Origin of the sequence: Kribbella sp. NPDC050470, assembly GCF_044458365.1 — a bacterium.
Classification (GTDB): Bacteria; Actinomycetota; Actinomycetes; order Propionibacteriales; family Kribbellaceae; genus Kribbella.
This window is the reverse complement of sequence record NZ_JBITHV010000011.1, coordinates 112763-340672: the sequence shown is the minus strand read 5'-3', so window position 1 is coordinate 340672 and position 227910 is coordinate 112763. Positions and strand designations below refer to the sequence as shown.

Sequence of the window (227910 nt, the reverse complement as noted above, 5' to 3'; positions counted from 1 at the left end):
CGCCGCGGTCTTCATGTTCTCCAGGACGGTCCGGTTCACGTCCAGGGTCTCGTGCTCCTGCGCGTAGTACCCGAGCTTGAGGCCGTGCCCGTCGATCACCTCGCCGGTGTCCGACTTCTCGATCCCGCCCAGGATCCGCAGCAGCGTGGTCTTCCCGGCGCCGTTCAGCCCGAGGACGACGACCCGCGAGCCGCGGTCGATCGCCAGGTCGACGTCGGTGAAGATCTCCAGCGAGCCGTAGGACTTGGACAGCTCCCGCGCCATCAACGGCGTCTTGCCGCATGGCGCCGGCGTCGGGAACGCGATCTTCGCGACCCGGTCGGCCTTGCGCTCGCCCTCGAGCTCGGACATCAGCCGCTCGGCCCGGCGCAGCATCTGCTGGGCCGCGGTCGCCTTGGTCGCCTTGGCGCGCATCTTGTTCGCCTGGTCGACCAGCTGGCCGGCCTTCTTCTCCGCGTTCGCCCGCTCGCGCTTGCGCCGCCGCTCGTCGGTCTCGCGCTGGGTCAGGTACGCCTTCCAGCCGACGTTGTAGACGTCGATCTCGGCGCGGTTCGCGTCCAGGTGGAAGACCCGGGTGACGGTCTCCTCGAGCAGGTTGACGTCGTGGCTGATCATGATCACGCCACCGGCGTACGACTTCAGGAAGTCGCGCAGCCAGACGATCGAGTCCGCGTCCAGGTGGTTGGTCGGCTCGTCCAGCAGCAGCGTCTCCGCCTGCGAGAACAGGATCCGGGCCAGCTCGACCCGGCGGCGCTGACCACCGGACAGCGTGCTCAGCGGCTGGCCCAGCACCCGGTCCGGCAGCCCGAGGTTCGCCGCGATCCGGGACGCCTCCGACTCGGCCGCGTAGCCGCCGGCGGCGTGCAGGTCGGCCTCGGCGCGCTCGTACCGCCGCATGCCCTTGGCGCGGGTCTTCTCGTCCGCGCTGGCCATCGACTTCTCGGCGCTGCGCAACCGCCGTACGACGTCGTCCAGGCCGCGGGCGGACAGGATCCGGTCCCGGGCCAGCACCTCGAGGTCGCCGGTCCGCGGGTCCTGCGGGAGGTAGCCGATCTCGCCCGACGAGCTGACCGAACCGCTGGCCGGCAGGCCCTCGCCGGCCAGGATCTTGGTCAGCGTGGTCTTGCCGGCGCCGTTGCGACCGACCAGGCCCACCTTGTCACCCGGCCCGACCCGGAACGAGGCGGGGGCGAGCAGCTGACGGGCGCCCACGCGGACCTCGAGGCTGGAGACAGTGATCATCGCGGTGGCAGGCGTCCTCAAGCTCGTGGGATCGGTCGGTGGCGGGTCGGCGGCGCTGCGTCACGACACGGCTGAATCCCCCGCACTCACGTCTAGTCTATGTGCTGTGAAATTCAACCCGGATGCGGATCTCGACACCAGCGGTGTCGAGGACACTCGTGGTAGTGGCGGAGGCGGCGGCGGTCTGCTGCCCGGCGGCACGATCCCGATCGGCGGCGGAATCGGCGGCATCATCCTGCTCGTGGTCATCCTGCTGCTGAACGGCGGCCTGCCGGGCGGAGGCGGCGGCAGCGAGGAGCCCACCGTCCGCAACACCGCCGCCGGGAACCTGGACTCGTGCAGGAAGGGCACCGACCTGCAGAACAACCCGGACTGCCGGTTCGTGTTCTACCAGAACTCGATCGAGGGCTTCTGGGCGTCCGAGCTGCCGCGCCGCGGCAAGAAGTACACCCGGGCGCCGATGCGCGTCTTCGACAGCTCGGTGAACACCGCGTGCGGTCCGGCCACCAGCGCGGTCGGGCCGTTCTACTGCCCCGGCGACAAGCGCGTGTACCTCGACCTCGGGTTCTTCCAGACCCTGCAGACCGAGCTCGGCGCCAAGGGCGGCAACTTCGCCGAGGCGTACGTCGTCGCGCACGAGTACGGCCACCACGTGCAGAACCTGTACGGCATCCTGGGCCGGATCAAGACCCGCAACGGGCCTACCTCCGACGCGGTCCGCTCCGAGCTCCAGGCCGACTGCCTCGCCGGCATCTGGACCAACCACGCCACCACCGTCCCGGACGCGGACGGCGACACCTTCATCAGCGGCCTCACCCAGGACGACATCGAGCGCGGCCTCGACGCCGCCGCGTCCGTCGGCGACGACCGGATCCAGTCGAAGACCCAGGGCCAGGTCAACCCCGAGAGCTTCAGCCACGGCACCGCCGAGCAGCGGATGCGCTGGTTCAAGACCGGCATGGACTCCGGCGACATGACCGCCTGCGACACCTGGTCCGCCGACACCCTCTGACCTGCCCTCTGACTTCGGGGGTTGCCCACTGAAATTCCCAGTGGGCAACCCCCAACCTCAGTGGGCAACCCCGATCTTGGGGGTTGTCAGGCGACGGCGGCGGGGCGGTGGTAGCCGGGGAGGATCTCGTCGACGAGGGCGTCGGTCTCGGCCTCCGCGCCGCGGGGGCCGCCGTGCTTGGCGAGGGCTGCGTACATCTGCGACGCCACGTTGGTGACGTCGGCCGGCGTACCGAAGTGCGAGGCCAGGCGCAGCGTGGCTCGCCACAGCTCCTCCGAGGCCGGCGAGAAGCTCAGGCCGGTCTGCAGGGACGTGCGGGCCAGGTTGCCGTCGTTGTACCGCAGCGAGGCCTCGGCCAGCTTGAGCGCGGCGTCGACGACTGCCTCGGCCATCCGGCGCTCGATGCCCGACGCAGCGAGCCACGAGTACCGACCGGCCGGCAGGTCCGACCAGGCCGGGCCGTGCACCAGGCTCAGCGCCGTCGACAGCGGACCACGCGGGTCGTCCATCATCGTCGCCTGCTTGGCCAGCGTGCGGAACACGTCCCAGTCGACCCGTACGACGCTGCGGTTCAGCATCCAGCGTCCGGACTCGTCGGCGTACATCGCGTCCACACCCACCCAGCGGCGGGTGTGCTCGAGCGCCGCGTCCCGGAGCTCCTCGCTGATGCCCCGCGGCCAGATCGCGCCGGCCAGCACGTTCGGGTGCACGCCGTAGTCCTGGCTGGCCAGGAACGCGACGATCTCGGACGACAGCTGCACGCGGCCCTCGTCGATCGTGCCGCGAGCGTCCACCTCGACCGGCCCGAGCAGGTCCACCTCGACCGGCGCCGGCTGGCTCAGGTCGGTGGTGGAGAACTCGTACGCCGGCATGTCCTGCTCGGCCCGGCGCTTGTCCAGCGAGTCCGACTCGGCCGCCTCGAACAGCGCGACCAGGTCCGCGAACTGGGCGGGATCGATGCTGTGGGCATCGACCTCGAGGCCGAGCAGCCGGCAGACGGCCTGGTTCTTCTCGTCCACCACGAACCGCCACGGCGAGGCGATCACGTCGCCGACCACCACTACGGCGATGGTGCGCTTGTGGTCCGCGGCCAGCCGGTTCAGCTGGTCCTGCTCGGCCGGCGACGGCGGCGCCGACACGAAGATGATCTCCGCACCCCACATCGCCGCGTCCGGGTGCGCCATCCGGGCCTCGGCCACCGACTCCAGGTTGCGTCGCGCACAGGCCTGGACCTGCGCCTCGGTACGGCGAGTGACCTCGGCGATCGCGTCGTCGAGCCGCACCCAGTAGCTCAGCCGGCTCGGCGACAGCGCGGACAGGTCGTCACCGAACCCGACCATGCTGACGTGCGCGCCCTCGGACCACAGGTTGGTCGCCAGCTCGACCGCGAGCGAGCCGACCACGTCCCGGGACGGGTTGTTCACCCCGCCGAAGCTGACGATGCCGTTCGCGGTGTCGAGGTCGACCAGCACGGTCGCGCCGTCCGCGTTCCGCCCGATCGTCACCAGCGTCGGGTACGGCGCCGGCGCCGTCACGTCCGTGGTCGGTGCGTAGGCCCGGCGCAGCGTCCAGCGGGTGCCGTCGGCAATGACCTGCCACGGCGCGGGCGGCGGCGTCTGCGCCTCGTACGGGTCGAGCACGAGCGTCAGCGCGCGGTCGGTCACCAGCGCGGCGACGACCTTCGGCATCGGCCGGCTCGCCTGGGTCATGTCCGCGCCGAGCTGGCGCAGCGCGTTGTCGACGAAGGTGGCGGTCGGGATGTCGGAGGCGAGCCGCAGCCCGATCTCCGTCTGCCGGTGCCCGGCCGCCTTCGGACCGGGGCCCTGTGCCCAGCCGCGGCGGCGGCGCAGCGCAAGCGCGAGGCCGGCCGCGAGCAGCGTGGCGCCGAAGCCGTAGATCCCGGCCTCGGTGGCGTTGATCCCGCCGTCCTCCACCGCGACCGGAGCCGGCTCGGGCACCTTCGTGCCACCGGCCGCCGGTTCGCCCTGCTCGGACTGGGTGCCCGGACCGTGCGGGGCGACCGAGATCCCCGGCTCGCCCGGCTTCACGTTCTTCGCGCCCGGGTCCCGGCCCGCGCTGCCGATCGTGACCGACGAGCCCTTCTCGGTGGCCTGGCCCTCGAAGAACCGGTTCCCCGGCCCCGGCTCGGTCTTCGACGCCGTACCCGTCGTGGTCTTGGTCCCCGTCGACGTCTTCGCGCCGATGGAGGTCTTGGTTCCGGTCGACGGCGTCGTCTTGGTTCCCTGGCTGACGGTCGTGGTGGTGCCGTCGATCTTCACCCGGACGGTGTGCACCCCCGGGCCCTTGGCATCGGCGGGCAGCCGCACCTGCCAGCCCGGCAGGATCAGGTCCGGGTTGGTCAGCCGGCGGCCGTCGGGCTGGAGCTTGTTCTTGTTGAGCTCGTAGATCTCCTTGTAACGGCGGCCTTCACCCAGGTACCGCTCGGCGATGTCCCACAGGCAGTCGTAGTTGCGGCCCTGCGGCGGACGGACCTCGGTGTACTTGACCACCTGGCCCTTGTCGTCGCTGTTCGTCCGTACGCCGGTGTGCGTGGTGCCGGCCTGGTTGCCGCTGAGCACCGTGCTGCGCGACTCGGTCTGGCGGAACGTGTTCTTCGACTCCTGGTCCCCGCCCTGCGTCGCCGTCGCGACCGTCGGGGCACCGGTGCTGTGGGTGGTCGCGGCGCTCGCGAGCGGGACGCTCACACTTGCGGCAGCGCCGATCAGGACGACGGTGGAGATCAGCCGGCGAGCCAGGCCCTGCGAGCCGCCGCCGAGTGGGATCCGTGGCGAGAGGCCGTGGCCGCGGATCTCCGCGACCGCCTCCGCGACCAGGCAGACGACGAAGTGCAGCCAGGCGATCCAGATGAAGAACGCGAGGATGCCGAGCACGGTGTCGATGCTGAGCTCGCTGAACAGCACGTCGCGGCTCGGGACCTGCTCCGGCCACGGCGTGCCGAAGAACCGCAGCAGGACGTACGGGACGCCGCCGACGATCGCCAGGATCGCGAGCAGCGCGACGAAACCCTTCAGCCGGTCCGCGCCCGGGCTCCCCGACCGTCGCTGCGGCAGGCGTGCCGACTGCACCGGCTCATTCGTCCTTACCATCGTTCCTCCATACCCCCACGCATTGCCCCACCCTCAGCCACCAATGGCCTGCACTTCCTGCACCGGCAACCGCTGCACCGCATTGACGTTGGCCTTACCGATCGAGTGCCAACCGCCGGCGTCCTTGCCGATCCAGTACGACACTTCCCACGTGATGGTGAGCTTCACCGTGTACATGCCGTCCGGCTGGTTCGCGCTGGATCGCTTGTACGTGTGCTTGCACGTGTTCATCTGGTGGAAAGGGTCCTGGTTCTCGTCATACCCGTCGGGATCGTCGAGCGGTGTGGCACCCATCAGGCAGTCGAACGGCGGCGTCCCGTCGCCGGGATCGACTTTCATCGCGACGACCAGGCCCCGCATCGTCAGGTTGTGAGTCGGGTTGATGTAGCCACTCAACGCACCCACTGCTGCCTCCGCCCGCGAACTCTCCCGGGTCAGGGAGAAGAAGGCAGGCACGTTCACCCGCGGCGTGAACGTCGGCATGATCACCAGCGCCGGCTCCGGGTAGCTGCTCCTGAACTCGCGCCAGAAGTACGCCATGTAGTCCGGGAACGGGCACTGCGCCTCCTCCTCCGGGCTCACTGGAATGTAGGCGCGCTCCAGGTGGGCAGTCGGACCACCGTCGTACGTGTCGAGCTTGTAGTCGGTGATCGTGATCCGGAGCACCCACTTCTTTCCCTCCGGCGCCCGCGGAAGCTGGATGCCGTCGGGAATGGGGAAGTCGCGACACGGGATGAACGGCCGGCCGCCCAGCCGCTCTTGCCATGTGGGCGGCGGGGTCCCGTTCCCCAGGTAGGGCTCGCCGTTGCTGCAGTAGGCACCGAAGCCGATCGAGTTGACGTACATGCTGCAGACCGTGGTGCCGCTGTGGATGGTGTCGGCGGTGGCAGTGGTGGCCGGTGCGGCCATGACCAGTGCGAGTACGGCGCTCAGGACGACAAGTCCACGGCCCACTCGGTTCTGCATCCTCACTCCCCAGACTCGGCTACCCGCAGATTATCTTCGACCAGGTGCATCATGCCCGGTGCTCGATTCCCCGTCACCTATTCGGAATCTCAATTCGATCCTTCTGGCCTAGGCCGGATACTTCACCCGCGCACAGTTCACACCCTTCGACGGCGCCAGCCGGTACGGCAGCCAGCCGATGCCGGTCTTGATCATCTCGATCACCTCAGGCGAGCCCTTCGGGGCGACCACGGTCCAGGCCCGCGCTTTCGGGTCCCAGTACTGCGTGGTCTGCGAGCGGCAGGTCTGCACCCGGACAGTGCCGTCCGACTGGCCCCGCGCGCCGACCACGACGACGCTCCCCGGCGGGCGCATGATCCAGCCGTTGCGCTTGGCATCGACGATCCCCTCCGACACGTCCGCGTAGAAGAACGAGGGGAACCGCTTCTTCAGGATCGTGTCGTCCTTGGTGACAAGCGCCTGGAAGTAGAGCGGGTAGCTGGACACGAGGCCTTGGACGGCTGGATTGGACGCGTAGTTCCCGGCCTTGATGATGACCTGGGCCTTCGCCTCTGCTGTGGCGGCCGACTGCGAGGGCCGGCTGCTGGGCTCGCTTGTCGGGGTGGACTGCGTCCCGGACGGCGTCCCGGACGTCGTACCGGAGCCGCCGGGGCCGTCGACCGGGACTGGGCGGCCGCCGTCGTTCTCGTTGCCGCCGCCGCAGCCGGACAGCAGGAGGAGGCCGGCCAGGACGGCTGCGGGAAGGGCGAGGCTTCGCACGGGTGGCATTCCTTCGGCTCTAGCTGGTCGGTGGGCTGGTGGGCGGGGTCGACGACGGCGGCGGGCTCTCCGGGTCGGGAGTCGGCGTGATGCTCGGCGTACAGGTCCTCGGGAACGGCAGCGGCTCCAGGGTCCACGTCGGTGTCGGCGAGCCGATCGTCCAGGACGGGCACGGCAGGTCGAGCGTCGGCGGCACCGCGGTGGTGATCGGCGCGCCCGGGTCGTCCCGCGTGGTCTGCACGGCGATCGGCGGGATCGTCGGGCTCTCGTCGGCCTTCTTGATGCCCTGCTCGGCGTGCGCGGTGCCGATCCCGCTGGCCTTGAGGCTGGTCTTGCCGATCAGGCCGAGGAACGTCGTCTTGTTGTCCAGGGCAACCCGGATCTCGACCTGCTCGTCGGTCAGCCTGGTCGGGCCGCAGGAGGTCACGGCCGGGTCGTTGGACGACACCTGCGCGCAGAACCCGGCGATCGCGGTGGCCGCCTTGGCGGTGTCGATCTTCGCCTCGGCGGAGTTCAGCTGGATGCTCGCGGCGCCGACCCGGGCCGCCTCCTGCGCGTAGCCGACCGCCCGGGACCGGGCGCCGAGCTGGCGGCCGCCGTCGATCACCAGGCCGGCCAGCGTGAAGATCATCACCGCCAGGATCGCCACCGCCGGGCTCAGCGCGCCGCGGCCGATCGTCCGCCGATGGTTGCTCGGGGCATCGATCCGGAAGAAGTCCGCCACCCGGGACCGGCGCTCACGAGCCATCGCGCACCCCGCGGTACGGGTCGACCGAGGAGCTGAACCGCTTCGTGATCGTCGTGTCGCCGCCGATCCCGAGCAGGCCGAGGTCGCGGTAGTCGATCGTGCAGGTGACCTCGACCGACAACGGCGTGCCGGCGGCGAACTGGGTGGTGATGGTGCCGCTGGCGGTCTCCTTGCAGGACTTGAACGCCTGGCCCATCGTCCGGTTCACCGCGTCGTCGACGTACCCCTGGGCCTCGCTCAGTGAGCGCGCCTGGCTGGCCGAGCGGGCGCCGTCGCGGGCCGCGCTCTCCAGCAGGGAGGAGGTCTGGAAGTACCGGCCGCAGGCGAGCAGGAACATGAACAGGATCAGCAGGATCGGCGCCAGCACGGCCAGCTCGAGAGCCATCGTGCCCTGCTCCGTCGGCTTCCGGTGCCGTCCGCCCGAGCGGATGTACCGCACCGTCGGGCGGGCGTGCCGAGGCGGTCGGCGGGCCCCCAGCTTCCGCTCCATGTCCTCACTCACTTGTCGTCGGCCTCGAACTGCTCGATCGGCCCGGTCGCGGTGCGCTCGACGTGCAGCTTCAGGCCCGGCACCAGCGAGACGGTGTCACCGGTCACGGTGAACGACACCATCCCCTCGGGGTTGTTGTACGACGGCGGCTCGACCTCGGCGTTCTGCAGCGTGGTCCCGCCGAGCTGCTGCGCGTACGCCTTGATGTCGCCCCGGATCTGCTCGCCGACGCCCTCGTTGTACACCGGCGGCTGGACCAGGCGCAGGCGCGAGACCCCTTCCTGCGCCGCGTTCAGCGCGACCGACCGCCCGTACAGCCACAGCGCCGTCTGGATCGACATGAAGATCAGCGCCAGGATCATCGGCGCCAGGATCGCCAGCTCGAGGGAGGTCGCACCTCCCTCGGACCGTCGCCGGTGCACCAGGATCAGCCGTTCTCGATCTCGCCGGTGCGCTTGTCGATGACGCGGCGGACCACCAGGCCGATCGCCAGCGCGGCGGCCACCAGGATGGCCGAGATGATGGCCCACTCCAGCGCCGAGGCGCCGAGCTGGGTCCGTCCCTGCCGAGCCCGGGCCCGTTGGGTGTGGGCCCGCGCCACCGCGTAGCCGGCCATCGCGCGCCAGAACTGCAGTTCCGAGTTCATCCGTATGCCTTCCCGATCATGAGGCCCAGTGCGGGCCTCAGTATGCCCTGTACGACGGACCATTCCGCTCGACGGATCCGTCCAGGTTGCCCTTACCCGTTTCAGTTCCCGAGGATCGCGATCCCGGCCGGAAAACCGAGGAACAGCATGAACGCGGCACACATGACGAGCTGGGCGACCAGCATCGACTGCGACCGCTCCCCCGCCTTGCCCTCCACGTCCGCGAGCTCCTTGCGGCGCAGCGACGCCGCCCGGGCCAGCAGCGAGGCCCGGATCTTCGCGCCCTCGTCACCGGCCAGCGCCAGCGCCGACGCGAGGTCGCGGAGCTCCTCGACGCCGAGGTCCTCGCCCAGCCGGGCCATCGCGTCCCACGGCGTGATGCCGATCAGCCGCGCGTTTGCCAGCGCCTGCCGGATCCTGGCCATCGCCCAGTGGTCGCCGATCGTGGACGCGGTCATCAGCGCCTCGGGCAGGCCGCGGCCGCCGGCCAGGTTCATCGCGACCAGGTCCAGGAAGCTGCCGACCACGTGCCGGAAGTCGCGCCGCCGCGCCTCCGCCTCCTGCCGCAACGCCAGGTCGGGCAGGAAGAACGCGAACGCCATCGCGCCCAGCGTGACGATCGCCGGCGTCGCGCCGGGGGCGCTGAGGCCGAGCATCGCGAACAGGAACAGCACGACCGGGATGAAGATCATCGCGCCGAGCGCGAAGAACACCTTGGTCGCGAGCATCGCGGCGAACGGCTGGTTCATCACCGCGAGGTCGCGGCGCAGCCGGCCGAACGCCCAGCCGCGGGCGTTCGCCTCGAACTCGAGCCGCCGGCCGAGCGACTCGCGGGCCCGGTCGAGACCGCCGAGCACCTTCTCGCCGGCCGCGCTCTGGGTGGCGGCGCCGCCGTACCCGGTCCGCCCGGCGTCGATCCGGGCGATGGTGGACAGCACGTTCGCGGACGGCTTGATGAACATCCGCACCAGCAGGTACGCGCCGAGGCCGACCAGGCCACCGGAGACGAAGGCCCACGTCATCAGCCCACCACCTCCATCCGGTCGTCGCCGGCCCGCTTGGCCCGCTTGTCGGCACTGCCGATCAGGAACCGCTCCGGGACCTCGATCTTGGCCAGCTTGCGCAGCCAGACCAGCCCGAGCGCGTACAGCGCGATCACGATGAACAGCACGAACTGCCCGATGAAGCTGGTGTACGGCGCGACGTACGTCGGGTTGAACAGCACCAGCGCGGCCGCGACCAGCAGCGTGATCGCGACGACCACCTGGACCGAGCGCCGGGTCGACCGCCGTTCGGCCGCGACCTTCCGCCGTACGTCGAGCTCCTCGCGGGCCGAGTCGGCCAGCGCGGTCAGCACCTCACGCAGACCGGGACCGCGCAGCCGGGCGTTCAGCACCAGGGCGGCGACGATCAGGTCGGCGGACGGGTCGTTCAGGTCGTCGGCGAACCGCATCAGTGCCGAGGGCAACGGTTCGCGGATGCGCAGCCGGTCGACGAGCAGGTTAAGGCCGGGCTTGATCGCCGGGGCGGCGTTCACCGCGGTCGCGGGGATGGCCTGCTCGAGGCCGACCGCGCCGGCGATGGTGTCGCGCAGCGCCTCGGTCCAGGTGGCCAGCGCCTCCAGCCGCTCGATCGCCCGGCGTTCCTCGCCGGTGCCGCCGAAGAACCGGTCGGCCATCGCGGCCAGCAGGCCGAGCGCGACGGCGAGGACGAGCCAGCGGGTCACCACCAGGACGAGCAGGCCGACGCCGATCCCGGTGCCGAGGCGGACGAGGTTCTTCCGCCCTTCGACGCCGGTGCCACGGCGGAACAGCGACGGGGTCTCGTCCTTGGGCACGGTGCCGCGGATGGCGACGACCAGCAGCAGGAGCGCGCCGCCGACCACCGCTCCGCAGAGCAGTGCGAGCAGGGTCCGGTCGTTCATCGCCGCCTCACCTCAGGCCCACGTTCCGTGCACGAGCGGCTGGTACCCGAAGTACTCGAGCTCGTCCATGCAGGCGATCGGAGCGTGCGCGGCCGCCCGCCCGTCCGGACCCGGCGCGAACACCTCGCCGGACAGCACCCGGCCGTCCCAGCCGGTGACCTCGCGGATGCTCTCGATGTACCGGCTCAGGCCGCCGCCGCGCTGGTAGTCGTTGTGCTTGCGGACGAACACCACGAAGTCGAGGGCGCCGGAGATCAGCATCTGGGTGGCGTCCATCGGCAGCCGCTCCATCGCCTGGATCGCGTAGGTGCTGATCCGGTTGAACACCTCCATCGAGCTGTTCGAGTGGATCGTCGACAGCGAGCCGTCGTTGCCCTGGCTCATCGCGTTCAGCATGGTGACGATCTCGTCGCCGAGCACCTCGCCGACGATCACCCGGGACGGGTTCATCCGCAGCGACCGGCGGACCAGGTCGGCCATGCTGACCTGGCCGACGCCCTCGGAGTTCGGCAGCCGCTCCTCGAACGCGACCACGTTCGGGTGCAGGTCCTTGAACTCGCCCAGGCCGAGCTCGAGCGAGCGCTCCACCGTGATCAGCCGCTCGTGCGGCTGGATCTCGTTGGCCAGGGCGCGCAGCAGCGTCGTCTTCCCCGAGTTCGTCGCGCCCGCGATCATGATGTTCTTGCGGGCCGCGACCGCCGCCCGCAGGAACGAGCCGACGTCCTCGGACATGGTGCCGTTGGCAACCAGGTCCTTGAGGAACACCCGGCCCAGGCGGGCGCGCCGGATCGAGACCGCCGGTCGCGCCGTGACGCCCATGACGGCGGACAACCGGGAGCCGTCCGGCAGCCGCAGGTCGAGCTGCGGGTTGGCCGAGTCGAACGGCCGGCTGGTGAGGCCCGCGTGGGCGGCCAGCACCTGGATCAGCTCGACCAGCTCGTCGTCGGACTCGGCGACCGGACCAGGGTTCTCCTCGCGGCCGTCGCCGTACTGGACGAACACCTGGTCACAGCCGTTGATGTCGATGTTCTCGACGTCCGGGTCGTCGATCAGCGGCTGCAGCCGGCCGACCCCGAACAGCGCCGAGTGGATGGCGCCGGCGATCTGCGCGTCGTCGTCGGGCGTGGGCGGCGTCCGGCCCTCGGCCAGCTCGTAGCGGGCGTGGTCCTCGAGCACCTGGACGATCAGCGAGCGCGCGTACTCACGCTCGTCCTCGGCGCTCATCGGCGGCACGCCGTTCACCTGGTCGCGCCGGCGTTGTTCGTTCAGCCGCTCGGCGACCTGCACCCGCAGCTTGCGAACCAGCTCCTGGTCGGCGCTCATCGACGTCCTCGCTTCGCTCCGGGCGCCGATGAGACACGAGACGCACTGCGCTTGATGGTGACCTCGCTTCGCTCGCTCACTGCCAATCACCCTGCGGTGGAAAAGCGGCGTGCGCCATGTCGAAGTTCTCCGGCGGCGGCGCAGCGACGATGGCGGCCATCTCCGCGGTGATGTCGGTCGCGGACCGGATCAGCTGGGTCTTGTCCAGCCGGCCGTGACCGCGCCCGTCGAAGAACGCCGCGCCGGCCGGGTCGTAGGCCAGGTGCCACCGGTGCCGCACCGGCACGGACATCGCGTCCAGCACGGTCCACACCTGCTTGACGCCGTCCCGCCGCTTCGGGTCGGCCACCACGACCACACCGAGCTGTGCGTCGACGTGGTGCACCAAAGACGACAAGCGCTCGCGGAGATGCGCGACCGACGAGCCGGTCGCCGTACAGACGAGGACGACCAGGCGGGCGGACTGCACGACAGGCAGTTGTGGAGACGAGGCTCCGATGCGACCACAGTCGGCCAGTACGTCGCCGTTCTGCATCTGGTTGAACGAGATGCCGAGCGGATGCCACAGACCGCCCATGCCGCCGACCTGCTCGGGCGAACGGACGCCGAGCATGACATCGAGGCCACCGTCGAGCTGCTGGCTGTGCGCGAGGATCACCTCGTCGCTGAGCCCCTTGCGGCTGGCTGCGGCCAGGCTGACCAGGCCACGGTCGGAGTTGAGCGGGGTGCCGCCCGGTGCGGTCATCCGGATCGCCACGTCGCTGCCGGCCGGGTCGCACTCGGCCAGCAGCACCTGCCGCGGCCAGAGCGCGCCGAAGACGAGGCTGGCAGTCGTCACCCCGGGCGAGCCCTTTGCGCTCGCCAGTGCCACCAGTGCCATCAACCGTCTCCGTCGGTGCGGGAGACCTCGGCCGGCGTGCCCGGATTGAGCACGGTCAGCACCAAGGTCTTGGCCGCCGCAGCAGCCGCGACGGCGGTCGCCTTCTCGGTCGGGACCAGGATGGTCACGTTCAGCGTGTTCGCGTTGTTCTTCGAGTCCGCGATACCGCCCGAACTGGCGGTCACCTCGGCCGCGGCGACCAGTGGCGCGGCCTGCTGGCTGTCCTGGTTCGCGGTGGGCACCCGGATCACCGACACGATGTCGCCGACCCCGATTCCTTCGGACGGCGCCCGGCCGCCCTCCAAGGTGACGCCGACCAGGGCGCCACCGGAGGGGATCGGCTTGGTCTTGGTGAAGTTGGCCTTGGTGACGAACTGGTCCTTGTAGAGCCAGGTCGTCGTGTACTGGCCGATGTAGTCCTCGGCTTCCGACCACGGGATCAGCGCGCCGGTCGCGCCGGCCAGGTCACCGCGGGCCAGGTCCTTGCGGTCCAGCTTGTGACCGGGCTGGAGTTTGTCGGCCGAGATCGCGACGAAGTCGGACCGGTTGCCGCTGTTGACCGCGATCAGCGCGGAGCCGGCGGCGCCGAGCAGGATCAGGATGACGGCGAGGGCGGCCAAGGCGGGGCGGCGTTCCCGGCTGCTCGGCAGGCGGTTTGTACCACTGCCCGCCGATCTGCCCGCTCCGCGGGTGCCTTGGGAGGAAGTACGCGTGGAGGAGGAGAGACTCACGCGCCCTACCGTAATGGCAGCGAGGTGCCATCCACGCCACGAGTCCGGTGCCGTTACCGGCTCGCGACCCGGTCCCGCTCCGCGGACGTGAGCAGCTCGGTGAACGACCCCGGCTCGCCGTACAACTGGTCTAGATAGCTAAACAGGCCCTGCAGCGCCAGTCCGAGCTCGCGCTGCCACCCGTCGGCCGCCTCCAGGTGCGCCGCGAGCACGCGCCCCTCGGCCAGCGTGACGGCCGAGTTGACCGGCTGCACCAGCCGCTCACCGTCCTCGTCCGGTACGGCGCTCCGCCCCCGGACCTGCCGTACGACGTCGGCCAGCCCGGAACGCTCGGCCTCGGGCAGGACCCGGTCGAATCCGGGGGAACCGTGGAGCTGGTCGAGGTAGTCACACAGAGCGAGGAACAACTCGACAGCGTCGTACTCCGGGCCAGGCTCGGCCACGGATCGCAGCTGGGCCACAACGCTCCGTGCCTCCGGGACACTCCACTCGGACGCTCCCAACCGGTCGGTCATGTGACGATCGTAAGGAGGCGACAGGCGTAAATCGTTAACAGTTCGGATGAGTTGAGTGGCTGGCCAGTAACCGAAAGTTTGCTAACGTCCGGAAACCAGAGGCTCGGTGACAACTGGTGGTCACCGAGTCGCGATCGGGAGGGGTGGGTCGTCTTGACGACGCCTGGTGTCACCGCCCCGGATCCGGCGGGTCGCGCTCGCGCAACCCTCGGAACCGCGTTGGGCATCGTCGTGCCGTCAGCCGTGCCGCTGCGTGACGGGCGGATCTGGCTGACGAGCCGGCGGGACGTGCTGCCGGCGGACGTCGCCCGGGCGCTGGAGGAGAAACTCAGCGCCCGTGCAGCAGACCGGATCAGTGACGAGCGCATGCTCGCCGAGGCCGTCGCAACCTTGGGCACGGAGATCGCCCGGGCCCGTGGCGAGTCGACCGAAGCCGGCGCGACGGACGCGCTCGACCGGTTGCTGCACACGCCCGGGCTGGACCAGTCGCGTCGTACCGAGGGTGAGGCGATGCTTCGCCTCGCGCTGCGGCTGCACGCGCAGGAGTCCAGCGAGGCGGCCGCACGGCTCGCCGCGATGCCTGGCGAGACCAGAGTCCCGGTCGCCACGGCGATCGTCTCGGCAGCGCAGCAGATCACCCGCAACGCCACCCAGCTCGGTACGCCGACCCCCGCGCAGCCACGCACCGGCCGCCACCGGAACCCGGTCGGCGTCAGCCACCGGCGCACCGACACTCGTGTCGTCCGCGGGACTGCGCTGGACCCCACGGGCCGCACAGCCACCGCAGATCCCCAGCAGAGCGAGCTGGCCGCACTTGCTGCGCTGACACAGCTGGGTGAGGCCGACCTGGGTTCGTCCGTCACCAGCCGGCCAGCCGTGAGCCGGCAGTCCCGGTTGGCGACGATGACGCTCACCACCCGCGACGTACCGCAACACGTCCGCGTCGAGATCCTCCCGACCAACCGCGGCCTGGCAGCCCAGGGCACGCTCCGATCCGGTACGGCGAACGACCCGCACGTGCTGCGGATCGCACCGTGGGTGCCAGAGCACCAGTACCGGCAGATCTGGGTCCGCCAGCTCAGCCGGATGACGCAGCAGATGCAGGCCGAGCAGGCTGAACGGCCGCGCGGGATCCTCGGCCGGGTGCGCTCGATGCTCGGCTCGGAGCGGCGCGAGCAGCGGCTCAACGAGGACTACACCGCCTACCAGCAGCTGTCCCGGGACTGGGAACAGGCCCAGGCCGAAACCCTTGCGAACGGTCAGCCGAGCGGACCGCGCAGTGTCGCGGACCTCGAACGCGACATCCGCCTCCAGGCCGGCGCGATCTGGTGGCGCAGCGGCACCATGCCGACCCTGCCCTGGGCGCAGGACTCGACCTACTCCCCCAGCGCGGCCGTCGATGGCATCGCCGCCGAACGAGCTGTCGCAGCAGCCAACCCCGAAGCGAACACGCCAGAGCATCTGCGACAGCAGGTCGTCGACCAGATCGCCGAGCTCGAAGCTGCCGCCGCAGACCTGCAGCACCAGGCCGACACCAAGGTCGACAGTGCGGCAACGACCGCCGATCAGGCGACCAGCAAAGTCGACCTGGCCGAGGCCGAGGATCTGCTCAAGGACCGCGGTGCGCCGGAGCGAGCCCGGAAGCTGCGGGCCGAGGCGACCGCCGCCTTCGCCAAGGCACGCCGCCACACCGAGCTGGCGCACGCCTACCAGCAGGCGGCGAACGACGCAGGCGCGGCGTTGGCCGGCTACCAGGCCATGCTCGCCCGGATCGACGACCCGGACCACGAGCCGGAGCAGATCGCCGAGCTGGCGCGCGAGGCTGCCGCCAAGACGGACGAGTACCAGGCGAGCCTGCGCGCGGCGCTGCCGGTCGACCATCTCGAGACAGGCGTGCCGACCGACCAGCACCTGAACCTGCCGGTCGAGGCGATCAACGCGGCACTGCTGGCGAACCAGAGCGGCGTGCAGGTTGCCGACACCGGTCCACTCCCGGTCCCGGGCGCCCAGTACCGCAAGCTCTTCTCGGACGGCATGGTCTTCAGCGTCGCCGGCTCACCCGACGACGCCGTCGGCAAGGTCCGGCAGGTCCGGGTCCGGGTGAAGGCCGAGAACCTGCGGGAGCGGACCGACCTCGACTACGACATGGCGGAGCAGATGTCCGCCACCCTCGGCGAGGGCGGCCACAACAACTCCATCACCGACACCCACGCCCGCAACGTCTCCGTCGGCCTCAACCTGCAGCCGCTCCTGGCCGCCGCACCGCCGGGATCCGCCGTCCAGGCGGCCTCGCAGGTGTTCGCGCCGCGCGTCGACGGCAACACCGGCAAGACGCTCGCCGAGACCGCCGGCGCGAGCACCCACGCTCAGCTCGGCTGGGTCGACGTACACAAGGGTGAGTCAGTCCCCTACAGCTGGACCGGTGAGTACGAGATCCAGGTCCGGAACTCGCCGACCGAGCCGTGGTCGGCGGTCACGACCGTCAGCGCCGGCGAGCAGCTGACCTGGGTCCCGAGCCCCTACACGGTCAAGGCGCAGGCCGACACCGTGACGCTGGAGCAACTCGGTTTCGCGGCCGACCTCGACGCCGGGTTCCCGCGGCACACGGTCAACCGGATCACCGGCCTGCACGACCTCAACGACCGCCTCGTCATCGAGGCCACGCAGAAGCTCGGCGCGATCGACCGGATCGGGTACGAGCAGATCCTCGGGCGGGTCACCGAGGACCCGTACCGGCTGCTGGGCGAGTTCGCCAAGCCCGGCGGGCTGAGCCGGACCATCCAGGTCGGCGGCGAGTCGGCGTACCGGCTCACGGTCGAGGTCGAGCCGGTCTGGGCCACCGCCGAGCTGGTCGGCGCGTGCAGCGGGGAGATGGGCCAGGAGAAGGTCGAGGTCGACTTCGCCGCCACCAGCGCGAGCCGCGCCTCGGGGACCTCGCTGTCCGGCTCGGCGTCGGTCGCCTACCCGGGCACACCGCTCGATCCGGCCCAGCCCGTTCCGGCCTACCTGCCCAGCCCGACGGCGCTGTCCGACGTCGGCTCGAGCACCGTGGACTTGTCGGCGAACGTCTCGGCCGGCCGCAACGTCTCCCGCCAGGGCGGGCTGAACCTCAGTACGACGGCGATCACGCCGGTGGTCGACCGCGACATGTCGCCGACCCAAGGCGTCCTGGTCGACCTCAAGGTCACCGCGACGCTGCGCAAGATCGGCGATCCGGACACCGAGCCGGTGGTCGTCTCCGACACCTGCCAGGCGAAGCTGCGGCTGACGGCGAACCGGCTGCTGCGGACGGGCGCCGCGGCCGGCAAGGACGCCGTACTGCGGGACGACGACAGCGAGATCCGGCTCGACCAGCACGGGCGCGCGCTCCTGGTCGGCGACCCCGAACCGCCCGCCGGTCCGCAGACCGTGCCGCCGTGGCACGGGACCGGCGAGAACCAGATGCGCGGCACGGGCAAGGCCCTGCCCGACGGGCTCACCGGCGTCGACGAGGCCCGGCAGCAGGCGCTCACCAAACTGAGCGAACTGGGCCTGGTGCCTCCGCTCGACAACGACTTCCAGCCCCTCGAGGACAAGGAGCCGTCCAACCGGCAGCGGACCGCTCAGCAGCGGAACTACGACCGCGTGGTGGAGGCGTTCACCGACTACCGGATGGTGAGCGCGATGAACACGGCCTGCCAGTCCGGCCTGATGGTTCACCTCGTCGACCATTCCGGCCGCACGCCGCGGGACCGCTTGTTCCGGCTGAAGGTCACGCAGGACTTCGGCGACGTCAAGCCCGCGGGCAGCAACCCGTCCCGGACCGTCACCCGGCTCGGCATCAGCTCTCGGGCGATCCAGGCGATGCTCGGCCGCTCGCGATCCGTTCCGGTCTCCGGCGGCATCGGGGCCGGCGACGGACCGGCGGAGGGACAGCCCGGCGTCCTCGGCCGGCTGGGCGTGAAGCTGAGCCGCAACGCCCTGGCGCGATCCTTCAGCCAGACGGTGGGCAGCCGGATCAACCGGGTCACGCTGCACGAGAGCACCGCACCGGTCGACAACCTCGACCAGAAGATCCGGATCACCTTCACCGAGGTCACCCCGGACGGCGACTCCGAGCCGTTGGCCGACGTCGTCGGCACGATGTCCGTGGCGTACGACAGCTCGCTGGCGCAGGCCGAGGAGCCCGAGTTCGCGGCCGACCCGCAGCCGCCGCACCCAGAGGCCGTCAGCCGGTCGATCCCGGTCGCGATGGACGCCGGCGACCCGGCCGACCGGCTGTACTCGGCGGTCGACGCGATCCGCGCGGACACCGTCGGCTTCGCGCAGCTGCACGCCGCGCTGTCCCCGGAGGCCATGCTCTCCAACAAGGAGTGGATCACCGACGGCCGGTACGAGCTGCCCCTGGTGATCACGCCGGCGCCCGCGAACCCGGCGCAGGCGCTGGAAGACCGGACGCTGCTGCCGCAGAGCTACAAGATCGTGATCCGCAGCGAACCGGTCAGCCAGACGTTCGCGGCGATGAACTACCAGGTCACCGGTGACATCAACCTCACCATGGTCGACACCGGCTTCACCTCCGGCAGCTCGACCTCGGGCGGGGTCGGGCTCGAAGGCGGCGGCGGGCCGGCCGCCACACCAGGCGACCCGTCCACGACGAGCGGCAAGGTGAACGTCGGCAGAGTCGCCGGCCGGTCGCAGTCCACCGGCACGAGTCAGACGTCGGGCGACGAGCGGCTGTTGATCAACACCGGCATGCACTACGAGCTGCTCGAGCGGCACCGGTTGGTGGCCGACGTGATGCAGGACGGCAAGGTCGTGCAGACCGTGCCGCTGCAGGACGCGCTGGTCCAGAAGGTGATACCGGAGTACACCGCCCTGGAGCTGTACGGGCGTGAGCAGTTCGACCTGCCGCTGCCGATCGCAGCGGACGTGGCCGAGCGGTACCTCACCAACAAGGTCGAGATGAGCCCGCGGACCGCGGGCGCCTTCGTTCGCCGCTACAAGCAGGAGAAGGCCGGTGTGACGACGGGCCTGGCCGCGGAGCACACCGACGAGCGGCTGACCCGGAAGGTGATGGGGCACGGCAAGGCCCCGGAATCCACCGCGCCGACACCTGCGGAGCGCCTGGAGGACACTCTGGCGCGGACCGAACAGGTGGCCGCGGAGGAGCGTGCCGTCGGCCTGCCCAACTCCTACCGCGCCACGCTCGGCTCGAGCCAGCCCTACGAGCTCAAGCAAGAGGGACCGGAGCGGCTGGACGTCGACCTGCTCCCCCAGATCCGTGAGCAGGTCGAGGAGGTGGCGCCCGGGCGGCTGGCCACCGACCAACTGCTCGCGCCCGCGCTTGAGGCGACCCTCGCCAAGGACGCCTTCAAGGGCCACCTGGTGAACATGCTCGGCCCCCGCGGCTACACCGCTCCCCCGATCGAGATCCCGGTCGAAGGACAGGACCATCCCGACCTGCTGCTCGTCACCGTCAAGGCGCACTTCGAGGGCGACATCCTGGTCGACGGCACGCCCGGTCTGCCGAAGGTCGAGGCGGTCGACTTCGACCAGAAGTACGGCTTCGAGAGCCAGGACCAGTCGACCGGCCGCAGCATCACCCACTCCGGCGGCGTGGAGCTGAAGGGCGAGGACGGCGACGGAACGTCGATGTCGGGCGGACTCAGCGCCGACCGGATCCGGCAGGTTTCGGCCGCCAGCGGCAAGCAGAACACCACCCTGCACCGCACCGGCGACCTCGACCTGACACCGGTGACCCGGCGGGTCGTCTTCACCACCGAGGTCGAGCGCGTGCACCGCGCCGGCGCGGCGGCGATGTCGAGCACGCGGTGGCGGCTCACCCGGACGACTCCGGCCGAGCTGACCACGACCGCGCAGCCGCGCGAGCTGCGCGCCGTGCTGACGTCCTTCGTCCCGCGCGGAGTCGTCCGCGAGGCGCCTGACGCCGGCACCGAGCAGGCCACCGGGGAGTTCAGCCCGGAGCACCGCCCGTTCGTGATGCCCGAGGGCGCACAGGTCGCCTCCATGCTGCCGTACCGCGAGGGCGCGGTCGTCACCGACGAGCTGTACAACAGGCTGACAGCGCACCTGGCCCGGCCCGGCGTGCTCGGAGTTGCCGGCCTGGCCGAGCACAAGGTGGCGATCGGGACCCAGCTGCTGCCGATGGTGCTGGAAGCCAAGTTCGAGCAGCTGACCGGACCGGGCGGTCTCAAGCTCGAGCCGCTGATGGGGCGCGGCAACGGCCGGACGACCATCGCCGTCCAGGTCAACGCCCGGCCGGTCGGCATCGAACTGCTGACCGACGGCGTACCGGGTCAGTCGGGCATCGTGCGGCGCTACCAGCACAAGGTCCAGAGCTCGACCACCGGCAACCAGGTCGCTCCGGTCACGGTGACCGGAGGCTTCAACAACGGCATCGTCTCGATGTCTGCCTCGGTCGGTGAGCAGGTCAAGAAGCAGTCGTCCGACGCAGTCGGCACCCGGCTCGAGACCATCGCGACCCGAGGCGGTGACCTCGTCGACGTCCGGTTCCCGGTCACCTACGACCTCACGATCAACCAGCAGACCGACAGCGGCCGCGGCACCCCGACGACCAAGAACACCACGCACCTGCGGGACGCCGCGCGCGGCGAGTTCTACGTGCGGATGCTGTACCACGAGTACCTCGACATCCTGCAGCAGATGGAGTCCGGCGGTGACGTCTCCCTGGACGGCCTGCAACTGCAGGCGATGCCGGAGAAGCTCGGGAAGCCGGACATGCGAGCAACCGAGTACGGCGAAGACGCGTCGGGACAGCGGACGTACCAGCCGTACCAGCCGATGCTGGCCGCGATCGACAAGGCCATGGCCGAACGGACCACCGTGGTGCTGGCCGTGCAGGAGGACGGCGGCCAGGAGCGGCTCTACCAGGCTGTGCCGGTCCAGGACGAGCGCGGTGTCCACGTCGTGCTGTCCGGTGTCAGCGACGGCGGGTTCGCCGCCGCCCTCGGCAGCCTGGACCGGCGGCTGGTGCAGATGGCCCAGAGCCCACACCCGTCGGGTGACGGACGCCTCCGGGTCGACCTGCGGGAGCTGTTCAACACCACAGAGCGCGGTGGCAACTTCAGCACCAAGGTCGCGGCCGCGCTCGAGCAGAACGGCGTTCCCACCGCGATGCTGAAGGGTCTCGACTACAGCCGGACCGTACGCCCGGCGGCCCCGGTGACCAATCAAGGCAAGAAGCCGACCGTCGGTGGCGCGGCTGCCAGCCGGACCATCACACCGACGACGAGCGGCCCGTCCATGGCGGGTCCGTGACGGCGCAACGCGACGAAGGAGCCGGTATGGCGTTCGCAGTGGCGCGGACCAGGGACGAGGCGCACCTGTACCTGGAGCTACATCCCTGTCCGAACTGCGGTTCGATCGACACGCCGTGGGAAGACGGGCTGGCCGACGTGGAAGGTGAGCTGGCGATCAGCTACGCCGGGATCTGTCCCGGCTGCGACGTCGAACGGCAGTACCTGTTCGGTCTGCCGGCCCGCGAGACCAGGGTGGCGGGCTGGCCGACGTTCGGCGGTCCGGAACCGTCCGAGCTGCTGGATCCGGGTCAGTGGCTGGACGTGGCCGACCGGGCCACCGCCGACGTCCCCACCGATCCGCGCGCGGCCGGTAAGGTGCTGGCCGTCGCCGCGGCCGCGGTCGACGAGGTGATCAAGTTCGTGCCGGCCGGGCAGGACGCCGTACCGGAGGACGAGTTCTGGACGCCGCAGGGCCGGGCGCTCTGGGACGCCGAGCCGGACCGGTTCCGGCTGGAGCGGCTGCTGGCGGCCCGCGACACCTACCGCGAGCGGGGCCGAGAGACAGGAGCGAGATAACCGATGCTGACCGCAAGGACGCTGGCCGAGGCACAGGTGTACGTGAGCCTGACGACCGCCGCCGACCAGTCCGCCCCGGCCACCGAGCCCGCCCCGATCGTCCCGGGCGAGAACCTCGCCGAGGGCGAGCAGGCCTGGACGCTCGCGTCGTCGGCCGGTGAGATCGAGATCCCGTACGCCTCCGAGGACGCTGCCCGCACGATCGGCGCCCGCTTCGGGCTGGGTGTCTCGCAGCTCGTCGACGCGGCGCAGTGGGCCGTGGTGGCGGCGACGTACGCACGCCGGGCGCTCGCGGCGGACATGGCCTACACCGGTGCTCCGGACCAGGACCGGGAGACGGTCGAGCTGAACTGGGAGTTCGCCGCGGACGCGGTCGGTGAGGCGCTCAAGTTCCTGCCCGACGGCGCCGACGTGGCGCCGGACGAGGCCGTGTGGTCCGAGTTCGGCCGCCAGTCCCGCGCGCAGAACCCGGAGCTCGTGACCCGGGCCAAGCTGACCGACGACCTCGAGTACTACCGTGGCACGCTGCAGGACTTCCGCGCGCTCTACGACAACAGGTCCTGAGGATCGGTCAGCTCGATCCGGATCGCGCGGGCGTCCACGCCGGCCTGCTCGAGGACCTTCTGTTTGGGGTCCGGTACGCCGAGGAACGGCGGCCGGACCAGGCCGGCCAGGTCCTTCAGGCGCGGATCCTCGAGGACGGTGTCGACGGCCCGGCGGTCTCCCCCACACACCAACGCGTCGAGCTGCGCCGAGGCCAGGATCCGTACGGCGACCTCCGTCGCGGCCGCGAACGCCTCCCGGGCCTGGTTGTCGCGCCGCCGCGCGTACCGCTGCTGCGACCACCCACCGGCCTTCGTCGTCCCCTGCACATGCCGTGAGCCGACCTTCGAGTCGACGAGCCGGCTCCCGACGAACACACCGGCGCCGTACCCGCCCCGGCGTACCAGGAGGACACCCAGCCGGTGCTCGCCGGTCACATGTGCGAGCAGCCCCTCGCGGCTGAGATCCGCGAGGGGCTGGAAGGGTATCTCCACCACGGCGATCGCTCCGTCCGCCGCAGACACCGTCACCTGATGCGGTGCTACGTCGAACGAGACGTCGCCGTGGCGTTCACCGAATCCGGCCAGCCACTTGTCCAGCCTCTCCGGTGCGACCGAAACAACTCTGCTCACACGTTGAAGCCGAGGGCGCGAAGCTGGTCGCGGCCGTCGTCGGTGATCTTCTCCGGACCCCACGGCGGCATCCAGACCCAGTTGATCCGGAAGTCGTTGACCAGGCCGTCCAGCGCCATCCGGGTCTGGTCCTCGATCACGTCGGTCAGCGGGCAGGCCGCCGACGTCAGCGTCATGTCGATGATCGCGGTGCTGCTGTCGTCCACGGTGATCCCGTAGATCAGGCCCAGGTCGACCACGTTGATCCCGAGCTCAGGGTCGACGACGTCCTTGAGCGCCTCGTTCACGTCCTCGACCTTGGCCGGCTCCGTGCCGGGCTGAGCCGCCGCGGTCAGGTCGACCTCGGGCAGCTCGATCTTCTCGTCGGTCTGGTCAGCCATTGCTCACTCCTTTGTGCTGCGCTTCGGTCTGGGCGAGGGCCTGGGCGGTGGCGTCCCGCCAGGCCGACCAGCCCAGCAGCGCGCACTTCACCCGGGCCGGGAACTGCGCGACGCCGGCGAAGGCGACGCCGTCCTCCAGAACCTCTTCGTCCGGCTCGACATTCCCGCGGCCCTGCATCAGCTCGAGGAACTTCTCGTACGTCGCCATCCCCTCGGCGACCGGCTTGCCGATCACCAGGTCGGTCATCACCGAGGTCGCGGCCTGGCTGATCGAGCAGCCGACGCTGTCGTGCGTCACGCCGGTCACCGTGTCGCCGTCGAGCTCGACCCGGAGCGTGACCTCGTCCCCGCAGGACGGGTTCACGTGGTGCACCTCCACGTCGTACGGCTCCGCCAGGCCTGCGTGGTGCGGGCTGCGGTAGTGGTCCAGGATGATCTCCTGGTACAGCGAGTCCAGCTGCATCAAGCCACCTTGAAGAAGGACCGGACGAAACCGAGGCCGTCGACCAGCGCCTCGACCTCCTCCGGGGTCGTGTAGAGGTAGAAGGAAGCCCGCGTCGAGGACTGCACGCCGAACCGCTCGTGCACCGGCCGCGCACAGTGGTGCCCGGCCCGAACCGCGATCCCGCGGGTGTCCAGCACGGTCGCGACGTCGTGCGGGTGGACGCCGTCCAGCTCGAAGCTGATCGCGCCACCGTGGTCGGTCGCATCGGTCGGCCCGAGAATCGTCAGCCCGGGAACGGTCTTCAGCCCCTCGAGCGCGAACTCGACGACCGCGCGCTCGTGGGCGGCGATCTTGTCCATGCCGATCCCGGACAGGTAGTCGACCGCCGCACCGAGGCCGACCGCCTGCGCGATCGGCGGCGTACCGGCCTCGAACCTGGCCGGCGGCGCGGCGTACGTCGAGCCGGTCATCCGCACGACCTCGATCATCTCGCCACCACCGAGGAACGGCGGCAGCTCGGCGAGCAGGTCGTAGCGGCCCCAGAGGACGCCGATGCCGGTCGGGCCGACCACCTTGTGACCGGTGAAGACGAGCAGGTCCGCGCCGAGCGTCGAGACATCGACCGGGAACTGCGGCACCGCCTGCGAGGCGTCCACGACGACGGTCGCGCCGACCGCGTGCGCCTTGGCGGCGATGTCGGTGATCGGGTTGATGGTGCCGAGCGCGTTCGAGACCCAGGTCAGCGCGACGACCTTGGTGTTCTCGGTGATCAGCTCGTCGACGTTGCTCAGGTCGAGCCGGCCCTCTTCGGTGACGCCGAACCACTTCAGCGTCGCACCGGTCCGCTCACAGGCCAGCTGCCACGGGACGATGTTGCTGTGGTGCTCCATCTCGGAGATCACCACCACGTCGCCCGGCTTCAGCGATGCGCCGAGCGTGTGCGCGGCCAGGTTGAGCGCCTCGGAGGCGTTCTTGGTGAAGACGATCTCGTCCCTGCTCGGCGCGCCGAGGAACGCGGCCACCTTGTCGCGGCCGCCCTCGTACGCCGCCGTCGCCTCGGCACCCAGCTGGTGCATGGCCCGGGCGACGTTGGCGTTGTGCTGCAGGTAGTGGTCCTCGAGCGCCTGGACCACCTGGCGCGGCTTCTGCGACGAGTTCGCCGAGTCCAGGTAGACCAGCGGGAACCCGTTCGCGAGCTCGCGCGTGAGGATGGGGAAGTCCGCCCGGACCGACTGCAGGTCCAGGGGACTGCTGAACGTCCGGGCGTCGGTCACTTGGCGCCTGCCTTCAGGAAACGCTCGTAGCCGTTGGCTTCCAGTTCCTCGGCCAGCTCCGGGCCGCCCTCTTCGGCGATCCGGCCGTCGACGAACACGTGCACGAAGTCCGGCTTGATGTAGCGCAGGATCCGCGTGTAGTGGGTGATCAGCAGAACGCCCTTGTCACCCTGCTCGGAGAACCGGTTGACGCCGGTGGAGACGATCCGCAGCGCGTCGATGTCGAGGCCGGAGTCGGTCTCGTCGAGGATCGCGATCTTCGGGTTCAGCAGCTCGAGCTGGACGATCTCGTGGCGCTTCTTCTCACCGCCGGAGAAGCCCTCGTTGACGTTGCGCTGGGCGAACTCGGGGTCCATCTCCAGGTCGGACAGCGCGGTGTTGACGTCCTTGACCCAGGTACGCAGCTTCGGGGCCTCGCCGTCGATCGCGGTCTTCGCGGTCCGGAGGAAGTTCGCCACCGACACCCCCGGCACCTCGACCGGGTACTGCATCGCCAGGAACAGACCGGCGCGGGCACGCTCGTCGACCTTCATGTCGAGGACGTCCTCGCCGTCCAGCGTCACGGTTCCACTGGTGATGTTGTACTTCGGGTGACCGGCGATCGAGTACGCCAGTGTCGACTTGCCGGAACCGTTCGGGCCCATGATCGCGTGCGTCTGACCGCCCTTGATGGTCAGGTCGACGCCGCGCAGGATCTGCTTGGGGCCGGCCTCGGTGTCGACCGACACGTGCAGGTCGCGGATCTCGAGTGTCGCCATGAGGTTTCTTCTATCTCCGTCGGTTTTACAGGGAGGACTGGTTCAGGGGGTTCTTCACGTCGACGAGTACGTCGTCGCCGTCGAGACGCACCGGGTACACCGGCACCGGGTCGTACGCGGGCAGGCTGGTCGGCTCACCGGTGCGCAGGTCGAAGCGGGACCCGTGCAGCCAGCACTCGATCTCGCACTCGCCGACGTCACCCTCGGACAGCTGGATCTGCGCGTGCGAGCACTCGTCCCGCACCGCGAAGTACTGTCCATCGCTCTTCACGACCGCGACCTCGACGCCGCCGACCTCGACCGGGACGACTCCCTCGTCCGGTACGTCGGTGACGGCGCAGGCGCGCTCGAAGGAGTCGCTCACTGGCCGATGACCGCCTTGGCGGAGGCGCTGAGCTCCGCGGTCCGGGCCAGCTTCTCCTCGATCACGTCGTGCAGGTGCTCGGCCACCTCGGGGACGCCGATCTTGCCGATGATGTCGTTGAAGAAGCCGGACACCACCAGCCGCCGGGCCGCGTCCTCGGGGATGCCGCGGGCCTGCAGGTAGAACAGCTGCTCGTCGTCGAACCGGCCGGTCGCGGACGCGTGCCCGGCGCCCTCGATCTCACCGGTCTCGATCTCCAGGTTCGGCACCGAGTCGGCGCGGGCGCCGTCGGTGAGCACCAGGTTCCGGTTCAGCTCGAAGGTATCGGTGCCCTCGGCCGCGGCCCGGATCAGCACGTCGCCGATCCACACCGAGCGGGCGTTGTCGCCGGCCAGCGCGCCCTTGTAGAGCACGTTGCTCTTGCAGTGGGTCGCCTCGTGGTCGACGAACAGCCGGTGCTCGTGGTGCTGGCCGGACTCGGCGAAGTACACCCCGACGAGCTCGGCGTCGCCGCCGGGACCGGCGTACCGGACGTTGGTCGCGATCCGGACGATCTTGCCGCCGAGGGTGACCGCGACGTGGTGCAGCCGGGCGTCCCGGCCGACCAGCGCGTCGTGCTGGGCGAGGTGGATCGACTCGTGGTCGGCCTGCTGGATCGAGACGACCCGCAGGTCGGCGCCGTCGCCGGCGACGATCTCGACGTTCACCGCAAGCTCACCGGCGCCGGTGTGGTCGATGATCACGATCGACTTGCTGTGCCGGCCGGCGTCCACGATCAGGTGCGCGAAACCACGGGCGCCGAGGCTCGCGACGTTCACGTGCACCGGCTCGGTGAGCTCGGCCTCCTTCGGGATCCGCACCGCCAGCGCCTCGGCCGCGTGGTTCCACGCGACCGCGGCCGACCGGTCCTGCGGCGTGCCGACCTTGAGCGAGTCGGCCGCTACGGTCTCGATCACGACGCCGTCCGGGCCGGCCGCCCCGACCTTCGGGGTCTCGGTGCCGGCCGCGTCGTCGAACAGGGCCTTGAGCTGCTTGACCGGGGTGAAGCGCCACTCCTCCTCGCGCCCGTTCGGCACCGGGAAGTCGGCGACGTCGTACGACGTCGGCCGCTCACTGCGTGCCTGCAGCGGGATCGTCCCGCCGCCGTGGGAGTGCGCCCGGTTGCCGGTGGCAACCAGGGTCTCGGAGGACGACATCAGCCGACGGCCCCTTCCATCTGCAGCTCGATCAGTCGGTTCAGTTCCAGCGCGTACTCCATCGGGAGTTCGCGGGCGATCGGCTCGATGAAGCCGCGGACGATCATCGCCATCGCCTCGTCCTCGGCCATGCCCCGGCTCATCAGGTAGAAGAGCTGGTCGTCGCTGACCTTGGACACGGTCGCCTCGTGCCCCATCGCCACGTCGTCCTCGCGGACGTCGACGTACGGGTAGGTGTCCGAACGGCTGATGGTGTCGACCAGCAGCGCGTCACAGCGCACCGTGGACTTGCTGTGGTGCGACCCCGGCGCCACCTCGACCAGGCCCCGGTACGACGTCCGGCCACCGCCGCGGGCCACCGACTTCGACACGATCGAGCTGGAGGTGTACGGCGCGTTGTGCACCATCTTCGACCCGGCGTCCTGGTGCTGGCCCTCGCCGGCGAACGCGACCGACAGGGTCTCGCCCTTGGCGTGCTCGCCCATCAGGTAGACGGCCGGGTACTTCATGGTCACCTTGGAGCCGATGTTGCCGTCGATCCACTCCATCGTCGCGCCCTCCTCGCAGGTGGCGCGCTTGGTGACCAGGTTGTAGACGTTGTTCGACCAGTTCTGGATCGTCGTGTAGCGGCAGCGGGCGCCCTTCTTCACGATGATCTCGACCACCGCGGAGTGCAGCGAGTCCGACTTGTAGATCGGCGCCGTGCAGCCCTCGACGTAGTGCACGTAGGCGTCCTCGTCGACGATGATCAGGGTCCGCTCGAACTGGCCCATGTTCTCGGTGTTGATCCGGAAGTAGGCCTGCAGCGGGATGTCCACCTTGACGCCCTTGGGGACGTAGATGAACGAGCCGCCGGACCAGACCGCCGAGTTCAGCGAGGCGAACTTGTTGTCGCCGACCGGGATCACCGAGCCGAAGTACTCCTTGAAGAGCTCCGGGTGCTCCTTCAGACCGGTGTCGGTGTCCAGGAAGATGACGCCCTGGGCCTCCAGGTCCTCCCGGATCTGGTGGTAGACGACCTCGGACTCGTACTGCGCCGCGACACCGGCCACCAGGCGCTGCTTCTCCGCCTCCGGGATGCCGAGCTTGTCGTAGGTGTTCTTGATGTCCTCGGGCAGCTCTTCCCAGCTCGACGCCTGCTTCTCGGTCGAGCGGACGAAGTACTTGATGTTGTCGAAGTCGATCCCGGACAGGTCGGCACCCCACGACGGCATCGGCTTGCGGTCGAAGAGCTTCAGGCCCTTCAGCCGCAGGTCGAGCATCCACTCCGGTTCGTTCTTGAGGGTGGAGATGCCCCGCACCACGTCGGCGCTGAGGCCGCGCTTGGCGACCGCGCCGGCGGCGTCGGAGTCGGCCCAGCCGTACTGGTAGTTGCCGAGGCCTTCCAGTTCGGGGTGAGCGGTTTGCGTCATCGTGCAGTCCTCGCAGATTCGCCGTGGGATACAGGGGCAACCGGCAGTTCGCCGGGGATATGCGTCGTGCAGACACCGTCGCCGTGGGCGATGGTGGCCAGCCGCTGGACGTGCTTGCCGAGGAGTCGCGCGAACACCTCGGTCTCCGCCTCGCACAGCTGGGGGAACTGCTCGGCCACGTGCGCGACCGGGCAGTGGTGCTGGCACAGCTGCTCGCCGTGCGCGGCCTTCGCCGTGGACGCCGCGTAGCCGTCCGCGGTGAGGGCCTGGGCGAGCACCTCCGCCTTCTTCTCCTCGGGAGCCGCGTCCACCAGCTCCCGGTACCGCTTCTCCACCTCGGCGACCCGGCGCCGGGCGAACTCCGCGACCGCCTCGTCACCGCCGGCCTCGGCGATGAACCGCAGCGCGGTGGCCGCCAGGTCGTCGTACGCCTGGTGGAACGCGTGCCGGCCGGTGTCGGTCAGCACGAAGACCTTCGCGGGGCGGCCACGGCCGCGCGGGCCGTAGACCCGCTCCTCGCGGGCCTCGACCAGCCCCTCGTCGAGCAGGTGGTCGAGATGCCGGCGGACTGCCGCCGGAGTCAGCTCCAGGCGCTCCGCGAGCACCGCGGCGCTGGACGGACCGTTGGTCAGGATCGAGCGGGCGACCCGGTCCCGGGTGGACTCGTCCCGCGCGGCCGGCGTCGCGGCGCCCGCGGGCACCGGTCCGTTCGTCGCAGGAGTTTTCACAACATCAGTGTCGCGTAATTCACCAGGCCCTTCAAATAAGGGTCCCCTAACCGGTTCGCACGCTCCCGCGGGGCGTGGCCGCTCACCGTGACCAGCGTCACGCCCGGAGTGTTCGTCCCGAGCCCGGGCCGAGCGCTCCGCGGGCCGGTCCTAGACTTCTTCCGTGCCAGTCGCGGTGGAGATCGACAACCTCGTCGTGCGGTACGGCGAGAAGGCCGCGGTCAACGGCCTCAGTCTCACCGTAACCGGCGGCACCGTGACGTCCGTGCTCGGGCCCAACGGCGCCGGCAAGACCACCACCGTGGAGAGCTGCGAGGGCTTCCGCCGGCCGGCCTCCGGCCGCGTCCGCGTCCTCGGGCTGGACCCGGTCGCCGACCACGACGAGCTGATGCCGCGGATCGGCGTGATGCTGCAGGAAGGCGGCGCCTGGTCCGGCGTCCGCGCGGTCGAGATGCTCCGGTACGTCGCCGCCCTGCACACCCACCCGCTCGACATCCGGACGCTGATCGACCGGCTCGACCTCGGTACCTGCGGCAAGACGCCGTACCGGCGGTTGTCGGGTGGGCAGAAGCAGCGGTTGTCGTTCGCGCTGGCGATCGTCGGCCGGCCGGAGATCGCGTTCCTGGACGAGCCGACCACGGGCCTCGACCCGCACGGCCGCCGGGAGATCTGGCACCTGATCCGCGACCTGCGCGACGACGGCGTGACCGTCGTGCTGACCACGCACGCGATGGACGAGGCCGAGCAACTGTCCGACCAGGTCCACGTGGTGTCGGCCGGCAAGGTGATCGCCTCCGGCACCCCGGACGCGCTGACCGAGCACCACACGAAGTCCCTCGAGGACGTCTTCCTCGAGCTCACCAAGCCGGAACCACGATGACAACCTATGCACCGCAGCCCGGAAGCGCGCCGTGGCCGACCAAGGTGATCGCGCACACCCGGATGGAGTTCAAGCTGCTCCTCCGCAACGGCGAGCAGCTGTTGCTGGCCCTGGTCATCCCGCTCGGCCTGCTGTTGCTGCTGGGCGGGACCGGGCTCGGCAATCGCCTTCCCCTGGGTGACGCGCGACCGATCGACGACGCGGTCCCCCGGGTGCTCGCCCTCGCGGTGCTGTCCTCGTCCTTCACGTCGCTCGCGATCGCGACCGGCTTCGAGCGGCGGTACGGCGTGATCAAGCGACTCGGTGCCTCTCCCCTGTCCCGGACCGGCCTGCTGGCCGGGAAGATCGGTGCGGTGCTGGCCGTTCAGCTGATCCAGCTCGTCGTGCTGATCGGCGCGGGCTTCGCACTCGGCTGGAAGCCGGTCGGTGGCCCTGACGCCGTCTTCGGTGTCGTGCTGATGGTCTTGTGCGGGACGGCGGCCTTCGCGTCACTCGGTCTGCTGATGGCCGGCGTACTTCGGGCAGAGGCGACGCTGGCGGCGGCGAACCTCATCTACCTGCTGCTGTTGGTCGGCGGCGCTGTGCTCACGCCGGTCGACGAGTACCCGGCGGGCATGCAGGGCGTCGTACGCCTGCTGCCGAGTGCTGCGCTGGCCAGCGGGCTGGCCAACTCGACCATCGAAGGTGTCGTCCCGTGGGCCGCGGCGCTGTCGCTGGCGCTCTGGGCGGCAGTCATCGGATACCTCGTCTCCCGGACCTTCCGATGGGACTGAGCGAGCGCTTCTTTAGAGTGTGCCGGTGATGAGCACGGAGACGCCGCCCCAAGAGACGACACCGGTCACCGGATTCTGGCGGCTGGTGCCAGAGCCGAGCCTGGACACGGTCCGGCACTGGGGCTGGGCGTCGGTGGTGGCGAACATCGGCATCGTGGTGACCGGCGGACTGGTCCGGCTGACCGGCTCCGGCCTCGGCTGCCCGACCTGGCCGTCGTGCACCGACGAGTCGTACGTGCCGCACCCGGAGCTCGGCATCCACGGCGCCATCGAGTTCGGCAACCGGATGCTCGGCTTCGTGGTCGCGGTGATTGCGATCGGCACCTGGCTGGCGGTGATGCGGTACCGCCCGGTCCGCAAGGACCTGCGCCGGCTGGCGACCGCGGCCGCGCTCGGTGTCCCGCTGCAGGCCGTGATCGGCGGCATCAGCGTCCTGACCGGGCTGAACCCGTGGATCGTGTCGGCCCACTTCCTGGTCTCACCGGTGATCATCACGCTCACCGTGTCGTTGATGCGGCGGTCGCGGACGAGTCCGTACCCGCACACTCCCCCGGTGGTCCGTGCCCTCGCAACCGCCTGTGTGGTGGCAGTCTGGCTGGCCGTTGCCCTCGGCACCTTGGTGACCGGCGCCGGTCCGCACTCGGGTGATCCCGAGACCGGCCGGAACGGGTTCAACGAGGAGCTGATCAGTCAGCTGCACGCGGACGTGGTGTTCGCGCTGCTCGGCATCTCGATCGCCCTGGTGATCGCGACCCGGGTGACCGCGACCTCGCGGACGTTGCGGAAGCTGGCCGCCTGGTTGCTGGCGATGGAGCTGCTCCAGGGTGTGGTGGGCTTCACGCAGTACTTCACCGGACTCCCGTGGGTCCTGGTGCTCATCCACATGTTCTTCGCCGCGGTGCTGATCGCGTTGGTGACGGCGGTGTACGGCGAACGCGGCACACCGGCAACCTAGCGGGTGGGACCCGGGGCGCCTGGCCCGGTGAGTAGACCTGACGCCCCGGGTTGCTCACTCAGTGTTTCGCCACCACCTGGTAAACCGCCCCTGGCGGTCCGAACAGCGGTGACGTCACGTAGACCTTGCCCGACCGGCTGATCGCCGTACCGCCCGGCAGAGTCAGCTTGCCGGGGGCAAGCTCCTTCTTGACTCCGGCTTTGTGCCACCTGCCCGGGAACTGCAGGTAGAGCGAGCCGATCGGCGAGCCTCCCAGCTCCCACTGGAGCCAGCTGACCTTCGCCAACTCGACCACCGCGAGCGTGCCCTTCGGGCCGCCGGCCAGGTCGACGATCGACGTGTAACCGTCGGCGTACCGCGTGCACTTGCCCGTGTGCGGTTTGGCCGGGTCACAGACGGCGTTGTACGAACCCGGCTTGATCCGCCAGATCTGTGACTTGCCAGGCGTTGCCGGGAAGCCGCGCAGCTCACCGACGTACCAGTAGCCGTCCGACCCGACGGTGACCGACGTGGCGACCGCCTCGCTCGGGATCGGGGTACCGGCCGGCGGCAGCGGGTTGCCCTCGGGATCCGTGGCCGGCAGACCGGTCGGGACCGGCACGACCCGTGGTTTGAGCCGGGCCACGGTCTTGATCGTCCCGTTCGGCCAGACCCGGAGCAGATCGTTGTTCCCGGCGTCGGCGACCAGCACCGTGCCGTCCCGGAGCGCCGCCAGCCCGTACGGGTTGGTGTCGGTCGGCTTGCCTTCCAGGTCGTACGGATCCCCGTCCTTGATCTGGTACTTGCCGATGTCGGCGACCTTCACCGGCGCCTTGCCGGGCCGGAGCCGGTAGAGCGTCGCCGCGCCGGGCGGCAACTCCTCGGCCGGTGCGCCGCCGCCGGTCAGGGCGTACGTCGTACCCCAGGCGTTCGTGTCGATCGCCGGCGGGAAACCGCCCTGCACCTGGCCGAGCTTGCGGATCACCTTGCCGTTGTGGGCCCAGGCTTCGTAGACGGAGCCGTCGCCGACGCTGTAGATGATCTTCCCGCCGAACGTGGCCACCCCCCGCGGACTGGTCAGACCCGAGACGATCGGCTTGATGGTGGTGCCGTACTTCTTCCCTGCTTCGGCTGGTGCCGCCACCAGCACGGACCCGGCGAGCGCCAGCGCTGCGACCGCAGCAATACGTGTTCGTACCCCCACTGCGAACCCCCATGCATCTGTGTCTCCCCAGGCGTGGATCCCCCTCCACAGACCCTGACATCGCAACATCAGATCACGATCAGGTCAACGGGAAAACTCCCTGCGCCCACCTAGCCACACCCCGCAAACCCCAATCACACAAGCGTTTCACTGCAACCGCAGCCATTCGCTGCGAGGCCTGCTGATGCTGCTGCGGGCGCGGGCGCGGGCGCGGGCGACAGCGATGCGGGCGCTTGGCGCTGGTACTGGTACTGGTACTGGTACTGGTGGGTTGGTGGCGGAACGACGTCGGCGTGGTTTCGCGGGCTCCCGCGGGGAGCTGTAGCCCGAACAGGTGATTCCGGAGAGTCGGCCGGATCCCGAGCCGGCGTGGTCAACGCACGTGAATCCGCGACAGCGCTTCGCCCTGCGACCGGTCGGGTTGTCGGCGGATGGGACGTGTGGGCGGGTGCTTTGGAGTGGAACGGTCTGGTTGGGTTGGGGGTCGGGGGCGTGAACACCTACTGGGGGGCTCGGACAGTAGATAACCTGTTCACGGTCCCGCTGCACCGTGGACACCCCCGGCAGTCGCACCGTTTCGGGCGCGAGATCCCGCCATACGGACAGATCCATCCACATCCCGGGAACCCGCCGCCGCACCCAAACCACGCCCGAACCACCCGCCGCCCGGTCGTCGAGTTGTGGAATCTGGCTCGGATTTCCGCTCCACCACCGCCAATTTCCACGACTCGACGCAACCAGAGCCCGCCAACGGACCCGGGGAAGAGAAATCGCAGCGACCACAGTCCACTCCGAAGGAGACGAGCCCGCAGCGGGACCACACCGGTGAGCGGCTCCGGGATAGCTGCGTCCTTCCCTGGTCGGCACACTCCCGCAGCCCGGAACCGCGCCCCCAGCAGTCCCGAAGGCCACCCAACCGCAGCAGTCCGAAACACCTCAGCACAGCACCCCGAAGGCCACCTACCCACAGCAACCCCGGAACGCCGCTCGGCCACGGCCCGCGAGGGGCGCGCGCCGTACTAGTGCAGCAGCGGATCGATGGCCGCGGCGATGAACAGCAGGGCCAGGTAGATGTTCGAGAAGTGGAACAGGCGCATGGGTCGCAGGGCCGCGCCCTCGGCGCCGGTGTGGGCCCGGAGCAACAACGCGCGCGCCTCGCGCAGGAAGACGATGCCGAGCGCGATCGCGGCCAGCGGGTAGACGAAACCGGTGTCGGCGATCGGCCACAGCGCGATCGAGGTGATCACCATCACCACCGAGTACGCCATGATCTGGCGGGCCGTGGCGACCGGGGTGGCGACCACGGGCAGCATCGGTACGTCGACCGATGCGTAGTCCTCGCGGTAGCGCATCGCCAGCGCCCAGGTGTGCGGCGGGGTCCAGAAGAACACCACCAGGAACAGCACGAACGGCGTCCAGGCCAGCTCGTTGGTGACCGCGGTCCAGCCGATCAGGGTCGGGAAGCAGCCCGCGATCCCGCCCCAGACGATGTTCTGCACGGTCCGGCGCTTCAGCACCATCGTGTAGCCGAACACGTAGAAGGCGTTCGCCGCGAGCGCCAGGATCGAGGACAGCCAGTTCACGAAGAAGCCGAGCTCGAGCGTGGCCAGCACACCCAGGACGACGCCGAAGACGGTCGCCGACCGCGGGCTGACCGCGTGCCGGGGCAGCGGGCGGCGGCGGGTCCGGCGCATCTGCTCGTCGATGTCGCGGTCGAGCACGCAGTTGATCGTGTTCGCGCTGCCGGCGGCGAGGATGCCGCCGACCAGGGTGGCGGCGACGACGCCGAGCTCGGGCACTCCCCCGGCGGCCAGGAACATCACCGGCACCGTGGTGATCAGCAGCAGCTCGATGATGCGTGGCTTGGTCAGCCCGACGTACGCCTTCACCACGTCGCGCACCGACGGACTCAGCACTGCAGGGCTGTCCGGCAGCGGCGTCGGGTAGGACGTCGTCGCGGCTGGACGCGGGTCGACGGCCGTCACGAACACCTCGAACTCGATGGGTTGACGCCGGTGACCGGCGCTGACGGTTCGACAGTCTACGACGCCCCGTAGGAGTCGTTGACCACCCCCCGGGAACAAGGATGTACATGTCCGAGTTGGTGATCTGTGAGAAGCCTGAAACGTGCTGGCGAGTAGGCTCCTGGCGGGGGACCGACAGGAGTGCCCGCAGCCATGAGAGGAGCGCCGCCGGCGTGACGGAGAAGACCAGCCCCAAGCTTGAATGGACCGAGCTCGACCAGCGCGCGGTCGACACCGTGCGGGTGCTTGCGATGGACGCGGTCGAGAAGGTCGGCAACGGCCACCCCGGTACGGCGATGAGCCTGGCGCCCGCGGCGTACCTGCTGTTCCAGAAGGTGATGCGGCACAATCCGGCGGACCCGGAGTGGGCGGGCCGGGACCGGTTCGTGCTGTCGGCCGGTCACTCCAGCCTGACCCTGTACATCCAGCTGTACCTGGCCGGCTTCGGCCTGGAGCTGGACGACCTGAAGGCGCTGCGCACCTGGGGCAGCCTGACCCCGGGCCACCCGGAGCACGGCCACACCAAGGGTGTCGAGACCACCACCGGCCCGCTCGGCCAGGGCGTCGGCAACGCGGTCGGGATGGCGATGGCGGCCCGCCGTGAGCGCGGCCTGTTCGACCCGGAGACCGCCAAGGGCGAGAGCCTGTTCGACCACCAGATCTACGTGATCGCCTCCGACGGCGACCTCGAGGAGGGTGTCTCGTCCGAGGCGTCCTCGCTGGCCGGGCACCAGAAGCTCGGCAACCTCACGGTGATCTACGACGCCAACAAGATCTCGATCGAGGACGACACCGACATCGCGTTCTCCGAGGACGTGGCGCTGCGCTACGAGGCGTACGGCTGGCACGTCCAGACCGTCGACTGGACCAACGGCGGCACCGGCTACGAGGAGGACGTCCAAGCCCTGTACGACGCCCTGGAGGCGGCCAAGGCGGTCACCGACAAGCCGAGCTTCATCCGGCTGCACACGATCATCGGCTGGCCGGCCCCGAACAAGCAGAACACCGGCAAGATCCACGGCTCCGCGCTCGGCGCCGACGAGGTCGCCGCCACCAAGCGGGTGCTCGGCTGGGACCCGGAGAAGTCCTTCGACGTGGCCGCCGACGTGATCGCGCACACCCGCACGGCGATCGAGCGCGGCCAGGCCCTCGAGGACGAGTGGACCACCGGCTTCGACGCCTGGAAGGCCGCGAACGCGGAGCGGGCCGAGCTGTTCGCCCGGCTGGGCAACCGCGATCTGCCGGCCGGCTGGCAGGATGCGCTGCCGAGCTGGGACGCCGACGCCAAGGGTGTCGCCACCCGGGCCGCCTCCGGTGAGGTGCTGACCAAGCTCGCGCCCGAGCTCCCCGAGCTGTGGGGCGGTTCGGCCGACCTCGCCGGCTCGAACAACACCACCCCGAAGGGCCAGCCGTCCTTCGTCCCCGCCGAGTTCTCCACCAAGGAGTTCCAGGGCGACGAGTACGGCCGGGTGCTGCACTTCGGCATCCGCGAGCACGGCATGGGCTCGATCCTGAACGGCATCGCGCTGCACGGCGGCACCCGCCCGTACGGCGGCACCTTCCTGGTCTTCAGCGATTACATGCGCCCGTCGGTCCGGCTGGCCGCGCTGATGAAGCTGCCGGTCACCTACGTGTGGACGCACGACTCGATCGGCCTCGGCGAGGACGGCCCGACCCACCAGCCGATCGAGCACCTGGCGGCGCTGCGGGCCATTCCGGGCCTGGACGTCGTACGCCCCGCGGACGCGAACGAGACGGCGGCCGCATGGGCCGCGATCCTCCAGCACAAGGACCGCCCGGCCGGCCTGGCGCTGACCCGGCAGAACGTCCCGGTGTTCCCGCGCGGCGCCGACGGCTTCGCCGGCACCGAGAACGTGCACAGGGGCGGCTACACGCTGCTCGACACCGAAGGGACGCCGGACGTCGTGCTGATCGGCACCGGCTCCGAGGTGCAGCTGGCCGTCGAGGCCCGGAACACGCTGGCCGAGCAGGGCATCAAGGCCCGGGTCGTGTCGATGGTGTCGCGCGAGTGGTTCGACGAGCAGAACGACGCCTACCGCGACGCGGTGATCCCGCCGCAGGTCCGGGCCCGGGTCTCGGTCGAGGCCGGGATCGCGCTGGGCTGGCGCGAGGTCGTCGGTGACGCCGGTCGCAGCGTGAGCCTGGAGCACTTCGGCGCTTCCGCCGACTACAAGGTCCTGTACGACGAGTTCGGCATCACCGCAGCTGCCGTCGTCCAGGCCGCCAAGGACAGCATCGCCGCCGCCGCGGAACTCGGCGGCTCCGGGGTACCGGCAGGGCGACGCCCGGCCGGCGGAATCGGCCCCGGCGACGACCCGGCGGTGAGCGCCGACCCGAACGCCGACGCCACCAACGAGCGCAACTGACACACCACAACAGAACATCCGGAGGCTTCGGACATGAACGATCGCTTGAAAGCACTCGCCGACGCGGGTGTCTCCATCTGGCTCGACGACCTCTCCCGGCAGCGGCTGACCAGCGGCGGCCTCGCGACGCTGATCCAGGACGCCCACATCAGCGGCGTGACCACCAACCCGACGATCTTCGCCAAGGCGATCTCCGACGCGGATGCGTACGCCGAGCAGGTGTCCCGGCTGGCCGCCGAGGGGGTCTCCACCGACGAGGCCATCCGGGTGATCACCACCGACGACGTCCGGGACGCGGCTGACCTGTTCAAGCCGGTGTACGACGACACCGACACCGTCGACGGCCGGGTCTCGATCGAGGTCGAGCCCAGCCTGGCCCGGGACACCGAGAAGACGATCGCCCAGGCCAAGGAGCTGTGGGAGACCGTCGGCCGGGACAACGTCTTCGTGAAGATCCCGGCCACCCGGGAGGGCCTGCCTGCGATCACCGAGACGCTGGCCGCCGGGATCAGCGTGAACGTGACGCTGATCTTCTCGCTGGAGCGCTACAAGGCGGTCGCGGACGCGTTCCTGAGCGGCCTGGAGAAGGCGATCGAGAACGGCCACGACGTGACCAAGCTGGCCAGCGTCGCGTCCTTCTTCGTCAGCCGGGTGGACACCGAGGTGGACAAGCGCCTCGACGCCATCGGCACCGACGAGGCGAAGGCGCTCAAGGGCAAGGCCGCGGTCGCCAACGCCCGGCTCGCGTTCGAGGCGTACGAGGAGATCTTCGGCTCCGACCGCTGGCGCGAGATCGAGACCGCCGGCGCCAAGCCGCAGCGCCCGCTGTGGGCGTCCACCGGCGTGAAGGACCCGTCGTACCCGGCGACCCTGTACGTCGACAACCTGGTCACCCGCGGCGTGGTCAACACGATGCCGGAGGCAACCATCAAGGCGGTCGCCGAGCACAGCGAGGTGACCGGTGACACGGTCCGCGGCGACTACGCGGCCGACCGGAAGGTGATCGACGACCTGGAGAAGCTGGGCATCTCGTACGACGAGGTCGTCCAGGTGCTCGAGGACGAAGGTGTCGCGAAGTTCGACGCCTCGTGGTCCGAACTTCAGGACACCGTCACCGCCGCGTTGAAGAGTGCACAGCAGGGGGCGGCCAAGTGACCGACAATGTCACTGTGAACGCGTACGGCGAGGGCTGGCGCGAGGTCGTCGAACGGCTGGTCGACGAGAAGATCGCCTCCCGGATCGCGGCCAAGGACGCCACCACCTGGGGTCCGGACGCCGAGTCGGAGTCGGCGATCCGGCTGAACTGGGTCGACCTGCACGACTCGTCGCGGCCGCTGCTGGCCGAGATCGAGGCCCTGCAGGCCGATCTCCGGGCCGAGGGCCTGGACCGGATCGTGCTGTCCGGGATGGGCGGCTCGTCGCTGGCCCCCGAGGTGATCACCCGGACCGCCGGCGTGGACCTCGTCGTCCTGGACTCGACCGACCCGAGCGTGGTCGGCCGGGCCCTGGCCGGTGACCTGCAGAAGACCGTCGTCGTGGTGTCCAGCAAGTCGGGTGGCACGGTCGAGACCGACAGCCACCGGCGGGCGTTCGTCAAGGCGTTCACCGACGCGGGCATCGATCCGGCCGGCCGGATCGTGGTGGTGACCGACCCGGGTTCGCCGTTCGAGAAGCTGTCGGCGGACGAGGGGTATCGCAAGACGTTCCTCGCCGACCCGAACGTCGGCGGCCGCTACAGCGCGCTGACCGCCTTCGGGCTGGTCCCGTCGGCGCTGGCCGGTGCGGACGTGGCCGAGCTGCTCGACCAGGCCGCGGAGGTGGCCCCGGCGCTGCAGGCCGACGACGCCTCGAACCCGGCGCTCGTCCTGGGTGCGGTGCTCGCCGCGAGCCCGGGCCGGGACAAGGCGATCATCGCCTCCGGCGGCTCGTCGATCGTCGGGTTCCCCGACTGGGCCGAGCAGCTGATCGCCGAGAGCACCGGCAAGAACGGCACCGGCGTACTGCCCGTCGCCGTCGAGAGCCTCGACGCACCGGAGCTGCACAGCGGTGCGGGCGACCTCGTGCACGCCTTGCTCGCCGCCGACAGCAGCTCGGCCAGCGTCGCCTCCGGCACACCGACGGTCGTGACCACCGGTTCGCTCGGTGGGCAGTTCCTGCTGTGGGAGGTCGCGACTGCGGTCGCGGGCTACCTGCTGGGGATCAACCCGTTCGACCAGCCGGACGTGGAGAGCGCGAAGGCGGCTGCTCGCGGTCTGCTCGACGCACAGCCCGAGCCGGAGGAGGCAGCGTTCACCGACGGCTCTGTCGAGGTGCGTGGGTCCGAGGGCCTGCTGGACGGTGTGGACTCGCTCAAGGGCGCGATCAACGCACTGCTCGGCCAGCTCGACGACAAGGGCTACCTGGCCGTGATGGCGTACCTGGACTCCGAGCGCGACGCCGGCCTGGCGTCGATCCGCGCGGAGCTCGCGAAGCAGACCGGGCGGCCGGTGACCTTCGGCTGGGGTCCGCGGTTCCTGCACTCGACCGGCCAGTACCACAAGGGCGGCCACCCGGAGGGCGTGTTCCTGCAGATCACTGCGGCGCACCCGGCGGACGTGGAGATCCCCGATCGCCCGTTCACGTTCGGCACGCTGATCTCGGCCCAGGCGGCCGGTGACGCGAATGTCCTCGCCGAGCGCGGGCGGCCGGTGCTGCGGCTCCACCTGACCGATCCGGCGGCCGGCGTACAGCAACTCTCGTCTCTGTTGAACAACTAGTCTCGGAGGAAAGCGGCTGATGACCGCTGAGCTCGACGAAGAGCTGACCGGACCGGTCAACCCGCTGCGGGACCCGCAGGACCGGCGGCTGCCGCGGATCGCCGGGCCCTGCAGCCTGGTGATCTTCGGTGTCACCGGCGACCTGGCCCGCAAGAAGCTGATGCCGGCGGTCTACGACCTGGCGAACCGGGGGCTGCTGCCCCCGGGCTTCGCCCTGGTCGGGTTCGCCCGGCGTGACTACACCAACCAGGACTTCGCCCAGATCGTGCACGACTCGGTCAAGGAGCACGCCCGGACGCCGTTCCGGGAAGAGGTCTGGCAGCAGCTGGCCGAGGGCTTCCGGTTCGTGCCGGGCGACCTGACCGACGACGAGGCGTTCAAGCGGCTGCGGGAGACCGTGGACGAGCTGGACGTCACCCGCGGCACCGGTGGCAACCACGCGTTCTACCTGTCCATCCCGCCCGGCCTGTTCCCGCAGGTCGTGCAGCAGCTGTCCGAGCACGGGCTGACCGACGAGGTGCCCGGCTCGTGGCGGCGGGTGGTGATCGAGAAGCCGTTCGGGCACGACCTGAAGAGCGCCCGCGAGCTGAACCACGTGGTCGAGTCGGTGTTCCCGCCCGAGGCGGTGTTCCGGATCGACCACTACCTGGGCAAGGAGACCGTGCAGAACATGCTGGCGCTGCGGTTCGCCAACGCCATGTTCGAGCCGGTCTGGAACAGCCACTACGTCGACCACGTCCAGATCACGATGGCCGAGGACATCGGCATCGGCGGCCGGGCCGGGTACTACGACGGCATCGGCGCGGCCCGGGACGTGATCCAGAACCACCTGCTCCAACTGCTCGCGCTGGTCGCGATGGAGGAGCCGGTCAGCTTCGACGCCTGGTCGCTGCGCCAGGAGAAGAAGAAGGTGCTGGCCGCGGTCAAGCTGCCGGAGCGCCTCGACCTGCACACGGCCCGCGGCCAGTACGCCCCCGGCTGGGCCGGCGGCGTGAAGGTCAAGGGCTACCTGCAGGAGGACGCCATCCCGCAGGACTCCGCGACCGAGACCTTCGCCGCGCTGCGGGTCGACGTCGACACCCGCCGCTGGGCCGGCGTCCCGTTCTACCTGCGCACCGGCAAGCGGCTCGGCCGCCGGGTCACCGAGGTCGCGGTGATGTTCAAGCGCGCGCCGCACCTGCCGTTCACCAAGACGTCGACGGAGGAGCTCGGCCAGAACGCGCTGGTGCTGCGGATCCAGCCGGACGAGGGCATCACGATGCGCTTCGGCGCCAAGGTGCCCGGCACCTCGATGGAGATCCGCGACGTGAACATGGACTTCGCGTACGGCGGCTCCTTCACCGAGTCCTCCCCCGAGGCGTACGAACGGCTGATCCTCGACGTACTGCTCGGCGACCCGCCGCTGTTCCCGCAGCACACCGAGGTGGAGCTGGGCTGGAAGATCCTCGACCCGGTGATCGACTACTGGGCCGGGCACGGCAAGCCGGAGCAGTACGAGTCCGGCGGCTGGGGCCCGGACTCCGCGCACGAGATGCTCGCCCGCGACGGACGCGCCTGGAGGCGGCCATGATCATCGACCTGACCGGCACGACGTCGAGCGAGATCGCCTCGGCGCTGCTGAAGGCCCGCCGGAACGCGGGCTCTCCGGCCATGGGCATGGTCGGCACGATCGTCGTGGTCGTCGACGAGGCGTCCCACCACGACGCGATGAAGGCCGCGAACGAAGCAGGCCGTGAGCACCCGTCCCGCGTGCTGGTCGCGATACTGCGACCCGGGCGGGGTGCGTCGGGCCTGGACGCCGAAGTACGTGTCGGTGAAGGGATTCCGGGTGAGGCGGTGCTGCTGCGGCTGCACGGCGAGCTGGCCAAGGTGCCCGAGTCCGTCATCACTCCCCTGCTGCTGCCCGACTCCCCCGTCATCGTGTGGTGGCCGGGTGGCGGGCCGAAGGCTCCGGCGGAGGACCCCCTGGGCCGGCTCGGCCGGCGCCGGGTAACCGACGCGGCCGCGACCCGGCGGGCGTCGGTCGACTTCTCGGCGCGGGCCGAAGGGTACGAACCGGGCGACACCGACTTCGCGTGGACGCGGCTCACGCCGTGGCGTGCGCTGCTCGCGGCGGCTCTCGACCAGTACCCGACGAAGGTGACCGGCGCCGAGATCACGTCGGCCAAGGGCAACCCGAGTGCGGACCTGCTTGCCGCGTGGCTGCAGCACCGGCTGGGTGTCACGGTCGAGCAGAAAGTGTCGCGCGGCCCGGGGATCACCGCGGCCCGCCTGTTCACGCCGACCGGGCCGATCTCACTGACCAGGCCGGACGGCGCGGTGGCGACGTTCAGCGTGCCCGGCGCTCCGGACCGGCCGGTGGCGCTGAAGCGCCGTACGACGTCCGAGTTGTTGAGCGAGGAGCTGCGGCGGCTCGACCCGGACGACGTGTACGCGAAGACGCTGGCGTGCATGGTCGAGCGGGAGAACATGCCGGCTGAGGCCAAGAAGGTGAGCGCGGAGGACCGGCGTTCGGCCCAGACCGCGGCGTCCAAGGCGGCCACGAGTACGGCGGCTGCGGACGCGCCGACGCCGGCTGCCACCAAGGAGAAGAAGGCCGTCGCCGCGAAGAAGGCGGCGCCTGCCCGGAAGTCTGCTGCCGTGAAGAAGTCTGCGGCGCGGAAGACGTCCACCTCGAAGAAGACCGCGGCCAAGAAGACGGCAGCGAAGAAGAGCACGGGCAAGCGGGTGGCGGGGCGGTCATGAGCGCACCGTCGATCCTGGTCAACCGCGACGCCGAGGGCCTGGCCCACGCCGTCGCGGCCCGGCTCATCACCCGGCTCGTCGACGTGCAGAGCAGCGGCCGGGTCGCGCAGGTCGTGCTGACCGGCGGCCGGGTCGCCTCGGTCGTCTACCGGGCCGTCGCCGAGTCGCCGGCCCGTAGCGCGATCGATTGGCGGCGGGTGGAGTTCTGGTGGGGTGACGAGCGGTTCCTGCCGGACGGCGACCCCGACCGCAACGAGACGCAGGCTCGCGAGGCCCTGCTCGACCACGTGGACGTGGATCCGGCCCGGGTCCACGTCATGCCCGCCGATACCGGCCAGGGCGCGGAGGCGGCTGCGGCTGCTTACGCATCCGAGCTGGCCAAGGCGGTGGGCGCCGGCGATCGGGACCGCGTACCGACCTTCGACGTACTGCTCCTGGGTGTCGGCCCGGACGGCCATGTCGCGTCACTCTTCCCGGAGCACGCGGGGCTGTACTCCGAGGACACCGCGGCGATCGCCGTCCACGGCTCCCCCAAGCCGCCGCCAACCCGCATCTCTCTGACCTTCCCGGCCCTGAATCGGGCCCACGAGGTCTGGTTCGTGGTCTCCGGCGACGACAAGGCCAAGGCCGTCCGCCTGGCCCTGGCCGGCACGGGCCGCCTGCAGATCCCCGCCGCCGGCGTCCAAGGCCTGAACCGCACCCTCTGGCTCCTCGACGAGGCGTCCGCCGGCGAGATCCCCAGCAGCATCCGCGCACCCCGCACCTAGCCGAAACCAGCCCGGCTGCCTCTGATCGTTCGGCCGGTGCCGAACAGTGCGGCTGCGAGGATGGCGGTATGACTTTTCGCGAGCTGCACGACGGGTTCTTCGTGATGCCGAACGCCTGGGACGCCGGGAGTGCGGTGGTGCTGGCCGATGCCGGGTTCCCGGCGATCGCGACTACGAGCGCGGGGATCGCGTTCTCGCTCGGCAAAGGTGACCACACGCTGCCCGACGGTGCGCCGGCGGTGTCGCGGGAGGACATGTTCGCGCGGGTGCAGGAGATCACCGCGGCGAGCGCCGTACCCGTGAACGGCGACCTCGAGGACGGGTACGGCGCGGACCCGTCGGCCGTGGCGGAGACGATCCGCCTGGCCCGGGAAGCCGGGCTGGCAGGCGGGAACATCGAGGACTACGACGGACGGGAGCTGTACGACGTCGAGCTGTCGGTCGACCGGATCGTCGCCGCCCGCGAGGCCGCCGGCCCCGACTTCGTCCTCACCGCGCGCACCGACGGCCAGCTGCTGCGCACGCCGACCTCGCTGCAGGACTCGATCGACCGCGCCAACCGCTTCCACGAGGCCGGCGCCGACTGCCTCTACGTCCCCGGCGTCAACGACCTCGACTCGATCCGCACCCTCGTCAAGGAGCTCGCCGGCCCCCTCAACGTCGTCCTCGGCCTAGGCACCTCCACCCTCACTGTCCCCACCCTCCAGTCCGCCGGCGTCACCCGCATCAGCCTCGGCGGCAGCATCGCCCGCGCAGCCCTCGGCCTCGTCCGCCAAGCCGCCCAGGAACTCCTCACCACCGGCACAATCGACTTCGCCGCCGGCCAGATCCCCCAGGCAGAACTCAACCAGCTGTTCGCCAGGAAGGCCTAAGCGTCGCGCAGCCGAAACACGACCAGGCCGGTCGCGATCGACGCGACGGCGTAGAGGCCGAGTACGCCGAGCCCCGACCACGGTGCGATCGGCAGCGCGTCGAGACGCAGCGTGGACTGGATTGTGAGTCCGGCGGTCATCGGCGACACCTTCTCGATCCACTCCTTCCACCGCGGATCGGTGACGACGAGCGACACGATCGGTGCGACGTACAGCAGCACGAGCAGGATCGTCACGGTGCCGCCGGTGTGCCGGACAGCGAAGGCGACACCGAGGCTGAGTAGGGCAACCAGGCCGAGGTACAGCGCCGTTCCGCCGTACGCCCGCAGCGTCGGCCCGTCAGCCGGCGTCGGAAGCCGGTACCCCGCGACCTCGGTGAACCCGTTGCCGGCCAGCACCTCTCGACCGGCGAGCAGCGATGCCCCCACGCTGACGGCCGCGGCGCCGAGCACCGCTGCGGTGACGACGATGGCCTTCGCGGCGAGCACGACGACCCGGCGCGGACAGGCCGCCAGCGTGGTCCGGATCATGGCCGACTCGTACTCGGCACTGACAGCAAGCACGGCGAGCACGATCACCGCCGTCTGGCCGAGGTAGACCCCGGTGAGGCTGAGCCTGGGAAGGTCGAAGTCGCAGGACGGATCATCACGTGCGCAGTCCGGCGGCGTGAGGTCCCAGGTCACCAAGGCGCCGGCCGCCACCGTCAGCACCATCGCTGCGAGCAGCGTCCAGCCGGTGCTCGGCACCGTGCGCAGCTTGGTCCACTCGGCCCTGAGCGCCCGCCCGATCTGCATCAGGCGTCCCGGCGACCGAGTTGCCAGTGGGCCAGTGCCAACGCGACGGCGGCGTACCCGGACAGCACCGCGAGCCCGGTCCACGGGCCGATCACCTGTCCGGCCCGGTCGACCGTCTGCTGGATGGCCAGGCCGGCGACCGGCGTCAGCCGGCTCATCCAGACATCGGCCTCGGGTGAGATCACCGGCGCGACCAACTGCGGCACCAGCACGAGCGCAACCACGAACACGATCGCCCCGACGGTACGACGCCGCAGCACGGCGACACCGAGGCTGAACAGCGCGACCAGGGCGAGGACCGCGGCCGTGCCGACGACCGCACGCAGAGCCGTTGCCTCTAGCAACGACACGTGGGGGTACGCCGGCGGGTTGTAGCCGCCCGAGCGCAACCCCGGCTGGGCGAGCAGGAACGAGGCGACACTCGCTATCAGCCCGGTCACGAAGACCGCGACCCCGAGCACGACCGCCTTCGCCGCGAGAACCTCGCCGCGTCGCGGACCGGCCGTGAGCGTTGTGCGGATCAGGCCGGTCCGGTACTCGGCGGTCATCGACAACACACCGAGCGCGATCACCGCGAGCATGCCGATCCGGAGGCCGAACAGACTGAGCAGCACCACGTCGTCCTCGCCCGGCGACCGCCAGCTGGCGATGCCGTAGCCGGCGATGTCACCCGATCCGATCACGGTGAACGTGTCGCCGTTGCGGCGCAGCTCCCCGACGGGCACTCCCCCGGTCTGCTTCGACGGCAGCGTCGAGATGTTCTGACCGAGCCACTCCGCCGGCGGCTGCGCTCCGGTCACAGCGAGGTCGTCGAAGATCGCCGTACCCACGGTGTTTCGCAGGCCGACCGACGTACCGCTGCCCGTCCGTTGGGTGACGTACAACGGTGGCGACGCGACGAACAGCCCGACCTCGACCTGCGTGGGCAGCGCCACGGTCATCGTGCCGATCTCACGCCACTCGGCGCCGTCGGCGGACTCGTACCCGGTGATCGAGGAACCGGCGCGAGTGAGCCTGAGCCACCGCGGCGCGGGATCGGCCGATCCGGCCAGATCGGTGTCGAACATCGCCTGCATCCGCACGCCGTGATCCGGCGTGACCAGCACAGCGGCGTACGGCGAACCCGGCTCGACCGCAGCCTTGATCAGCAGGCCTGCCTTCGCCCACTCGTGGCTGCCCTGCTGGCTGACGATCCGGGCGACCACCGAGCCGTCGCCGGCGAGCGGCTTGTGCACGAAGTAGGCCTGATCGGAGTACCGCGGCTGCTCGTTGGCATCCGTCGAGCCGGCGGTCGAACCCAGGACCTCCAGCAACACCGAGACGGCCACCGCGGCCAGCAGGCACAACGAGGTGCTCCGGACCGAGCGGAACTTCGTCCATTCCCCGTGCAGCACCCGCAGAAAGCTCTTCATCACGGCTCCCGCGACCCGAACTCGACCGCGTCACGAGTCAGCTCCATGTAGGCCTCCTCGAGCGACGCCCGGTGCGCGGCCACCTCGGTGAACGACAGGTCGTGCTGGTTCAGCAGCTTGATCACGTGCTCTGGCGTCAAGCCGGTGACGGTCAACCGATCAGCACCGGTCGCGGCCACCGTTGCCCCGGCGTTGGCCAGCACGGTCATGGCCTGGATCCGATCCAGGGTGCGAATCCCGACCCGGTCCGCCGATGCGGCGGCGACCAACTCGCGCACTGTGGTGTCAGCGACCAGCCGGCCGCGGCCGATCACGATCAGATGGTCCGCGGTGTCCTGCAGCTCACCCATCAGGTGACTGGACACCAGGACCGATCGGCCTTCGGCGGCCAGTGACCGCAGCAGGCCACGGATCCAGACGATCCCCTCCGGGTCGAGCCCGTTCACCGGCTCGTCGAACAACAACACCGGCGGATCGCCCAGCAAGGCACCAGCGATCCCCAGCCGCTGCCGCATCCCCAGTGAGAACCCGCCGGCCCGGCGCCTCGCTGCCTGCGTCAGACCCACTTGTTCCAGCACTTCGTCGACGCGCCGTCCGGGCAAGCCGTTGTACTGCGCCATCCACAGCAGGTGATCCCGCGCCTTCCGGCCGGGATGGACCGCACCCGCGTCGAGCAGCGCACCGACCTCACGCAGCGGGGTGGCGAGGTCCCGGTACCTGCGGCCGCCGACCAGGGCGCTGCCCGCGTCGGGGGCGTCCAGCCCAAGGATCACCCGCATCGTCGTCGACTTGCCGGCGCCGTTCGGCCCGACGAAGCCGGTCACCTGACCTGGCCGGACGGTGAAGGACAGGTCGTCCACCGCGACAGTGGCGCCGTATGTCTTGTGCAGCTCGCGGACCTCGACGGTGTTCGCCTCCATGGCACTCGACGCTACGGCTCGTCCCGGCGGCTGTCGTCACGCTGCCGAGCGCCCTTGCTGTCCCCCACGAGGGTGACGCCCAGGGTGACGGCTGGGCGGACAATGAGGGCGTGAGCCGGCTCCGTGAGCTGAAAGACCGAGCGTTCGTCGTTGCGGCGGCCGTGCTCGGTCTGTTCGCCGTCGTCGAGGCCGGCGGTCGCGGCGACGGGACCGGCATGGATCTGGAGACCGCGATGCTGCTCGGGCTGTGCGCGACAGTGCCACTCGCGTTCCTGGCGGCTCATCCGGTGCCGGTCGCGCTGGCCGTCACGTTGGCCAACGCGGTGATGCTCGCCAGCCCTGAACCGCCCTACGCCGCGGGAGTGCTGGCCGGACTCATCGCCCTGTACCGGCTGGCGCGCAGCCGGTCTCGCCGGGTGGCGTTCCCGTTCCTGCTGCCGTTCGTTCTGCTCGCTCTCGGGGAGCCGCAGCTGGACTCGGTCGTGCTCCTGGTGGTGATGACCGCGGCCGTCCTGCTCGGCGCCTCAGCGCGGGAACGCGGCGCCGCCGCCGACTCGGCCGCAGCCAGCCGGACGAGCCTGGACAACAAACTCGAGTTCGCCGCTCGGGGTGAGCGGGCCCGGATCGCCCGCGAACTGCACGACGTGGTGGCGCACCACATCTCGCTCATCGCCGTGCAGGCCGAGACCGCCCGGCTGACGACACCCGGCCTGCCTGCGGAGGGAGCGCAGCGGCTGATCGCGATCGGCGACACCGCGCGCTCTGCCCTCACCGAGATGCGCCGGCTCCTCGGTGTGCTGCGCGAAGACGTCGACCCCGCCACCAGGACCGTGCGCGCACCGCAACCCGGCCTGGAGCAACTGAACGCGCTCGTCGACGAGGCCCGGGCGTCCTCCGGCGCGAGTACCCGCCTGATCGTGCGTGGTTGTGTCGTCCCCCTCGACCCAGGTGTGCAGCTGACGGCGTACCGCATCGTCCAGGAAGCGCTGACGAATGCGCGCCGGCACGCCCCGGGCGCGGCCGCGGACGTCGAGCTGGACTACACGGCGGCGGCGCTGCTGGTCCGGGTCCGCGACAACGGCCCGGGGCCGACCGCCGACCAGGACGGCGCCGGCGGGCACGGGCTGGTGGGGATGCGCGAACGAGCCGCGATGGTGGGCGGAACGCTGACAGACGGCCGGTCAGCCGGCGGCGGGTTCGTGGTCGACGCGGTGCTGCCGATCCCACCGGCCGAGCCATGAGCGCACGGATCCGGATCGCCGTCGTCGACGACCAGGAGGTCGTCCGGGCCGGGTTCGGCGCACTGCTCGGCACCCAGCCGGACTTCGAGGTCACCGGTACGGCGGCCGACGGCGCCGAGGCCGTCCGGCTGTGCCGGGACCGCAACCCCGATGTGGTCCTGATGGATGTCCGGATGCCGGTCCTGGACGGTATCGAGGCGACCCGGCAGATTCTCGCCGACGCCGGACCCGGCCCCCGGATCCTGATGCTGACCACCTTCGACCTGGACGAGCACGTGTACGACGCGCTGGCCGCCGGCGCCAGCGGGTTCCTGCTCAAGGACGTGACTGCAGAGCGCCTGTTCGACGCGGTCCGGGTGATCGCGTCCGGCGGCGGCCTGCTCGCGCCGACGGTGACCAGGCGGCTGATCGCGGAGTTCGCCCGGCACCGTCCCGCCCGCGACCCGGCCGCCACCCTGGCCCTCGGCAACCTCACCCCGCGGGAGGTCGAGGTGCTCGGCCTGATCGCCGAAGGCCTGTCCAACCCGGAGATCGCGGGCCGGCTGGTGGTCAGCGAGGAGACCGTCAAGACCCACGTCAGCCGGCTGCTCGGCAAGCTCGGCCTCCGGGACCGGACCCAGGCCGTCATCGCCGCCTACGAGTCCGGCCTGGTCGTCCCGGGAACAGCCCGGCGATCGTGAAATGCGCACAGCCCGGACCGTGGACGGTCCGGGCTGTGCGGGGTCTCGCTAGAAGATGACTTCGCCGCGGGCGCGGCGGGCGCGGAGTTTTTCCAGGGCCTCTTCGAGGATCTCCTGGGCCTCCTGCTCGCTGCGGCGTTCCTTCACGTACGCCAGGTGGGTCTTGTAGGGCTCGATCTTCGGGGGCGGGGGCGGGTTGTTCACATCGGTGCTGGTCGGCAGACCGCACCGCGGACAGTCCCACGCCTCCGGGATGGACGCCTCGACCGCGAACACCGTCGCGGTCTCGTGCCCGTTGGCGCAGAAGAACACGATGCGCTGCCGGGGCGCGGTGTCACCGCGCTCCGCCTCGCCCATCGGGCCTGCGCCGACCCGGCTGCCACGAATCGCACTGCCACCACCAGCCACGGGAACCTACTCCCCTCAGCCGAGCTTGTAGAGCAGGCCGAGGGCGACGATGGCAGCGAACCAGATCAGACCGACAGCGATCGTGATCCGGTCCAGGTTCCGCTCGGCGACCGACGAGCCGCCCAGGCTGGACGACACCCCGCCACCGAACAGGTCCGACAGACCGCCACCGCGGCCTTTGTGCAGCAGCACGAGCAACGTGAGGATGAGGCTGCAGACGATCACGACGATCGAAAAAGCGAGAATCACGAGGAGTAGCCTAACTGAAGGTCCAGGTAACGGCAGATTCCGGCGAACTCGTCCGCCTGAAGGCTCGCACCTCCGACCAGGCAGCCGTCCACGTCCGGTTGGGCCATGATGCCACCTGCACTGGCCATCTTCACCGACCCCCCGTAAAGAATCCGTACCGAGTCGGCGACCGACGGTGAGATCGTCTCCTCGATCCGGCCCCGGATGGCCGCGATGACCTCCTGCGCGTCCTCGGGCGTGGCCACCTCGCCGGTACCGATCGCCCAGACCGGCTCGTAGGCCAGGACCAGCTTGCGGACGTCGTCCTGCTTCAGCCCGGCCAGCGCGCCGTCCACCTGGGCCAGCGTGTACTCGACGTGCTCGCCGGCCTTGCGGACGTCGAGCCCCTCGCCGACGCAGACGATCGGGGTCAGCCCGGCCTCGAGCGCCTTGGTCGTCTTGGCGTTGACCAGCGCGTCGTCCTCACCGTGGTACTGGCGCCGCTCGGAGTGCCCGGTCAGCACGTAGGTGCAGCCGAGCTTGGCCAGCATCGACGCCGAGATCTCGCCGGTGTAGGCGCCCGCGTCGTACTTCGACACGTCCTGGGCGCCGTACTTGATCTTCATCCGGTCGCCGTCGACCAGCGTCTGGACGCTGCGCAGGTCGGTGAACGGCGGCAGCACCGCCACCTCGACCCGCTCGAAGTCGTGCTTCTTGTCCTGCAGCGTCCAGGACAGCTTCTGCACCAGGTGCACAGCCTCGACGTGGTTGATGTTCATCTTCCAGTTGCCCGCCATCAACGGCGTACGGGCAGCTGCGCTGTCAGCCATCGGGTGTCAGTCCTCTTCCAGTACGGCGAGACCCGGGAGCTCCTTGCCCTCCAGGTATTCCAGCGACGCCCCACCACCGGTGGAGATGTGCCCGAACGCGTCGTCGGCGAAGCCCAGCTGGCGCACCGCCGCGGCCGAGTCACCGCCGCCGACCACACTGAGGCCGTCCACCTCGGTCAACGCCTGCGCGACGGCCTTGGTTCCGCCGGCGAACGCGGCCATCTCGAAGACGCCCATCGGGCCGTTCCAGAACACCGTCCTGGCGGCGGCCACCTCGGCGGCGAACGCCTTGGCGGACTCCGGGCCGATGTCCAGGCCGAGCTGGTCGGCCGGGATCGCGTCCGCGGCCACGACCGTCGCCGGGGAGTCGGCCTTGAACTCGGGCGCGACCACGATGTCGGTCGGCAGCACGATCTCGACACCCTTGGTCTTCGCGGTCTCCAGGTAGCCCTTGACCGTGTCCAGCTGGTCTTCCTCGAGCAGGCTCTTGCCGACCTCGTGACCCTGCGCCTTCAGGAAGGTGAAGACCATCCCGCCGCCGATCAGCAGCTTGTCGGCCTTGCCCAGCAGGTTGTCGATCACCGCGAGCTTGTCCGACACCTTCGCGCCACCGAGCACGACGACGTACGGCCGGGCCGGCTCCTCGGTCAGCTTCTTCAGCACGTCGACCTCGGCCAGCACCAGGCCGCCGGCGGCATGCGGCAGCTTGCGCGCCACGTCGTACACGCTGGCCTGCTTGCGGTGCACCACACCGAAGCCGTCGCTGACGAACACGTCGGCCAGCGCCGCCAGCTCGTCGGCGAGCTGGTCGCGCTCGGCCTCGTCCTTGCTCTCCTCACGTGCGTCGTACCGCACGTTCTCGAGCAGCAGGACCTCACCCTCGTCCAGATCCTGTACGGCGGACTGCGCGCTGTCGCCGGTGACGTCGTCGGCGAACAGCACCTTGATGCCCTCCGGCTCGAGCAGCTCGCCGAGCCGCTTGGCCACCGGGGCCAGCGTGAACTCCGGGTTCGGCTTGCCCTTCGGGCGGCCGAGGTGAGCGGTGACGATCACCTTGGCGCCGGCCTTGGCCAGCTTCACCAGCGTCGGCAGGCTGGCCCGGATCCGGCCGTCGTCGCCGATCGTCTCGTCCTTGATCGGCACGTTCAGGTCGGAGCGCACCAGCACCCGCAGGCCGGCCACGTCCCCGAGGTCTTCGATGGTCTTCACAGTTCAGCAATCCTTGCGGCTCAGGGATCAGCCTGCGCCCGGGGCGAACCGGACGCAGGCTGTCGACAGTGCAGGTGTCAGAGCGAGGCGCCGACGTGCTGGACCAGGTCGACGAGGCGGTTCGAGTAGCCCCACTCGTTGTCGTACCAGCCGACGACCTTGACCTGGTTGCCGATCACCTTGGTCAGGCCCGCGTCGAAGATGCACGAGGCCGGGTCGGTGACGATGTCGGCGGAGACGATCTCGTCCTCGGTGTAGGTCAGGTAGCCCTTCAGCGCGCCCTCGGCGGCAGCCGCCTTGTAGGCGTCCTTGACCTCGTCGACGGTGACCTCGCGGCCGACGTTGACGGTCAGGTCGGTGGCCGAGCCGGTCGGGACCGGGACCCGCAGGGCGTAGCCGTCCAGCTTGCCCTTCAGCTCCGGCAGCACCAGGCCGATCGCCTTCGCGGCGCCGGTGGAGGTCGGCACGATGTTCAGCGCGGCGGCGCGGGCGCGGCGCAGGTCCTTGTGCGGGGCGTCCTGCAGGTTCTGGTCCTGGGTGTACGCGTGGATCGTGGTCATCAGGCCACGCTCGATCGTGAACGCGTCGTGCAGGACCTTGGCCAGCGGGGCGATGCAGTTGGTGGTGCAGGACGCGTTCGAGATCACGGTGTGCTTCTCGGCGTCGTACAGGTCGTGGTTCACGCCCATCACCACGGTCAGGTCCTCGTTCTTCGCCGGGGCGGAGATGATGACCTTCTTGGCGCCGTTGTCGGCGTGCGTCTTGGCCTTGGTGGCGTCGGTGAAGAAGCCGGTCGACTCGATCACCACGTCGGCGCCGACGTCGGACCACTTGAGGTTCGCGGGGTCGCGCTCGGCGAACGCCTTGAAGCTCTTGCCGGCGACGGTGATGTCGTCGTCGGTCGCGGAGACCTCACCGGGGAAGCGGCCCAGGATCGAGTCGTACTTCAGCAGGTGAGCGAGGGTCTGGTTGTCGGTCAAGTCATTGACGGCGACGACCTCGATGTCGGCACCGGACGCCTGCACGGCGCGGAAGAAGTTACGGCCGATCCGGCCGAAGCCGTTGATACCTACGCGTACGGTCACGGGACTGCGTCTCCTCAAAACTAGCTGTCGAGCACTGCCGCTACAGCCCGAACACTAGCCCAACAGCCCACTCGATCAACTGGTAGCGTCCAGATGAGACCACCACCACTCCCGCTCCGGTTTCAGACCAGACCACTTGGTGGTACGGCAACGGCGGTTTCCGGAACCTCTCTCCGGAAACCGCCGTTCGCAGCGGTCAGCCGACCACGTTCACCGCGGCCCAGGCCTGCTCCACCGCGGCCCGCTCGGCGCTGCTCGCGCCGTACAGGTCGGTGGCCGCGTTCAGCGTCGCGGTCCGCGCGCCGTGGTAGTCGGTCCGCGACGTCATGTACGTCGTCAGCGCCCGGTACCAGATCTTCTCCGCCTTGCCGATGCCGATACCGGTGACGGTGATGCCGTTCACGGTCGGGCTGTTGTAAGCGACCCCGTTGATGGTCTTGGCGCCGCTGCCCTCGGACAGCAGGTAGAAGAAGTGGTTGCCTACACCGGACGAGTAGTGCACGTTCAGCCGGCCCACGCTCTTCGACCACGAGTCCGCGCTGGCGCCGTCCATCGACGGCTTGTCGAGCCGCCGGATGAAGTTGGCGGCCGGGTCGTAGTCGGCGAAGATCTCCTCACCCAGCACGTAGTCCGGGCTGTCCGAGCCGTTCGCGGCGTACCACTCGACCGCCGTGCCGAAGATGTCCGAGGTGGACTCGTTCAGGCCGCCGGACTCGCCGCTGTAGCGCAGCTTGGCCGAGCGGCTGGTGACACCGTGGCTCATCTCGTGACCGGCGATGTCCAGCTCGACCAGCGGGCCGATCCCCTGGCTCGGGTCGCCGTCGCCGTACCGCATGCAGAAGCAGGAGTCGCTCCAGGACGCGTTGACGTAGGCGCCGTCGTGCACGTACGACCGTGCGCCCACGCCGTCGTTGGCGATGCCGTTACGGCCGTGAACGTTCTTGTAGTAGTCCCACGTCTCGGCGATGCCGTAGTGCGCGTCCACGCCGGCCGACTGCGGGTTGCTGTTGCTGCCGGTCCCCCACACGTTGTCCGCGTCGGAGAACAGCGTTCCCGCGTTGTACGTCGTGTTGCCGCCCCGGACCGGGTCGACCATGGTCCAGTTCGCGCCGGACTTGGTGGTGTCGAGGGCGACGGTGCCGGAGTACAGGCCGGTGCCGCTGCCGAGGTCGTCGTGGACGGTGCTCCAGCTGGCGAGCAACTTGCCGGTCTGTGCGTCGACGTAGGTTTCGGTGCCGGTTGGCTCACCGGTGGACTTCCGGCCCTCGCTGACGACCTGGTAGGCCAGCTTCGACTGACCGGCGTCGGTGACGAACACGACGAGCTGCTGTTTGCCGGACTTCTGCTTGGCGGCGGCGGTCGCGGTGGCAGCCGAGACGGCCGGCTTCGTCGACAGGCTCAGCTTGCCCACACCACCGGACGCCGAGCGGGCCTTCCCGGCCTTGTCCTGGTGGACGACGACGTCACCGCCGACGACCGGCAGGCCTTGATAGGTGCGATCGAACCGGATGTGGCTGGTGCCGTCGCCGTCGACCACGACATCGCGGACGACGAGGTCACCGGCGGCGCCGACACCGAGCTGCTCGGCATTGGCCTGGGCCGCGGCCACCGGCGACACCGGATCGCCGCCGGCACCGGGTTGGGCAGCCTGCACGCCGGCGGCGGTGGACAGGACGGCCAGACCGGCGATCGCGGTCGCGGCCAGACCGGCGCGACGAATGCGCTTCATGGGGACTCCCTTGGGCGGAAGACGCGCACGGACGGGACCTGCCGTGCGCGATGGGCAGGCACACCCTGCGCGAACTTCCATCCAAAGGGAATCGATCGTTCCCGAAATCCCCCGAAGTCCCGGGAAATCCTTCAGCCACCCGGTTCGAGGCCCGCGGCCCGGACCGGCGTACGGCAGCCCCTGCGGAGACCGCCGTACGCTCGGACCACTACTCGATTTCTCAGCGCCCGAAGGCCTGCGCCGTCCCCCGCGCGTTCACCACGGCGCCCAGCTTCTCGTTGTCCCGCAACCCGCGCTCCGGCTGCACCTCGTTGTCCGGCCAGCCGATCACGACCGGGCTGTCGGCGACCATGCTGTTCTGCTGCCTGGCTTCCTCCGCGGCCTTGCGCGCCGCTTCGGCCGCCGCCAGCGCCGCGGCCTCTTCTTCTTGGGTACCCATCGGTCCTCACTTGTTCATCGGATGGCAATTCCCGTGGGGGAATCCAACCAACGTGACCAGGACCGCGTGGCGCGTGGTTGATAACGATCCGGTCAGGCCGGGTCGAGCATCTCCGGGGTGAGGTTGGCCTCGGTGTTCGGGATGCCGAGGTCGGCGGCGCGCTTGTCGGCCATCGCGAGCAGGCGGCGGATCCGGCCGGCGACAGCGTCCTTGGTCAGCGCCGGCTCGTGCAGCTGCCCGAGCTCCTCCAGGCTGGCCTGCTTGTGCTCCAGCCGCAGCTTGCCGGCCACCTGCAGGTGATCCGGTACGTCGTCGCCGAGGATCTCCAGCGCGCGCTCGACCCGCGCGCCGGCAGCCACTGCCGCCCGGGCGGAACGGCGCAGGTTCGCGTCGTCGAAGTTCGCCAGCCGGTTCGCCGTCGCGCGAACCTCGCGACGCATCCGGCGCTCCTCCCAGGCCAGCACGGACTCGTGCGCACCCAGCCGCGTCAGCAGCGCGCCGATCGCGTCGCCGTCGCGGATCACCACGCGGTCGACGTTGCGCACCTCGCGGGCCTTCGAACCGATCCCGAGCCGCCGGGCCGCACCGACCAGCGCGAGCGCAGCCTCCGGACCCGGGCACGTCACCTCGAGGGACGACGAGCGCCCCGGCTCGGTCAGCGAGCCGTGCGCCAGGAACGCACCCCGCCAAGCCGCCACGGCGTCACAGGAGGCACCGGACACCACGGCCGGCGGCAGGCCCCGGACCGGGCGGCCGCGGTTGTCGACCAGTCCGGTCTGCCGGGCCAGCGCGTCACCGTCACGCACGACGCGTACGACGTACTTGGTCTGCTTCCGGATACCGGACGGGGAGATCACCACCACGTCCGACGGGTGCCCGAAGATCTCGGCGATGTCCTTGCGCAGCCGCCGGGCCGCCGCCCCGCTGTCCAGCTCCGCCTCGACGACGATCCGCCCCGACACCAGATGCAGCCCGCCCGCGAAGCGCAGTACCGACGACACCTCGGCCTTGCGGCAACAGGGTTTCGTGACCTGGATGCTGGTCAGTTCGGACTTCACCTGTGCAGTCATCGCCATGAAGGCATCCTCCCACCGTTGTCAAAGACCCTCGTTCAACGTGCGCATCCCGGAACTGGTTACGCAGCGGTGCAACCTCACGAAGCGCCCGCTGCGTTCCCTCGGCGACACAATGATCAGCAGAGGGGGCCGAATGCGAAGACGCGACGAAGACGAGTTCACCGAGTTCGCGGCCGTCACCATACGCCGCTTGCGCCGTACGGCGTACCTGATGTGTGGCGACTGGCACCGGGCCGAGGACGCGGCCCAGGACGCGCTGGTGAAGGTCTACCGCCGCTGGAACCGCATCGACCGCAGCGAGGGACTGGTCAGCTACGCCCACAAGGCCGTCGTGACGTCGGTGCTGGACCAGGCGCGGCGGCCGTGGCGGCGCGAGCATCTCGACGATCCGGGCGACGACATCCTGACGGCGCCCGACGCGTTGCAGGCCGTCGACGACCGCTCGGTGGTGATCGCGGCGCTCGCCGCGCTCGCGCCCGGTCAACGCGCATGCGTCGTACTGCGTCACTACGCCGACTTCAGCGTCGAGCAGACCGCGGAGATCCTCGGCATCGGCGAGGGCGCCGTGAAGAGCCAGACATCCAGGGGTCTCGCGCACCTGCGCCAACTCCTCGGCCTGACCGAAAGGAGCGCCTCGTGAACGACATCGAGAGACTGCTCGACGCTGCGTCCGACGACGCGGACCGGCCGCTGCGTCACTCCGTCGACGACATCCTTGTCCGCGGCCGCCGTTCGGTCCGCCGCGGCCGGATCGCTGTCGTGTCCACTGCCGTCCTCACCACCGCCGCGATCATCGGCGGTATCGCCGCCTGGTCGAACACCGTGAACGACTCCGCGGACCCGGCCGGCGACCCGAAGAACCAGACCATCACCGTCGACGCGAAGACCGGACAGGTCGTCGACAACGAGTCCGGCCGGCAGGCCGCGGCGCCGCCGCCGGTCAGCCCTCTGTCTGACGCCGAGGTCCTGCAGCGCTGCAAGCAGTTCGACAACGAGTACGTCCAGTCCAACAAGGAGCGAGGCTCGAACAGCGTCGACAAGGCGGGACCGATCGACGCGCGCTGGAAGGTCCTCGTGAAGAGCGGCGACCAGAACCGGCTGCAGGCGCTGTTCCTGGCGCCGGACCGGTCGATCGTCTCCACTTGCACCATGGACGGCCCGCAGCGGCCCAAGATCAACGGGCGCTACAGCACCACCGAGAGCTTCGCCAAGATCGCCGGCAGTTCGGACGACCAGCCGCAGGCCGTCGCGGCGAAGGTTCGGATCCCGGTAGACGGCGTCGCCCGGGTGCTGGTGGATTTCGTCGGCGAGAAGGCGCCACGGCAGGCGCTGGTCGGCCCCGACGGGTTCTTCACTCTGGGCTACCCCGACTGGGAGCAGTTCTACCGGCCGTCCCCCGACGCGTCGGGCCGGACGAGTCGGCCCGAGCCGACACTCCAGCGGGTCCGGGCGTACGACGCCGGCGGCCGCCGGATCTACGACTGGAAGTACAAGCCAGTGGAACTGCCGCAGCAACCGACCGTGCCGGCGGACCGGAAGATCCAGCTCGCCGCGCCGATCACCCCGGAGGTCGTGCTCACCAAGGATCCGGCCACCGGCAAGGCGCTGCAGCCGGCGCCGCCGGTCAGCCCGGTCAGTGACGACTCGATCCGGACCCGGTGCAAGAAACCGGACGACGCCTACTTCAAGGACGGCGTCCCGTCGGGTCAGGACAAACGGACCTACGACGCCGGGAAGCTCACCCCGGACTGGAAGGTCGCCCTGAAGACCGGAACCGGGATCGACTTCACCGCCCTGCTGGTCTCCCCCGGCGAGAACGTCGTCGCATGGTGCCACATGTACGACCAGGCCGATCACTACGACTACAGCCGCGGCGGCGTCCCCGCCACCGGGAAGTTCGGGGTCGGGCTGGAGTGGGGCCAGGTCCCCGACGGGGTCGCACAGATCGTGGTCGACCTGCCGAGCGGCCCGGTCCGCGCCCTGATCTCGAACGGGTTCTTCATCTGGGGCCTCACCGGCGGGAACTCCGACGTCAAGAACGTCCGGGTCCGCGGCTTCGACGCCCAGGGCAAGCAGGTGTACGACGCCAAGCACGACGTCGACGCGAGCTAGACGAGCAGCTCCCGGTAGACCTTGGCCAGTTTGTCCGGGGCGTGGTGGAGGTGGCGGTCGTCGTCGGCGATGTCGGCGACGACCAGCTCCGCGCCGAGCGCCTCCGCCGTACGGCGCAGGGACGCCGGGTCGGGCACGTGGCCCTCGTCGGCGAGCACCACGTCGATCCGCAGGTCCGGGGCGTGCGCGGCCAGCACCTCGAGGTGGGTCTCCGGCGAGAAGCCGTCGGTCTCGCCCTTCTGTTCCCCCAGGTTCAGCGTCAGCACCCGGCGGGCGCTGGTCTGCTCCAGGCCGCGGCACAACGCCGGGACCAGCAGGTTCGGGATCACCGAGGTGAACCACGACCCCGGGCCGACGACGACCCAGTCTGCCTCCGCGATCGCGACCAGCGCCTCCGGGCAGGCCGGCGGGTCGGCCGGGTCCAGCGCCACGTCGACCACATGTCCTTCGGTCGTCGCCACCTCGGCCTGACCGCGGATCTCGGTGATCGCCTCCGGATGATCCGGATCCAGCCCGAGCACCCGCGCCGTGATGTCCAGCGGTACGGCGGACATCGGCAGCACCCGGCCTTGGGCGCCGAGGAGCCGGGCGACCCAGTCGAGCCCGTCCACCGCCTCGCCGAGCAACTCCCACAACGCGACGATCAGCAGGTTGCCGACCGCGTGGTCGTGCAACGCGCCGTCGCTGCGGAACCGGTGCTGCAGCACGTCGGCCCACGTCCGGCCCCACTCGTCGTCGCGGCACAACGCGGCCAGCGCCATCCGCAGGTCACCCGGCGGCAGCACCCCGAGCTCGCTGCGCAGGCGACCGGACGAGCCGCCGTTGTCGGCGACCGTCACGACCGCGGTCAGCTGGTCGGTGACATGACGAAGCGCGGACAGGGAGGCTGCCAGTCCGTGCCCTCCGCCCAGTGCGACAACCCGGGGAGCTCTGCGGGGGTCTGGGGGTCGCCCCCCAGACGACACGCCAGAGCGCTCCAGCCCGTGCTCTTCGCGGGCAGGGATGTCCCAGGGACTCTGGCTCACTCCCGCCCCAGATCCCGGTGTACCACCAAGGTCGGTGACCCTTTCTCCCGCAGCCGCCGGGCGATCTCCTCGGCCATCGCGACGCTGCGGTGCTTACCCCCGGTGCAGCCGATCGCGACGGTGACGAAGCGCTTGCCCTCGTTCAGGTAGCCGGTCCGCAGGGTGTCCAGCACGTCCACGTAGTTCTGCAGGAACTGCTGGGCCAGCGGATGGCCGAGGACGAAGTCTGACACAGGACGGTCCTGTCCGGTCATCGGGCGCAGGTCGGGCTGCCAGTACGGGTTCGGGATGAACCGCATGTCGGCCACCACGTCGGCGTCGACCGGGATGCCGTACTTGAACCCGAACGACACGACGGTGGCCCGCAGCTCGACGTTCTCCTCGTCGCCGAAGGCGTTCACGATCTTCGCGGCGAGCTGGTGGATGTTCATGTTCGAGGTGTCGATGACCAGGTCGGCGCCGGCCCGGATGTCGCCGAGCAGCTCGCGCTCGCGCTGGATCCCGGTCAGCAGCCGGCCCTCGCCCTGCAGCGGGTGCGGCCGGCGAACGCTCTCCTGCCGCCGCACGATCACGTCGTCGGAGGCCTCCAGGAACAGCGTCAGCGGCCGGTACCCCTTCAGCCGCAGGTCGTGCACCGCCTGCGGGAGCTCGTCGAAGAACATCCCGGTCCGGACGTCGACGACGACCGCGAGCCGCGGCGCGGCGCCGGTGCCGACCACCTGCTCGACGATGGTGGTCAGGAACATCGGCGGCAGGTTGTCCACCACGAACCAGCCGAGGTCTTCCAACACGTCCGCGACCGAGCTCCGCCCCGCGCCGGACATGCCGGACACGATGACGAGATTGCCTGCGTCGTCCATCAGTTCTCTGTTCTCCCTGGATCCCCGTCGGCCGCTTCCACCGACCGTTGTCCGGCCGGCGCCGGGACGTCGTCGTCCAGTATCTCGCCCGTGGCCATGTTCACCGCGGGCGCCCGGCCGGTTTCGGCCTTCGTTGCCGCAGCGTTCACCGCGAGTACGACGGACTCCGCCGTCCGGCGGCCGAATCCGGGCAGCGCGGCCACCTCGTCGATGGTGGCCTGGCGCAACTTCTTCAGCGAGCCGAAGTGCTTCAGCAGGGTCTTGCGGCGGACCTCGCCGAGGCCGGAAACCTCGTCCAGCACGCTCTCCACCATCGACTTCGACCGCCGGTTGCGGTGGTGGGTGATGGCGAACCGGTGGGCCTCGTCGCGCAGCCGCTGGAGCAGGTAGAGCCCCTCGGAGGTCCGGGAGAAGATGACCGGGTCCTCCTCGTCCGGCAGCCACACCTCTTCGAGCCGCTTGGCCAGGCCGCAGACCGGGATGTCGCCGAGACCGAGCTCGTCCAGCGCCTGCCGCGCGGCCGCGACCTGCGGCGGGCCGCCGTCGACCACGACCAGCCCGGGCGCGTAGGAGAACTTGCGGGCCCGGCCGGTCTCCGGGTCGATCAGGTTGGCCGCCGGGTCCTCGTCGTCCTGCAGCGTGGCCCGCTCGTCCAGGAGCCGCTTGAACCGCCGGGTCAGCACCTCGGCGATCGAGGCGACGTCGTTCTGCCCGTCGACCCCCTTGATCACGAACCGCCGGTACTCGCTCTTGCGCGGCAGGCCGTCCTCGAACACCACCATCGAGGCGACCACCTCGGTGCCCTGCAGGTTGGAGACGTCGTAGCACTCCAGCCGCAGCGGCGCCTCGGGCAGGTCGAGCCCGGCCTGGATCTCCTCGAGCGCCTGGTTGCGGGTGGTCAGGTCGCTGGCCCGCTTGGTCTTGTGCATGGTGAGCGTCTGCAGCGCGTTCCGCTCGACGGTCTCCATCAGCGCCTTCTTGTCGCCGCGCTGCGGGACCCGGATGAAGACCTTCGAGCCGCGCAGCTCGGACAGCCACTCGGTCAGCGCGTCGGTGTCCTCCGGCTCGGTCGGGACCAGGATCTCCCGCGGGATCGCGTCGCCCGAGTCACCGGCGTACGTCTGCTGGATGAACCGCGACACCAGGTCGCCGGTGGTCGCCGTACCGTCCGCCTTGTCGGCGATCCAGCCGCGCTCACCGCGGATCCGGCCGCCGCGGACGTAGAAGATCTGGACGGCGACCTCGAGCGGGTCCTCGCTGAGCGCGATCACGTCGGTGTCGGTGCCGTCGCCGAGGACGACCGCGTTCTTGGCCAGCGCCTTCTCCAGGGCGGCCAGGTCGTCCCGGATCTTGGCGGCCCGCTCGTACTCGAGCTCGGCCGCGGCGGCCTTCATCTCCTTCTCCAGCCGGCGCACGTACGTCGCGGTCTGGCCGGAGAGGAACGCGGCGAAGTCGTCGACGATCTTGCGGTGCTCGTCCTGGCTGACCTGGCCGGTGCACGGCGCCGCGCACTTGCCGATGTAGCCGAGCAGGCAGGGCCGGCCGATCTGGCGGTGCCGGTTGAACACGCCCTTGCTGCACGAGCGCATCGGGAACACCCGCAGCAGCAGGTCGACGGTCTCGCGGATCGCCCAGGCGTGGCTGTACGGGCCGAAGTACCGCACGCCCTTCTTCTTCTGGCCGCGGCCGACCATCACCCGCGGGTAGTCCTCGTTGAGGGTGATCGCGAGCCACGGGTACGACTTGTCGTCGCGGTACTTCACGTTGAAGCGCGGGTCGTACTCCTTGATCCAGGAGTACTCCAGCTGCAGCGACTCGACCTCGCTGGCGACCACCGTCCACTCGACCTTCGCGGCCGTCGTCACCATCGCCTGCGTCCGCGGGTGCAGGTTCACCACGTCCTGGAAGTACGACGACAACCGTGCCCGCAGGTTCTTCGCCTTGCCGACGTAGATCACCCGCCCGGCGCTGTCGCTGAAGCGGTAGACGCCAGGCGAGTCGGGGATCGACCCTGGAGCGGGACGGTAGGAGGACGGATCAGCCACCCATCCACCCTAGTTCGCCGCACGGACAAAGTCGGAATTCCGTCAAAGCTTCTAGCGCAGCTTCAATGACACACTTGAAGGCATGACAGTCGACGAGATGGACCTCCTGATCAAGTGGTACGACGGCGTCCGGATCCTCGAGGCGCAGGACGACCTGTTCTACCTCTACGACCCCGACGGCGACCTGCCACCCGAGCGGCAGCAGCCGTTCGCCACCATCGTGACCGGCGACCACTACGAGAAGGTGTCCCGGCTGGACGAGCCCGGAGCATGGCGACTCAACCTCGGCCTGACCAAGGCGACGTACACGTCGCTGTTCGGCGCCGTGCCGACCGAGCGGGACGCGGACTGGGTGCTGGACTCCGGCCATGACTACGCCGCCCGTGACCAGTTGATGCCGCACCCGTTCTATGCCTCGCAGTACTGGGTCTGCATCGTCTCCCCCACCGACCTCGCTCCGCTCCAGGGCCTGCTCGACGAGGCCTACGAGTTCGCCGCGCGTAAGTACGCCAAGCACCGGGCCCGCCAAACCAACTGAACCTTGCGGTCGTGTTGCGGCTTGCCTCATAAGCCCGGTTTGACCCCCGGTTGGGATGAGCGGACTCCGTAGCGTGTGACCCAGGGTAGATGCGCAGGACCTTTGCGTGAGGCAACTGGGCCTTGCGCTGACTCGAGGGAGCCGCCCATGTCCCCCATCCGCAGACCGCGGGCCGTGCTGGGAGCGCTAGCCGCATCCGCGCTCGCCGCCACCGGCATCGTCGCCACCGCAGCCGGTAGCGACGCCGCACCGGACGCCGGCGTCAGCATCCGCGCCGCCGGCAGCGCCAACGCCATCCCGGACAGCTACATCGTCGTCCTGGCCGGCCAGCGCAGCCAGGCCGAGACCCGCGCCACCAACGCCGGCCTGGCCAGCAGCTACAAGGTGAAGGTACGCAAGCAGTACGACGCCTCGGTCAAGGGCTTCTCCGCGACGATGAACGAGGAGCAGGCGAAGAAGGTGGCCGCTGACAAGCGGGTCGCGTTCGTCCAGCAGAACCAGAAGATCACGGTCAGCCAGGACAACCCGCCGTGGGGCCTCGACCGCAGTGACCAGCGCGACCTGCCGCTGGACACGAAGTTCACCCCGTCCAGCGCCGCCGAGAACGTCAACGTCTACGTGATCGACACCGGCATCTACGCCGCGCACAAGGACTTCGGCGACCGTGCCGCGGTCGGCACCGACACCGTCGGCGTCGGCCAGAACGGCGTCGACTGCATGGGACACGGCAGCCACGTGGCCGGCACCATCGCCGGTACGACGTACGGCCTGGCCAAGGGCGCCAAGGTGTTCGGCGTCCGGGTGCTCGACTGCAAGGGCTCCGGCTCGACCGAGTCGGTGATCGGCGGGATCGACTGGGTGACCAAGAACGCGAAGAAGCCTGCGGTCGCCAACATGAGCCTCGGCGGCGGCGCCGACGACGCGTTGGACGCGGCCGTGAAGGCGTCGGTGGACGCCGGCATCACCTACGCCGTTGCTGCCGGCAACGAGAGCTCGGACGCCTGCGGAGGCTCGCCGGCCCGGGAGCCGTCCGCGATCACGGTCGGCGCGACCGACGACCAGGACCAGAAGGCGTCGTTCTCGAACTGGGGCAAGTGCGTCGACCTGTTCGCACCGGGCGTCGACGTCGAGTCCGTCGGCATCACCGACCCGGAGTCGACCGCGAAGATGAGCGGTACGTCGATGGCCACGCCGCACGTGGCCGGCGGGATCGCGCTGTACCTGGCCGACCACCCGGACGCCACGCCGGCCGATGTCACGACCGCGCTGGTCGGCGCGTCCACGCCGGACAAGGTGGGCGACCCGGGCGAGGGCTCGCCGAACAAGCTGCTGTTCGTCGGGAAGGCCGACCCGGCCGCCCAGGGCTGATCTGTTCTGTTCGAGGTGAAGAGCCCGGTCCCCCGAGGCCCGGGCTCTTCGCCTGTCTCAGGCCGACTGGACGATGTTGCTGCCCTGGACGGCGACGTTGACGGCGGGCAGCGGGCTCTGGGCCGGGCCGCTGACCGGGCTGCCGTCGGTGATGCTGAAGTGGCTGTTGTGGAACGGGCAGACGATCTCGCCGCCCTCCACCGAGCCGATCGGGTTGCCCTGGTGGGTGCAGACGGCCGAGAAGCCCTTGTACTGGCCCGCGGACGGCTGGGTCACCACGACCTTGGCCTCGGTGAACACCTTCCCGCCACCCACCGGCACGTCGGATGTCGGACCGAGCACCGTCCCGCTCGCCGTCGTCGCCGGAGCGCTCGAGGACGGGGCGGTCGACGAGGGCGCACTCGACGACGGTGCACTCGTCGTCGGGGCCGAGCTGGTCCCGGTGGTGCCGGCCGAGCCCGCGTCGTCTCCCCCACCGCAGGCGGCCAGGATCGGCGCGCCGGCGCCGGCCAGCGCGACCATCGCGGCACAGCGCAGCACCGACCTCCGGTTGCGCAGGTCGTCCGCCGCAGGCCCGGCCTCAGGGGTCGTCGGCGGGGCCATGGTGTCATCGCTCATGAACTGGACCTCCAGGAGCTTCCGTCAAAGTAGTTGAACGCTCTGCTTCTTCATGTTCTACCCGGCCCCTCGAGTGCGGGGCGGATACCGGGACAAACGACCGGATCACCCGAACGGTTCAGCGTTCGAGCACCTTTTCAGGATTCAACCGGGAGTTGAGGCTTTGCTGTGAACCGCCTGTGGGTCAGCTGGCAGTGCGAGTGACCGTCTCCACGACCCGCGCGGCCAGCTCGAGGACGGTACGGCGGGTGTCGGACTGCAACTGCTCGCTGTACAGCGGCCACGACTGCGCGATGTGCAGGTCGAACGGCAGCACGACCGGCTCCATCCCGCGCTGGCGGAACGCCGCCACCAGCCAGCTCACCGACGCCGGATCGACGTTCTCGACAACGGTGATGACGATGATGCCGCGATTGAGCAGCACGTCCTGGCCGTCCGGCGTGAGCTGGTCGAGCTGCGACAGGCAGTACTCCGCCACGTGCTGCACGGACGGCAGCACCACGACAACGCAGTGGCCGGAGCCGGCCATTTCGCTGCCCACCTCGTCGAAGATGCCGCCTGGGCAGTCGACCACGGCCAGCCCGACGTCCCGCGACCCTTGGCCCTGCGCCTCCGCGAGCGTCGTACGCACGGCGTCGGCGGTGCCCTCGCTGCGCACCAGCGTCACGCGCTCGATCGGACCGGCTCCGACGGACTGCTCCAGCCGCCGGGACAGCTCGGCACCACTCGGGTCGGCGTCGACCGCGACGACGCGGTCGGAGCGCTGCGCGGCCAGCATGGTGGACAGCAATGCGGTGACGGTCGACGTACCGCCGTTGGTGACCGGGCTCAGGACGCCGATCCGGCGCATGATCGCGATCGGCCGGCGGATGGTCGCGATGTTGTCGACGTCGCGCTGCATCCGGCCCGAGGCGCCGACCAGGTACGCCGCTTCGGAGGCGATCCGGCGGAACCGGCGGAAGACCGAGTCCCCTTCCGGCTCGGGCATCGGCGTGCCGATCTGGTCCGACTGCGGAGTCGGTGGCGGCTCCGCCCAGCCTCCGCCGTGCTGCTGTGGCGGCTGCTGGTCGTAATAGTCCTCGTGCGGTACCTGCCCCGGGTGATGCTGCCCTTGCGGCGGGTACTGCTCGTACGGCGGCTGCTGCTCGTACGGCGGCGGCGCGTACTGCTGCTGGTCGTACGGCCCAGGCTGGTACGGCGGCGGCTGCTGGTACCCCTGCTGCGGATACTGCTCCGGCGGATACCCCTGCTGCGGCGGATAACCCTGCTGAGGCGGGTACGGCGGCGGCGCGTACTGCTCCGGCGGATAGGGCTGCTGCGGCGGGTAGTGCTGGGGCGGATACTGCTGCTCCGGCGAATACTGCGGAGGCGGCTGCTGCGGTGCGTACTGGGGTGGCGGTGGCTGCTGCTCGTACTGCTGAGGTGGGTACTGCTGCGGATATTGCTGGTGGTACTCCGGAGGAGGCGGCGGCGGTGGCTGCTGCCCGTACGGCTGCTGATACGGCCCTTGCTGATAAGGACCCTGCTGCTGTGGAGGCATTCCCTGCTGCTGCGCCGGCGGCGGGCCGGGCTGCTGCTGATAACCCTGCTGAGGTGCAGGAGGCATCGCGGCGCCGCCCTGCCCAGCGGGGGCCGGCGGCGGGGCGGGCGGGGTGTCCGGGCGGTCAGGGTCTTCGGCCGGTGGCTGCTCCGCCATCCGGCGCAGCATGTCACCCTGCCAGTTCGATTCAGTCATTCCATCCGGTCGTCAGAACGCGTTCAGCAGGTCGGAGTAGACGCCGAAGACTCCCAGCGCCAGGGGGACCGTCACGATGATCGCCCCGACCTCAAGATAGTCGAGCAGCTGGGTGAGCCGCGCGCGGACATGCTCCGCCGGTGCGAAACTGAGACCGAACGCGCAGAACATCGCCACCAGCACCAGCAGGCCGAGCGCGATGAACGCGCCGCCCTGACCGTTCACCGCCGCGATCAGCACACATCCCGACACGATCGTGAACGCGGCCGCGAACAGTACGGCGACCTCGCTCACCAACGGGTACAGCCGGGACCGCGACGCGAGCAGGAACGCCAGCACCAGCGCAAGCGCGACCGCCCACGCCCCGCCCTGACGCAGCAGCATGATCCCGGCGACCGCGGACGAGATCGCGATCGGCACGACCGCGAGCGCCAGGCCGAGGTGTGCAGCGTTGAGCGCAGCCTGCACGTCACCGCGCATGATCTCCTGACCCGACGCACGCCGGTCGTCCAGGCCGGACAGCCCGGACAAGGCGAGCGCCAGCCGCGGCAGCAGGCCGAGCAGCAGGACGGCCAACAACGCCGCCAACGCGCCGATGCGATGCGCGTCGAGCCCAGTGCCCGCACCGATCATCCAGATCGCCACGAACAAGATCGCCGTTGCACCCGCGACCACACCGCCACCGGCCACGCCGGCGGCCGCGTAGAACATCGGACCGAACGCCAGGCACAGCGCGCCGACCGCGATCGACAGCCCGAGGTTCCAGCCCGCATCCAGCGCCCAGAACGCGGCAGTCAGCCCCAGTACGACGGTCGCCACCGTGACCAGCGGGATCGCGACGACCTTGTTGCCGGACCGGCCGAGGGCGATTCCGACGAAGGCGCAGATCGCCGCCAAGACCAACAGGGCAACGCCAGTTAGCACGTTCGGCGCGGCGACCAGCAGCGAGATCGCGCCCGCAACGACCGAGAACACCAACCCGGCGCCGGCCAGGATCCGCCGGTGCGCGGGCTTGAAGGTCGAGCCGCGGCGCTTGAGGTCCTCGACCGCTTCCTCGGTCACGTCGTACACGGTCGGGGGCGGCGGAAGCTCGCCCTCGGCGGCCAGCCGCAGCACCGAGCCGTCGATGATCTGGGCCGCGGCGAGCGTTCCCTCCGGCGGCACCAGCACACCGGTCGCGGTGGTCAGGAAGCGGCGCTGCGGGGTCTGCTGCAGCGGCTCGTCCAGCATCCGCAGCAGGTCCGGGAGCAGCACGCCGAGCGGCTCGTCAGCAGGCAGTACGGCGTCCAGCCGCCGGCGCTGGCCAATCACCGTCACCCGGCTGTAGGTGCTCATGCCTGCATACTCCTGTTCTGGTCGTTCGTCACCGCTTGCCCGCCAGCGCGTCGGCCGGGATGAGCTTCTTCATCAACGTCGCGTACGTCTCCCAGTCGCGCGGGTTGCGCCCGTCCCCGATCGGGTACCAGACCGCGGGCGCGTGCGCCGGCCCGATCGCCAGCGCCTTGCTGATCCCCTCGACGGTGAGCATCTCGTTGAGGCTCGACGCGCGGACCGCCTCGTTCCCGGCGGCCATCCCGATCGGGCAGGCCATCCCGACGAAGCGCGGCGCGTAGGTGCCGTCGGCTTCGCCGTACGAGCCCATCACCATCGCCGAGATCAGCTCGAAGTCGTCGGCGATCTCGTCGATCCACTCGCCGACCTTGTGCATGCTCGGGAACTCCATCCCGGGCTGGGAGACCGCCAGCGTGACGGTCTCGTCCACGCCGGACTTGGTCCGGCGGGCCTCGAGCGTGCCGACCGACGGCCGGAACTCAGCGCCCGGCTGCCCGGCCAGGATCAGCCAGGTCGGCTCCGGGGCCCGGTCCCGGCAGTACTCGGTCAGCGCCTCCGGGCTCCACGGCTGGGTCACCGGCTCGGACGTCGACCAGCCGGCCGGACCGTTGCCGGTGGCCGATGTGAACAGTCGCTCGGCGACCCGGCCGAGCATCAGGCTGTCGACCGGCTTGTGCCGGACCCGCACGGTGAACTGCAGCTGGCCGAACGGGTCTTCCTGAATCACGAAGTCCGGGTGCAGGTCGGAGCTCTGCTCACCGGGCTTGACCGCCGAGCGGGCGATGAACATGTCGCCGTTCCACTTCAGCCGGACGCCGTTCAGCCCGTCGAAGTACTCGCCGTCCTCGCCGGTGACGACCCACTTCGAGAACGCGCCCTTGAACAGCGTGGACCGGACCGGCCAGGTCAGCTTCGAGCTCCTCGGCGTCACCAGCTGCACGTCCCGCCGGGCCATCTTCGCCGACGTCAGCGCGTCGCTGAGCCAGGCCGACATGCCGATCACCGGGCGGTCCTGCATGACGACGGCGACGTTCTCCGTGATCAGGTCGACGCCCGGGCTGAAGATCAGGTCGTTCGGCATCTCAGTCGGTTCCCTCGCTCGCGGTCTGCGGTGTCTCGTGCTGGGCGGTGCGGACGCCGTCGGAGGTCCAGACCTTGCCGCCCAGCCGGTTGATCAGCGTGGTCGCGTACTGCTCCGCGACCTCGCGCGCGCCGTCCCGCGCGGTCGCCCGGATCTCCACCCACCAGGCCGGCGTGTCCACCACACCGACCGTCGTACCGAGCATCCGCTCCACCTCGCCCGGCACCTGGATCAGCAGCGGCAGCTCGATCGACACCAACGGCAGGTTGTCCTCGCCGCACAGCTGGACGACGGCGCCGCCGCTGACCGCGCGGACTCCGAGCTCCTCCCCCGCAGCGGCCAGGCCGGCCAGGACGTCGGCACTCGACGGACGTCCGTCGACGAGTGCGACCAGGTCGTAGGTCATCTGCTTCCTCCGCTGGTGTTGCTGGCGGCCTCGACCGGGTCGGCCATGGCCGTCTGGACCAGTTGCGGTCCGTCGCCGCGTCGTACGAACAAGCCGCGACCGGGCGGGTAGTCGCCCGGGTACGCGCCGGTGAAGAGCTGGCCCTCGCTGCGGTCGCCGGACAGCACCAGACCGGCCGCTCCGGACTCCATCACCGCGGACAGGAACGGCTCGTACAGCTGCCGCGACGCACCCGAGGCGCGCCGGGTCACGATGAAGTGCAACCGGATGTCCCGGCCGGCCGCGACGTACGGCAGGAACGGGTCCATCGGCGACTGCCCACCCGACGTCAGCAGGTCGTAGTCATCAGCCAGTACGACGATCCGCGGGCCACCCTGACCGGCCTCCGGAATCGCGCCGGAGTCGTCCGGCATCCGCTTCGCGAGCTCCTGCGACACCCCGGCCGCCAGTCCGGCGGCGACCCGTCCGGTCGGCGCGTAGCCACCGACGTACGCCTCCGGCACGAACTCGCGCAGACCGCGCCGCGGGTCCATCACCGCGAACACGAGCTGCTCGGACGCGTGCCGCTCGATCAGCTGCTGTACGACCAGCCGGACCATGTTGGTCTTGCCGGAGCCACTGTCGCCGAACACGACCAGGTTGGTGTCGCGACCGCCCAGGTCCAGGTACACCGGGGCCAGCGCGCGCTCGTCGACCCCGATCGGCACCACGGCCGGCTCGCGGACCTCGTCGGCCACCTGGTCCCGCGGCAGCTGCAGCGGCAGGATCCGGACCTGCGGGGCGCGCGGGCCCTGCCAGGTGGACCGCACCGCCACCGCCTGGGCCTCGAGGATCTCCAACAGGTTGTCGTCGTCGGCGACACCGTCCACCCGGGGCAGCGCGAACTGCGCGTACAGCTTGCTGCCCGGCACCAGCATCCGGCCGGCGCCTGCCTTACGCAGCACCTCTTGCAGCCGCCGGTCGATGTTCGAGTCCGACGGGTCGTTCAGCCGGAGCTCGAGCATGGTGCCGAACATCGCCTGGTTCTGCATCCGGACGTCGTTCCAGCGCATCATCGACGCCACCACGTGCACGCCGTAGCTGCTGCCCCGCTGCAGGATGTCGGTGATCGGCTCGTCCAGCTCGTCGAACGTGGTCCGGATCGCGCCGAAGTTGTCGATCACCAGGACGACGTCGGCCGTCGGCAGCTCCTGGATCCCGCCCTCCGCGTGGTCCTTGCGCAGGCCCTCCATCGTGTCGATGGCGTGGTTGCGGAACACCCGCTCGCGGTGGTCGATCATCGCGCGGATCTCCTCGACCGTCCGCCGGATCCGCTCCCGGTCGGTGCGTAGCGCGACCCCGCCGACGTGCGGCAGCTCGGACAGCGCCTGCATCCCGCCGCCCGCGAGGTCGAGCGCGTAGATCGCGACCTCCTGCGGGGTGTGGGTGTGCGCCAGCGAGGTGACCAGCGTGCGCAGCGCGGTCGTCTTGCCGGACTGCGGACCGCCGACGATCGCGGCGTGCCCGCCGGCCCGGGTCAGGTCCAGCCGGAAGACCTCCTGGCGCTGGTTCGCCGGGTCGTCGACGACACCGACCGGCGGCTTCATCTGCGGCGCCCGGGCCGCCAGCTGCAGGCCGCGGCCGTCGACGTAGTCCGCCCGGCCGCCGAGCGCGTCCAGCGTGCACGCGGACGGCAGCGGCGGCAGCCAGATCTTCAGCACCTGCTGCGCGGCCCGCCGTACCTGGTCGACGAACACGTTCAGCTCGGTCGGCCCCGTCGTACGCTCCGTCGCCTTCGCCTCGGCGGCCGGCTTGGCCGCCTCCAGCTCCGCCTCGGACAGCTGGTACGGCGTCAGCTCGTGCGGCCGCACGTCCGTGCCCTCGTCCTCGATGACCTCGTCGTTCGGCGGGATGTACGGACCGGACACGTAGGCCGCCCGGAACCGCTGGTAGACGCTCGTGTCGACCTTGAGGAAGCCGAAGCCCGGCAGCGGCGGCAGGTGGAACGCGTCGGTGGTGTCCAGCACCGTCCGGCTCTCCTCCTCGGAGAACGTCCGCAGACCGAGCCGGTAGGACAGGTAGGTCTCCAGACCGCGCAGCTTGCCGGACTCGACCCGCTGGCTGGACAACAGCAGGTGGACACCGATGGACCGGCCGATCCGGCCGATCGACAGGAACAGGTCGATGAAGTCCGGCCGCTCGTTCAGCAACTCGCCGAACTCGTCGATGATCACGAACAGATGCGGCAGCGCCGGCATGTCCGGCTTCTGCCGGCGGTGCAGCCGGTAGTCGGTGATGTTGGCGATGTTGCCGGCGTCCTTCAGCACCTGCTGACGGCGCAGCACCTCGCCTTCCAGGCTCTTGTAGGCCCGCTCGATCAGGCTCGCGTCGTCGCGCAGGTTGGTGATGATGCCGGCCACGTGCGGCACCCGCTCGAACGGCGCGAACGAGGCGCCACCCTTGAAGTCGACCAGGACGAACGAGAGGTCTTCGGGACTGTGGGTGGCCATCAGCGCCATCACCATCGTCCGCAGCACCTCGGACTTGCCGGAACCGGTCGCGCCGACGCACAGGCCGTGCGGGCCCATACCGAGCTGCGCCGACTCCTTCAGGTCCACGAGTACGACGGCGCCGCTGTCGTCGACGCCGAGCGGCACGCGCAGGAACGCCCGGTCCGACCGCGGCTGCCACAGCTGGTGGAAGTCCAGCTTGGCCACGTCGGTGATGCCGATCAGGCCCATGAAGTCGACGTCGTCGCGCTGCCCGTCCTCGTCCAGCGACTCCGCGGACAGCCGCAGCGGTGCCAGCTCCCGGGCGATGCCCTCGGCGATCGGCGCCTCCATCCGGTCCACCTGGCCGCTGGCGGCCATCGGGTACTGGCCGCGCAGGTCCTCGATCCGGACGTCGTCGCCGTACACGGTGATCCGCATGGTCACCGAGCTCGGCTCCTGCAGCCGGTCCGCGACCAGGTGCAGGACGGTGACCCCGAGCTCGCCCGGCACGAGCGAGTCGTCGGCCTGCGGGCGGACCTCGGCGGCGACCTCGCCGTACGTGTCGTGCAGGACGAGCAGCCGGCGGGTCAGCCGGCGGCGGTCCTCGAAGGCCACGGACCCGCGGCGCGACTCGGTCGCCCACTGCACCCGCTCGCTCAGGTCGTCGGAGAGCAGCCGCGACAGCTTGAGCGGAGTCTCCGCGATCCGGCGGAACGGCGTCGGGCCGTTCTTGCGCTCCGCGTCCAGCACGTGCGGCAGCCAGTTCAGCCAGTGCCAGTCCGGCAGCGCGGCCTGCGGGTACGCCGCCGCGATCATGACGTCCTCGGGCGCGTGGAACACCGCGGTCTGCACGAGCAGTGACCGGGCGATCCGGACCACGCCTTCGCGGTCCCCGACGATGCTGACATTGCCGACGTGGTCCAGCGGGACCGTCAGCGGCATGTCCGGCATCTCGGTGAACCGCCGGACCAGCGCGTTCGCCTCGGCCATCATGAACTGGTCCGGCGGCTCCATCGCGGAACCGCCCTGGCCGACCGTCGCCGGCACCACCGGCACCCGCCCGCTGCCGCACCGCGGCTGCAGGAAGTCACTGTCCGTACGGCGTCGCTCCCACAACCGGGAGACATCCGTCACACAGTCGAGCAGCGCGTCCGGCGGCGGGTTCAACTCGAGCGCCTGGGCCCGGGCCTTGCGCTCCTCCTTGGCGAAGTCGTCACGCATCCGCTCGAGGTAGTCCAGGTAGCGGGTGCGCTGGCTCTTGCGGTCCTTGCCGCCCCTGCCGCGGGACGCGAGCATCCCGCCGACCGAGCCGACCAGGGTCAGCCCCAGCATGCCGATCCCGACCATGACCATCGGGCCGGAGCGGCCCATCGTCATCATCGCCACCGAGCCGATGCTGCCCACCATCGGCAGGAGCATCTGCAGCGCGCCGCCGCCACCCCCGCCGCCTCCACCGCCACCGAGGCTCGGCGCGACCTCGATCACGCGCTGCTGCTGCACCCCGGGGGCAGGTGTGCGCCGCGCCGGGCGGTGCACGATCCGGCTTGCCACTAAGGTTTTCCTCCGCTGGACCAGCCCGCGGTTGCGCGGGGGACTTCGTACTTCTTACCGACGGACGTGCGAGACACTGTAGTGGTGGGTGAGGTCATCGAATGACAGGTACAGGCGAGCGCAGCGAGTCTGCAATCAAGCACAGTACGTTTGTGCCTCCTCCGCGCCCGGAGCGAAGCGAGGACGTGGATGAGTGATTCCACCGTGGTCGAAATGATTGCGGAGCTGGCGCCGATCTGGTTGCCGGGCTGCGTGGTGGACGCCACACAGCGCACGGTCGAGGTGGGCTGGGGACGCGGCGCGTTGCAGATGTCCGCGGTGGTGGGCGTCGGCGAGATCGTCGATCGTTGCCTTCAGCTACCACAGGAACGCTGGCCGGAACAGATCGAGGCGTGGCTGCGCGCGGTCGTCGCCGAGGGTGAGCTCGCGACCGAGGAGCACCGGTTCGGCGACGTCGCGGAACGCCAGCGTGCGCTGCTCGTGCAACGCGGCTGGTCGGCGCGGACGGCCGGCCCGGTCGCCGACGCGCTGCTGCCGTTCGGCGACCACTTCGAGGTGGTCGTGTTCGTCCGGACGGGTGACGAGTTGCGGCGGCTGACCGTCGTACGGCGGTCCATGCTGGGGCTCGGGGACCCGGGGGTGCCGTCGCCGGTGCGGCTCACCCTGGCCGAGATCGCCGACCTGGAGCCGCAGCAGCAGGATGGGATCTCGATCCTCAGCCGCGACGGCGACCCGCTGGTGTCGATGGCGATCGTCGACCGGGAAAACCTGTTGCCTCAGGCATCCATAGGCGCGGGCGTGCTGATCGGCGTGCCCCGGTTGAGTACCGTCGCCTACTGCCCCGCCGACGCCGGCCAGGAGCGCGCCGACGCGCTGGCCCGCTGGGTCGCCGAAAGCTACCGCGGCGCCCCGGACCAGTGCTCCCCCGACCTGTTCTGGCTGCAGGGCGACCAGATGGTCCAGGTCCCGGTCACGCTGGCCAAGCCGCCCAGCGCCGTACTCCCAGCCGCGTTGAAACCCCAGCCGCGCCGGACGTGGCTACGCCACCTCTTCGGCCGCTAGGCCCTTCCCGCACGACCGCTGGCGGCTTGTTGCGCGGCTGACGGGTTACAACCCAACAGCGGCCCAACAACCCGCCAACCGCGCGGGACCGGACTACTTGGACGGCGAAGGGCTGACCGGGCCGGAGGTGGTCTGTGTCGGCGCCGGCTGCTGCTTCTCCTTCTCCTTAGCCTGCGCCGACTGGAAGTACGAAACCCCAGCACACCCAGCACAAGCCACCGCACCGATCATCACACTGGCCAGCACCCGACCGGTCTGCTCGTTCAACGTGTTCTTGGCCCGCTCAGCCCCAAACAACCAGGCCTCCCGCAACCGCCGCCGCCGAACCGCCACCGACTCAATAACCTGAGTCCCATACGAACCAGACACTCGCGCTCAGCTCTTCCTGTCAAGCGCGTCCAGCGTCGCCGGGTCTATCGCCAGCGGCTCCAGCTCGGCGCGTTCGGCCACCGACAGTTTCGGGAACGCGCCGTAGCCGATCTCGATGAACCCGTTCGCCTGCGAATAGCCGCCGCCCCGGTCGAACAGGGCCAGCAGCGGCTCGTACGGATCGTCCAGCTCCGGGAACCGCTGCCGGGGCAGGTCGCCGAGAGCCGCCCACCGAACGATCGCGGCCGCATGCTCCGGCCGAATCGGATTGATCCCCGCCGTCGCAGCGTCGATCTCGAGCTTCGCCAACAGCGCCGGATCCACGGAGACCTCCGGATCCAGGGCCCTGGCCAGATCGCCGAACGGCCAGCCTTCCTTGGCTCCCAGGGCTTGCGCCCACTGCGCCGTACGCCGGACGAACTCCCGGATCAACAGGCCACGGGAACGCTGATGCCGGTAGACCGCGTCGTCGTCCCACTGCACGGCGAGGAGGCGCGCGACCATGCGCTCCGCGGCGACCGTGTCGGTCACAATCCCAACCTCTTTCTCGCAATCTCGAGGACCTTGTCCAGGTTCGACAGATCGGACGGTGTCAGACCACCTTCGGGTTTGGTCAGTCCCATCTTCGGCCAGTTGTCCAGCAGGTCGACGTCGGGCCCGGACTGCAACGACCTCGGTGCGACCTCGTGCGGACCTGCGAACTCCTCGTTGACCGCCCGGTACACGCCGAACTCGTCCCAGGGCCCGTCACCGGCAAGGTTATACGGTGCGCCTGCCTCGAGCAGCTTGCCCTCCACGTACTCGTGCGCGATCAGAGACCGCAACTCGTTGACCTGCGCGGGACTCAACTCCTTCCCGTCCATCGCCGCCTTCCACAGCTGACCGATGTGGTCCAGCGGTGTGAAGTACCCGTGCCGAAGCTCGCCCGGAATGTTCGCGACGTCGTGAGTGGTCAGGAAGACGTTCCGCTTCGCCACCTCGACCACGGCAGGATCGACGTCCGCCGCTTCGGCGACCTTCGGTACGTCGTCGGTCGCACTCCGGATGTCGCGGTAGACGTCTTCCCACGCCGCGTCCTCCGGGTAGTTGTTGACGAACTCGTTCTGCTTCGGCGCGTAGACGGGATAGTCGGCATTCGGCCCGGTCCCCATCCGGAGCGGCTGCTCCGCGGGGGTTGGCGGCTCGGCCGAGCCGTACGGATCCGGTTGGCTTCCGTAGGGGTCGGGCTGCGAGCCGTACGGGTCCGGCTGCGGCGCGTGCGCGTCGGGTTGGCCGCCGTACGGGTCGGGCTGGTTGCGGGGTTGGCCGCCCGGCGCCCGATCCCCAGGCGCACCCTGCCCAGGCACCCGCTCCCCCGGCACATGCTGATCCGGCGTGTGATGCCCGGGAGCGTGCTGGCCCGGCGCGTGCTGCTCAGGTGCACGCAAGTGCCCCGGTGCTTGCGGCTGTTCCGGTGCTCGCGACTGGCCAGGCGTGTGCGGTTGTTCCGGCGTGTGGCGCGCGTACGGACCGAACTCATCCGGTCGACTCCCCGGCCCAAACGGCTGCCGCGGCACCTCGTACGGCGCCTGCCCCGGCTGCCGCGGGTCATACCCCGGATGCGGACCCGGCTGCCCGGGCTGCTGCCCAGGCTGCCGGTACGGGTCATGCCCCGGCTGACCCGGCTGCCGATACGGATCCGGCTGCCGCGGGTCGTAGCCCGGGTGCTGCCCCGGCTGACCGGGCTGCTGGTACGGGTCGTGGCGTCCAGGCTGCTGGTACGGATCCGGCTGCCGCGGGTCGTACCCAGGCTGACCAGGCTGCTGCCCCGGACGCTGATACGGATCCGGCTGCCGCGGATCGAACGCCGGCTGACCGGGGTGCTGGCCTGGCTGACCGGGCCGCTGATACGGGTCCGGCTGACGCGGGTCATACCCAGGCTGCTGACCCGGCTGCTGGTACGGATTCGGCTGGCGAGGGTCGTAGCCCGGATGCTGTCCCGGCTGTCCCGGGTGTTGTCCGGGCGGCGGGAACTGCTGCGGCTGCCTCGAGTCGTACCCAGGCTGCCCGCCCGGCTGCTGCTCCGGGTACCGATGCGGCGCAGGCATCTCGTACGGCGGCCGCCCCGGCTGACCGGGCTGCTGGTACGGATCCGGCTGCCGCGGGTCATACGCAGGCTGCTGGCCCGGATACTGCCCAGGCTGCTGGCCCGGGTACTGACCAGGCTGGCCCGGCTGCTGCGCTGGGTACTGACCAGGCTGCCGCGGGTCGTACCCAGGCTGCTGCTGCCCAGGTCCGTACGGCTGCTGCCCCTGATGCTGACCCGGACCGAACTGCCCCTGCTGCCCCGGAGCCTGAGACTGCCCCGGCCCGTACGGCTGCCCCTGCTGACCCGGACCATGCGACTGCTGCGGCTGGCCCGGACCGAACGACTGCTCCGGCTGCCTGGGGGCAAACGGATCCACCGGCTGCTGCTGGGGCGGCGCCTGAGACTGCCCAGGACCGTACTGCCCCGGCTGACCGGGCTGCTGTCCCGTCGGACCGAACTGGCCCCCGGGCTGCTGCCCCGGGTGGTAGCCGCCCTGCTGTCCCGTCGGACCGAACTGGCTCGGCTGCTGACCCTGGAGGTAGCCCGGCGGCGGCTCGTACGACGGGGCCTCAGGCTGGCCCGGGTTGTAGGCGGGCTGCTGCCCCGTCGGACCGAACTGACCAGGCTGCTGGCCGGTGGGACCGAACTGGTTCTGCGCCGGGTTGTTCGGCTCCCAGCGTGGCTGCTGCGTACGCGCCTGCGCGTGGTCCCGCCAGTAGTTGTTCCGCGTGTCCGGCTCGACCACGATCGGATCCATCCGCTGACCCGGCGGTACGTCGACCGGCCCGCCGTGATCGCGGACGTGTACATGCCACGTGTTCGTCTCCCGATCGAACTCCAGCTTCGTCGGGTAGAACGGCGTGTGCGGCGGGTGGATGACCTCGTCGACCCCAAGGGCCTTGTCGCGCAGGAAGGACACGTCCTTGCCGTGCCGGGCGTCGACGTGCATGATCACCCGCGCCGGCGCGAAATCGCCGCCGCTGAAGATTCTCGCGCCGTCGACGTCCTTGTCCGAGTGCGTGAACGCCGGCTCCCGCACGGTGTTCCCCGGCCGGTACCTGTTGAGGAACGCCTGCAGCTCCTCGACGGTGTCGAGCGTGATCCCACGGTGGATCTCGCCGTGGAAGTCGGGCAGCCGGTTCAGCGCCGACGTCGCCATCCGGACCAGCGGCATCTGCTCGACCCGCGGGTCTCCCTCGCGGAACGCCCGGTTGATGTCCTGGTGCGGCATCCCGAGCATCTCTTCCATCGCGTTCAGCTCGAGGTCGGAGAAGTCGTCGATGCTGTCACCGAGCTGCGCCCGGCCGCGACCACGGTGCTCAGCCATCCTGGCCGTGTCGATCGACCGCAGCGTGTTCCGGTACGCCGCCTCGTCAGCACCGGACGCCCGGAACCGCCGATCCGCCAACGGCGACCGACTGAACGGCTCCTCCCGCCCATGCGGCGCCGAACCATAACCATCAGACCCCGCACCGTACGGGTCAGCCGTGTCCGACGTGCGACCGTCCGGCGCGTGCAAGTCCGGAGCGGCAGTGTCGGAGGCACGAGACTCCGGCGCACGCCCATCCGGCCCGTGGGCCTCGGGACCACGCGACTCCGGCGCACGCCCATCCGGCGCATGCGTCTCGGAAGTGCGCGAGTCCGGCCCATGCGACTCCGGCGTACGTCCGTCCGGGGTGCGGCCATCCGGTGTACCGGTCTCCGGTGTACGGCCGTCCGGGGTACGCCCGTCCGGGGTACGCCCGTCCGGGGTACGCCCGTCCGGGGTACGCCCGTCCGGGGTGCGAGAGTCCGGGGTGCGAGAGTCCGGCGCACCGGACTCGGGTCCGCGTGACTCGGGAGCACGAGACTCTGGAGCATTGCTCTCCGGCGTACGCCCATTCGCGGTTCGCCCGTCCGGGGTGCGCCCATCCGGGGTGCGCCCGTCCGGCGTACGCCCATCCGCGGTACGCGCGTCCGGCGTACCCGTCTCCGGTGTACGCCCATCCGGCGTGCGCCCGTCCGGGGTGCGCGAGTCCGGGGTGCGCCCGTTTGGGGTGCGACCGTCTGGGGTGCGACCGTCTGGCGTGCCCGTGTCCGGCATACGCCCATCCGGGGCACGTCCAGTTGGGGTGCTCGGGTTCGGGGTGGGGGAACCGGGGGTGTGGACGTCTGGGGTGCGGTTGGTGCCGAGGGGGGTTTGGGGGCGCATGTACTGGAGCTGCGACGCCGGCGGGGTGTCGGGGGTGCGCGGCGGACCTTCCCAGCGGCCGCCGGGCTCGCGGACGGCGAACTGGATCGAGGTGATGTCGCCGGGGTTGCCGTTCGCGGGGTCGGCGTACGGGTTCCTCGGGTACGGGCTGTGGTGCCCGTCCGGGAACGCGTCCACGATCCTGCCACCGGGCGGCTGCGCGTCGAGGAACTTGACCCGGCCGTGCTGGTCGACGAACGCGTTCAGCACGTGCCCACCGCCAGGGATGTTGGGCATCGAGGATCGCCAGGTGACGAAGATGTTCGCGTGCGTGCCCGGCGGACGGCCGCTCAGCGCGTCGAACACCCGCCGGTAGGCGGCGTTGGTGAAGTCGGCCGGGTCGGCGTTCCAGTCCTGGACGGCCATCCTCTGGTCCGCCGGGAAGTCCTCCAGGTCCATCCACTCGAGGGTGGCTTCCGGGTTCTCGCCGTTGGCGAGCCTCCGCCCGGCGGCCAGGTCCGGGGTGCCGCCGTTCAGGATGTCGGCGACCTTGCGCGAGACGTCCGCGCAGTTCATCCGGTACTGCGGCCCCACCCCGTGGTCCGGGTTGATGTTACCGACCCAGTTCTCGGGGTTCTCGTGCGGCGGGCGGCCGACCGAGTCGCGCAGGTCGCTGCGACGGGGGTCCGCCGGGTGCGGCTCGATGTACTGGTCCGGGTCGATCTGCGAGCGCGGCTTGCCCGGCTCCGGGCGCAGGTACTCCGGCTTCAGCCGGTCGATCTCGATCTGGCGCGCCAGCGGGGTGTCGTACGTCGGGTCGTTGCCGCCGTCGGGCGCATCCGGTTCCCGCCGTACGGCGTCCGGGTCGAACTCCGGGTCGTAGCCGCGCGGACCGAAGGACTCGTCGCCCGGCCGACGACTGGCCGCCGGCGGACCTGGCCGGAGCAACGCGCTGGGCGTCTGCGCCGGGTCCAGCGTGTGCGGCTGGTTCGGCTGGTTCGGGGTGTTCGGCTGGTTCGGGGTGTTCGGCTGGTTCGGGGTGTTCGGCTGGTTTGGCGTGTTCGGGGTGTGCGGCTGGTTCGGGGTATTCGGCTGGTTCGGGGTGTTCGGCTGGTTCGGCGTGTGCGGCTGGTTCGGAGTGTTGGGGATGTTCGGTGCGTGGCTGGCATGACCTGGTACGCCGGGATGCAGCGGCATGACCGGTGCGACTGCCGGGTCTGCGTTCCGCGCTGCGACCGGGTCGGGCGTGTGCGTGGTCGGCGTGTTCGTCTCCGGTACGCGCGAGGTGTCGGGCGTGTTCGGAGTGCTTGTCTCCGGCGTGCGCGTGGTGCCCGGCGTGTGTGTCTCGGGGGTCCGCGTGGTGCCTGGGGTGTGTGTCTCGGGCGTCCGCGAGGTCTCCGGGGTGTGCGTCGTCGAGTCCGGCGTCCGGGAGGTCTCGGGCGTGTGCGTCGAGTCCGGCGTCCGGGACGCCTCCGGGGTGTGCGTCGTCGAGTCGGGCGTACGCGACGTGCTCGGCGCATTCGAATCAGGAGCGCGCGATGTGCTGGGCGCGTTCGAGTCGGCGGTCCGCGAGGTGCTCGGGGCGTTCGAATCCGGCGTGCGCGACGTGCTCGGCGCGTTCGAGTCAGGGGTCCGCGAGGTGCTCGGCGCATTCGAATCCGGCGTCCGCGAGGTGCTCGGGGCGCTCGAATCCGGCGTCCGCGACGTGCTCGGGGCGCTCGAGTCGGGCGTGCGCGTCGTACCGGGCGAGGTGGACGAGTCGGGCGTACGTGTAGTGCCCGGCGAGGTGGTCGAATCCGGTGTGCGGGTGCTTGACGACGTCGGAGCGTCCGCGCCGCGGCCGCCGGGGGTCGTCGTGGTCGTGTCGGGGGTGCGCGTGGTCGGGGACGCGGTTGTGTCCGGCGTGGTGGTGCCGGGGGAAGTGGTGTCGGGCGCGCGGTTGGTCGGCGTCGTCGTACCGGGGTCGGAGTGCGAGACAGGCGTCGACGGCGAGTCCGCGCTCGGCGCGTGCGTCGTCGTCGGCGCGTCCACCGAAGGCGTGTCGACCGAAGGAGCGTCCACGGACACGTTCGGCGCGTCGACGCTCGGCGTGTCCACCGACGGTACGTCGATCCTCGGGACGCCCTGCATTTTGAAGGTGTCGCCGACGATCGGGATCTTCGACAGTCCGCCGACCACGTCGCCGACCTTCGGGATCTTCGTCACCGCGCCGAGCGCCATGTCGTGCATGCCGACCCGCATGCTCTGCAGCTTCGAGGCCGCGCCGGCGACCTTCGACACCGCCATGCTCGCGGCGCCGAACTTGCCGGCCATCGCAGCAGTCTTGACCGCGCCCGCAGTACCACCACTGGCGACGGTCGCGACGACGTTGGTGAGGGCCATACCCAGCGCCTTGCCCGGGTTCTTCGCCCACTCGTCCCACGCGACGAAGCCCTTGAACATCTGCTCGCCCATGGTGAGGCCCATCTCGCCCCAGTCCTTCACCCAGTCCGGGCGGGTGTCCTGGCCGGTGAGCTTGTCCATGCCCCACCACGCGAGCTGGATCGGCGCTGTCACTATCTGGCCGACCATGGTGCCGAGGCCGACCCAGGCGTTGCCTGCGTCCTCCCAAGTCGGGATGTCGTACCCGAGGGTGTCCTTCGCCCAGTCCTTCAGGCCCGGGATCATGCCGAGCAGCGGCAGCACCGGAATCAGCGTCAGGAGGCCCTCGATCGTCTCGCCGACGACCGTGGCCACGCCGACGACGAAGTCGACCGGGAACTCGACGATGTCCTGCCACAGCGGCTTGTCCCGCTCTTCCGGCGTACCCCACGCGGGCTCCGGCGGGTCGCCTTCCTCTTCCTTCGGCTCCGGCGGCTTCTCGCCTTCGCGGACGCCGGTCTCCGGGTCCCAGGTCTTGCCGCCGTGCAGCTTGACGATCTCGTTGGCCGCGGTGAAGCAGAGGTCGGGCAGTTCCTCCTGGACGATCCGGGTGACGTCACCAACCATCCGGTTGTTGTCGTCGATCATGTCCTGGTCGTTCTGCCACTCCGGGTTCCGGTTCTTCCGGCGGTGCCACTCGTAGGCCTCTTCCCGGATGTCCTTCAGCGTCCCCAGCCGGCTGCGCACCGCGTCGGCGAGGGTGTCCAGGTGCCCGGAGATCTTCGGCAGGCTCGGGCCGAACTCGGTGAGGTTGGTCTGGATCTTCTTCGTCGAGCTGACCAGCAGCTCCCGCTCCGGCGCGTGGTACACGCCGTTCAGCCGCTGGAAGGTGTTGTGCACACCGTTGCCGACGTCGGTGAAACCCTGCCCGAGACCGCCCAGCTTCGACACGTTCCGGTCGAGGGCCGAGACCACTTTGTCGAGCTCTGTGATCGGGATGCCTTCGGGTTTGATCATGTCAGGTTCAGTCCTCGGTCAGACACGGGATCAACGATTGCTGCTGGTACGGCGGACGGCCGTGATCACGACTGCGGGCGGGCCTCGGCCATCGCCTGCTCGATCGTCTTCTCGCTCGGCGCGAACGAACTGATGCCGTGGTCGGCCACCAGGAACATCAGGTTCGCGTAGCCCGGCGGAACGAAGACGAGATACTCCTGGACCTGGTACGCCGCCCAGTCCGCCAGCTCCTCGGCCGTCGCACCCAGCTCCGGCGACGGCGCCTCGGCCGTCAGCCACTCCGCGAGCCGCACCCGGCCGGCCTGTGCGACCTCCGGCGGCGCGACTGCCGCTTCCTGCTCGCTCATACGGCCTTGTTCCTTCCGGTCGGCTGCGGCTGCGGGTTCCCGCCGGGCGGGTTGGGGACCTCACCCTTCGATGCGTTCCGCTGGGCGTTCAGGACCATCTCCTCCTGGCCGTCCATGTAGGCCTGGAGCGCGTTCTGGGCGCCGGTCAGCGAGGCGCCGACCTGCTTCGCGGCGGCCTCCAGCGTCGGCTGCCAGTGCTGGCCGTACTCGCTGAGGGCGACCGCGACGATGGTGAAGGTCTCGTAGTTGAGGCCCTCCATGATCGCGCCCAGCTGCTCGCCGTACGACTTCGCCAGCCCGTCGAACGGCTCCGCCTCGGTCACCGTGTCGGTGAGGACCTTGCTCGCTCCCGCGACGTCGATGTCCCAGTCCACTGTCACTCCTCAGATCTGCCGGACCCTGCCCACAACAAGCCCGGACGCGCCCCGCCGAGCGGGGAACGTCCAGGGCGGGTGATGCTGTGCGGTACGGCGGTCAGCCGCCGATACCGTCGACCGCGGCCGACGCCTTCTTCAGGGTCGCGGCGGCGGTCGAGTCGTTCTGCGCCAGCGTGTCCTTCAGCGACTGGATGATCGCCAGGGTCTGGTCGGCCGCCTTGTTGAAGCGGTCCTCGACGCCACGGTAGTTCTCGGTCACGCCGCTGGCCGAGGCGTCCGACAGGGCCGCGGTCACGTTCTGCTTGTGGGTCGCGATCAGGCCTGAGATCTGGCCGGAGAGGCTGTTGATCTTCGACTGCACCTCGCCCGAGGCCGCGGTGTCGTAGCTGTTGCGGTTTGCCATCGTCGATTCCTCTCTCAGCGCTTGCCGAACTTGGCGGCGTTGAAGTCGGCCGCACCCTGGTTCTTCTTCGCGGTGTCGGCCATCTCGCTGTCACCGGTGCGGAAGGCGGTGTCCATCCCGGACTGACCCTGGTTGATGGCGGCGAGCCCGGCGTTCAGGTCGGCGGCGATGCCGTCCACGTTCGCCTTGAACGCGTCGAACATCTGCTTGCCGGCGCCGCTCATCTTGCCTTCCAGCGGCTGCGCGGCGGCGACCAGCTGCTTCACCAGCCCACCGAGGTCCTGGGTTCCGGTCGTGGTCTTCTTGGCCAACTGGCTCAGGGTGTCCTGGCCCATGTCCCAGCGTCCGGTCACAATCTCTCCTTCGAAGTGTGGTTGCGCCGCAACGAAACCTTAGTCGCAGCTATGGGTCATCCTGGTGCCGCCCGCCGCCTGGCCGAGCCTTTCGAGCAGGATCGAAAGGTCCGTGTGACGGATCTGTGAAACCCGCCCACTTGTTGCCTCAATCAACTTGTCGGGCAACGCGAAGCAGCCCCCAGCCGGACGGCTGGGGGCTGGTGCACGAGTCGGTCACTTCTCCTGGTCTGCCAGGTCCAGTACCCAGCCGTGCCACTGGCCGGCGTCGGCCGCGTCCATCGTCGTACCGGCGGGGAACTCGCGGACGCCCCGGCCCGGAAGATAGGCCGCGACCAGCCGGCCGAGCTCGTGGCAGAGCAGCATCGGCACCTGTGGGCGCGCTTGCACCAGCCGGTCGAACACCAGCCGCGCCTCCTGCGCCTGTGCCACCTCGTCCCGGCCCAGCCAGATGTCGATCTCGATCGGGTAGGCGTCGATCGCCTGGACGTCTTCCGGCTCCGGGTCCGGTTCGACGTGGTAGTTCGGCTGGATCACGAAGCCCAGTACGCCGTCGACGGTCCGGGCCGGACCGCGGAGCCCGTACTCGTCGGGTCCCGCTCCGGACGTGTCCGGGATCGGTTCCAGCCCGAGCAGGCCGGCGAGCAGCGTAGCCTCCTCGGCAGCCGTCGAACCCGACTGCAGGAAGATGTTCTCCCGCGTTGCCATCAGACCACCTCCGTCACGTCGCGGGTCACGATCCGGCCGTCGCCGAGGATGAAATGCACCTTCGCGGCGACCGTCGCGCCCCGCTGGTGCCTCGCGCTCTTGTACGCCTCCCTGGCGAGTTCCTCGGTGAGGCCGACGTTCCGGCCGTCGATGACGACCTCGCCCGCGGGCGGGACCTGCTTGCTCGCACTGTTGACCAGTCGCTTGATCGCCGGCTTCGTTCCACTGTTCGGCGTCTTGAACTCCGTGATCAGGCCCTCGTCCGCCGAATTCTTGCGGACCATCGACTCCGGGTTCTTCATGTGCGCCTTGCCGTGGTCCTCGGGGCGTGCGTCGACCCGCCAGCCCTCCTGCTCGAGCCGGTCGGCGATGTCCCGCTCCTTGCTCTGGAACGCACCGTCCGGGTCGTGCACGCCCGGCGAGAACTGGTCCCCGAGGGCCTGGTGGTGAAACGCCGGATCGAAGCCCGGCTTGTCGCTCACGCCGAAAGCACTGTCACCCGGCCGCCAACTCTGTCCACTGTACTGCGCCGCCGACGGCTGCCCACCGTACTGCGCCCGCGACGGCTGGCCGCCATACGGAGGCTGCGACGGCTGAGCGCCGTACCGCGGCGGTGAGAACGGCTGCTGACCCGGCTGGTACTGCGACACGCGGTCGGCGAACGGATCGATCGGCGTCTGCAGGGTCTCAGGCGCGACCGTCCTATGGGTCGCCTCCACCCGTTCCCGGACGGCCGCAACCCTGGGGTCGAGGCCCGGGACCGTCGGCAACGGCGGCCAGCCCCCGGGCGGCGCCTCCGGCGGCCCGCCGTGGTCCCGGAGCTTGACGTGCAACGTGCCGGTCGCCTCGTCGTACCGCATCTCGGTGGAATGGAACGTGGTGTGCGGCGGATGCATGAATTCCTGGAAGCCGTCGCGCAGGAAGCTCAGATCCTTGCCGTGCCGGGCGTCGATCTCCAGTCGCACGTTGTATCCGGCGGCGCGGCCCGGCGTCTCGGTGTGCCCGAAGGCGCCGTCCGGCGTCTTGGCCGAGTGCTGGAAGGCCGGCTCGCGAACAGTGGAACCGGGCGCGTAACGCCGCACGAACGCCTGCAGATCGTCGATCGCGAGGCCCCGGTGCACGGTCCCCTGCACATCCGGCATCTTGTTCATCGCGGACACCGCCAAGCGGACCGTAGGGTCGCCCTCGATCCTGAAGTCACCCGCGCGGTAGGCAGTGTTGATGTACTGGTGATCGGTCTGCAGCAACTTCTCCAGGCCGCGGATCTCGACATCCGTCAGGTGGTCGACAGCTGAGCTGGGCTGCAGCCGGCCCCGTTGCCGGAGCTGCTCGATCCGCCCTGCTTGGTACCCGCGGTCCCTGCGCAGGAACTCGGCTTCGTCGTAGGTCGATGCCTGGAACCTCCGGTCTGCCAACTCGGGCTCCGATCGCGTACCTGGCGACCTCGGTCGCTCGGGGCTGGGCGCCGGGGCTTCCGGACTTGGCTGCGTCGCGTCCGCACCAGTACGCCGCTTGAACCGGTCCCAGAGACCGCCGTGCGAATCGCCGGACCCCTGCGAGTCCGCCTCCGGCGTACGGAGGTTCGGCGGGTGGGGTGTGTCGCCGCGTTGGGGCTGCGGGTGTGGGATCTGCGACTGGGACGCCGGTGGGTTGTTCGGTGTGCGCGGGACGCCCTCCCACTGCCCGTCCGGCTCCCGGACGGCGAACTTGATCGAGGTGATGTCGATCGGATCGCGCCTCGTGCCGCCGCCCGGAAGCGGCGTCTCGACCCAGTACGGATTCGCGGGGTCCGATCCGGTGTGCCCGTCCGGGAAGGCGTCCTCGACCTTGCCGCCCTCCGGCTGCGCGTCGACGAACTTGACCCGGCCAGTGTCATCGACGAACGCGTTGAAGACGTGCCCGCCGCCCGGGATGCCGGGATTGCTGCCCCGCCACGTGACGAAGATGTCCGCGTGTGTGCCCGGCGGCCGGTCGGTCAGCGCGTCGACCACCCGGCGGTACGCGGCGTTGGTGAAGTCGGCGGGGTTGGCGTTCGGGTCCGGCTGCGCCCACATCTTGTGCTCCGGCTTGAAGTCCGCGAGGCCCATCCACTCCAGCGTGGTGTCGGGCTGCTCGCCACTGTTCAGCTTGTTGCCGGCCGCCAGCCGCGGCTGCTTTCCGTACAGGATGTCGCAGAAGTTCCGCCCGACCTCCGGGCAGTTCATCTCGTAGTGCTTGCTCCTCCCGTAGTCGGGGTTGACGTTGCCGATCCAGTCCGGCACGTTGCTGTGCGGCGGGTCACCGACCGAGTCGGTCAGCTTGCCGATCCGCGGATCCATCGGGTCCACAAGGATGTGGCTGAACGGGTCGACGTCCGGCCGCGGCTTGCCGGGCTCCGGACGCAGGTAGTCCGGCTTCAGCTTGTCGAGCTCGACCTGACGCGCCAGCGGGTCGTCCCACTTCGGGTCGTTCGCTGCGTCCATGTGGGTGTACGGCGCGCGCTGTGGCCGCATCGGGTCGCTCCGCTGCCAAGGCGGGGTGTTCGGGTCGGGTCCGCGCATCGGACCGCGCGGGTCGTTGCGCTCCCACGGCGGCTTGTAGTCCGATCCGCCGCGGTGAGTTTCGGTGGAGGGTGTGTGTCGCGCAGGCGGTGTGTCCACGGAGCCCGGCTGGTTCGGCGTACCGGTCCGGCCCGGGGCGCTCGGAGCGTTCGGCGCGTTCGGCGGACCGGCATGACTTGGTATGCCGGGATGCATCGGCATGACCGGTGTCACGACAGGCTCGGCGTTCCCGGCCCCCTCCGGCCGCGAGGCGTGCTCAGGCGTCCGCGCAGGCGGAGTCCCCTCCGGCGTACGAGCCCCACCCGACGTATTCGACCTCGCCTCCGGCGAACGCGCCGTCTCGGGGGTGCGCGATGACTCCGGCGTCCGCCTCGACTCCGGCGTGTGGGTCGTCTCAGGCGTGTGCGACGTTTCGGGCGAACGCGACCTCTCGGGCGGACGCGTCGACTCCGGCCCACGCGATGTCTCCGGCGTACGTGTCGACTCCGGCGCACGCGACGTCTCCGGCGTACGCGATGTCTCCGGCATACGCGTCGACTCCCGTGTACGCGACGTTTCGGGGGTGCGCGATGTCTCAGGTGTCCGCGTCGACTCCGGCGAACGGGACGTGTCCGGCGTACGCGACGTGTCCGGCGTACGCGACGTGTCCGGCGTACGCGACGTGTCTGGCGTACGCGACGTGTCCGGCGTACGCGACGTGTCCGGCGTACGCGACGTGTCCGGCGTACGCGACGTGTCCGGCGTACGCGACGTGTCCGGCGTACGCGACGTGTTCGGGGTGTGGGGTGGGGTTGTGGTGGGGGTTTGGGGGGTTGGCGTTGTTGGGTCCGGGGCGGGGGTGCCGGGTGTTGGAGTCGTAGCCGGTGAGTGCGGGGTCGGCCACGTTGTGCCGGGGTGGACGGGCGGAACGGGGGTTGTGGTGACGGGGTCCGGGCGTGTGACCGGGTCGACGTTCGACGCCAGTGGGGGGTTGTTGGTCGGGATGTAGGTGTTGTCGGGTGTGTCGATCGGCGGGTTGCCGGTTGTGCCGTCGGGCGAGTCCACCCACGAGGTGTCCACGGACGAGCTGTCGAACGACGAGGTGTCGGTCGTGACGTCGGGTGAGTCGAACGAGGTCGTCGAGGTCGAGTCGGTGAGGTCGGGGACGTCGACTGGTACGTCTACCGGCGGGACGCCCTCGAATCTGAAGGTGTCGCCGATGACCGGGATCTTGGACAGCCCGGAGACCACTTCGCTGACCTTCGGGATCCTCATCGCCGCGGCCAGCGCTGCGTCGTGCATGGTGATCCGCACGCTTTGCACCTTCGAGGCCACACCGGCGACCCTCGCCACCGTGCTGCTCAGCATGCCGAACCTGCCCGCCATCGCGGCGCCCCTGATCGCGCCGGCCGAGCCGCCGGAGAAGACGGTGGCGACGATGTTCGTGGTCACCATCCCCAAGGCCTTGGCCGGGTTCTCCTTCCATTCGTCCCAGGCGAGGAAGCCCTCGATCATCTGGTCACCCATGGTCAGGCCCGTCTCGCTCCACTCCTTGAGCCAGTCGGGCCGCTCGATGCCGAAGAGTTCCTCCTGGCCCCAGGCGAGGAGCTGGCCCGGAGCCGACGCGAGTTGCCCGACGAAGATTCCCAAGCCCTTCCAGGCGTTCCCCGCGTCCTCCCAGGTCGGTATGTCGTAGTTCAGGGTGTCGTTCGCCCAGTCCCGCAATCGGTCGTTCTCGCCCAGCAACGGGAGCACCGGCACCAGCGTCAGGACGCTCTCGACCGTCTCGGCGACGACGGTGAGGACGCCCTGGCAGAAGTAGCCCGGGGCCATGAGGGTGTCCGCCCACCACGGATGATCCACATCCTCTGCGGTCCCCCACGGCGGGTCCTCCGGTACCGGGGCGTCCTCCGGTGGTGGGGGTGGCTCCTCGTCTTCGCGTAGGCCGGTCTCCGGGTCCCAGGTGTCGCCGCCGTGCAACTTGACGATCTCGTTGGCGGCGGTGAAGCAGATCTCCGGGAGTCGCTCCGTCATGATCGCGTCGACGAACCCGACCAGCATGTTGCATTCGTCCACCATGGCCTGATCGCTCTGCCACTCCGGGTCAGCGTCTTTCCGGCGCTCCCAGTCGTAGGCGTCTTCCTGGATGCTTCCGAGAAAGGACGCCAAGGCGCGCATCTCCCCCGCGAAGGTCACCAGATGCCCCGCCATCGCCGGCAGACTCGGGCCGAACTCGTCGAGGTTCGTCTTGATCTTCAGCGTCGAGCCGACCAGCAGCTCCCGCTCAGGGGCTTCGTACACCGCGTTCAGCCCCTGGAACGTGCTGTGGATGTCGCTGCCCAGGTCGGTGAACGGCTCGCCGAGCCCGCTCAGCTGCGAGATGTGCTCCTCGAGGGCCGCGGCAACGGCGGTCAGTTCCTCGACCGGGATGCCTTCCGGTTGGATCATGCCTGCATCGCCTGCTCGAGCGTTTGCTCGCTCGGCGCGAAGGAACTGATGCCGTGATCGCCCACCAGGAACAGCAGGTTGGCGTAGCCGGGCGGAACTAGTACGACGTACTCCGCTGCCTGGTGCGCGGTCCAGTCCGCGAGCTCCTCGAGCGTCGCGCCCAGCTCGGGCCGGGACGCCTGACCGGTCAGCCACTCGGCGAGCCGCACCCGCGTGGCCTGGGCAACCTCTTCCGGCACCACGGCCGGCTGCTGATCGGTCATACCGCGACGTCGCCGCCGTGAGTCGTCGGCATCTCGGCCGTCGGGTCCGGGATGTAGCCGTTCGCGGCGTTCCGCTGGGCGTTCATGACCATCTCTTCCTGCCCGTTCAGGTAGGCCTCGAGGGCGTTCTGCAGACCGGTCAGTGAGGCGGTGACCTGCGTCGCCGCATCCTCCAGGGTCGGCGCCCAGTGCGCGGAGTACTCGCCGATGGCCGCCGAGACGACGTTGAGGCAACCCAGCGCCGCCGTGTCCCCCGCCAGAACGCCTTGACCGCCGCGTGCGCCAGCCCGCCGAGCGCCGGAATCCACGACCAGGTAGGTCGTTCCCAGCATCAGAGCTTCCAGCGCCTCGCCGTACGTCGTCAGTAGTTCGTTGAACGGCTCCGCAGCGGTCGCCGTGTCGATGAGCACCTGGCCCGTGCCTTCGACGTCGATGTCCCAGTCCACTGCGGGTCAGCCGGCCATGGCGTCGTCGGAGCCCACGACTTGCCACGTGTCCTGAATGTCGTCACCGATGTCGCTGACCTGCTGCGTGATACTGCGCAGGGTCGCCACGTTCGCGTGCAGCGCCTTGACCGCTGCGGTCACCTCGTCGACCGGGACACCGTCGGATTTGATCACGGGGGCCACCTTGCCAATCCGACCTTTCCACCTGCTTTCCACGCGCTTTCGGGTGATCTCGCGCAGACAGCAGCAACCCCCAGCCGGTTGAGTTGGCTGGGGGTTGCGGTTAAACGACGATCAGCTGGCCGCGCGTTTCCTGGTCGCGGTGGCCTTCTTCGCCGGCGCTTTCTTCGCGGCGGCGACCTTCTTAGCCGGCGCCTTCTTGGCCGCGGCCGCCTTCTTCGCGGCCGGGGCTTTCTTGGCGGCCGCCGACTGCTTCTTGGCGCTCGGCTTCGCGGCCCGCCCGTTCAGGATCTCGGACAGGAACTCACCGGTGTACGACGCAGCATTCGCCGCCACGTCCTCCGGCGTACCCTCCGCCACCAGCGTGCCGCCGCGGCGGCCGCCGTCCGGGCCGAGGTCGATGATCCAGTCGGCGGTCTTGATCACGTCGAGGTTGTGCTCGATGACCAGCACCGAGTTGCCCTTGTCCACCAGGCCGCCGAGGACGCCGAGCAGCTTGCGGATGTCCTCGAAGTGCAGGCCGGTGGTCGGCTCGTCCAGCACGTACACCGTCCGGCCGGTCGATCGCTTCTGCAGCTCGGACGCCAACTTCACGCGCTGCGCCTCGCCGCCGGACAGCGTCGGCGCGGGCTGGCCCAGCCGCACGTAGCCCAGGCCCACCTCGGTCAGCGTCGTCAGGTGCCGCGAGATCGCCGGAATGGCGGCGAAGAACTCCGACGCCTCCTCGATCGGCATGTCCAGGATGTCCGCGACCGTCTTGCCCTTGTAGTGCACCTCGAGCGTCTCCCGGTTGTACCGGGCGCCGTGGCACACCTCGCAGGGGACGTAGACGTCGGGCAGGAAGTTCATCTCGATCTTCAGCGTGCCGTCACCGGAGCAGGCCTCGCACCGGCCGCCCTTGACGTTGAACGAGAACCGGCCCTGCTGGTACCCGCGGACCTTCGCCTCCGGCGTCTCCGCGAACAGCTTGCGGACGTGGTCCCAGACGCCGGTGTACGTCGCCGGGTTGGACCGCGGCGTCCGGCCGATCGGCGACTGGTCGACGTGGATGACCTTGTCGACCAGTTCCATGCCGGAGATCTTCGTGTGCCGGCCGGGTACGGCGCGGGCGCCGTAGATCTGCCGCGCCAGCGAGGTGTAGAGGATGTCGTTGACGAGCGTCGATTTGCCCGAGCCGGACACCCCGGTGACCGCGACGAACACCCCGAGCGGGATGGTGACGTCGATGTCCTTCAGGTTGTTCTGCCGGGCGCCGTACACGGTCAGCTCGCGGCCCTCGGTGAGCGGCCGGCGAACCGCCGGGATCGGGATCTCGCGGCGGCCGGACACGTACGCCCCGGTGATCGAGTCCGGGTGGTTCTTCAGGTCCTCGACGGTGCCCGAGACGACCACCTGGCCACCGTGCTCACCGGCGCCGGGGCCGATGTCGACCACCCAGTCGGCGTGGTCGATGGTGTCCTCGTCGTGCTCGACCACGATCAGCGTGTTGCCGAGCTCCTTCAGCCGGACCAGGGTCTCGATCAGCCGCCGGTTGTCCCGCTGGTGCAGGCCGATCGACGGCTCGTCGAGCACGTACAGCACGCCGACCAGGCCGGATCCGATCTGGGTCGCGAGCCGGATCCGCTGCGCCTCGCCACCGGACAGCGAACCGGCCGGCCGGCTCAGCGCCAGGTAGTCCAGGCCGACGTCGAGCAGGAACCGCAGCCGCTCGCCGATCTCCTTGACCACCCGCTCCGCGATCTGCTTCTCCCGCGGGGTCAGGTCCATCTGGCGCAGGAAGTCGTGCACCTCGTCGATCGACATCGCGCTGATCTCGGCGATGTTCTTGCCGCCCAGCGTGACCGCCAGCGAGATCGGCTTCAGCCGCGCGCCGTTGCAGGCCAGGCACGGCACCTCGCGCATGTACTCCTCGAACCGCTCCCGGCTGGTGTCGCTCGACGCCTCCGCGTGCCGCCGCTCGACGTACGGGATCACCCCTTCGAAGGTGGTGTAGTACGACCGCTCGCGGCCGTACCGGTTCTTGTAGGAGACGTGCACCTGCCGGTCGTGGCCGGTGAGCAGCGACTTCTTCGCCTTCGCCGGCAGCTCGCCGAACGGCGTCGTGGTCTTGATCTTCAGGTCCTTGGCCAGCGCCGCCAGCAGCCGCTCGAAGTACTGCGTGACGTTCGCCCCCGACCACGGCTGGATCGCGCCCTCCTCGAGCGACTTCGACGGGTCCGGGACCAGCAGCTCCGGGTCGACCTCCATCCGGGTGCCGAGTCCGGTGCACACCGGGCAGGCGCCGTACGGCGAGTTGAAGGAGAACGACCGCGGTTCGAGCTCGTCGATGGCGAGCGGGTGGTCGTTCGGGCAGGCGAGCTTCTCGGAGAAGCGGCGCTCGCGGTGCGGGTCGTCGCTCGGCAGGTCGACGAAGTCGAGCACGACCAGGCCGCCGGCCAGGCCGAGCGCGGTCTCGATCGAGTCGGTCAGCCGCTGCTTCGCGGAACTCTTCACCGCGAGCCGGTCGACCACGACGTCGATGCTGTGCTTCTTCTGCTTGTCGAGCTTCGGCGGCTCGGTCAGCTGGATCGTCTCGCCGTCCACCCGGGCTCGCGCGAAACCCTGTCCGCTGAGCTGGCGGAACAGGTCGACGTACTCCCCCTTGCGGCCGCGGACGACCGGCGCGAGCACCTGGAACCGGGTGCCCTCGTCCAGCTCGAGCACCCGGTCCACGATCTGCTGCGGGGTCTGCCGCGCGATCTGCTCCCCGCACTCCGGGCAGTGCGGGCGGCCGGCCCGGGCGAACAGCAGGCGGAGGTAGTCGTAGACCTCGGTGATCGTGCCGACGGTCGAGCGCGGGTTCCGGGAGGTGGACTTCTGGTCGATCGAGACCGCCGGGGACAGGCCCTCGATGAAGTCGACGTCCGGCTTGTCCATCTGGCCGAGGAACTGCCGCGCGTACGCCGACAGGGACTCGACGTAGCGCCGCTGGCCCTCGGCGAAGATCGTGTCGAACGCCAGGCTGGACTTGCCGGACCCGGACAGGCCGGTGAAGACGATCATGGCGTCCCGCGGCAGGTCGACCGAGACGTCCTTCAGGTTGTGCTCACGTGCTCCGCGCACGATCAGACGGTCAGACACAAGCTCACTCTCAGCCGTTCTCGAGGGGTTCCAGGTGGTCGCATGGCATGCCCCGGTCATGCTAACCAGGCCCACCGACAAAAACTTCCGGCGCCGGACCGGGGGTCCTGCTCGACCCGGCTTCGAAAGTATATTCGACCGCGGACACCGGTTCTGGCAACTCGGCCGACATGACCGCGCGGCCCGATCGGTGCAAGGATCGGACCGGAGGACTGAGACCCAGGAGGGCTGATGGCGGAGTACCACGGGAACGTCAGGGTGGGTGGGCCGGTGCAGACCCACGAGCTGGCCGAGCTGATGATCACCAAGGTCGCCGTCGGGCCGATGGACAACAACGCTTATCTGCTGCGCTGCCGCCGTACCGACGAGCAGGTGCTGATCGACGCGGCCAACGAGGCGCAGACGCTGCTCCGGCTGATCGGCGACGGCGGGCTCGAGCGAGTCGTCACCACGCACCGGCACCAGGACCACTGGCAGGCGCTCGCCGAGGTGGTGGCCCGGACCAACGCGACCACAGTGGCGGGCCGGTACGACGCCGAGGGCATCGACGTCCCCACCGACGAGCTCGTGGACGAGAACGCCACCATCCCGGTCGGCCGGTGCTCGCTCCGCGTCATCCACCTGGTCGGCCACACCCCGGGCTCGATCGCCCTCCTGTACGACGACCCGGCCGGCGCACCGCACTTGTTCACCGGCGACTCGCTGTTCCCGGGCGGGGTCGGCAACACCCAGGGCGACGCCGAGCGGTTCACCTCACTCATCAACGACGTCGAGGCCAAGCTGTTCAACGCCCTCGCCGACGAAACCTGGGTCTACCCCGGCCACGGCGCCGACACCACCCTCGGCAACGAACGCCCCAACCTCCCAGAATGGCGCGCCCGCGGCTGGTAGGCAGACGCGTTCGGCGGGAAGGCTGACAACCTCAGCCAGGGATGAAGCGCGGCTCGGTCTTCCCAGAAGCAGACGCTTACCTCTCTCCGCATGTCGGCGTCGTGGAGAGCTAACCCGACGAAGCGGTGAACTGCCCTGCCCGGGGGTGGTGACGGGGTCAGGGTGGGTTGCTCGGTAGCGGGCGGCTTTGGTTTGGTTGCCGCAGGTTTTCATGCTGCACCAGCGGCGGCGGCCGCGGGCGAGGAAGAACCAGCCGCAGCGATCGCAGGTGCGGACCGGTTGGGGCGGCGGGCTCAGTGCCAGCTTGATGCCGTGGAGCGCGATGGTCGCGAGCGCACCCTCGGTGGAGTGTGGGGTGACGACGCCGTTCGCGGCCACGGAGACGTCTTCGCGCGCCAGGTCCATGAGGCCGGTCAGGACCTCACGCGGTACGTCGTGGCCGGCGGACTGTGCGTCGAGCAGTGCCCAGAGCAGCCCCCGCAGGCTCCTGGCTCGTACCACCAATCCCCCGGCCCACCCCATCCGCATCGCTCCGCTGCTGATGGCGGCGTACGGGCTGACCGAGCGCGAGCAGGAGGTGACCCGGCTGGTGCTGCAGGGCGAGTCGACCGTGGACATCGCCGACCGGCTGGTCGTCTCCGCGCACACCGTTCAGCAGCACCTGAAGAGCATCTTCGAGAAGACCGGTGTGCACAGCCGCCGTGACCTGGTCGGCAAGATCTTCTTCGCGCACTACGAACCGCGGGTCCGCGACAACGAGCGCCGTACTCAGACCGGCCAACCGCTCCGGGGCGGACCGCTACAGGCGTGAGCGGGCTTCTTCGATCTGTTTGCTGATGGCGTCGGCGCCGACGGAGGCCGCGAGGCTGGCGGCCTCGTCGGCCAATGCATGCGCCTCGTCGCCGCTGGACAGGTAGATCAGGCCGACCATGTTGGCCGCCACGCCTGCAGTAAAGCCGAGGGTACGGCGCAGCGCAGTCGACTCCTCCAGCAGCGCGCGGGCCTGGTCAACGTCGCCCGCCATATGAGCGGCGACGCCCAGATGGCGGAGAGCGTAGGACAGCATCAGGTCGTCGCCGCACTTCCGCGCCAGCTCACGCGAGCAGGTGAACGCCGACACCGCAGGCTCGCTGTCGTCGCGCACGACCTGGTGGAAGCAACCGATCCAGAAGAACGCCTCGCCCTGCCCACGCTCATCACCCAGCGCGTCGTAGAGGCCTAACGCCCGCTCGAACAGCTCCAACTCCCGAGCATCCTCGACCCCGCTCTCCAGGAATCGCCCATGCAACACCTTCCCCCGCGCCAACGCGAGCTCAGCCTCCGCCGCGTCCAGCTCCCGATCGGCCCGCGCCAGAACGCCGGCCTCACCGTTGAAGATCGCCCGCTCGTACAGCTCCCCCGCCAGCCTCACTCGTTCGTCCACCCGGCCGATCCTAAGCTGCCGAGGTGAGCGGGTTCGCGGATTACCAGCCGGGCGCCGGCCGACGACCGGTCGGCGCGTCGATCATCGTGCGCCCGGCGCACGTCGCGGATCTCGAGGCGTGCGCTCGACTGATCGTGTCCCGGACCGGCGCTCTGTCGAAGAACGCGCACACCGCCTGAGGGACGACCTGCGCGACCCGCACCGGCCGCCGCGGTCGCCTGCGCCCGCGACGAGGTGATCGGGTACGGCGGCGTGATCCACCACCACGTCTCCCCCGGCGATCCGCCGGACACGGCGCCGACCGGGTACTAGCTCGTCGGCCTGATCGTCGCACCAGCCTGGCGCCGGCACGGCGTCGGCGAGCTCCTCACCGTCGACCGAATGCGCTGGACCTCCGGCCGTGCCGACTGCGTTTACTACTTCGCCAACCTCGCGAACGGCGCCACGCTCGACCTCCACCACTGCCTCGGCTTCACCGAGCACCCGAGCGTTCTCGTTCCCCGGCGACCCACTGCGTCCTGGTACGGGCGTCCTGCTGCGAGCGGACCTGACTACCGGTCAGTGAGCTCGGCCGGCAGAGCCACCACGTCGACCAAGGCGCCGTTGCGGATCGCGGTGATCTCGGTACGGCGGTTGATCGCATCCTCGAAGAGCTGACGCTGCAGCGACTGCGCATCCCGCAGGGGTACGCCGTCAACCGCCAGGACGAGATCGCCTTGGCGGAGACCGGCCTGTGCGGCGGGGCTGCCGGTGATCACCTCGACCACACGGAGCGCGGTTCGTTGGTCGAAGCGTTCCGCGAGCTGTGGACGCAACGGCGCCGGCGTCGTCACCAGCCCGAGGTACGCGCGCCGCACCCGCCCGTCATGCAGCAGCGCGTAGATGATCCGCCGGGTGGTCTGGTTCACCGGGACCGCGAGGCCGAGGCCGATCCCGGCGACCGCGGTGTTGATGCCGACCACCCGCCCGTTGCCGTCGGCAAGCGCTCCGCCGGAGTTGCCCGGGTTCAGGGCCGCGTCGGTCTGGATCACATCCTCGATCATGCGGGTCGCATTTCCGGTCCGCACCGGCAGCGACCGCCCGAGCGCGCTGACCACGCCGGCCGTCACGCTCCCGGCCAGGCCCAGCGGGTTGCCGACCGCCACTACCAGGTTGCCCACCTTCAACTGGTCCGCGTCGCCGTACTCGGGCGGATCCGGGATGTCGCGGTCGGACCGCAGTACGGCGAGGTCGGACAGCCGGTCGACCCCGATCACCCGGGCCTGCGCCGCCGTACCGTCCGCGAACTCGGCCGTCGCCTGCTCGGCGCTGCCGACCACGTGGGCGTTGGTGAGCAGGTGGCCGTCCTCGGTCAGCACCACGCCGGAACCCGACGAATCACCGCGCCGGCTCGCGCTCCGCAGGCTGGCCACCCGCGGGATCAAGTGCTCCGCCACACCCGAGACCACCCGCGAGTAAGCGTCCAGTACGTCGTCCCCAGCAGTCTCCTCGGCCATCTCCGCCTCCTGAATTACAACATTACGCCGCAAACAAAGCCCGGAGTTCTGGTGAGGCAGGCCACAATCCTGACCGATCGGTTGAAACCTGGCCGATCGGTCAGGGAAGCTACTGAGATGGCAGTCACCACCCCCGCCCGGGAGCGGACCAGGCACGAGATCGTGCGTCAGGCGATGGGCCTGTTCCAGGCCAAGGGCTACAACGCGACGTCGCTGCAGGACATCGCGACCGCGGCCGGCTGCTCGAAAGCGACGGTGCTCTACCACTTCCACGGCAAGCCCGCCGTGCTCGCCGCCGTCCTCGAGCCCGCGGCCGCCGACCTCGCCGCTCTGATCCGGACCGTCGACGGGCTGCCGCGGGCGGTGGCTCAAGAGATCGCGATCCAGCAGTTCACCGACCTCTCCGTCAAGCACCGCGGGGTGGTCCAGGTCGTCCAGGACATCCTCCCGGTGATCGACGAGATCCCTGAGATCAGCGGCCTGATCACCGACGGCATGCAGCTGTCCGGCTTCCTGGCCGGCAGTGACGACAAACTCGAGCGCGACCTCGCCACGCTCGGGATCAACGGCCTGCTCGGCGAGTGCCGGCATCCCGGCGAACGCACCGACGAGGAGCTCCGCACGCTCTGCGACACCGCCCTACGACGGCTGCTCAAGCGCGCCTGATCTGCACCGCAACCTCCCCCTGCACACGAAACGGACGCATTCCCGATGGCCAATCTGCTGTACCGGCTCGGCCGGTTCTCCTACCAGCGCCGACGGCTGGTCGCTGCCGTCTGGGCGGTCTTCCTCGTCCTGCTCGGGGTCGGCGCACTGACCCTCGGCGGCAAGACGACCAATACGTTCTCGATCCCGGGCACCGAGTCGCAGCGCGCGCTCGACGCCCTGAAGACCGAGCTCCCGGCCGCGAGTGGCGCCTCTGCGACCGTGGTGGTGAAGGCACCTGAGGGCAAGACGCTCGCCGACCCGGCCGTGAAGGCCGCCGTCGGCACGACCGTCGCCAAGGTCGCGAAGGTCCCGGAGGTGATCGGCGCGGTCGACCCGTTCACCAGCAAGGCGATCAGCCCGAACGGGAAGACCGGCCTGATCAGCGTCCAGTTCGCCAAGCCGGCCGACGAGCTGAGCAAGGACAGCACCGAGGCGTACGACGCGCTCAGCGAACTCAGCTCCGGGGATCTTCAGGTGGTCCCGGGCGGACAGATCGCCGGCGGTGTCCCCGAGGTCGGCGCCACCGAGATCATCGGGGTCGCGGTCGCGGCCGTCGTACTGGTCGTCACGTTCGGGTCGCTCGTTGCTGCCGGGATGACGCTGCTCACCGCGCTGCTCGGCGTCATCGCCGGCATGGCCGGGCTGTTCCTGGTCACCGCGTTCATCGACGTGTCGTCGACGGCGCCGATCCTGGCGCTGATGCTGGGACTCGCGGTCGGGATCGACTACGCGCTGTTCATCAGCTCACGGCACCGGACTCAGCTGGCCGAGGGCATGGACGAGGAGGAGTCGGTCGGCCGCGCGACCGCGACCGCGGGGTCGGCGGTGCTGTTCGCCGGTGCGACAGTCGTGATCGCGCTGGCCGGGCTCAGTGTGGTCGGCGTACCGTTCCTGACCGCGATGGGCCTTGCGGCCGCGGCGACCGTGCTGACCGCCGTACTGGTGGCGTTGACGCTGCTGCCGGCATTGCTCGGGTTCGTGGGCAAGCGGGTGCTGCCGCGGAAGTTGCGGAAGGCACCGACAGCTCCGGCCGCCGAAGGGTTCGGGTTCCGGTGGGGCCGGTTCACCACCCGCTTCCGCGTGCCGATCGTTGCTCTCGGCATCATCGGGCTCGGGGCGCTGGCGCTCCCGGTGCAGGACATGCGGCTGGCGTTGCCGGACGGCGCGTCGGCCGCGGCCGGGACCAACCAGCGGGTCGCCTACGACCTCACCGCGGCCGCCTTCGGACCGGGCGCCAACGGTCCGCTCGTGGTCGTCGTCAAGAGCAACAACGCGGAGGCCGTCGTCCAGCAGGTGCTAGCGAAGACCCAAGGGCTCCCGGATGTCGTCGCGGCCCAACCCGGTCCCGCGAGCGCCGACGGTACGACGCGGTTGCTGCAGGTGATCCCGGCCAGCGGACCAGCGACCGAGGAGACCGCGGACCTGGTCAAGAACCTGCGGTCCGCGATCGCGCCGCTCGCCACCGGTGACACGACGATCTCCGTGACCGGCAACACGGCCGTCGGGGTCGACGTGTCCAACAAGCTGTCCGACGCGTTGCCGACGTACCTGCTGGTGGTCATCGGGCTGTCGTTCCTGCTGCTGCTCCTGGCGTTCCGGTCGTTGCTGGTGCCGTTGAAGGCGACGCTCGGGTTCGTGCTGACGATCGGGGCGACGTTCGGGATCACGGTCGCGGTGTTCCAGCAGGGCTGGGGCGCGTCGCTGCTCGGGGTGGACTCGCCCGGGCCGCTGGTCAGCTTCCTGCCGATCATCATGATGGGCGTGCTGTTCGGGCTGGCGATGGACTACGAGGTCTTCATCGTGTCCCGGGTCCGCGAGGAGTTCGTGCACGGCAAGCACGCCACCGAGGCCACCGTCGAAGGCCTCGGCCACGGCGCCCGCGTGGTCACGGCGGCCGCCCTGATCATGGCCTCCGTCTTCGCCGGCTTCATCTTCGTGCACGACCCGATCATCAAGGCGATCGGCTTCGGCCTCACCATCGGCGTCCTGGTCGACGCGTTCATCATCCGGATGACCCTGGTCCCCGCCGTCCTCAGCCTCCTCGGCGACCGCGCCTGGTGGTTCCCCCGCTGGCTCGACCGCATCACTCCCAAAGTCGACATCGAAGGCGAGTCCTTGCGCGTCAACGAGGAACCGGAGCCCACGGAACTCGCGGGCGTGCGCTGATTCCGACGCCTGGGGCATCAGCGCCTGCTGGTGCCCCACTACGTAACAAGCTCGACGCGTCGCCCACGCGATACGGCGTGTAGCTCTCCGCCGAGATGCTCACCCGGCCCAGCCAGGACAGAGCTGGGGATGACATAGATGCTGCCGTCGCCGAGCACGATGAAGAACATGTCGATCACGTCAGGGTCATAAGGCATCTTGCTCGCGGACTTGTCGAGCACATACGGCCGACGTCCGATACCGACATCCCAGTAACCCCGTCCGTTGCGGGATGCACAGGACTTCACCTGTACACGCTGAACGCCCTTGGATGTCGTCACCAGGAGGTCGTACTCCTGGGGCTCGATCGGCAACGCAACCGCACATCCACGCAAGGAGAACCAGGCCATTGCCAGGGCTGCCGCCGAATAGCGAAGCATATCCGGCCGGACCGGCTCGTCGAATACTTCGACCGGGTTCGACCGGGCTTGCGGCGACTTCAGATGAGTGCAGTCCAAGCCCAGCCGGACCGCATGACCCTTGATCCGGACTCGGTCCTCTCCGTTGTCGATGACACCGAGACTGGCGAGCACGTCCGCCCAGCAACTCGCCCCCGCCACGGCTGCACGCAGTCGCAGATCAGACCAGCGACGTTGTCCGGTGAAGTGCAATGTGTCCAGCTCGAGACGGGGCCACATGCCGCTTGATCACCCGGATCGTCCCCGCGGATGTTCCCTTCAAGCCCAGTGCGCGCGCGACCGCACGCCACGACGGGCTGCTCTCGACCGCCTTACATAGTTGAGCATCGGTCCAGGTGCGTCGGTTCCCCGTGTTCTCCATGACGCCAAACATAAAGAGGGGCACCGACAGATATCGGTGCCCCTCTTGGGGTCGGGCTGCCGAGATTTGAACTCGGGATCTCTAGTCCCCCAGACTAGCGCCTTACCTGACTAGGCCACAGCCCGTGGCTCGCCTCCGGAGAGGCGACCGGGGTAAACCTTACCCCATGCGGCGGAGTGCTTTGACCAGGGTCCGGTCAGCGCTTCTTGTTCTTCGAGCGGGCCCGGACCTGGACGTGGACGGGGCTGCCGACGAAGCCGAAGTCCTCGCGCAGGCGGCGCTCGATGAAGCGCTGGTACGACGGTTCCAGCGCGCCGGAGGTGAAGATCGCGAACGTCGGCGGCATCGTGGTGGCCTGGGTGCCGAACAGGATCTTCGGCTGCTTGCCGGAGCGGACGGGGTGCGGGTGCGCGGCGACCAGGCGGCCGAGGAACGCGTTCAGCTGACCGGTCGGGACGCGGGTCTGCCAGCCCTCCAGCGCCGCCTCGATGGCCGGCACCAGCTTCTCCATGTGCCGCCCGGTGAGCGCGCTGATGTTCACCCGCGGCGCCCACCGGAACTGCACCAGGTCGCGGTCGATCTCGCGCTCCAGGTAGTAGCGCCGGTCCTCGTCGACCAGGTCCCACTTGTTGTACGCGATCACCAGCGCCTTGCCGGCCTCCTCGACCGCGTTCATGATCCGGATGTCCTGCTCCGACATCACCTCGGAGGCGTCGATCACCACCACGACCACCTCGGCGCGCTCGATCGCCGCGTTGGTCCGCAGCGAGGCGTAGTACTCGTGGCCGCTGGCGTTCTTCACCTTCCGCCGGATCCCGGCCGTGTCGATGAACCGCCACTCCTGGCCGCCGAGCGTGATCAGCTCGTCCACCGGGTCGACCGTCGTACCGGCGACGTCGCTGACGACGACGCGGTCCTCCTTGGCGACCTTGTTCAGCAGCGAGGACTTGCCCACGTTCGGCTTGCCGACGATCGCGATCCGGCGCGGCCCGCCGGCCTCGGCGTCCCGCTCCGGCGGCGCCTCCGGCAGGGCGGCCAGTACGGCGTCGAGCATGTCGCCGGTGCCGCGGCCGTGCATCGCCGACACCGGGAACGGCTCGCCGATGCCGAGGCTCCACAGGTTCATCGCCTCGGACTCGACCCGCTGGTCGTCGACCTTGTTCGCGGCCAGCACGACCGGCTTGCCGGACTTCCGCAGTACTCGCACGACGGCCTCGTCGGCGTCGGTGATCCCGACCGTGGCGTCCACCACGAACAGGACCGCGTCGGCGGCGTTGATCGCGACCTCGGCCTGGGCGGCGACCAGCGCGGCCATCCCGACCGCGTCCGGGTCCCAGCCGCCGGTGTCGACGACCGTGAAGCCGCGGCCGGCCCAGTTGGCGTCGTACGAGACCCGGTCCCGGGTGACGCCCGGGGTGTCCTCGACGACGGCCTCACGGCGGCCGATGATGCGGTTCACCAGCGTGGACTTGCCCACGTTCGGCCGGCCGACGATCGCGAGCACGGGCAGCGGCCCGGTGTCTTCGCGCTCGTGGGTGGGCTCGGCAAAGTCGTAGCCGGTGGGCAGGTCACTCATCAGGATCCTTCACGTCTGGCGCGCCCGGGAGCGGGTGGCCGGTAGCTTCGACGGCCGCCCTGACATGAGTCCGCAGCACGTCGCCGATCTGGTCGGCAACCGCCCGTACGTCGGAGTGCCTCCTGGGAAAGGGTACGCGGTCGATCGAGAACGGCTCGCCATAGACCACGTCGATCCGGCTCCCGGCCGGTGGAAAGGCCTCCACGGAGCCGTGCGGCAGCCTGGTCCCGAGCAGCGCGACCGGCAGGATCGGCGCGCCGGTCACCATCGCCAGGTACGCCACCCCGGTCCGGATCCGGGCGAAGTCGCCGGCGCCGCGGGTCCCCTCCGGGTAGATGTTCAGCACCCGGCCGTCACGCAGCACCTGGATGGACTGCCGGATGGCGCGGACGTCGTACGCCGACCGGTCGACCGGGATCTGGCCGATCCGGCGCAGGAACCGGCCCTGGAGACCGCCGAACGCCTCGATCTTGCCGAGCTGGTGCAGCATCCGGGGCGCAATCGCCCCGAGCAGCGGGCCGTCGAGCAGGCTCAGGTGGTTCGGCGACATCAGCACCGGTCCCCTCCGCGGGAACAGGTCCTCGTGGTGGATCGTCAGCCGGTACTTGCGCTGAAAGTACGGCTGCGCGAACCTGCGAACCGGCAGCGCGAGCCGATAAGGCAGCCGAGGCAGGTCATCGGTACGGGGCAGCTCGAGGTGCCCCGTTAGTTCTGCTGTCATGACTCCCGGTCACGGGGCGCTGCCTCGGCCTCCTTCGCGAGTCGGCTGATCACGTCGATGACCTCCTCCAGGGACAGATGCGTCGAGTCGATGGTGACCGCGCCGTCCGAGGCCACCAGGAACTGCGAGACGGTCGCGTCGTCGGCGTCGCGGCGGACGATCTGGTCCCGCAACTGCTCGGCGGTGACCGCCCCGGTGGCGAGCTCGGCGCCGCGCCGCTCCATCCGGGCATCCTGGTCCGCGGTCAGGTGCACCTTCAGCTCCGCGTCGGTGGCGACCACGGTGGCGATGTCGCGGCCCTCGACCACGATCCCGCCGGTCGGCTGGGCGTCGTCGATGATGGCCCGTTGCCGCCGGATCAGCTCCTTGCGGACGTCCAGATTGGTGGCGATCTTGCTGACGCTCTCGCTGATCCGCGGCTCCCGGATCGCGCTCGTCACGTCGACGTCGTCGGCGATCACGTACTGCTTGCCGGGGTCGGTGCTGACCTCCAACCGGAGCTCACGCGCCCGCTCGGCCACCGCCGCGGTGTCGTCCAGGTCGAGGTCGTGCTCGAGCGCCGACCACGTCACCGCGCGGTACGTCGCACCGGTGTCGAGGTACCGCAGACCCAGCCTGGTCGCGACGCCTCGGGCGGTGCTCGACTTGCCGGACCCGCTCGGGCCGTCCACAGCGATGATCATGGCCCAGAGATTACCCGCGGCCGGGGACAAAGCTGTGTCCTACCTGTGCACGACCCAGCCACGCTCGGTCAGTACGGCGACCAACTGGTCCACCGACCCCGGTTTGACGGCCAGCTCGACCTCACCGACCGGACGGCCCGGGCTGTGGTCGATGCGCAGGTCTTCGACGTTCGCCCCGGACTCGGCGGCGTCCGCGAACAGCCGGGCCAGCTGTCCCGGCCGGTCGGGAATGGTGACCAGCACGGACACCAGGTCGATGTGCGGGGCGCCGTGCTTGCCAGGCACCCTGATCGCGCCCGAGACGCCCAGGCCGAGGATCGAGGTCAGCTCCTCGCCGGCCTCCTCCTTGCCCAGGGCAACGAGGACCCGGTCGAGCTCGCCGCGGATCTGCTCCAGCAGGCCAGTCAACGCCGACGAGTTGGCGGACACGATCTGGGTCCACAGCTTCGGGTCGCCGGCCGCGATCCGGGTGACATCTCGGACGCCCTGCCCGGACAGCTGCAGGTGCGAGTCGGGCGCGTCCGCGAGCGTCCCGGCCGCAAGGGCGGACATCAGGTGCGGCAGGTGCGATACCCGGGCCACCGCGAGGTCGTGGTCCTCGACCGACAACTCGACCGTCCGAGCACCGGACGCCTCGGCGAGACGCCGTACCAGCTCGACCGCCTCCGGCGCGCTGGTCTCGTGCGGGGTGATGGCCCAGGTCGCACCGTCGAACAGGTCCGCGCGGGCGGCGAGCGGCCCATTGCGCTCGGAGCCGGCCATCGGGTGACCGCCGACGTACCGACTGAGGTCGGAGGTCAGCCGGCGCGCGTCGGCGAGCGGCTTCGACTTCACGCTCGCGGCGTCGGTGACGATCGCTTGGGTCTGCTCGAGCTGCTCGGCGACCAGCCGGCCGACGTGATCCGGCGGTACGGCGACCACCACGAGCTGGGGCTCGATCTGGACCAGCCGGGAGCCGGCCCCGATCCGCTCGGCCATCAACGCGTTGTCCGGGTCGGCGTCAACCAGCTCCACGACCACACCCAACCGGCCCAGCGCGAGACCGATCGACGTGCCGATCAGTCCGGCGCCGACGATCCGGACCGGCCCGCGCAGCTCGGTCACGAGGCCCTCACTGGGCGCCAGTCAGGTCCGGACGGAGCGCGACCGCGCCGTGCAGGTAGACGTGCTGGATCTTCTCCCGCGACCGCGGCGTCTCGGCGTGCACCATCATCCGCACCACCCGCGGCAGCGCGTGCGGGACGTCGATCTCCTGCATGCACATCAGCGGTACGTCGGTCAGCCCGATCTGGCGGCCCGCCACGGCCGGAAACTCCGACCGCAGGTCCGGCGTGACGGTGAACAGGATGCTGATCAGGTCCTCGTGGTCCAGATCATTCGCCTCCAGGACCGCCTTCACCAGCTCGGCGGACCGCTCGAGCAGGTGCTCGCGCTCGTCCACCTCCAGCTGGGTGGCACCCCGGATCGCCCGTACCGCCACGTGCTCGCCTCCTTGGTCGTCTAGGCCCAACCCTAGGACAGACCAGCCAGAGAGTGGACACGCGTCTCGGATTGTGCGCCCAAGCAACGGACACTACCGTCGGCGGCGGCACCTTCTTTGAGCCGCAGCCGCGGGCACGGGCCAACGCCACTGGCGCGGAACAACCGCATAGGTGTGCGCACCCAACACGCCCTGCTCTCCAACGCAAGGCAGTATCGCGCACGCCAACACCCACGGCTGGCGGCGTCGAGGACGACGACCGTCTCGGGATAGTCGAGTGGCACCCCCGCCGCCGACTTCCGTCGGTTGTCCGGAGCACCCCTCAGCGCCGACACCTCGGGCCATAACTCGACTCGGCCCGCTGCCGAAGGCGGGCAACGGACAGCCGCGACCGAAGACCGTGACCTCTCCCGCCGAAGGCGGCCAGAACAACTGCCACCGCCGAAGGACGCCTCCATCGCCGGAACACCTCGCCGTCGCCGATCACCTGCAGCGCGGGACCAACCCCCGATCGGCGCATGCGGAAACGTCGCGGCATACAACAGACATCCGAACCCGAGTCGTGTCCCGGCACCCGCAGCGTCCGAGGGGATCTCCCCTCGGACGCTGCCTTCTCCCCTCTCATACGAGGGGAGAAGGCAGCAATTCACGGGATATCCGGCTCTTGTGACGGACGTGTGTGGGCGTGGGTTGGGCGGGCGCACGCCACCGGGTTGTCGGGTCTGTGAGCTCGACGGCGGACTGCCGGGCCATCACAATCGCCCGGCGTCGGCGGCACCAGGCAGGTGCCGGGTTGGAGGTGGCGATTGTGATGGCCTGGCGGTCCGCAACTCGGGATCCCGTTCGCGAGTGGCCGGGTTGCGCGGGCGCGGCTCAGCCGACCGCCATGGTGGCGAACTGGGGCACCAAGCCGATCCACACATCCGTCAGAACAGCCGGATATCCCGTGAGGTTGCCCCTTCTCCCTGCTGATACGGCGGGAGAAGGGGCAACGCGCGGGGTTATCCCCCGGAATGCCCAGCGGCAGTTGGTGCTGCCCGGGTTCAGCGCGGAGCCCATAGGCCGGTCCCTGCGAGCGTCCAGAACACATTCCCGATGCCGACCGCCTCCAGCCGAACCGCAGCTTGGCGCGCCGCCGAAGGCGGCCCAGTAGGCCGGACACCGCGTTCGGCCGCAGATGTTCAGCGGCCGCCACCGCCGGCGCGCCCAACCAGGGTGCCCGTCGCCGATCATCTCTCCAGCCCGAACTCGGCTCGGCGCGCCGCCGAAGGCGGCCAAAAGAACCGCCGCGGCCGGAGGCCGTGTCCTTCCAGGAGCACCCCCTCAGCGCCGATCACCTCCGGTCACGACTCGACTCGGCGCGCCGCCGAAGGCGGCCAAAAGAACCGCCGCGGCCGGAGGTTGTGTGTTTCCCGGAGCGTCTCCCCCTCCGCCGATCACAGGTGATTACATGCGTTCGGCGGCGTCGACGGTCTGCTCCAGGAGGAGGGCGATCGTCATCGGTCCGACGCCTCCCGGGACCGGGGTCACGAGGCTCGCCACGGCGGCCGCCTCGTCGAAGTGGACGTCGCCGACGTTGCCCTCGTTGTAGCCGGCGTCGACCACCACCGCCCCCGGCTTCAGCCAGTCGCCGCGGACGAAGTTCGGCTTGCCGACCGCGGCGACCACGATGTCCGCGGTCCGCACGATCTCCGGCAGGTTGACGGTCCGCGAGTGCGTGTAGGTGACGGTGGCGTTCGATGCCAGCAGCAACATCCCGGCCGGCTTGCCGAGGATCGGGCTGCGGCCGATGACGACCGCGTGGGCGCCGGCGAGCGGTACGTCGTACGCCTCGAGCAGGCGCAGGATGCCGCCTGGCGTGCAGGACCGGAACCCGGGCTCGCCGAACGCCATCGCAGCGAACGCATGCATGGTCACCCCGTCGACGTCCTTGGCCGGGTCGATCGCCTCGAACGCGGCCCGCTCGTCGATGTGTCCCGGCACCGGGTGCTGCAGCAGGATCCCGTGCACCTCCGGATCGCCGGACAGCCGCTCGAGCTCGGCGACGAGATCCTCTGTCGTGGTCTCCGCGGGCAGGACCACGCTGCGGGACCCGATGCCGGCCTTCTTGCACCGGTTCTGCTTCATCCGGACGTACGTCGCCGACGCGGGGTCGTCGCCCACCAGCACGGTCGCCAGGCACGGCTGGACGCCGGTCTTCTCCTGCAGGTCCCGGGCCCGGTCGGCGGCCTTCGCCACCATCTCGGCGGCCAGGTCGGTGCCGGTCATCAGATTGGTCATACGGCGCGCTCCTTCGGGCGTCGACATCAGGTCGAGTGCCCAGGCGCGCGGCTGAGCCGGTTCTCCGGCGGACCGTTCCCCGGTGGTTCTCCACCTCAACGCCAGTCGCGGTCCGGCGTCCAGCCTACGCGACGAACCAGGACCGGCACTCCTCCAGCCCGGTGACCTCGACCCGGCCCGACGGCTGCCAGTTGTCCCGGGTCAGCCGGAGCCGGTCCGACACCACCGGCCGGCCGTCCAGCACGTCCCGCGAGATCCCGTCCGGCTGATAGCCCAGCTTCCGGGACACGCCCTGCGAGCCCGCGTTGTCCTGGAACACCTCCGTCAGCGCCGCGACCGCGTCCAATCCTTCGAACGCGAGATGCAGCAGTGCACGGCGCGCCTCGGTGCCGAAGCCTTGGGCGTGGTGCGGCAGGCCGAGCCAGGACCACGTCTTCACCTCCCGGAGTACGGCGAAGTCCTGTGCCCGCAAAGCGACCATCCCGATCGGCGTGCCCTCCCGGAACACACCGAGCTGCAACGTCCAGTCCTGCGCACTCCACGAGGACAGCGAGCCCCAGTGCCCCTGCATGACGCCCCGGGCGCGCTCCGCAGGCGGCGCGTCCGTCCACGGGGTCAGGAACGGCCGCTCCCCCGGCTTGTGCACTCCACTGGCCGCGACGTCGGCCAGCTCGGCGAGCTCCTCCTCACCGGGCTGACGCAGGACGAGGCGTTCGGTGGTCAGCCGGAGGCGGCGCAGCGGCCAGTGATCGATCAGCACCGGGCCATCCTCTGGCCCGGTGCGACCGCGGGCAACCTAATTCCCGGCCCGGTGCACGATCACCTCGTGCACCCGCGGCGGTACGGCGCCGGCCGCCCACGCGATCCGGACCACTTCGATCGTGGTGGCCGGCAGGTTCGCTGCACTGTAGGCGGCCTTCACCGGGCCTATGTCCTGCCAACCGTCGCTCGTCCGGACCTGGATGCGTCCAGATGCAGCCGCGCCCTCGGCTTGCAGCACGGTGATCCGGTCGACTGACGTTGCCGACGACAGCTCGACGGTCAACGCGTCCGACGCCGTCGGTGCAACGCCTGCGACGTACGCCGTACTCACCTGGAGGTCGACCGCGTCCGACAGCGACGAGCCCTCCGCGGGCGCAGGTGTGCCTGTTGCCGTGAGCACCAACTCGGAGCCGTCGGTGACCTGGACCGAGAACTCGCGGACCACCAGCCAGAACGAAGGATTGTCGACAATCGCACGATAGCGGACATAGCGCGCCGTCACGGCGGCGGTGAAGCGCACCTCGGCTGTGGTCGCCCGCGTGAGCTCGGTCCAGGTGGAGCCGTCGGTCGAGTACTCCAGCACACCGGAGTGGATGAAGTCGCTCGGGCTGCCCGACTTCCCCATCAGTACGGCGATGTCGCCGATCGCCCGCGCCTTGCCGAGGTCGACGCGGATCTCGTCCCCGGCCACGGGTGCGCCGTTGCTCCAGAAGTACGTCGACTCGTCGCCGTCGACCATGCGGTCGGGGGTGTTCTCGGCGTACGTGCCCTGCGAGCTGGACGCCGTACGTCCGGGCTCGATGCCCATCCACTGGTCGTGCACCCGACCGGCCTCGGCGAGGAACGCGTCGGCGACGCCCTCACCGATCCGTGGGTAGGTGTTGGAGTGCGGCAGCCGGACGTCCCGGATCTCCTTGGCCTGGGCAACCAGTGCGTCGATCTGCTGCCGGCTCGCCCAGGCGGCCGCTCCGTTGCCGTCGGCCACTTCGTCGAGCAGCCGCAACGACCGCCGGAGCGCCTGGCCCCAGAGCACGGTCGCATCCAGCCAGGCCTTCGCCTCGTCGGCGAACGCTGGATCCTGCACTCCACCCCTGAGCTGAGCGGGCGCCTTCTCGATGGCGTTGAAGTAGGGCTCGAGCGCCTCGATCGCGCCGTCGTGGTCGCCGGCTTGCCAGGTCTTCCAGAACGCGGCGGTCCGGGCGGCCAGCACCGGCGCCTTCTCCGGATGCAGCGTCGAGTCGTAGGTGTTCAGGTCGGCGAAGACCTCGAGCGCCGCGATCGTCTTGCGATCTCCCCCGGCGCGTTCGGCGATCGCCTGGTGCCAGGACGCCTGTTCGTCGTACTTGGCCGGGTTCCAGCCCAGCTCGGCGAACGAGTAGAGCGCGAGCTTGCTGACCGCGGCCTGGTTCATCGGGTTGGAGATCACGCCGGCGACGTGCTGCGCGATCCCGGGCTCCCGGCCGCTGTAGTCGGCCAGCGGGATCCGCCCGGCCAGGTAGTCGTTGACCGGGTAGTTGTCCCAGATCAGGATGTCGTGCCCGAACACGGCCTTGGCCTGAGCCGCTTGTGCGGTTGTGATCGTGCGCGGGATGACGCCGATGCCGGTCCAGTGCACGACGACGGCGCTGTCCAGCTGCTCCCGCAGCGCCTTCTTGTACGGCGTCTCCGACACGTTGTAGTACTCGGTCGGGACCATCTGCAGCGGCGCCAGGTCCGGCTTGGAGGCGACCCACTCGCGCTGGATCCGGTTCAGCAACTCGCTCTGCGCCTGGCCGGCCGCGCCGCCGCCGGTGCCGTACTTCTCCCGGTCCTCCGGGCAGTGCCAGGTGTTGTAATCGATGTCGTCGAGCGGCACGTTGAACGCCCGCGCGCCCAGCCCGTAGAGCGCCTCGAACCTGGCGATCAGCGCCCGGTAGTCGCTGTCGGAGGTGTAGCAGATCGACAGCCCCGGCGAGAGCGCGAAGGTGAAGTCGACTTTGTTGCCCCGGGCCCGCTCGACCAGCTCGCCGAGCTCGGCCAGCTTGTCGGCCGGGTACGGGTCGCGCCACTGCTCGCGGTGGTACGGGTCGTCCTTCGGCGCGTACTCGTAGGTGTTCATCCGGTGCGCGCCGAGGTAGTCGAGGTGATCGAGGCGGTCCGCATGCGACCACGGCGTACCGTAGAAGCCCTCGATCGAGCCGCGGTAGCGCATCGTCGGCCAGTCCCGGATCTCGACCCCGGACAACTGGTTGCCCTGGACAAGTTGTGCGAAGGTGCGCGCCGCGTAGTACGTCCCGTCGGTGTCGACCCCGTCGAGTACGACGTTCTTGCCGCCGGCGGCGAGCACATACCCCTCGGCGGGCAAGCCCTTGGCGGGCTCCACGTTCAGCTGCCGCAGCACCTGCTCGTTCCCGCCCAGCCAAATGGTCACCGCCGCCGGCTGATCCCGGACGGTCTGTACGCCGGCCCGCTCGAGCGTCTCGCGGACGACGCGCTCGGCGTCCGGATCCGTGGTCGGTCCGTGCATCAGGCCGACGGTGCGGCCGAGGCTGAAGCCGTCGGGGCGGCTGGTGGTCTGCTGAGGCTCAGGCGACACCGGCGGCGCCCCTATCGTGGCGTCGGCCGACGCGGCCGGAGCGGACAGGGTCTGGGCGGCGAGCAGCAGGAGTGCGGGGAGGACGAACCGGCGCATGGCAACTCCTCGGGCGGAAGGCGTTTGCACCTCCCATCCATTCAGTGCGCAGACCTGCTCGTCAAGCCTCTGGCGTGACCAGTTTCAGTCAAAGCCCAGTCACAGCGGGCGTGGTCGAGTCACAGCTGGCGTGATCGACTACAGCAGGCCGGCGTGGTCGAGGGCCAAGTAGGCCGCGTCGATGCCGGTCATCGCGCCGGAGGTGCGGAGCTCGGCGCGGAACTCGTCGACGGTGAGCTCGACCGGGACGCAGTCCTCGAACTCGTCCAGGGCTTGCGTGCCGTCGGGCCGGCAGCCGCGCGCGATGCCGACGTACTTGCGGTAGACCGAGGAGGCCGCCGACCAGTTCCAGCTGACGAGCTCGAACGACTCGCAGGTGTAGCCGGTCTCCTCCTCGAGCTCGCGCACGCCGGCCACGGCCGGATCCTCACCCGGCTCGACCAGCCCGCCCGGCAGGTTCGTGACCACCTGATCCGGGCCCGGGCGAAAGATCCGGATCGTGACGACCTTCCCCTCCGGCGTCAGCGGCAGCACCGTGATCCCGGACGTGATCCCCGAAGCGGTCTTGGGCCCGAACACATCCCAGTCCACCTCCCGCCCGTCCGGCAACCGGTACCGCCGCTGGTTGACCGTCAAGAACCCGTTGAAGCCAGGCTGCTCCCCCACCAACACCCAGTCCTCAGGATCCCCGGCCCGAGCACGCACGCCGGCCGAACCACCCACCGTCGGCACGCCGTTCACCGCCGACGGCTGCTCGCCTACTACCGCCGCGCGGCTTGCAGGTGGGACGGGACCGGCCGCCGCGGAAGTGTTGTCCGTGGCGGCCGGCTGCCGGTTGCTTTGTGCGTCTGTCACAGCGGGCGGTTGTCGTCCGGGTCTTCCGGCGGGGCGACGGGGGCGTCGTCCTCCGGTGGGGCGACCGGGGTGTCGTCGGCCGGCGTGGCCTCGGCGGTCTCAGCCGGTTTGCCGGCCGGAGGCTCCGTCGGCGTGGTGTCCGGGCGGGACTCGGACAGGATGCGCGCGAGCGTCTCCTCCGAGATGCGCTTGAACTTGCGCACCTGGGTCCGGGTCCGGTCCAGCACCGCGACCTCGATCTGGTCCGGGGTCAGCTCCCGGACCTCGTTGCTGTCGTGCCCGAGCGCGTCCACCGCGAGCCGGAGCGCACCCGCCAGCGAGATGCCCTCCTGGTAGTGCTCGCCGACGTAGTCCGCGACCTGCTCGGCCGGCCCGCCCATCACGGCGTACCCGCGGACGTCCGCGATCGAGCCGTCGTAGGTGAGCCGGTAGATCTGGTCCTCGGCGGTGCTGGTGCCGATCTCGGCGACCAGGATCTCCACCTCGAGCGGCTTCTCGCCGCCGGAGGAGAAGATCGCGCCCAGCGTCTGCGCGTAGGCGTTGGCGAGCGCCCGGCCGGTGACGTCACGCCGGTCGTAGGAGTACCCGCGCATGTCGGCCAGCCGGACGCCGGCGATCCGCAGGTTCTCGAACTCGTTGTACCGGCCCACCGCGGCAAACGCCATCCGGTCGTAGATCTCGGCCACCTTGTGCAACGCCGGCGACCGGTTCTCCGCGACGAACAGGATGCCGTCGGCATACTGCAGCGCGATCGCGCTGCGGCCCTTGGCGATGCCCTTCCGGGCGAAGTCGGCCCGGTCCCGCATCAGCTGTTCGGGCGAGACGTAGAACGGAACGCTCATCGAAGGTGTCGTCCTCTATCAGTCGATCGGGAGGGGGTCAGGTCAGGGACGCCGAGGCCGGGCCGTCGGGCCGCTGGTGCCGCTCGGCCCAGGCACGGTCGACGATGTCGGCCACCTCGTCCTCGGGCAGCCGCTGGTAGCCGTCCGACGTGACCACACCGACCACCGGGAAGATCCGCCGCAGCATGTCCGGGCCGCCGGTCGCCGAGTCGTCGTCGGCGGCGTCGATCAGCGACTGGATCGCCACCGTCGCGCAGTCGGTCGCGGACAGGTTCTCGCGGTAGAGCTTCTTCAGCGCGCCCCGGGCGAACAGCGAACCCGAGCCGACACTGTGGAAGTGGGTCTCCTCGTAGCGCCCGCCGGTGGGGTCGTAGGAGAAGATCCGGCCGCCCTTGATGTCCTCGTCGTAGCCCGCGAACAGCGGCACCACGGCCAGGCCCTGCATCGCCATCGCCAGGTTGCCCCGGATCAGCGCGCTCAGCCGGTTGGCCTTGCCGTCCAGGCTGAGCGTGGTGCCCTCGAGCTTCTCGTAGTGCTCGAGCTCCACCTGGAACAGCCGCACCATCTCCAGCCCGAACCCGGCCGAGCCCGCGAACGCCACCGCGGAGTACTCGTCGGCCGGGAACACCTTCTCGATGTCACGCTGGGCGATGATGTTGCCCATCGTGGCCCGCCGGTCGCCGGCCATCACGACGCCACCGGGGAAGGTGGCCGCGACGATCGTCGTACCGTGCGGGACGTCGGCGGAGAAGTCGGCCGACCCCAGGCTGCGCCGTCCCGGCAACAGGTCGGGCGCGTGCCCGGCCAGGAAGTCCATGAACGACGAGCCACCTGGGGTCAGGAAGGCTTCCGGCAACCGGCCGGAGGCATCGAATGTCATCGAGCGGTTCACTCCCCACCCTTTTGCACGAACCCGCGGACGAACTCCTCGGCGTTCTCCTCGAGCACCTCGTCGATCTCGTCCAGGATCGAGTCGACGTCCTCGTCGAGCCGCTCCTTGCGCTCCTGGACGTCCTCGGACGTCTCGACCTGCTCGACCTCTTCCTCGGTCGACGAACGCTTCGGCTGCTTGTGCTGCTGCCCGCCGTCCTTAGCCATGGCACACACCTCCTAGAACCGCTGGGAGGGCCGCCCAACCGACCCTCAATAGCGACCCTACCCGGCGGCGCCCCCAGTAATGGTGCGAACCAGGTCACTCGCGGTGTCGCACTGGTCCAAAAGTGCTCCGACATGGGCCTTGGTGCCCCGTAACGGATCCAAGGTCGGGATCCGCTGCAGCGACTCCTTGCCCGGCAGGTCGAAGATCACCGAGTCCCAGGAGGCGGCCGCGACCTGCGGCGCGTACTGCTGCATGCAGCGGCCGCGGAAGTAGGCGCGGGTGTCGGTCGGCGGGTGCGAGACGGCCATCCGGATCTCCTCGTCGGTGACGAGGCGCTGCATCCGGCCGGCCTTGATCAACTTGTAGTACAGACCCTTGTCCGGGCGCAGGTCGGCGTACTGCAAATCGATCAGGTGCAGCTTCGGGTCGTCCCACTCCAGGCCGTCGCGGTCGCGGTAGGACTGCAGCAGCTTCAGCTTGGCGACCCAGTCCAGCTGGTCGGCCAGCTTCATCGGGTCGGTGGCGAGCTGGTCGAGCAGCTGCTCCCAGCGGTGCAGCACGTCCTTGGTCTGCCGGTCCGCGTCGTCGCCGTACTTGTCCTCGACGTACTTGCGGGCCTGCTCGAGATACTCCGTCTGGAGCTGTACGGCGGTCAGCTTGCGACCGTCCTTCAGCGTCATCAGATGGGTGCAGGACGGGTCGTGGCTGATCTCGTGCAGCGCGGTGACCGGGCGGTCCACGCTCAGGTCGTCGGTCAGCCAGCCGTCCTCGATCATCGACAGCACCAGGCTGGTCGTCCCGACCTTCAGGTACGTCGAGATCTCGGACAGGTTCGCGTCGCCGATGATCACGTGCAGGCGGCGGTAGCGATCCGGGTTCGCGTGCGGCTCGTCGCGGGTGTTGATGATCGGCCGCTTCAGCGTGGTCTCCAGGCCGACCTCGACCTCGAAGTAGTCGGCCCGCTGGCTGATCTGGAAGCCGTGCGCGGTGCCGTCCTGGCCGATCCCGACCCGGCCCGCGCCGGTGACCACCTGACGGCTCACGAAGAACGGTGTGAGGTGCCGGACGATCGACGCGAACGGCGTCGAGCGGCGCATGAGGTAGTTCTCGTGCGAGCCGTACGACGCGCCCTTGTTGTCGGTGTTGTTCTTGTAGAGGTTCAGCGGCGGCGCGCCGGGGATCTGCCGGGCCTGCCGGGCGCCCTCCATGATCACCAGCTCGCCGGCCTTGTCCCACACCACCACGTCGCGCGGGTTGGTGGTCTCGGGCGCGGAGTACTCCGGGTGGGCGTGGTCGACGTACAGCCGGGCGCCGTTGGTGAGGATCACGTTGGCCAGGCCGGTCTCCTCGTCGGTGAGCTGGCTGGAGTCGGCCACCTCCCGGCTCAGGTCGAACCCGCGCGCGTCCCGCAGTGGGTGCTCCTCGTCGAAGTCCCACCTGGTCTTGCGCGCGAGCGGCTGCGTCTGGGCGTAGCCGTTCACCACCTGGCTCGAGGTCAGCATCGGGTTCGCCCCGGGCTGACCTGGGACCGAGATACCGAACTCGGTCTCGGTCCCCATGATCCGCCGAACACTCATGCGAACGAGCCTACGCGGTACCGGCGCTTAAAGCCGTTGCCGTGTCCACAGGGTTACGTGTGAAACTTCGTGGGTGGACGAGATCGTGGCGATTCTGGGAGCGGACAACCATGTCATCGGGTCGGCGCCGCGGTCGGTGATGCGGCGGGACAATCTGCGCCATGCCGCCACCGGGGTGCTCGTCCGGAATCCGGCCGGTGAGATCTACGTGCATCGCCGGACGGCGACCAAGGACGTCTTCCCAGCGTGTTACGACTTCTCCGCGGGTGGTGTCATAGCCGCTGGCGAGGACCCGTACGACGCCGTCGTACGGGAGCTGGCCGAGGAGCTGGGGATCGCCGGCACCGAGCTGGTGAAGCTGCCGGAGGGCGACTACGCCGATGAGTCCACCAACTACCACGCGTACCTCTACACGTGCGTCTGGGACGGCCCGGTCACCCACCAGCCCGAGGAGGTGTCCTGGGGTGCCTGGATGGCCCCTGACGAGCTCGTACGGCGTCTGGACGAGTGGCCCTTCGTCCCGGACACGACGGCGCTGCTGGGGCCGTACGTCCGGAGCCTCGTGGACGCGCCCTCAGGGCCCGCCTAGCGGGGTTTGCGGCGGCCGGAGGTCCAAGCGACGTTGATGCCCACCAGGCCGGCCCAGCTGATCAGGATGCCGGGGAGGCCGCTCATGTCGGCGGCGATGGCGGTGATCGGGATGGCGGCGACGACCGAGACAATCGCCAGCGCCAGCCCGCCGGGGTCCGACCCTTCGCGGCGCTTCAGGCCGGCTGCCTCCAGCAACTGGTCCTCTCGGCGGTGCTCGAGGTCCTGGCTGTGGCGCTGGGCCTCGCGGGCGTCCAGCTTCGCGAGGAAGCTGTCGATGATCTCGTCCTCGTACTCAGGGCCCAGCTCCTGCCGCGCAGCCACCGCCGCGCGCAGGTCCTTCCGCACCTCGTCCGTCGCCATACCAGAACGGTAAACCCGTCGAGCCCAGAGCGGGATCAGGGGAAACCCGGGCTCCCCCCTCTGCTGATGAGCGCCTCCTGACACACTCGGGCGGTGCACAGGACAGCCGCTCGCTTGACCGCGTTCACCGCCTGCATGCTTGGCCTCGGACACGCCCTGTTCAGCGCCTACTGGGCGCTCGGCGGCACCTGGCTCCTCGACACGATCGGTGGCGACCTCGAACGCTGGGGCCGCACCCGTGAGCCACTCGTCATCCTCGGCCTGTGGCTCGTCGTCGTACTGAAGGCCGGCGTGGCCGTCGCCGCGCCGATCCTCCAGTACGACGTCGTTCGCGCGCCCCGGGTCCCGCGCATCCTGAGCTGGATCGCCGCTACCGTCCTGACCCTGTACGGCGGCATCCTGACGCTGGCCGGCATCGTCGTCGTACGCTCCGACGTACAAGCGTCGGACCCGCGCGCACTCGCCTGGCACGCCTACTTCTGGGATCCGTGGTTCCTGCTGTGGGGTCTCGCCTTCGCACTCAGCCTCTGGTGGTCTCGCGACCGGTGATCAGCTGTCCTGCACCTTCAGGGCGACGTTCCTGCCAAACGCCGGCTGCCCCTGGACAGTGCGTGTCCAGGGGCAGCCGGTACGACGGTCTTACAGGTACTGACCCGTGTTGGTGGCCGTGTCGATGGAGCGACCCGGCTCGGTGCCCTGCTTGCCGGAGATGAGCGTCCGGATGTAGACGATCCGCTCGCCCTTCTTGCCGGAGATGCGGGCCCAGTCGTCGGGGTTCGTGGTGTTCGGGAGGTCCTCGTTCTCCTTGAACTCGTCCACGCACGCCTGCAGCAGGTGCTGCACCCGCAGGCCCTTCTGGTTGTCGTCCAGGAACGCCTTGATCGCCATCTTCTTGGCCCGGTCGACGATGTTCTGGATCATCGCGCCCGAGTTGAAGTCCTTGAAGTACAGGACCTCCTTGTCGCCGTTGGCGTAGGTGACCTCGAGGAACCGGTTCTCGTCGGCCTCGGTGTACATCCGCTCCACGACGCGCTGGATCATCCCGTTCACGCACTCGCCCTTGTCGCCGCCGAACTCGCTCAGGTCGTCGGTGTGCAGCGGCAGGGTGGTGGTCAGGTACTTCGAGAAGATGTCCCGGGCCGCCTCGGCGTCCGGGCGCTCGATCTTGATCTTCACGTCCAGCCGGCCCGGCCGCAGGATCGCCGGGTCGATCATGTCCTCACGGTTCGAGGCGCCGATGACCAGGACGTTCTCCAGGCCCTCGACACCGTCGATCTCGCTCAGCAGCTGCGGGACGATGGTGTTCTCCACGTCGGACGAGACACCGCTGCCGCGGGTGCGGAACAGCGAGTCCATCTCGTCGAAGAACACGATCACCGGCATGCCCTCGGAGGCCTTCTCGCGGGCCCGCTGGAAGACCAGCCGGATGTGCCGCTCGGTCTCGCCGACGTACTTGTTCAGCAGCTCCGGGCCCTTGATGTTGAGGAAGAACGACTTCTGCCCCTCCACCCCGGTCTTCTCGGCCACCTTCTTGGCCAGCGAGTTCGCCACCGCCTTGGCGATCAGCGTCTTGCCACAGCCCGGCGGACCGTACAGCAGCACGCCCTTCGGCGGTTTGAGCTCGTGCTCGAGGAACAGCTCCTTGTGCAGGTACGGCAGCTCGACTGCGTCCCGGATCTGCTCGATCTGGCCGGTCAGGCCACCGATCTGGGTGTAGTCGATGTCCGGGACCTCTTCGAGGATCAGCTCCTCGACCTCGGACTTCGGGATCTTCTCGTAGACGTATCCGGACCGCGCCTCGAGCAGCAGCGAGTCACCGGCCCGCAGGGGGATGTCGAGCAGCGGCGACGCGAGCCGCACCACCCGCTCCTCGTCCGCCTGCGCGATCACCAGCGCCCGCTCGCCGTCGGCGAGCAGCTCCTTCAGCATCACCACGTCGCCGACGACCTCGAAGTCGCAGGCCTCGACCACGTTCAGCGCCTCGTTCAGCATCAGTTCCTGGCCGAGCTTGAGCGCGTCCAGGTCAACCGAGGGGCTCGCCGCGACCCGGAGCTTGCGGCCTCCGGTGAACACGTCCAGCGTGTCGTCGTCGTTGCGGCCCAGGAAGGTACCGAAACCGGACGGCGGTTGGGCCAGCCGGTCGACCTCCTCCTTCAGGGCGATGATCTTCTCTCGCGCCTCACGCAGGGTCTCGGCCAGCCGCTCGTTCTGAGCGGTGACACTCGCCAAGGAGGCCTGGGTTTCGGACAGTCTGCTCTCGAGCGACCGGCTGTCCGCCGGGTGCTCCAACAACCGACGCCGCAGCGCTGCGACCTCGGCTTCCAGGTACCTGACCTGGTTGCGCAGCTCTGCCGCGGTAGGACTCTCGTCTCCAGCCACGATCATCACCTCACCATGTGGGGCTCGACCCTATGGACCTTACCCAGAAAACCTCACCGAGCAAGCTGAATCCCATCACGTGTCGGTTGCGGATCAATCGGTTGCTCTCGGCATGTCTTCGGATGTTTCCGCACGAGTCCCGGCGCGACCCTCAGGGCGACGCGGTCCGGCGTAGTCGTCGCCGTACGCTCCCGGGGCCGGGCGGCGCTTCTTGCGGGGTGCCTGGACGCCGTGCGCCATCCGGCGGGCGGTCACCAGGAACGCGGTGTGACCCTGCATCCGGTGGCCCGGCCGGACGGCCAGTCCCTCGACATGCCAGTCCCGCACCAGCGACTCCCAGGCCCGGGGCTCGGTGAACTCGCCATGGGCCCTCAGCGTCTCCACAAGCCGGCTCAGCTGCGTCGTGGTGGCCACGTAGGCGCAGAACACCCCACCGGGCGACAGGGCCTCTGCAACGGCGTCCACGCACTCCCAGGGCGCCAGCATGTCCAGTACGACGCGGTCGACATCCTGCTCGTTCAGCTTCTCGACCAGGTCGCCGACCTCGAGCCGCCAGGCCGGGTGCTCACCGCCGAAGAACCCGGTCACGTTCTTGCGCGCGACCTCGGCGAAGTCTTCGCGGCGCTCGAACGAGATGACCTGTCCGTGGATCCCGACGGCGCGCAGCAACGCCGTGGTCAGCGCGCCGGAGCCGGCGCCGGCCTCGACCACCTTCGCGCCCGGGAAGATGTCGGCCATGGTCACGATCTGCGCCGTGTCCTTCGGGTAGATCACCGCGGCGCCGCGCGGCATCGAGACCGAGTAGTCGGCCATCAGCGGGCGCAGCGCGAGGTACTCGACGCCGCCCTTCGACTTGATCACCACCGCGTCCGGGCCGTCGATCAGGTCGTCGTGCGCGATCCCGCCCTTGGTGGTGTGGAAGATCTTCCCGCGCTCCAGGAACACCGAGTGCCGGCGCCCCTTGGAGTCCTGCAGGGTGATCCACTCGCCCGCCTGCAACGGTCCGTGGTGGACCCCGGAGAACGCCTGGTCAGGGAAGTCACGCAAGTCAGCCATAAGGCGCTCACCTTAACTTTCGGTCACCCGCGGGACGTAACCCAGGTGACTCACCGGCTGCGGAAGGCGCGTTCCACGTCGGCGGTGGCCAGCACGCCGTACACCGAGCCTGCGGCGTCGAGGACGAGGTACTCCGAGGACGGGTGCTCGCGCAGGGTCTTGAGGATTTCCTCACCGGTGTCGTTGACGCCGATGATGTGGCCCGCGCCGATCCGGGTCGCGACCTCGCTGACGTTGGTCCACGGGCGCTGGTTCGGCGCCACTGCGTTGACCGCCGACTCCGACACCAGCGCGTGCGGCTTGCCCTCCCCGTCGATCACCACGACCGCCCCGGCCTGCGCCTCGCCGGCCAGCCGGACCGCTTCCGAGATCGGCGTGCCGGAGTGTACGGCGATCGCGCGCCGGGCCAGCGTGCGGACCTGGAGGGCCGGCAGCTTGCGCCGCAGCCGGGCCTGCATCAGCGCCGACGTCGACCCCATCCAGAGGAAGAAGCCGACCAGCAGGGCGATCAGGAAGTCGATCATCGACGGCTGCCGGCCCCAGATCTCCTCGAGCAGGACGGGCGCCGCGAGCACCGCGATGGCCAGGATCCGGCCGGCCCAGGCGGCCACGATCGTGCCGGTGTGCATGTTGCCGGTGATCTTCCAGACCACCGCCCGCAGCACCCAGCCGCCGTCCAGCGGCAGGCCCGGCAGCAGGTTGGTCACGCCGACGATCAGGTTGGCGATCCCGAGCTCCCAGAGCGCGACGTACCCGACGCCCTCGTCGACGGCGCGGGAGCCCAGCCAGGCCAGCCCGCCGACCACCAGCGAGGCGATCGGGCCGACCACGGAGACGGCGAATTCCTCGAGTGGTGACTTCCGCTCGCCCTCGATGTGCGTGCCGGCCGCGAAGAAGCCGAGGTTGATCTCCGACACCCCGATGCCGAACCGCATCGCCATCAGCGCATGCGCGAGCTCGTGCACCAGGATCGACAGCGTGAACGCGACCACGAACGCGAACGCGGCCAGGTAGCGCCAGTTGCCCAGGTCGGGGAACTGCTGCCCGATGATGGCGGCGAACCCGACGGCCAGCAGCATCGCCACCGGCAGCCAGGTGAACCGCATGGTCAGCCGGATCCCGCGGACACGACCGAGTACCCAGGTACCGGGCGGCGGCGGGCCGGCCGGCTGGGCGGGGCTCTGAGGATCACGCGGTTCTGGCATCGACCCAACGCTACTTGCCTCGTGGTAACTCCGTGCTACCTACCCAGGTCAAACGCCGACATTCAGGTTGGCGACGTACCCGCTGCTGACGTCCCCGGTGACCGTCGCGAGCTGGTGTACGCCGTCGTCGTCGCCGAACACATTGTCGTCCTCGAGCGATGTCTGCTGCATGTTCTGCGCGCTGCCGTCGTATCCGTCGGTGGCGTAGACGGTGTCGCAGACGTCCTTCGGGAAGGCGAGCTGGGAGGTGGCGCTGATCTTGCCGGCTGCGGTGGCCTCGGACAGGCTCGAGTAGACCTCGAAGTGGATGTGCGGCCAGCGGCCCATGTACGCGGCCGGGAAGATCGAGGTGAAGGTGACCTTTCCGTTCGCATCCGCGGCCTGGACGCCGCGCAGGTAGTTCTCGTTGGTGACGCCGTCGGAGTAGAGCGAGTAACGGCCCTCCGCATCGCAGTGCCACAGGTAGACGGCGGCACCGGCCAGCGGGGTGTCCTTGGCCGCGTCCAGGATGGTCAGCTCGACGGTCAGCGACACGCCGGTGGCGACGCCGGACGCGGAGCCGAATGACTTGGTGATGTCCTTGCGGACGATGCCGGACTCGGTGAGCACGTTCGGGCCGTTCGATCCGTCACCCGGATACGGGCCGGCCGTCTCCTGGGGGATCTCGTCCACGTCGGTGGTTCCGGTGGTCGCGCTGGACGTCGGGCTGCTGGTCGCGCTCGGGGTGCTCGACGTGGTCGTCGTGGTCGTCGTACCGCTGGTTGTCGAGTCGGTCGCGTTGTCGGCAGCGCAGCCGGCGACCGCAGCCAGGCCGGCGCCGGCGAACAGGCCGAGGAAGCGACGGCGGTGCAAGGTGCGGAGGTCGTACTCCAGGCCCAGGTCGTGCTCGCGGGGTGGTTTCGGTGGTGGCGTCATGAGACCAGCGTGGCAACCGGAGCCGATGGTTTTCCGAAAGCCTGCTGGGAGTTTGCTGGGAACGGTTTTCCACAGGCCGGGGTGGTGCGCACGCGAAGTGTCGGTGCTCTCGCCTAGGGTTTTGACATGAACGAGCGGAGCGAGTTCATCATCAAGTACAGCGCGTCTTGTGCCTCAGCCGCGCCCGGAGCGAAGCGAGGACGTGGATGAGTCTCGCAGTCGAAGCCGATCCGCATGTGCATCCGCGCGGGGCGTTGTCGCCGTCCCGGGCCGCGGACTTCATGAGCTGCCCGCTCAAGTACCGGTTCCGCGTGATCGACCGGCTGCCGGAGAAGCCTTCGGCCGCCGCGGTCCGGGGCACTGTCGTGCACGGAGTGCTGGAGCGGTTGTTCGACCTGCCGCGCGGGCAGCGGACGCTGGAGCACGCGGCCGAGATGCTGGAGCCGCAGTGGCAGCAGGTCCTGGCGGACGAGCCCGAGGTGGCCGAGCTGTTCGCCGAGGATGCATCCGGCGAGGAGCTGGCCTCGTGGCTGGCAGAGGCGCACCAGTTGCTCGGCAAGTACTTCACCCTCGAGGACCCGAACGCGCTGGAGCCGGCCGAGCGGGAGCTGTACGTCGAGACCGAGCTCGACTCCGGGTTGGTCCTGCGTGGGTACGTCGACCGCCTCGACGTCGCCCCGACCGGCGAGATCCGGGTGGTCGACTACAAGACCGGCCGCTCGCCCTCGGAGTTCTTCGAGGCCAAGGCGCTGTTCCAGATGAAGTTCTACGCGCTGGTGCTGTGGCGGCTGCGCGGCGTCGTCCCGGCGATGCTGCAACTGGTCTATCTCGGCAACGGCGAGATCGTCCGCTACGTCCCGGACGAGGCGGACTTGCGCGCTTGTGAACGCAAGGTGTCGGCGCTGTGGACCGCGATCACCCGGGCGCTGGACTCCGGCGACTGGCGCCCGAGCCCCGGCCCGCTGTGCGAGTGGTGCGACCACAAACCACTCTGCCCGGCCTGGGGTGGCACTCCCCCGCCACTCCCGACCCGATCGGTCGAGGAAGTCGCCCAGGAGTCAGCCGGAGTAGACCTCGTGGGTGTCGACGGCTGAGGAACCCTCGGCGGATACGGTTCATCGCATGAGCGTGGCTGTGCGGGCGGTGGGGTTGTGGAAGCGGTACGGCGGTGGCCAGACGCAGGTTGACGCGCTGGCCGACGTGAGCGCCGAGTTCGGCCAGGGCCGGTTCACCGCGATCATGGGCCCGTCGGGCTCCGGCAAGTCGACGCTGCTGCACTGTCTCGCCGGCCTGGACAAGCCGAGTGACGGGCAGGTGCTGATCGGCGACCTGGACATCACCCGGCTGCCCGAGAAGCAGCTGACGCACCTGCGCCGAGACCGGATCGGGTTCGTGTTCCAGGCGTTCAACCTGGTCCCTACGCTGACCGCGCTGGAGAACATCACGCTCCCGCTGGACCTGGCCGGCCGCAAACCCGACCAGGTATGGCTCGACACCGTGATCGGGACGACCGGCCTGAAGGACCGCCTCGGCCACAAGCCGTCCGAGCTCTCCGGCGGGCAGCAGCAGCGGGTCGCCTGCGCCCGTGCGCTCGCCTCCCGGCCGGACGTGGTGTTCGCCGACGAGCCGACCGGCAACCTCGACTCCCAGTCGTCGGCCGACGTCCTGGACTTCCTGCACCGCTCGGTCCGTGACTTCGGCCAGACCGTGGTGATGGTGACGCATGACCCGACGGCGGCGTCGTACGCGGACCGGGTGCTGTTCCTCGCCGACGGCCGGTTGCGCTCCGAGCTGCTCGACCCGACCGCCGAGACCGTGCTCGACGCGATGAAGCAGCTCGACTCGACCGCTGCCGCGGCCGGCTGATGCTCAAGCTCGGCCTCCGGTCGGTCCTCGCCCACCGGCTGCGGTTCGTGCTGTGCACCGTCGCGGTGCTGCTCGGCATCTCGTTCACGGCCGGCGCGATGGTCTTCACCGACACCCTCGCGGCCGCGTTGAAGAAGAACTTCTCCGGCAGTACGGCGGCCATCACCGTCACCCCCGTCGACCCGGTCGGCATCCGGTCCGGCCGGCCCGTGACGTTCAGTTCCGACGTGGTCGAGCGGATCGCCGCCGTACCGGGTGTCGCCGGCGCCGACCCCGAACTGCTCGTCAGCGACGTACAGATCCTCGCGCCGGATGGGGAGCCCACCGAGACGCTCGGGCTGCCGACGTACGGCGGGGCCTGGCCGCGCGACGCCCGTACGACGCCCTTCCGGCTGCTCGAAGGGAAGCCGCCGTGGGGTGAGTCGCAGCTCGCGCTCGACCAGCAGACCGCATCGCGCGCCGGCTACGGCATCGGCGACCAGGTCCGGGTCATCACCCCGAACAAGGCGATCACCGCCGAGCTCATGGCGATCACCAGTCCGACCGTCAGCGGTCCGGCGGCCGGCGCACCGCTGGTCACTTTCGATCCGGCGACCGCGCAGCGACTCCTCCTCGGTGACCCCGGCTGGACCTCGGTCGGAGTGTCCCTCACCGAAGGCGCCGATCCGGACGCCGTCAGCCAGGCGATCTCGAAGGCGATCGGTGACAGCGTCAAGGTCCGCACCGCGGCGCAGGTCGAGGCCGACGGCGAGAACGCGCTCGACGACACGTTCGGCGGCTACAACACCGTGCTGATGCTGTTCGCCGGGATCGCGCTGTTCGTCGGTGCGTTCCTGATCGTCAACACGTTCGCGATGCTGGTCGCGCAGCGGTCCCGCGAGCTCGCGATGCTGCGCGCGATCGGTGCGTCCCGCGGGCAGGTCACTGCGACGGTGCTCGCCGAGGCGCTGGTGATCGGCGTGCTCGGCTCGACGCTCGGCTTGCTGCTCGGCATCGGGGTGGCGGCCGGCATTCGGTTCCTCTACGAGTGGGTCGATCTCGCGATCCCCGAGTCGCCACTGCAGGTCAGCGCCGCCACGATCATCGCGTGCTACCTGATCGGCATCGGGGTCACCGCCGCCTCCGCGTTCCCGGCGGCCCGACGGGCCGGCAAGCTCCCGCCGATGGCCGCGCTGCGCGACGACGTCGCCCTCCCCGAGCGGTCCATGCTGGTCCGGCTGGTCATCGGCGGATTCATGCTGCTGATGGCGCTGATGCTGTACCTCATCGGCCTGCAGGCCAGCGGGCTCCCCGGCGCGGTCCTGCTCGGGTTCGCGGCCGCGATCACGCTGCTCGGCATGGTGATGACCAGTCCCCTCGTCAGCCGGTACGCCGTACGCGCTCTGCTGTTGCCGTTCGGACGCCGGGCGGCGGTGACGCTGGGACGCCGCAACGCCGAGCGCAACCCGCGCCGGACGTCGGCCACCGCGTCCGCGCTGATGATCTCGGTCGCCCTGATCAGCGGCCTGATCGTGATCGCGGCCTCGGCCAAGGCGTCCATCGAGCAGAGCATCTCCGACGCGATCGGTACGTCGGACCTTGTCGTCAGCACCGACGGCCAGGACCCGTTCAGCCCGGAGGTCGCCGACCGGATCACCAAGGTCGCCGGCGTCGAGTCCGTCCACCGGGTCCGCCGCCAGCAGGCCAAGGTCGGCGACACACCGGTCCAGGTCAGCGGAGTCAGCGACGGCACACTCGCCGGCCCGGTCACGGGAAAGCTCGACTCCGGCTCGCTCGACGGGCTGGGCAAAGGTCAGGCGCTGCTCCCCCGGACGATGGCCAAGACGCTCAAGCTCTCAACCGGCAAGTCCTTCGAGCTGACCACGACCACGGGCAAGCACCGGCTCACCGTCGCGGGCATCCTCGCCCCGAACCGGCAGCTCAACGCGATCGTCCTCTCGCTGCCGACGTACGACGCCGTCGGCGGAGCCCCGACCGACGACCTGCTGTACGTCGACCTCGCCCCGGACTCCACCGCCGCCCAGGTCGGCCCGGCGGTCCTCGCCGGATTGAAGGACTACCCGACGATCCGGGTCCGCGACCAGCAGGCGTACGTCGACAGCGCGCGCGGACCGGTGAACGTCCTGCTCGGCGTGATCGGGATGCTGCTCGGGCTGGCGATCCTGATCGCGATCCTCGGTATCGTGAACACGCTCGCCCTCGGCGTGATCGAGCGGACCCGCGAGATCGGGCTGCTGCGCGCGATCGGCATGGACCGGCCGCAGCTCAGCCGGATGCTGCGGGTGGAATCGATCGCCATCACGCTGCTCGGCGCACTGCTGGGGCTCGCGGTGGGTGTTGTGTTCGCAGCCTCGGTGCAGAAGGTGATGGTCGACGACGGCCTGAGTGTGCTGGACATTCCCGTGCTGCAGTTGGCGATCGCGGTCCTCGCCGCCGGGGTGGTCGGCGTACTCGCTGCAGTCTGGCCGTCACGCCGGGCAGCCCGCCTCGACGTGCTGCAGGCAATCGCCGCGGAGTGAAGCCATGACGCTGATTGATAGGTAGCCTGCGAGAATGCCGGGCACTGTGCAGTCCATCGAGCGGGCTGCCGCTGTGCTGCGACTGCTTGCGGCCGCGCCCGACGGGCTCGGGGTCGCCGATCTCGGCAACGCACTCGGTCTCGCGAAGACGACCGTGCACGGGATCCTGCGGACCCTGCACCAGGTCGGCTTCGTCGAGCAGGACCACAGCGGGGCGCACTACCACCTGAGCGACGCCTTCGGCCGGCTCGGCGAGACCTACCTGGACCCGAACGAGCTCCGCAGCCGCGCGATCAACTGGGCCGACTCGCTGGCCGCCCGCAGCGGCGAGGTGGTCCGCGTCGGCCGCCTGGTCGAGGGCAAGGTCGTGGTCGTCCACCACGTCTTCCGCCCCGACGACAGCGACCAGGACCTCGACGTCGGTACGACGCTCCCGCCGCACGCCTGCGCCCTCGGCAAGGCCGTGCTCGCGTTCGACACCAGCGGCGCCGCCAAGCCGCAGAAGCTGGAGGCCTACACGACCCGGACGATCGTCGACCCGGCCCGGCTGGCCGAGGAGCTCGCCGCGGTCCGGGCCAAGGGGTGGGCCAGCGAGTCCGAGGAGTACATCGTCGAGATGGCCAGTATCGCGGCGCCGATCCGGGGACTCGGCGGGCTCGTGGTCGGCGCGGTGGGGATGACCGGCCGGATCGAGCGGATCTGCGACAGCCGGCTGCGACCGCGCCCGGACCTGGTCAGCATGGTGCGGGCGGCCGCCGAAGCAATCGGCCGTGACCTGCGAGAGGACGGCTGATGGTCCAACGGGGGTGGCGACATGGCTGAGCAGTACGTAGCGGCTGTGGACCAGGGGACCAACTCGTCCCGGTGCATCTTGTTCGATCGGCGTGGGCGACTCGTCTCGGTGGCCCAGCGCGAGCACCGGCAGCTGTTTCCGCGGCCGGGCTGGGTCGAGCACGACGCCACCGAGATCTGGCGGAACGTGACCCGGGTGGTCCCGGCGGCGGTCCGGCAGATCGGTGCCGAGCCGTCCCAGATCGTTGCCATCGGCATCACCAACCAGCGCGAGACCAGCCTGCTCTGGGACCGCCGGACCGGCCGGCCGATCGGGCACGCGGTGGTCTGGCAGGACACCCGGACCGACCGCCTCGTCACCGAACTGGCCGGCGACGAAGGCCCGGACCGGTTCGCGGACCTGTGCGGTCTGCCGCTGACGACGTACTTCTCGGCGCCGCGGATCCGTTGGATGCTCGACCACACCCCGGGACTGCGGGAGCGCGCCGAACGCGGCGAGGTGCTGTTCGGGACGATGGAGACCTGGCTGATCTGGAACTTCACCGGCGGTGCGAACGGCGGGCTGCACGTCACCGACGTGACGAACGCGAGCCGCACGATGCTGATGAACATCGAGTCCCTGCAGTGGGACGACGAGCTGTTGCAGGCGTTCGACGTACCGCGGGCGATCCTGCCCGAGATCCGGCCGTCGTCCGGGGTGTTCGCGACGGCGACCGAGGTGCTGCCGGGGGTCCGGATCGGGGCGGCGCTCGGGGACCAGCAGGCCGCGCTGTTCGGGCAGACCTGCTTCAGCGCCGGCGAGGCGAAATGCACGTACGGCACCGGGTCGTTCCTGCTGCTGCACACCGGCCAGGAGATCGTCCGGTCGAAGCACGGCATGCTGACCACGGTCGCGTACCGGATCGGCGACGAGCCGGCGTCGTACGCGCTGGAAGGCTCGATGGCGGTCACCGGGTCGCTGGTGCAGTGGTTCCGCGACGGGCTCGGGCTGATCCACACCGCGGCCGAGATCGAGACGCTGGCCCGGACCGTCGACGACAACGGCGGCGCGTACATCGTGCCCGCGTTCTCCGGCCTGTTCGCGCCGCACTGGCGCAGCGAGGCGCGCGGTGTGATCGCGGGCCTCACCGGCTACATCACCAAGGGCCACCTGGCCCGGGCGGTGCTCGAGGCGACGGGGTTCCAGACCCTCGAGGTGGTCGACGCGATGAACGCCGACTCCGGGATCGCGCTGACCGCGCTGAAGGTCGACGGCGGGATGACCGCGAACAACCTGCTGATGCAGTTCCTCGCCGACCTGCTCGACGTCCGGGTGGTGCGCCCGATGGTCACCGAGACCGTCTCGCTGGGCGCCGCGTACGCCGCCGGCCTCGCGGTCGGCTACTGGCCGGACCTCGAAGGACTGCGCAGCAACTGGCACCGGGCCGGCCAGTGGGTCCCGAACATGGACCCGGCCCGCCGCGCCACCGAGTACGAGAACTGGAAGGCCGCCGTCCAGCGCACCTTCAACTGGATCCGCCCGGAGGAACGCCCCTCCTAGTCGGTGATCGGCGCGGCGTGCGCCTCCTCGAAGCCAGCAGCGGCCAGCCGGTCGAGGGTCTTCTGGAGGACGGCGGTGTCCTCCAGCGTCCGGACCTCGGTGATCTTGCCCCACTTCATCCGGAGGAACTGGTGGACGACGTTCTGGTAGCGCGAGCCGTCCGCGACACCGACGTCGACGGTCACCGCGGTCGCGACCCGGGTGTCCCACGGCCAGCCCGCGACCAGCACGTCCTGGACGTCGAACCGGGTGTTCGGCAACAACCGGAAGCAGCGCTCCCACCACCGCCGTAACGCGTCATGTGTATGCCGCTCGCCGGCCAACGCGTGGTCGCCGTAGAACCGGTAGGTGAAGGACGGCGCCATCCCCGCCACCATCGCCTCCCAGTTGCCCGCGCTGATCTCCGCGAACGCCTTCCGCACTTGCTGGGCCACAAATCGGTGGTACATGTCCCCACCCTAGGGACAGTGAGTTCAATGACGCAACTGACTACGATGGTGAGATGCGGAACACCAGCTTCGGCTCGATGCACTGCTCACTCGCCCAGTCGCTGGAGATCATCGGCGACTGGTGGACGCCACTCGTGCTGCGTGACCTGTACCTCGGGCTCGACCGGTTCGACCAGCTCGTGACCGACCTCGGGGTCTCCCGCAACCTGCTCACCGACCGGCTCGGCACGCTGATGGACGGTGGGCTGGTCACGCGGACGCCGTACCAGGAGAATCCGGTGCGGTACGCCTACGAGCTGACCGAGGCAGGGCAGGAGCTGGTGCCGATCCTGCTGGCGCTGACCGCCTGGGGCGACCGGCATGCGACCCCGCCGGCCGGTCAACCGATCCGCTTCACCCACGACACGTGCGGAAAGGTGACGACGGCAACGGTCTGCTGCTCGGAGTGCGGCGATGCGCTCGAGGCGGACCAGGTCACTCCATCCCCCGGCCCAGGCGGTCGAACTGCGCCTGGGACGGCGCTGATCGCATCCGTCCTCGGAGCAACTGTACGCTGACGGCGATGGTCCAGATCCAGAACAGCGAATAGGGAATCAGCCAGATCGCCGTCGTCCAGAACGCCCGGCCGACCACGAAGCCAAGAGCGGCGGCCAGCGCCAGCCAGCCGAGCCACTTCGGCAACGAGCCGGCGGTGAGGAAGATCCAGCCGGCCGCGAGCAGGAAGCTGCCGAGCGCGAGCCAGCCGTTCGCGAAGCCGAGGTTGCCCATGTCGAAGGCCAGCCGGGCCAACTGTGGGTCCACTCCGTCGGCCAGCCGGAAGGTGGCCAGTTGCCAGCCGCCTGTCATCACCAGCGCAACGAAGACGACACCGGACACCAGCGCCGCGGCGGACCGCCAGGCCGGGTCGCCCTCGGCGTGCCGCAGCACGGCCCAGACCCCCACCACGAACCAGGCGATGGCCAGCAGGGCGAGCTGACCCAGAAACGCCCCGGCCTCGGTCGCGGTCTCGTTCTGCGCTTCGAAGAAGGTGACGATCTCCGCGGCCGGCGCGTCGAAGTCAGGCTCGCTCGCGCCGGCCAGCAGCAACGCTTGACTGGCGGCCACCAGCACGATCCCCGCCAGCCCCGCGATCCCGGTGGTGACGGACATCGTCCGCCAGTGCCTGTTCGTTGCTTCCGCCCCCATATGCCCTCCCCGTGGCTCACTCCGAGTAAGCCACGGGGAGGACCGGAGCGTCCAGTGGTCAGGCCGGGGACACGATGTCCGGGGCTTCCAGGCGGACCTTGTCGGCGGACTCGTCGTCGGGCTGGTCCTGGGAGTCGCGCTCGGACTGGACCCGGCGGAGGTAGAACGACACCTCGCGCTCGATCGTCGCCTCGTCCCAGCCGAGGACCGGCGCCATCAGCCGGGCCGCGGCCTCGGCCGCGCCGACCCCGCGGTCCCAGGCCTCGATGGAGATCCGGGTCCGGCGGGCCAGGACGTCGTCGAGGTGGCGGGCGCCCTCGGCCTTGGCGCCGTACACGATCTCGGCCTTCAGGTAGTCCTGCGTGCCGGGCAGCTGCTCACCCAGCGACGGGTCCTCCTCGACGAGCGCCAGCACCTCGTCGATCAGGGCGCCGTACCGGTTCAGCAGGTGCTCGATCCGGGCCACGTGCAGGCCGGAGCGCCGCGCGATCAGGTGCCGCTGGTTCCAGAGCGCGTGGTAGCCGTCGGCGCCGATCAGCGGGATGTTCTTGGTGGTGCACATCGGCACCCGCCCGTCGAGGGCGTTGGCGACCGCGTCGATCGCGTCCTTGGCCATCACCCGGTACGTCGTGTACTTGCCACCGGCAACCACGACGAGCCCCGGCGCCGCGTGCGCGACCACGTGCTCGCGGGACAGCTTCGACGTGCTCTCCGACTCGCCGGCCAGCAGCGGCCGCAGCCCGGCGAACACGCCCTCGACGTCCTCCCGGGTCAGCGGCGTGGTCAGTACCGCGTTCACGTGGTCGAGCAGGTACTCGATGTCCTTGCTGGTCGCGGCCGGGTGTGCCTTGTCCAGGTTCCAGTCGGTGTCGGTGGTGCCGATCAGCCAGTGCCGGCCCCACGGGATGATGAACAGCACGGACTTCTCGGTCCGCAGGATCATCCCGGTGCTGGACTGGATCCGGTCCTTCGGGACGACCAGGTGGATCCCCTTCGAGGCCCGGACGTGGTACTGACCGCGCTCGCCGACCATCGCCTGGGTGTCGTCGGTCCACACCCCGGTCGCGTTCACGACCTGCTTGGCCCGGACCTCGAACTCCCGGCCGCTCTCCAGGTCCTTGGCCTGCACCCCGGTGACCCGCTCGCCCTGCCGCAGGAAGCCGGTGACCTTGACCCGGTTCGCGACATGAGCGCCGTACGACGCCGCCGTCCGGGCGAGCTCCATGGTGTGCCGGGCGTCGTCGACCTGGGCGTCGTAGTACTGGATCGCGCCGACCAGGGCCGACTTCTTCAGGCTCGGCACCAGCCGCATCGCGCCGCGCCGGGTCAGGTGCCGGTGGATCGGCAGCCCGGCGCCGTGCCCCGAGCTGACGGCCATGCCGTCGTACAGGGCGACACCGGCGCCCGCGTAGTACCGCTCCCACCAGCGGTGCTGGAGCGGGTACAGGAACGGCACCGGCTTCACCAGGTGCGGCGCCAGGCGTTGCAGGAGCAGCCCGCGCTCCTGCAACGCCTCGTGCACCAGCCGGAAGTCGAGCATCTCCAGGTAGCGCAGACCACCGTGCATCAGCTTGCTGGACCGGCTGGAGGTGCCGCTCGCGAAGTCACGCGCCTCCAGCAGTCCGGTGGTCAGGCCCCGGGTCGCGGCGTCGAGGGCCGAGCCGGTGCCGACCACCCCGCCACCGATCACCAGGACGTCCAGTTCCCGTCCGTCGGCCATCGCGTCGATGGCCTCGGTCCTCGCTTGCGGTGACAGAGCCACTGCGCCCACTGTGCTGTTCCTTCCGATTCCGTGTGTTGCCAGATCAGTCGACGTCGACCCAGTCGAGGGTGCGCTGGACGGCCTTCTGCCAGCCGGCGTACCCCTTCGTGCGCTGCTCGTCCGACCACTGCGGTTCCCACCGCTTGTCCTCGTTCCAGTTCTGGACCAGCTCGTCCTTGGTCTTCCAGAACCCGACGGCCAGCCCGGCCGCGTACGCCGCGCCGAGCGCAGTCGTCTCCGCGACGACCGGCTTGCTCACCGGCACGCCGAGGATGTCCGCCTGCATCTGCATGCACAGCTCGTTGGCGGTGATACCACCGTCCACCTTCAACACGTCCAGCGTGACACCGGAGTCCTTTTCCATGGCGTCGGCGACGTCCTTGCTCTGGTAGCAGATCGCTTCCAGTGTTGCTCGGGCCAGGTGAGCGTTGGTGTTGAATCGCGACAGCCCGACGATCGCGCCGCGGGCGTCGGAGCGCCAGTACGGCGCGAACAGGCCGGAGAACGCGGGCACGAAGTACACCCCGCCGTTGTCCTCGACCTGCCGGGCCAGCGTCTCGGTCTCGCTCGCGCCGGAGATGATGCCGAGCTGGTCGCGCAGCCACTGGACCGCCGACCCGGTCACCGCGATCGAGCCCTCGAGCGCGTAGACCGGCGCCTCGTCGCCGAACTTGTAGCACATCGTGCTGAGCAGGCCGGCCTTCGACCGGACCAGCTCGGTGCCGGTGTTCAGCAGCATGAAGTTGCCGGTGCCGTAGGTGTTCTTGGCCTCGCCCGGGTTGAAGCAGACCTGGCCGACGGTCGCCGCCTGCTGGTCACCGAGGTCACCGGTCAGCGGCACCACTCCGCCGAGCGGCCCGTTCGCCAGCGTCTCGCCGTACTTGTTCGGGTCCGACGACGGCCGGATCTCCGGTAGCATCTGCCGTGGGATGTTGAAGAACGAGATCAGCTCGTCGTCCCAGTCGAGCGTCTCCAGGTTCATCAGCATCGTCCGGCTGGCGTTCGTCACGTCGGTGATGTGGACGCCACCGTCGGTGCCGCCGGTGAGGTTCCACAGCACCCAGGTGTCGGTGTTGCCGAACACGGCGTCACCTGCCTCGGCCGCTTCCCGGACGCCGTCGACGTTCTCCAGGATCCACTGGATCTTGCCGCCGGAGAAGTACGTCGCCGGCGGGAGCCCCGCCTTCTGCCGGATCACGTCGCCCTTGCCCTCGCGCTCCAGCGCGGAGGCGATCCGGTCGGTCCGGGTGTCCTGCCAGACGATCGCGTTGTAGTACGGGCGGCCGGTCCGCCGGTTCCACACCACCGTCGTCTCGCGCTGGTTGGTGATGCCGAGCGCCGCCAGGTCGCTCGCCTGCAGCCCCCTCGCGTTCATCGCCGTGCGGATCACCGAACTGGTCCGCTCCCAGATCTCGACCGGGTTGTGCTCGACCCAGCCGGCCTGCGGCAGGATCTGCTCGTGCTCCAGCTGGTGGATGCCCACCTCGTTGCCGGAGTGGTCGAAGATCATGAACCGGGTGCTCGTGGTGCCCTGGTCGACGGCGCCGACGAAGTCAGCCATGGAAAGTCCTCTCCTCACAAAGCTCTGTGCTGCGCTGGATCATGCCGTCTTCTCCTCCTCGGGAACCCGGCCCGGCTCCTCGTCCTCGTCGCTGACCGGCAGGTTCCGGCCGATCAGCAGGTCGTAGAGGAACGCGCCGATGAGCGCGCCGATGATCGGTCCCACGATCGGGACCCAGAAGTACGGATCCCCGAACTGGTCCTTGAAGGCTCCCCCGTAGCCGGTCAGGTAGGAGGCGAGCCGCGGCCCGAAGTCACGCGCCGGGTTGATCGCGTACCCCGCCAGCGTCCCCCAGGCCATCCCGATCCCGACGACCAGCAGGCCGATGATGAACGGGCCGAGGTTCGCCGCCGGGGCGGTGTTGCGCAGGTCGATGATGGCCAGGATGACCAGCATCAGGATCGCCGTACCGATGATCTGGTCCAGGAAGCCGCCCCACATCCCGACCCCGAGCTCGACGCTGCCGTTGCCCGGCAGGGTCGAGAACACGCCCTGGCTCTTGATGGTCAGGCCGGGGTCGAACTTCTCCAGGACCTTGTCGTAGTTCCAGCGGACCACCAGAGCCGCCGCGAACGCACCCAGGAACTGTGCACCGATGTAGGGCAGCACCTTCCGCCAGGCGAACCCGCGGAAGGCCGCCAGCGCGATGGTCACCGCGGGATTGATGTGGGCACCGCTGACCCGGGCTGCCACGTACACGCCCATGGTCACCCCGATACCCCAGGCCCAGGAGATCGAGTCGTGATCCCCGATTCCACCGGCCACCACCTGGGCGACCACACCGACACCGAACAGGATCAGGATGAACGTGCCCGCGAACTCCGCGGAGCACTCCCCCAGAAGGGTTCTCGCTTTGACCGTTTCCGTCGTAGCCATGCCGAACCTCCCTTCCACGCCGTGACGACCACGGCTGGGTGGAATGTAGGAGCGATCGCGAGGCGGCACAACGCTCGTCGTTCGACATTGTCGAACGCCGCCGGTCGTCGGCCCGGCTGCGACACACAGGGCACGCCTTGGGCTACGACTTTGGCCGTACGGCGGGCCGCCGAGCGGTGTGCTCGAGAGGGACGACCGACGCCGGCCGCCTTCTTAGCGTCGAGACATGATCGAGACAAGAGCACTGACCAAGCGGTACGGCGGCCGGACCGTCGTCGACGACCTGGACCTGACGATCCGGCCCGGCCGGGTGACCGGGTTCCTCGGGCCGAACGGGGCCGGCAAGACCACCACCATGAGGATCGTGATCGGCCTGGCCCACCCGACCAGCGGGACGGCCACGATCGACGGCCGCCGGTACGCGGACCTGCCGGATCCACTCCGCCGCGTCGGCGCCGTGCTGGAGGCGACCCCGATTCAGCGCGGACGCACGGCGTACCGGCATCTGCTCGCGCTCGCGCAGACCCACGGCATCCGGCCCGCCCGGGTCGAGGAAGTGCTCGGGCTCGTCGGGCTGGGCGCGGCGGCCGGTCGGCGGGCGGCCGACTTCTCCCTCGGGATGCGGCAGCGGCTCGGCATCGCGGCCGCGCTGCTCGGCGACCCGGCCACGCTGATCCTGGACGAGCCGACGAACGGGCTCGACCCGGCCGGGGTGCACTGGCTGCGGAACCTGCTGCGATCGTTCGCGGCCGAGGGGCGGACCGTGCTGGTGTCGTCACATCTGATCAGCGAGATGGCGTTGACGGCCGACCAGCTGGTCCTGATCGGGCGCGGGCGGCTGCTGGCCGACGTACCGGTGGATCAGTTGGCTCGTGGTGGCGAGTCGTTGGAGGACGCTTACCTGCGGATGACCGGCGAGTCCGTCGAGTACGCCGGGGGTGCGCTGTGAAGGTGTTGCAGTCGGAGTGGACGAAGCTGACGTCATTGCGGTCGAACTGGCTGGTGCTCGCGGGAGTGCCGGTCGCATTCACTGGGCTCTCCGCGTTGATCGGGGCGAACAGCAGCGGACCGGCAGACCCCACGCTGGCGGTCGGCGGTGGATTCCTGCTGTACGCGCTGGCCGTCGGTGTGCTGGGGGCGCTGATGATGACGGGCGAGCATCAGTCGGGGCTGATTCGGGCGACGCTGGCCGCCGTACCGCAGCGGTTGCCGGTGCTGTGGGCCAAGGCAGCGCTGCTCTGCTTTGCGGTCGGGCCGATCCTGGTCGCCGCGTACTTCGGTGCCTTCCTGGCCAACCAGGCGTTCGCCGACGACGCGCTCTCGCTGGGTGATCCGGGGATCGTGCGGGCCCTGTTCGGCGCGGTGGGCGCCACCATCGCGGCTGGGCTGATGGGGCTCGCGCTCGGCACGATCCTGCGCAGTACGCCGGGGTCGATCGCGGCGTACGTCGTCGGTCTCGTCGTACTGCCGCCAGTGCTGCTCGGTGCGCTTCCTACGTCCGTGCAGCACACACTGTTGCCGTACTTCCCCACGCTGGCGCTGCAGGGGATGTTCCAGGTCGGGGAGCCGGGTGAGGCGATGTTCGGGCCGGGTGCCTCCGGGCTGGTGGTCCTCGGGTGGGTCATCCTGATGCTGGCGGGGGGTGCCGTCGTACTGCGGCGCCGGGACGTGTGAAGGTCGGGTGATCACGATGCGCCGGTCGGCACTGGTGCAGGACATTGTCCTGGCGGTGCTCGTCGCCGGGATCGCCCTGCCGTCGACGCTGGGCGGCGCGGACGCGGCCGGTGTGCTCGGGTCCGGCTCGGGAGTGGTCGGGTGGGCCTGGCTGCTGTTCGTCGCCGTCCACGTGCCCTTGGTGTGGCGTCGGCGTACGCCTGTGGTCGTGTTCTGGGTGGTGCTCGGACTGGTCGGGCTGTGTGTGCTGACCGGGGTGACCGGGGTCTTTCTGATCTTCGCGCCGTTGTTCGCGTTGTACACGTTGGCGCGGCACGCACGCTGGGCGGCCGTCTGGCCTGGGGTCGTGGTGAGTGTTGTCGTGCTGGTCGTCGCCGGTGCGGCGAGCGGCGCGTCGTGGGAGACGTTGACCGGGATCGGCGCGGTCCTCGCGGTCGGGTGTCTGCTCGGGGTCACGTGGCGGTTGCGAGTGGCCGCGGCGGCGGAGCGCGCTCGGCATTTGCAGCAGGAGCTCGACAGTCAGGCGCGGATGGCGGTTGCAGCTGAGCGGGGTCAGGTGGCGCGTGAGGTGCATGACGTGGTCGCGCACAACTTGGCCGTGATGGTGGCACTCGCTGATGGCGCGGCGGCGACCATCTCCACTGATCCCGGCCGAGCGGCCGGGCTGATCGAGCAGACGGCGGCCACCGGGCGGTCGGCGTTGGGCGAGATGCGGCGGTTGGTCGCCGTACTGCGGGCTGAGGATGGCGCGCCGGATCGGGCCGGGCTGGACTCGCTGCCTGCACTCGTCGACCAGGTGCGGGAGGCCGGGTTGCGGGTCGAGCTCAGTACGTCGGGGCGCCTGGACGTACCGCCGGACGTCGGATTCGTTGCCTACCGCATCGTCCAGGAAGCCCTCACCAACACCCTCAAGCACGCCGGGCGCACAGCCTCCGCGGAGGTCCGTCTCGTGCAATCGCCCAATCGTTTGACGGTCGCGGTGACCGACAGCGGCGGTCCGGCGGACGGGGCCGGGAGTGGCGGGCATGGGTTGGCGGGGCTGACCGAGCGGGTGGCGGCCCGGGGTGGGACCTTTCAGGCCGGCGCGACCGCTCAGGGCTGGCGGGTCGAGGCGGCACTGCCGTTGGGAGACCACGCGTGATCAAGGTGTTGCTGGCCGACGATCAATCGCTGCTGCGACTCGGCTTCCGGGCGTTCCTCGGGCAGGAATCCGACCTCGAGGTGGTCGGCGAAGCCGGGACCGGCCAGGAGGCGGTGTCGATGACGCGGGCGCTCCGGCCGGACGTCGTACTCATGGATGTGCGGATGCCCGTCCTCGACGGCATCGCGGCGACCCGGCAGATCATCGACTCCGGCTGCGAGAGTCGGGTGCTCGTGCTGACGACGTTCGACCTCGACGAGTACGTGTACGCCGCCCTCCGCGCCGGCGCGTCCGGCTTCCTCCTCAAGGACGCCCTCCCCGCCGACCTGATCGCCGGCATCCGCACAGTTGCCGCCGGCAACGCCGCCGTCGCCCCCACGGTCACCCGCCGCCTGATCGAGCGCTTCACGCCCCACCTCCCGCACCCCACCCGCACCGACCCCCTCGCAACCCTCACCACCCGCGAACGCGAAGTCCTCCTCCAGGTAGCCCGCGGCCACTCCAACCAGGAGATCGCCACCCACCTCCACCTCACCGAATCCACCGTCAAGGTCCACGTCAGCCGAATCCTCACCAAACTGACGCTCCGCGACCGAGCCCAACTCATAGTCCACGCCTACGAACACGGCATCATCCACCCTGGCGCGGATCCAACCGTTTGAGGTGGTCGTTGCGTCTGGGTGGGTGAGAAGGGAACCCGGCAAGGGGGAATTGATGGGCGAGGGAGTGGGCTCTGCGGGGTTTGCCGCGTTTGCGGGGAGTCGGCATGGGGCTTTGTACCGGTATGCCTATTTGCTCGTCGGGGAGCGGGGGTTGGCTGAGGATCTGGTGCAGGAGGCCTTGATCAAGACGTATGTGCGGTGGGGGCGGCTGCGGGATCCGAGTGCGGCTGAGGCTTATACGCGGAAGGCGATGACCAGTACGGCGATCGGGTGGTGGCGGCGGAAGGCCTGGCGGGCTGAGCGGCCGCGGGATGACGTGCCGGATCGGCCTGTCGACGGGGATGACGCTGCGGTTCGGGTGTGGTTGTGGGGTGAGTTGCGGGGGTTGCCGCCGCGGCAGCGGGCGGCGCTGGTGTTGCGGTACTACGAGGACCTGACCGAGGTGCAGACCGCTGAGGTGCTCGGGTGTTCCGTCGGGACGGTGAAGAGCCAGGTGTCGGCCGCGTTGGCGAAGTTGCGGGCGCGACTGGGCGGGGACGCCGTACTGATCATGGAGAAGGCGGGGATGACGGAGTGACCGACCTGTTGCGAGACATGCTGGCCGAGCAGGCGGACGTCGAGCCGCCGGCACTCGACCTGGACGGAATCGTCGCGACCGGCGACCGTCGGCTGCGCCGGCGCCGGGTCGCCTCGGTGGCCGGCGCCGCGCTGGTCACGCTGGCCGTCGTCGCGGGCGGCATCACCGGCGTACGCATGGTCAGTGGCCCGGACGACCCGCCGGTCGCCACGTTCGCCGAGCGCCGGGCGACGTACGCGGTCGGCTCCGAGATCCATTACGGCGCCGACGTCATCTCCGTCGCGCCGCACAAGGTCAGCGCCTTCGTCCAGGTCGACTCGGGGTTCGTGTTCACCACCGAGGAGGGCGGGGTCTTCGTCGCGAACAAGAACGGCGTTGACCGGATCGAGCCCGACAACACGACCGATCAGCTGACCGCCGACGACCGCGGCAACCTGGTCGGCTGGGTCGAGCTGCGCAACAACGACGCCGACTCGGTCGTGTACGACGTCGCCGCCGGCCGCGAGATGGTCCGCACGGCGACCGGCAATGACTTCCCGCCCGGCGGCTCGATCGCAGTCGGCCCCCGGGTCGTCGCGATCGACGGCGACACCGCGTACTTCGGCACCCTCGACGGCCTCTACCGCTGGAACGTGAAGACGAACAAGGGAGAACTGGTCGCCGAGGTGCCGCCGAACGCGGTTCGCGCGGTCGTCGACGGCCAGATGGTCTACCAGCAGCCGTTGACGCAGCCCGGCCCGGGCATCCGGCTGACGATCGGCACCACGCTCGAGGATTCCGGCGGGCCGCGGTTCACCGGCCAGCAGGCGTTCCTCTCCCCCACCGCCAAGTACCTAGCGACCCAGCCGTACGACCCACGCCTGGGCATCGATCCGGGATGGGCCGCCCTCCACGTGTTCGAGGTGGGGTCGAACCGCAGTGTCGGGCAGCCGTACACCTACTCCACCGTGGTCTTCGGTCAGTGGCTCGACGACGACACCTTCACCGCAGTCGGAGAAGTCCGCAGCTCCCGGTCCAGCCAGGCGGATCTGCTCACCTGCTCCGCCGAGACCTTCGCCTGCAAGGTCGCCGCCCCCGCCTTCTCCACCTTCACGTTCAGTACGACGCCGCCGCGTGTGACTCCCTTCGCCGTCCCGACAGGCAGCCGGATCATCGACCTCTACAGCTGATATGGAGTGAGTTTCTGTCAAGTGGCAGGTTGAGGCCCCCGTCGCGGTTGTGTTCCGGGGCGGGCGCCTCGTGGCTTCGTCGGCTGGGTGGTGGTTGAGCGTGTCGTTGGCGACGCGCGGTCAGTCTGATATGCGCTGGGTTGGTTCAGCTGTCCTGGGTGTCCGGGCTGGGCGCCGGGGCGACCGGCTTGTCCTGCGGCTGGTTCTCCGGGAAGTGGCACGCGACCTGGTGCCCGGGGGCCAGCTGGAGCAGCGGCGGCTCGGTGGTCTTGCAGATCTCCTGCGCCTTCCAGCAGCGGGTGTGGAAGCGGCAGGCCGGCGGCGGGTTGATCGGGCTCGGCACGTCGCCGACCAGGCGGATCCGCTCCTGCTTGCCCTTGCGCTTGGTGTCCGGCACCGGTACGGCGGACAGCAGCGCGACCGTGTACGGGTGCATCGGCTTCTCGTACAGGCTGACCCGGTCGGCGAGCTCGACGATCTTGCCGAGGTACATCACCGCGACCCGGTCCGAGACGTGCCGGACGACGGACAGGTCGTGAGCGATCATCACGTAGGTCAGGTCGAACTCGTCCTGCAGGTCCTCGAGCAGGTTCACCACCTGTGCCTGGATCGACACGTCCAGCGCGGACACCGGCTCGTCGGCGACGATCAGCTTCGGCCGCAGCGCGAGCGTCCGGGCGATCCCGATCCGCTGCCGCTGACCGCCGGAGAACTCGTGCGGGTAGCGGTTGTAGTGCTCCGGGCTCAGGCCGACCAGCTCGAGCAGCTCCTGCACGGCCTTCTTCACGCCGTGCTCGGTCTTCACGTTCTGCAGCTTGTACGGCGCGCCGACGATCTTGCCGACCGTGTGCCGCGGGTTCAGCGAGCCGTACGGGTCCTGGAAGATCATCTGCACGTCCCGCCGCAGCGGCCGCATCTTGCCTTCGGACAGGTGGCTGATGTCGTGGCCCTCGAAGATGATCTGGCCGGCGGTCGGCTCCAGCAGCCGCGTCAGGAGCCGGCCGGTGGTGGTCTTGCCACAGCCGGACTCGCCGACCAGGGACAGCGTCTCGCCCCGGCTGACGTCGAACGTCAAGCCGTCGACCGCCTGCACAGCGCCGGTCTGGCGCTGCAGTATGCCCTTGCGGATCGGGAAGTGCTTGACCAGGCCGTTCACCGACAGCAGCTGCTCGCCCATCTTGGGCGCCTGGACCCCCGGCACGGCGGTCGGGTCGGTGTCAGCAGTGGTCCCAAGGTCGGTCACAGTCGTCGTCCCGTTCACAGCTTCGGCTTGATGTCGGTCTCCCACGCCTTCTGGCGCTCCTGCGGGGAGAGGTGGCAGGCGACCTTGTGGCCGGACCCGATGTCGAGCAGCTCGGGTCGGTCGGTCTCGCTGGCGCCGCCGTTCAGGTGCGCGTAGGTGCAGCGCGGGTTGAACGGGCAGCCCGGCGGCACGTTGATCAGGCTCGGCGGCGTGCCCTTGATCGGGATCAGCCGCTCCGAGCGCTCCCGGTCGATCCGCGGCATCGAGCCCAGCAGACCCCAGGTGTAGGGGTGCTGCGGCCGGTCGAAGATGTCCTCCGCGGTGCCGTACTCGATCGCGCGGCCGGCGTACATCACCTGGATGTCGTCGGCCAGCTCGGCGACCACGCCGAGGTCGTGGGTGATGATGATGACCGCGGAGTTGAACTCCCGCTGCAGGTCCCGGATCAGGTCCAGGATCTGCGCCTGCACGGTCACGTCGAGCGCGGTGGTCGGCTCGTCGGCGATCAGCAGGTCGGGGTCGCAGGACAGCGCCATCGCGATCATCGCGCGCTGCCGCATCCCCCCGGAGAACTGGTGCGGGTAGGCGTCCACGCGCTTGTCCGGCTGCGGGATGCCGACCCGGTCGAGCATGTCGATCGCGTGCTTGCGCGCGACCTTGCTGCTGACGTCGTTGTGCACCCGGTAGGCCTCGATGATCTGGCGCCCGACCGTGTAGAAGGGGTGCATCGCCGACAGCGGGTCCTGGAAGATCATCGCCATCCGCTTGCCGCGCAGCCGGCGGACCTCCTCCCGGCTGGACGAGATCAGGTCCTGCCCGTCGAGGACGACCTCGCCGCTGATGTTGGCAACGCCCGGCTTGTGCAGGCCCATGATCGACAGGCTGGTCACACTCTTGCCGGAGCCGGACTCCCCCACGATGCCGAGGGTCTTGCCGCGCTCGAGGCTGAACGACAGCCCGTCGACGGACTTCACCAGGCCGTCGTCGGTCGGGAAATGGACCTTCAGGTCGCGGACATCCAGAAAGCTCATCGGCGTCCTCCCTTCGGTCCGGGCGCCGATGAGGCACGAATCGCGCTGTACTTGATGGTGAGCTCGCTCCGCTCTCTCACTTCGCCCTCACCCTCGGGTCGACCACGGCGTACAGGAGATCCACGATCAGGTTCGCGAGGATGATGAACATCGACGCGACCAGGACCACGCCCAGGATCTTCGGCAGGTCGTTCTGCACGATGCCGTCCACCGCGTACTTGCCCAGGCCGTTCAGCGAGAAGGTCTTCTCGGTGAGCACGGCGCCGCCCAGCAGCAGACCGATGTCGAGGCCGAAGATGGTCAGGATCGGAGTGAGCGCGGCGCGCAGCCCATGCTGGACCACCACATTTCCCTCGGGTAGGCCTTTCGCCCGCGCGGTCCTGATGTAGTCCTCGTTCATCGTCTCCAGCATGCCGGCGCGGGTCAGTCGCGCGTACTGCGCGGAGAACAGGAACGCCAGCGTGATCCAGGGCAGAATGAGCGCCTGCGCCCATTTGAACGGATTTTCCGTGAACGGGACATAGGTGCCCCCTGGGACCGTCCATCCCAGGTGATAACTGAAAATGCTCAGGCAGACCAGCCCGGTGAAGAAGATCGGCAGTGAGACCCCCGCCAGCGCCGTGCCCATCGCCGCCCGGTCGAAGACCGACCCACGTTTCAGCGCCGACAGGACACCGGTCGAGACCCCGAACACGAGCCAGATCGCCGCGGCGCCGACCGCGAGCGACAGCGTCACGGGGATCGCCTCGAGGAGGTCCGGCCACACCGGGCGCTTCTTCAGGAACGAGTAGCCGAGGCAGGGAGCGGGGCACTTCTCCACGCCGGCGCCGTAGTCGTACTCGGCGCCGACCACGACCCCCTTGGCCCAGTTGGCGTACTGCACCGGGACCGGGTCGTAGAAGCCGAGGTTCTGCGCGGTCGCCTTCACGGTCTCCTCGGTCGCCGCCCGGCCGACGTACCGGGTGGCGAGCGTCTCGGGCGTGGCGCCGGCCATCCGCGGCACCAGGTAGAAGATCGAGAACGTGATGACGCTGACGATGAACAGCAGGCCTATGGCGGCGACCAGGCGCCGGACGATGTAACTGAGCACTGTTGTGCGGCGCCGGCGCCCGGGCCGGTGGTACCGGACCGGGCGCCTGCTGCCTTCACCTGCCTATCGGAGTGGGGTGGTGCCGGACTTTTACTTGACGCCCATGGAGAGGTAGTCGTACATGCCGTAGGCATCGCTGAAGTAGACGTTCGTCAGCCGGTCACTGCGAACCATCAGGATCTTCGCCCAGAGCGCCGGGTAGACAACTGCCTCCTCCATCACGCGCTTGTCGATGTCGCCGTACATCTGGTCGCGCTTGGCCTTGTCGGGCTCGACCGACGCGGCGTCCAGCGCCTTGTCGACGTCCGGGATCCGCACGCTGATGTTGGACGAGCCACCGGTCTCCCGGATCACCCGGCTGTCGACGATCTGCGACAGGAAGCCGAAGCCGTCGTTCCAGTCCGCGCCCCAGCTGTTGGTGGCCAGGCCCAGCCCGTTCTTCCGGGCGTACGGCGGGTTGCCCGCGTACGTCGAGAAGTAGTCACCGGTCGGGAAGCCCTTCAGCACCACGTTGATGCCGACCCGCTTCAGGGACTGCTGGACCGACTCGGCCGCCGCCTTCTCCTTCGGCCGGTCGCTGCGGAAGGCCATGTTGACGGTGAAGCCGTTCGGCTGACCGCAGGCCGTCAGGCTCTCCTTGGCCTTGTTCACGTCACCCTTGTGGTCGTCGCCGTTCGGGTACGTGTTCATCTCCTTGAACCCGTCGATCGACGGCGGCATCAGGCCGGTGGCAAGCTGCCCGCCGGCGAACTCGCCGCCGTACGCGGTCTGGTAGCCGACCTGGTCGACGCCGTACATGATCGCCTTGCGGCACTCGATGTTGTCGAGCGGCTTCACCTGCGGGTTGACCGACATGTACTGCAGCCGCGCGATCGTCGGGTTGTCGGCGCGCTTCTTCAGCTCCGGGTCGCTCAGGATCTTGCCCTGCGCGGCGGCCTGCACGCCGGTGCCGGCGATGTCGACGTCCAGGTCACCGGAGATCAGCCGGTTGTCCAGGTCGTTCGCCTCGGTCTTGAGGGTGATCTCGTAACCGTCCGGCAGCGCCTTGCGGATCGGGTCGGTGGCCTGGTCCCACTGCGGGTTGCGCTTCAGCGTGTAGGACTTGCCGGTCTCCACCTTGTCGAACATGTACGGACCGGTCGAGATCACGTGCTCGCGGTACTTCGCGCCCGTGTCCTTGGCCGCCGGGACCGGCGCGGTCTGCGACAGCGCGGCCAGGTTGTCGAAGCCGGCGAACGGCTGCTTCAGGTGGAACACGATCGTCGAGTCGTCCGGGGTGGTGATCGCCGAGTCGGTGTTCACGCCCTTCGACTTGTACGGGCCCTTGTAGCCGGCCGGCAGGTTCAGCATGCTGTCGAAGTACGCCGGGCCGTTCGGGAAGGTCTCCTTGTCGATGGACCGCAGGACGGCGTACTTGACGTCCGCGGACTTGACCTCCGTGCCGTCCTCGAACTTGACGCCCTTGCGGAGCTTGTACGTCCAGGTCTTCCCGCCGTCACTCGACTGGCCGAGGCTCTCGGCGAGGTCGGGGACGATCTCGTTGCTCGCCTTGCCCGGCGCCGGCTTGTACATGACCAGCGGACGGGCATAGGTCCGCAGGAAGTCCCAGGACATGCCGTAGTAGGTCTCACCCGGGTCGGGGGTGTCCCAGTCGTCGGAGTGCGCCATCTTGATGATGCCGCCCTTCTTGTCCGACTCGTTGAACACCTTGTCCAGGGCGGCGTTGAACTCGGCCGTCGTGCCCCCCGACGTGTCGGTGCTGGTGTCCCCGCCACCACCGCAAGCGGACAGCCCCAGCGTGAGTGCGGCCGCGCTCGCGACCGCGAACCTCCATCGCTTCGTTCTCATCTCCCGGTACACCCTCCTCATTACGCGAACCGGCGCCATCGCGGGTTCGGTCTATCGGGCACGGGGGTCGAGTGCGTCGCGCAGCCCGTCCCCGAACAGGTTGAAAGCCAGCACCGTGACGAAGATCGCCAGCCCAGGCCAGAGCATGAAGTGCGGCATCGTGTAGAAGGCCACCGCGTCGGACAGCATGCCGCCCCAGGTCGCGGTGGGCGGCCGGATACCCACGCCGAGGAACGACAACGCCGCCTCGAACAGGATGTTGGTCGGAATCAGGAGCGTCGCGTAGACCAGGATCGGGGCGACCAGGTTGGGCAGCAGCTCGGTGACCAGGATGTACGGCCGCCGCGCGCCCAGGCTGCGGGACGCGTCGACGAACTCGCGCTCGCGCAACGAGAGCGTCTGCCCGCGGATGATGCGGCCGATGTACGGCCAACTGAAGAACCCGATGATGAAGATCAGCAGCAGGATCCGCAGGGAGTCTCCCTGTAGCCCGAACGCGTCGTCCGGGATGACACCGGCCAGCGCGATCGCGAACAGCAGCAGCGGGAAGGCCAGGAAGATGTCCATCAGCCGGCTGATCACCGCGTCGACCCAGCCGCCGAAGTAGCCGGCGATGATGCCCATCGTGGTGCCGATCGCCACCGACAGCAGGGTGGCGAAGAACGCGATCAGCAGCGAGATCCGGGACCCGTAGACGACCCGGCTGAAGATGTCCCGCCCGTTCACCGGCTCGACGCCGAACAGGTGGTCCCAGCTCATCGCCCCGAACCGGCCGATCGGCGCCAGCGTGCCGCCCTTGGTGTCGATCAGGTCCTGGTGGAACTCGTTCGGCGGATGCCCGAGCAGCTTCACGATCAGCGGCGCGAAGATGGCGATCACGATGAGCACCACGATGAAGATGCCCCCGGCGATCGCGACCCGGTCACGCTTCAGGCGGCTCCAGGCGATCTGGGACAGCGATCGGCCCTCGATCCGCCGCGCACCGGCCAGGACGGCTTCGGGATCCGCCGCCGTCGAGCCGGGCTCGACCTCGAGTGGTGTCGTCACGCGTTACATGCCCCCTCGTGGTTGTGGTCGGCGTGTCATGCCGCCGCCTTAACCTGCCGCCATTACACGCCGGAGTCAAACGCGAAAAGTGCTGCGTTGCCCGATCGTGATCGTCAGGAAATCGTCCCGTATCGTGGACATTCGGCAGTAAACCACGGTGTCGTACCCAGGGTCGCCAGAGCCTGGCGAACCGTTACTGTCATGGCATTTTTGTGTCACACCGGATTCGTCACCGGCGGAGGCCGGACAAGTACAGGAACGAGAGCGGGTTGAGCGCGCCCTCGACGTTCTCGAGGTCCTTCCCGGCGACCACCGTGAGCCGGCCCTGCCAGCTCGGGATCACTGGCGCCTCCTTGGCGAGCACTCCCTGTAGCTGACCCAGCAGCTTGTCCCGCTCGAGCCCGTTCTGCTCGGTCGTCTCCTGCTCGCGCAGGGCCGCCGCGGCCGCCGAGCGGTAGCCGCTGTTGAACTCTCCGGTCGCCGCGACGAACGGCGCCAGGTAGTCGTCCGCGTCCGGGTACTCCGGGATCCAGCCACCTTGGTAGAGGTCGTAGGCCCCGGCCTTGATGAGCTGCTGGTACTGCGGCCACTCCGCGCTCCGCAGCGTCACCCGGAACAACCCGGACGCTTCAAGCTGCCGCTTGAGCTCGAGCACCTCGTTCTTCGCGCCGGCGCCGTACTGCGACGGCGTCCAGCCGATCGTCAGCGGCACCGGTACGGCGATGCCCGCCTGCTTGAGGATCGCGGCGGCCGCCGCCTTGCTCGGCTCCTTGTACTCGCTCCGGAACGCGTCGGCCTGACCACCGAACCCCGGCGGTACGACGGAGTACAGCGGCGTCACGTGGTCGCCGTACGCCTTCTTAACGATCGCCGGGCGGTCGATCAGCTGCGCGACAGCACGCCGTACGGCGGGTTTGCGCGCCGTCAGCGACTTCATCTGGAAGGCGAAGAACCGGATCGCGGCGTAGTCGGACTCGACCACCTGCACCTGGTCGGACTTGCGCAGCCGGTCCAGCAGGCTCGGGCCGAACCCGTGGAACGCCACGTCGGCCTTGCCGGTGGTGATCGCCTGGTAGAGCGCGGTCGAGTCCTTCAGCAGGGTGAGCTCGACGCCGTCGTTCCGCGCGCCGCGCGGGCCCTTGTAGCCGGCGAACTTCTCCAGCGTGACCGACTGCCCCGGGCGGTACGCGGCCAGCTGGTACGGGCCGCTGCCCATCGCCTTGGTGTCGAGCAGCTTGTTCGGCGGGTAGTACTCCTGGTCCACGATCGACCCGGCGGTCGTGGTCAGCAGGTACGGCAGCCGGGCGTCCGGGCGCTTCAGGTTGAACACCGCGGTCAGGTCGTCCGGGGTGCTGACCGACGTCACCGAGGAGAACAGCGCGGCCGGGCTCGTCGGGGTCCTCAGCCGCAGCATCCGCTCGAAGCTGAACTTCACGTCCGCGGACGTCAGCTCGTGCCCGTTCGGGAAGGTCAGGCCTTCCTTCAGGCTGCAGGTGTACGTCGTCGGCGAGTCGAACTGGCAGTCCGCGGCGTCCGGCACCGGGGTCGGCTTGCCCGGCATGATCGTCAGCAGCGTCTGGTACAGGTTCGCCTGGACGGTCCGGGAGCCCACGTCGTACGGCCCGGCCGGGTCCAGCGAGCCGATCGTGTCGGTGGTGGCGACCCGCACCAGCATCGCCTTCGGGGTCTCATTGCCCTGGTGCGGCGCGTTGTCGTCCGGCTCACCACACGCCGCCAGCCCCAGCACGAGCGCGGCCGACACCGCGACCCGGCACCACGACACGATCACCATCTCACCCTTCCCCAGCCCACAACCCGTAACAACGCCCCAAGTGTCCCGGGGTGACGAGTGCTTGAACGATGGCGGTGCAATCGTCACCGCGGGACGCTTCGGCCACAAGTGACGGTACTGCGTCAGCGGAGCAACGTGCGGAGTGTCTCGGGGGTGATCGGTTCCAGTGAGTCGAGCACCAGGCGGCGCGGGGCCTCCGGGATCGTCACCCACTGCGGTACGGCGACCACGTAGGCGCCGGCCGCCGTACCCGCCTCGGTACCCGTGTTCGAGTCCTCGATCACCACGCACTGGGCCGGGTCCACGCCGAGCTTCGCGGCCGCGGTCAGGTACGGCTCCGGGTGCGGCTTGCCGTTCACCACCTCGTCGCCGGCGACGATCACGTCGAACGGGTCCGGCGGCAGGTGCGTGAGCACCGCGTCGATCATCACCCGGTACGACGCCGAGACCAGAGCGCACGGCACTTCCGCCTTGCGCAGCGCCCGCAGCAGCTCGAGCGCGCCGGGCCGGAACTCGACCTCACGCCGCAGCGCGTCGACCACGGCGCCGAACATCTGCTCCGCGAGCTCGTCGGCCGTGATCACCCCGTCCGGGATCCGCGCCATCCAGACCTTGACCGCGTCCCGCAGGTCGCTGCCGACCAGCGTCATGCAGTCCTCGACCGTCCACACCGCCCCCAGCGAGGCGAGCAACTCGATCTGCACCTCCGCCCAAACCTTCTCGGAGTCGACCAACGTCCCATCCATGTCCCATAGCACCGCTTGAAGGGTCATGAGGCGTTGAAGTATTTGGCTTCGGGGTGGTGCACCACCAGGGCGTCGGTGGATTGTTCGGGGTGCAACTGCAACTCCTCCGATAGGTGAACGCCGATCCGGTCCGGCTCGAGCAACCGCACCAGTTTCTCGCGGTCCTCCAAGTCCGGACATGCCGGGTACCCGAACGAGTACCGCGACCCCCGGTACGCCTGGTCCCGGAGCATCCCGTCCAGCTCCCCGTCCTCGCCGCCGAACCCGAGCTCGGCGCGGACCCGGGCGTGCCAGTACTCGGCCAGCGCCTCCGTCAGCTGCACCGACAGCCCGTGCAGCTCCAGGTACTCGCGGTAGGCGTTCCGCCCGAACAGCTCACCGGTCACTTCGGCCACCTTCGGCCCCATCGTGACCAGGTGGAACGCGACCACGTCGAGCTCGCCGGACTCCTTCGGCCGGAAGAAGTCCGCCAGGCACAGGAACCGGTCCCGGCGCTGCCGCGGGAACTCGAACCGGTGCAGCTCGGCGTGGTCCGCCGGGTCCAGCACGACCAGCGCGTTGCCCTCGGAGTAGCACGGCCAGTACCCGTACACGACGGCCGCCTCCATGATCCCGTCGGTGAGGATCCGGTCCATCCACATCCGCAGCCGCGGCCGTCCCTCGGTCTCGACGAGCTCGTCGTACGACGGACCCTCGGCGCCCCGCGTCCCGCGCAGACCCCACTGGCCGAGGAACGTGGCCCGCTCGTCCAGGTAGCCGGCGTAGTCCGCGAGCGGGATCCCCTTGACGATCCGCGAGCCCCAGAACGGCGGCTCCGGCACAACGTTGTCCACGGCAACATCCGACCGGGCCGGCACCTCGTCGAGCGGCCGGTCGAGCACCCGGGTCGCGGACCGCACCCGGCGTTCGCGGCGCTCGGGCAACGCAGCCCCCGGGACGCCGCGCTTGACCGCCATCGCCGCGTCCATCAACCGCAGTCCCTCGAAGGCGTCCCGCGCGTACCGGACCTCGCCCTCGAACAGGTTGCCGAGATCCTGCTCGACGTACGCGCGGGTGAGCGCGGCGCCGCCGAGAAGGACCGGCCAGCGCTTGGCCAGGCCGCGCTGGTTCAGCTCCTCGAGGTTCTCCTTCATCACCACGGTCGACTTCACCAGCAGGCCGGACATCCCGATCACGTCGGCCTTGTGCTCCTCGGCCGCCTCCAGGATCGCGTTCACCGGCTGCTTGATGCCGAGGTTGACCACGCTGTAGCCGTTGTTGGTCAGGATGATGTCGACCAGGTTCTTGCCGATGTCGTGCACGTCGCCCTTGACCGTCGCCAGCACGATCGTGCCCTTGCCCTCGTCGTCGGTCTTCTCGATGTACGGCTCGAGGTGCGCGACACAGGTCTTCATCACCTCGGCCGACTGCAGCACGAACGGCAGCTGCATCTGCCCGGACCCGAACAGCTCGCCGACCACCTTCATCCCGGCGAGCAGGTCGTCGTTGATGATGTCGAGCGCGGACTTCGCCGTCAGCGCCTCGTCCAGGTCGGCCTCGACGCCGTTGCGCTCGCCGTCGATGATCCGCTGCCGCAGCCGCTCGGCCAGCGGGAGCGCGGCCAGCTCCTCCAGCTTGCTCGCCTTCAGGTCCGACGCCTTCACGTCGGCGAACAGCTCCAGCAGCCGCTGCAGCGGGTCGTACCCTTCCTGTCGCCGGTCGTAGATCAGGTCCAGCGCCGCCTCGCGCTGCTCGTCCGGGATCTTCGCCACCGGCATGATCCGGCTGGCGTGCACGATCGCCGAGTCCAGACCGGCCTGCACGCACTCGTGCAGGAACACCGAGTTCAGCACGTGCCGCGCCGCCGGGTTGAGGCCGAACGAGATGTTCGACAGGCCGAGCACGGTCTGCACGTCGGGCCGCCGCCGCTTCAGCTCGCGGATAGCCTCGATCGTCTCGATGCCGTCCCGCCGCGACTCCTCCTGCCCGGTCGCCAGCGTGAACGTCAGGCAGTCGATCAGCACGTCGTGCCCGGCGATCCCGTAGTCGCGCTCCAGCGTGTCCAGCAGCCGCTCCGCGATCGCCACCTTGTTCGCTGCGGTCCGCGCCTGCCCCTCCTCGTCGATGGTCAGCGCGACGACGGCAGCGCCGTACTCCTGCGCCAGACCGGCGATCCGCGCGAACCGGGATCCCTCCGCCTCGCCGTCCTCGAAGTTCACCGAGTTCAGCGCGCAGCGCCCGCCGAGCTTGTCCAGGCCGGCCTGCAGTACGGCGGGCTCCGTCGAGTCGAGCATGATCGGCAGCGTCGACGCAGTCGCCAGCCGGCCGGCGACCTCCTTCATGTCGGCGACACCGTCCCGGCCGACGTAGTCGACGCACAGGTCGAGCAGGTGCGCGCCGTCCCGGATCTGCGCTCGGGCAATCTCGACGCAGCCCTCCCAGTCCTCGGCCAGCATCGCCTCGCGGAACGCCTTCGACCCGTTCGCGTTCGTCCGCTCCCCGATCGACAGGTACGACGTGTCCTGCCGGAAGGGGACGTGCTGGTACAGGCTCGAGACGCCCGCCTCCGGCTGCGGCTCCCGCTCCCGGACCGGGCGGCCGCCGACCCGCTCGACCACGTGCCGCAGGTGCTCGGGCGTCGTACCGCAGCAGCCGCCGACCAGGGACAGGCCGTAGCTGTTGACGAACGTCTCGTGGGCGTCGGCCAGCTCCTCCGGGGTCAGCGGGTAGAAGGCGCCGTCGGCAGTGAGTTGCGGGAGGCCCGCGTTCGGCATGCAGGTCAGCGGGATGGTCGAGTGCTTGGAGAGGTAGCGCAGGTGCTCGCTCATCTCCTTCGGGCCGGTCGCGCAGTTCAGGCCGATCAGGTCGATGCCGAGCGGTTCGAGAGCGGTCAGCGCGGCGCCGATCTCGGACCCGAGCAGCATCGTCCCGGTGGTCTCGACCGTCACCGAGACGATCACCGGGATCGTCGAGCCGGCCGCTTCGAGAGCCTGCCGGGCGCCGATCACGCTGGCCTTGGTCTGCAGCAGGTCCTGCGTGGTCTCGACCAGGATCGCGTCGGCGCCCCCGTCGATCAGTCCGCGGGCAGTGTCGGCGTACGCGTCCCGCAGGGTCGTGAACGTGGTGTGACCGAGGGTCGGCAGCTTGGTGCCCGGGCCGACGCTGCCGAGCACGAACCGCGGGTGGTCCGGCGTCGAGGCCGCGTCCGCCGCCTCCCGGGCCAGCCGGGCGCCGGCCTCGCTCAGCTCGTAGATCCGGTCGGCGATGCCGTACTCCCCCAGGTTGGCGAAGTTGGCGCCGAAGGTGTTCGTCTCGACGCAGTCCACGCCGACGCCGAAGTACGCCGCGTGGATCTCGCGCACGACGTCCGGACGGGTCAAGTTGAGGATCTCGTTGCACCCCTCGTGACCCTCGAACTCGTCCAGCGACAGGTCGTAGGACTGCAGCATCGTGCCCATCGCGCCGTCGGCCACCACCACCCGCTCGGCGAGCACCTGCCGCAGGTCGGGTCTGGTCACGAGTCCTCCAGGGTCGGTTTGGACGCGGATCTCACATCGTAGTCGGGGCCGCGACACTTTCCGCTGGACGTGAAACGAGGCGCGCTGCGGCGTCCGACCCCGTAGGCTGGCTATCCGGTTTCCGGCGACCCCGCCGGATGGCACAGAGACGACAGGGGGCCTGCGAGTGGTTGACCTCGCGAACCTGAGGGACCCGGTCGTGATCGCCGCGTTCGAGGGCTGGAACGACGCGGCGGAGGCGGCCACCGGAGCGGTCGACCACCTGATCGACGAGTGGGACGCCGAGCTCGTCACCGCGATCGACCCCGAGGACTACTACGACTTCCAGGTGAACCGGCCGCAGGTCGGCTTCGACGACGACGGCGTCCGGCGGATCACCTGGCCGACCACCCGGATCTACCTGGCCCGGCCCGACGACACCGGCCGGGACGTGCTGCTGATCCGCGGGATCGAGCCGAACATGCGCTGGCGCGGGTTCTGCCAGGAACTGCTGGAGGTCGTCGACGAGTCGAACTCGCAGCTCGTCGTCGTGCTCGGCGCGCTGCTCGCCGACTCCCCGCACACCCGGCCGATCCCGGTCTCGGCGACGTCGAGCGACCCGGAGCTGACCGCGTCCTGGAGCCTGGAGCCGTCTACGTACGAGGGCCCGACCGGCATCACCGGGGTGTTCGCCGACCTGTGCGGCACCCTCGGCGTGCCGGCGGTGTCGATCTGGTCGGCGATCCCGCACTACATCGCCGGCAGCCCGTGCCCGAAGGCGTCACTGGCGCTGCTGGGCAAGGTCGAGGCGCTGCTGGACCTGCAGATCCCGGAGGGCGAGCTGCCCGAGCTGGCCCGGGCCTGGCAGCGCGGCGCCGACGAGCTCAGCGAGGAGGACCCCGAGGTCGCGGAGTACGTGCACTCCCTCGAGGAGCAGCGCGACACCGCCGACCTGCCGGAAGCCTCCGGCGACGCGATCGCCGCCGAGTTCGAGCGCTACCTGAAGCGCCGCAACAAAAACCACCCCGACTGACCCAGGCACGGCCTTTGGTCACTCTACCGTGGCGTAACTTCACGGATCGTCCTATTGTCATCGGACGATGGTGGGCGGAAGCCACGGGGAGCGGGGATCTTTCCGTAGGTCGCGGGCGGACGAACGGGGCGGTGGCTCGGCCAGTTCATCGACACACACCACGATCACCGGCTGACGGAGGTCACAGCTCCCGGGCGGCGGCCGAGATCACCTCGTCGAGGACTGCGCGGGATCTCGCCAGGTCGGCGATCATGTGGTCGATGCGGTCGCGCTCGGCGGTCAGCGAGGTGACGAGCTCGGGGGTGGCGCGCTCGTTCGGGCCGCCGTCGGGGTCGCGCATGCATGGGAGGAGCTCGCCGATCTTCTTGCTGTGCAGCCCGGCCGCGTACAGCTCCTGGATCAGAATCACCCGGTCGACGGCGCGCTCGGCGTACTCCCGTTGGCCGCCCGGTGTCCGCTCCGACACGAGCAGGCCCTGCTCCTCGTAGTACCGCAACGACCGCTCGCTCACCCCGGTCCGCCGGGCCAGCTCCCCGATCCGCACGCTCCATCCTCCAGGGCTTGAACCTGACATTGATGTCAGATTTTACCGTGCCGGTATGACGCTCTTCGACTACAGCCCGATCACCGAACGCCCGTCCCTCTCCTGGCCCGACGGCAAGCGGGTCGCCTTCTACGTCGGCCTCAACGTCGAGCACTTCGTGCCCGACCGGCCGTCCACCAGCATCTGGCCGCTCGAGCTCACCCCGGACCCGCTCAACCACGGCTGGCGCGACTACGGCGCGCGGATCGGGATCTGGCGGACCATGGACATCCTCGACCGGTACGGCGTCCGCGCCAGCGTCCTGCTGAACTCGGACGTCGCCGAGCACAACCCGCAGATCATCAAGGCCGGAGTCGAACGCGACTGGGCCTGGCTCGCGCACGGCAAGACCAACTCGACCCTGCACACCGGCCTGGAACCGGACGAGGAACGCAAGGTCCTCGCCGAGATCGTCGGCGCCATCGAGACCGCGACCGGCCGCCGGCCGCAGGGCTGGATGGGCCCGGGCCTGACCGAGACCCACAACACCCCGGCGCTGCTCGCCGAGCTCGGCCTCAGCTACGTGCTCGACTGGACGAACGACGACCAGCCGTACCCGCTCAACGTCCCCGGCATGCTCAGCGTCCCGTACACGGTCGAGCTGAACGACCTGCTGATCTTCCCGCGCGGCATCACCGGCCCCGAGTTCGTCCAGATGATCAAGGACCAGTACGACGTACTCCGGACCGAGGGTGGACGAGTCCTCCCGCTCGCTCTGCACCCGTTCGTGATCGGGCAGGCGTTCCGGGCGAAGTACCTCGACCGAGCGCTCGAGTTCCTCGCGTCACAGCCCGACGTCTGGCTGACCACGAGCGACGAGATCGCCGCCCACTACACCGCCAGCTTGACCCCGAGCAGCGCGTCGACGGCCTGAGCGACCAGCGCCGGCGCCTCCGTGTCGTCGCCGTTCGTCTCGGCCCAGGTGTCGATCGCGGACAGCGCGGCGACGGTGTCGAGGTCGTTCGTGAGCGCGGCCCGTACGGCGTCGACCGCGGCGGCACCGTCCGGGCCCGAGCCGCGGGTGATGGCGCCGCGCCAGACGTCCAGGCGCTCCTGTGCGTCGAGCAGCTCCGACGACGTCCAGAACCAGTCCGTGCGGTAGTGGTGCGCGAGCAGCGCCAGCCGGATCGCCATCGGGTCGGACCCGGCCAGGCGTTCCTTCGACACCAGCACCAGGTTGCCCTTGGACTTCGACATCTTCTCGCCGTCCAGGCCGACCATCGCCTGGTGGACGTACGCGCGGGCGAACGGGTACTCCCCGGTCGCCACCTGGGCGCCGCTGGCCGACATCTCGTGGTGCGGGAAGATCAGGTCCGACCCGCCGCCCTGGACGTCGAACGTCATCCCGAGGTGCTCCAGCGCGATCGCCGAACACTCGACGTGCCAGCCCGGGCGGCCGCGGCCGAGCGGCGAGTCCCAGGCGGGTTCGCCCGGCCGCTCGTGCCGCCACAGCAGGCTGTCCAGCGGGTCCTGCTTGCCCTCGCGGTCCGGGTCCCCGCCGCGCTCGGCGAACAGGGCGTGCATGGTCTCCCGGTCGTAGTTCGACACGTTCCCGAAGGCCGGGTCCGCCTTGACCGCGAAGTACAGGTCGCCGTCGACCGAGTAGACCGCGCCGGCGCGCTGCAGGTCCTCGATCGCGCTCGCGACCAGGTCGATCGACTCGACCACGCCGACGTAGTTCTGCGGCGGGATCACCCGCAACGCGGTCATGTCGTCGCGGAACAACTGGATCTCCTGCGCGGCAAGGTCAGTCCAGTCGACGCCGGTCGCGGCGGCCCGCTCGAGCAGCGGGTCGTCGACGTCGGTGATGTTCTGCGTGTAGTGGACGTCGTACCCGGCGTCTCGCCAGAGCCGGTTGATCAGGTCGAACGTCACGTACGTCGCCGCGTGGCCCATGTGGGTCGCGTCGTACGGCGTGATCCCGCACACATACATGCGCGCCGCGCCGCCGTCGGCCGGCGGCACCTCGACCGGCCCGCCGGACGCGGTGTCGTAGAGGCGCAGCCGCCGGGCCGGGCCCGGCACGACCGGGATGTCTGGTTTCGTCCACGCCTGCATGGGTTGGAGCTTATGCCAGCCCGGATTTCCCCGGCGCGACACGGTTCCAATCTCCGGTACCGCGGTCGTCGCGCCGGGGTGTCCCGGCTACTCTGCCCAGACCCTGTCGGCGTACGCCGCGAAGGTCGCCGGCGGGCGGCCGAGCAGGCGCTGGATGTCGCCGGTCGGCGTGGTCAGGTGGCCCTCGTGCATGATCTCGAACATCGCGTTCAGCTCGGTCGCGGCCTCCTCGGGCCAGTCGATGTCCAGCAGTTCGGCGCGGTACTGCGCCGGTGTCAGGGCGACGTACTCGATCGAGCGGCCGGAGACCTTCGCGATCACGTCCACCGCTTCGCCGAAGGTGAGCGACTCCGGGCCGGACAGCTCGTAGATCCGGGCGTCGTGGCCGGGTGAGGTCAGGATGGTCGCCGCGACCTCGGCCACATCGTCGACGTCCACGAACGGCTCCCGGACGTCCCCGGCCGGAAGGGCGAGCCGGCCTGCGAGCAGCGGCTCGTGCCAGAGGTCCTCGTCGAAGTTCTGGTCGAAGTTGTTCGACCGGAGGATCGTCCAGGCCACACCGGACGCCTGCACCGCGCGCTCGGCCTCGGCCATGCCCGCGCCGAAACGTCCGGCCGCCTTGTCCATGCCACGTCCCGAGTGCGCGACGAAGCGCCGAACCCCGGCATCCACAGCCTGGCGGACGAACGGCTCGATGAGCTTGGGATCCTCGGGCGCGATCAGGTAGACCGCGTCGATCTCCCGTACGGCGGCCGCCCACGTGCTCTGGTCCGCCCAGTCGAAGCGGGTCTCGCTCGACCGCGACGCGGCCCGTACCTCGGCGCCCTGCTCCCGCAGCCGGGCCACCACCCGGCGGCCGGTCTTACCTGTTGCCCCTAGCACCAAAATCGTCATGTCCCGAGTCAATCCGGTCTCGCCCGCAGACCCCATGGGCGACCGGACCGCGGGCATGTCCGTGCGGCCCACCTATCGTGGCTGGGTGGATCCTCTCGACGACCTGCTACGCGGCCTGCGTGCCGAGGGCGCCGTCCTCGGTACGTCGGTCCTCGCCCCGCCGTACGCGCTCCGCTTCGTCGACGGCGCGGCGCTGACCCTGTGTGCACCGCTGCTCGGCGACGGCTGGCTCGTCGTCGACGGCGCCGAACCACGCCTGATCCGGCCGGGCGAGACCGCGGTCGTCCGCGGGCCGGCCGAGTTCCTCTTCACCGACGATCCGGCGCGCCCAGGCCCGGCGATCGACGTGTACTGCGACGGCCGGGTCGACTCGCCCGGCCCGATCGACGCCGGCACAGTGCTGCTCGCCGGGGCGTACCACGTCCGGCAGGAGCTCCCACGGCGGCTCCTCGACGAGCTCCCGCCGCTGGTTGTCATCACCGAGGACCACGACTGCGCACCGCTGCGCGACTACCTGCAGGAGCGGATCGCCGCCGGTGCACTCGGCCGGCACGTCGGACTCGACCGGCTCCTTGACTGGCTGATGGTCTGCACGCTGCGCGACTGGTTCGAGGGCAATCCCCCGCCCTGGTACGACGCCCTAGGCGACGACGTGGTCGGGCCGGTCCTGCACGCGATGCACGGCTCCCCCGCGGCCGGCTGGACGCTCGCCGGGCTGGCGGAGGTGGCGACTGTCTCCCGGACGACCTTGGTACGACGCTTCACCGAACTGACCGGTCAGGCGCCACTCGCCTACCTCACCGAGCTTCGGATGACACTCGCGGCCGACCTCCTGACCGAGCCCGGCGCGACCGTCGCCACGGTCGCCCGCCGGGTCGGGTACGCCGATGCCTTCAGCTTCAGCGCCGCCTTCAAACGCGAACGCGGCGCGAACCCCAGCACCTACCTGCGCGGTCAGAAAGCGGGCCAGGGAATGGCCGGCCAGTCGTCGCTCGGGTAGGGATAGACGCCGGTCTTGAGCAAGCTGGCGCACCGCTCCCGCGTCGCGGTCAGCTCGACCGCGGTGATCAGCTCGCACAGCTGCTGCCCGAGACCACCGGCAAGCCGGTCGGCCAGCTTGCGTACGTCGTCCAGCAACTCGGCAGGGATGGGTTCGCCGGCCCAGCCCCACAGCACCGTCCGCAGCTTGTCGTCCGCGTTGAACGTGACGCCGTGGTCGACGCCGTACACGCGGCCGTCGCCGGGGTTCAGCACGTGCCCGCCCTTGCGGTCGGCATTGTTGACCACGGCATCGAACACGGCCATCTTCCGCAGCGCGTCGGTGTCGGCGTGCACCAGCGTGACCGGGTTGTGCCGGCCGTCCAACGCGTCGAGGACGCCGAGCCATCCGGTCGGCACCCGGCCCTGCGGCACGATGTCGACCAGCTCGGTCTCCCCCGGGCCGAGCTCGGCCTCGTCGATCCACAGCTGCACCATGCCCTCGCCGAGCGGCCCGTCCCGCAGCAAGGTCGGCGGCACGACGGACCACCCGAGCGCCTCGGAGACGACGTACGACGCGTACTCGCGTTGCGCCAGCGTGCCGTCGGGGAAGTCCCACAGCGGCCGCTCGCCCTGGACCGGTTTGTAGACCACCGTCGCCGACTCCTCGCCCAGGCTCACCGAGCCCTGGAACGTGCCGTTCGACGCTGCCACCAGGCGGCCGTGCAACGACAGCTCCCCAGTGGCGAGCAGGTCCAGGTCGATCATTCCGGCAGGTGCCTGCGGTAGCCGTTGGCGCGCGGGCAGATGTGCCCGTCGGGATCGATCGGCCGCCCGCAGAACGGGCAGCTCGGCCGGCCGGACGCGACCAGCGCGACCGCCCGCCGGGCGAACGCGCGGGCCTGCTCCTCGCTGATCCGGACGATGAACACCTCGGCGTCCTCGGAGTCCATCGCGGCCTGCACCGGGTCGGTCTCCTCGAGCTCGGCCTGCTCGCCGGTGACCACCGAGAACACCTCGATCACCACCCGCTCGGCGTCGGCCTCCCAGGCCAGCGTCATGGTGCCGGCCCGGAACTCCTCCTCGATCGGCTGCTCCAGCGGGTCGGTGTCGTCGATCCCCGCCGGGGTCACCGGGTCCCGGTCGAACCGCCGGGCCACCTCGTCCAGCATCACGTCCAGCCGCTCCGCGAGCGCCATCACCTGCTCCTTCTCACAGGCCACCGAGGTCAGCCGGGTCCCGGCCCGGGCCTGCAGGAAGAACGTCCTCGCACCGGGTTCGCCCACGGTGCCCGCGACGAACCGGTCCGGGTCGTCGTAGGAATGCACAACTCGCGCCATACCTAGACCCTATTACCGTCCGCCGACGACCGCGTCCGAGGACTGCTTCCGGGCTCGCTTTCTGGGCGCCGGCTTCGGGACCAAGGACGCGAGCTCGCTGCCGGAGTCGTTCAGCCGGACCAGGAACGGGCGGGTCTTGGTGTAGGTGATGATCGTCGTCGTCGCGGTGTCCACGACGATCCGCTGGAACGTGTCGAGGTGCTGCGCGAGCGCGTCCGCGACGATCGCCTTGATCACGTCGCCGTGCGAGACCGCCACCCACAGCGCGCCGTCCCCGTGGCTCTGCGCCAGCGCTGCGTCATGCGCCCGTACGGCGTCCACCGCGCGCTGCTGCATCGCCCGCATCGACTCGCCGTTCGGGAACGTCACGGCCGACGGGTGCTGCTGCACGACCGGCCACAGCGGGTCCTTCATCAGCGTGGACAGCTTCTGCCCGGTCCAGTCGCCGTACCCGCACTCGGTCAGCCGGCGATCCGTTGCCGGACGCAACTCCGGATGGTGCTTCGCGATCGCCGCCGCGGTCTGCTTGCAGCGGTCCAGCGGCGAGGTGACGAGCGCCGCCAGCGGCAGCTCGGCCAGGCGCTGCGCGACCGCCTCGGCCTGCTGCAGCCCGGTCTCGTCCAGCTTCACCCCCGGCGTGCGGCCGGCCAGCGTGCCGGACGTGTTCGCGGCGCTACGACCGTGCCGAACCAGAATCACCGTGGGCATGGGTTGCACGTTATCCGGTCGAGCAAGTCGGGTCGCGCCAGGCGCGACCTCAGCTGACATGATGGGGGCGTGATCGTGGACTGCGGGGTGTATGCCGAGGGGGAACGGCAGGACCTGCCCAGGGATCCGGAGACCGTTGCCCAGGCCATCGACGACGACGGCCGGTGCTTCGGGTGGGTCGGGCTGCACGAGCCGTCGGACGCCGAGATGCGCCGGGTCCAGGGGCTCTTCGGCCTGCATGAGCTCGCCGTCGAGGACGCGCTCAAGGCCCACCAGCGGCCCAAGGTCGAGCGGTTCGGCGAGGCGATCGTCGTCGTACTGCGGACCCTCTGGTACGTCGACGAGGGCGACGCCGTGGAGACCGGCCAGCTGAGTGTCTTCATCGGCCCGCGGTACGTCGTCACCGTCCGGCACGGCGAAGGCCGAGAGCTGGCCACGGCGCGGCAGCAACTGGAGGAGCGCGCGTCCATGCTCGGTCACGGGCCGGCCGCCGTCCTGTGGGCGATCTGCGACTCGGTGGTCGACGACTACGAGGAGGTCGCCGAGCAGGTCGAGATCGACGTCGACGAGGTCGAGAGCTCGGTGTTCTCCCCCGAGCGCACCAGCGACGCCGAGCGGATCTACATGCTCAAACGCGAGGTGCTCGAGATGCGCCGCGCCATCCAGCCGCTGCGCGACCCGATGGAGCAGTTCGCGCACGGCGTCCCCGGCGTCAGCCCGCAAGCCGCGCCGTTCTTCCGCGACGTCGCCGACCACGTCAACCGAGTCTCCGACCAGACCGAGGCCCTCGACGTCCTGCTCAGCTCGGCCCTCAACGCCCACCTCGCCCGAGTCTCGGTCCAGCAGAACGACGATATGCGCCGCATCTCTGCGTGGGTTGCCATCGCGGCGGTCCCGACCATGGTGGCCGGCATCTACGGCATGAACTTCGACAACATGCCCGAACTCCGCTGGCACTACGGCTACTACGCCGTACTCCTCCTGATGGCCACCGCCTGCTTCACCATGTACCGCTTCTTCCGCAAGGTCGGCTGGTTGTAGTCCCACCCACGCGTGCTCCCACCCCGCGGCTCGTCGCCGGTGCATCCCGTTGGGCTCCCGCCCGTCGGCCGCGGACCGCCAGGCCATCACAATCACCCCACGGCCCGCGCACCGAGCGGGGCACCGCGGTGCGCCGCGGATTGTGATGGCCTGGCGGTCCGGTCCCCACCCACCCGGCGCCCCCCGCGTCAGGTGGCCGTGATCGTGCTCGTGGCCAGGAGGATGACGATCACGATGCCTACCAGGAGGCGGTAGAAGGCGAAGACTTCGATCGTGTGTTTGGCGACGAACTTGAGCAGCCAGGCGACCGACGCGTAGGCGACGACGAAGCTGACCACGGTTCCGACCAGGACCGGCACGATGCCGACGCTGCCGTCGAGGGCGTGTGGGAGCTCGAAGACTGCGGCGCCGACCAGTGCGGGGATGCCGAGGAGGAACGCCATCTTGGTGGCTGCGACCCGGTCCAGGTTGCAGAAGAGGCCGGCCGAGATGGTTGCGCCCGAGCGGGACACGCCGGGGATCAGCGCAAGGCACTGGATGATGCCCATCACGACCGCGTCGATCAGCGTGATCCGGGTCAGCGGCCGGTTCTTCCGGCCGATGCGCTCGGCCGCGACCATCACGAAGGACCAGCCGATCAGCGACGCCGCGACCCACCACATGCTGCGCAGCGGACCGGAGATGATCTCCCGGCCAAGGTACCCGACGATGCAGATCGGGAGGGAGCCGACGATGACGAACCAGCCCATCCGGTGGTCGAACTCGCCGCGGTACTCGGGGTGCCGCAGGCCCTTGAACCAGGCGACGGCGTACGTCCGGATGTCCTTCCACATGAACAGCACCACGGCCGCGATCGCGCCGAACTGGATCACCGCGGTGAACGCGGTGATCGCCGGGTCGTCGATCTGCTGGCCGAGCATCTTCGAGGCGATGGTGAGGTGCCCGGTGCTCGACACCGGGAGGAACTCGGTGAGCCCCTCGACGATGCCCAGGATGATGGCTTCCCAGATGGACACTTACTCACCGACCCCGGCGAGCTCGAGGGCCTCGGCTACCGTGCGCAGGTCGGCGATCCGCTGCTCGACGGTCGGCGCGAACGGGGTCAGCGCGACCGTCGTCGCCCCGGCCTCGGCGTACGCGGTGAGCTTCTCGGCCATCCGCTCCTTGCCGCCGAGCAGCGAGATCGAGTCGATGAAGCCGTGCGGTACGGCGGCCATCGCGTCGCGGTGCTGCTTGGCCAGGTACAGGTCCTGGATCCGCCTGGCCTCCTCGGCGTACCCCATCCGGATCGCCAGGGCGTTGTAGAAGTTCTTCTCCCGGCTGCCCATGCCGCCGATGTAGAGAGCGGCGTACCCACGGATCGGGTCGGCCGCGACCTGCAGATCGTCACCGGTCATCACCGGCACGGACGCGACGACGTCGAACCCGTCGAGCCCTTCCGAACGAGCCTCGCGGCCCGTCGCGATGTGCTTCAACTGCTCTCCCAGATAGGCGGGGTCGTTCAGGATGCCGAGCCAGCCGTCGGCGATCTCGCCGGCCAGCTCGAGGTTCTTCGGGCCGACCGCGGCAAGGTACACCGGCACGTGGTCGCGGAGCGGGTGGATGGACAGCTTGAGCGGCTTGCCCGGACCGCCGGGCAACGGCAGGGTGAAGTGCTCGCCCTCGAACGCCACGGTCTCACGTCGCATCGCCGCGTTCACAATCGCCACGTACTCCCGGGTGCGGGCCAGCGGCTTGTCGAACCGGACGCCGTGCCAGCCCTCGGACACCTGCGGCCCGGACACGCCGAGGCCGAGCCGGAACCGGCCGCCGGACAGCCGGTCCAGGGTGGCGGCGGTCATCGCGGTCATCGCCGGGGTCCGGGCCGGGATCTGGAAGACCGCGGCGCCGACGTCGATGGTCGAGGTCTGGGCGGCGATCCAGGTCAGCAGCGTGGCGGCGTCCGAGCCGTACGCCTCCGCGGCCCAGGTGACCGAGAAACCGAGCCGTTCGGCCTCCTTCACCAGCCTCAGATGATCCAGATGGTCGTCGCCACCGAAGACGAAGCCGATGTTGAGTCCGAGTCGCATGACAGGCGAGCCTAACGAGCCGTTGTCGGTGGCGGCCAATAGGCTCGGCACATGCAGCAGCGCTATCTCGGTCACAGTGGACTGGCGGTGAGCCGGCTCGGCCTCGGCACCATGTCCTGGGGGCGGGACACCGACGAGCACGAGGCGCGCGAGGAGCTCGCCGCGTTCGTGGCCGCCGGTGGCACCCTGATCGACACCGCGGCGGCGTACGGAGACGGTGACAGCGAGCGACTGATCGGCTCGCTGCTCGGCGACGTGGTGGACCGCGACGACCTGGTGATCGCGACGAAGGCCGGGTTCAGCGTCCGCCGCGGCGAGCGGATCACCGACACCTCCCGCGGCGCCCTGCTGCGCGACCTGGAGGGCTCGCTGCGCCGGCTGAACGTCGACCACATCGACCTCTGGCAGCTGCACACCTGGTCGGACGACGTGCCGCTGGAGGAGACGCTGTCGGCGCTCGACCACGCGGTGAGCTCGGGCAAGGTCCGGTACGTCGGAGTCTCGAACTACGCAGGCTGGAAGTCGGCCCGCGCCGTCACCTGGCAGCAGGCGTGGCCCGGTCGCGCGGTCCCGGTGTCGAACCAGGTGGAGTACTCGTTGCTCGCCCGCGACGCCGAGGCGGACGCGATCCGGGCGGCCGGCGGGCTCGGAATCGGTGTCCTGGCCTGGTCGCCGCTTGGCCGTGGTGTGTTGACTGGGAAGTACCGCACCGGGATCCCGGCGGACTCGCGGGCGGCATCTCAGCATCTGTCCAGATTCGTCGACCCCTACCTCGACGGCCGCGGTTCGGGCATCGTGGAGGCAGTCGCACGAGCCGCCGACGGGCTCGGCTGGACACCGCTCGAGGTGGCGCTCACCTGGGTGCGGGACCGGCCGGGCGTGTCGGCGGCGATCGTCGGGGCCCGGACGGCGATGCAACTCAAGTCGATCCTGGGTGTGGAGGAGCTCACCCTCCCACCCGCGATCGTCGCAGCGCTGGAGGACGTGTCGTAGCAGGTGGAGGTGCGGATGGCCGAATACGAACTGCAACAGTTCGAGGTGTCCAGGACGGAGTCGCGAGGCGCCGTCCGCCGGTTGCTGACCGAGCACGCCGAGTACGGCGGCTGGGAGCTGGCCCGCCTCCGCCGCTACCCCGACGGCACCCGCCGAGTCTGGCTCCGCCGCCGCATCATCCGCGTCATGCGGACCCTCTGAGCAAGACCGTCACCAGCTCACGGCGGCTGCCGACACCGACCTTGTCGAAGGCTGCCCGGACGTGCTCCTGCACGGTGTACTGCGACAGACACAGCCGGTCGACGATCTGCCGGGTCGAGTAGCCCTTGAGCAGGAGCTCCGTCACCCGCTGCTGAGCCGGTGTCAGCCCGTAGAGGTCGAGCAGGAACGACCCGAGCTGCGCCGCCGTGGCCGGCTCGATCACGACTGCCGTCCGCTGCCCATCCGCTCCGCGCAGCGTCGACGCGTGCAGCGCGAGCCAGCGGCCGCTCGTGGTCCGCACCTTCAGCACCGGAGCCTGCGGCAACTCGTGCACCCGTTCCAGCTGCACCGCCGCAGCCCGCACCGCCATCGGCAACTCGGTACGGCGCTCCGGCTCCAGCTCAGCCATCCAGTGCTCGGCCTCCGCGCTGACCGACACGATCTCGTGCTTCGAATTCAGAACCACCACCCCGGGACCGACCTCGGCGCTCCCGACGGCCGCGGTGAGCAGGCTCCGTCGCAGACCCTCGGCGAGATGCGGTCCAAGGCGTCGTACCAGCTGGATCTCCTGCTCCGAGAAGCCGGTGTCGGCGTCTTCCCGGTGCAGGCAGATCACGCCCCAGCAGCGCCCGTTCGAGACCAGCGCCGCCCGGAGCTCGTCGCCGAGACCGATCGGCCGCATCACCTCGACGTACCGGGCGCTGCTCGGCCACTCCCCGTTCGTGGCGTGACCGAGCGAGCTCACCGGGTCGGGCCCGGCGGCGAGCGCGGCGAACTTGTTGACGTCGTCCTGCCCGAACTCGTTCGCCAGGAACTGCTCGGTCACGCTGGTCAGCGGCTCGTCCGCACTCGCGGACGTGAACAGCACAGTTGCCGGGTCCACCGTCGCGAAGAACGCGGCGTCGATCGTCATCAGCGTCCGCAGCCGGATCAGCGTCTCGGACCGCAACTGATCCGCGTCCAGCCCCGCATAACACCGCTGGATCAGCACTTCCAGGCGATCCGCCGCCCCCATGCTCGCGATGCTACGGCTGATCCGGTACGACGCCCAGGTCGTGCCTGATGGTCCAGCGCCGTAGCGAGCAGGTGCTCGGTGCGGTAGCTCGGCGTGCTGGAGTGAAGGCCTCGATGTGGTTCATCGTGGTCTTTGCTCCAGTGCGGCGAGATGCCGTGCCGAGTGCCGCGCAGTAGGCGATGGACCATCAGGCACGGCCTAATTGCCGGAGGAAACCGAGTTCGTCGAGCCGCCCCCAGCGTTCGACGACCAGGTCGTCGCGCAGCCGGAAGATGTTGATCCCGCGCAGACTGACCTCCTGGCCGGTCGGTGCGACGCCCATCACCTCACCCCGATGCGTCCCGCTCGCTGTGAACCGCTCCACCACGATGTCGCCCTCGGCAACGAGTTGGTGCAGTTCGCTGTGCCAGTCGGGGAAGGCGTCCCGCATTATGGCGCCGGCGACCCGCATCCCGTCGCGGTCCGGCGTGACCCCGAACGGCGGGTCGTGGTTGACGAAGTCCTCGGCGAGGTAGGTGTCGACCGCGCCGAGGTCGCCTTTGCTGAACAGTCCGTCGATCAGGTCGCGGACGATGGCCTTGTTGCGCTCCGTCGTACTCATGCCTCTGATGCTGCGGCGCGCCGCGCGGCCGGGGCACCCCAACTAGTTGGGGTTTCAGAGGTCGTGCTGGACCCAGACGTTGGGTTCGACGTAGACGGCGTAGTCGTGGTCCACGTCGGCCAGGATTGGGACGAGGGCCTTGGGGACGATCACCTCGCCGGACTGGTCGAAGGGCAGGCCGGTCCACTCGCGCCACTCCGCCAGGGAGCCGGCGATGAGCATCGAGGTCGAGGCGACCTTGACGATCTTGCCGCCGGCTTTGACATGGACGCGCAGCCACGGGTCGACGGGGAGGCCGTCGTCCCGGGTCTGGTCGACGTACTCGCTCATTGGCATCCGGGCGTCGGTCTTGCCGTTCGGGCGGACCGGCGCGTACAGCGTGGTGTGGCCCTTCGCCTTCACCGCGTCGCGCATCGCCGCCAGCATCCGGTAGGACAGCCCGCGGCCGAGGTGGCTCGGCCTGATCACGATCTCCAGCGCGCTCGACACGGTGGTCTCGCGGCCGCGGCGGAGGTCCTCGAAGCCCCACGTCAGCACCTGGTCCCACCCCCGCGACGGCAGCTCCGGGCGGTCCTCGAGCGGGAATGCGAACGGGATGCTGCGCGAGTGCGCGACGAGTTCGCCGTCCTCGGTCGCGATCAGGCACTGGTCGGCGAACTCCTCAGGCACCCCACCGAGCAGCGCGTCGGCGACCAGGTCCTGCAGCATGAACTGCGGCCAGACGTTCCAGAAGTCGCCCAGCCAGCTGGTGACCTCAGGCCGCTCGGCCAGAGTGGTGATGACGATCTCGGACATGCTCGGCAGTGTCGCACCGCGACCGCCTCGCTTTCACCAGGATTATCAGCGCGACCAGGGTGGTCAGCAGGCCCGCGCCGATCAGCGTGTGCTCGGCGCCGGCCGCGGCGATGATCGGCCCGCCGGCGAGCAACCCGGCCGAGCTCCCCGCGTTCACGACGACCGACTGCCCCGACAACAACGCCCGCCGCTCGGCGCCGACCGAGGTTCGCGTGATCAGGACCGAGATCGCTGCGATCCCGAGGACCACGCTGATGCCCGCAAGTGCGCCCATCACGGCAATGACCGGCGGATGCGTCCACAGTCCCATCCCGGCCCAGCACAACCCCATGAAGGCCCACGCCCCGGTCGCGAGCGGTACTGGCGGCACTCGACGTACGACGGCCAGTGAGATCGTCGTGCCGATCACCGAGCCAACGCCGTACCCGGTCATGCCGGCCGCGAGGTAGACACCGGGCTCGCCGCGCTGCGCACCGATCACCGACAGCCCCAGCGTGAACGCGAACCACGTCACGCAGCCGGTCCCCCGAACAATCCAGCCGTAGAGAACGTCCGGACGCGTCTTGAGACTGGCCCGGATAGACGGAGCCTCAATGCCCTCAGGAGCACGCTCTGCCTTCACTGTGCACGCCAGGAGCCCTGCTGCGAGTACACCGACGGCCTCCACCCACAGCAGCCCGTTGGTGAGGCCTGTCGACACCGCAAAGGCGCCGATGACCGGGCCGACCATCATGCCGATCCTGCGCAGACCGTCCTGCCAGGTCAGCAGTACGACGGCCTTGCCCTCACCCCACCGGTCTCCGGTGTCAGCCAGCAGCGCTGACCGCCCCGGATTGGACAGCGCCTCGCCGCAGCCGAGCAACAGACCACTGACGACCAGCAACCCGGGTGTGAGGAGTCCTAGCATGGCGGCAGTCGGCACACTCGCCAGAGCCACCGCCTGGATGGCAGCAACCACCGCAAGCCGTGGACCCGAGTCCACCCACTGCCGTGCCTTCCTCGCCCACCATGGCGACAGCAACACAGGTACGCCGGACGCGCCGCCGACCAGCCCAGTCGCAGCGACCGAGCCCGTCTCATGGAGAACCACCAGCGGCAACGCCACCTGCGTGAACCGAAGCGCAAGGTCCGCCGCGCCGCCGCCGGCCAGCAACGCGAGCGCTTCGCTTCGGGCTCTCACACCTTTGATTCTTGGGGTTTTCGGGTGCTCCGAGTAGTCGGCAAGCGCTTGGCGGTTGCCATAGGCTGTCCCTATGGCTTCATTACCATCGGTCGACGACCTGCGATTGGTGCAGGCGATCGGACGAACCGGCGCGGTCGGCACAGCGGCCCGCGAGCTGCGCATCTCGCAGCCCTCCGCGTCCCAGCGGCTGGCCCGGCTCGAGCGCATGTGCGGCACCAAGCTGTTCGAGCGCGACACCCGCGGTGCTCGGCCGACGCCCGCGGGAGCGGAGCTCGGGCGCCGGGCCGACCACATCCTTGGCCACCTCGAGGAGGCCTACACCGCCACCCGCGCGGCCGCCGCCGGACATCGGCTCGTGATCGGCACCTTCGCCAGCATCGCGCCGATCCTGTTCCCGGTGCTCGACGCGGACCTGCCCGACCTGGACATCGAGCAGCAGGTCGACCACGGCCACTTCCTGGTCGAACGGATCGCGGAGGGAACCATGGACGCCGCATTCATCGCGATCGCCGACCAGATGACACTGCCCCGCGGCACCGTCGCCCGCCGCGTCGGCCGCGACGAGCTCGTCCTGTTCGTCCCACCCGGCGCCGGCCCACCCGGCCGCGGCAAGCAACCGCTGAAGGACCGCCCGATCGCCTTCTCGACGTACGACCGCGGCGCCGAAGACATCCATAGCCGCCTGGTCGCCCTTGGCGCGATCCCCCGCCGCGGTGTCACGCTCAGCACCACTGTCGCCATGGCGCGTCGCCGTACTCAGCTCGCCCTCGTCCCGCGCAGCGCACTCGCCACCGAGCTCCGCCCCGGCGAACGCCTGGTCCCCGCCCCGTTCCGCTACCGCCTCACCCTGTCCCTCGTCACGACGCCCACTCCGCCGCAGACCCTGATCCGGTACCTCCCGAGCCTCCGGACCACGCTCAACCTCTTGTGAGCTGCGGCCTGCGGGACGACGCTAGAAACGCGAGGTGGGTGCCATGACGAAGCGGCAGTGGACGGTTGACATCGTGATCGACGAGGTCGAGGGCGAGCGGACGACGCACGCCGAGGCCAAGCTCCGGACCGACGGGGAACAGCTGGCCGGGCGCGGTACGGCGTACCGGCACCCGAACGACGTCGAGGTGCCGCAGATCGGCGACGAACTGGCGGCCGCGCGGGCGCTGTCCGAGCTGTCCCACCGCCTGGTGCTCGCGGCGGCGCAGGACATCGAGGAGATCACCCACCGGCCGTCCCGGCTGCGCGGCTGACGCTCAGGCCTGATCGAGAAAGCGGTCGAGCACCCGGGAGCCGAACTCCAGGGCGCTGGTCGGGACGCGCTCGTCGATGCCGTGGAACATGCCCATGAAGTCCAGGTCCGGCGGCAGCTGCAGCGGCACGAACCCGAAGCACCGGACGCCGAGCCGGCTCCACGACTTGGCGTCGGTGCCACCCGACATCAGCAGTGGCGCGGTCCGGCTCTGCGGGTCCTCGGCCGCCAGGCACGCCTTCATCGCCTCGACCAGGCCGCCGCTGAACTCGGTCTCCAGCGCGATGTCCTCGACCACCGCCTCCCGCCGTACCTTGTCGCCGATCAGCTCGTCCATGGTGGCGAAGAACTCGTCCTCGAACCCGGGCAGGAACCGGCCGTCGATGTGCGCCTCGGCGTCGCCGGGGATCACGTTCACCTTGTAGCCGGCGTTCAGCATCGTCGGGTTCGCGGTGTTGCGGATGGTGGCGCCGAACATCCGGCTGAAGCTGCCCAGCTTCGCCAGCGTCTCGGTCATGTCGTCCGGGTCGAGCTCGACCTCGAGCACGTCCTCCAGCGTCTTCAGGAACTCCCGGACCGTCGGCGTGACCCGCAGCGGCCACTCGTGCGCGCCGATCCGAGTCACCGCCTCGACCAGGTGGGTGACCGCGTTGTCGTTGTTCACCATCGACCCGTGACCCGCCGTACCGCGGGCCTTGAGCCGCATCCAGCTCATGCCCTTCTCCGCGGTCTCGATCAGGTACAGCCGCAGGTCGTCCTTCACGGTGACCGAGAAGCCGCCGACCTCGCCGATCCCCTCGGTGCAGTCCGCGACCGTGTCCGGGTGGTTGTTGATCAGCCACTGGGCGCCGTACACGCCGCCGGCCTCCTCGTCGGCGGTGAACACCAGCCGGACCGGCCGCCGCGGCTTCGCCCCGACCCGCTGCCGGGCCCGGACCACGGACAGCACCATCGCGTCGAAGTCCTTCATGTCGACCGCGCCGCGGCCCCACACGCACCCGTCGAAGATCTCCCCGGCGAACGGGTCCACCTTCCAGTCCTTCGCGTCCGCCGGTACGACGTCCAGGTGTCCGTGCACGAGCAGCGGGTCGGCCGAGGAGTCCTCGCCCTCCCAGTGCGCGACCAGGGTCGCGCGGCCCGGCTCCGACTCGTAGATCGTGGACTCGATCCCGACCTCGTCCAGCTTCGCCGCGACGTACTCCGCCGCGACCCGCTCACCGTTGCTCTTCCCGTTGCCGTAGTTCGTGGTGTCGATCCGGATCAGCTCACTGCAGAGCTCCACCACTTCGGCGTCAGGTGTGTACGACGTACGCTCGCTGGTCCCCGGAGAAGTCATGGGCCCATCCTCCCCCACGCGGGCATGACAGCCGACGTCCCGGGTATCTGAACTGTGTGAAGGGTGACTGGGTGGAAGTCGTCATCGACACCGGCAACGGGGTGTCGACGTACGAGATCGCCGCCACCAAGGCCGGTCGCCGGGTCGAGATCAACACCACCCGCAACCTCACCGAGGTCGTCGAGGTCACCCGCACCGGCAAACCGATCCGCACCGCCCGCTTCATCACGAGCCGCGTGATCGCGCTCGTCGAACACCCGGCGCCGGACTCGCAATGACCACCGCACCGGTGACCATCGAGTCGTCGGGCGCCGCCCTCCCCGGCGACCTCGCCGAGCCTGCGCGGTCGAGCGGCCTGGTGATCTTCGCCCACGGCAGCGACAGCAGCCGGCTGAGCCCGCGCAACCAGTACGTCGCCCAGGTCCTCAACCGAGCCGGTCTCGCCACCCTCCTCTTCGACCTGCTGACGACCGCGGAGGCGGCCGACCGCCGCAACGTCTTCGACATCCCGCTCCTGGCCGACCGCTTGAGCGGCGCCAACGACTGGGCGGGCGACCGCTTCGGCCCGATCGCCTACTTCGGCGCCAGCACCGGCGGAGCCGCCGCCCTGTGGTCCGCCGCCGGCACCACCTCGGTCGCCGCAGTGGTGTCCCGCGGCGGCCGAGTCGACCTGGCCGGCCCACGTTTGGCCGCCGTGACGGCACCCACCCTGCTGATCGTCGGCGAGCTCGACACCGTGGTCCTCGACTACAACCGCACCGCCCAACGCCAACTCCAGTGCGCCAACGACCTCCAGGTAGTAGCCGGCGCCACCCACCTCTTCACCGAACCGGGCACCCTCGAACAGGTCGCCGTACTCGCTCGGGACTGGTTCCTCGATGCCCTGGCCGACTGACGAGCCAGGGCTGATCTCGGCCCAGGAGACCCTCGCCCGAGCTACGCCTCCACCATGGACACCCGAGCGCTCGTGCCTGGTCGGCGGAGCGTGGGTCTGCTTCGCTCGCGGCCTGTCCGGCACTGGGTCAGCGGGCGACCGGGCTTGGGGTGCTGCGGTCGTCATGGACCAGGGCAGCGTTGTCGGACGATGCCTGGTTCCGGGGCACGCCTCGGCGTCCTACGTGCCTGGTTTGCTGGCTCTCCGCCTCGGTCCTCTGCTGGAGGACGTCGTACGACGCCTGGCGCCGCAACCCGACGTACTCCTGCTGGACGCGACCGGGCGTGATCATCCGCGCCGGTGCGGGCTGGCGGTGCAGTTGGGCGCCGTACTGGATCTGCCGACGGTGGGCGTGACTCACCGCCCGCTAACCGCCTCCGGCGACCTGCCGGACGACGAGCCGGCCGCGACGGCGCCGCTGTTCATCGGTCCGGACCATGTCGCGACGTGGCTGCGCACCCGGCGCGGCACTCGGCCGCTCGTCGTGCACTCCGGCTGGCGGACCGACCTCACCACCGCGGTCGAGGTGGTGAGTCGGTTCATCGCCGGACGCCGTACTCCTGAGCCGTTGCGGAGGGCCCGGCAGGCCGCGCGGTTGCTCAGAGGACCTTGAGTCCGTACATCTCCCCCAGGGGATCGGCGATCAGTTCGACGCGCGCGCCGTCGGGGTCGCGGAAGTAGATCGACGTACCGCTCTCCTCGAGGTACTCGACGCCGGCCTCGTCCAGGTTCTTCTTCAGCCGCGCCCACTGGTCCGGCTCCACCGAGATGGCCAGGTGGTGCAGTCCGCCAAGCACCTCGGCGTACGGACCGAGGTCCAGGCCCGGGAAGTCGAAGAACGCCAGCAGGTTGCCGTTGCCGATGTCGAAGAAGAAGTGGTTCGAGCCCTCGTAGTCCCGGTTGCCGACGATCTCGGTGAGCGGGAACTCGAGCACGCCCTGGTAGAACTGCACCGTCCGCTCGACGTCCGCGCACAGCAGCGCCACGTGGTGCAGCCCGCGCGCGGAACTCGTCCCGCCTTCGGTCAGGTACGTCGTTCTGATCCGGTCGCGCTCGGCCTCGATCGCCGGCAGGTCGATGTCCGTCATACTCCCCCTCAGATCCGGAAGAACAGGTTGAGATAGCGGTCGGCGATCGCCCGCTCACCGCGGATCGTGCCGGAGTTGCTCCGCCCGAACGCGGTCAGCACGAAACTACCCGGGTCGAACTCGATGACGGTGGACAAGTCACCGACGTCCGCCGGTTGCTCGTAGGTCATCCCGTCCGGGCCTACGCGGACCCGGGTGTCGCCGGCATTCGGGCCGCTGGTGATCCGGATGCCGAGCTCGCCCGGTTCCGTCGTACCCGCGGTCCCCTGCCACACCACGAACATGAACGGCACCAGCAGGTCGGCCGCCTCACCCGTCAGCCCGTGCGCCCGGCCGGTCCCCTGCCGCACGTCCCACGAATGGACCCCGTAGTCCATCAACTGGAAGGCCGGGTAGAAGAACGCCGGCACCGGGCCCATGTAGAAGTGCGGCACGTTGAACCCGCCCCACTCGTCCGGCCCGAGCGCGTCGAAGATCTCCATCATCTTGTCGAAGTCACCCCGGAGCCGCTCGACCAGCTCGGCCCGCGGTACGTCGCGCAGCGCCAGCGCCTGCTTGTCGACCCGCTCGGCCATCCCCGGCAGCCCGTACGCCGCCGGCACCTCGGTGTGCGACCGGGCCGCGTCGAAGGCGACGAAGTACGCCTCGGTGGTGTCTGCGATGTGCGCCACCACGTCCCGCACCTGCCAATGCCCGGCCCCGGTCGGCGCCTCCCACACCGCGTCGCTGTCGACCAGCTCGAAGAACTCCCCCGCCTCCCGGCGAACCACCCCCAGGATGGTGTCCTTGCCCTCGAACGTCATCGCGTTCCACGCGTTCATCCGACCCTCCTCCCGGCCGACCCTTGAATTTCAAACTACCCCTCGAACGCCCCCAAGTCAGCCCGCTGAGCCCCGATGTGAATTCCACCCGTGGACTTTGCTACTGTTCTCCGGTCAGCGTCGCTACGGCGGCAAGACCACTCGTCCGGGTGGCGGAATAGGCAGACGCGCTAGCTTGAGGTGCTAGTGCCCTTCGCGGGGCGTGGGGGTTCAAGTCCCCCCTCGGACACACACACTATCCACACGCGGGGCAGGCGTGATCGACACTTCAGCCACCCGGGTCCTGTGGTCGTAGTCGATCGTCAGACGTAGTGCGTCGTACAGGGAAGCAAGGTCCTCTTGCGTCGCGCTGTCGAGCACTCGCCCGATGTCTCCGAGCTGGTCGACCATCGCTCGAACGTCCTTGGCCGTTAACCGCTGCGGAGGCTCGATGGCTGCCATACCGGCCTCGGCTGCTCGCTTCTTAGCGACAGCGGCGTTGTACTGGCTTGTCAGCTCGGCCGGATCCCAGCCGGCCTCGAGGGCGCGTCGGAGTCTGACCGTCGCGGCGACCGCGGTCGTCGTGTCGGCGAGGACCACCGGCGCGGGAACCACCCGATGGTGGGTCAGGCCGTCGCATTCGTACGTCCGCCGCTGCGCGCGATCGGTGATGACTGCCTCATCACCCAGCTGGGCGCGCAGGCGAGCAGCGAGTGCCTCGATCTCCACCAGCACCTCGAATTCTGCATAGCGGAAAGACTTTTCTACGACTCGGCAGTCGAGGAGGCCCCTTCCGACGGGTCAACGACAGGCGTGTCAGTGTCAGTCCTTGGGCGGCGGTACGTCGGCCAGGTAATCGAAGGCCAGGCCGCTGGAGCCTTCGCCACGGCCGGTCTGTTTGCGGACCCCGAGCCAGACGAACGCGCGGCCCGCATTCCAGCGGGTTCGCTCGAAGCTGGTCGACACGACAGTTCCGGCGCGCGGGACCTCCTCCTCGTGCAGGAGATAGCCCGTTGGCGGAGTGTCCTCGAGGCCAGGCCGGAGCAGCGAGGTCCGCGGACGAACGGGTTCCAGGGTGGGTGCGGTGTCCCCTTCCATGATCCGGAGCATCGCTGCCCGCTGGAGCTGGACCTCCCGGTTGTCGCCCTCGACATGGACCGGGATCAGCGGGATCCAGTTCTCCGGGACCGAGCTCATCACCTTGTAGCGGATCTTCGCGCCTTCCGCCGGCGGCAGCGGCTCGGGTGGTGCGCCGAGGCGGCGTTCCAAGTCGGCTTCGAAGAACGCGCGCGTCTGCTCCGCCGCCTCCCGCCCGTTCGCGGGGTCACCGGACGGGAGAGCGATCGTCTGCTCGATTCCCCAGACCATGTTGGCCATCTCGTCCCGGCCGAGCATCACCTGCTCGAGCGGCCGTCCTTCGAGGACCTGCCGTGCCGCCGGCGGTAGCAACAGGCTACGGTCGGCCGGCTGATGACCCTCACCGCGGATCGAGACCAGGAACATCGACCAGCGCTGCCAGTCATCGTCGTCGCCACGGCCGGCCGCCTCGACCCACGTCCGCTCGCCGAACACGTTCGTCACCGCCATGCCCCGAATCTCGGCGATGGTCGCGGCCGGCACGGTGAACGGTACGACGAACCAGTCGTTGGCGAACACGAGCCCGAACTCGATCAGCAGCAGTTTCGCCAGGTCGGTGGTGTCCGGCTTGATATCGCCGAAGTTGGTCCGGGAGTCCTCGAAACGCCACCAACGCGTGTTCGGCATCCCGTTGAACGTCGCCTGTGTCGGCAACATGGACAAGGTGTGCGGCTTGGGCGGAACAGCCGCCGGATCGAGGTCGCCCAGTGTTTCCCGCGTCGGGTCGACATCGAAGTTGTACCAGTCGAGATGGCCCTGGTAGTACTCCTCCGCGGCCAGCACCTTCTCCGCTTCGCCGTACGGCGCCGACACCGCGAACTGGTACTCGAGTCGCTCCTTCTGCCAGGCACCCGGTCCGGCCGGCTGGTGAAACACGCGCCGGAACCAGCGGACGAACCGCTCCGCAACCACGTCGACCTGCGCCTCCATCCCCACCAGCGCCGGGATCCCGTCGTACGCATGATTCCCAGCAGAGGCGAGGTGGTCGAGGAGCTTGACCCCGTCCATCCGCCGCGTGGCGACGGCTGCGAAGCTCGACCATGCCTCGGGGTGCGCGCACGTCGGCGCATCAGCGAGGTCCGTCGGATCCGGCACGTGGATCGGGTACTGGCCGATGAACTGCTCGGCAACCAGCGGCGCCGGCGACACACTGCGGATCAGCTTCAGCCATTGCCGACCGAGCAGCAGCCGGAGGTCGAGCGCGATCTCATGGCCGCCCTGCGCGATCGCCAACGCCATCCGTTCGACGTGTGCCTCGAGCGGGATCTGGTCGTTGAAGGGTTCGACCGGCCCGAGCACCGCCTGGTACTTCTGCAGCTTCGTCGTCTCCAGATGGACCTTCACGTCGATCGGCGAGCCCGCATCGTCGCCCCGGAACTCGCCCATTTGCCACTGCCGGGTCAGCATCCACAACGCATCACGGACCTCGGCCCGGAGCGCGCGGTCGAAGTTCTCCGCTCGCGGCCGGCCCTCGAGCCGGTTCCAGATGGTGATCGCGGGCCGCGACTTCTTCGCGATGACCGAGCCGAGGTTGCGCGTGATGCTGAACGGCATGTCAGTCCTCCAGCAGGGCGATCTTGTTGTTGAGGGCAAGATCCATCGCGATCGTGAGCTGTCTGACCTGGGTGGCGAGCACGGTCGCGGGCAAGAAGGGCGCGTACGGCGAAGAGTCCAGATGCTTGGGTTCCACGGCCCGGCTCTTGGCCAGGTCCAGCGTCTCGTTCAGAGCGTCGACCAAGTCGTTCCATTGCCACGCGCCACGGAACTCCGACGGCGTCACCAGCAGCATCGTCTGCGGCGCTTCGGAGTTGGGCCGGTCGTAGTGGAAGGCGATGCCGGTGTCGATGCTCTGGTCAGGGATCGTCTCGGTCCACTCGTCGAGCAGCATCCCGCATTGTGGCTTCGTCTTGTCGAACGGCGTGGAGTAGTGGGCGGTGTAGAGGAGCCGGTCACTGTCCAGCTTCTTGTCCGCTGGGAAGTCGAGCCCCAGCCAGTGATCATCGGGAACGTACGGCAACTGGATCGCGGTCAGCTCCGGCTCCGGGCGACCGAGGGCTCCGGTGAACATCACCGTTTGCTCCCAGGCATTCAGCTTCTCGCGCACCCGGGCGACGCCGTACATCCACTCGTCGACCGGGAAATCGACCGGGTCGACGGCCGGATCGGCCGGCGTGGTGAGGTGCCGGAACAAGCGGTTCGACGCCGAGTCGGCGTGCGCGTTGGCCAGCTCGTCGCCCTGCGCTGCCGACAATCGGAACCGCGGGACGATCCGGAAGTCCTCCCCCAGCAGAACCTTCGCGGCCCGATCGAGCGCGTCGACCCTGGCATTGGCCTCGGCCGTCGCGTCGTGTTCGTCGAACAGGTCCTGCGATGCGGTGAGGCGACGATCGACCTCGGCGCCGAGCACGGTGGCAACGGCACTGATGTCCTGCGCGAAGCGGATGATCTCGTCCTCGCGCGTGCCGAGGTCGAAGGGAACGAAGTCGAGGTCCGTGATCGGCAACGCCGCCCGCAGATCGGCCAGCAGCGCCGAGACACCCCGCCGGGTCGACCCCTCGAACGCGTCGAATTCGATGCGCTTGGCAACGAACGCCGGCCTCTTCACAGTGACCAGGTCAGCCTCGTACGTCGCGGGTGAGGCCGGCAACGGCGAGGTGATGATCGTCGAGACCGCCCGCTCGGCCTGCGTGAGCAGCTCGAACTTCTCCTCGTCCGTCGCCGCCGTCCCGGCCTCAACAACGCGCGCGTCGAACTCCGCAAGCTTGCCATCCCACCGCGTCACCAGCTCCGCCGCCTGCGCCAGCATCGTGGCGAAACAGTTCCGCCGGAAGTCATACGCGAACGCCCACCCAGCTTGCGGGATCCCGAACAGCGCCACCCTGGCGAGCAGCGCGGCCAGATCGTCGATGAACGTGTCGATCCCGGTGAGAATCTCGTCGCGCCGGTTGTCCAGATCCGCAAGAGGTCCATCGATACTCGCCGCGTACGCCGCAAGGTCGGCCTGGACATCCAGCAACGCGTTCCGCACCCGGTCGAGCCGCTCCTTGTCGAACTCCGGCGCGGCGTCCTGCGTGCTGCTCGACTCGTTCATCAGCGCCAGATCACTGGACCGAAGCGGCCGCGACTTGGTCGTCAATCGCCGTACGGCGCGAAGACCCGGCAGCAGCTCGAAGACGCTGTACGGCGCTGTCTGCGTCGTGAGGTACTCGATCGTCACCAGCACGTCCGGCCGCGGATCGGCGTCGGCGACCACGCGTTGCACGACGCGGTCGTCGAGCTCGCTGATCGACGACTCGGTGTCCTCCCGGATGACGGCCAGCAGATCCGCGGGTTGCAGGCCGAGCTGGTCGAGCGTGATCTCCAGCGTCTCGGTGGTTCCGGTCGCGGCAGAGCGGTACGACGCGACACAACCGATCTGATCCGGCGGCGGCAGAACGCCGGCTAGCCACGCGTTCACACCGGGCTCGCCGACTGCCCGAGGAGTCATCGAGGTCCCGGCTACCGGCGAGGTCGCCGGATCCGCGGCCGGGTCGAGGTGCAAACCGACTCGCAGGGTCAGGCCTGTTCCGTTCAGCGGCGTGCGGACCACGTCCGGCTCCGGCGGGAAGTTGCCGCGGGCATAGGCGTCGTACGTCGAAGCGACCCGGTCGTAGTTGCCCAGCACGGCCTGGTACGCGCCCTCGGACAGAGCCAGGTCCGCGACGGCGTCGTGCGTCTCGCGGAGCCGGTCCGCCTCAGCGTTCAGCGCGGCGGCCTCGGCCGGGCTCGCGTCCGGCAGCGTGTTCTTCCCGAAGGGGTAGGTGAACTTCTGCGTGCTCGCCAGGTGTTCGACCAGGGCGAGACCGTCGATCACGTTCCTGGCCTCGATGGCGTCGATCGCATCACCGGGTTCGGACTTCGTCGACTTGATCCGGTCCGCCCGGAGCGGGAACTCCTTGCGCAGCTTGTAGATGAACTTGTCGACCTCGGCGAGCCCGTGCCGGTCGTGCAGGCCGCGTTCGAACTGGTAGCCGAGCAGGCTCGACATGCTCTGCCCGGCGCGGATGCCCTCGATGATGCCAAGGGCGACCCGGACCCGCTCCGAGGTGAGGTTGACGGCCATCGTCTGCCGATTCGCCGGACTGGCGTTCGACAGGAAGCCGTTGCGCAGTATGGCGGCCGCGACCGCGTGGTTCAGCGACGGAGCATGCACGTAGCCCTGATTGGTGCTGTCGGCAAGCAACGGCGAACCGTCACCGAACACGACCGCCAACTCTTCGTCGAGCTCGACCGGGGTCAACTCTCGCCTATCCGGCCGCAGGTCCTCGAGCCATGCGTACCCACCGAGGTGGATGCCCTGGCGGGCCGGGGTCTCCGAACCGTTGCGCAGGCCGCGCATCATCGCCAGTTGCACGTTCGCCAGCCCGAGCAACCAGGCGTCGAGCCGATAGGAACACAGATCGACGTGGTCCGCCAACGCCCGCTCCAGTACGGCGGTCGGCTGGTCCTTCAGCCGGCCGAGTGCGGCCAGTTGATCGCTGAGGTGGAAGTGCAGTTGAAGGGCCCGCAGCCGCTCGCCGATGTACTCGTGCACCGGTGTGTCCGGATTCCCGGTGATCTCGGTCGCCGCGACGTACAACGGCTGATAGCGGCTCTCGCTGACCAGGTTGTTGTCCCGGACATGCAGGAACGGCTCGTCAGCGCGGGCGATCGCAGCCTGCGCAGCCGAGTAGAGCCCAGCGTCCTGATGCAGCCGGATGCTCACATCGGAGTAGCCGAGCTGGAGCGCATGCCGGAGGAGCAGATAGAGGAGCGCGGCCGGACGCTTGTTGTCGACGAATCCCTTCTGCTGGTACAGCGCGTCGAGTGAGGTGTTGGCCGCATCGATCAGCCACTCGAGGTAGTTCCTGCCATCGTCGGTCGACGTCCGGAGCTGCTCGGATTCCGACAGCGGTACGTCGTCGATCACGCCGCCCTTGAGCAGGTTGTGCTTGCCGGCGAAGACGAGGTCGAGGATCTTGGGGTCGACCTCGCCGGCGTGACCCAGGCCGGTCAGCTTCTGTCGGGCGGCCTGACGCTGCGACGCGATCAGCAACTTCTGGATCAGGCCGCCGAATCCCAGCAGGTTCAGCCGGTTGAACAGCGTCTTGAGGCTTTCGGCGTACCGCTGCGACCACTCGACCGACCCGGGATGCAGACCGAGAACATCGAGCAGGAGCGCATGAGGATCGCCGCTCGCGCCGACCCTGGACAGGCTCGGGACGATGCCGTCGAAGTCGGCCCGGATGTCGAGCAGAATCCGGTAGAGCCGCTGCAACTGGCCGAAGTCATGAACTCGATCAGGTCGCTGCTCGAGCCAGTTCATCCGCGACAGCGGCGTCGCCGGCAGGATCCCGTACGGCTGCTGCCCGATCCGGATCGCGGGGCACGCACCGGCACCGATCACGAACTGGGTGAAGAACTCGCGGGTGGTCTCGATCGCGCTGTCGTCGAAGACCGGCGACATCATCGTCTCCATCCAGTAGCCCATCGTCGCCGGCCACAGCGCGGTGTTCATCGCTCGCGCCGTCAACTGGTCCTGCGCATCCGCGGCGTGGGTGGTGGAGAACAAGCCGGGATCGACTCCGAGGTACTCCGCGAGCCACTGCCCGTCGGCCTTGTCCAGCCAGCCGCTCTGCGCCAGGAACAACGGCTGCCGGCGGTCGTCGAAACTCTCGTCCGCGTCGTCCAGCCGATCGAAGCCGGTGCCGACTGCCTCGGTGTTGTTGGTGGGAGTCCCCTGCGGCACCACCGCGAGCCCACTCCCCTTGGAGGAATGGTGCCGCAGCAACGTCTCGAGTTCCGTCTGTGCGGTGCCCTCGTCAGCACTGAGCCGTACGCCGAGCACGAGCACCCGAGCGAATCCGCGCGACGCCTGCGTCGGCGTCAACGGGATCCGCATCGCCATCCCGACCTTCTCCGCCGCGTCGAAGTCCACCAGCCAGCCGAGCTCGTTCGGGATCACCAGGTTGCCGTGCTCGTCATGGTGCAGCTGCTCCGCCGCTGGCGCGGATGGGTCGGGACCGACCACCAGCGGCGACGGAACCGGCGTACCGACTCGGATCATTGACGGCTGACCACCGGCCTGCTCGTACCCGAGGAACACGAACCGGTCCGGAAGGATCGTCGCCCGCGGCGCACTCGACCAAGCGCTCTCCCTCGTAGCGGTCGCAGGCAACTCGACGAAGGCCACCGAGACAGCGACGTCCGCTTTCGTCAGCCCGCCGGCAACGGCCGCGGTGAAGTTCGCCGGAACAAAGCCGGCCCGGATCTCGTCAGCCCGCGCCGCTCCCACCGCAGCCTCGAGTGCGGCTTCCACAGCCGCGGACTCAGCCGCCGCTCTATCGGCGAGCCACAGCTCTCTCCAGTAGTCGGCGACCGCGTCGGCGTCGGCCAACGCGCTCTCCACCGCCACCGTGAGTACGACGTCCTCGGCGCGCACCTTCACCGGCTTGCCGGGAAGATTGGCCGGCTGGTAGGTGTCCACGATCCACCCAGCGCGCCCGGAACCGTGGGCCTCGACCAGCACTGTCCACGCGCCACGTTCCTGATCCTCGATCCCGCCCGCTTGCCAGATCCCGGTCCAGTACCGGCGTACGTTGGTCAGCTCGGTCTCGGACAGCTCCGGGTCGAACCCGTCGACCCAGCAATCATCCGGAAACACCCGGACCCACAGTTCATCCTGCTTGAAGCGCGTCTCCACCCGAACCGGCATCATCAGGATCGGGACGCCGTCGTCCAGCCGCCCGATTCCCTCCCGCGGATCGGTGAACTGACCGAACCGCCCGGCCAGCTCCGCCTCGACCGCGACGGCCTCCCGACGGCTACGACGGAGTTCCTCGAGAGCCGCGACCGCCTCACGCCGGTCCCGCTCCAGTTCCGCCCGCTGCGCGTCGTACTCCTCGTTGCCGGCGGAGGCGACCCGGTTCAACCGAGCCGTGCGTACGTCGATCTGCTTCAGCCGCTCGACGAGTGCGGCCGACTGGCTCGCGATACCGCTGACCTGCTCCCGGGCGTCCCGGAGCTGTGCGCGGAGATCGGTGAAGTCGGTCACGGCAGGATCTCGTGCGCGTGTACGGCGACCAGCACCGGCGCCTGGAAGGTCATGTAAGCCAGATCAGCTGAGCTCATCGTGTTCCGGTTCCACTGGATGTTCCTGTCATCGAGGTACTGCGGATACTTCTCGTCCGAGCTGCCCGGATTCGCGACGCTCAACTGCGCCGGCGCACTGGCGATGTCGATATGCGCTCCGGCCGCGGCCGGCTGGATCAACGGCCAGGACAGGTCGTTCCACACCTGGAGATCTGGACTCTGCTCGTTGTCGAGACCGAACTGCGGCTCACCGGGGCGCTGCTTGATCACGAAGAACCAGCCGGGGTCGTCGTCGGGCTCCTCACCCGATTCGCCCTTGGCTTCCTTCGAGGTCAGGTCGAAGCCGAAGAAGTAGATGTCCGGATCCACCTTGGCCTCGTACAGCGGAGTGAGGATCTTGCTGGTGGGCGGCCGCTCCTCCTCGGCCGCGGTCAGCGAGACGAGCCGCCGCTCGACCGTGTTGTCGATCGCGCCGGAGCGTGCGCAGGGCTCGCGATTCGCGTCCGCCGGCGTCGCGCTCTTGCGCTGCCAGCAGGCTCGATGCGCGTAGATCACGGCGTTCGGGTAGCGCTTCAGCAGTTCGCCGCGGATCACCAGAACCAGCTCCTCCTCGTTCTCACCGGGCAGCTCGCGATGATCGTGCGTACCGAGCAGCGAGGCCTTCGGCCACAGATGCAGCGGCGGGATGTCGCGCAGCTTCTCCTTCAGCGCCTCGTCGTCGAGGTTCTCGGCGTTGAAGAACCCGCGGACGTCCCAGAACTGCCGGAAGGTCGAGCCGCGCTGGTCCGTCGGATACTCCCGCCAGAGCAATTCCCGGGCGAACTCGTGGTTGAGGCCGACCATGTACGACTCGATAAATCGCTGATTCGTCTGCAGCAAGGTGATGCTGTTCGGCTCGATCAGGTTGATGTTCGGCAGGAACAACTCCGACGACAGGTTCTTCAGCGGCTCGTACATCGGCCGATCGATGACGGGATAGGCCATCGGCTCGACGAACGTCTCCCGCGGTGGCTCGACCAGGTCATCGGTGATCCGGGGCGGCAGCACGATCCCGGACAGCACCCGCTTCGGGATCGTCCGGACCGGCTTGACCGCCCCGATCGCCGACGTCGCGAGGCCCTGAAGATCGAGCCTGCGACGCTTCGGCGGTTGGCCGGCCTCGACGCTGAGCTGCACGCCGCCGAACGTGTCTCGCAAAGCCTGCTTGAATCGCGCTGACTCAACGCTGTCGGCTCCCGGCCCCCGTCGTACGACGCCTGATCCGGGCTCGCTGATGACGAAGTCCGAAACGCCTGGCAGCTGGTCGATCAGCTCCGGCGTCAGCGCGGTGAGATCAACTAGGCCGGCCGCCTGGCCAGCGCGAGCCCAGCGGGTCAGCACTCGATAGAGCAGGTACCCGGCCCCGAGAACGAACAGCGCCAAGATCAGGCCGATGAGCCACGGCAGCAGGATGAAGAGCAACACCCCAAGTACAGCGGCAGCCAAGACCACCAGCACGGGCAGGAACGGGTAACGCTTCAGCCATTCCAGTACGACGCGCGGCACGTCGGCCGGTTGTGCTTGAGCAGCCGCCTCCTCACCGGTCAGCACGCCGGCCGGCGCGACCTTGGGTGGGGCAGCACTGACTTCCTCGTCGTTGACTCGCTCGAGCAACTGGTTTGGAGCATGCGTGACGTCGAACGGGAGTGACTGGATCAATCGACCGCGCGGCCGGACCGCCCGGCGCAGCGCGGACGACGTCATGGTGGGCTGCACGAACGCCTCGCGGAACGTGTGGTGCAGCGTGACCCCATCGCCCACGATCCGCTTGTTCAACGGTGCCAAGAGCAACAACCCCTGTTGCCGGCTGACGCCGACGGCCGGCACGAGGTGTGCGTCGTACCAGACATCCGAGACGAGGAGTCCGAACTGGCCGAGCCAGATGCGGCGCTGCGCCTCGAGCACCTTGCCGATCTGTTCCCAGGCCGCGTCCATGAACTTCTCCTGCTGGTCCTGGATGACCCTCGTGCCGATCCCGGCCGCGGCCCGGAACCGGGGATCGAGGTTGAGGCGGTGGACCCAGTTGTCGTTCGGGGTGATCGGCGCGCCGTCGTGCTCGGTGAGGACCCGCTTGGTCAGGGCGTGCCACGTTCCGTACAGCGGCGGAGTGATGATCGGGTCGGGATCGCCCGCGAGCTGGTACTCGTCGGGCAGGTTCAGCAGCCGGGCCAGGTCCAGCTGCAGTGGCCGCGGGAACGGGTCGTCCCACAGCTCGAAGACGTCAGCTGGTTCGGGCGGGACCTTCGACGGTGGCTGGAGTGCGCCACCCAGTTTGAGGATGCCGCCGAGATCAGGGTTGTCGACGCCGTCGACCGTCGATCCCGGCTCCTGCACGTCCAGCTCGCGGAAGCCGACCCGGGGATCGACCACCCGCGGGACCAGCAGGCGCACCAAGGTCTCGAAGTCGCCGGAAGTCCCGGTGCGGAAGAACCAGCGATGGTAGAAGGGAAAGGACTGCCCCTGCGGCCTGGCCGCCGCATCCCACGCCGACATGGTCGCGACGACATCCGCCAGCTCGAGCCCGAGGCCCGCGCGGCGACCGGACTCGAAGGTCGGCATCAGGAAGGCGTGATACGCCGTGTTCTCGGCCAGCTTGCGCGGGCAGAGCAGCCGCGAGTAGGCGAGGTCGGGGTTCTCGGCCAGGGTCGCGACCAGCTTCGGGATCACATTCGTCATGTCGGTCGAGCGGAACTCGCCGTCGCTGTCGGCGAGGCTCCGGTTGACGTGGACATGCGCCCAGGCCCAAAGCTCCTCCGCCTTCGGGAACACCGCCAGGTCGGGCACATCGACGTACGGCAGCGGCTTGCTCCTGGTATCGGTGCCCTCGGTGAACTCCCCTTCCGCGAGTACGACGAGCGCCAGCCAAGGCCTGAGTCGACCGCGGGCGACATCGGGCGCGGCCGGTGTGTAGCGCCAGGGGAAGTCCTCGTCGTAGAACTCGATCTGCGGCAGGTGATTCGGCTCGAAGTTGGTGATCCAGTCCCGCGGCTCGACCCGCACGATGGCCCGCCGGTCGATGCCGACGATGTCGCCGGGACCGAACAGGGACACCGGCCTGCCCACCGGAGTGCCCTGGCTGCCACCGGCCAGCTTCTCCCCGCGGGCATCGAGATCCACGGTGATCTGAGCCCGGACCTTGACGTCGGCGAAGTCCGGCGACTGGATCTGATTCGCGAGTCCTTGCCGCAGCCAAGGCAGGAACGAATACGTGCCCAGGGCCGGGCTCATAGCGCCACCTCGTAGCTGGGGATCACGTGGACAGCGTCGGCCAGGCCGGGATCCACGGCGACCTGACTCGCCAGGTACTCCCGCGCACTCGCCTCACTGTGGAACGACCTGGAATCGGCCGAGTACGCCTGGTTCGTCGACTGCATCGCGACCGTGAACGTCTCCGGTCGTACGTCGATCTTGTCCTCGAACGGCTGCAGTTTCGTCTTGACCGCCTTGGACAACTCGCAGCGCGAGACCGCCGCGCCATTCAGGAAGAAGCCGAACAGCACGCCGAAGTAGCCACGGAACCGGCGGGCGAACCGTTTGTAGAAGGTGTCGATGATGATCTCCTCGTACCGGACCACCCGGCGAACCATGACCGACGAACGGACGTCGTTGCCCGCGGCCGACAGGTCGACACCGGAGTGCTCCGGCGCGAAGGCCGGCTTCGACAACTTCTCCGCGTCGGTGAAGTTCTGGAACTGCGCGGGTGCGAACGGCTCGAAGGCATCGTCCTTCCGGGCCAGACCGCCGCCGGTCACCACGACGGACAGCTTGTTCACGTCGCTCGGCTTCTGCGCGCCGACCCTGTCCAGCTTCAGGTCGAGCGGCACCGCCCGCTGCGAGATTCGCAGTACGCCGACGGGATGCAGGATCAGCGCTGCCTCCGCCGCCGGCATCGGCCGGAGCGACACCAGCAGGTTGGTGCCGGCCGGCAGGATCGCGCGCCAGTTCTCGACCTTCTTCAGCTCACCCTCGAGGATCGGCAGCACCGCGATGGGTGGCAGCTCGGTGTTCCTGGCGTCTCCCCAGGTCTTCTCGAAGTCGACACCGATATCGAAGAACAGCAAGGAGATCGACCCGTGGCCCTTGATGTTCCACGGCGCCGGTCCTTGCAAGGTCCCACGGACGCCGACGGAGAACACCCCGACTCCGAAGGCCTTCACCGAGAACGAGGCGGAGATCTCGACGACGAAGTAGAACGGCGAGAACTGGAACAGTGCGTCGATCGCGAGATGACCCTGGACGTTCAGCGCACTCAGCCCGAAGAAGACCTCGACCCGGGCGCCGAACTGGACCGTGTTGGTGGTGACGGCGAAGTAGCCCTCGATCCGCACCCGGGCGACCGGGGTGTTGATCAGGTCGATCGCCACCCGCCGCGGGCTCGGGAAGGGCAGTGGCGGTGGCGCGAACCGCGGATGGAAGCCGCCGACGCTGAGAACGAAGTTCGCATCGTCGCCGAAGGCAACCAGCAACCCCATCTCGCCTTCGATGGTGAGGAACACGATCCGCGACTCGAACAGCGACGCGAAGAACCAAACCCGCTTCTTGTCCGGCTCGATCGCCCCGATGAAGCTGACCTGCAACACGATCAGCGCCACGTCGTCGGCCGGGATCGCGACCTTCACCACCCCGACGATCGCGAGGTTGCCGGGGATCTCGATGATGATCCCGAGCGAGATGCTGGCCAGCGTCGGCGTACCCCAGCCGAGCTTGAGCATCGGCCCGATCAGGAACTTGCCGCTCCGCGGCGGGAAGAACGCGCGCAGGTCGCTGATGATCTTCGGCGCGTTGGCGATGATGTCGCGCGGGAACATCACCGATTCGATCGCGCCGGTCCGCACGCCGTCGGCCAGCGCCTGCAGGTTCATCGTCCGGTTCAGCCCGACGATGCCGCCGACCGCCAGCAAGGTGAACCCGAAGCCGAGCTGGATCCCGGTGCCGAACTCGACCGACATCGCTATCAGCAGCGAGAATCCCGTCGACCCGTCCGGCATTCTCGTGCTGATGATGCCGATTGCCTTGACCGTGACGACCCCGAACAGCGCGAGCTCGAGCGCACCGGCGTACTCACCGCGCTCGGGATCGATGAACAGATAGCCGCCGCCTTTGACCACCCCGACGTCCAGCGACAACCCGACGCCCTTGGGTGGCAGGAACTTCAGCTCGAAGTCGACCGGTCCGGCATTGCCCTGGCGGTCGGCCGGCAGGCTGACCTCCGCGCCGACACCGACCTGCTCGATGACGCCTTGCAGCGGACCGAGCGCCGCCTTGAGGTTGGTCCTCAGTCCGATCGGGAAGCTGGAATCGCCGAGCCCCACGGTGATGGTCAGCGCACTCAACTCGACCGGCCCGAGCTGCACATGCAGTGGCAGCTGGATGTCGAGGGTGGCCGAGCCGGAGAAGAAGAGCCCTTCGGCCGACGAGAATCCCAGGCCCAGGTCGAAATCGGACTCGAGGCCGAAGCCACCGAGAATGCTGCCCAGGAACCCGTCGGCGCCGGCCAGCGACACGACGAGCTTGCCGCCCTTCACCTCGCCACCGATCTTCCACGTTCCCTCGCCCCGGCTCAGCGCGGAGTTCCACGCGAACCCGACCTTTGCCGTCGCACCGAACTGCCGCACCTCCAGCCGACTCCCGCCAGGCTCCCCGATCACGACGTACGGCGTCCCGGTCGGACTGCCGCCCTGCCAGCACACGGCCAGGTCGCCTTGAACCGGTGTCGTGCCGATCGGCTTCAGGAAGACCCCGTCATCAGGCTGGATGATGATCTCGACCCCGGGCTCGAGCTGCGTGTTCAGGCTGATGCTGATTTCCCAGTCGTCCTGGCTGAACGGCGCCGGGTCGATCACGAGCGGGTGGGCGATCCGCACTCGCAGGCCCACGGGCGCATCCAGCTTCGGACTGACCTCCAGCACCATCACATCCAGTACGGGCGTCGGTCCGGCGAGGTCGAGCACCGCCGGAACGCCCGCACCGGTCAACAGGGAGGTGATCTTCTGCAGCAACGGGAGCCCGGTGAACGCCGGATCGCCCCACAGATACTTCGCCTTGAGCTGCGCGGCCGGGTCAGCGAGGAACGCGGTCAACTGCCCGATCTGCACGACCCGGCGGACAAACGCGGGATGTGCCGCATCCGCAGCCGGTACGTCGATCCGCTCGATGAACCCGACGAAGTCGAGCGCGGCGGCGACACCCGGAAGCTCTTCGAGGTTGCGGACAACGAGGTAGTCGACCAGCCGGCCGGGGAGTTGGTCGGCGAACTGATTCAGTTCTGCCGCCGGGATGCCGGTCCCTGCCAACGACTTGATCGTATTCGCGAGTGAGGTGAGGTCTTTGATCACGCCGCCGACAGCGTTGGCCAGCTCCAGCGCTTTGCCGACGATCGCCGCGGTGTCCTCGTCCGACACGGCCTCTGCCAGCGCGGTGATGATCGTCGGCAGGTCGGTGAGTCGTTGCATCGCGGCCTGGCCGGCTGCGCCGAGCGCCGCGTCCGCGTCGATGGTGGGCGGGAGGTTGAGCCCGAGCTCGGCCAGGAGGAGCCTCAAGTCACCACCGGCAAGCCGGTCCTCGAGCGGCTGGACGACCCGGGCAAGCGAGGCCGCGATCGCAGCAAGTGTTCCCGGGTCCTCGGCCATGACGTGTCACCCGACCAGCTGCCGGGCTTCCTCCCACTTCTCCAGAAGCTGCTCAGCCGTGTCGGCGTCTGTCAGCACTTGCCCGAGAGACGCCGCGAAGAGGTCCAAATCGGCCACTAGCTCCGGGCTGCCGACCGCCCTCAGCGCTGAGGTGAGGCGTCGTACCGCCTCTGCTCGGTCCACGCCCGCCAAACGCCGCGGGATCTGGAAATCCGGATCGCGCACGCTGCGAACGATAGCCGCCAAATACGCCGGTCCACCGCTGCGATGCCAGGCGATGGTGAACCGGCGATGGTTCTCGACCAGGTCAAGGCACTCGTCTCGATGCCGCGCCACGAGCCTCAGCAATTCGCGCCCACCCGGCGTCTGCCTGAGTCGCTCGGCCACGTCGGCGTATGGCGTACTGACCGGAACCGGACGGTCGGAGTCGATCCAGTCCCGCACGGTGTAGGCGGCGTCCGGGTCGGTCGGGATCACGTCGATGTGGAGCACCAGCATCACCTCGTCGAACGGGATGCCGAAGCCCTCTCGGCCGTTGCCCTTGTTGTGCAGCACGCAGACCATGCCGGTCGCGAGGCTGACATAGACCGAGCCCGAATCGCCCTTGTTGCTCATCCGTGGGAAGGGGTCGAGCGGAGAGATCTCCACCCGGCCCGGGTCGATGTCGGTGATCATGCCCCGGGTCAGCCCGGTACGAGCGCCGACCTTCCAGACCTCATCGAGTACGACCGGCGCGGCCGAACCCTCGATCCGGCCCTCGAGCTCGGTGGTGCCGTCCGCACGCAGGATCCGCCGGATCTTGGGTGCGTAGGCGATGTCGGAGTCGAGTTCGGCGATCGCGCAGTCCAGGTCCTCGTCGTAGTCGAGGACCTCGCCGATCTTGCCGCAGGCGCAGCAGCACGACTCGCGCCACCGCGGCTGGCCGACGCCGTCGCCGATGTCACCGCCGGGATCGATCAGGACATGCCAGTTGCTGAGCAGGACGACCCGGTCGTCGTTCGTACGGCGGCAGAAGCAGCCAAGGGTTCCGGTGCCTCCGGCAACTTCCGCGCCGATCCGGGACCCGCCGACCTCGGGCGAGTAGTCCGTGTGGTCGTTCTCGTCGTTGAAACCGATCTCGTTCACCGGCAGCCGCTTCACCACCACGTCGGTCGGCACTCCGGCGATCTCGCGCGGCACGATCTGGTCGGGCGGCAGCTCGGACTCGGGCAGCTTCTCGTCCACATGGACGCGGAACACGAACTCCTCGACGATCTCGCCGGCCCGCTCCCGGGCACCGACGGCAACGCGGGAGACGCCCGGAATCCGCATCAACTCCTCGCGTACGGCGGGCAGCAACGCCTTCAGACGTTCGGTCTCGGCCTTCTTCTCCTCGTAGCTCGTCATCGCGCACTCGCCGGAATCCGAAGGCGGTCGAGGATGTCGTCCACGCTGGATCCGGCCCCGAACGCAGCGGCCAACGACGGTCCGAACTCCCGCAGATCCGACCGAAGGTCGTCACTCGCTTCAGCAGCGAGTGCGAGCTCGATCCGCCGCAGCGCCTCCGCACGGTCGACTCCATCGATCTGGTCGGGGATCCGGTAGATCGGGTCCCGGGAGCTTCTGCCCAGGCTGGCAAGCCAGGCCGGACCGCGGCCGCGATGCCACGCCACCGTGAACTCGCGCCGCCGATTCACCAACTCCAGGCACTCCTGCACGTGCCGCTCGGCGACCCGCAGGAGGGTACGACCGGCCTCGTCCTCGCGCAGCCGTGCCACCAGGCTGTCGAAGGGCGATGCCGTCGGCAACGGAAAGAGCTCCTCGCCGTCCTCGTCGTACGCCTCGGTGTAGACCGCCGCCGGATCGCTCGGAATGAGTGAAATGTTGAGCACCGCCAGGACGTCGGTCATCTTCTTCATGACGCCGGTCAGCCCGTCGTCGGCCGTGATCGCACGCAACAGCCCAACGACCATGCCGGTCGCCTCCTCCACCACGACGGACCCCGAGTCGCCGGGTTGGGCGAAGGTGCTGAACGCTGGATCGACTGCGATCTCGATGTCAGTCAATCCGGGATTGATCACCGAGACCTTGCCCCGGGTCAGGCCCGTCGTCTTGCCAACCTTCCAGACGACCCGCCCCATCACCGGCGGTGCCACACCGAGAATCAGGCCTTCTTCCTCCACTGTTCCGTCGGTCTTCTTGATCCGGCGGATCTTCGGGAAGAACTTGACGTCCGACTTGACCGAAGCGATCGCGCAATCGAGGTTCTTGTCGGATTTGAGCACGGTGCCCATCTCGTTGCACGTGCAACAGCAACTCGCGTCGTACCGGGGCTGCCCAACGCCTGATCCCACTTCGGCGATTCCGTCGAGCAGAACGTGGTGGCAGCTGAGCAGGACCACGCTGTTGTCGTCATTCCGCCTGCAGAAGCAACCGAGCGTCCCTGGCCTCCCGCCGTCCGCGCTGATCGAGACTCCCCCGACCTTTGTCCCGTAGTTGCGCTTGTGGTCCTCATCTCCAAAGCCCAGCAGCGGAATCGGCTCCGTGAACTCCACGACATCAGTCGGTACGCCCCGGATGGACTCGGGAATCAGCTGGCCGGAAGGTACCTCCGACCGCGGAAGCTTGCTGCGCACCGAGACGACGTACACGGCCTCGTCCTCGATCCGGCCGGCGCGGCGGCGCAGCCCGACGCCGACCTCGACGACGCCCGGGATCCCGAGCAGCTCGTCGCGCACCTCGTCGTACGAGGCCATCAGGCGATCCTGAACAGCCGCCCAATCCTGGCTGGCCACGCATCCTCCCCCTTGAGAATGCGACTCCGCCGAGGGATCCCGGCGGACACGCGATTTTCATCGTGGCCCACCACCACACCTCTCAGCAACCCCTCGCAACCGAACCCAAGGTCGTTGAGAAACAAATACTTGTACACCGAATGGATTCACGCCGTGGCCTGGACTCCACCCCACGCTGGTGCCATTCTTCGACACTAGGGGCGGGTGCGATGGCAGACTTCGTGGTGGACGTGCATTGTCACGTGTTCAATGCGGATGACCTTCCGGTACGGGGCTTCGTGCAGCAATTGCACTTGCACACGCCTGCTCTGGGACCGTTGCTGGCGACCTTGATCGATCGCGTCGTGCAGGGCGCCGCGCCGGGATACGCCGAAGACATGGCGCGAATCCGGCGCCTGCTCGCGACCGGCGACGAGACCGTTGCCGACGTACTTGGCCCAGAGACCTTCGGATCCGGCGCGGGACTGGAACTCGAGAGTCAAACGGACATTGCCTTCGACGATCTGCTGGCCCAGGACCCCATCTTCGTCCGGCGATTGAGCAGCGCTCTGGAGACTGAAGTACGTCGTACCGGCACCGGCACCGAGGTCGCTACGCTGTCCGCCGAGGGGTGGACCGATCGCCTCGCCGATGCCCGCCGCGCGGTCAGATGGGCCAAGCTGTTCGGTCAGTCTCGGCTCGACCTCGCTGCCGGATTGGTGCGCAACTCCTCGGCGCAGGTGAACCTGTTCTGCCCGTTGCTCGTCGATCTCGACACCGGGCTGGGTGATCGGGCGAAGACGACGCTCCGCCAGCAGGTCGAGTTGTTCGAGGGCATCAGCAGCTTGAGCATGCTCGGCCGGCTGCCTGGTGTCGACAACGCGAGGTTGCATCCCTTCATCGGCTTCGACCCGCGCCGTCAGGTCAACGCGGTGCTCTCGGGTCTGGCCGAAACGCCGTTCGACGTGGTCAAGTCGGCAGTCCTGGAGCACGGGTTCGTCGGCGTGAAGGTCTATCCACCGATGGGATGGAGGCCGCTAGGCAACAAGGCGACCATCGACATGACCCCCACCGAGGCCGAGCTGGTCGACCGGGAACTGCGGAAGTTCTACGACTGGTGTCAGACCGAGCAGGTCCCCATCACTGCCCACGCGAACCGATCGAACTATGCCGACGACAGCTTCAAGGACTTCGCCGGGCCGGTCGGCTGGACCCAGGCCCTGCGGGAGTTTCCCAACCTGCGAGTCAATCTCGGCCACTTCGGCGGAGCCCGTGCGAACGAGCCCGCCTCGGGCTGGCCTTGGCGGCTGGCGAAGCTCGCAGTGGCGAACGAGCACGTGTACGCCGATGTCGGCAACCACCGCATCGATGACGCCGGCATCGCGCGCGCCTACTTCACGATGCTCGGCGAAATGATGGCCGCGACCGCGAAGACCGCACCGATGACCGACCGCTTGATGTTCGGCTCCGACTGGTTCATGCAGGCCCTGCTGCCGGCTCACGACCAGTTCCTCGACAGCTATCGCACGCAGTACCGCAAGACATTCGGCGTCGCCGCCACACAGCGATTCCTCGGCCGGAATGCCCTGCGTTTCCTCGGCTTCGAGGACCCCGGCAACCGCAACGCGATGCGGCTGCGGCAGCGATACCAATTGCTCGCACCAGATCGGATTCCCGACTGGCTCTCTTGACACCTGCTCAACACTTTCTTGGGGGGAACATGGCAACCGCACCAGAGCGGCGCGCGGCCATCGCCGACGCACGCGCGACGGTCCGCTCGCTGTATGGCAGCGATCTCGAATCGAAGTCCACCGACGAGTTTTGCCTGACGATCAGTCTGAGTCGACCATCAGTCGCGCCGGGCTTCGGCTTGGAGGCCATTGCTCGCCCGGCGCCAGCCGGCCTGCCCGCCATTCCCACAGTGGTCGAGTTCGCCGCGCCGACCACGCCGCCGCGGCTCCCGATTCCCCGGGAGCTGTCGAACTGGTCGGCCATCGGCACGGAGACCCACGCGGACAGTTCGGTCGCCTATCCGAACACGACGATGCTCCGCAGCGCACTGGTCCACACCGCCCGCACGTCGGCGTACCAAGTGGTCGGCGAGGTCTACAACGAGATCGAAAGACTCTCCGGTACGTCGCTGGGACCAGCGCCTGAGGTGGTTGGAGTCCCGCAGATCCCGACCCTGGTCACCCAGATCTGCTGGCTGAACCACACCTTGCGCACTTGGGCAGGCCCCGAGGTCCTGGCGGACGTCTGCGCCGATCGCAGCGTCACTTCGGTCGACGTTCCCCGCCGACTCGAAGCCGACGCCGATACCCGCAACCACAACGCGATCGGCTACCCGGCGTTCTTCACGGCCGAGCACCTCACCGGTAAGGGCATCACTGTCGCGGTCATCGACACAGAGGTGGCGCTGATGCACCCCGCACTCCGTGGCCGGGTTGTCCAACGCCGGAACTTCACCGCCGAGCCATGGGGCAACCCAAGCAGCCACGGTACGGCGGTCGCGGGGATCATCGCGGCGGACGATATCGACAACGGGGGCATCGCGCCCGGTGCGACCATCTACAACTACAAGGTGCTCGCGACGAGCCACCTGCTCAACGGTGACAGCTTCAGCGGCGGCCTCGCGATCCAGCAGGCGCTGGAGGATGGGGCAGCGATCGCGAACTGCTCGTGGGGTGCCGGATCGGTCACCAACACCAAGAGCCCGGAAGCCGTCGCTGCGGAAGCTGCGTGGGCGCTGGGAATGGTTGTGGTCAAGAGCGCGGGCAACCGAGGTCCGGGACGAGCGACGATGACCCGTCCTGCCGAGGCCGACGGGATCATCGTTGTCGGCGCGACGGATCTCGATGGCAAGGCCGTCGAGGACTACAGCAGCCGTGGACCGGCGGGACCGCGGCCCGGACCGGATGTCGTCGCTCCCGGCGGCGGCGCCGGGGGCAACATCGCGGCATGCCTCGTGGCCGGCGGCTTCGGAGACGCAGGCGCCGGGACCAGCTACGCGGCTCCGCACGTATCCGGCATGCTGGCTCTCTGGCTGGAGAAGGACCCGGCACTCGATCCAGGCCAGCTGCGCGACAAGCTCGTCAGCGAAGCCAAGCGGATCTCCCGCGGCACGGTATCGGCGAAGGGCAAGGGGTTGGCCCAGTTCGCTTAGTCCTCGGCTTCCAGCTTCGCCGCGAGGTCCAGAGCTACGACGTGATCGTCGGCGGCCAGGTCGTCGACCTGTTCGGCCCGGAGCCTGGTGCGAATGGTCGAGTTGATCCACGCGGTGTCGATGATCTCGCCACCGGATGAGGCGATCCGTTCGCTCATCGAGGCGACTTCACGCTCGAACCGCTGCTTGGCGACAGCGATCTTCTCACCCCGGCTGCCCTCGGCGGGAAGCTCGGGTGGCGCTAGCTCGACCACGACCTCGACGTCCTGCTTCGAACCGGCGTCATCGAGCTTCGCCCGCAGGCGTGGACTGACCTTCTGATCCGCCTGGTCGCTCATCGACTGCCTCCGGTCTCCCTCCCATCGACAATACCCGCTCGGCCTTGAGCAGCCCTGTTCCGGCCGCAGTACGGTACGCAAGCTGCTCGGTGTCGGCTTCCCCCGGTGAGCTGAGCAAGGTCGACACCGCTGCTCGGCGAGATGAAGGCGGATGCTCCGCCGGAGAGGATCGCCGCCGCCGTGGCCGACGTACGCAAACCCAGCTGCGGTCCGGTGCCATTCCCCTCGGCGATGGGGTGTACCGCGTCGGCGTACCTGCCGCAGCGTGGCTGACGACCTGGCGGTGCCGCCGACTCTCGAAGAGATCAAGCAGCAGCTGCTGGCCGTCGCCGGGACGGACTTCGGCGTGCATTCAGCGCGCTAGCTCTCGCGTTTCGGCGACGCCACCCGGCTGGCCGAGCGCTACCGGACCGGCCGGGTACTGCTCGCCGGCGACGCGGCGCACATCCATCCGCCGGTCGGAGGGCAGGGCCTCAACCTCGGCGTCCAAGACGCGTTCAACCTCGGGCTCGAAACTGGCCGCTGAGATCAACGGCTGGGCGCCCGCAGATCTGCTGGACAGCTGCCACACAGAAACGGCATCCGGTGGCCGCCGACGTACTGGAGAACACCAGTCGTCGAGGCCGCACCAGCCGACTCCTACAGCGCGATCCGCACTCAGTTGGCGATGGCCCGCTGCGTCGGCCAGATTGATCCACACGACTGGCAGGAACGTCGCTGGCCCTCTTCCGGCCGGCTGCACCTCCATCACACGGATCGTCGCGTCACAACACTCACCACCCCAGGACCTACCCTCCAGATCCCCGGCGGACTCGGTGCCAGCCAGGAATGGATCGACGCCGCCAGCACCGGCTACACATTCCTCGCCGTCGTACCTCCAGAGACCACGACAACCCGTCACGAGCCGGGCGATGCCGATCCCATCGGTTTCCTGCTCGCCGACCTTGCCCATTCGCAGCGGCTCACCGCGGGCCTAGCCATCACCACAAACGAACCTAGCAGGACCTAGGCGGAGCCTCGTGGTCACTGTCCGGAATGCACATGAATGCCATTCGTATGCCCCGCAGGCCTCAATCCGTCCGGGCCGTGGCTCGTTTCATGCCTCCGACGGATCAGCCGACCCTGGATCACTGTCCTGCTGCCAAACCTGATGCATCGTCGCCTCGTACTCCTCGAACGGCTCCATGCCGGCTGCCGCCCGTCTCGCAGCGAGACCGCTTGGATCCTCGATCGGTTGCGGTTCGAGGCCATTGCCGTGGTCAACGAACTGCGTCCCGTACAACTGCGGCAGGCCAGTGTTGACCCGTACCCGGTCCTCCAGGTAGCCGAACAACCGCGCGGACGCCTCCCCTGCAGCCACTGCCGCTCCCATCAACCGACGAATCAACACTTCGCAACGCTTCCTGCCGTCAGGGCCCGGCGCGATGCAGAGTCAGTCGTCGAGCCACTCATCCCCGTCGACGTCCCGATGCGGACCTTGGTGGTAGCCGAGCAGACATGGTTCCTAGCTGCGAGGGTTCCGGCCGTCGCACTCGATCTCCTGCGCTGAGCGGAGCGCCGGCCACTCGCCCGTGCTCTGCCTGGTCACATCCACTTCCCGTCCTCCGATCACAACCATCACCTGGATCGGCCAGGGCGACGGGGCATGAGACCGAACACCGCCGGTGCGCGGTAGGCGCTCACCCACCGCCCTGACCGTGCTCCAAATCTGCCGCCCGGCAGCGCGTAGGAACCACCGAGGCAGGCAGTGACCATTGACCCCAAACCTCCCCGCACAACGGGGAGGTTGTGTCAACATGCGCACGTGACTATCGACACTGGCTCCCGTCCTGCCAGGGCGAGCAGTCTGCGCCAGGAGCGCCGAGACTGGGCAACCGAACTGCGCGCCCAGGGATCAACCTGGGTCGAGATAGCGGACGCCTTCGCCGACCGGTACGGCGTGAACCCACGGGTCGCGTTCCGCCTCGCCCACGACTGGAGCCAGCGCGACGCAGCCGACCAATGGAATCATCACTGGCCAGACGACCCCAAGACCTTCAAGAACTTTCTCCTACTGGGAGCAATGGCCCGCACCAACCGGCTACGCGCCGTCTCTCGACGTCCTCGCCCGGCTGGCACAGCTCTACCAGTGCGCGTCGCCGACCTCGTCATCGACCTCGCCGACCACTCAAACCTCGACACGGCATGGGCCACGAGCGGCAATCTCAGTGGCCTCTGGCTCTCCCGGTACAGCTACTTCTCCTCCGGCCGCGCCGCCAACCTGCACGGCGAACACACCATCCGCCTCCACCACGCCGGCAGCCGGCTCCGCGGCACCAACGACCCCGCCGACGGCGAATCGCGCCTCACGCTCGACCTGTCGGTCAGCGGAGCCATCGCCACCGGAACCTGGAAAACGATGTCGTCCTCCAGGAACGCACCGCCCTTCAGCACCGGAACCCCAACCACCAACTGATCCGCCCGCGCACCCGCGGCCACACCGGCGAGCGTTCCACCGGTCCCGACCGCACAGAACAGGACATCCACGGAGGCGTCCAGCTTCGCCGGCAACTCTGCACATCCGCGGACGGCGTCAGCGTTACTCCCACCCTCCGGGATCAGGTAGAAGTCGCCGAACTCTCGATGCAACGCACCGATCACAGCATCCGAGGTCTTCGCCCGGTACGTCGTCCGTTCCAAGTACGTCAGCCGCATCCCCCGCGACACCGCATACTGCAACGACGAGTTCAACGGCAGGTGTTCCTCACCCCGGATCACCCCGATCGTCTCGAACCCGCAGTACGCCCCCACCGCAGCAGTCGCCCTGATGTGATTCGAATACGCCCCACCAAACGTCAGCAGAGTCCCGAACCCGAGCTCCCGAGCCGTCGCGAGGTTGTACTTCAACTTCCGCCATTTGTTGCCCGGCACTTCCGGATGAATCAGATCATCCCGCTTCAGCACAACCCGCACCCCGGCAACACGCAGCCGGTGATCCTCAATCTCAACCACCGGCGACGGCAACCGAAGCTCCCCGAGCACGCCTTCCTCCACCACGCCAGCATGGCGCGCCACCGCGAGTCCACCTTCCTCAAACGCACGCCGCCCGCGACTGGAACGGCTACCTCGCCGACCGCGCACGCTGACCCGAACTCACCCCAACTCGAATACGACCCCTCCACCAACATGCGGCGATCTGCAACGGGCATTTCGGCACCTTCGCGGGCCGGACGTTGAGTCATTCATGGACGATCTTCCACCCCCGTTTGGGCCCGATTTAAGCGCGCGCCAGCACGTGTGAGCACTGCGGAGACACCTACACCGCGGCCAGATTCGACCAACGGTTCAAGGCGCCAACGCGACGCTGCGCGCGGCCCTCTCCCGCGCGCAGGTGCGCCTGATCAGCGTTCTCAGCCGGTACGGCCGGCAGGATCTGATCGACGGTTCTTGGCGCTGACCTGTGCTGTGAAGAGACGACGATCGCACTCGGTCGACTACCAGCTTTCGGGCCTGGATCCGGCGCGCGAACTCGGGATCCCGCGTACATCGGCCTCGTCGATATCAGCTGGTTCGGGTACGCCAGGCCAACGAGGCGGCCACCGCGTCGAACGCGATCACGCAGAGCGCTCTGGACGAGGCGCGGGCGGCTCGCAAGATTCAGTACGACGACTGGCACTGGCAAGCGACGCCCAACTCGTCCTCGAGCTGGACAGGAAGGGCACGAGCGCGTGCGGCACGCGCTCGAGTTCGGCGGCGACCGCGACATCGACGCAGGCAAGCTCACGCCCGCCACCGGGTACGACGAGAAGGCTATCTCCCGTCGAGGCTGGTACGGCCGCCGTCAAAAGGATCTGGCGACTCCGTGCGTGCCCACGGCCTCGCGCTCAGCCAGGTCGCTCAGGGAGAGAACGCCAGCCGGAGCGCTGAGCTGACCCGCGCGATGCTGCGCTTGATCAATTGGGCGATCACCCGGTCTTGGGGGCACTGCGGACCTCGCCGCTTACCACCTTCGTCTCCCACGACACGGCGGCCAGAGGCCTCCCGGAGGCGTCTGCGAGCTCGCCGACCCTCGCTCGGTGCTGGTGGTGGGTTCTTGGCGTAGTTGGTCGGTTGTTTGGCCCGATTGCCGCGATCTTTGCGGCCAGGTCCGGGTGGTGTTCCGGCAGGTGCGCCTCGGCATTGGCGAGCGGGTCGAGCAGGGTGGCGGTGTCGTTGTTGCCGAGTGCCTGGTGGATCCGGTTCGCGGCGTCTTGGGCGGCGGTGTCGAGGCCTGGCAGGCCGGTGATTTGGCCGGCGAGCCGGCGCAGCCCGGCGGCGTTCCCGCGGGCCCATTGCGTGACAGCGCGCTGGCCACGGCCTCGTCGCCGGCGTGAGCGAGTCGTCGGTCACCTCCTCGAACTCAGTATGCGTCAGCGATTGGACGACATGCCTACTTGTCATCATTCCGTTGACATGTTATAAGGGAAGTGCGTGTTGACACCACCGTGAATCGATCACTCAGGAGGTGCAGGACGATGTTGATGCGCACCGACCCGTTCCGTGAGTTCGACCGGCTGGCCCAGCAGGTGTACGGCGGCCAGGCGCCGGGGACGTGGTCACGGCCGACTCCGATGCCGATGGACGCCTACCGGCAGGGTGACCAGTACGTCATTTCGTTCGATCTTCCCGGGGTCTCGCCGGACGCGATCGATCTGGATGTGGAGCGCAACGTGCTGACGGTGAGGGCCGAGCGCCGGCCGCTCGAGCTGGGTGAGGGCGTGGAGATGCAGGTCGCCGAGCGTCCGCTCGGGGTGTTCTCCCGGCAGTTGTTCCTCGGTGAAACCTTGGACGCCGACCACATCGAGGCCGGCTACGAGGACGGCGTGCTGACGCTGAAGATCCCGATCGCCGAGCAGGCCAAGCCGCGCAAGATCGCGATCGCCGACAGCGGCCACAAGCAGATCGACGCCTGACCAGCAACCTGACGCCGCCGTGGATCGGCGGGCACTTGTCGTTGAGGTGAGATCCGATGAGGGCGAGTGGTACCCAGCAAAAACTCGACGATGCCGAGGTCTTCGTCGACCTCGTGCTCGGCGACGACGAGCTGGTGCGCGCCGAGTTCGATGCCCTCATCGCCGCGTGCTGGGAAGCCCCGTGCGGACCGCCCACCCGGCGGCGCAGTCCGTCTGTCGGCGACTGGGCCGAGCGGCCGCCACGCCGGTGGCCGCGCCGTGGCGGCCTCTGGCGTGGTCGCGTGCCGCCGGCCCGGCCCGACGCTCGCCAGCGCGGCCCTCCGCCATACCACAGCAATCACTGACGCACCTGCCAGAAACCACCGTGCAGGAAGGAGGTGAGCCGGTCCCACATCGATCCGACCCCTTGACCCGGTGATGCGGCCGCCCGCCAAGTCACACCCCGACGGCGGCGAGCCAACCCTGGAGCCGCCCCTGTCCTGGCTAGGACGAAAACCAGGCGGGCCGCCGCATCACCGCCGGGTCCCGGCAGCTGTTGAGTGCACGACAGGCCCCGAGATCGAGGCTTCGCAGAGAGGTGGTGAGCGCAGTGAGCAGCCGAGTCGTCCAGCGCCCCGCGGCCGTGCAGTGGCTGCCGGCCGAACCGTTCGCGCACCTCGAGGACATTCACCGCCGGATGAACCAGTTCATGCACGAACTCGCCGCCTGCCAGACGCTGACGGCGTGGACACCGGCGGTCGACCTCGAGGAAACCAACGACGAGTGCGTGATCGAGATCGACCTGCCCGGTGCCACCGCCAGCGACATCGTCGTGGAGCACACTGATCGGTCCCTGTCCGTTCGCGGCCACATCCCCGACCGTGAACACAACGGCGTGATCCGCCAGCACCTGCGCCACACCGGGCCGCTGCACCACACCATCGGCCTTCCCTGCACCGTGCTGGGCGACCGGATCACCGCCACCATGGCCAACGGCGTCCTCACGATCCGCGCCGCAAAGGCCCGGCCCGGCCCCGCGACGCGCATCCACATCGTCGACCCCGACGACCTCCGGGTGGGGGTGCAGCCATGAACGCCCCACCCAACGTTGCACCAACAACGGCATCCGCCATGGACCCGTACGAGATCCTCGGCGTTGCTCCCACAGCGACCGAGGACGACCTCGATCACGCCTTCCGCAGCCTCGTCCGCCAACTCCACCCCGACACCCGCACACCATCAGAACCCGACCCGGACGCCGACGACCGCCTCCACCACCTCCTCAACGCTTACGCCACCCTGCGCGACCCGATCCGCCGCGCCGCCTACGACCGCACCCAGACACCACCACTGGCAGCCACAGCGCGGACTCACCAGCCAGCCACGACCCAGCCCGCGCAGAGCCGGTTCGAACCCGCCATCCGGGTCGGGCCAGTCCATTGGGAACCGGCCAGGCAGACGACCGGCCGAGGGGTCGCACCGAGCCAAGCCACAAGAGCCTCCGATGACATCCGCTGACGACAGCGAAACCTACCGCGGTCGCCACCTGAAAGACCCGCTGGCGACTCCGCGCCGAACCGTTCGCCACCGGCGGCGGAAAGAAACGCCAGGTCAGCCAAGGCGCGACCGTCGCCAACGGACACGGCGTCGACTACATCATCACCACCGCGACCGCTCCACCGCCGGACACAACTCCTACCGCTCCCGCCCAACACAACCTGCCGACCCCCTGACACAGGCCTGATACGGCGCGAGGCCGTCCATCACCTGACCCGGAAGCCCGGTGGCCGACAGACTCGGCAAGTGGTCAGGGCGGCCCGGAGGCGTGCCCGCAAGCCGCAGCCCGGGTACCTCGGGCACGAGGACAACGAGCCCCGGGTGCTGCTGGTCGCCACCACGGTGACACCGACCGAACGCCCTCCTCCACCACTGGAAGGACGACGACCCCCGCTGGTCCCTCCTCACCGACCGTGCCGCAGCCTGACAGTCCCGGACCCGGGCCACGGACCCAGCGCGTATGCAGGTGCTCACCGGCGAGGCAGGCCTGGTCCGCGTGCTCGCGGGAACCAACCGGCAGCCCGGAGGACGAGGCTGGATCTGCCGTGTCGCGGCCCGGCGGTTTGCACCGGACCGCGACACGTCCTCCATACGGCAAGCTGGGTCAGCTGCGGCAGCTCGCTCCGCTGCATGCCTTGAGTTGTTGGAGCCGAGCGTCGAGGCGGGAGACTTGCTCGGCGTACTTGGTGCGGCCGGCTTCGGTCGCCAGCAGGTTGTCGAGCTGGTAGGGGTCTTTGGTGAGGTCGTACAGTTCGTACTCGCGATCGGCTGCGTCGCGTTCGATGTCGTACCAGCGGACGTAGAGGTAGCGTTCGTCGCGGACCGCGCTCCAGGATGGCAGGTCGACCAGGAAGACCTCGGAGAAGACGTCGGACGCAGGATCGGGAACGTACTCCTGATAGACCCCGTCGTTGCCTCGGGGGCCTGGGCCGCCGTACTCGGCGAGGAAATCGGTGCGCCAATCGGTGACCTTCTCACCGCGCAACTGCGGAGCGAGTGAGCGGCCGTCGACGTCGGAGGGAATCGGCAGGCCGGCGAGTTCCAGGAAGGTGGGTGCGAAGTCGGTGGACAGGGCGAGGTCGTCGCTGGTGCCGTGGGGTACGCCGGGGCCCGTGATGACCATGGGTACGTCCATGGACTCCTCGTACGGGGCCATCTTCTGGACGAGGCGGTGGGCGCCGAGGTTGTAGCCGTTGTCGGAGGTGAACACGATGTAGGTGTTGTCCAGCTCGCCCGTTCGTTCGAGGGTGGCGAGGATGTCGGCGACCATGTCGTCGAGGGCGAGGAGTGATCCCATCCGGTTCTGGTGGTCCTTGTCGTTGGTCGCGGCGACGGTGAGCGAACGTTGGGCGGCACTGGTTCGGAGCCAGGTCGGTTTGTCGCTGACGTCGTCCTCCTGGAAGTTCGGCAGGTGCGGCGCCTCGTCGTCGGTGAACTGGTTGTCGGCGTAACGCGGTGGTGCCGCCATGGGCAGGTGCGGCGCGGTCGCGGCGGCGTACCAGAAGAACGGTTGTCCGCTGCTGGATGCGTCGGTGATGAAATCGACCGACTTGTCCGCGACGACATCGACCTGGTAGTCGTCGGGGTCGGACCCGTACTCGACCATCTTGCCGTTCTCGTTGAGCGTGTAGTCGTAGCCCGTGTACAGGGACTTGGTGACGCCGGCGTTCCAGTCGTCCCAGCCGGGTGGTATGTGGGTGGGGTCGTCCTCGAGGCCGTTGAGGTACTTGCCGGCCATGCCGGTGCGGTAGCCGGAGTCGTGGAGCTGCTTGACGAACGTCTTGTCTTCGTTGCCGTGTGCAACGAATGACGCGTAGCCGCCTTCGTCGCCGGAGTTGGTGAGAACGTGGGTGTTGTGCCCGTACTTGCCGGTCAGGATCGAGCCGCGTGCCGCGCAGCAGATCGGCATCGGCGCGAACGTGTTGGCGAACGTCATACCGCGCTTGGCCAGCAGTGACTCCGTCTTCGGCATTGCGTCCCAGTACGGCGTTGTCCGCGCGTCGAGGTCGTCGGCGAGGATCATGACGATGTTGGGGCGTTCGGTGGCCGCGGTGGCGCCGGGTGGGCGGGCCGGGCCAAGGGCGGCTGCGCCGGCGACGGCCGCTGTCAGAGCCATCACGGCTCCGGAGAGGCGTATTGTCCTGCGAGGAACTCGCATGCTTGGGGTTGCCCTTTCTTGAATGGGTGTTGGATCTACCCGACCGGAAGGCTGTCGGCCTTCTGCGGCGGGCTGTCTTGGGGGTCGCCCTCGATCGAGACGGCCGGGAGGCGCCGGTCGAGCCATCCGGGTAGCCACCACGCCCAGCGTCCGGTCAGGGCGAGTACGGCGGGCACGAGTGTCATGCGGATGACGAAGGCATCGATCAGAACGCCGGTGGCGAGGGCGAACGCGATCGGTTTGATCAGCGAGTCGTGGGTGGTGGCGAATCCGGCGAAGACGCTGAACATGATGAGCGCGGCGGCTGTCACCACCCGAGAAGCGTGTCGTCCGCTCTGGTGAATCGAGCGCCGGGCCTCGCCGGTCCTGATCCACTCCTCGTGAATCGTGGACACCACGAAGACCTCGTAGTCCATGGCGAGACCGAACAAGACCGCTACCAAGATGATCGGCAGGAAGCTGACGACGGGACCGGCGTTGGCGACCCCGAGGACATCGGCGAGCCATCCCCATTGGAACACCGCGACAACCACGCCCAGCGCCGCGCCGGCTGACAGCAGGAATCCGGCCGCCGCCTTGAGAGGAATCACCAGTGACCGGAACACCAGCAGCAGCAATACCAAGCAGAGCCCGACCACCACGGCGAGGAACGGCAGGAGGGAGTCGCGCAGTCGTTGCGAGATGTCGATGTCGACCGCGGTCGTCCCGGTGACGGCGACATCTGGACGCTGTTCGCGGACCCGCTCTACCAGGTCCGCCGTCGCCTCGTCATCGGGAGCCGTCGTCGGCACCAACTGGATCACGGCGCTGCCGGTCGACGGGTTGTATTGCGGCGGGGAAACGGCCGCAACGCCAGGCAGGGCGCGCAACTGCTGCACCGCCTCACCCGCCGACTGCGCAGTCGCGTCGCCGACGTAGAGCACCAGCGGGCCGTTGAAGCCCGGGCCGAACTCGCCGCTGATGACGTCGTACGCGCGACGCTCGGTGCTGCCTGTGGGGGCCGTGACGTTGTCCGGCAGGGCGAGGCGCAGGTCAGTGGCCGGGGCTGCAACAGCGACGAGTGCAACCACCACAGCAAGTACCGTCATCAGCGGCCGGGCCGTCGCCACCCTTGACCACCGTTCACCGAACGGCGGAAGCTCACCGGTGGCCAGCCGGGCCACGCGCGACCGCGGCTTCGGCGCAAGTCTGTGACCCGCGACGCCGAACACAGCCGGGATCAACGTGATCGCGACCAGAACGCCGACGAGAACCGCTCCCGCCGCCGTCAGTCCCATCACGGTGAGGAAAGGAATGCGGACAACCGCCAGCCCGACGAGGGCGATCACGACCGTCGCCCCCGCGAACACGACCGCGGCACCGGCGGTCGCGGTCGCGTTGGCCGCCGAGTCCTCCGCATCCATCCCCTGAGCCAGCTGCCTGCGGTGGCGCGACACGATGAACAATGCGTAGTCGATACCGACCGCCAGGCCCAGCATGAGCGCGAGGGTCACGGCCGTCGAGGAGATCGCCACCAGTTCGGTCAGCGCGAACAGCGCTCCGACGCCGACGCCGACGCCGACGCCGATCAGCGCAGAAATCAGCGGCACGCCGGCGGTCAGGAGCGATCCGAACGTGACCGTGAGAACGACAAGCGCGATCAACACACCCAGCAGTTCCAGCACCGAGACCGACACCCCGTCGCTGGCGTAGGCCGCACCCCCGACCTCGACCTGAAGCCCGGCCGCTTCGGCCGTTGTCGCGGATCGCTCCAGATCGTCGAGGGCATCGTCGTGGAGCGCCGCCCGGTCAACGTCGTACTGGACCTGCGCGAGCGCGGTCCGCCGATCGGGCGAGATCGTGCCCGCCTCGAACGGGTCGACCACGCCGGCCACCTGCTCGCCGCCGCCCACCTCAGCGAGCGTCCGCCGGATCGCCTCGACCGAGGCCGACTCTGTGACCGGCTTCCCATCCGCCGACCTGAAGACGATCTGGGCGCTGGTACCCGCGGCCGCAGGAAAGTCCGCGGCCAGCCGGTCCTGCGCCAGCTGCGACTCCGAGCCGGGGATCGTGAACTCGTTGTCGAGACTGCCGCCGACCGCGCCCGCGGCGGCAAGGACCGCCACCAGCAGGGCCAACCAGGTGGCGATGACGGTCCACCGCCGCCGAAAGGCGGCACGGCCGATACGAGCCAGAACGGTGCGCATAAGGGACTCCGACGGTAGATCGGCAAAAGTGTCAGGACTGACAGAAACTAAAGTGTCATGACTGACAGATTGGCCGCAACCTGCGATACTGCGACGGTGGTCACATCCGGACGCCGCGAGCAGCACAAGGCCGCCACACGCCGCGCCCTGCAGGACGCCGCTCTGCAGATGTTCGACGACCGTGGATACGCCGACACGACAGTGCGCGACATCGCCGGAGCGGCAGGCGTGACCGAGCGAACGTTCTTCCGCTACTTCCGGTCCAAGGAAGACCTCGTCCTCGGCGAAGTTCTCGACCTGATTCCGGTCCTGGCTGAGCAGATTCGCAACCGGCCCGCCGACGAGCGGCCGTACACCGCGATCCTCAACAGCCTCCTGGCGCTCGGCGCCGAGAGGAGCGCCGGCCTCGGCGTCCTCTTCAGCGGGCCCCCCGCGCGGTTCGCCGCGCCCACCCGGAACCCCGACGCCGTACTGCTCACATTCGAGGACGGCATTGCGGAGGCCCTTGCGCACCGGCTGCGCGAATCCGATGACCACAACACCGCGCTGCGCGCATCGGTGCTGGCACGGGCGGCCGTCGCGGCGATGCGCGCGACGCTGATCGCCTACTCCACTTTGCCCGACCGAGAGAGGACGCTCACTACGGCGCTACGACTCGTACAGGACGCCTTCACCGTTCTTCGTACCGGCGACTGATTGCACCTTCGGTGTGTTGGATGGATCACGCCCAAGCCATTTGTGTCAGGACTGACAGATTGGTCTACTGGCCTGCGTGACGACCTCATCAAGCCGCCGGTCCGCGGTGTTCGTGACGCTCGGCGTGTGCATTGTCCTGTCGCTTCTGGTCGGGATCGCGGAGGTCACGGCGCGAAGCGTCGTCGAAGCGCGCCTTGCCGAGACATCGATGCGGATCCTCCACGCCAAGGCAGACGTGTCCCTCGGCGGACCACCAGCAGTCGCCCAACTCGCGAAGAAACACTTTCCCGACGTGCACATGTCCGTCGACGACGCGTCCTTCGGGCAGATCAGCGACTCGGGAGTTCATGAGGAGAACGCTGAGGTCGACATCTGGATCCGCGACAACGGCGAGTGGCTCGGCCGCGTCCGCATCCGCGACAAGTCGTGTATTGCTGTTTTTCTGCGCCGATTGAGCGAGTTCGCGATTCCTGCCTCCTGTGCATTTGACCAGAGCCAGGGTGAGTAGGCCGGCGACGATCCAGAGGGCCCGATTCTCGAGTCGAGGGGTGGCCCAGCCGGCGACTGCTGCGCCGGCCAGGAACGCACCGCAGAGCACTCCGAGGCGTGCGGCGGCCAGACACTTGTCCCTGTCGCCGAGGAACAGCCCAGCGAATGCGGACACCGACGCGGAGCGAAGGTTTCCGGTGACCATGACCGAGCTGTACTGTTTTCCGCGGAGCTCCCGGAACGCGGTGTTTTGGAGCGCGGCGACGAAGGAGATCCCCAGGGTCATCAACCGTGCCGGGAGCACTCGAGGGGTTGGGGTGCCGGCGAGCATGAGGCACGTGGCCTCGGCCGCCATGCAGGCGATTGCCGGCCGGCGTATGACGGCCTGAAGGTGGGGCAGTCGCAAGGATTCGGCGGCCGCGACGCCTGCCACGAAGGCGAGCATTGGCAGCACATGCCACCAGACCTGGCCGCACTGACCGCTGAGCAGTGCAATCCCGGTCAGCACCACGTTGCCTGTCATCGCATTGGCGAAGACGTGGTCGTAGGCGAGGAAAGTGAAGGCGGCCAGGAATCCGCGCGCCCGGGCCCGAGTTCGTGGAGTTCGCCCGCAGCTGCCAGCACACTGCATACGACTCGAGGTGCGAGACAACTACGCCGGTGGACTGGATGGGCGTTGTCCCGCGGCGCACGCTGGAGGGGCTGCGCATCGAACGCGTCCGCGTGACATTGAGCCCTGGTCGAACTCGCAGCTAGGACGCGGCTTCACCACCTCGCCAGCGACCAGCAGCCGGCCTGGTAGGACCGAGCCGGTCGACTGGCGTGACTCTCTGAGTTGGCCAAGATCAGCAGCAGCTCCGTGAAGAGAAGCGAGCGGAGTCTCCCCCAAGCCTCAGCTCGCCCAGCGCCGGTGCGCCTGCAGCGAGCACCGCAGTACCGACACTTGCGCCGAAGGGAACGACCACCTTGACCAGTCCGGCTGGCCGGCGGCCCGTCCCGGAGGTGCCGTAACGCAACTGGGCCGGGTTGGACTTCTTCTTCTCGGGCGTCGCTGCTGGAGCCAATGGGAACTTGTCTAAGGTGAGGCATCGCTCCCGAGGAGAACTTTGGTGACTGGCGAGGTGCTGGCTGGGAGGTATCGGCTGGATGTACTGCTGGGCCGTGGTGGCGCCGGTGAGGTGTGGCGGGCTGCGGACCTGGAGTTATATCGAGCAGTGGCGGTGAAGTTCCTTCACCCGGCGCACGGTGACTCGCTGGATCAAATCCGTGCCGAGGCGCGCAAGGCGGCACAGCTGGATCATCCCAACGTGGTGACCGTCTTCGACATCGGCGTCGACCGCGGGCGAGCCTTCATGGTGATGGAGCTGATCGACGGTCCGAACCTGACACAGGTGCTCGAACGCGGACCCAGCAGCCGGCCCGCTCCGGACCGAGTAATTGACATCGCATTGCAGGTCGCCGCGGCGTTGGACGTTGCGCACGCAGCCGGCATCGTGCATTGCGACGTGAAGCCGGGCAATCTCCTGCTCGCCCCGGACGGCACGATCAAGGTCAGCGACTTCGGCATCGCGACCGCGGGACGCGTAGTCCGGCGCGGCGGCCAGAAGTTGGTCGGCACCCCGTCGTACGTCTCGCCGGAGCAGATCCGCGGCGATCCCGCCACACCCGCCAGCGACTGGTACGGCCTCGGCTGCGCGCTGTATGCGCTGCTCACCGGGTCGCCGCCGTTCCACGGGGCGACCGACGAGGTCCTGGCCCAGCACGTCAGCGCCGCCCCGGTCCCGATCCGAACCCTGCGGCCAGACGTCCCGACCGGCCTGGCACACGTGGTGATGGGCCTGCTCGCCAAGAACCCGAGCGAACGACCCAGGTCCCTGGACGCGATCCGCCGCGCGATCCAGGACGACACCGGCCCGGCTCGCACTCAGGTGCTGCCGGCGTTCGAGGTGCCTGGCACACCGGCCCGATCTCGCCGGCGTAGGCCGATCTTGATAGCTGCTGCAGTCGCAGCGGTGCTGGTTGTCGCGGCCGCGATCGCCCTCGGCGGGAATCCGGGCTCCGACACACCAGCCGCGCCAGGCACCACCTCCGCCACCAGGCCGACCCCGCCGGCGAACCAGCCGAGCAGTCCTGCCGAACGGACGACGGCATCCGACCCCTCGTCGGCGGTGGCCAGGCTGACGCAGTTGCTTCGCGAAGAAGCCGGCGGACCAGACGGAGAAGGAAACGGGAAGGGGAACGGAGAGGGAGAAGGACGAGGTGGCGACGACGGCGGACGCGATGGAGACGTCGCTCGCGAGGCCGCCAACGACCTCGACGAGGTTGCGAAGGAATTGGACTCGGGCAAGGCCGACAAGGCGGCCGGAAAGTACCGCGACGTGCGCAAGCGACTCGACGAGGCCGGCCGAGACGGCCGCTGGACCCCCACCCCACAGATCGCGGCACTGCTACGACAACTCGACGCACACTTCCGGGCCGCGAAATGACAAGGCTACGCATTCGCGACCGCAGACCGCGAAGTTCGTTCGGCGGGAAGTGGCGGCCAGTCGCCAGGAGGTTGCCGGCTTCGACAGGGTCAGACACGCCGGGGACGACTGGACGCGAGGATCATGATGCCACCACCATCGCGAATGCCGACCGTTCCGGCCGCAGTCCACTTGAAGCACCGGGAAACGAGGATGCGGCTCACGGCGGTCGAGCGGCGTGCGGAGGTCCTGCAGGCCGCGGTGCAGGCGTTCGCCGTCAACGGGTACGCGGCGACCACGACGGCCGAGATCGTGCGGCTGGCAGACGTATCGCAGCCCTACGTCATCCGCCTGTTCGGTACCAAGCAACAACTGTTCCTGGCCGTGCTCCAATCAGTCTCCGACCGGATCGAGCAGACCCTCCGCGACACCGCCGGCCAAGAACCGACCCCGAACAGCCTGGACCGCTGCTGCGAGACATTCCCGCCCGAAGTCCTCCTCATCCCACTGCACGGCTTCTCGGCCACGACCGCTGAGCCAGCCATCGGCGAGGCCGTCCGCCAGCGCTTCGGCTGTATCTACCGGCTGATTCGCGAGCTCACCGGCGCGTCACCCGCAGAGGCCAGCGACGTCCTGCGCGCCGGCGTACTGCTCACCGGCATCACCGCCGCGAGCCCTCGCCCTTGGCAACTCCGGCGGGCAACTGCTGGACCGGGCGGACGCCGACGCCACCGGCAGTAGACTGGTGATCGCGTGACCGGCGGTGGGGCTCGCCGGACCCGAACCGTCACCCTCAGCGGTGGCCAACAGTCCCTACCTGTCCTTCCGCGTGGTCGCCTGGCCGCGCGGAGCCACGTTCAGGTAGGAGGCTCCATCCGGTGCAGCATCACCGAACCGACCCATCCCCGCTCGAACCGGTCGACCCCGACATCGATCTGCGCGTCGCCCGTCGATCCCGGTCGCGCAGCGATCTGGCCGTGCTCGCCGTGGTCGCCCTGGGCGGCATGCTCGGCGCCGCCGGCCGCTATCTGATCGGCCAGACCTGGGCGACACCGGCCGGCGGGTTCCCGTGGGCCACGTTCACGATCAACGTCACCGGCTGCGCGCTGATCGGCGTACTGATGGTGCTGGTCACCGACGTGTGGTTGCGCCAGCGCCTGCTGCGGCCCTTCCTCGGCACCGGTGTGCTCGGCGGCTACACGACGTTCTCCACCTACACCGTCGACGTCCAGCACCTCATCTCCGGCGGGCACCCCGGCGCAGCGCTGGTCTACCTGGCCGCGACCCCGACCGCGGCACTCGCCGCGGTTTGGGTCACCGCGCACACCACCCGCAGGCTCGTCATCTGGAGGACGCGATGAGACTCACCGGCACCGCCCTGCGACTCACCATCATGGTCGGCGAAGGCGACCAGTGGCGCCACAAGCCGCTGTTCACCGAGATCGTGCACCGCGCCCACAAGGCCGGCCTGGCGGGCGCGACCGTTCTGCGCGGTATCGAAGGCTACGGCGCATCCAACCTCATCCACACCAACCGCCTGCTCTCCTTGTCGGAGGACCTGCCTGTGGTGATCGTCATCATCGACACCCACGACCGGATCCACGCCTTCCTGCCCCAGCTCGACGAACTCGTCACCGAAGGCCTCGTCGTCCTCGACGACTGCGAGGTCATCCGGTACGTCGGCCGCGACCTCGACGAGTCCGCTGCCGGTGACGAGGCACGGCCCGGGGTTCAGGAGGAACGATGACGCTGCTGCTCGTGCTCGTCGGGGCCGCCATCGGGGCGCCGCTGCGGTACCTCACCGACCGCGCCGTCCAGGCCCGCCACGACACCGTCTTCCCCTGGGGAACCTCTACCGTCAACGTCGTCGGCTCACTGATCCTCGGTGCCATCGCCGGCGGCACCACAGCCGGCGTCGTGCCGGACCAGCTGCAGTACCTCGTCGGTACAGGGTTCTGCGGCGCCCTCACCACCTATTCCACGTTCTCCTACGAGACCCTCCGCCTGGTCGAGCAGAACGCGAAGTTCTTCGCGGCCGCGAACCTCGCCGCCAGCATCATCGCCGGCCTCGGCGGCGCCTTTATCGGCGCCACCGTCACCCAAGCGATCTGGTCATGACCACTCAATCACCCGCAGCAACCCCCGCCGGTGAACAAGTCGAGGTGACATTGCTCGCCACTGGCCGCCACGCCCACCCCCGCAGGGGCGGCTGCCTCATGGAACTCGTCAGCGCGACCGCCGGCGGGTTGTGGAGCGATCGCCCGACCTGCACACCACCCGTGATCGCCCACATCGCCCGCGTCGTCAACGACCACACCAGCCCCGCCTGACGGCCGCGGCTCGCCCCGCTGATCCCCTACCTGATCACCAGCAGCGATCCCATACATCAAGACCGCACCGACATCGAAGGCTGTCGAGCAGTCCTCGCCGCCGCTGGAAAGGCCATCCACCCAGATCTCACCACTACCTGGGCAACCCAACTCGACCAACTGCTCACAGCACGCCTGTCCCGAGGCCGACGACACAAGTTGCTTTCCATCACCGGGGCCGCGCTGCGTGCCATCCACGACACAAGCCAACCCCTCGACCGCGACGAACAACTCAGGAAAGCGTTGGTCGCCGCCATCAACGCAGAACGTCGCCTCCAGGGCACGCCCGCGCTCCTCTCCGACGACCTCCACCCGCCGCCCGAACTCTCGGTGACCGTGCTCGCCCGACTCATCAAGCCACCCGGCGCGGACTGGTACGAAGTCGAGGCCCACCTCGATCCCCGAGACCACCCCCGACTGGCTCAGCCGACCAATGCGACTGAGAACCCACGAACTGCCTACTTGACGGATTCAGTGAATGCGAGCCGCACGTACGGACGTGACGTCGGCCTCTGCAGGGTGGATCTGGGCAGATTCGGGCGCTGCTGACTCAGGCGTCAGCGAGGTCATGCGGTCTCCAGGCGGGCGCAGACGGCAGCTCAGCGCAGGCCGAAACCCGCGCGCCCTTGCGCGGATGCGACGACACGAGGGTCGCGTGATCGAAACAGGCAGGTCACTCTCGTCTGTGGGATCAACCGTCACGGCTCCGCCTCCTGGACCGATCCCGGTTCCCTCTCCTGGCTGTGCCTACGAGGAGAAGTGCAACCATCAACAACAACGTGAAGATGACGGCTACCGCAGCCACTCCCAGGCTGTCCACAGCATCTGCGATCCAGGTCTGCAGCCGGGCTGCACCGTCGATCACTGGATCACGGGTCGTCGTTCCGCTGAACACGCGGAGCTCGTACCAACCGTAGTACGCGACGTAGAGGCCGGAGAGGATCACCAGAACCCCGCCGAGGCGAGACGCCACCCGGCCGAGACGACGAAGCCGGCCCACGGTGCCAGTCCGGGCCAGTGCGACCGCGATGGCGGCAGAGCCGACGATCAGCCCCATCCCGGCGGCATAGGCCAGGAACACGGCGATCCCGGTGGCCACGGAGTCGGTGCGGAACGCGGCAACCACGATCGCCAGGAACGGCCCGATCGTGCAGCCGAGCGAGGCGATCGCGAACGCCACGCCGTACAGAGCCATCGAGGTCGCCCTGCGGGCCACCACCGGACCCCGGCGTAGTTTCGGAACCAGCACGGGAAGGTCGCGCCCGGCGGCCAACCACACACCCGCGGCCACGAGCACCAACCCGAACACCACGGTGAACCAGGGAAGATGCTGCTGGACCTGCCCGGCTACTGGTGCGATCGCCAGCCCGAACACGCCGAACACCGCGGCAAAGCCCGCCGTCATCGCCACCGTGGCGGCCAGCGCCCTGCCGACCGCGACCGCGCGGCTCGGTGAGTCGTCTCCGGTGACCAGGAGGGACAGGTACGCCGGCAACATCGCGAACCCGCAGGGATTGACCGCGGCGAGCATGCCGGCCCCCAGCGCAAGCGCGAACGGGATCTCACTCATGCTCAGCCGACCAGTTGGGAAAGCTTCTCCGCAAGGCCGTCGCCTGCCACCAGGTTCCCGCTGAACACCTTGTTGCCTGCGGCATCCAGGATCACGTAGGTGCTCTGTTCGGTGACCTCGAACCGTCTCCAGACTTCACCGTTCTCGTCAGACAGGTGCGGAAAGCCGCCGACCTTCTGGTCGGCCACGAAACCACGCATGGCATCCGGCTTGTCGAGGCCGGCCACTCCTACGACATTGGCTCTGCCCCGGTACTCCTCGGCGACCTTGGCCGTTTCGGCCGCCTGGGCACGGCACTTCGGACACCAAGGCGCCCAGAACCACAACACCGCAGGCTTCGCAGCCAGCGTCGCCCCATCGAAGTCCTTGCCGTCCACAGTCGTGCCGGAGAACTTCAGGATCGCCGGTACGGCGGGAGCCGCTGTCGCCGGCGCGGTGGTGGAGGGACGAGCCGGAGGACTGCCTGCAGAACCAGCGGGCGACGGGGATCCGGAGGAGGACGGCGAAGGCGCAGCGCAGCCGGCCAATACCAGCATCAGCACGGTCAGGGAAACAACAGCGAACCGCTGAACAAGCATCCAACCTCCACCGCACCGGAACTGGCTCTACCGTAGGGCTGAGCCCGGATGGCCGACGTAACGAGCTGCCTTACGGATCGCTTACCGTCCAACTCGAGTTCATTCCTGACCGCGTTCTCCGCGGTCAGCGCCTGTGTAGTAGACGGCCGGGTCGACCGCGGCCTCCGGATCCGCGTTCAGCCACTCGGCGAACGCCTCCGGGCTGCGCCGCTCCAATTCGTCGAGGTAGCGATCGCGGGCATCCACCAGCTCCTCCAGCTCAGCTGCCTGACGGGGAGCGGCGACTGCCGAAGTGCTCCGCCGCCACGCACCACACAGCTCCTCGTCCGTCAGCGCCGTCACGTCATCCACCGCAGCGACATCACCGGACGAGACCGCTGCGGACCGTGCGAAAGCGGCGAAGCTCCACCACACGACACTGTAGGTGCGCATCTCGGCCTCACAATGCATCGTCGCTCAGCGACAGATCATCCGCGCCGACCGACAATCGAAGGTGATCGTCGGCGATGCACGCGATCTGGCCAGGCTCGATGACGAAGCCACGACCGTCCGGACGAGAGCCACGCACCTGGACGAACCTGGACCAGATCAGTGCCTCGCCGGACAGCCACGTCTCATGACGCTGCTCGTCGGGGTCCTCCACTCCGACGTACTCAACCCGTCCCACAAGCGCACCGCGCACGTCGAGCACGAGAAGTCCATGGCGTACCGCCGCCAGCGGCGCCGCACCGCCTCCGGAGCTGCCGCCGCTGCTCACGACATCCTCCGCATCGGGGGCCACACCCCACGCAGCCGTGAGCCGATCCCAAGATCGGGAGAGTCAACTGAACCGCGGCCGGTACCCATCGTTGCCTCCTGGCGGCGATGAACAAGTACGACGCCGACCAGCCTTCCCGGCACACCAGTAGCAACGTATCGCGACCTGTCACCTGCTGCCAGTACTGCCGCGGTACCGAGCATCCTGCGTTGTCGCAGACATCGATGTCAGCCCGCGATCACACCAAGGGACTCATGCCATCGCACCAGTCCTACCCGACCTTCTCCGCGAGGACGTCCGCGAGCGCGTTCAGGTCCGGCACTGCGAGGTCTGGTTCCTTGAAGGCCTTCGGGTACGGCGTGCGGCGGCGATCGAGGTAGTAGCCCTGCAGACCGGCTCGGCGTGCACCGTCGATGTCCCACGGGTGAACGGCGACCAGCGCCATCCGCTCCTCCGGGACACCGCACACGACGGCCGCGTACCGATAGGAGTCCGGATGCGGCTTCCAGCGGCCTGGGACCGACACGTCGAGCCGGTGCTCGAGCAACGGCATGATGCCGCCCTGGGTGAACATCCGCTCGGACATCGCGGCGGATCCGTTCGTCAAGGTGATGATCCGCAGGCCGAGGTCGCGGAGTCGACGCAGTCCAGGAAGAACATCAGGGTGAAGCGACAACTCGGTCAACCCCGAAAGGACCGAGCCCACCGTTTCATCCCCTGCATCGAGTCCGTGCGAGCTCAGCAGGCTGACGAGCACATCGCGACCGACCACGCGGAACTCGGCTGACGCACCCGCCGCGGTCAGGGCGAAGCCGTCTCGCAGCGTCGCCGCGAACCACGTGTCCAGGCTGTCGGCCGGCAAGCCGACAGCCTTGAACCGCTCGCGCAGCGGTTCCAGGTCCGACAGGGTCTCGTTGACGTCCAGCACCAGTACTTCGACCGCACTCATCCGGAGGCTCCTCTATCTTGGACCAGTCGTTCCAAGATACGATGGTGCCCGTGGCAGATGTCAAACACTTCGACGAGGAGGCAGTGCTCACCTCCGTCGAGTTGCTGTTCTGGCGCCAAGGGGTGACGGCGACAGGCATCCAGGACGTCGTCGCGGCGACCGGACTCAGCCGGTCAAGTCTCTACAACGCGTTCGGAGGCAAGGACGGGCTCTACGCCGCGGCCGTCCGCAGGTACCTGGACCACCGCTCGCTGCCGATGTTCGACCGACTCGCCACCGACCGGCGTGGACTGCCCGCGATCGCCTCCTTCTTCGACGCCCTGCTCCGGTTGCGCTGCTCCGGCGACTTCGCCGGCTGGGGCTGCCTGGTCTCGAACGCTCATGTCGAGTCGTCGCCGGACGCCGTTCAGATGCTTCTCGCCGAACACCACGATGCACTACGGGACGCCATGCACGCCGCCCTGAAGGTTGCCCAGAGCAAGGAGCAGCTACGCGTCAGCGGGACGATCGAAGGCCAGGCTGAGATGCTCACACTGCTCGCCTACGCCATCAATCTCAGATCACGCGCCGGCGCCTCCCGCCGCCAACTGAAACCAGCAGTCACCGCGGCAATGACCGCACTCTGAAGACCGTCCCCTGGTCCTTGTCAACCGCAACGGGCAGCTCGGCCTTCCCAGCCCGGATCCAGCCGAGGTCCGGATACGGAGGCGCGGCCGTGCAGCCGTTGCGGGCGGAAATGTTAGTGGCTAACATTGAGTCGTGGGTGGACGAGCGGAGCGGACCCGGGAGCGGTTGCTGACCGCGGCTTTGGAGCTGTTCGCCGAGCGCGGGTACGACGGCACCAGCGCCGGCGAGATCGCGGCACGCGCCGGCGTCACCGAGATGACCTTCTTCCGGCATTTTCCGAGCAAGGCGAGCCTGCTGGTCGACGATCCGTACGACCCCCTGATCGGTGCCGCGATCCGGCAACAGCCGGCGAAGCTCGACCCGATCAGCCGTGCAGCCAAGGGCGTGCGTACGGCCTGGCAGGAACTCCTACCACCGTCGGTCGAGGAGGTCCGGGTCCGGCTGCGGATCGTCGCCCGGACGCCGGCGCTACGAGCGGCGATGATCAGCGGGACGGCGGCGACGGAGGCAGTGATCACTGACGCCTTGGCGAGTGGTGGAACCTCGCATCGCGACGCGAGGATCGCCGCCGGAGCGGTGCTGGGAGCCCTCAACACCGCCCTGCTCGACTGGAGCCTGACCGACAGCGACGATCTGTCGCAGGCGATCGACGCCGCGCTCGACGTGCTGGAGAACCGCCATGGCTGAGGATGCGATCCAGGCTCGCAACCTGGTCCGGACGTTCGACGACGGCACCGGGATCCGCGGTGTCGACATCTCGGTCGCACCAGGCGAGGTCCATGCACTGGTCGGCCTCAACGGCGCCGGCAAGTCCACCTTGATGCGGCTCCTGCTGGGAATGCTCAAGCCGGAGGCGGGCACAATAGCCCTCGCCGGTCAGACACTGGACGACGCGGACTGGCGCGAAGTCGGTCATTTGGTCGACGTTCCGCTGGCCTACCGCGAGCTCACCAGCCGCCAGAACCTCGCTCTCAGCGCTCGGCTGCACCAAGTCACGCCCGCCGAGATCACCCAGATGGTCGCGGCCGCGATGACCGAACTCCATCTCGCCCAGTACGCCGACCGCCGCGCCGGCAAGCTCTCACTCGGTAACCGGCAGCGCCTCGGTCTCGCCTCCGCACTCCAGCACAACCCCCGACTGATCGTGCTGGACGAGCCCACCAACACTCTCGACCCTGCCGGCGTCATCCTGCTGCGCGAGGCACTCGTACGACGGGCAGCGACCGGCGCCGCCGTACTGGTCAGCAGCCATCATCTCGACGAGGTCGCCCGGATCGCCGATCGCATCTCGGTGCTCAACGCCGGGCGGATCATCGGCTCGCTCGACCCGCAGGGCGTCGACATCGAGCGATCGTTCTTCGACCTCGTCCACAGCGACGACGTGGCCGCATGACCGTCGGCCTCGTCACCGAGCTCACCAAGTTCGTCCGGGCGACTGTGGTGCGGGCGTCGACGATCATCATGGTGCTCGGCATCACCCTCATCTGCTCGTCGATGCTGCTGGCAGTCCGCACCGACGACCCGCAACTGGCTGCCAAGCTCGGTCCGCTCATCCATCCGGGAGGCTGGGCCGGATATCTCACCATCGCCGCGCAGGTGACCGCCGCGGCGAGCCTGCTCGGGTACGGCGTCGTCCTGAGCTGGCTGTTCAGCCGCGAGTTCGAGGAAGGAACGATCACCGGCCTGTTCGCCATCCCGGTCTCCAGACCCACGATCGCCACCGCGAAACTCGTCGTCTACCTCGCCTGGGCATGCGTGACCGCCGCGGCCCTCCTGATCGCCTTGATCGCCGCCGGCCTGGCCGCCGGACTCGGGCCCGTCCCAGCTGACGTCGTGCCGGCGATGGCGCGGCAGTTCGTCCTGACCGTGCTCACTGCCGCCATCGCGACTCCCGCTGCCTGGGCCGCGACCGCGGGTCGCTCGGTGCTCGCCGGAATCGCGACCACGATCGGCATCCTGGTGCTGTCCCAGATCACGGTGGTCGCCGGGACCGGCGGCTGGTTCCCGTTCGGCGCCCCCGCACTCTGGGCGATCAGCAACGGCGCCAACGTCACGATCCTCCAACTGGCACTCGTCGTACCCGTACTCATCACCGCCACCGGACTGACGCTGCGCTCCTGGCAGCGCCTTCAGCTGGATCGCTGAGTCCGGCGGTTCCGTTCAGCTCGCGCTGGTTGCTCGAACAGCAGCCCGTGGCCGTCGAGGTTGGTCACGATCTCGTCACTGCTGTAACGCGGGCCTGGGCGTGACGATGTAGCGGGTGCGTGCGATTCCGGCGGCTCCCCCGTGCCGCCGGAATCGGACCAGCGCGGTGTACCGAGCCGGCAACGTTTCGGTACCCAACGATGAAACTGCCTTGCTGGTGTGCCGGGAAGTCTGGTCGGCGACGCCTGACCCATGCCCTCACCAGGAGACGATCAAGATGCCGAAGTCCATCCGCCCTGCCTGCGCTGCCGCAGTACTCGTGCTTGCCCTGGCCGCTTGCTCCGGCGGCGGTGACGCGGCGTCCTCCAGTCCGTCCACGGCGGCGTCGCCGACGCCCGTTCCCAGCACTGCGACTCCGCCCGCTACGACGCCGAGCGTCGTACCGCCCTCGAGTCCGGCCGCGAAGCCGGTCCGGACCGCCGCCCAACTCGCCAAAGCCCTGCTGGCACTGGAAGACCTGCCGGCCGGCTTCTCGATCGAAACGGGTGACAGCGGCGAGGACGGCGACGTCACCCTCGCGTCGAAGGACCCGCGCTGCGCCCGGCTGGTGACCCTCTCCAACGCCGACACGCTACCCGGATCGAAGGCGTCAGCCACCAAGTCCTACTCCGGCGGCGCACAAGGGCCCTTCATCGACGAGAGTCTCGACGCGCTGGGGTCGACCGCCGCCGTACAGGCGTTCCAGAAGTCCTTCAAACAAGCCGTCGCCGCGTGCCGCACCATGACCCTGTCGATTCCCGGTGAGGGCCGCTCCCCGATCAGCGTCCGCGAGGTCTCGGCGCCACGGGCCGGCACTGATCCGGTCGCCGTACGCTTCACTGCCTCGTCCGGCCCCCTCGAGGGGCTCGAGGTCACCATGATCTCCACCGGTATCGATGACGTGGTGCTGGCGGTCACGGTCGTCGCGGGTGTGCCCGAAGACATCGATGGCGCGACGACGACCGCCGCCGACAAGGCCACGTCCGTCCTGGCCGCGACTCAGTCCGGAACCTGACACTAGGTCTGCGCCGTCGCCTTCAGGTCGGCGTGCTCGAAGGAGCGGGCGACGACGACGTCGGTGGACGAGTGGGCGATGATCGACAGCACGATGGTGAGCGCGACCAGATGGAAGACCTCGTCAGCGGCCGGGATGCCTGACTCCACCACGATCAAGCCGTAGACGACTGAGGCAAATCCCTTCGGGCCGAACCACATCGCGGCGATCTGTTCGCGGGCTCCCAGACCAGAGCGGAAGAACGACACCGCCAGGGCCAGTGGCCGAGCGACGACCAGCGCGCCGATCGCGAAGACCCACCCCTGCCAGGAGATCTCGCCGAGGAACTCGAGCGAGATCAGCGCGCCGAACACCAGCAGCGCAGCCAGCTTGAGCGACTCCGAGATCAGCTCACCGAAGTGCTCGAACGCCTCCCGCTGCCGCGGACCGAAGGTGGCGACGGTGATCCCGGCCGCGAACGCGGCGAGGAACAGGTTGCCGTGCATCGTCTTGCCGAGCGCCAGCACCAGGAGTCCGATCGCCACCGCGTTCAAGGGCTCGTACTGCGTCGACGCGGAGAAGAACCGGGTTCGTTCCAGCCGGATGGCCACCCACGGAACCACCACGCCGATGACGATGCCCAGGCCCAACTCCAGCGCCAGCTCCCCGAGATGCAGGTCCTCGGAATGCGCCGCGATCGCCAGGAACACCATCACGAACGGCAACGCCAGGCCGTCGTTCACTCCCGACTCCACGTTGAGCAGATGCCGCAAGCGCGCCGGAACCTTGTCGTTCCCGACCAGTGCCGAGGCGAACACCGGATCCGTCGGCGCCAGGATCGCCCCGACCAGCAGGGCCTCCGGCCAGTCGAGGCCGGCGACGTAGTGCGCCGCCACCGCCGTGACGACGAGGGTCAGCGGCAATCCCCAGCCAAGCGCCCGCCCGGGCAGTCGCCAAGCCGAGCGGAGGTCAGCCCACCCAACCCGCATGCCGTCGGTGAACAGTACGGCGAACAGCGCGAGCTCGGCCAGGATCGCCACGACATCGGACTCCGGCCGCAGGTCCAGGACGCCGGACGTCTCCGGGCCGAGCACGAATCCGGCAAGCAGGAACAGCACGGCCGTGGACAGGATCGTCCGGTGCGTCAGACTCGACACCAGCACCGCGAGCAACAGCACCACGGCGAAACACAGCAGCAGCATCAGCAATCCCCCACGAGGCGATCAGGCCAGCACGAAATAGCGCAACCACAGGTACGGCACCGCAACAATGATCGTGATCGCGGTCATCACCACACCCTTGCGAGTGAACTCCCAGAAGCTGATCGGATGACCGGCCCGCAGGGCGAGCCCGATGACCACCACGTTGGCGCTCGCCCCGACCGCGGTCGCGTTGCCGCCGAAGTCCGCGCCAATCGCCAGCGACCACCACAACGCCTCGGCCTGCACCGGATCCGGGATGCTCTTGGTCAGCTCGAGGACGACCGGGCTCATCGTCGCGACGTACGGGATGTTGTCCACGATCCCGGACAGCACCGCCGACACGACCAGGATCAGCATCACCGCCAGCAGCGCGCGGCCCTCGATCACCTCGCCGATCTGATCGGCCAGCTCGCCGATCACGCCGGTCTTGACCAGCGCGCCGACCATGATGAAGAGGCCCGCGAAGAACAGCAACGTCTGCCACTCCACACTCGCCATGTAGTGCCGGGTCTCCACCCCTGAGATCAGCACCAGGAGCCCCGCCCCGAGCAGCGCCACGATCGAGGGCTCGATGTCCACGACCGCGCGGCCGACAAAGCCGACGAACACCAGCAGCAGCACCGCGCCGCACTTGATCAGCAGCCGCGGATCCTCGATCGCCTCGCGCTCGTTCAGCCGCATGACCCCGTCCACCCGGTCCGGATCCACCGTGAACGAGCCCTTGAACAGCCACGGCAGCACCAGCGTGAACACGATCAGCGTGATGACCACCAGCGGCGCCATGTGAATCAGGAAGTCGTTGAAGGTCAACCCGGACCGGCTGGCGATGATGATGTTCGGCGGGTCACCGATCAGCGTCGCCGCACCACCGATGTTGGAAGCCAGCACCTCCGCGATCAGGAACGGCACCGGATTGATACCGAGCCGGTCGCACACCAGCAAGGTCACCGGCGCGATCAGCAGCACGGTGGTCACATTGTCGAGCAGGGCCGAGGCCACCGCAGTGATCAGCGTGAGCAGGATCATCACCCGCAACGGCGACCCTTTCGCCCGCTTCGCCGCCCAGATCGCAATGTACTCGAACACCCCGGTACGCCGAACGATGCCGACGATCACCATCATCCCGAACAGCAGGAAGATGACATCCCAGTCGACACCGGTCTCGTGCGAGTAGAACGCGTGCTCGGCATCCGTGACCCCGAGCGCCAGCAACAGTGCCGCGCCACCGAGTGCGGCCAGGAGTTTGTGCGTCCACTCGGTCGCGATCAGCACATAGGCGACGACGAACACCAGCACCGCGATGACGGTCATCCGCGGCACCCGCCGTACGACGGATCCGCGCCGGTCAGTGCGGCGACGTCGCGAGCTCGAGCAGCCGGGATGCGGTGACCGCGCCCAGAATCTCCTTGTCCTTCATGACCGCGACCAGCGGGCACCGCAGCCGAGCCATGATCGCCGCGACTTCCAGGATCGTGTCGTCGTGGTTCACCACCGGCACCTCGGTGGGCTCCGCCGGCAGCAGCTTGCGCACCGTCACGCCGGACAGTTTGTCGGCCACCTGATCGGCCAGAGACTCCTCGATCACCCGAGCCAGCGCCGGGTCGTCCTGCACGTACGTCGGCACCAGGAATTTCACCACCTGCGACGCCGGCAGCACCGCGTAAGGACTCCCGTCCTCGCCGGTCACGATCAAGCCCGGCAGCCGACGCGAGGCGAGCAACTCCACGGCCCGACGGGCGTCGTCGTCCAAGCCGATCACCGGATACTCCTCGGCCATCTGCTTTCCGTGCACAGTCCCACAGTACGCCGGACCGCCGGACAGGTGACGTCGGCACAGCCTGGCGACACGCGGAACTGCTCGGCACGGAGACCTCCCAGGACGTCGCGAACCGCCCACATCCCAGACGGGTGCGGGCGTGCCGACCAGACTTCCCGGCGCTCCGATTCCTACCCTCTCCCATTCCCGGTGCCCGGAGCAACCGAGGCCACACCCTGACCCCGTTTCAGCCGGGAACCGCAACCGTCTGTTGTCGACAGCAACATCCACCGGCCGCGACAGCGACTGCGTTCTCGGAGACTGCAGGATTGCGAGGATCTGGAGCCGCAGCTTGGACAGCTGCCATGACAGACAAGGCGCGGTCTTGCGCGCGGATTGAACAGCGGTTTAGGCTTTGAACGTGCGTTCAATCCGGGTGTCGGACGCCCCGCCCGTTGGTGGAGCCGGGGCGATGACGGCTGAGCGGATCCGAGACGCGGCGATCCTCCGGTTCGGACGCGACGGCTTCGCCGCCGGCCTGCGGGCGGTCGCGGCCGATGCGGGAGTGACGGCCGGCTTGGTGGTCCACCACTTCGGCTCCAAGGACGGACTACGCAAAGCCTGTGACGCCTACGTGCTCGATGTCGTCCGGTCGGAGAAGACGAAGGCGACCACCGGCAGCCCGGCGGGCATGATCGCGCAGCTCGCCGAGATCGAGGAGTACGCGCCGCACGCTCTGTACTCACTGCGCAGCATGCAGGCCGGTGGCGAGCTGGGCAACGCCTTCGTCGAGCAGATGTGCGCCGACGCCGAGACGTACCTCGAGGCCGGCGTCCAGGCCGGCACGATCCGGCCGAGCCGAGACCCCGCCGGCCGCGCCCGGTATCTGACCTACCAGGGGATGGGCTCGCTGCTGCTGTGGATGTCCCTGCGCCAGGGCCCGGTGGAGCTGGAAGACTTCCGCGCCGAGCTCCGCAGACTCTCGGATGAGATCACCTTGCCCGCGCTGGAGTTGTTCACCGACGGGCTGTTCGTCGACCGCTCGATGCTCGACGAGTACCTGATGTACGTCAGCGATCCGCCTGACGGCTCCGCGAAGCCGTAGTACGTGCGGACACGACGCCCGCAGCGGCGTCCCCACGACGACATTTCGCCGGGTTACCCCGGATCACTCTGGAGAGGTTCAGCAATGACTGCTGCCCTGGAGATTTCCCAACTGCACAAGTCCTTCGGCCAGGTCAAGGCGCTCGACGGGCTCGAACTGTCCGTACCGACCGGCCAGGTGGCCGGTTTCCTCGGCCCGAACGGGGCCGGAAAGTCCACTACCATCAGGATCGTGCTCGGCCTGCTCCGAGCCGACGCCGGCGACGTCTCGGTGCTGGGACGTCAACCATGGGTCGATGCGGTCGCACTGCACCGGAGGCTGGCCTACGTCCCCGGGGAGGTCAGCCTCTGGCCGAATCTGACCGGAGGCGAGGCGATCGACCTCCTCTCCCGGCTGCGCGGTGGTTCGGACAAGACCCGCAAGGCTGAGCTGCTCGACCGGTTCGAGCTCGACCCGACCAAGAAGGGCCGCACCTACAGCAAGGGCAACCGCCAGAAGGTCGCCTTGGTAGCGGCGCTCGCATCCGACGTCGAACTCCTCGTCCTGGATGAACCGACCTCCGGTCTCGACCCGTTGATGGAGACCGTCTTCCAGGAATGCATCGCCGAGGCGAAGCAGGCCGGGCGCTCGGTGCTCCTGTCCAGCCACATCCTCGCCGAGGTCGAGAAGCTGTGCGACACGGTCACGATCATCCGCAACGGCCGCGCCGTCCAGTCCGGCACTCTCGCCGAGCTACGGCACCTCACCCGTACGACGATCACCGCCGCCGTCGACCGCGACCCCACTGCACTGTCGACGGTCCCAGGCGTCCACGACCTGCGCTATGACGGGAGCGAGGTCACCTTCGACGTCGACGCCGACCACCTGCCGGCCGTCGTACAGTCGCTGGGGCAGTTCGGTGTACGCACGCTGCACAGCGCTCCCCCGTCACTGGAGCAACTCTTCCTCCGCCAGTACGGCGACGAACTCGTCGGAGCCCAGGCATGAACGAGAACCTCACCGCTACCGGCACCCTGGTCCGCTTCGCACTACGCCGCAACCGGGTCAAACTGCCGATCTGGATCGGCGGCATCGGCCTCGGCATGCTGTACGCCGTCAGCGCCCTCCCTACCGTCTACGGCACTCCGGAAGAACGCCAGGTCCGGGCCGAACTCATGGACTCCCCCGCCGCCACCATGATGTCCGGCCCCGGCTACGGCCTCGACAACTACACCCTCGGCGCGATGATCACCAACGAAATGGTGCTCTACCTCGCCATCCCTGCAGCGATGATGAGCATCTTCCTCATCACCCGCCACACCCGCGCCGAGGAGGAAACCGGACGCGCCGAACTCGTCCGCTCCACCGTCGTCGGACGGCACGCCGCCACCACCGCTGCCCTCATCGTGGCGGTGATCGCCAACATCGGCGTCGCCCTCCTCACCGCGCTCGCGATGCTCAGCGGCGACCTGGCTGCGGCCGACTCGTTCGCCGTCGGCGCCGGCATCGGCCTCACCGGACTCGCCTTCGCAGGCATCGCCACCGTCACCACGCAACTGACCGAGCACTCCCGCGCCGCCTCGAGTCTCGCCATGGCCGCTGTCGGCGCCGCCTTCCTCCTCCGCGCGATCGGTGACGTCTCCCAGCCCGGCGGCAACGTCCTGTCCTGGCTGTCGCCACTGGCCTGGACCCAGCAGGCTCGGCCCTTCGTCGACCTGCGCTGGTGGCCACTCCTGTTGGCGATCGCGGTCCTTGCGGTGTCGGTTGCCGTCGGCTACTTCCTGTCCGTACGGCGTGACGTCGGCGCCGGGCTGATCCCGGCCAGGCTGGGCCGGGCTGACGCCGCACCGTCGCTGTCGACACCGTTCGGGCTCGCGGCACGTCAGCAGCGCACCGCCCTGATCGGATGGGCGGCCGGGCTGTTCGTGTTCGCCGTACCCAGCGGATCGCTCAGCGACTCCGTCACCGACGCCGTCGCGAACAACCCGCAGATGGGCGAGATCTTCACCGCCCACGGCCAAGATCCACTCGACGCGTTCTACGCCACCATGGCGCTGTTCTTCGCCCTGCTCGTCGGCGCCTTCGCCGTCACGTCGGTACTTCGGCTGCGGTCCGAGGAACGCAGCGGCCACACCGAGGCGGCGCTCGCCACCTCGGTCAGCCGACCCCGCTGGTACTTCGCCTGGCTCGGCTACACGACCCTCGCGTCCGCCATCCTGCTGGCTCTCAGCGGACTCGGCGTCGGCATCGGCGCCGCCACCGGAGACGCCGGCCTGAGCACCGTCGCCGAAGTCACGGCAGGCACACTGGCCTTCCTCCCAGCGGTGGCCTTGATCGCCGGTCTCACCGCAGCCCTGTTCGGCCTGCGCCCGGCACTGGCCACCCTCGCGTGGATCGTCGTCGCCTACGCAGTCTTCTTCGGCATGTTCGGCGCCCTCCTCGACCTCCCCGGCTGGGTGACCGATCTGTCGCCGTTCGCCCACACCACAGCCATGCCACTCGCGGACCTGCCAGTGACGCCCCTCGCAGTACTGACGGCCCTCGCCGCCACCCTCGCAGTCACCGGCAGCACCCTCTTCCACCACCGCGACATCGAATCCTCCTGACCACCGCGCGCCGTCTCCCGACCGAACGCTCAGCCGGGAGACGGCATCAGCGGATGAGGCATCCTTGGATCCATGTCGGGTCCTGGACCGTTCTTCTTCGCCATCGTCGCGACGGCCGGCATCGTGCTCGGAGGCATCACCGTGAACGAGTTCGCTGCCGAGAACGAGCTCCGGTCACTGCTTCGTGCCCGTGGACAGCAGACGACCGGTGTGGTGGTCAGCGTCCTCGCGGAGAGCCGCACAGGTGAGCCGCTGGCGGCCGAGGTCGTCCTTCGCGACGGACGACACACCGAAGTCAGCTTCGTCAGCAGTAACGACGACCTGGAGCTCGACCCTGCCGCGGTAGGAGAATCGGTCGACTTGATGATCGACCCGCTGTCCCCGGACCAGAACATGGTCCTCGACGACTTCAACGCCGATTGGGACGGCTCACTCGGCGGCATCGCATCCCGCCTGATCGTCCCCGGCGCCATCGCGATCACTGGCGGCGTCCTGGGCATCAGGGCCTATCGCCTCGGCCGCCCATGGGGCGGACTCGCAGGCGCATCCCGTCGTGTACGAGCCAGGCTCAAGTCACTCGCCGAAGCCTGGGACCGCTAGCAACGCCTACTGCCGCCCGTTCGGAGGAAGGACCACATGACGCTGCTGCGCCCCAGGACTGCGCGCGGGATCGCCGGCTATCCGGACGCCGACGTGCGCTACCACCGACCGGTTCTGCGAACGATCGCAGGCGCCTTCCTCGTCGGAGAATCCGTCCTCAGCGTGTCCCTGACCTACTTCCCGGAAGGCAAGGGCGACGACCTCACCGGCGGCGACTGGTGGTTGCAGATCTTCTTCCTTGTCCTGCTGGGCGGTCTCTACCTCTACGCGTCGTCGTCGCTTGCCGTAACCCGGACACACGTCGTCGTGCGCAACCCGCTCCGGCGAGCTGACATCCCGCTGACCCACGTCACTGCTGCGACCAGCGGTAGCAACCTGCGGATCACGACGAGCTACCGCAGCTTCATCGCGGCTGGGGTCGAGGCGGCCAACGCCCAGGTGGCCGCCGGTGACTTCGGCACACAGGCCGACCTCGCGAGACTCATCAACCGGGCTGCCGCAAAGGCTCGGATCGGAGCTGAGAATCGCGCCGCACGCGCGTCGTACCGCTTCGCCTGGCCTGGTCCACTGTTCCTGACATTCACGACGATCCACGTCGTCCGCGCAGTGGTTCTGGTCGTCAACGATGGCCCGATTCAGCCGCTCGTGACGGCGCATTGAGCGCATGTTGAGAGTCTGTGACGGTCTTGCGGAGGTAGTCGCAGAGCACGAGGCCGGCGTTATCGTCGCAGCGTGACACAAGCCGGACGGGTTTCCGGCGGACGTCTGACCCGGCCGGTCAAGAAACCCCCACCCGGCCGGGTCAACCTCAGGTGTCGCACCGTCGGTCGCGCAGCCGGACTCGCGGCAGA

The 227910-nt window shown here is 69.2% G+C and carries 205 protein-coding genes, 2 tRNA genes, 2 pseudogenes and 1 riboswitch (1 of these 210 running past the window's edge); of the genes and pseudogenes, 79 read left to right on the top strand and 130 right to left on the bottom strand.

What is annotated here, in order from left to right; all coding sequences use genetic code 11:
- Positions 1-1242 carry the 5' portion of an ABC-F family ATP-binding cassette domain-containing protein gene (locus ACIBGM_RS32990; RefSeq protein WP_396387762.1) on the bottom strand. Its footprint begins 357 nt before the window's first position, so only the first 1242 of its 1599 coding nucleotides appear in the window; its start codon is at positions 1240-1242; its stop codon lies beyond the left edge, outside the window.
- A 106-nt stretch (positions 1243-1348) separates the two neighbouring features.
- Between ACIBGM_RS32990 and ACIBGM_RS32985 the strand changes: the two genes are divergently transcribed.
- Positions 1349-2254, top strand: coding sequence for a neutral zinc metallopeptidase (locus ACIBGM_RS32985; RefSeq protein WP_396387761.1), 906 nt, complete (start codon positions 1349-1351; stop codon positions 2252-2254).
- 86 nt (positions 2255-2340) lie between these two features.
- On the opposite strand, the gene ACIBGM_RS32980 is transcribed toward ACIBGM_RS32985, so the two are convergent.
- The 13 genes from ACIBGM_RS32980 to ACIBGM_RS32920 all read right to left on the bottom strand — a co-directional run bounded on the left by ACIBGM_RS32980 (position 2341) and on the right by ACIBGM_RS32920 (position 14343).
- Positions 2341-5361, bottom strand: coding sequence for a BTAD domain-containing putative transcriptional regulator (locus ACIBGM_RS32980; protein ID WP_396387760.1), 3021 nt, complete (start codon positions 5359-5361; stop codon positions 2341-2343).
- 33 nt (positions 5362-5394) lie between these two features.
- A complete protein-coding gene (locus ACIBGM_RS32975; RefSeq protein WP_360521308.1) occupies positions 5395-6327 on the bottom strand; it encodes a hypothetical protein in 933 nt (310 codons plus the stop codon).
- 108 nt (positions 6328-6435) lie between these two features.
- Positions 6436-7095, bottom strand: a complete 660-nt coding sequence (locus ACIBGM_RS32970) for a hypothetical protein (protein WP_396387759.1) — start codon at positions 7093-7095, stop codon at positions 6436-6438.
- Positions 7096-7105: 10 nt separating this feature from the next.
- Complete coding sequence (locus ACIBGM_RS32965) at positions 7106-7834, bottom strand: Tad domain-containing protein (protein ID WP_360521314.1); 729 nt, start codon at positions 7832-7834, stop codon at positions 7106-7108.
- On the bottom strand, positions 7824-8324 hold the full coding sequence (locus ACIBGM_RS32960) for a TadE/TadG family type IV pilus assembly protein (protein WP_360521317.1): 501 nt from the start codon (positions 8322-8324) through the stop codon (positions 7824-7826). The genes ACIBGM_RS32965 and ACIBGM_RS32960 overlap by 11 nt, the downstream gene beginning before the upstream one ends.
- Positions 8325-8332: 8 nt before the next feature.
- Positions 8333-8746 (bottom strand): TadE/TadG family type IV pilus assembly protein, encoded by a 414-nt coding sequence (locus tag ACIBGM_RS32955; RefSeq protein WP_360521320.1) that lies wholly within the window; start codon positions 8744-8746, stop codon positions 8333-8335.
- A gap of 5 nt (positions 8747-8751) precedes the next feature.
- Positions 8752-8970, bottom strand: a complete 219-nt coding sequence (locus ACIBGM_RS32950) for a hypothetical protein (RefSeq protein ID WP_132210455.1) — start codon at positions 8968-8970, stop codon at positions 8752-8754.
- 101 nt (positions 8971-9071) lie between these two features.
- Positions 9072-9992, bottom strand: a complete 921-nt coding sequence (locus tag ACIBGM_RS32945; protein ID WP_396387758.1) for a type II secretion system F family protein — start codon at positions 9990-9992, stop codon at positions 9072-9074.
- Positions 9992-10894, bottom strand: a complete 903-nt coding sequence (locus tag ACIBGM_RS32940; RefSeq protein ID WP_360521326.1) for a type II secretion system F family protein — start codon at positions 10892-10894, stop codon at positions 9992-9994. The genes ACIBGM_RS32945 and ACIBGM_RS32940 overlap by 1 nt, the downstream gene beginning before the upstream one ends.
- Before the next feature lie 12 nt (positions 10895-10906).
- On the bottom strand, positions 10907-12217 hold the full coding sequence (locus ACIBGM_RS32935) for an ATPase, T2SS/T4P/T4SS family (protein ID WP_360521329.1): 1311 nt from the start codon (positions 12215-12217) through the stop codon (positions 10907-10909).
- Between the two features lie 76 nt (positions 12218-12293).
- On the bottom strand, positions 12294-13097 hold the full coding sequence (locus tag ACIBGM_RS32930) for a hypothetical protein (RefSeq protein WP_360521332.1): 804 nt from the start codon (positions 13095-13097) through the stop codon (positions 12294-12296).
- Positions 13097-13717 carry a hypothetical protein gene (locus ACIBGM_RS32925; RefSeq protein WP_360521335.1) on the bottom strand — a complete coding sequence of 207 codons (621 nt, stop codon included), beginning with the start codon at positions 13715-13717 and terminating at the stop codon, positions 13097-13099. The genes ACIBGM_RS32930 and ACIBGM_RS32925 overlap by 1 nt, the downstream gene beginning before the upstream one ends.
- Before the next feature lie 164 nt (positions 13718-13881).
- Positions 13882-14343 carry a hypothetical protein gene (locus ACIBGM_RS32920; RefSeq protein ID WP_396387757.1) on the bottom strand — a complete coding sequence of 154 codons (462 nt, stop codon included), beginning with the start codon at positions 14341-14343 and terminating at the stop codon, positions 13882-13884.
- A 153-nt stretch (positions 14344-14496) separates the two neighbouring features.
- On the opposite strand from ACIBGM_RS32920, the gene ACIBGM_RS32915 reads away from it, so the two are divergent.
- Genes ACIBGM_RS32915 through ACIBGM_RS32905 form a run of 3 tightly spaced genes read left to right on the top strand, consistent with a single transcriptional unit; the run spans position 14497 to position 22745 of the window.
- Positions 14497-21624 carry a hypothetical protein gene (locus ACIBGM_RS32915; protein WP_396387756.1) on the top strand — a complete coding sequence of 2376 codons (7128 nt, stop codon included), beginning with the start codon at positions 14497-14499 and terminating at the stop codon, positions 21622-21624.
- A gap of 26 nt (positions 21625-21650) precedes the next feature.
- Entirely contained in the window at positions 21651-22181 is a 531-nt protein-coding gene (locus ACIBGM_RS32910) for a hypothetical protein (protein ID WP_360521344.1), read from the top strand.
- Between the two features lie 3 nt (positions 22182-22184).
- Positions 22185-22745 carry a hypothetical protein gene (locus ACIBGM_RS32905; protein ID WP_360521347.1) on the top strand — a complete coding sequence of 187 codons (561 nt, stop codon included), beginning with the start codon at positions 22185-22187 and terminating at the stop codon, positions 22743-22745.
- Here the strand turns inward: ACIBGM_RS32905 and ACIBGM_RS32900 are convergent.
- The 9 genes from ACIBGM_RS32900 to ACIBGM_RS32860 are packed head-to-tail and all read right to left on the bottom strand — an operon-like array spanning position 22727 to position 29913.
- Positions 22727-23356 (bottom strand): acVLRF1 family peptidyl-tRNA hydrolase, encoded by a 630-nt coding sequence (locus tag ACIBGM_RS32900; RefSeq protein WP_360521350.1) that lies wholly within the window; start codon positions 23354-23356, stop codon positions 22727-22729. The two genes, ACIBGM_RS32905 and ACIBGM_RS32900, sit on opposite strands and share 19 nt — an antisense overlap.
- Entirely contained in the window at positions 23353-23736 is a 384-nt protein-coding gene (locus ACIBGM_RS32895) for a metal-sulfur cluster assembly factor (protein ID WP_360521353.1), read from the bottom strand. The genes ACIBGM_RS32900 and ACIBGM_RS32895 overlap by 4 nt, the downstream gene beginning before the upstream one ends.
- Entirely contained in the window at positions 23729-24199 is a 471-nt protein-coding gene (gene sufU / locus ACIBGM_RS32890; RefSeq protein ID WP_360521356.1) for a Fe-S cluster assembly sulfur transfer protein SufU, read from the bottom strand. Before sufU ends, ACIBGM_RS32895 begins: the two co-directional genes overlap by 8 nt.
- Positions 24199-25455 carry a cysteine desulfurase gene (locus ACIBGM_RS32885; protein ID WP_360521359.1) on the bottom strand — a complete coding sequence of 419 codons (1257 nt, stop codon included), beginning with the start codon at positions 25453-25455 and terminating at the stop codon, positions 24199-24201. Before ACIBGM_RS32885 ends, sufU begins: the two co-directional genes overlap by 1 nt.
- On the bottom strand, positions 25452-26213 hold the full coding sequence (gene sufC / locus ACIBGM_RS32880) for a Fe-S cluster assembly ATPase SufC (protein ID WP_360521362.1): 762 nt from the start codon (positions 26211-26213) through the stop codon (positions 25452-25454). Before sufC ends, ACIBGM_RS32885 begins: the two co-directional genes overlap by 4 nt.
- A gap of 25 nt (positions 26214-26238) precedes the next feature.
- Positions 26239-26577 (bottom strand): non-heme iron oxygenase ferredoxin subunit, encoded by a 339-nt coding sequence (locus ACIBGM_RS32875; RefSeq protein ID WP_360521365.1) that lies wholly within the window; start codon positions 26575-26577, stop codon positions 26239-26241.
- A complete protein-coding gene (gene sufD / locus ACIBGM_RS32870) occupies positions 26574-27773 on the bottom strand; it encodes a Fe-S cluster assembly protein SufD (protein ID WP_360521368.1) in 1200 nt (399 codons plus the stop codon). Before sufD ends, ACIBGM_RS32875 begins: the two co-directional genes overlap by 4 nt.
- Positions 27773-29185, bottom strand: a complete 1413-nt coding sequence (sufB, locus tag ACIBGM_RS32865; RefSeq protein ID WP_360521371.1) for a Fe-S cluster assembly protein SufB — start codon at positions 29183-29185, stop codon at positions 27773-27775. Before sufB ends, sufD begins: the two co-directional genes overlap by 1 nt.
- Positions 29182-29913, bottom strand: a complete 732-nt coding sequence (locus tag ACIBGM_RS32860; protein WP_396387755.1) for a helix-turn-helix transcriptional regulator — start codon at positions 29911-29913, stop codon at positions 29182-29184. Before ACIBGM_RS32860 ends, sufB begins: the two co-directional genes overlap by 4 nt.
- Before the next feature lie 163 nt (positions 29914-30076).
- On the opposite strand from ACIBGM_RS32860, the gene ACIBGM_RS32855 reads away from it, so the two are divergent.
- From ACIBGM_RS32855 to ACIBGM_RS32845, 3 genes are read left to right on the top strand one after another with little or no spacing between them, the layout of a single operon-like run.
- Positions 30077-30793, top strand: a complete 717-nt coding sequence (locus ACIBGM_RS32855) for an ABC transporter ATP-binding protein (protein ID WP_396387754.1) — start codon at positions 30077-30079, stop codon at positions 30791-30793.
- Entirely contained in the window at positions 30790-31566 is a 777-nt protein-coding gene (locus ACIBGM_RS32850) for an ABC transporter permease (protein ID WP_360521377.1), read from the top strand. Before ACIBGM_RS32855 ends, ACIBGM_RS32850 begins: the two co-directional genes overlap by 4 nt.
- Before the next feature lie 28 nt (positions 31567-31594).
- Positions 31595-32521: a COX15/CtaA family protein gene (locus ACIBGM_RS32845; RefSeq protein ID WP_360521380.1), complete on the top strand. Its 927-nt coding sequence runs from the start codon at positions 31595-31597 to the stop codon at positions 32519-32521.
- Between the two features lie 58 nt (positions 32522-32579).
- On the opposite strand, the gene ACIBGM_RS32840 is transcribed toward ACIBGM_RS32845, so the two are convergent.
- Both ACIBGM_RS32840 and ACIBGM_RS32835 read right to left on the bottom strand, forming a co-directional pair.
- Positions 32580-33704 carry a ScyD/ScyE family protein gene (locus ACIBGM_RS32840; RefSeq protein WP_360521383.1) on the bottom strand — a complete coding sequence of 375 codons (1125 nt, stop codon included), beginning with the start codon at positions 33702-33704 and terminating at the stop codon, positions 32580-32582.
- A 1019-nt stretch (positions 33705-34723) separates the two neighbouring features.
- Entirely contained in the window at positions 34724-35638 is a 915-nt protein-coding gene (locus ACIBGM_RS32835; RefSeq protein WP_360521640.1) for a heme o synthase, read from the bottom strand.
- A 341-nt stretch (positions 35639-35979) separates the two neighbouring features.
- On the opposite strand from ACIBGM_RS32835, the gene tkt reads away from it, so the two are divergent.
- The 7 genes from tkt to ACIBGM_RS32800 all read left to right on the top strand — a co-directional run bounded on the left by tkt (position 35980) and on the right by ACIBGM_RS32800 (position 45255).
- Positions 35980-38115 (top strand): transketolase, encoded by a 2136-nt coding sequence (gene tkt, locus ACIBGM_RS32830; protein ID WP_396387815.1) that lies wholly within the window; start codon positions 35980-35982, stop codon positions 38113-38115.
- Positions 38116-38148: 33 nt separating this feature from the next.
- On the top strand, positions 38149-39270 hold the full coding sequence (tal, locus tag ACIBGM_RS32825; RefSeq protein WP_396387753.1) for a transaldolase: 1122 nt from the start codon (positions 38149-38151) through the stop codon (positions 39268-39270).
- Positions 39267-40871, top strand: coding sequence for a glucose-6-phosphate isomerase (locus ACIBGM_RS32820; RefSeq protein ID WP_396387752.1), 1605 nt, complete (start codon positions 39267-39269; stop codon positions 40869-40871). Before tal ends, ACIBGM_RS32820 begins: the two co-directional genes overlap by 4 nt.
- Before the next feature lie 19 nt (positions 40872-40890).
- Positions 40891-42441, top strand: a complete 1551-nt coding sequence (zwf, locus tag ACIBGM_RS32815; RefSeq protein ID WP_396387751.1) for a glucose-6-phosphate dehydrogenase — start codon at positions 40891-40893, stop codon at positions 42439-42441.
- Entirely contained in the window at positions 42438-43616 is a 1179-nt protein-coding gene (locus ACIBGM_RS32810) for a glucose-6-phosphate dehydrogenase assembly protein OpcA (protein ID WP_396387750.1), read from the top strand. The genes zwf and ACIBGM_RS32810 overlap by 4 nt, the downstream gene beginning before the upstream one ends.
- Positions 43613-44383 carry a 6-phosphogluconolactonase gene (pgl, locus tag ACIBGM_RS32805; RefSeq protein ID WP_396387749.1) on the top strand — a complete coding sequence of 257 codons (771 nt, stop codon included), beginning with the start codon at positions 43613-43615 and terminating at the stop codon, positions 44381-44383. The genes ACIBGM_RS32810 and pgl overlap by 4 nt, the downstream gene beginning before the upstream one ends.
- 68 nt (positions 44384-44451) lie before the next feature.
- Positions 44452-45255 (top strand): isocitrate lyase/phosphoenolpyruvate mutase family protein, encoded by an 804-nt coding sequence (locus tag ACIBGM_RS32800; protein ID WP_396387748.1) that lies wholly within the window; start codon positions 44452-44454, stop codon positions 45253-45255.
- On the opposite strand, the gene ACIBGM_RS32795 is transcribed toward ACIBGM_RS32800, so the two are convergent.
- Genes ACIBGM_RS32795 through ACIBGM_RS32785 form a run of 3 tightly spaced genes read right to left on the bottom strand, consistent with a single transcriptional unit; the run spans position 45252 to position 48381 of the window.
- Positions 45252-46049 carry an ABC transporter permease gene (locus ACIBGM_RS32795; protein WP_396387747.1) on the bottom strand — a complete coding sequence of 266 codons (798 nt, stop codon included), beginning with the start codon at positions 46047-46049 and terminating at the stop codon, positions 45252-45254. The genes ACIBGM_RS32800 and ACIBGM_RS32795 overlap by 4 nt on opposite strands.
- Positions 46049-47461, bottom strand: a complete 1413-nt coding sequence (locus ACIBGM_RS32790) for an ABC transporter permease subunit (RefSeq protein WP_396387746.1) — start codon at positions 47459-47461, stop codon at positions 46049-46051. Before ACIBGM_RS32790 ends, ACIBGM_RS32795 begins: the two co-directional genes overlap by 1 nt.
- The gene (locus tag ACIBGM_RS32785) at positions 47461-48381 is read right to left on the bottom strand and encodes an ABC transporter ATP-binding protein (RefSeq protein ID WP_396387745.1); all 921 of its coding nucleotides are present in this window, start codon (positions 48379-48381) and stop codon (positions 47461-47463) included. The genes ACIBGM_RS32790 and ACIBGM_RS32785 overlap by 1 nt, the downstream gene beginning before the upstream one ends.
- 110 nt (positions 48382-48491) lie before the next feature.
- Between ACIBGM_RS32785 and ACIBGM_RS32780 the strand changes: the two genes are divergently transcribed.
- Together ACIBGM_RS32780 and ACIBGM_RS32775 are read left to right on the top strand one after the other, a co-directional pair.
- Positions 48492-49622, top strand: coding sequence for a sensor histidine kinase (locus tag ACIBGM_RS32780; protein ID WP_396387744.1), 1131 nt, complete (start codon positions 48492-48494; stop codon positions 49620-49622).
- Positions 49619-50302, top strand: a complete 684-nt coding sequence (locus ACIBGM_RS32775) for a response regulator (protein ID WP_396387743.1) — start codon at positions 49619-49621, stop codon at positions 50300-50302. The genes ACIBGM_RS32780 and ACIBGM_RS32775 overlap by 4 nt, the downstream gene beginning before the upstream one ends.
- Before the next feature lie 48 nt (positions 50303-50350).
- Here the strand turns inward: ACIBGM_RS32775 and ACIBGM_RS32770 are convergent, their stop codons facing one another.
- The 8 genes from ACIBGM_RS32770 to whiA form a co-directional block, all read right to left on the bottom strand.
- Positions 50351-50710, bottom strand: a complete 360-nt coding sequence (locus ACIBGM_RS32770) for an RNA polymerase-binding protein RbpA (protein WP_360521422.1) — start codon at positions 50708-50710, stop codon at positions 50351-50353.
- A gap of 15 nt (positions 50711-50725) precedes the next feature.
- On the bottom strand, positions 50726-50959 hold the full coding sequence (gene secG / locus ACIBGM_RS32765; RefSeq protein ID WP_337010487.1) for a preprotein translocase subunit SecG: 234 nt from the start codon (positions 50957-50959) through the stop codon (positions 50726-50728).
- On the bottom strand, positions 50956-51768 hold the full coding sequence (gene tpiA / locus ACIBGM_RS32760; protein ID WP_360521426.1) for a triose-phosphate isomerase: 813 nt from the start codon (positions 51766-51768) through the stop codon (positions 50956-50958). Before tpiA ends, secG begins: the two co-directional genes overlap by 4 nt.
- A 6-nt stretch (positions 51769-51774) precedes the next feature.
- Positions 51775-52977 (bottom strand): phosphoglycerate kinase, encoded by a 1203-nt coding sequence (locus ACIBGM_RS32755; protein WP_396387742.1) that lies wholly within the window; start codon positions 52975-52977, stop codon positions 51775-51777.
- 77 nt (positions 52978-53054) lie between these two features.
- The gene (gene gap / locus ACIBGM_RS32750; RefSeq protein WP_396387741.1) at positions 53055-54062 is read right to left on the bottom strand and encodes a type I glyceraldehyde-3-phosphate dehydrogenase; all 1008 of its coding nucleotides are present in this window, start codon (positions 54060-54062) and stop codon (positions 53055-53057) included.
- 196 nt (positions 54063-54258) lie between these two features.
- A complete protein-coding gene (locus ACIBGM_RS32745; protein WP_396387740.1) occupies positions 54259-55791 on the bottom strand; it encodes a M4 family metallopeptidase in 1533 nt (510 codons plus the stop codon).
- A 220-nt stretch (positions 55792-56011) separates the two neighbouring features.
- On the bottom strand, positions 56012-56230 hold the full coding sequence (locus ACIBGM_RS32740) for a hypothetical protein (protein ID WP_396387739.1): 219 nt from the start codon (positions 56228-56230) through the stop codon (positions 56012-56014).
- Positions 56231-56322: 92 nt separating this feature from the next.
- Positions 56323-57306, bottom strand: coding sequence for a DNA-binding protein WhiA (gene whiA / locus ACIBGM_RS32735; protein ID WP_328520667.1), 984 nt, complete (start codon positions 57304-57306; stop codon positions 56323-56325).
- 133 nt (positions 57307-57439) lie between these two features.
- Between whiA and ACIBGM_RS32730 the strand changes: the two genes are divergently transcribed.
- Together ACIBGM_RS32730 and ACIBGM_RS32725 are read left to right on the top strand one after the other, a co-directional pair.
- Positions 57440-57946, top strand: a complete 507-nt coding sequence (locus tag ACIBGM_RS32730; protein WP_396387738.1) for a SigE family RNA polymerase sigma factor — start codon at positions 57440-57442, stop codon at positions 57944-57946.
- Positions 57943-59418 carry a hypothetical protein gene (locus ACIBGM_RS32725; RefSeq protein WP_396387737.1) on the top strand — a complete coding sequence of 492 codons (1476 nt, stop codon included), beginning with the start codon at positions 57943-57945 and terminating at the stop codon, positions 59416-59418. Before ACIBGM_RS32730 ends, ACIBGM_RS32725 begins: the two co-directional genes overlap by 4 nt.
- Here the strand turns inward: ACIBGM_RS32725 and yvcK are convergent.
- Genes yvcK through uvrC form a run of 3 tightly spaced genes read right to left on the bottom strand, consistent with a single transcriptional unit; the run spans position 59415 to position 63348 of the window.
- A complete protein-coding gene (gene yvcK, locus ACIBGM_RS32720; RefSeq protein ID WP_360521447.1) occupies positions 59415-60383 on the bottom strand; it encodes a uridine diphosphate-N-acetylglucosamine-binding protein YvcK in 969 nt (322 codons plus the stop codon). The two genes, ACIBGM_RS32725 and yvcK, sit on opposite strands and share 4 nt — an antisense overlap.
- A gap of 56 nt (positions 60384-60439) precedes the next feature.
- Positions 60440-61303 (bottom strand): RNase adapter RapZ, encoded by an 864-nt coding sequence (rapZ, locus tag ACIBGM_RS32715; protein ID WP_360521450.1) that lies wholly within the window; start codon positions 61301-61303, stop codon positions 60440-60442.
- A complete protein-coding gene (gene uvrC, locus ACIBGM_RS32710) occupies positions 61303-63348 on the bottom strand; it encodes an excinuclease ABC subunit UvrC (RefSeq protein WP_396387736.1) in 2046 nt (681 codons plus the stop codon). Before uvrC ends, rapZ begins: the two co-directional genes overlap by 1 nt.
- Before the next feature lie 82 nt (positions 63349-63430).
- On the opposite strand from uvrC, the gene ACIBGM_RS32705 reads away from it, so the two are divergent.
- A complete protein-coding gene (locus ACIBGM_RS32705; RefSeq protein WP_360521456.1) occupies positions 63431-63886 on the top strand; it encodes a DUF6194 family protein in 456 nt (151 codons plus the stop codon).
- A gap of 147 nt (positions 63887-64033) precedes the next feature.
- The gene (locus ACIBGM_RS32700) at positions 64034-65254 is read left to right on the top strand and encodes a S8 family peptidase (RefSeq protein ID WP_396387735.1); all 1221 of its coding nucleotides are present in this window, start codon (positions 64034-64036) and stop codon (positions 65252-65254) included.
- A 57-nt stretch (positions 65255-65311) separates the two neighbouring features.
- Here ACIBGM_RS32700 and ACIBGM_RS32695 read toward each other — a convergent pair whose 3' ends face one another.
- The 6 genes from ACIBGM_RS32695 to eccCa all read right to left on the bottom strand — a co-directional run bounded on the left by ACIBGM_RS32695 (position 65312) and on the right by eccCa (position 74448).
- A complete protein-coding gene (locus tag ACIBGM_RS32695; RefSeq protein ID WP_360521462.1) occupies positions 65312-65872 on the bottom strand; it encodes a Rieske (2Fe-2S) protein in 561 nt (186 codons plus the stop codon).
- Positions 65873-66056: 184 nt separating this feature from the next.
- The gene (locus ACIBGM_RS32690; RefSeq protein ID WP_396387734.1) at positions 66057-67607 is read right to left on the bottom strand and encodes a hypothetical protein; all 1551 of its coding nucleotides are present in this window, start codon (positions 67605-67607) and stop codon (positions 66057-66059) included.
- Positions 67608-67619: 12 nt separating this feature from the next.
- The gene (gene eccD, locus ACIBGM_RS32685; RefSeq protein ID WP_396387733.1) at positions 67620-68942 is read right to left on the bottom strand and encodes a type VII secretion integral membrane protein EccD; all 1323 of its coding nucleotides are present in this window, start codon (positions 68940-68942) and stop codon (positions 67620-67622) included.
- 28 nt (positions 68943-68970) lie between these two features.
- Positions 68971-70020 carry a DUF6177 family protein gene (locus tag ACIBGM_RS32680; protein WP_396387732.1) on the bottom strand — a complete coding sequence of 350 codons (1050 nt, stop codon included), beginning with the start codon at positions 70018-70020 and terminating at the stop codon, positions 68971-68973.
- A gap of 1 nt (position 70021) precedes the next feature.
- A complete protein-coding gene (locus ACIBGM_RS32675) occupies positions 70022-70426 on the bottom strand; it encodes a hypothetical protein (RefSeq protein WP_396387731.1) in 405 nt (134 codons plus the stop codon).
- A complete protein-coding gene (gene eccCa, locus ACIBGM_RS32670) occupies positions 70423-74448 on the bottom strand; it encodes a type VII secretion protein EccCa (RefSeq protein WP_396387730.1) in 4026 nt (1341 codons plus the stop codon). Before eccCa ends, ACIBGM_RS32675 begins: the two co-directional genes overlap by 4 nt.
- Before the next feature lie 189 nt (positions 74449-74637).
- Between eccCa and ACIBGM_RS32665 the strand changes: the two genes are divergently transcribed.
- Positions 74638-75510, top strand: coding sequence for a hypothetical protein (locus ACIBGM_RS32665; RefSeq protein ID WP_360521478.1), 873 nt, complete (start codon positions 74638-74640; stop codon positions 75508-75510).
- A gap of 93 nt (positions 75511-75603) precedes the next feature.
- Here ACIBGM_RS32665 and ACIBGM_RS32660 read toward each other — a convergent pair whose 3' ends face one another.
- From ACIBGM_RS32660 to uvrA, 13 genes are all read right to left on the bottom strand, one after another.
- A complete protein-coding gene (locus ACIBGM_RS32660; protein ID WP_360521481.1) occupies positions 75604-75843 on the bottom strand; it encodes a hypothetical protein in 240 nt (79 codons plus the stop codon).
- A 42-nt stretch (positions 75844-75885) separates the two neighbouring features.
- Positions 75886-76410 carry a hypothetical protein gene (locus tag ACIBGM_RS32655; protein WP_360521484.1) on the bottom strand — a complete coding sequence of 175 codons (525 nt, stop codon included), beginning with the start codon at positions 76408-76410 and terminating at the stop codon, positions 75886-75888.
- Entirely contained in the window at positions 76407-83495 is a 7089-nt protein-coding gene (locus tag ACIBGM_RS32650; RefSeq protein WP_396387729.1) for a toxin glutamine deamidase domain-containing protein, read from the bottom strand. Before ACIBGM_RS32650 ends, ACIBGM_RS32655 begins: the two co-directional genes overlap by 4 nt.
- Positions 83496-83560: 65 nt before the next feature.
- Complete coding sequence (locus ACIBGM_RS32645; RefSeq protein WP_360521490.1) at positions 83561-83842, bottom strand: hypothetical protein; 282 nt, start codon at positions 83840-83842, stop codon at positions 83561-83563.
- On the bottom strand, positions 83839-84216 hold the full coding sequence (locus ACIBGM_RS32640; protein ID WP_360521493.1) for a DUF6507 family protein: 378 nt from the start codon (positions 84214-84216) through the stop codon (positions 83839-83841). The genes ACIBGM_RS32645 and ACIBGM_RS32640 overlap by 4 nt, the downstream gene beginning before the upstream one ends.
- Before the next feature lie 100 nt (positions 84217-84316).
- Positions 84317-84622 (bottom strand): pore-forming ESAT-6 family protein, encoded by a 306-nt coding sequence (locus ACIBGM_RS32635; protein ID WP_360521496.1) that lies wholly within the window; start codon positions 84620-84622, stop codon positions 84317-84319.
- 14 nt (positions 84623-84636) lie between these two features.
- On the bottom strand, positions 84637-84975 hold the full coding sequence (locus tag ACIBGM_RS32630; RefSeq protein WP_360521499.1) for a hypothetical protein: 339 nt from the start codon (positions 84973-84975) through the stop codon (positions 84637-84639).
- A 216-nt stretch (positions 84976-85191) separates the two neighbouring features.
- Positions 85192-85683: a hypothetical protein gene (locus tag ACIBGM_RS32625; protein ID WP_396387728.1), complete on the bottom strand. Its 492-nt coding sequence runs from the start codon at positions 85681-85683 to the stop codon at positions 85192-85194.
- Positions 85683-90650: a toxin glutamine deamidase domain-containing protein gene (locus ACIBGM_RS32620; protein ID WP_396387727.1), complete on the bottom strand. Its 4968-nt coding sequence runs from the start codon at positions 90648-90650 to the stop codon at positions 85683-85685. Before ACIBGM_RS32620 ends, ACIBGM_RS32625 begins: the two co-directional genes overlap by 1 nt.
- Complete coding sequence (locus ACIBGM_RS32615; protein ID WP_396387726.1) at positions 90647-90913, bottom strand: hypothetical protein; 267 nt, start codon at positions 90911-90913, stop codon at positions 90647-90649. Before ACIBGM_RS32615 ends, ACIBGM_RS32620 begins: the two co-directional genes overlap by 4 nt.
- On the bottom strand, positions 90910-91359 hold the full coding sequence (locus ACIBGM_RS32610) for a DUF6507 family protein (RefSeq protein WP_396387725.1): 450 nt from the start codon (positions 91357-91359) through the stop codon (positions 90910-90912). Before ACIBGM_RS32610 ends, ACIBGM_RS32615 begins: the two co-directional genes overlap by 4 nt.
- 6 nt (positions 91360-91365) lie before the next feature.
- Positions 91366-91533, bottom strand: coding sequence for a hypothetical protein (locus ACIBGM_RS32605; protein WP_396387724.1), 168 nt, complete (start codon positions 91531-91533; stop codon positions 91366-91368).
- A 120-nt stretch (positions 91534-91653) separates the two neighbouring features.
- A complete protein-coding gene (gene uvrA / locus ACIBGM_RS32600; RefSeq protein WP_396387723.1) occupies positions 91654-94719 on the bottom strand; it encodes an excinuclease ABC subunit UvrA in 3066 nt (1021 codons plus the stop codon).
- A 171-nt stretch (positions 94720-94890) separates the two neighbouring features.
- Here uvrA and ACIBGM_RS32595 point away from each other — a divergent pair, with 171 nt between their 5' ends.
- Complete coding sequence (locus ACIBGM_RS32595) at positions 94891-95550, top strand: MBL fold metallo-hydrolase (protein WP_396387722.1); 660 nt, start codon at positions 94891-94893, stop codon at positions 95548-95550.
- A gap of 180 nt (positions 95551-95730) precedes the next feature.
- On the opposite strand, the pseudogene ACIBGM_RS32590 reads toward ACIBGM_RS32595, so the two are convergent.
- A pseudogene (locus tag ACIBGM_RS32590) lies at positions 95731-95955 on the bottom strand (CGNR zinc finger domain-containing protein); the annotation flags it as partial.
- 136 nt (positions 95956-96091) lie between these two features.
- Here ACIBGM_RS32590 and ACIBGM_RS32585 point away from each other — a divergent pair.
- Entirely contained in the window at positions 96092-96361 is a 270-nt protein-coding gene (locus ACIBGM_RS32585) for a helix-turn-helix transcriptional regulator (RefSeq protein ID WP_360521525.1), read from the top strand.
- Here the strand turns inward: ACIBGM_RS32585 and ACIBGM_RS32580 are convergent.
- Complete coding sequence (locus tag ACIBGM_RS32580; protein WP_396387721.1) at positions 96350-96973, bottom strand: tetratricopeptide repeat protein; 624 nt, start codon at positions 96971-96973, stop codon at positions 96350-96352. The two genes, ACIBGM_RS32585 and ACIBGM_RS32580, sit on opposite strands and share 12 nt — an antisense overlap.
- 23 nt (positions 96974-96996) lie before the next feature.
- Here ACIBGM_RS32580 and ACIBGM_RS32575 point away from each other — a divergent pair, with 23 nt between their 5' ends.
- Complete coding sequence (locus ACIBGM_RS32575) at positions 96997-97152, top strand: hypothetical protein (RefSeq protein ID WP_360521531.1); 156 nt, start codon at positions 96997-96999, stop codon at positions 97150-97152.
- Positions 97153-97524: 372 nt separating this feature from the next.
- Here ACIBGM_RS32575 and ACIBGM_RS32570 read toward each other — a convergent pair whose 3' ends face one another.
- Entirely contained in the window at positions 97525-98469 is a 945-nt protein-coding gene (locus tag ACIBGM_RS32570) for a trypsin-like peptidase domain-containing protein (RefSeq protein WP_360521539.1), read from the bottom strand.
- Positions 98470-98586: 117 nt separating this feature from the next.
- Here ACIBGM_RS32570 and ACIBGM_RS32565 point away from each other — a divergent pair, with 117 nt between their 5' ends.
- Together ACIBGM_RS32565 and ACIBGM_RS32560 are read left to right on the top strand one after the other, a co-directional pair.
- The gene (locus ACIBGM_RS32565; protein ID WP_360521542.1) at positions 98587-99135 is read left to right on the top strand and encodes a TetR/AcrR family transcriptional regulator; all 549 of its coding nucleotides are present in this window, start codon (positions 98587-98589) and stop codon (positions 99133-99135) included.
- A gap of 45 nt (positions 99136-99180) precedes the next feature.
- Positions 99181-101343: an MMPL family transporter gene (locus ACIBGM_RS32560; RefSeq protein ID WP_396387720.1), complete on the top strand. Its 2163-nt coding sequence runs from the start codon at positions 99181-99183 to the stop codon at positions 101341-101343.
- A 38-nt stretch (positions 101344-101381) separates the two neighbouring features.
- On the opposite strand, the gene ACIBGM_RS32555 is transcribed toward ACIBGM_RS32560, so the two are convergent.
- The 15 genes from ACIBGM_RS32555 to dop form a co-directional block, all read right to left on the bottom strand.
- Positions 101382-101915, bottom strand: coding sequence for a group I intron-associated PD-(D/E)XK endonuclease (locus tag ACIBGM_RS32555; RefSeq protein ID WP_360521548.1), 534 nt, complete (start codon positions 101913-101915; stop codon positions 101382-101384).
- A gap of 298 nt (positions 101916-102213) precedes the next feature.
- Positions 102214-102287 (bottom strand) — tRNA-Pro (locus ACIBGM_RS32550).
- A 71-nt stretch (positions 102288-102358) separates the two neighbouring features.
- Positions 102359-103738, bottom strand: a complete 1380-nt coding sequence (der, locus tag ACIBGM_RS32545) for a ribosome biogenesis GTPase Der (RefSeq protein ID WP_396387719.1) — start codon at positions 103736-103738, stop codon at positions 102359-102361.
- Positions 103731-104459: a lysophospholipid acyltransferase family protein gene (locus ACIBGM_RS32540; RefSeq protein WP_360521554.1), complete on the bottom strand. Its 729-nt coding sequence runs from the start codon at positions 104457-104459 to the stop codon at positions 103731-103733. The genes der and ACIBGM_RS32540 overlap by 8 nt, the downstream gene beginning before the upstream one ends.
- Positions 104456-105142, bottom strand: a complete 687-nt coding sequence (gene cmk, locus ACIBGM_RS32535; protein ID WP_360521557.1) for a (d)CMP kinase — start codon at positions 105140-105142, stop codon at positions 104456-104458. The genes ACIBGM_RS32540 and cmk overlap by 4 nt, the downstream gene beginning before the upstream one ends.
- Before the next feature lie 39 nt (positions 105143-105181).
- Positions 105182-106246 carry a prephenate dehydrogenase gene (locus ACIBGM_RS32530; protein ID WP_396387718.1) on the bottom strand — a complete coding sequence of 355 codons (1065 nt, stop codon included), beginning with the start codon at positions 106244-106246 and terminating at the stop codon, positions 105182-105184.
- A gap of 7 nt (positions 106247-106253) precedes the next feature.
- Positions 106254-106622 carry a chorismate mutase gene (gene aroH / locus ACIBGM_RS32525; RefSeq protein WP_360521563.1) on the bottom strand — a complete coding sequence of 123 codons (369 nt, stop codon included), beginning with the start codon at positions 106620-106622 and terminating at the stop codon, positions 106254-106256.
- A gap of 1446 nt (positions 106623-108068) precedes the next feature.
- The gene (locus ACIBGM_RS32520; protein ID WP_360521566.1) at positions 108069-108902 is read right to left on the bottom strand and encodes a bifunctional 5,10-methylenetetrahydrofolate dehydrogenase/5,10-methenyltetrahydrofolate cyclohydrolase; all 834 of its coding nucleotides are present in this window, start codon (positions 108900-108902) and stop codon (positions 108069-108071) included.
- A 30-nt stretch (positions 108903-108932) separates the two neighbouring features.
- A riboswitch (ZMP/ZTP riboswitch) is annotated at positions 108933-109021 on the bottom strand.
- 5 nt (positions 109022-109026) lie between these two features.
- Entirely contained in the window at positions 109027-109662 is a 636-nt protein-coding gene (locus tag ACIBGM_RS32515; protein ID WP_360521569.1) for a GNAT family protein, read from the bottom strand.
- Positions 109663-109698: 36 nt separating this feature from the next.
- Positions 109699-112335 carry a beta-N-acetylglucosaminidase domain-containing protein gene (locus tag ACIBGM_RS32510; protein ID WP_396387717.1) on the bottom strand — a complete coding sequence of 879 codons (2637 nt, stop codon included), beginning with the start codon at positions 112333-112335 and terminating at the stop codon, positions 109699-109701.
- A 138-nt stretch (positions 112336-112473) separates the two neighbouring features.
- Entirely contained in the window at positions 112474-113190 is a 717-nt protein-coding gene (locus ACIBGM_RS32505; RefSeq protein WP_360521575.1) for an NUDIX hydrolase, read from the bottom strand.
- Entirely contained in the window at positions 113187-114032 is an 846-nt protein-coding gene (gene prcA, locus ACIBGM_RS32500) for a proteasome subunit alpha (protein WP_360521578.1), read from the bottom strand. Before prcA ends, ACIBGM_RS32505 begins: the two co-directional genes overlap by 4 nt.
- A 37-nt stretch (positions 114033-114069) precedes the next feature.
- Positions 114070-114912, bottom strand: coding sequence for a proteasome subunit beta (prcB, locus tag ACIBGM_RS32495; RefSeq protein WP_360521581.1), 843 nt, complete (start codon positions 114910-114912; stop codon positions 114070-114072).
- An 8-nt stretch (positions 114913-114920) separates the two neighbouring features.
- Positions 114921-115130 (bottom strand): ubiquitin-like protein Pup, encoded by a 210-nt coding sequence (locus ACIBGM_RS32490; RefSeq protein WP_132145168.1) that lies wholly within the window; start codon positions 115128-115130, stop codon positions 114921-114923.
- Between the two features lie 57 nt (positions 115131-115187).
- The gene (gene dop, locus ACIBGM_RS32485) at positions 115188-116708 is read right to left on the bottom strand and encodes a depupylase/deamidase Dop (protein ID WP_360521585.1); all 1521 of its coding nucleotides are present in this window, start codon (positions 116706-116708) and stop codon (positions 115188-115190) included.
- Between the two features lie 73 nt (positions 116709-116781).
- Here dop and ACIBGM_RS32480 point away from each other — a divergent pair, with 73 nt between their 5' ends.
- Positions 116782-117297 (top strand): NUDIX domain-containing protein, encoded by a 516-nt coding sequence (locus ACIBGM_RS32480; RefSeq protein WP_360521588.1) that lies wholly within the window; start codon positions 116782-116784, stop codon positions 117295-117297.
- Here the strand turns inward: ACIBGM_RS32480 and ACIBGM_RS32475 are convergent.
- Positions 117294-117659 (bottom strand): hypothetical protein, encoded by a 366-nt coding sequence (locus tag ACIBGM_RS32475; RefSeq protein WP_360521591.1) that lies wholly within the window; start codon positions 117657-117659, stop codon positions 117294-117296. The genes ACIBGM_RS32480 and ACIBGM_RS32475 overlap by 4 nt on opposite strands.
- A gap of 93 nt (positions 117660-117752) precedes the next feature.
- Here ACIBGM_RS32475 and ACIBGM_RS32470 point away from each other — a divergent pair, with 93 nt between their 5' ends.
- Positions 117753-118208, top strand: coding sequence for a DUF3995 domain-containing protein (locus tag ACIBGM_RS32470; RefSeq protein WP_396387716.1), 456 nt, complete (start codon positions 117753-117755; stop codon positions 118206-118208).
- A 90-nt stretch (positions 118209-118298) separates the two neighbouring features.
- Here the strand turns inward: ACIBGM_RS32470 and arc are convergent, their stop codons facing one another.
- The 4 genes from arc to ACIBGM_RS32450 form a co-directional block, all read right to left on the bottom strand.
- The gene (arc, locus tag ACIBGM_RS32465; RefSeq protein WP_360521597.1) at positions 118299-120044 is read right to left on the bottom strand and encodes a proteasome ATPase; all 1746 of its coding nucleotides are present in this window, start codon (positions 120042-120044) and stop codon (positions 118299-118301) included.
- Positions 120045-120131: 87 nt separating this feature from the next.
- A complete protein-coding gene (locus tag ACIBGM_RS32460; protein WP_360521600.1) occupies positions 120132-121094 on the bottom strand; it encodes a tRNA (adenine-N1)-methyltransferase in 963 nt (320 codons plus the stop codon).
- Between the two features lie 50 nt (positions 121095-121144).
- Complete coding sequence (locus tag ACIBGM_RS32455; RefSeq protein ID WP_360521603.1) at positions 121145-122299, bottom strand: site-2 protease family protein; 1155 nt, start codon at positions 122297-122299, stop codon at positions 121145-121147.
- Positions 122300-122347: 48 nt separating this feature from the next.
- Complete coding sequence (locus ACIBGM_RS32450) at positions 122348-123214, bottom strand: intradiol ring-cleavage dioxygenase (RefSeq protein ID WP_396387715.1); 867 nt, start codon at positions 123212-123214, stop codon at positions 122348-122350.
- Between the two features lie 206 nt (positions 123215-123420).
- Between ACIBGM_RS32450 and ACIBGM_RS32445 the strand changes: the two genes are divergently transcribed.
- From ACIBGM_RS32445 to glpK (ACIBGM_RS32425), 5 genes are read left to right on the top strand one after another with little or no spacing between them, the layout of a single operon-like run.
- Positions 123421-124308, top strand: a complete 888-nt coding sequence (locus ACIBGM_RS32445) for a PD-(D/E)XK nuclease family protein (RefSeq protein ID WP_360521609.1) — start codon at positions 123421-123423, stop codon at positions 124306-124308.
- 28 nt (positions 124309-124336) lie between these two features.
- Positions 124337-125080 (top strand): ABC transporter ATP-binding protein, encoded by a 744-nt coding sequence (locus ACIBGM_RS32440; protein ID WP_396387714.1) that lies wholly within the window; start codon positions 124337-124339, stop codon positions 125078-125080.
- On the top strand, positions 125080-127599 hold the full coding sequence (locus ACIBGM_RS32435; RefSeq protein WP_396387713.1) for an ABC transporter permease: 2520 nt from the start codon (positions 125080-125082) through the stop codon (positions 127597-127599). The genes ACIBGM_RS32440 and ACIBGM_RS32435 overlap by 1 nt, the downstream gene beginning before the upstream one ends.
- 34 nt (positions 127600-127633) lie before the next feature.
- On the top strand, positions 127634-128392 hold the full coding sequence (locus ACIBGM_RS32430; protein WP_396387712.1) for an IclR family transcriptional regulator: 759 nt from the start codon (positions 127634-127636) through the stop codon (positions 128390-128392).
- A 21-nt stretch (positions 128393-128413) separates the two neighbouring features.
- Positions 128414-129931, top strand: coding sequence for a glycerol kinase GlpK (gene glpK, locus ACIBGM_RS32425; protein WP_360521620.1), 1518 nt, complete (start codon positions 128414-128416; stop codon positions 129929-129931).
- Here glpK (ACIBGM_RS32425) and ACIBGM_RS32420 read toward each other — a convergent pair.
- Positions 129928-130380 carry a nuclear transport factor 2 family protein gene (locus ACIBGM_RS32420; protein WP_360521623.1) on the bottom strand — a complete coding sequence of 151 codons (453 nt, stop codon included), beginning with the start codon at positions 130378-130380 and terminating at the stop codon, positions 129928-129930. The genes glpK (ACIBGM_RS32425) and ACIBGM_RS32420 overlap by 4 nt on opposite strands.
- Positions 130381-130433: 53 nt before the next feature.
- On the opposite strand from ACIBGM_RS32420, the gene ACIBGM_RS32415 reads away from it, so the two are divergent.
- Complete coding sequence (locus ACIBGM_RS32415) at positions 130434-130937, top strand: helix-turn-helix domain-containing protein (RefSeq protein ID WP_360521626.1); 504 nt, start codon at positions 130434-130436, stop codon at positions 130935-130937.
- On the opposite strand, the gene ACIBGM_RS32410 is transcribed toward ACIBGM_RS32415, so the two are convergent.
- The 4 genes from ACIBGM_RS32410 to ACIBGM_RS32395 are packed head-to-tail and all read right to left on the bottom strand — an operon-like array spanning position 130855 to position 135764.
- Positions 130855-131565, bottom strand: a complete 711-nt coding sequence (locus tag ACIBGM_RS32410; RefSeq protein ID WP_396387711.1) for a hypothetical protein — start codon at positions 131563-131565, stop codon at positions 130855-130857. The genes ACIBGM_RS32415 and ACIBGM_RS32410 overlap by 83 nt on opposite strands.
- A gap of 58 nt (positions 131566-131623) precedes the next feature.
- Positions 131624-133336 carry a glycerol-3-phosphate dehydrogenase/oxidase gene (locus ACIBGM_RS32405; RefSeq protein ID WP_396387710.1) on the bottom strand — a complete coding sequence of 571 codons (1713 nt, stop codon included), beginning with the start codon at positions 133334-133336 and terminating at the stop codon, positions 131624-131626.
- A 34-nt stretch (positions 133337-133370) separates the two neighbouring features.
- Complete coding sequence (gene glpK, locus ACIBGM_RS32400; RefSeq protein ID WP_360538588.1) at positions 133371-134888, bottom strand: glycerol kinase GlpK; 1518 nt, start codon at positions 134886-134888, stop codon at positions 133371-133373.
- Between the two features lie 39 nt (positions 134889-134927).
- Positions 134928-135764 carry an MIP/aquaporin family protein gene (locus tag ACIBGM_RS32395; protein WP_360538585.1) on the bottom strand — a complete coding sequence of 279 codons (837 nt, stop codon included), beginning with the start codon at positions 135762-135764 and terminating at the stop codon, positions 134928-134930.
- Positions 135765-135990: 226 nt separating this feature from the next.
- Here ACIBGM_RS32395 and ACIBGM_RS32390 point away from each other — a divergent pair, with 226 nt between their 5' ends.
- From ACIBGM_RS32390 to ACIBGM_RS32365, 6 genes are read left to right on the top strand one after another with little or no spacing between them, the layout of a single operon-like run.
- Positions 135991-136713 carry an ABC transporter ATP-binding protein gene (locus ACIBGM_RS32390; RefSeq protein WP_396387708.1) on the top strand — a complete coding sequence of 241 codons (723 nt, stop codon included), beginning with the start codon at positions 135991-135993 and terminating at the stop codon, positions 136711-136713.
- The gene (locus ACIBGM_RS32385; protein WP_396387707.1) at positions 136710-137438 is read left to right on the top strand and encodes a hypothetical protein; all 729 of its coding nucleotides are present in this window, start codon (positions 136710-136712) and stop codon (positions 137436-137438) included. The genes ACIBGM_RS32390 and ACIBGM_RS32385 overlap by 4 nt, the downstream gene beginning before the upstream one ends.
- A gap of 16 nt (positions 137439-137454) precedes the next feature.
- On the top strand, positions 137455-138579 hold the full coding sequence (locus tag ACIBGM_RS32380) for a sensor histidine kinase (protein ID WP_396387706.1): 1125 nt from the start codon (positions 137455-137457) through the stop codon (positions 138577-138579).
- The gene (locus ACIBGM_RS32375) at positions 138576-139241 is read left to right on the top strand and encodes a response regulator (RefSeq protein ID WP_396387705.1); all 666 of its coding nucleotides are present in this window, start codon (positions 138576-138578) and stop codon (positions 139239-139241) included. Before ACIBGM_RS32380 ends, ACIBGM_RS32375 begins: the two co-directional genes overlap by 4 nt.
- Positions 139242-139293: 52 nt before the next feature.
- The gene (locus tag ACIBGM_RS32370) at positions 139294-139818 is read left to right on the top strand and encodes a SigE family RNA polymerase sigma factor (RefSeq protein ID WP_396387704.1); all 525 of its coding nucleotides are present in this window, start codon (positions 139294-139296) and stop codon (positions 139816-139818) included.
- The gene (locus ACIBGM_RS32365) at positions 139815-140987 is read left to right on the top strand and encodes a hypothetical protein (RefSeq protein WP_396387703.1); all 1173 of its coding nucleotides are present in this window, start codon (positions 139815-139817) and stop codon (positions 140985-140987) included. Before ACIBGM_RS32370 ends, ACIBGM_RS32365 begins: the two co-directional genes overlap by 4 nt.
- A gap of 145 nt (positions 140988-141132) precedes the next feature.
- Here the strand turns inward: ACIBGM_RS32365 and ACIBGM_RS32360 are convergent, their stop codons facing one another.
- From ACIBGM_RS32360 to metH, 8 genes are all read right to left on the bottom strand, one after another.
- Positions 141133-142164: a dipeptide ABC transporter ATP-binding protein gene (locus tag ACIBGM_RS32360; protein WP_360538591.1), complete on the bottom strand. Its 1032-nt coding sequence runs from the start codon at positions 142162-142164 to the stop codon at positions 141133-141135.
- Positions 142165-142244: 80 nt separating this feature from the next.
- Complete coding sequence (locus ACIBGM_RS32355; protein ID WP_360538567.1) at positions 142245-143261, bottom strand: ABC transporter ATP-binding protein; 1017 nt, start codon at positions 143259-143261, stop codon at positions 142245-142247.
- A 76-nt stretch (positions 143262-143337) separates the two neighbouring features.
- Complete coding sequence (locus ACIBGM_RS32350; protein WP_396387702.1) at positions 143338-144351, bottom strand: ABC transporter permease; 1014 nt, start codon at positions 144349-144351, stop codon at positions 143338-143340.
- Positions 144352-144441: 90 nt separating this feature from the next.
- On the bottom strand, positions 144442-146199 hold the full coding sequence (locus ACIBGM_RS32345; RefSeq protein WP_360535862.1) for an ABC transporter substrate-binding protein: 1758 nt from the start codon (positions 146197-146199) through the stop codon (positions 144442-144444).
- Between the two features lie 51 nt (positions 146200-146250).
- On the bottom strand, positions 146251-147246 hold the full coding sequence (locus ACIBGM_RS32340) for an ABC transporter permease (protein ID WP_360535864.1): 996 nt from the start codon (positions 147244-147246) through the stop codon (positions 146251-146253).
- Positions 147247-147475: 229 nt separating this feature from the next.
- Positions 147476-149038, bottom strand: a complete 1563-nt coding sequence (locus tag ACIBGM_RS32335) for an ABC transporter substrate-binding protein (protein WP_396387701.1) — start codon at positions 149036-149038, stop codon at positions 147476-147478.
- 122 nt (positions 149039-149160) lie between these two features.
- Entirely contained in the window at positions 149161-149811 is a 651-nt protein-coding gene (locus tag ACIBGM_RS32330) for an HAD family hydrolase (protein ID WP_396387700.1), read from the bottom strand.
- Positions 149808-153281, bottom strand: a complete 3474-nt coding sequence (metH, locus tag ACIBGM_RS32325) for a methionine synthase (RefSeq protein ID WP_396387699.1) — start codon at positions 153279-153281, stop codon at positions 149808-149810. The genes ACIBGM_RS32330 and metH overlap by 4 nt, the downstream gene beginning before the upstream one ends.
- Before the next feature lie 166 nt (positions 153282-153447).
- Between metH and ACIBGM_RS32320 the strand changes: the two genes are divergently transcribed.
- On the top strand, positions 153448-154293 hold the full coding sequence (locus ACIBGM_RS32320) for a PAC2 family protein (protein ID WP_360535872.1): 846 nt from the start codon (positions 153448-153450) through the stop codon (positions 154291-154293).
- A 181-nt stretch (positions 154294-154474) separates the two neighbouring features.
- On the opposite strand, the gene ACIBGM_RS32315 is transcribed toward ACIBGM_RS32320, so the two are convergent.
- On the bottom strand, positions 154475-154837 hold the full coding sequence (locus ACIBGM_RS32315) for a MerR family transcriptional regulator (RefSeq protein WP_360535874.1): 363 nt from the start codon (positions 154835-154837) through the stop codon (positions 154475-154477).
- Between the two features lie 55 nt (positions 154838-154892).
- Here ACIBGM_RS32315 and ACIBGM_RS32310 point away from each other — a divergent pair, with 55 nt between their 5' ends.
- Entirely contained in the window at positions 154893-155750 is an 858-nt protein-coding gene (locus ACIBGM_RS32310; RefSeq protein ID WP_396387698.1) for a polysaccharide deacetylase family protein, read from the top strand.
- Here the strand turns inward: ACIBGM_RS32310 and mshC are convergent.
- Positions 155708-156934: a cysteine--1-D-myo-inosityl 2-amino-2-deoxy-alpha-D-glucopyranoside ligase gene (gene mshC, locus ACIBGM_RS32305; protein ID WP_396387697.1), complete on the bottom strand. Its 1227-nt coding sequence runs from the start codon at positions 156932-156934 to the stop codon at positions 155708-155710. The genes ACIBGM_RS32310 and mshC overlap by 43 nt on opposite strands.
- A gap of 87 nt (positions 156935-157021) precedes the next feature.
- Positions 157022-157828 carry an NAD(P)H-binding protein gene (locus ACIBGM_RS32300; protein WP_396387696.1) on the bottom strand — a complete coding sequence of 269 codons (807 nt, stop codon included), beginning with the start codon at positions 157826-157828 and terminating at the stop codon, positions 157022-157024.
- An 85-nt stretch (positions 157829-157913) separates the two neighbouring features.
- On the opposite strand from ACIBGM_RS32300, the gene ACIBGM_RS32295 reads away from it, so the two are divergent.
- Positions 157914-158828 (top strand): AraC family transcriptional regulator, encoded by a 915-nt coding sequence (locus ACIBGM_RS32295; RefSeq protein ID WP_396387695.1) that lies wholly within the window; start codon positions 157914-157916, stop codon positions 158826-158828.
- Here ACIBGM_RS32295 and ACIBGM_RS32290 read toward each other — a convergent pair.
- The 3 genes from ACIBGM_RS32290 to ACIBGM_RS32280 are packed head-to-tail and all read right to left on the bottom strand — an operon-like array spanning position 158783 to position 160854.
- On the bottom strand, positions 158783-159574 hold the full coding sequence (locus tag ACIBGM_RS32290) for an SCO1664 family protein (RefSeq protein WP_396387694.1): 792 nt from the start codon (positions 159572-159574) through the stop codon (positions 158783-158785). The genes ACIBGM_RS32295 and ACIBGM_RS32290 overlap by 46 nt on opposite strands.
- The gene (locus ACIBGM_RS32285) at positions 159571-160146 is read right to left on the bottom strand and encodes a DUF3090 family protein (RefSeq protein ID WP_360535886.1); all 576 of its coding nucleotides are present in this window, start codon (positions 160144-160146) and stop codon (positions 159571-159573) included. The genes ACIBGM_RS32290 and ACIBGM_RS32285 overlap by 4 nt, the downstream gene beginning before the upstream one ends.
- Before the next feature lie 12 nt (positions 160147-160158).
- Positions 160159-160854 carry an MSMEG_4193 family putative phosphomutase gene (locus ACIBGM_RS32280; RefSeq protein WP_396387693.1) on the bottom strand — a complete coding sequence of 232 codons (696 nt, stop codon included), beginning with the start codon at positions 160852-160854 and terminating at the stop codon, positions 160159-160161.
- Between the two features lie 69 nt (positions 160855-160923).
- On the opposite strand from ACIBGM_RS32280, the gene corA reads away from it, so the two are divergent.
- A complete protein-coding gene (corA, locus tag ACIBGM_RS32275) occupies positions 160924-161895 on the top strand; it encodes a magnesium/cobalt transporter CorA (protein ID WP_396387692.1) in 972 nt (323 codons plus the stop codon).
- Positions 161896-162083: 188 nt separating this feature from the next.
- Here the strand turns inward: corA and ACIBGM_RS32270 are convergent, their stop codons facing one another.
- Together ACIBGM_RS32270 and ACIBGM_RS32265 are read right to left on the bottom strand one after the other, a co-directional pair.
- Entirely contained in the window at positions 162084-162911 is an 828-nt protein-coding gene (locus ACIBGM_RS32270; RefSeq protein ID WP_396387690.1) for an undecaprenyl-diphosphate phosphatase, read from the bottom strand.
- Complete coding sequence (locus ACIBGM_RS32265; protein WP_396387689.1) at positions 162912-163964, bottom strand: LLM class F420-dependent oxidoreductase; 1053 nt, start codon at positions 163962-163964, stop codon at positions 162912-162914.
- 51 nt (positions 163965-164015) lie between these two features.
- On the opposite strand from ACIBGM_RS32265, the gene ACIBGM_RS32260 reads away from it, so the two are divergent.
- Both ACIBGM_RS32260 and ACIBGM_RS32255 read left to right on the top strand, forming a co-directional pair.
- Complete coding sequence (locus ACIBGM_RS32260) at positions 164016-164957, top strand: aldo/keto reductase (protein WP_360535896.1); 942 nt, start codon at positions 164016-164018, stop codon at positions 164955-164957.
- Positions 164958-164972: 15 nt separating this feature from the next.
- Entirely contained in the window at positions 164973-165158 is a 186-nt protein-coding gene (locus ACIBGM_RS32255; RefSeq protein ID WP_130448421.1) for a DUF5703 family protein, read from the top strand.
- Here the strand turns inward: ACIBGM_RS32255 and ACIBGM_RS32250 are convergent.
- The 4 genes from ACIBGM_RS32250 to ACIBGM_RS32235 form a co-directional block, all read right to left on the bottom strand.
- Positions 165142-166173 carry a LuxR C-terminal-related transcriptional regulator gene (locus ACIBGM_RS32250; protein ID WP_396387688.1) on the bottom strand — a complete coding sequence of 344 codons (1032 nt, stop codon included), beginning with the start codon at positions 166171-166173 and terminating at the stop codon, positions 165142-165144. The two genes, ACIBGM_RS32255 and ACIBGM_RS32250, sit on opposite strands and share 17 nt — an antisense overlap.
- A 187-nt stretch (positions 166174-166360) precedes the next feature.
- A complete protein-coding gene (locus ACIBGM_RS32245) occupies positions 166361-166774 on the bottom strand; it encodes an ester cyclase (protein ID WP_396387687.1) in 414 nt (137 codons plus the stop codon).
- Positions 166775-166828: 54 nt separating this feature from the next.
- The gene (locus ACIBGM_RS32240; RefSeq protein ID WP_396387686.1) at positions 166829-167569 is read right to left on the bottom strand and encodes an N-acetyltransferase; all 741 of its coding nucleotides are present in this window, start codon (positions 167567-167569) and stop codon (positions 166829-166831) included.
- Positions 167529-168749 (bottom strand): MFS transporter, encoded by a 1221-nt coding sequence (locus tag ACIBGM_RS32235; protein ID WP_396387685.1) that lies wholly within the window; start codon positions 168747-168749, stop codon positions 167529-167531. The genes ACIBGM_RS32240 and ACIBGM_RS32235 overlap by 41 nt, the downstream gene beginning before the upstream one ends.
- Before the next feature lie 73 nt (positions 168750-168822).
- On the opposite strand from ACIBGM_RS32235, the gene ACIBGM_RS32230 reads away from it, so the two are divergent.
- Positions 168823-169683, top strand: coding sequence for a LysR family transcriptional regulator (locus ACIBGM_RS32230; protein WP_396387684.1), 861 nt, complete (start codon positions 168823-168825; stop codon positions 169681-169683).
- Between the two features lie 43 nt (positions 169684-169726).
- Positions 169727-169996 (top strand): DUF1876 domain-containing protein, encoded by a 270-nt coding sequence (locus ACIBGM_RS32225; protein WP_360535908.1) that lies wholly within the window; start codon positions 169727-169729, stop codon positions 169994-169996.
- A gap of 3 nt (positions 169997-169999) precedes the next feature.
- On the opposite strand, the gene ACIBGM_RS32220 is transcribed toward ACIBGM_RS32225, so the two are convergent.
- Positions 170000-171331, bottom strand: coding sequence for a M20/M25/M40 family metallo-hydrolase (locus tag ACIBGM_RS32220; protein WP_360535910.1), 1332 nt, complete (start codon positions 171329-171331; stop codon positions 170000-170002).
- A 71-nt stretch (positions 171332-171402) separates the two neighbouring features.
- On the opposite strand from ACIBGM_RS32220, the gene ACIBGM_RS32215 reads away from it, so the two are divergent.
- From ACIBGM_RS32215 to ACIBGM_RS32205, 3 genes are read left to right on the top strand one after another with little or no spacing between them, the layout of a single operon-like run.
- Complete coding sequence (locus ACIBGM_RS32215) at positions 171403-171609, top strand: hypothetical protein (protein WP_360535912.1); 207 nt, start codon at positions 171403-171405, stop codon at positions 171607-171609.
- Entirely contained in the window at positions 171606-172226 is a 621-nt protein-coding gene (locus ACIBGM_RS32210) for a dienelactone hydrolase family protein (protein WP_396387683.1), read from the top strand. The genes ACIBGM_RS32215 and ACIBGM_RS32210 overlap by 4 nt, the downstream gene beginning before the upstream one ends.
- Positions 172210-172878, top strand: coding sequence for an endonuclease V (locus ACIBGM_RS32205; RefSeq protein ID WP_360535916.1), 669 nt, complete (start codon positions 172210-172212; stop codon positions 172876-172878). The genes ACIBGM_RS32210 and ACIBGM_RS32205 overlap by 17 nt, the downstream gene beginning before the upstream one ends.
- On the opposite strand, the gene ACIBGM_RS32200 is transcribed toward ACIBGM_RS32205, so the two are convergent.
- Together ACIBGM_RS32200 and ACIBGM_RS32195 are read right to left on the bottom strand one after the other, a co-directional pair.
- Positions 172865-173353, bottom strand: a complete 489-nt coding sequence (locus ACIBGM_RS32200) for a VOC family protein (RefSeq protein WP_396387682.1) — start codon at positions 173351-173353, stop codon at positions 172865-172867. The genes ACIBGM_RS32205 and ACIBGM_RS32200 overlap by 14 nt on opposite strands.
- Positions 173354-173361: 8 nt before the next feature.
- Positions 173362-174174 (bottom strand): maleylpyruvate isomerase family mycothiol-dependent enzyme, encoded by an 813-nt coding sequence (locus ACIBGM_RS32195; protein ID WP_360535920.1) that lies wholly within the window; start codon positions 174172-174174, stop codon positions 173362-173364.
- A 143-nt stretch (positions 174175-174317) separates the two neighbouring features.
- Here ACIBGM_RS32195 and ACIBGM_RS32190 point away from each other — a divergent pair.
- A tRNA-Leu gene (locus tag ACIBGM_RS32190) sits at positions 174318-174403 on the top strand.
- On the opposite strand, the gene ACIBGM_RS32185 is transcribed toward ACIBGM_RS32190, so the two are convergent.
- From ACIBGM_RS32185 to ACIBGM_RS32155, 7 genes are all read right to left on the bottom strand, one after another.
- A complete protein-coding gene (locus ACIBGM_RS32185) occupies positions 174385-174888 on the bottom strand; it encodes a hypothetical protein (RefSeq protein ID WP_396387681.1) in 504 nt (167 codons plus the stop codon). The genes ACIBGM_RS32190 and ACIBGM_RS32185 overlap by 19 nt on opposite strands.
- 87 nt (positions 174889-174975) lie before the next feature.
- Positions 174976-176844: a hypothetical protein gene (locus ACIBGM_RS32180; protein WP_396387680.1), complete on the bottom strand. Its 1869-nt coding sequence runs from the start codon at positions 176842-176844 to the stop codon at positions 174976-174978.
- Position 176845: 1 nt separating this feature from the next.
- Positions 176846-182362, bottom strand: coding sequence for a hypothetical protein (locus ACIBGM_RS32175; RefSeq protein ID WP_396387679.1), 5517 nt, complete (start codon positions 182360-182362; stop codon positions 176846-176848).
- Positions 182359-185667 (bottom strand): hypothetical protein, encoded by a 3309-nt coding sequence (locus ACIBGM_RS32170; protein ID WP_396387678.1) that lies wholly within the window; start codon positions 185665-185667, stop codon positions 182359-182361. Before ACIBGM_RS32170 ends, ACIBGM_RS32175 begins: the two co-directional genes overlap by 4 nt.
- Entirely contained in the window at positions 185664-189068 is a 3405-nt protein-coding gene (locus ACIBGM_RS32165) for a DUF6603 domain-containing protein (RefSeq protein ID WP_360520271.1), read from the bottom strand. The genes ACIBGM_RS32170 and ACIBGM_RS32165 overlap by 4 nt, the downstream gene beginning before the upstream one ends.
- Before the next feature lie 6 nt (positions 189069-189074).
- Positions 189075-190454 (bottom strand): hypothetical protein, encoded by a 1380-nt coding sequence (locus ACIBGM_RS32160; RefSeq protein WP_360520273.1) that lies wholly within the window; start codon positions 190452-190454, stop codon positions 189075-189077.
- Positions 190451-191803: a hypothetical protein gene (locus tag ACIBGM_RS32155; RefSeq protein ID WP_360520275.1), complete on the bottom strand. Its 1353-nt coding sequence runs from the start codon at positions 191801-191803 to the stop codon at positions 190451-190453. Before ACIBGM_RS32155 ends, ACIBGM_RS32160 begins: the two co-directional genes overlap by 4 nt.
- 101 nt (positions 191804-191904) lie before the next feature.
- On the opposite strand from ACIBGM_RS32155, the gene ACIBGM_RS32150 reads away from it, so the two are divergent.
- Entirely contained in the window at positions 191905-193512 is a 1608-nt protein-coding gene (locus ACIBGM_RS32150) for an amidohydrolase family protein (protein ID WP_360520277.1), read from the top strand.
- A 29-nt stretch (positions 193513-193541) separates the two neighbouring features.
- Positions 193542-194984 (top strand): S8 family serine peptidase, encoded by a 1443-nt coding sequence (locus ACIBGM_RS32145; RefSeq protein WP_360520279.1) that lies wholly within the window; start codon positions 193542-193544, stop codon positions 194982-194984.
- Here ACIBGM_RS32145 and ACIBGM_RS32140 read toward each other — a convergent pair.
- The gene (locus ACIBGM_RS32140; RefSeq protein WP_360520281.1) at positions 194981-195322 is read right to left on the bottom strand and encodes a hypothetical protein; all 342 of its coding nucleotides are present in this window, start codon (positions 195320-195322) and stop codon (positions 194981-194983) included. The genes ACIBGM_RS32145 and ACIBGM_RS32140 overlap by 4 nt on opposite strands.
- Before the next feature lie 391 nt (positions 195323-195713).
- Between ACIBGM_RS32140 and ACIBGM_RS32135 the strand changes: the two genes are divergently transcribed.
- Entirely contained in the window at positions 195714-195848 is a 135-nt protein-coding gene (locus ACIBGM_RS32135; protein WP_396387814.1) for an FAD-dependent monooxygenase, read from the top strand.
- Positions 195849-196418: 570 nt separating this feature from the next.
- On the opposite strand, the gene ACIBGM_RS32130 is transcribed toward ACIBGM_RS32135, so the two are convergent.
- Positions 196419-196682, bottom strand: a complete 264-nt coding sequence (locus tag ACIBGM_RS32130; RefSeq protein ID WP_360520283.1) for a DUF6624 domain-containing protein — start codon at positions 196680-196682, stop codon at positions 196419-196421.
- Between the two features lie 444 nt (positions 196683-197126).
- On the opposite strand from ACIBGM_RS32130, the gene ACIBGM_RS32125 reads away from it, so the two are divergent.
- Complete coding sequence (locus tag ACIBGM_RS32125) at positions 197127-197777, top strand: hypothetical protein (protein WP_360520630.1); 651 nt, start codon at positions 197127-197129, stop codon at positions 197775-197777.
- A gap of 59 nt (positions 197778-197836) precedes the next feature.
- On the opposite strand, the pseudogene ACIBGM_RS32120 reads toward ACIBGM_RS32125, so the two are convergent.
- Positions 197837-198265: pseudogene (locus ACIBGM_RS32120) on the bottom strand (1-aminocyclopropane-1-carboxylate deaminase/D-cysteine desulfhydrase); the annotation flags it as partial.
- Between ACIBGM_RS32120 and ACIBGM_RS32115 the strand changes: the two are divergent.
- The 6 genes from ACIBGM_RS32115 (at position 198239) to ACIBGM_RS32090 (ending at position 201750) form a co-directional block, all read left to right on the top strand.
- Positions 198239-198538 (top strand): hypothetical protein, encoded by a 300-nt coding sequence (locus tag ACIBGM_RS32115; RefSeq protein WP_396387818.1) that lies wholly within the window; start codon positions 198239-198241, stop codon positions 198536-198538. The pseudogene ACIBGM_RS32120 and the gene ACIBGM_RS32115 overlap by 27 nt on opposite strands.
- A gap of 839 nt (positions 198539-199377) precedes the next feature.
- The gene (locus ACIBGM_RS32110; RefSeq protein ID WP_396387677.1) at positions 199378-199674 is read left to right on the top strand and encodes a hypothetical protein; all 297 of its coding nucleotides are present in this window, start codon (positions 199378-199380) and stop codon (positions 199672-199674) included.
- Positions 199675-199815: 141 nt separating this feature from the next.
- Positions 199816-200253, top strand: coding sequence for an Hsp20/alpha crystallin family protein (locus ACIBGM_RS32105; RefSeq protein ID WP_360520287.1), 438 nt, complete (start codon positions 199816-199818; stop codon positions 200251-200253).
- 56 nt (positions 200254-200309) lie between these two features.
- On the top strand, positions 200310-200597 hold the full coding sequence (locus tag ACIBGM_RS32100; protein WP_396387676.1) for a hypothetical protein: 288 nt from the start codon (positions 200310-200312) through the stop codon (positions 200595-200597).
- A 245-nt stretch (positions 200598-200842) separates the two neighbouring features.
- Positions 200843-201325, top strand: coding sequence for an Hsp20/alpha crystallin family protein (locus ACIBGM_RS32095; protein WP_360520290.1), 483 nt, complete (start codon positions 200843-200845; stop codon positions 201323-201325).
- Positions 201322-201750: a J domain-containing protein gene (locus ACIBGM_RS32090; RefSeq protein ID WP_396387675.1), complete on the top strand. Its 429-nt coding sequence runs from the start codon at positions 201322-201324 to the stop codon at positions 201748-201750. Before ACIBGM_RS32095 ends, ACIBGM_RS32090 begins: the two co-directional genes overlap by 4 nt.
- A 643-nt stretch (positions 201751-202393) precedes the next feature.
- On the opposite strand, the gene ACIBGM_RS32085 is transcribed toward ACIBGM_RS32090, so the two are convergent.
- Positions 202394-203905, bottom strand: coding sequence for a sulfatase (locus tag ACIBGM_RS32085; protein ID WP_360520294.1), 1512 nt, complete (start codon positions 203903-203905; stop codon positions 202394-202396).
- Positions 203906-203982: 77 nt separating this feature from the next.
- Positions 203983-206259, bottom strand: coding sequence for an MMPL family transporter (locus ACIBGM_RS32080; protein ID WP_396387674.1), 2277 nt, complete (start codon positions 206257-206259; stop codon positions 203983-203985).
- Between ACIBGM_RS32080 and ACIBGM_RS32075 the strand changes: the two genes are divergently transcribed.
- A complete protein-coding gene (locus ACIBGM_RS32075; RefSeq protein WP_396387672.1) occupies positions 206230-206829 on the top strand; it encodes a TetR family transcriptional regulator in 600 nt (199 codons plus the stop codon). The two genes, ACIBGM_RS32080 and ACIBGM_RS32075, sit on opposite strands and share 30 nt — an antisense overlap.
- 88 nt (positions 206830-206917) lie before the next feature.
- Here the strand turns inward: ACIBGM_RS32075 and ACIBGM_RS32070 are convergent, their stop codons facing one another.
- Complete coding sequence (locus ACIBGM_RS32070) at positions 206918-207949, bottom strand: YoaK family protein (protein ID WP_396387671.1); 1032 nt, start codon at positions 207947-207949, stop codon at positions 206918-206920.
- Positions 207950-208427: 478 nt separating this feature from the next.
- On the opposite strand from ACIBGM_RS32070, the gene ACIBGM_RS32065 reads away from it, so the two are divergent.
- The 6 genes from ACIBGM_RS32065 (at position 208428) to ACIBGM_RS32040 (ending at position 212701) form a co-directional block, all read left to right on the top strand.
- A complete protein-coding gene (locus ACIBGM_RS32065; RefSeq protein WP_396387670.1) occupies positions 208428-209804 on the top strand; it encodes a serine/threonine-protein kinase in 1377 nt (458 codons plus the stop codon).
- Positions 209805-209996: 192 nt separating this feature from the next.
- Positions 209997-210524, top strand: a complete 528-nt coding sequence (locus ACIBGM_RS32060) for a TetR/AcrR family transcriptional regulator (RefSeq protein WP_396387669.1) — start codon at positions 209997-209999, stop codon at positions 210522-210524.
- 137 nt (positions 210525-210661) lie between these two features.
- Positions 210662-211144, top strand: a complete 483-nt coding sequence (locus tag ACIBGM_RS32055; protein ID WP_396387668.1) for a fluoride efflux transporter FluC — start codon at positions 210662-210664, stop codon at positions 211142-211144.
- Positions 211141-211530 (top strand): DUF190 domain-containing protein, encoded by a 390-nt coding sequence (locus ACIBGM_RS32050; protein ID WP_396387667.1) that lies wholly within the window; start codon positions 211141-211143, stop codon positions 211528-211530. The genes ACIBGM_RS32055 and ACIBGM_RS32050 overlap by 4 nt, the downstream gene beginning before the upstream one ends.
- Positions 211527-211901, top strand: a complete 375-nt coding sequence (gene crcB, locus ACIBGM_RS32045; protein WP_396387666.1) for a fluoride efflux transporter CrcB — start codon at positions 211527-211529, stop codon at positions 211899-211901. The genes ACIBGM_RS32050 and crcB overlap by 4 nt, the downstream gene beginning before the upstream one ends.
- Positions 211902-212311: 410 nt before the next feature.
- Positions 212312-212701 (top strand): hypothetical protein, encoded by a 390-nt coding sequence (locus ACIBGM_RS32040; RefSeq protein ID WP_396387665.1) that lies wholly within the window; start codon positions 212312-212314, stop codon positions 212699-212701.
- A gap of 142 nt (positions 212702-212843) precedes the next feature.
- Here the strand turns inward: ACIBGM_RS32040 and ACIBGM_RS32035 are convergent, their stop codons facing one another.
- The 5 genes from ACIBGM_RS32035 to ACIBGM_RS32015 form a co-directional block, all read right to left on the bottom strand.
- Positions 212844-213722 (bottom strand): cytochrome c biogenesis CcdA family protein, encoded by an 879-nt coding sequence (locus tag ACIBGM_RS32035; protein ID WP_396387664.1) that lies wholly within the window; start codon positions 213720-213722, stop codon positions 212844-212846.
- A 2-nt stretch (positions 213723-213724) separates the two neighbouring features.
- Positions 213725-214300, bottom strand: a complete 576-nt coding sequence (locus ACIBGM_RS32030) for a redoxin domain-containing protein (RefSeq protein WP_360520314.1) — start codon at positions 214298-214300, stop codon at positions 213725-213727.
- A 99-nt stretch (positions 214301-214399) separates the two neighbouring features.
- Positions 214400-214732: a hypothetical protein gene (locus tag ACIBGM_RS32025; RefSeq protein ID WP_396387663.1), complete on the bottom strand. Its 333-nt coding sequence runs from the start codon at positions 214730-214732 to the stop codon at positions 214400-214402.
- A 7-nt stretch (positions 214733-214739) separates the two neighbouring features.
- Complete coding sequence (locus tag ACIBGM_RS32020; protein ID WP_396387662.1) at positions 214740-215057, bottom strand: hypothetical protein; 318 nt, start codon at positions 215055-215057, stop codon at positions 214740-214742.
- Between the two features lie 271 nt (positions 215058-215328).
- Positions 215329-216006: a haloacid dehalogenase type II gene (locus ACIBGM_RS32015; RefSeq protein ID WP_396387661.1), complete on the bottom strand. Its 678-nt coding sequence runs from the start codon at positions 216004-216006 to the stop codon at positions 215329-215331.
- A 41-nt stretch (positions 216007-216047) separates the two neighbouring features.
- Here ACIBGM_RS32015 and ACIBGM_RS32010 point away from each other — a divergent pair, with 41 nt between their 5' ends.
- The 5 genes from ACIBGM_RS32010 (at position 216048) to ACIBGM_RS31990 (ending at position 219832) form a co-directional block, all read left to right on the top strand.
- Entirely contained in the window at positions 216048-216632 is a 585-nt protein-coding gene (locus ACIBGM_RS32010) for a TetR/AcrR family transcriptional regulator (RefSeq protein ID WP_396387660.1), read from the top strand.
- Positions 216633-216765: 133 nt separating this feature from the next.
- Positions 216766-217320 carry a TetR family transcriptional regulator gene (locus ACIBGM_RS32005; RefSeq protein WP_360520324.1) on the top strand — a complete coding sequence of 185 codons (555 nt, stop codon included), beginning with the start codon at positions 216766-216768 and terminating at the stop codon, positions 217318-217320.
- Complete coding sequence (locus ACIBGM_RS32000) at positions 217313-218026, top strand: ABC transporter ATP-binding protein (protein WP_360520326.1); 714 nt, start codon at positions 217313-217315, stop codon at positions 218024-218026. Before ACIBGM_RS32005 ends, ACIBGM_RS32000 begins: the two co-directional genes overlap by 8 nt.
- A complete protein-coding gene (locus ACIBGM_RS31995; protein WP_396387659.1) occupies positions 218023-218778 on the top strand; it encodes an ABC transporter permease in 756 nt (251 codons plus the stop codon). Before ACIBGM_RS32000 ends, ACIBGM_RS31995 begins: the two co-directional genes overlap by 4 nt.
- A 277-nt stretch (positions 218779-219055) precedes the next feature.
- Entirely contained in the window at positions 219056-219832 is a 777-nt protein-coding gene (locus ACIBGM_RS31990; protein ID WP_360520330.1) for a hypothetical protein, read from the top strand.
- Between the two features lie 2 nt (positions 219833-219834).
- Here the strand turns inward: ACIBGM_RS31990 and ACIBGM_RS31985 are convergent, their stop codons facing one another.
- From ACIBGM_RS31985 to ACIBGM_RS31975, 3 genes are read right to left on the bottom strand one after another with little or no spacing between them, the layout of a single operon-like run.
- The gene (locus ACIBGM_RS31985) at positions 219835-221013 is read right to left on the bottom strand and encodes a cation:proton antiporter (RefSeq protein ID WP_396387658.1); all 1179 of its coding nucleotides are present in this window, start codon (positions 221011-221013) and stop codon (positions 219835-219837) included.
- 21 nt (positions 221014-221034) lie between these two features.
- Entirely contained in the window at positions 221035-222324 is a 1290-nt protein-coding gene (locus ACIBGM_RS31980; protein WP_396387657.1) for an SLC13 family permease, read from the bottom strand.
- Between the two features lie 34 nt (positions 222325-222358).
- Complete coding sequence (locus ACIBGM_RS31975; RefSeq protein WP_396387656.1) at positions 222359-222805, bottom strand: CBS domain-containing protein; 447 nt, start codon at positions 222803-222805, stop codon at positions 222359-222361.
- 436 nt (positions 222806-223241) lie between these two features.
- On the opposite strand from ACIBGM_RS31975, the gene ACIBGM_RS31970 reads away from it, so the two are divergent.
- The 5 genes from ACIBGM_RS31970 (at position 223242) to ACIBGM_RS31950 (ending at position 227719) form a co-directional block, all read left to right on the top strand.
- Positions 223242-223874 carry a TetR family transcriptional regulator gene (locus tag ACIBGM_RS31970; RefSeq protein WP_396387655.1) on the top strand — a complete coding sequence of 211 codons (633 nt, stop codon included), beginning with the start codon at positions 223242-223244 and terminating at the stop codon, positions 223872-223874.
- A gap of 84 nt (positions 223875-223958) precedes the next feature.
- On the top strand, positions 223959-224861 hold the full coding sequence (locus tag ACIBGM_RS31965) for an ATP-binding cassette domain-containing protein (protein WP_396387654.1): 903 nt from the start codon (positions 223959-223961) through the stop codon (positions 224859-224861).
- Positions 224858-226459 (top strand): ABC transporter permease, encoded by a 1602-nt coding sequence (locus ACIBGM_RS31960; protein WP_396387653.1) that lies wholly within the window; start codon positions 224858-224860, stop codon positions 226457-226459. Before ACIBGM_RS31965 ends, ACIBGM_RS31960 begins: the two co-directional genes overlap by 4 nt.
- Before the next feature lie 72 nt (positions 226460-226531).
- Positions 226532-227059: a DUF3592 domain-containing protein gene (locus tag ACIBGM_RS31955; protein ID WP_396387652.1), complete on the top strand. Its 528-nt coding sequence runs from the start codon at positions 226532-226534 to the stop codon at positions 227057-227059.
- A gap of 36 nt (positions 227060-227095) precedes the next feature.
- On the top strand, positions 227096-227719 hold the full coding sequence (locus ACIBGM_RS31950) for a hypothetical protein (protein WP_396387651.1): 624 nt from the start codon (positions 227096-227098) through the stop codon (positions 227717-227719).
- Positions 227720-227910 lie beyond the last annotated feature (191 nt).

Excerpts from the sequence above, each read along its gene's own strand:
- ACIBGM_RS31960 (WP_396387653.1), top strand. The coding sequence starts at position 224,858 with ATGAACGAGAACCTCACCGCTACCGGCACCCTGGTCCGCTTCGCACTA.
- ACIBGM_RS31970 (WP_396387655.1), top strand. The coding sequence starts at position 223,242 with ATGACGGCTGAGCGGATCCGAGACGCGGCGATCCTCCGGTTCGGACGC.
- ACIBGM_RS32410 (WP_396387711.1), bottom strand. The coding sequence starts at position 131,565 with ATGGGGGCGGAAGCAACGAACAGGCACTGGCGGACGATGTCCGTCACC.
- ACIBGM_RS31955 (WP_396387652.1), top strand. The coding sequence starts at position 226,532 with ATGTCGGGTCCTGGACCGTTCTTCTTCGCCATCGTCGCGACGGCCGGC.
- ACIBGM_RS32440 (WP_396387714.1), top strand. The coding sequence starts at position 124,337 with ATGAGCGTGGCTGTGCGGGCGGTGGGGTTGTGGAAGCGGTACGGCGGT.
- ACIBGM_RS32980 (WP_396387760.1), bottom strand. The coding sequence starts at position 5,361 with ATGGTAAGGACGAATGAGCCGGTGCAGTCGGCACGCCTGCCGCAGCGA.
- ACIBGM_RS32205 (WP_360535916.1), top strand. The coding sequence starts at position 172,210 with ATGCCCTGGCCGACTGACGAGCCAGGGCTGATCTCGGCCCAGGAGACC.
- ACIBGM_RS32920 (WP_396387757.1), bottom strand. The coding sequence starts at position 14,343 with ATGACCGACCGGTTGGGAGCGTCCGAGTGGAGTGTCCCGGAGGCACGG.
- ACIBGM_RS32705 (WP_360521456.1), top strand. The coding sequence starts at position 63,431 with ATGACAGTCGACGAGATGGACCTCCTGATCAAGTGGTACGACGGCGTC.
- ACIBGM_RS32790 (WP_396387746.1), bottom strand. The coding sequence starts at position 47,461 with ATGAAGAGCTTTCTGCGGGTGCTGCACGGGGAATGGACGAAGTTCCGC.
- ACIBGM_RS32430 (WP_396387712.1), top strand. The coding sequence starts at position 127,634 with ATGCCGGGCACTGTGCAGTCCATCGAGCGGGCTGCCGCTGTGCTGCGA.
- ACIBGM_RS32910 (WP_360521344.1), top strand. The coding sequence starts at position 21,651 with ATGGCGTTCGCAGTGGCGCGGACCAGGGACGAGGCGCACCTGTACCTG.
- rapZ (WP_360521450.1), bottom strand. The coding sequence starts at position 61,303 with ATGGACGACGCAGGCAATCTCGTCATCGTGTCCGGCATGTCCGGCGCG.
- ACIBGM_RS32165 (WP_360520271.1), bottom strand. The coding sequence starts at position 189,068 with ATGGCCGAGGACCCGGGAACACTTGCTGCGATCGCGGCCTCGCTTGCC.
- ACIBGM_RS32850 (WP_360521377.1), top strand. The coding sequence starts at position 30,790 with ATGACAACCTATGCACCGCAGCCCGGAAGCGCGCCGTGGCCGACCAAG.
- ACIBGM_RS32965 (WP_360521314.1), bottom strand. The coding sequence starts at position 7,834 with ATGGCTCGTGAGCGCCGGTCCCGGGTGGCGGACTTCTTCCGGATCGAT.
- ACIBGM_RS32960 (WP_360521317.1), bottom strand. The coding sequence starts at position 8,324 with ATGGAGCGGAAGCTGGGGGCCCGCCGACCGCCTCGGCACGCCCGCCCG.
- ACIBGM_RS32675 (WP_396387731.1), bottom strand. The coding sequence starts at position 70,426 with ATGACCTACGACCTGGTCGCACTCGTCGACGGACGTCCGTCGAGTGCC.
- ACIBGM_RS32225 (WP_360535908.1), top strand. The coding sequence starts at position 169,727 with ATGACGAAGCGGCAGTGGACGGTTGACATCGTGATCGACGAGGTCGAG.
- ACIBGM_RS32345 (WP_360535862.1), bottom strand. The coding sequence starts at position 146,199 with ATGAGAACGAAGCGATGGAGGTTCGCGGTCGCGAGCGCGGCCGCACTC.
- ACIBGM_RS32510 (WP_396387717.1), bottom strand. The coding sequence starts at position 112,335 with ATGCGCCGGTTCGTCCTCCCCGCACTCCTGCTGCTCGCCGCCCAGACC.
- ACIBGM_RS32975 (WP_360521308.1), bottom strand. The coding sequence starts at position 6,327 with ATGCAGAACCGAGTGGGCCGTGGACTTGTCGTCCTGAGCGCCGTACTC.
- ACIBGM_RS32195 (WP_360535920.1), bottom strand. The coding sequence starts at position 174,174 with ATGAACGCGTGGAACGCGATGACGTTCGAGGGCAAGGACACCATCCTG.
- ACIBGM_RS32950 (WP_132210455.1), bottom strand. The coding sequence starts at position 8,970 with ATGAACTCGGAACTGCAGTTCTGGCGCGCGATGGCCGGCTACGCGGTG.
- ACIBGM_RS32460 (WP_360521600.1), bottom strand. The coding sequence starts at position 121,094 with ATGGCTGACTTGCGTGACTTCCCTGACCAGGCGTTCTCCGGGGTCCAC.
- eccD (WP_396387733.1), bottom strand. The coding sequence starts at position 68,942 with ATGAGCACCTACAGCCGGGTGACGGTGATTGGCCAGCGCCGGCGGCTG.
- ACIBGM_RS31980 (WP_396387657.1), bottom strand. The coding sequence starts at position 222,324 with ATGACCGTCATCGCGGTGCTGGTGTTCGTCGTCGCCTATGTGCTGATC.
- ACIBGM_RS32795 (WP_396387747.1), bottom strand. The coding sequence starts at position 46,049 with ATGCAGATCGGGCGGGCGCTCAGGGCCGAGTGGACCAAGCTGCGCACG.
- ACIBGM_RS32445 (WP_360521609.1), top strand. The coding sequence starts at position 123,421 with ATGAGTCTCGCAGTCGAAGCCGATCCGCATGTGCATCCGCGCGGGGCG.
- glpK (WP_360521620.1), top strand. The coding sequence starts at position 128,414 with ATGGCTGAGCAGTACGTAGCGGCTGTGGACCAGGGGACCAACTCGTCC.
- arc (WP_360521597.1), bottom strand. The coding sequence starts at position 120,044 with ATGATCGTGGCTGGAGACGAGAGTCCTACCGCGGCAGAGCTGCGCAAC.
- whiA (WP_328520667.1), bottom strand. The coding sequence starts at position 57,306 with ATGGCGATGACTGCACAGGTGAAGTCCGAACTGACCAGCATCCAGGTC.
- ACIBGM_RS32730 (WP_396387738.1), top strand. The coding sequence starts at position 57,440 with ATGCGAAGACGCGACGAAGACGAGTTCACCGAGTTCGCGGCCGTCACC.
- ACIBGM_RS32650 (WP_396387729.1), bottom strand. The coding sequence starts at position 83,495 with ATGATCAAACCCGAAGGCATCCCGATCACAGAGCTCGACAAAGTGGTC.
- ACIBGM_RS32100 (WP_396387676.1), top strand. The coding sequence starts at position 200,310 with ATGAGGGCGAGTGGTACCCAGCAAAAACTCGACGATGCCGAGGTCTTC.
- ACIBGM_RS32290 (WP_396387694.1), bottom strand. The coding sequence starts at position 159,574 with ATGATCGACCTGGACCTGCTCGCCACTGGGGAGCTGTCGTTGCACGGC.
- ACIBGM_RS32415 (WP_360521626.1), top strand. The coding sequence starts at position 130,434 with ATGCGGAACACCAGCTTCGGCTCGATGCACTGCTCACTCGCCCAGTCG.
- ACIBGM_RS32845 (WP_360521380.1), top strand. The coding sequence starts at position 31,595 with ATGAGCACGGAGACGCCGCCCCAAGAGACGACACCGGTCACCGGATTC.
- ACIBGM_RS32025 (WP_396387663.1), bottom strand. The coding sequence starts at position 214,732 with ATGCGCACCTACAGTGTCGTGTGGTGGAGCTTCGCCGCTTTCGCACGG.
- ACIBGM_RS32620 (WP_396387727.1), bottom strand. The coding sequence starts at position 90,650 with ATGATCCAACCGGAAGGCATCCCGGTCGAGGAACTGACCGCCGTTGCC.
- ACIBGM_RS32785 (WP_396387745.1), bottom strand. The coding sequence starts at position 48,381 with ATGGAGGCGAACACCGTCGAGGTCCGCGAGCTGCACAAGACATACGGC.
- ACIBGM_RS32635 (WP_360521496.1), bottom strand. The coding sequence starts at position 84,622 with ATGGCAAACCGCAACAGCTACGACACCGCGGCCTCGGGCGAGGTGCAG.
- ACIBGM_RS32930 (WP_360521332.1), bottom strand. The coding sequence starts at position 13,097 with ATGGCACTGGTGGCACTGGCGAGCGCAAAGGGCTCGCCCGGGGTGACG.
- ACIBGM_RS32945 (WP_396387758.1), bottom strand. The coding sequence starts at position 9,992 with ATGACGTGGGCCTTCGTCTCCGGTGGCCTGGTCGGCCTCGGCGCGTAC.
- ACIBGM_RS32800 (WP_396387748.1), top strand. The coding sequence starts at position 44,452 with ATGACTTTTCGCGAGCTGCACGACGGGTTCTTCGTGATGCCGAACGCC.
- ACIBGM_RS32030 (WP_360520314.1), bottom strand. The coding sequence starts at position 214,300 with ATGCTTGTTCAGCGGTTCGCTGTTGTTTCCCTGACCGTGCTGATGCTG.
- ACIBGM_RS32970 (WP_396387759.1), bottom strand. The coding sequence starts at position 7,095 with ATGCCACCCGTGCGAAGCCTCGCCCTTCCCGCAGCCGTCCTGGCCGGC.
- ACIBGM_RS31995 (WP_396387659.1), top strand. The coding sequence starts at position 218,023 with ATGACCGTCGGCCTCGTCACCGAGCTCACCAAGTTCGTCCGGGCGACT.
- glpK (WP_360538588.1), bottom strand. The coding sequence starts at position 134,888 with ATGGCTGACTTCGTCGGCGCCGTCGACCAGGGCACCACGAGCACCCGG.
- dop (WP_360521585.1), bottom strand. The coding sequence starts at position 116,708 with ATGAGTGTTCGGCGGATCATGGGGACCGAGACCGAGTTCGGTATCTCG.
- ACIBGM_RS32155 (WP_360520275.1), bottom strand. The coding sequence starts at position 191,803 with ATGGCCTCGTACGACGAGGTGCGCGACGAGCTGCTCGGGATCCCGGGC.
- ACIBGM_RS32595 (WP_396387722.1), top strand. The coding sequence starts at position 94,891 with ATGGCGGAGTACCACGGGAACGTCAGGGTGGGTGGGCCGGTGCAGACC.
- ACIBGM_RS32475 (WP_360521591.1), bottom strand. The coding sequence starts at position 117,659 with ATGGCGACGGACGAGGTGCGGAAGGACCTGCGCGCGGCGGTGGCTGCG.
- ACIBGM_RS32390 (WP_396387708.1), top strand. The coding sequence starts at position 135,991 with ATGATCGAGACAAGAGCACTGACCAAGCGGTACGGCGGCCGGACCGTC.
- ACIBGM_RS32220 (WP_360535910.1), bottom strand. The coding sequence starts at position 171,331 with ATGACTTCTCCGGGGACCAGCGAGCGTACGTCGTACACACCTGACGCC.
- sufD (WP_360521368.1), bottom strand. The coding sequence starts at position 27,773 with ATGTCGTCCTCCGAGACCCTGGTTGCCACCGGCAACCGGGCGCACTCC.
- ACIBGM_RS32395 (WP_360538585.1), bottom strand. The coding sequence starts at position 135,764 with ATGGCTACGACGGAAACGGTCAAAGCGAGAACCCTTCTGGGGGAGTGC.
- ACIBGM_RS32200 (WP_396387682.1), bottom strand. The coding sequence starts at position 173,353 with ATGACGGACATCGACCTGCCGGCGATCGAGGCCGAGCGCGACCGGATC.
- ACIBGM_RS32355 (WP_360538567.1), bottom strand. The coding sequence starts at position 143,261 with ATGAGCTTTCTGGATGTCCGCGACCTGAAGGTCCATTTCCCGACCGAC.
- tal (WP_396387753.1), top strand. The coding sequence starts at position 38,149 with ATGAACGATCGCTTGAAAGCACTCGCCGACGCGGGTGTCTCCATCTGG.
- ACIBGM_RS31950 (WP_396387651.1), top strand. The coding sequence starts at position 227,096 with ATGACGCTGCTGCGCCCCAGGACTGCGCGCGGGATCGCCGGCTATCCG.
- ACIBGM_RS32775 (WP_396387743.1), top strand. The coding sequence starts at position 49,619 with ATGAGCGCACGGATCCGGATCGCCGTCGTCGACGACCAGGAGGTCGTC.
- ACIBGM_RS32105 (WP_360520287.1), top strand. The coding sequence starts at position 199,816 with ATGTTGATGCGCACCGACCCGTTCCGTGAGTTCGACCGGCTGGCCCAG.
- ACIBGM_RS32380 (WP_396387706.1), top strand. The coding sequence starts at position 137,455 with ATGCGCCGGTCGGCACTGGTGCAGGACATTGTCCTGGCGGTGCTCGTC.
- ACIBGM_RS32680 (WP_396387732.1), bottom strand. The coding sequence starts at position 70,020 with ATGCCGAACGACCTGATCTTCAGCCCGGGCGTCGACCTGATCACGGAG.
- ACIBGM_RS32565 (WP_360521542.1), top strand. The coding sequence starts at position 98,587 with ATGGCAGTCACCACCCCCGCCCGGGAGCGGACCAGGCACGAGATCGTG.
- ACIBGM_RS32330 (WP_396387700.1), bottom strand. The coding sequence starts at position 149,811 with ATGACCCTTCAAGCGGTGCTATGGGACATGGATGGGACGTTGGTCGAC.
- ACIBGM_RS32570 (WP_360521539.1), bottom strand. The coding sequence starts at position 98,469 with ATGGCCGAGGAGACTGCTGGGGACGACGTACTGGACGCTTACTCGCGG.
- ACIBGM_RS32085 (WP_360520294.1), bottom strand. The coding sequence starts at position 203,905 with ATGGCTCTGACAGCGGCCGTCGCCGGCGCAGCCGCCCTTGGCCCGGCC.
- ACIBGM_RS32280 (WP_396387693.1), bottom strand. The coding sequence starts at position 160,854 with ATGCCCACGGTGATTCTGGTTCGGCACGGTCGTAGCGCCGCGAACACG.
- ACIBGM_RS32645 (WP_360521490.1), bottom strand. The coding sequence starts at position 83,842 with ATGAGCGAGCAGGAAGCGGCAGTCGCGCCGCCGGAGGTCGCACAGGCC.
- ACIBGM_RS32940 (WP_360521326.1), bottom strand. The coding sequence starts at position 10,894 with ATGAACGACCGGACCCTGCTCGCACTGCTCTGCGGAGCGGTGGTCGGC.
- ACIBGM_RS32010 (WP_396387660.1), top strand. The coding sequence starts at position 216,048 with ATGGTGCCCGTGGCAGATGTCAAACACTTCGACGAGGAGGCAGTGCTC.
- mshC (WP_396387697.1), bottom strand. The coding sequence starts at position 156,934 with ATGCAGGCGTGGACGAAACCAGACATCCCGGTCGTGCCGGGCCCGGCC.
- zwf (WP_396387751.1), top strand. The coding sequence starts at position 40,891 with ATGACCGCTGAGCTCGACGAAGAGCTGACCGGACCGGTCAACCCGCTG.
- sufB (WP_360521371.1), bottom strand. The coding sequence starts at position 29,185 with ATGACGCAAACCGCTCACCCCGAACTGGAAGGCCTCGGCAACTACCAG.
- ACIBGM_RS32300 (WP_396387696.1), bottom strand. The coding sequence starts at position 157,828 with ATGACGATTTTGGTGCTAGGGGCAACAGGTAAGACCGGCCGCCGGGTG.
- tkt (WP_396387815.1), top strand. The coding sequence starts at position 35,980 with ATGGACGCGGTCGAGAAGGTCGGCAACGGCCACCCCGGTACGGCGATG.
- ACIBGM_RS31985 (WP_396387658.1), bottom strand. The coding sequence starts at position 221,013 with ATGCTGCTGCTGTGTTTCGCCGTGGTGCTGTTGCTCGCGGTGCTGGTG.
- ACIBGM_RS32745 (WP_396387740.1), bottom strand. The coding sequence starts at position 55,791 with ATGAAGCGCATTCGTCGCGCCGGTCTGGCCGCGACCGCGATCGCCGGT.
- ACIBGM_RS32115 (WP_396387818.1), top strand. The coding sequence starts at position 198,239 with ATGAATCAGATCATCCCGCTTCAGCACAACCCGCACCCCGGCAACACG.
- ACIBGM_RS32285 (WP_360535886.1), bottom strand. The coding sequence starts at position 160,146 with ATGGCGCGAGTTGTGCATTCCTACGACGACCCGGACCGGTTCGTCGCG.
- ACIBGM_RS32145 (WP_360520279.1), top strand. The coding sequence starts at position 193,542 with ATGGCAACCGCACCAGAGCGGCGCGCGGCCATCGCCGACGCACGCGCG.
- ACIBGM_RS32070 (WP_396387671.1), bottom strand. The coding sequence starts at position 207,949 with ATGCAGTGTGCTGGCAGCTGCGGGCGAACTCCACGAACTCGGGCCCGG.
- ACIBGM_RS32360 (WP_360538591.1), bottom strand. The coding sequence starts at position 142,164 with ATGGGCGAGCAGCTGCTGTCGGTGAACGGCCTGGTCAAGCACTTCCCG.
- ACIBGM_RS32335 (WP_396387701.1), bottom strand. The coding sequence starts at position 149,038 with ATGGTGATCGTGTCGTGGTGCCGGGTCGCGGTGTCGGCCGCGCTCGTG.
- cmk (WP_360521557.1), bottom strand. The coding sequence starts at position 105,142 with ATGATCATCGCTGTGGACGGCCCGAGCGGGTCCGGCAAGTCGAGCACC.
- tpiA (WP_360521426.1), bottom strand. The coding sequence starts at position 51,768 with ATGGCTGACAGCGCAGCTGCCCGTACGCCGTTGATGGCGGGCAACTGG.
- ACIBGM_RS31965 (WP_396387654.1), top strand. The coding sequence starts at position 223,959 with ATGACTGCTGCCCTGGAGATTTCCCAACTGCACAAGTCCTTCGGCCAG.
- ACIBGM_RS32210 (WP_396387683.1), top strand. The coding sequence starts at position 171,606 with ATGACCACCGCACCGGTGACCATCGAGTCGTCGGGCGCCGCCCTCCCC.
- pgl (WP_396387749.1), top strand. The coding sequence starts at position 43,613 with ATGAGCGCACCGTCGATCCTGGTCAACCGCGACGCCGAGGGCCTGGCC.
- ACIBGM_RS32455 (WP_360521603.1), bottom strand. The coding sequence starts at position 122,299 with ATGCCAGAACCGCGTGATCCTCAGAGCCCCGCCCAGCCGGCCGGCCCG.
- ACIBGM_RS32180 (WP_396387680.1), bottom strand. The coding sequence starts at position 176,844 with ATGCCGTTCAGCATCACGCGCAACCTCGGCTCGGTCATCGCGAAGAAG.
- prcB (WP_360521581.1), bottom strand. The coding sequence starts at position 114,912 with ATGACATTCGATGCCTCCGGCCGGTTGCCGGAAGCCTTCCTGACCCCA.
- ACIBGM_RS32895 (WP_360521353.1), bottom strand. The coding sequence starts at position 23,736 with ATGGCTGACCAGACCGACGAGAAGATCGAGCTGCCCGAGGTCGACCTG.
- ACIBGM_RS32665 (WP_360521478.1), top strand. The coding sequence starts at position 74,638 with ATGAGTGATTCCACCGTGGTCGAAATGATTGCGGAGCTGGCGCCGATC.
- ACIBGM_RS32490 (WP_132145168.1), bottom strand. The coding sequence starts at position 115,130 with ATGGCTAAGGACGGCGGGCAGCAGCACAAGCAGCCGAAGCGTTCGTCG.
- ACIBGM_RS32000 (WP_360520326.1), top strand. The coding sequence starts at position 217,313 with ATGGCTGAGGATGCGATCCAGGCTCGCAACCTGGTCCGGACGTTCGAC.
- prcA (WP_360521578.1), bottom strand. The coding sequence starts at position 114,032 with ATGAGCGTTCCGTTCTACGTCTCGCCCGAACAGCTGATGCGGGACCGG.
- ACIBGM_RS32700 (WP_396387735.1), top strand. The coding sequence starts at position 64,034 with ATGTCCCCCATCCGCAGACCGCGGGCCGTGCTGGGAGCGCTAGCCGCA.
- ACIBGM_RS32450 (WP_396387715.1), bottom strand. The coding sequence starts at position 123,214 with ATGACGCCACCACCGAAACCACCCCGCGAGCACGACCTGGGCCTGGAG.
- ACIBGM_RS32240 (WP_396387686.1), bottom strand. The coding sequence starts at position 167,569 with ATGTCCGAGATCGTCATCACCACTCTGGCCGAGCGGCCTGAGGTCACC.
- ACIBGM_RS32260 (WP_360535896.1), top strand. The coding sequence starts at position 164,016 with ATGCAGCAGCGCTATCTCGGTCACAGTGGACTGGCGGTGAGCCGGCTC.
- ACIBGM_RS31990 (WP_360520330.1), top strand. The coding sequence starts at position 219,056 with ATGCCGAAGTCCATCCGCCCTGCCTGCGCTGCCGCAGTACTCGTGCTT.
- ACIBGM_RS32935 (WP_360521329.1), bottom strand. The coding sequence starts at position 12,217 with ATGAGCGCCGACCAGGAGCTGGTTCGCAAGCTGCGGGTGCAGGTCGCC.
- ACIBGM_RS32540 (WP_360521554.1), bottom strand. The coding sequence starts at position 104,459 with ATGACAGCAGAACTAACGGGGCACCTCGAGCTGCCCCGTACCGATGAC.
- ACIBGM_RS32695 (WP_360521462.1), bottom strand. The coding sequence starts at position 65,872 with ATGAGCGATGACACCATGGCCCCGCCGACGACCCCTGAGGCCGGGCCT.
- ACIBGM_RS32160 (WP_360520273.1), bottom strand. The coding sequence starts at position 190,454 with ATGACGAGCTACGAGGAGAAGAAGGCCGAGACCGAACGTCTGAAGGCG.
- ACIBGM_RS32245 (WP_396387687.1), bottom strand. The coding sequence starts at position 166,774 with ATGAGTACGACGGAGCGCAACAAGGCCATCGTCCGCGACCTGATCGAC.
- ACIBGM_RS32060 (WP_396387669.1), top strand. The coding sequence starts at position 209,997 with ATGCGGCTCACGGCGGTCGAGCGGCGTGCGGAGGTCCTGCAGGCCGCG.
- ACIBGM_RS32230 (WP_396387684.1), top strand. The coding sequence starts at position 168,823 with ATGGCTTCATTACCATCGGTCGACGACCTGCGATTGGTGCAGGCGATC.
- crcB (WP_396387666.1), top strand. The coding sequence starts at position 211,527 with ATGACGCTGCTGCTCGTGCTCGTCGGGGCCGCCATCGGGGCGCCGCTG.
- ACIBGM_RS32035 (WP_396387664.1), bottom strand. The coding sequence starts at position 213,722 with ATGAGTGAGATCCCGTTCGCGCTTGCGCTGGGGGCCGGCATGCTCGCC.
- ACIBGM_RS32250 (WP_396387688.1), bottom strand. The coding sequence starts at position 166,173 with ATGGGGGCGGCGGATCGCCTGGAAGTGCTGATCCAGCGGTGTTATGCG.
- ACIBGM_RS32255 (WP_130448421.1), top strand. The coding sequence starts at position 164,973 with ATGGCCGAATACGAACTGCAACAGTTCGAGGTGTCCAGGACGGAGTCG.
- ACIBGM_RS32615 (WP_396387726.1), bottom strand. The coding sequence starts at position 90,913 with ATGACCGATCAGCAGCCGGCCGTGGTGCCGGAAGAGGTTGCCCAGGCC.
- ACIBGM_RS32420 (WP_360521623.1), bottom strand. The coding sequence starts at position 130,380 with ATGTACCACCGATTTGTGGCCCAGCAAGTGCGGAAGGCGTTCGCGGAG.
- ACIBGM_RS32625 (WP_396387728.1), bottom strand. The coding sequence starts at position 85,683 with ATGGCAACGCGGGAGAACATCTTCCTGCAGTCGGGTTCGACGGCTGCC.
- der (WP_396387719.1), bottom strand. The coding sequence starts at position 103,738 with ATGAGTGACCTGCCCACCGGCTACGACTTTGCCGAGCCCACCCACGAG.
- ACIBGM_RS32520 (WP_360521566.1), bottom strand. The coding sequence starts at position 108,902 with ATGACCAATCTGATGACCGGCACCGACCTGGCCGCCGAGATGGTGGCG.
- ACIBGM_RS32810 (WP_396387750.1), top strand. The coding sequence starts at position 42,438 with ATGATCATCGACCTGACCGGCACGACGTCGAGCGAGATCGCCTCGGCG.
- ACIBGM_RS32265 (WP_396387689.1), bottom strand. The coding sequence starts at position 163,964 with ATGCGACTCGGACTCAACATCGGCTTCGTCTTCGGTGGCGACGACCAT.
- uvrA (WP_396387723.1), bottom strand. The coding sequence starts at position 94,719 with ATGACCGGGGCATGCCATGCGACCACCTGGAACCCCTCGAGAACGGCT.
- ACIBGM_RS32050 (WP_396387667.1), top strand. The coding sequence starts at position 211,141 with ATGAGACTCACCGGCACCGCCCTGCGACTCACCATCATGGTCGGCGAA.
- ACIBGM_RS32435 (WP_396387713.1), top strand. The coding sequence starts at position 125,080 with ATGCTCAAGCTCGGCCTCCGGTCGGTCCTCGCCCACCGGCTGCGGTTC.
- ACIBGM_RS32310 (WP_396387698.1), top strand. The coding sequence starts at position 154,893 with ATGACGCTCTTCGACTACAGCCCGATCACCGAACGCCCGTCCCTCTCC.
- ACIBGM_RS32585 (WP_360521525.1), top strand. The coding sequence starts at position 96,092 with ATGGCGGCGTACGGGCTGACCGAGCGCGAGCAGGAGGTGACCCGGCTG.
- ACIBGM_RS32560 (WP_396387720.1), top strand. The coding sequence starts at position 99,181 with ATGGCCAATCTGCTGTACCGGCTCGGCCGGTTCTCCTACCAGCGCCGA.
- ACIBGM_RS32140 (WP_360520281.1), bottom strand. The coding sequence starts at position 195,322 with ATGAGCGACCAGGCGGATCAGAAGGTCAGTCCACGCCTGCGGGCGAAG.
- ACIBGM_RS32370 (WP_396387704.1), top strand. The coding sequence starts at position 139,294 with ATGGGCGAGGGAGTGGGCTCTGCGGGGTTTGCCGCGTTTGCGGGGAGT.
- ACIBGM_RS32740 (WP_396387739.1), bottom strand. The coding sequence starts at position 56,230 with ATGGGTACCCAAGAAGAAGAGGCCGCGGCGCTGGCGGCGGCCGAAGCG.
- ACIBGM_RS32015 (WP_396387661.1), bottom strand. The coding sequence starts at position 216,006 with ATGAGTGCGGTCGAAGTACTGGTGCTGGACGTCAACGAGACCCTGTCG.
- sufU (WP_360521356.1), bottom strand. The coding sequence starts at position 24,199 with ATGCAGCTGGACTCGCTGTACCAGGAGATCATCCTGGACCACTACCGC.
- ACIBGM_RS32690 (WP_396387734.1), bottom strand. The coding sequence starts at position 67,607 with ATGACTGAATCGAACTGGCAGGGTGACATGCTGCGCCGGATGGCGGAG.
- ACIBGM_RS32905 (WP_360521347.1), top strand. The coding sequence starts at position 22,185 with ATGCTGACCGCAAGGACGCTGGCCGAGGCACAGGTGTACGTGAGCCTG.
- sufC (WP_360521362.1), bottom strand. The coding sequence starts at position 26,213 with ATGGCGACACTCGAGATCCGCGACCTGCACGTGTCGGTCGACACCGAG.
- ACIBGM_RS32090 (WP_396387675.1), top strand. The coding sequence starts at position 201,322 with ATGAACGCCCCACCCAACGTTGCACCAACAACGGCATCCGCCATGGAC.
- ACIBGM_RS32170 (WP_396387678.1), bottom strand. The coding sequence starts at position 185,667 with ATGAGCCCGGCCCTGGGCACGTATTCGTTCCTGCCTTGGCTGCGGCAA.